The organism is Brachybacterium halotolerans (assembly GCF_016623465.1).
Lineage (GTDB): Bacteria > Actinomycetota > Actinomycetes > Actinomycetales > Dermabacteraceae > Brachybacterium > Brachybacterium halotolerans.
In genome coordinates, this window is sequence record NZ_JAEDAJ010000007.1 from 1 (window position 1) to 191,347 (window position 191,347).

Consider the following 191,347-nt stretch of genomic DNA (forward strand, 5'->3'; position numbering starts at 1 on the left):
ACTCGGGAGGGTGTGGGAGAGTAGGACGCCGCCGGACATTCCTTTGTGAATGAGGGTTGTGGCTCGTCACGAGCAGCTCCCTGGACTCGAGTGATCGGGTTCGGGTGGAGCGCGGTGACGAGCCACAGCCTTTTTTCTGCACCCACACGTTTCCAGTCTCCGGCTGGTTCCCGTCTCTCCGTGTGCCACCGATGCGTCTGATCCGGAGCCGGCGGCTCCATAGCGGACTGGACGCCCCGGTGCAGCCCCATCGTGTTCTCGAGCCGGGATGAGGTCCGCGTTGAGGACAGGCAGGCGAGTCCCGTCGTGCGCGTGTGGTGTGGTGCATGCCGGGAGGCTGAAGGTGGTTGCTCCGATGCCCCCGGGGCTAGAATCGTGAGGGTCCTCGCGAGCGTGGGGACCCGTGGCCGTGACCCCGTGCGAGAGGACGAATCGTGGAATCTGCCCTCTCGTCACTCCCTGACGTCGACGACGAACTCGCAGGAGCGGTGCTCTCCGGCCTCGCGCGCGTCGAGAAGAGGCTGACGGACGCCGTCGCGGTCTCCGATGACATGATGTCCTGGACGTCCCGCCACCTCATGGACGCTGGCGGCAAGCGACTGCGCCCCCTGGTGGTGCTCCTGGCGGCCTCGATGGGTGACATCGAGGACGACGCCGTGATCGACGCCGGCACCCTCGTCGAACTGACGCACCTGGCCTCGCTCTATCACGATGACGTCATGGACTCGGCGCCCACGCGGAGAGGGACCGCGAGCGCCCACGAGGTCTGGGGCAACTCGGTCGCCATCCTCACCGGGGATTTCCTGTTCGCCCGTGCGAGCGCCCTGAGTGCGAAGCTCGGCGCCGATATCGTCGCCCTTCACGCCCACACCTTCGAGCGCCTGTGCCTGGGCCAGCTGCACGAGACCGTCGGTCCCGCGGACGATGCCGACCCCTTCGAGCACTACCTTTCCGTCCTCTCCGACAAGACCGCATCGCTGCTCTCCGTCGCCGGGGAGATCGGTGCGCTCACCTCAGGCGCCGGCGACGAGGTCGCCTCGATCATGCGTGCGTACGGGGAGAAGGCGGGCGTCGCCTTCCAGCTCGCCGACGACGTCCTCGATCTCCGCAGCGACTCCCAGACCTCCGGGAAGAACCCGGGCACGGATCTGCGCGAGGGCGTCCCCACGATGCCGACGCTGCTGATCCGCAGGCGCCTGCAGGAGAATCCGGACGCGCGGACCCGCGACATCGTCGACCGGCTCGACGGGGACCTGAGCGACGACGATGACCTCGCCGCGCTCGTCAGCCTCCTCCGTGAGGATCCTTCGCTCGAGACGACCCTCGACATGGCCCATGCGCTCGTCGGCGAGGCCATCGAGATCCTTGGCGCACTGCCGGACGTCCCCGCCCGCCGTGCTTTGATCGACTTCACACGAGGACTCGTCGACCGCGATACCTGAGCGACCTCTGAGGTCAGCTCGTGCTGCGTCGCGGGCACGTCGGGGTCCGGGCGCATCGTCGCCCGTTCGCCACTCCACATTCATGCCCGGGCATTGGCTTCAGGCCGACCTGCCGGTAGCATCACTCCGGGCACTCCACGCCGAAGGACGCCGGCACCGCCGCGTCCGCACGGCGACCCGACCGATCGATGCCGGGAGCTGAGCGCCCTCGTACCGACGAGTCTTGCAGGGGGCTGTCGCGCTCCGGGACCGCCTCGGGCAGCGCGGCATGAGGGGCAGGGGAGCTGCGCGTGGCATTCGCGATGACGGGCCGACGACGCCGGCGCACCCTCATCTCCAGCGCCGTCCTGGCCGTTCTCGCGCTCGTCGTCACCATCTGCGCCGTGCGCTTCGACGGACTCGCCTCCGCCGAGGTCACCGTCAACAACGGCGCCGTGTGGGTGACCAACTCCCAGAAGCACCTCCTGGGGCGCCTCAACGTCGATGCCCGGGAGTTCGACGGCCGCGAGGCCATCGACGGCGACGACCTCGACGTCCTGCAGGACGGATACCACGTGATGGTCACCGGTCCCAAGGGCATCATCCCCATCGACACCGCCACCGTGGAGCGCACCGGCAACATCAACCTCGGCCTGGACCCCGAGGTGGATCTCGGATCCGACCGCGTCGGCATCATCGGCACCGGGGGACGCGTCTGGGTCGCCGACGCAGCCCAGATCTCCTCCTTCTCCGCGACGGGGCAGAAGCCGATGCTCACCGCGGAGGACGAGAACGCGCAGATCGCCGTCACCGACTCCGGGACCGTCTTCGTGCTCGACGGGAAGCAGCTGTACAAGATCCCGCGCACCCTCGACGTGGGTGCGGAGAAGCCCGAGAAAGTCGGGACCATCGACGACCTCTCGAGCAGCGAGGACGCGGTCTCCCTCACCACCGTCGGCGAGACACCCGTCGTGCTCGACACCGAGACCGGCCACGGCCGACTGCACATCGGCGAGGACGCGAAGACCACGGTCGCGCTCGAGGATCTCGGGGCATCGACCGCGAGCGTCCAGGGCGCCGAGCTCCAGCAGCCGGGCCCCGAGTCCGACGACGTCGTCCTCGCCACCACGGATACGCTCTACCAGATCCCGCTCAGCGGCTCGGACGGGAAGGCGCAGCACCACCCGTCCGGCGGGAACGGGGAGCCCGTGGCGCCCGCGCAGGTCGGCGGCTGCGCCTACGGGGCGTGGAACGGGTCCCTGCGCTATGTGCGCGTCTGCGGCGGGGAGGTGAAGGCCGACACGATCGAGGACGCCCGCGACGAGAGCGACCTCGCCCTGCGCGTCAACGGGGACCTCGTCGTCCTCAACGACCAGGAGAGCGGGCTGTCCTGGATGATCTCCCAGGACATGTCGCTGGTCGACGACTGGGTGGTCACCCAGGACATCAAGAAGGACGACCGCAAGCAGGAGGAGAAGGAGACCAAGACCTCCACGGTCGCGAACCTCGACTACGACCGCAAGGAGGACAACCGCGACCCGGTGGCGAACCCCGACGAGATGGGCGTGCGACCCGGATCCAGCACCGTGCTGGACGTGCTGCGCAACGACACCGACCCTGACGGCGACGTCCTCACCGCGAAGCCCAAGAAGGCCGAGAGCGACCTGGGGCGCGTGACCCCGATCCGGGGCGGCACCCAACTGCAGATCGACGTCCCCGAGGACGCGAAGCCCGGGACGAAGAAGGAGATCGTCTACACGGTCTCCGACGGCCGGGGCGGCACCGCGGAGTCCGTCGCGACCCTCACGGTCCGGGGAGAGCAGGACGACGCCCCGCCCGAGCTCGCCCAGGACGAGACGCCGAAGATGAAGATCCGGTCCGGGCGCAGCTTCAGCTTCAACATCCTGCCCTACTACCGTGATCCCGACGGCGACGACTTCTACCTCGCCGGAGCCAGCGTCGAGCCGCAGGACAGCGTCACCTTCACCCCGGACGGCGTTGTCAGCTACACCGACGCGGGCCTCGAGGACGGGGAGAAGTCCATCTCCCTCACCCTGCGCGACGACAAGGGCCAGGAGTTCGAGAGCGAGCTCAAGGTGGAGGTCGTCCAGGACGAGGACCTCGCACCGATCACCACGGCCGACCACACCCAGGTCGTCGCCGGCAGCACCGTCGACCTCGAACCGCTCGAGAACGACCTGAGCCCCTCGGGCGACAAGCTCGAGCTCGCAGAGGTCTCCCTCGAGGGCGGCGGGGACGGTCTCGACATCGAGAAGGACCTCGACGCCGGCACCGTCTCCGTCACCGGCAGGACGGCCGGCACCTACTACCTCGACTACACGATCGTCGGCGGCACGCAGAGCGCCGACGGGCTCATCCGCGTGGACGTCGCCGACCCGAGCGCCGAGGCCGAGAAGCCCGTCGCCGTGGACGACCTCGGCATGGTCACCGCCGGCGGGTCCACCCTCGTCGACCCGCTCGAGAACGACGTCGACCCGACCGGGGGAGTGCTGGTCGTCGACTCCGTGTCGGTGCACGACGGAAGCGGCGTCGATGCGCGCGTGCTCGACCACCATCTGATCAAGATCTCCGCGGATCCCGATGCCGAGACCGACGGCGAGCCCGTCCCGATCTCCTACACCGTCGCCAACCAGGCCGGCGAGGTCGAGGGCACGGTCCAGACCATGGTCGTGAAGACCGACAGCCAGTTCGCCGAGCCGAAGACCGTCAACGACGAGGTGACCGTGCGGGCGGGAGACCTGGTGACGGCCGACGTCCTCGCCAACGACACCTCCCCGATCGACTCCGACCTCGCGCTCGGCGGCGACTTCCGCGACGCCGACGACGCGGAGGACATGGGGACGCTCGAGACCTATCAGGACAAGGTCCGCTTCACCGCGAAGCCCGATGCCAAGGGCGAGACCTCCCTGTCCTACACCGCCACCGACGAGACCGGGCGCTCGGCCTCCGCGCGCCTGCGGATCACCGTGGTCCCGGACGACGCCAGCAACGAGCGCCCCGCGCCGCAGAACCTCACCGCGCGCACCGTCGCCGGGAGCACGGTGCGCATCCCCGTGAGCCTCAGCGGCGTCGATCCCGACGGCGACTCCGTGATCCTCACCGGAGTCACCGGCGACGCCCCGAGCAAGGGACGCGTGACCTCCGCGTCCGGGGAGTGGATCGACTACGTGGCCGATGACGACGCCTCGGGCACGGACACCTTCCGCTACCAGGTCATGGACCGCCAGGGCGCCGTCGGCACGGCCGAGGTGAAGATCGGCATCGCCGCCCGCACCGAGACCAATCAGTACCCCATCGCCGAGGACGACACGGTCGAGGCCAAGCCGGGCCGCAAGCTGCAGGTCTTCCCGCTGGAGAACGACACCGACCCCGAGGGGGCGCCGCTCAGCATCGACCGGGACCTCGTGAAGTCCGAGGACGGATCCGTCGACCTCGACCAGGACCAGGCGAAGGGCTCGGCCTCCGTCGACATGGTGACGCCGGAGGAGCCCGGCACGTACACCATCAGGTACGGCGCGAGCGACGGATCCCTCTCCGACGAGGCCAGCATCCTGCTGACCGTCAAGGAGGACGTCGAGGAGCGCGCTCCGATCGTCACCGACGACTTCGTCCCCGCCGCGGAGGTGCTCGACGAGAGCAGCGACCACGTGGACGTCGACGCCCTCGCGAACGACGTCGACCCCGACGGCAGCGTGAAGGACCTCGAGGTCGCGATCGACGGCAGCCCCGAGGGCGTGCAGATCGTCGACGAGGACCGCGGGATCGTGCGCGTCACCCCGCGGGAGGAGCCCTTCCGGATCCGCTACACCGCCACCGACCTCGACGACCATTCCGCGGCCGGCTACATCTGGGTGCCGGGCACCTCGAAGCAGGCCCCCACCTGGGTCGGCGAGCCCATCACCGTCCAGGCCGGGACGGAGGCGAAGATCCCGCTCGACGACACGGACAACGTGCGCGTGCGACCGGGCGGCCAGGCACCCGTCATCACCGATACCGCCACCGTGAAGGCGAAGCACGCGAACGGCGACAGCCTCGTCGCCAACGAGCACACTCTCGTGTACCGCGCGGCCGACGACTACTCCGGCGAGGACACGATCACCGCCGAGGTCACCGACGGGCCGCGCGGCGACGACACCGCGGCCGTGGGCATGCTGTCGATCCCGGTCACGGTCGAGTCCAAGGACAACAGGCCGCCGTCGATCCAGGGGACCGACCTCGAGGTCGAGCAGGGCGGCGACGCCCGCCAGGTCGACCTCGCCCGGACCGCAGACGACCCCGAGGGCGACGACCTCACGTTCGAGTCCACCGGCGAGACCGGAGTGGACGGCATCAGCGTCGAGGTCAGCCCCGAGGGAGTGGTGAGCGCCCAGGCCGATGCCGACGTCGCCAAGGGCACGAAGTTCTCGGTGCCCGTCTCCGTCTCCGACGGCACCAACGACCCCGTGAAGGCCGAGATCAGCGGCACGGTCACCGGCTCCCGGGAGCCGCTCCCGTCCGCCCAGGAGGACACCTACGACATCGACGCGGGGGACACGAAGACCGTGCGCCCCACCGCGAACGACACCGAGCCCCTGGGCAAGCCCGTCACCATCGTCGACGCGAAGGCGAAGGCCGGCACGATCGACGTGGACCACACGGACGACGCGGTGACGCTGGCGCCCGGCGCCGACTTCCACGGCGTCGCCACGGCCAGCTACACCATCCAGGACGCCACCAAGGATCCCGACCGGCAGGACACGGGCACCATCCGCGTCAACGTGCGCGGCAAGCCGGATTCCCCCTCGGCGCCTCGCATCGAGGAGACCGGCGACGGGTACGTGGTGCTCGGATTCGAGCCGGGGAACGACAACGGCGCCCCGATCACGGGGTACACGGTGAAGCCCGCCGGCGGTGGGAAGTCCACGCAGTGCGAGAGCACGACCTGCAAGATCAGCGGACTCACCAACGACACCGAGTACACCTTCACCGTCGCCGCGACGAACGACGTGGGGACGTCGGAGCCGTCGGCCGCCTCGGCGAAGGCCCGTCCCGACGTGAAGCCGGAGAAGCCCGACGCTCCGCGCGTGAAGCGCGGCGACGGGAAGCTCCAGGTGTCCTGGACGAAGCCCGTCAACCACGGCTCGCCCATCAGCGAGTACGTGCTGCAGATGATCGGCGCGGACGGTTCCACGAGGTCGATCCCGGTCGAGGGCGGGAGCACCAGCACCACCGTGGACGGGCTGACCAACGGCGTCGACTACACCTTCAGCGTCCGCGCGAAGAACAAGGCCGACGAGCCCTCCGACTGGTCCGAGCGGTCGTCGGCGGAGCACCCTGCGGGCAAGCCCAAGAAACCGTCGGGCAAGATCACCGCGACGCGCCTCGAGGACGAACTGGGCGGCGCCGTCTCGGTGAAGTGGCCGGCGATGACCGAGGACGAGCAGAACGGCGAGAAGGTCACCTCGTACACCGTCACCGCCCATCCCGGGAAGGGCGGCGGCGCCGAGGAGACCATCACCACGAAGGACGGGAAGACCTCCGGTCGCTTCGACGACCTGGACCGCAACACGGAGTACACGTTCACCTACACGGGCACGAACTCCGTGGGCAAGGGGACAGGGGCCTCGACGGCCTCGAACCCGGTCACGGCGTATGCGAAGGCGAAGGCGCCCACGGGCGTGACGGCCTCCCTCCCCGACGCCCACACGGGCAGCGGGCCCAACGGCCGCGTCACGGTCTCCTGGAAGAAGGCGGACGGGCGCGGCACGCCGATCGACCACTACATGGTGCGCTGGCCCGGCGGCGAGCCGCGGACCGTGGACGCCTCGAAGGACTCGGTGACGATCGACGGGCTGGAGAACGGGAAGGACTATACGTTCACCGTGCAGGCCTACAACCGCTTCGCGGGCGGCGAGAGCGAGCTCTCGAAGGCCTCGAGCGCCGTGCGCCCGTACACGAAGCCGGATGCGCCGTCGGTGTCGATGAGCGCAGCGAACTGCAGCGGCACCTCCTGCCCCGTGACCGCGAAGATCAGGGCCAACGGCGGCGGCGGGGTCGGCGTGAGCACAGTCCAGTACCGCGTGAACGGCGGCGGCTGGAAGGACCTCGGCGCCGGCGGCGGCGATCCGCAGGTGGGTGCGAAGGGCGGCACGAAGTACACCGTCGATGCGCGCGTCGTGAACAGCGAGAAGCTCGTCAGCGGCACCACCTCCGACTCCGCGACCGCGAAGACGGCCTCAGGGGCGTTCACAGGAATGCAGGTCACGGGGAAAGAGAGCTACCCCGGTGTCTGCAACGGTGCGTCCTGCCGGACGATCGTGCTGAACTTCAAGGACATGGACCCGTCGAAGACCTACAAGATGAGGCTCGTGACCGACGGCAAGGACTGGACCTACGTCGACGGGAGCAACACGAAGACCGCCCATCCCGCGCGGGACGGGACCTGGTCCTACGGCGACACGTCCAAGGGCGGCAACAAGCTCTACTACGGCAAGCCGGGCACGACCACCGACGTTTACCTCAGCGTCGACGGCTCGGAGAAGAAGGTCGGGCAGTTCGCCTGGCGTGACAGCTGACCCGTCAGCGCCGGCGGACCTGGTCCTCCAGGCCTGCCCGGTGCCGCACGAACCTCGCTCGAACACGACACATTCTGGAGACCGACGTGAGCATGACCCCCGAACAGGCGAGCTGGTTCGCCGAGACCTTCGACAAGCTCGTCCAGAGCGTCGGCCAGGCCGTCCTGGGCAAGAGCGACGTGGTGCGCCTCGTGCTCACCTCGATGCTCGCCCCCGGGCACGTGCTGCTCGAGGACGCGCCGGGCACGGGGAAGACCTCGCTCGCCCGCGCGCTCGCCGCGACCGTGCAGGGCACGTCGACGCGCATCCAGTTCACGCCCGACCTGCTGCCCTCCGACGTCACCGGCGTGACGATCTACGACCAGGCCACCAAGCAGTTCGAGTTCCACAAGGGGCCCGTCTTCGCGAACATCGTCCTGGCCGACGAGATCAACCGCGCTTCCCCGAAGACCCAGTCCTCGATGCTCGAGGTGATGGAGGAGGGGCGGGTCACCGTCGACGGCGTCACCCATGAGGTCGGCTCCCCGTTCCTGGTGATCGCCACCCAGAATCCCATCGAGCAGGCCGGCACCTACCGCCTGCCCGAGGCGCAGTTGGACCGCTTCCTCATGAAGACGTCCCTGGGGTACCCCGACCATGCCTCGAGCGTGCAGATCCTCCAGGGATCCGCGATCCGCGACCGCAGCCGGCAGCTGAGCCCGAAGATCTCCCTGCAGGCCGTCGACGACATGACCGCCCTCGCCTCGACCGTGCACGTGGACCCCGCGGTCCTCGAGTACGTCTCCCGGCTCATGGAGGAGACGCGACTGGCCGATGAGGTCCGTGTGGGCGTCTCCATCCGCGGCGCCCTCGCCCTCATGCGCGCCGTGAAGGTCTGGGCCGCGGCCGACGGCCGCCACTACGTCATCCCCGACGACGTCAAGGAGCTCATCGCGCCCGTCTGGCTGCACCGGTTCGTCCTGGACCCCGAGGCCGAATTCGCCGGCGCCTCCGCCGCGAGCGTCATGGGCAGGATCCTCTCCGAGGTCGCCCCGCCGCAGGCCCGCCGAGAGAGCGCGTGAGCCTCCAAAGCGCATGAGCATCCCTCCCCGCATCTCCTCGACGCCCCCGTCGGCCCCGTCGCCCGTCGCAGCACCGGGCGAGCCCTCGGTGCAGTCGCCCGCGCCCGGGCCGTCGTCGGCGCCCGGGCCGACGTCGACGGCCGCCGAGGTCACGGACACCGACGCTCCAGCGCCGGGGCCCCTCGAACGCGGACGGCGCACGGCGCAGCGTGCGTGGAAGCGTGCGAGCCCCGCGCTCGCCGTGGTCTCGCCCGTGGGCTGGACCTTGCTCGCAGCGGTGCTGGGGAGCGGGTTTCTCGGGCTCTGGCTGCACATCACCGAGCTCAACGTGCTCGCGCTCGCCCTGCTCGTGCCTCTCGTGATCGCGGCCGTGTTCGTGCTGGGGCGCACCTCCTACGCGATCACCCTGGACCTGCAGTCCCATCGCGTGGTCGTGGGCACCCGTGCCGTCGGCCGGGTCGAGGTCCGCAATCCGACCGAGAAGACGATCCTGCCCTCGCGGATCGAGCTCTCCGTGGGCAGCGCGAGCGCCCAGTTCCTGGTGCCGCGGCTGGGTGCCTCGGCCGCCCACGAGGAGCTGTTCGCCGTGCCCACCCGCCGTCGTGCCGTGCTCGTGGTCGGCCCCGTGCGCTCCGTGCGCGACGATCCGCTCTCGCTCATGCGCCGCCAGGTGACCTGGGCGAAGGCGCAGGAGCTCTTCGTGCACCCGCGCACCGTCCGCCTCGACGAGGCCGCGAGCGGCTTCCTGCGGGACCTCGAGGGCACGCCCTCCTCGGATCTCTCGAGCTCCGACATCGCCTTCCACGCCCTGCGCGACTACACGCCGGGGGACGACCGCCGGCACGTCCACTGGCGCACGACCGCCCGCACCGGCAGGCTCATGGTCCGCCAGTTCGAGGAGACCCGACGCTCCCACGTGGTCGTCGCGCTCGCCGACCGCGCCGCCGATTTCGAGGACGAGGACGAGTTCGAGCTCGCCGTCTCGGCCGCGGCCTCCGTCTCCGTGCAGACGATGCGGGAGGAGAAGGAGCTCACGGCCCTCACCACCGCCGGGCGCCAGCGCACCACCACGCTGCGCCGGCTGCTGGACGACTACACGGTGCTCGAGGCGCAACGCGGCCGGCGCCCCCTGCGGGATCTCGGCCAGGCCTGCGCGGACAAGGCCCCGAACGCGTCCGCCGTCGTCCTCGTCGTCGGGTCCCAGGCGACCCCGACCGAGCTCAACCAGGCCGCGACCCGCTTCCCGCCCGGCGTGCTGCCCATCGCGGTGCGCTGCGCACGCGGCGCGGAGGTGCGGCGCTCGCGCCTGGGCGGTCTCGAGCTCGTGACCCTGGGGCGCATCGAGGACCTGCCGATGGCGATGAGGACGGTGGGCCGATGAGCGTCGCGCCCCTGCCCGGTCCCGGAGGCCGGCGGTCCTCGTCGCCGGGGATGGACCCGGAGACGGGCACGGACCTGGCGCCGGAGGCATCGGCCACGACCACGGCCCCGCCCCCACGGCGATCGCCGACCGGAGGGGTCGAGGAGACCCTGGGCGAGCAGCGCCCGCTGCGCGCGAGCGTCGTGGACGTGGTCGTGCTGGGCGCGCTGTTCCTGCTCGCGCTGCTGGGGTTCCACTCGGTCTTCGGAGGCCCCTGGTACCTCGTGACCGGCGTGATGGCGCTCGTCCTCTCGCTGGTGATCGCCCTGCTGGGCGCCCGCTGGTCCCTCGGGCCGCTGCTGCTGACCCTCGCGATCGCGATCGTGCACTTCGCGCTGGGTGCGGCGTTCGTGGTGCCGGACCGTGCGCTCCTCGGCGTGCTGCCCACGCCGTCGGCCCTTCTCGAGCTGCTGCGCATGCCCGTGACGACCTGGAAGAGCGCGCTCACCATCAGCCCGCCGATCGGCATCGGGAACGGCGTGCTGGGCGTCGTCTGGCTGCCCATGCTGCTGCTGGGCGTCGCGGGCTTCTCCGTGCTGCTGCGCACCCGCCGCTGCGTGATCGCGTGGCTGTTCCCCTGCGCGATGCTGCTCTGCTCGGTCGTGTTCGGCACGGCGGAGGCCACCCTCCCGCTGCTGCGCGGACTGCTGTTCGCGATGCTCTCCCTCGCCTGGCTGAGCTGGCGCTTCGAGAGCGCGCGCCTGCGCACCTCGCGCTCCACCATCATCTCCGACACCGTGCGCGCGGGATCCTGGGGCAACCCCGTGCTGCGCCGTCGCGTGATCGGCGGGGGAGTGATCCTGCTGCTCGCCGCCGCGATCACCGGCGCCGCGAGCCCCGCTCTGGACCCGCCCCCGGGCACGGCCCGCTTCGCCCTGCGCGACAGCCTCACCCCGCAGTTCGACCCGGCCGAGTACGTCTCCCCGCTCTCCGACTTCCGCGGCTACGTCAAGAACCGCCGCAAGGAGGAGCTCTTCACCGTCACGAACGTGAAGGACGGGGAGCAGATCCGTCTGGCGACCCTCGACGACTACAACCGCGAGGTGTACGACGTCGCCGGCTCGAACCGCGCGAACTCACCCTCGGGCGCGTTCCTCAAGATCGCCGGCGCCGTGGATCTCGCGCAGCCGGGAGGGGACGCGCGCACCTCGACGGTCACTGTCGGCGGCTACCACGGGGTGTGGATGCCCACCCTGGGCACGACGACCGATCGCGTCGACCCCGCTCAGGAGCCGACGGCGCAGCGGCCCTCGGGGTCCGCGCGATTGGGCGACTCCCTCTTCCTCAACCGTCGCTCCCAGACGCTCGTGGACTCGTCCTCGCTGCGCGAGGGCGACAGCTACGACGTCACCTACGAGCCGTACAGGAGCGCGTCCGAGGACGCACAGCACTCGATGCGCTTCGCCGCCGGCGTGGCGGAGGAGCTCCCGCCCCTCGAAGGGCTCGACCCGAAGTTCAAGCAGGCCGCCGAGGAGTGGGCCGGCGACGCCCCCAACGACTACCAGACCATGAGCAACCTGTTGGTCGGCATCAAGAACGAGGCCGAGTACTCCCACGGCATCGAGGACCAGCAGGCCTCGCTCTCCGGTCACGGGGAGTCCCGCCTGCTCGCGATGCTGAACGATCCGAGTTTCGACCGCTCCGAGCCCGACGCCATGCCGCAGGGCAGGATCGGCGACGAGGAGCAGTTCGCGGCCCTCACCGCCGTCCTCGCCCGGGAGATCGGGATCCCCGCCCGCGTGGTGATGGGCTTCGAGGTCTCCGGCTCCGATGCGGGGACCGCGACCGTCACCGGCGACGACGTCACCGCCTGGGTCGAGGTCGCCTTCCAGGAGCCCGGATCCGACACCGTCCACTGGCAGCGTTTCGATCCGGCTCCCGACAACGACGACACCCTCACCCAGCCCGAGCAGAAGACCACCGACAAGCCGCAGCCGCAGGTGCCCCAGCCCCCGCCGCCGCCCGCGGACCCGCCGACGCCCCCGCCGGGCGCCACGGCCGAGGACCAGCCAGACCCGCCGGATCCGCCCGAGCCCGCCCCGCTGTGGGTCGGGTACGTCTCCGGGACGGGCCTGCTGGCCGTGCTCGTCGCCGCGACGCTCGGTGCGATCGCCGGGGCGAAGGTGCTGCGCCGACGCCACCGCAGGCTGCGCGGAGCCCCCGGGGACCGCATCGACGGAGGCTGGCGGGAGATCGTGGATCTGCGCACCGACCTGGGACGGCGCGGCGCGCCGTCGGACACCAGGAGGGAGACCGCCGAGGCGATCATCGCCGACCTCGACGCCGAGGCGGCCGCGGACCTGCGGCATCTGGCCTCCGGCGCCGACCGGGTGACCTTCGCCCCCGACGCCCCGTCGGAGTCCGACCTCGAGTCGTACTGGGCCTCGGTCGCCGCCGCGCGCCGTCGGATGACCGAGGACCTGCCCTGGCACCGTCGGGCGCGCGCAGCGGTCTCGCTGCGCTCCTTCTGGGCGCGGCGTCACGCGGACCGTCGCGCCGAGCAGCGGCTGCGAGCGGCCTCCGCCCAGCGCTCCGCGGAGGACTCCCGCAGGGGGAGCGTCGCGGATCGTGCATCCCGGACAGGCGGCGCGTTCTCCCTGCGCGGCGCCCCCGAGCGGGCCATGCAGAGGGTCCGATCGTTCGTGGGCGGGGCCGCGGACCGATACCGTGCATGGCGCAGAACATCGAGCGCACGGCGCGGACCGCGCCGCAGGAGGGACCGATGATGAGCATCCAGGCAGGCCACGGGGGTCCGTCCGGCGCGCAGGGCGGGACGCCCCGCTACTGCAGCACCTGCGGGGCACTGCTGAGCGCCGGTGCGGCCCTCTGCGGCGAGTGCGGCGCCCGGTACCGGGAGTCGCCCTACGAGAAGCGCGCGACCGACGCACCCGGCGCCTGGTCGGCGCCGCCGCGGCGACGCGCCGAGGCGGCCGCGGACAGCGCGCCCGCCGAGGACTCCGATCAGATCCAGCTGCTGGGCAGCAGCGCCCCGGAGCCGCCGGATCCCGCCGGGACGGCGCTGCGGGGACGGCCCCAGTACGATCGTGGGATGGACGCACAGCAGCCCGCCGGCGTGTGGGGGCAGCCGCCCTCCCCGGCGCAGGACCGACCCGCCGACCCCGGTGGGCCCGCGCCCCTCGAACCGCCGCTGGACGGTTGCGCCCCAGCGGGCACCGGCAAGCGCGTGCTCGCCTTCATCATCGACGGAGTGATCGCGGGCATCACCGCACTGCCCCTGTGGATCGGCACGATCCTCCTGGTCCTGCAGTCGCATCCGACGCTCGCGACGATCCTGACCGGCCTCGGCGCGGCCCTGCCGATCGCTTACGCACTCGTGATCGTGTGGCTGCAGGGGAGCCGCGGCTTCACCTTGGGAGGACTCATCATGGGCCTGCGGGTCGTGCGCGAGGACACCGGCGCACCCCTCGGCTTCGGCCGCTCGCTGGCCCGGTACGTGGTGCTCGCGCTGCTCACCTGGATCGCGGGGCTGACGACGTTCCTCGACCCCGAGCGCCACGGGCGCGGCCTGCACGACCGCATGATCAGCACGATCCTCGTGGACGCGCGCGCCGGTCGCGACCCCTACGCCCCTCGGCCCGACGACTTCGCCCGGCCCGACGCCGCCCAGTACCTCGGTGACCCCTCGGTGCCGGTGTCCGTGCGCGAGAACCTCACCGCGAAGCCCGGTGCCGCCTGGGAGGAGCCTGCCGCGAACGGGAGCCCGGCTGGCGGCACGTCGCAGGGCGGTGCCGCATCACCGGCCGCCGCATCAGCCGCCCCTGCACCGCCCGCGTGGGGATCTCCGGCGCCCGCGCCGTCCCCGGCGCAGGCACAGCCCTCGCCCGCGTGGGGCTCGCCACCCGATGATGCGCGCGAGCAGTCATGGGACGCCCCCGCGGCATCTCCCGGGGCCTCTCAGGGCCCCGTCGCACCGTCGTCCGACCGGGTGGAGAAGCCGATCATCACCTCCTCGCCCTGGGCCCCGCCGCCCCCGGCACCGCACGAGGAGTCATCCGCGCCTGCGCCGGCCGCCGCCGAGGACTCACCCCCCGCGGACCCCCGTCCGGCCGACTCGCACAGCGCACAGGCCGACGAGATCGTCGACCCCTGGGCCCCGCCTTCGGAGGGATCGGCCGCGGCGGCGAGCGAGCCCGCCGAGCCCGTGCAGCCCATCGAGCCCGTCGCCGGCAACGATCCGAGTGCTGCGTGGACGAGCTCGCCGGCGCCCGAGGTCGAGCCCGTGCAGTCGGCCACGGAGCCTGCTCCCGCTCCGGCCGCGGAATCTTCTCCTGCCCCGGCGCCGACGCCCGCGCTGGCCCAGGCTCCGGCACCGTCCTCGACGCCCGCGCCCGTCGGCGCTCCCGCCGACCTCGACGAGTCGACGCGTCTGACGCACCCGACGGAGGACCTCGGCGATGTCGAGGCGACCCGGGTCGTCCCCGCGCGCCGCGATCGCCGCCCTGGCTACCGCCTGCTGCTCGACGACGGCTCCGTGCACGAGGTGCGCGGCGTCGCGACGCTCGGGCGCAACCCTGCGGCCGAGACCGGGGAGGAACGGCTCGTCCTCGCGGACGAGACCCGCTCGGTCTCGAAGTCGCACCTCCGTCTCGAAGCCACCGTCGAGGGCCTGCAGGTCACGGACCTCGGCTCGACGAACGGCTCGGCGCTGATCCTCGCCGACGGCTCCTCCCAGGATCTCGACCCGCACTCGCCCCTGTCCCTGCCCGATGGCGCCACGCTGTCGATCGGGGACCGAACCCTCACCGTGGAGCGCATCCAGTGATCGACGCATCCCTCACCGATCCCGACCTCCCCGGCACCGTCCGCGTGGTCTCCGCCTATGCGACCGATGTCGGCCGCGTACGAGAGACCAACGAGGACTCCGTGCTCGACGCGCACCCGATCCACATGGTCGCCGACGGCATGGGCGGGCACAACGCCGGTGAGGTCGCGAGCGCGATCGCCGTCGAGGAGTTCGAGAAGCTCACCGTCCAGGAGAACGTGACCATCGAGCAGCTCGGCGACGCCCTGCGCTCGGCGGGAGCCCGCATCAGCGGTCTCAGCGCCGACGACGAGCGCGGCGCGGGCACCACGGTCGCCCTGGTCGCGACGATGGTGCTGGACGGCGTGGGCTACTGGGTGGTCATGAACCTGGGCGACTCCCGCGTCTACCGCCTCTCCGGCGAGCTGTTCGAGCAGGTCAGCGTGGACCATTCCGTCGTCCAGGAGCTCATCGACCACGGCGACCTCACCGATGCCGAGGCCCGCGTGCACCCCTACCGGCACATGATCACCCGCGCCCTGGGCGTGGGCGCGGAGCCGGATCCGGACTTCTGGCTGATCCCCGCGGAGGTGGGCGACCGCATCCTCGTGTGCTCCGACGGTCTCACCAACGAGATCTCCGACGAGGCCATCGAGCGCCTCCTGCGCAGCGACGCCGACGTCGACGACCTGAGCCGCGCGTTCGTGAGCCATGCCGTCGAGGCCGGCGGGCACGACAACGTGAGCGTCGTGGTCGTCGAGGCGACCGCGCTCGTCGGGCTCTCCGCGGGCGACGCCCAGCAGCGGGGGAGCGGTGCACCCCAGCCGGCCATCGAGGTCGAGGAGGACACCCACCCGCGCGGTGCGGACGCCGCGGGGAGCAGCGGCGAGGACGCGCAGCACGAGACGGACGGGACGGACGACGCGCAGGACGGCGACGGGACCGAGGACCGATCGCAGTGAGCGGGGATTCCTCGCTCCTGGGACGCGGCACCTGGTTCAATCCCGGCCCCGCGACGCTCGTCGTGCGGCCCGCCGGCTGGATGCTGCTCGTCCCCGGCGTCAAGAGCTCCCTGGTCGCGTCCGCATGGCGGGTGCTCGGCGAGCCCCCGGCGGCCGACGCCCTGCTCGGTGACCTCGCCTCGGGCAGCGAGTTCGAGACCGAGGACCGCCTGCCCCCGGTGCTGTTCGCGCTCGGCGACGGCACGCGCCGGACGATCGGTCTCACCGGTACGAGTCCCCTCGCGGTGTACACGGCAGAGGGCCGGCAGCTGCTCGCGGGAACCGACGAGGGCCCCGCCGTCCTCACCGAGCTCGACGGCGTGCACCGGATGGCCTTCGGCGATCTGCCCGCGGAGGATCCGGTCGCCGCGCTGAGGACTGTCGAGGGCATGAGCCGCGTCCGCGGGTTCGTGCTCATGACCATCGACCCCGCGGAGCTCGAGGAGGCGGCGCGCACTCAGCTCGCCGAGCAGGTCGAGGCCGACGGCAGCTCCATCCTCGATCCCGCCGCCAAGGAGCGCGCCGCGCAGCGCAAGGCGGCGCGCGACAAGGAGAGGCGCGAGCGCGAGGAGCGCCGCGCGCAGGAGTCCGCCGCGCGGGCGGAGTCCGCGTCCGCACCGTCGAGCTCGCGGTCCTCGTCATCGCCCGCACGGAATGCCGCTGCGGAGGCCCCCGCCGGGCCCAGCATGTTCGACGACCTCTTCGCACCCTCCGACGCTGCCCAGGCCTCGCCGCCGGCCGCCGACGCTGGGACGTCCGAGCAGCAGTCCCCGGCCGCGGCGCCTGCGTCCGCGTCGGCAGACCCCGCGCCCGCATCGTCACGTGCACCTGCACCTGCACCTGCACCCGCACCCGCTCCTGAACCTGCGCCCGCACCTGCGCCCGCGCCGGTCCCCGCCGGGGCCACGCCTGCACCCGTCGCCGCATCCGCCGAGTCCGCCGAGCCCGTTGCGGCGCACCGTCCGCAGGCGCCCGTGTCCGGCCGCCCGACCAGGCTGGTGACCTCGTCGCTGTTCGATCGCCGTGCCGCGCGCAGCGCTCAGCGCACGACGGAGACGACGACGGGCCCGGCGCCCTCACCGTCGCCCGCGCCCGCACCTGCACCCCCAGCCGCCCCCGCACCCGTATCCTCGCCGACGCCGACCGGTGACGGTGCCCAGGCGCCGGCGCACGCGGAAATGGCCACGACCGACTCGGCACCCGTGACGCGGGTCGAACCGATCGACCCCGACGCCGCGGAGCAGGCCGGCGCCCCTGAGCCCGGCGCTTCGCCGGCCCCGGCCGCAGCACCTCCGCACCCGGATCCCGCTCCGCGGCCCGATGCCTCCGCCGCCGCGTCCGCCCGTGAGCCCGACGCCGCCGCCACCGACGCGGAGTCATCTCCGGGGCCCACCCGGGCCGCCGGCGCGAGCGGCCTCGGCGCGGTGATCGGCGAGGGCGGGAGCGCCTACGACGACCTGTTCGGGCGCACCCTCCACCGCAGCATCGAGGCGGCCGCGGTCCGCGCCGCGGGCGAGGATGGGGACGCCGCGGAGGGCGAGCGTGCCTCGGAGGCGACGCTCGACGTCGAGTCCCTCGACCTCGACGCCGCCGGTGCCGCAGGCGAGGAAGCACCGTCCGACGGAGCAACCGCCGAGCCCGTCGGCCCCGAGCCCGCCCTCTCGATGGGAGGGGACGAGCCACGGGAATCCTCCGGGGACTTCATCGACTGGGTGCCCGGCATGCGACGCACCGCCCCCGAGGTGGCGCAGGCGGCGCGCGCTGCGGCCCGCACCGGCGCCGAGAGAGCGCAGACCCCGGACGCGCCCGCCGCACTCCCGGGCACCGGCACCGGGCGTGACGGTGCCCCGTCGGACGCCGCGGCCCCGCCGCGCTCCGCGACCTCGGCCGGCTCCCCTGCGCAGCCCACCGGCCAGGCGCCCACCGCCCCCGCCCAGGCGGTCACCCTTCCCGGTGCCGTCTGCGAGAACCGGCATGCGAACCCGCCCGAGGCCACGACCTGCCGCTGGTGCGGCGCCCGCATCCGCGGGGGAGTGCGCACCGTGGCGCGCCCGCCGCTCGGGATGATCGAGATCAGCACCGGCGGACGATTCCTGCTCGACCGCTCGGCGATCATCGGCCGCCGACCCCGCGCCTCGCGCGTGAGCGGCGACGACGTCCCCCAGCTGATCACCGTCCCCAGCCCCCAGCAGGACATCTCGCGCTCCCACGTCGCGCTGCGCCTCGAAGGGTGGCACGTGGTCGCGGAGGACCTGCGCACCACCAACGGCACCACCCTGCTGCGCTCCGGCGAGGCGCCGCAGCGCATGCGCTCAGGCCAGAGCCCCGTCCTCGCCGACGGCGACCGCCTCGACCTGGGCGACGGAGTGGTCCTCACCCTGTTGGGGAGGCCCTCGTGAGCCCCCGTCCGCCGGCCCCGCCGCCGCAGCTCGCGGGGTACGAGTACGAGCGTCTGCTGGGATCCGGAGGCTTCGCCGACGTCCACCTGTACCGCCAGCTGCGCCCGCAGCGGAGCGTCGCGATCAAGGTGCTGCTCGCGAGCGTCCTCGACGACGCCGTGCGCCGACAGTTCGACGCCGAGGCGAACGTGATGGCGACCATGTCGACCCATCCTTCGATCGTCACGATCCACCAGGCGGAGGTGACCAGGGAGCACCGCGCCTGCATCGTCATGGAGTACTGCCCGCGCCCGAACTACGGGGCGCGCTTCCGCCGCGAGCGCATCTCCGTCGCCGAGGCGCTGCGCGTGGGCGTGCAGATCGCGGGCGCCGTGGAGACCGCGCACCGCGCGGGCATCCTGCACCGCGACATCAAGCCCGCGAACATACTGGTCACCGAGTACAACAGGCCGGCGCTCACGGACTTCGGGATCTCCGTGGCAGCGGGCAACGCCCTCGAGGCCGAGTCCAGCCACGGGCTGTCGATCCCCTGGTCCCCGCCGGAGGCCTTCGAGGACCCGCCCAGCGCCGACGAGCGCAGCGACGTGTTCTCCCTCGCCGCGACCCTGTACTCGCTGCTGGCCGCGCGCACTCCTTTCGAGCGCAGCGCGGGCGGGAACACCGCGAGCGATCTCATCGCCCGGATCTCCTCCGAGCCGCTCGCTCCGCTCAGCCGCCCGGACGTCCCGGAGATGCTGAACCGGACCCTCTCGGTCGCGATGGCGAAGGACCCCGCGGGCCGCTACGAGTCCGCGCTCGCCCTCGGCCGCGCCCTCCAGCAGGTCGAGATGGCACTCTCCCTGCCCATCACGCAGATGGACGTGCTCGACGAGCACGGCCCCGAGCACCCGCCCGAGCACACGGGGGAGGGCGACCTCGAGGCGCACACGAACATCCGCCGCGTCTCCACCGTCGACCCGGACGCCCCGTCGTCGCGCGTCCTGGACCCCTTCGCCGGTGTCGCCCCCGCGCTGGGCGGCGGGCGCCCTGCCCGGTCCCGTTCGCTCGCGCCCGGGCAGGGGGACGACACCACCCTCGTGCGTCCCTCGCCGGCGCCGGAGGCGCTGTCCGGCGCCTCCGCGGAAGCCGGAGGATCGGCCGGGCCGGGCGGAGCCGGGGCACCGTCCGCTGCTGCGGCGCCGGGAGCCGCCGGGCCGTCGGCGCCCGGAGGGCCCGCGCGCCGCCGGCCGATGTGGCCCCTGGTGACGCTCGCCGCCGTGCTCGTGCTGGGCATCGGGGTGGGGACGATGGCGGTCGTGCGCAGCACCTTCATCGCGCCCGAGGAGCCCACGACCGCGGCACCCACGACCAGCGAGGACTGGGAGCCGGGAGCGCAGGAGCCTCCGAAGGACATCTCGATGACGGTCCTCGAGAAGGAGCGCGGCACCACGCCGGGCAGTGTGAAGATCAGCTGGAGCACGCCCGAGGGGATGACGTCGAACGACGACATCAAGATCGCCTGGCAGAACCTCCCCGAGGAGTACGAGGGCGTGGAGACGGAGATGCTCGCCCGTGGGGGCTCCAGCATCACTGTCAGCGTGCCGCTGGCCTGGGACAAGCCGTGCTTCGTGCTCACCGTGGTGACGAAGAACGGCGGGATCGGACCGTCCACGAAGCAGCAGTGCGTCGACACGAAGGAGCTGCGGGGATCATGAGGCACGCAGAGCACGCAGGCAGGACCGCACGAAGAGGGAGGCAGGGGCATGGCAGCGTCGATCTCGGTCGAGTTCTGCGGTGAGTGGTACCGCGCGGAGGAGGGCGGCGAGCTGAGCATCGGCCGCGAGGCCGATCTCGTCGTCGACGAGGACAACCCGTACCTCCACCGCCGGTTCCTCACGATCACGCAGGTGGACTCCCTGTGGTGGCTCTCGAACGTGGGCTCGCGGCTCTCCGCGACCATCACCGACTCCGCGGGCGCGCTGCAGGCGTGGCTCGCGCCCGGTGCCCGCCTGCCGCTGGTCTTCGACGTCACCAAGGTGGTGTTCACGGCCGGGCCGACGACCTACGAGCTGGACGTGCACACCGAGACCCCGGAGTTCGAGCGCTCGCCGTCCCCGGAGGACCCGGTCGGCGAGACCACCGTCGGTTCGGTGCAGCTCACCGAGAGCCAGAAGCAGCTGATCCTCGCCCTCGCCGAGCCCATGCTCGTGCGCGAGGGCAGCGGCATGAGCGCGGTGCCCACGTCCGCCCAGGCCGCGGAGCGCCTGGGGTGGCCGCGCACCAAGTTCAACCGCAAGCTCGACAACGTCTGCGACAAGCTCGATCGGATGGGCGTGCGAGGACTTCGCGGCGGACCGGGGAAGCTCGCGAGCAATCGGCGGGCGCGACTCGTCGAGCACGCCGTCTTCACCCGTCTGGTCACCGCCGAGGACCTGCCGCTGCTGGACAAGGCCACCGCCGACGCCGACGAGGACTGACGAGGACACCACCGCATGCGCATCAAGCTCACGCTGCGTCGACCCGAGGACCGGATGACGGACCTCGAGGTCACCGCCGACGCCACGGCCACCGTCGCCGACGTCGCCGGCGCCCTCTACCTGGGCGATCCGCTGCGCGGCGCCGCCGAGGCTCCCGAGGGGCTGACCCTGCAGGTGCAGGACGCCGGGGCGGGCCCCGGCGCGGCCGGCGTGCGCTCCCTGGACCGCGGCATCGACCTGATCTCCGCCGGCCTGCGCTCCGGCTCCGTGGTCTCCATCGCCCGCTCCTCCACCGAGTACGCCACGCGCGCCGAGTCGCGCGGCGCCGACGTCGCCCTGCTGCGCGTGCTCTCGGGCCCCGAGGAGGGACGCGAGTTCCCCCTGCCCAGCGGCTCGAGCGTGATCGGTCGCGAGGGCGACGTGGACATCCGCATCGCCGACCCGATGCTGTCCAAGCGCCATGCCCGCATCAACGTCGCCGACGCCGTGGAGATCGTGGACCTGCGCTCGGCCAACGGCGTGGAGATCGGCGGGGAGCGCGTGGGGCGCGCCGTCGTGGGCCCCGCCGACACGGTCGAGGTGGGCGGCACCACCTTCTCGGTGATCATGCTGCACCGCGCGGGCGGCAGCGCCCCGAACTCCCCGGTCGTCGAGTTCAACCGCTCCCCGCGCGTGGTGCCGCGCTTCGAGTACCGCGAGATGACCCCGCCGCAGCCGCCGCGCGAGCCCCAGCCGCAGTTCTTCCCGATCTTCATGATGTTCGCGCCGCTGCTGATGGGCGGGCTCATGTTCGCGGTCACGCGCAGCCCCTACTCGCTGATCTTCGTGCTGATGATGCCGATGATGGCCACCGCCGGGTACCTCAACCGCAAGTACCAGTCGCGCAAGCAGCTCGAGCGGCAGATCAAGAACTTCGAGGAGTCCCTGGCGTCCCTCAAGCGCCGCGTCACCGCCGCCCAGGACCTGGAGCGCGCGGTCCGGCTCGTGGAGACCCCCTCCACGGCGGACGCGGTGGACTCCGCCTACCGGCTCGGCCGCCTGCTGTGGACCCATCGGCCCGAGCACGAGGCCTTCACGACGGTGCGCCTGGGCCTCGGCGTCGCGGAGTCCCGCGTCGGCATCCCGATGCCCGGTGAGAACAACGCGATCGCCCAGTACTGGGATCAGCTCGACGACATGCACGAGGAGTACAGGATGATCGCGGGAGTGCCGATCGTCGGCGACCTGCGGGAGTCCGGCGGGATAGGCGTCGCCGGGGGAGGGGAGCAGGCCGACGCCGTTGCCCGCGGCCTGGTCACCCAGCTGTTCGCCCTGCACTCGCCCACGGACCTCGCGATCGCCGCGATCACCTCGCGCTCCTCGCGGGCCCTGTGGGACTGGCTGAAGTGGCTCCCGCATACCTCGAGCCCCCATTCGCCGCTGGGCGGGGACCATCTGGCCGACAGTGCGCTCAGCGGCATCTCCCTGGTCTCGCGCATCGAGGAGCTCATCGAGGAGCGCTCCGAGGGTGCGCCGTCTCAGCTGCGCCGCGCGGTGCGCGCCCCCGTCTCCGCCGATCCCGTGCCCGCTCCCGACCCGGTCACCCCGAACCTCGTGCTCGTCGTCGAGGACGACGCCCCCGTGGACCGCGCCCGCCTGGTGCGCATCGCCGAGCGCGGACCCGACGTGGGCGTCTTCGTGATCTGGAGCGCGGCGACGGTCGCGGCCCTGCCCGCCGCCTGCCGCACCTACCTCTCGAGCGAGGACGGCGTGGACGGGGCGAACGCCGGCATCGTGCGCCGCGGCGAGCGCTACTACCCCGTGAGCGTGGAGACCGTCGGCCTCGACGTCGCCGCGGGCGTGGCCCGGCACCTCTCCCCGGTGGTCGACGCGGGCGTCCCTGTGGACGACGACTCCGACCTCCCGCGCGCCATCTCCTACCTCACCCTGGCCGGGACAGAGCTCGCCGAGGAGCCCGGCGCGGTCATCGAGCACTGGAAGGAGACCGGCTCGCTGACCCCGCGCGACGGGTCGCCGCCGGTCCCGCGCAAGCACGACGCGAACCTGCGGGGCCTCATCGGCCACGACGGCCAGGACGCCTACCACCTCGACCTGCGCACCCACGGCCCGCACGCCCTGGTCGGCGGCACGACGGGCGCCGGCAAGTCCGAGTTCCTCCAGGCCTGGGTGATGGGCATGGCGACCGCCCACTCGCCCGACCGGGTGACCTTCCTGTTCGTCGACTACAAGGGCGGCTCAGCCTTCGCCGACTGCATCGAGCTCCCGCACGCCGTGGGCATGGTCACCGATCTGTCCCCGCACCTGGTGCGCCGCGCGCTGACCTCCCTGCGCGCCGAGCTGCACCATCGCGAGCACCTGCTGAACCGCAAGAAGGCCAAGGACCTCGTGTCCCTCGAGCGCACCGGCGACCCCGAGGCGCCCCCGAGCCTGATCATCATCGTCGACGAGTTCGCCGCCCTCGCGAAGGAGGTCCCGGAGTTCGTCGACGGGGTCGTGGACGTCGCCGCCCGCGGCCGCTCCCTCGGCCTGCATCTGATCCTCGCGACCCAGCGCCCGGCGGGCGTCATCAAGGACAACCTGCGCGCGAACACGAACCTGCGCATCGCACTGCGGATGGCCGACGAGGCGGACTCGAAGGACATCCTGGGCGACGCCATGGCCGCCCATTTCGATCCCGGAATCCCCGGTCGCGCCGCCGCGAAGACCGGCCCGGGCCGCATCGCGACCTTCCAGACCGGCTACGCGGGCGGATGGACGACCGACGAGCCCGAGCGCGCGCGCATCGACATTGTCGAGCGGGAGTTCGGCACCGGCGACATCTGGGACGTCCCGAGGCCGCCGTCCCCCGCGCGCAGCGAGCTGGGCCCCAACGACATCTCCCGCATGGTGCGCACGATCGGACGCGCCGCCGACGATGCCGGGGTCCCCGAGCCCCGCAAGCCGTGGCTGTCCGAGCTCGCCCCCGCCTACGACCTCTCCTTGCTGCCCAGCCGCCGCACCGACGAGGACCTCCTGCTGGGGGTCATGGACACCCCGGAGGACCAGGCCCAGCCCACGGTCTCCTACGTGCCCGACCGCGACGGCAACATGGCGATCTACGGCACGGGCGGCTCGGGCAAGTCGACGACCCTGCGCACGATCGCGATCTCGGCGGCGAGCGCGACGGCCCGGGGCGGCCCCGTGCACGTCTACGGGATCGACTTCGGAGCCTCCGGCCTGCAGATGCTCGAGGAGCTCCCGCACGTGGGCGCGATCATCTCGGGCGACGACGAGGAGCGCGTGATCCGGCTGCTGCGCACCGTGCGCGGCCTGATCGACGAGCGCGCGAAGAAGTTCGCCGCGGTGCGCGCCGGCTCGATCGCCGAGTACCGGGAGCTGTCCGGGGACTCCGAGGCGCCGCGCATCCTGCTCCTGGTCGACGGCATGGCCGCTTTCCGTGAGGCCTACGACTTCTCGAACCTCTCCAAGTGGTTCACGACCTTCGTGCAGATCGCGACCGACGGTCGTCAGGTGGGCATCCACGTGATCGTGACGGGTGATCGTCCGAACGCCGTGCCGACCTCCCTGGGGTCCTCGATCCAGCGCCGGCTGATCCACCGCATGGCCTCGATCGACGACTACATGAACTTCGGCGTGCCCAGGGACGTGCTCGACGGCGCCTCCCCGCCGGGACGCGCGATCCTCGACGGCCACGAGGCCCAGATCGCCGTGCACGGCGGCGACGCGAACGTCGCGATCCAGGCGCGGGAGGTCGGCGAGCTCGCGAAGGCCATGCGGCGCGCGGGCGTCGACCCCGCGCCCGGCGTCGACTCCCTCCCGGAGCGGGTGGAGCTCTCGCGCCTGCGGCCCGTGGTGGACGGTCGGCCGGTGATCGGCGTCGGAGACGAGGACCTCGAGGAGATCACGATCGAGCCGCGCGGCGCCTTCATGGTCACCGGGCCCGGCAGCTCCGGCCGCACCACGGCGGTGCGCACGATCGCCATGAGCCTCAGGGCGCTCCCGCAGGGCATGCGCCTGGTGCGGTTCTCCGCGCGCCGCACTCCGCTGACCGGCCTGGACCTGTGGGACGTCGAGGCCTCGGACGCCGAGACGGTCAAGGAGCTCGCCGGACAGCTGCGCCAGACGCTCGAGTCGGGGAACCTGGGGGAGGGGCGCCTCACGCTGATCCTCGACGGGATCGCCGACTTCACCGGCAGCGGCACGGAGAAGGACCTCGACGCTCTGGTGCGCTCGTGCGTGCGCGAGGGCCAGTTCGTGATCGGAGAGAACGAGAACTCGACCTGGAACCAGGCGTACACCCTCGCCCAGCCCTTCAAGGCCGGGCGGCGCGGACTCCTGCTCCAGCCCTCGGACATGGACGGGGATTCGCTGCTGGGCACCCCGCTGGGCCGCTTCCGCCGCGCCGACTTCCCGCCGGGACGCGGGTTCCTCGTCGGCTCGGGCCGCGCCTCGAAGCTCCAGGTCGCCCAGATCACGGAGTGAGGGAGCGGGTCCTCCCCAGAGGGGCGTCGTCCACATGGGTACTTGTCCCCATGTCGGATCCGCCGGGCACTCCCTACAGTGGCCGCAGGAGCACGGCGGACCACCGTCGGACCCGGTGGGGCGCAGACAGGCCCTGCCGCGGTGACCGGAGGGTCCGGGAGGCCCCAGAACACGAGGAGGAGGAGCCATGACCGAGAAGGGCATGGACGTCGACCAGGTGCTGAAGATGGCCAAGCAGCTGAACAGCGCGGCCGAGGACATCACCACCATGCAGAGCGACCTCACCACCGGTCTCGAGGAGGTCGACTGGACCGGCCCCGACGCCGATGACTTCCGCGGCAGCTGGGAGTCCGAGATGGTGCCGGCGCTCAAGAACATCCAGACCGCGGTCGAGCAGCTCGGGGCCACCGCCGAGTCCAACGCGAGCGAGCAGACGACCGTCTCCTCGCACTGACGCGCGGCGATGGTGCTCGACAGCACTCGGCCCTGCGGTCGGCGCCGACGGGACGCGTGAGCGGGCCCGGACCACCAGGACAGCAGCCGTCCGGGGTCCGGGCCCGCTCATGCGTCCTGCGCCGCTCGCGTGCGGCCGACGGGGCGAGGCGCCCGTTCCCGACAGGGAGTCCGCACCCGGGTCTGCACCGCGAGGGGCCCTGATAGATTCGCCGGGATCTTCCCGGCACGGACGGACGGAGCGGCAATGACGGTGCAGATCTCCTATCCCAGCGAGGAGTTCCCTCCGCCGGTCGGCTTCCGTCTCGAGGTCCCGGACGACTGGGAGACCCTCTCGGTCCCCGGCGTGCAGATGGCCGTCGCCGCACCGCGCCGCGAGGGCAGCTTCCGCGCCAATGTGGTGCTCACCGTGCAGCGCTGCCCGGCCGCGACGCCCATGCAGAGCGTGCGCGAGAGCCTCGAGGCGCGCAAGGCGGCGCTCCCGCAGCTCGAGGAGATCGACACGGGCGAGCTCGAGATCGACGGGGTCCCCTGGCTCGCGAGCGAGTACGGCTACACCCAGCCCGGTCAGCGCACGGTCGTCCAGGCGGCGCGGTACACGATGGTGCCGCGCTCGGCCCACGCCTCCGACATCCTCGAGGTCGTCGCGAGCTGCGGCGCCGAGGATGCCGATGCCCAGATCTCCGTGCTGCGCCGGATCCAGGACTCCGTGCGACCGGTCGTCTGAGCCGGCCGCCGATCCGCCGACGGTCCCGCGCCCGTGGGCCGACGGACCTCCGCCGACGAGTCGGCGGACCTGCGCCGACGGGGCGGCGGAGGCCCCAGGAGGGACGCGCGGGGGACCGTTGTGGACGGCCGCCACATGGGGAGGAAGCGCGAAAGTGCCCTATGACCTGCAACGAGGGCAGGGCAGGCCGTCGGAAGAGGGTGCGGGACGGGCATGGGTACTTCTCCCCATCGCCAATCCGTGAGGGCCTGCATACGGTTGTCACATCACCTGGAGAACAGGGATGAACGGAACGGGATCGGCCGCCTCATCGACTCTCCGCGGTGCGACCGAAGAACACAGCGACACGAGGAGTGGACATGGCTGAGAAGAAGGGTATGGATCCTGAGGCCGTCAAGCAGATGGCGCAGAGCATCCGTGATGCGGGCGAGGACGCACAGGCGGCCTTCGACGACGTCAAGGGCAAGGTCGACGAGCTCGACTGGACCGGTGAGGACCACGACGACTACGTCTCGGAGTTCGAGGATCTCGCGGACAAGGTGAAGCAGCTCAAGCAGAAGGCCGATGACTTCGCGGAGTCGGCCGAGAAGAACGCCAAGGAGCAGACGACGGCGTCGTCGCGCTGATCCCGGCGATCGGCATGAGCGCCCGGCGCGCTCCCAGCACATCACCCATCACAGAATCCAGCACAGAGCACGGGCCGTGAGAGCGGCCGGGAACAGGGGAGAAACATGTCTTTCAAGGGAATGGATCCGGAGCAGGCACGCGATGTCGCCAAGGACGTGACCCAGGCGGGCGAGAAGATCAAGCAGGCCTTCGCCGACCTCGACGGGACCGTCCAGGGCATCGAGTGGAAGGGACCCGACGCGGACACCTTCAAGGACGACTGGCGCAGCTTCCAGTCGAGCGACGTCTCGAGCGTCGCGGACCTGTTCAAGTCCCACGGCGACAGCCTCTCGGACCAGGCCGACGAGCAGGATCAGACCTCGAACTCGAACGCCTGAGCCGCCGGGAGCAGGTGAGCACGGGCATCGCAGCCCCTCACCCTCCACGGAGACCACGAGGACCCCCGGTCGGATGACCGGGGGTCCTCGTGCACGCGCGGACGGGACGTCGGGCGCGGCCGCCGCGCCCGGGCCCGCGAGCCCTTCCCTCGGATGTCAGCGGTAGTTGACGAACTGCAGCGCGACCTCGAGGTCCTCGCTCTTCAGCAGGGCGATGACGGCCTGCAGGTCGTCGCGCTTCTTCGAGGAGACCCGCAGCTCGTCGCCCTGGATCTGCGCCTTCACGCCCTTGGGGCCCTCGTCGCGGATGATCTTGGAGATCTTCTTGGCCTGCTCCGAGCTGATGCCCTCCTTGAGGTCGGCGACCAGACGCACGGTCTTCCCGGACTGGACGGGCTCGCCCACCTCGATGCTCTTCAGGGAGAGGCCGCGCCGCAGCAGCTTGGTCTGCAGGACGTCCAGCACCGCGCGCACGCGCTCGTCGGCGTTGGCGGTCATGACGATCTGCTCCCCGCTGAGCGTCACCGAGGCGTCGGTGCCGCGGAAGTCGTAGCGCTGGGAGACCTCCTTCGCCGCCTGGTTGACGGCGTTGTCCACCTCCTGGCGATCGAGCTTGCTGACGATGTCGAACGACGAATCGGCCATCTGCTGTCCTCCTGCGGGGATGGGTCGATGAAACTGCTGGTCAGAACGCTGTGAGGAGCGTCATGCGCGGTGAGGCCCCTTCTGGTTGGCCCCGCTCCTGCGCGCCCAGTATGCTAGTCGAGGTCCACGAGCGGACGAGGTCGAGAGGCCTGCCGCGCATGGATCGGACTCGGCAGGTTACCCAAGCGGCCAAAGGGATCTGACTGTAAATCAGCTGGCATTGCCTTCGGGGGTTCGAATCCCTCACCTGCCACGCCGAGGATCACCACCGTGTGATTCTAGGCACCGAGTTCCACCAGCGGTTTGCTCGCCGAGCGGGCCGCCGGTAAAGTTCTCGGGGCTTGCCCTGATAGCTCAGTCGGCAGAGCATCTCCATGGTAAGGAGAAGGTCAAGGGTTCGATTCCCTTTCAGGGCTCTGATGGATGGTCGGCCCGGTCTCGGATGAGATCGGGCCGTTCCATCGATCGCGCCGGGGTAGCTCAGACGGTCAGAGCGCACGACTCATAATCGTGAGGTCGCGGGTTCGATCCCCGCCCTCGGTACCACGCCGGCCCCGCCGGAGTGCACGAACGCAGCCCCCATCGCGGGGACCACGTGGCGCGGCAGACGCGCCTTGGAGAAAGAGGCGAACCATGGCGAGCAAGAGCTCGGACGTGCGTCCCAAGATCACCATGGCCTGCACCGAGTGCAAGGCGCGGAACTACATCACCAAGAAGAACCGTCGGAACACCCCCGACCGTCTCGAGCTGTCGAAGTTCTGCCCCACTTGCGGCAAGCAGACCGCGCACCGCGAGACCCGCTGAGCGGTCCGCGTGCGACGCACGCTTCACGACGAGAGCCACCCGGCGCTGCCGGGTGGCTCTCGTCATGTCCGGGGGAGGATGCGGGACAGTGGCAGGATGGTTCCGCAGTTCCCGTCCGCCCCGCCCGTCCTTCCAGGAGTGCATCGATGACATCCACGCCGGATCCGGCCTTCGCCGGCCGCACCTACCCCAGCGGCCCCGTCCACGTCGTCTCCGGCGCGAAGATCGCGGAGTTCGCGCGGGCCACGGGCGCCACCGACCCGGTGCACACCGATGACGCCGCCGCCCGCGCCGCGGGATACGCAGGCGTCGTGGCGACGCCGACCTTCCTGGTCTCCCTGGCGCAGTCCGTCGAGGCCGCCTACATCGAGGACCCCGAGGCGGGCATCGACTTCTCGCGCGTCGTCCACGGCGAGGAGGGCTTCGAGCTGCACCGCCCCGTCGTCGCGGGCGACCGTCTGATCCCCACCCTCACCGTCGAGTCGGTCCGCGCCGCGGGCGGGCACTCCATGATCACCACCCGTGTGGACGTGGCCGACGAGGACGGCAGCGCCGTCGCCGCCGTCCGCTCCGTCATCGTCGTGCGCGGCGAGTGAGCGCAGGAAGGAACGCCATGACCAGCACCACCAGCACCCCCGGCACCTCCAGCAACCCCAGTACCGCGAGCAGTACCAGCGCCCCGAGCGAGGGCGCCGCCGGACCCGCGCTGTGCCTCGATGACCTCGCCAAGGGGCAGGAGCTCGCGCGGCGCGAGTACCCGATCTCCCGCGACACCCTGGCGCGCTACGCGGGCGCCTCGGGCGACTTCAACCCCATCCACTACAACGACGCCTTCGCGACGAAGGTGGGGCTCCCCGGGGTCATCGCCCACGGCATGCTGACGATGGGCACGGCGATGAGCGCCGTGCTGGACGTCGTCGGCGACCCCACGGCCGTGCGCGCGTGCGCGACGCGCTTCACCAAGCCCGTCGAGGTGCCCGCGCTCGAGTCGACCACGCTGAGCGTCGTCGTCACCGTGCGCGGGGTCGACGCGGAGGCCGGCACGGCGGAGCTCGACGTGACCGCCGAGGCCGGCGGCGCGAAGGTGCTCGGCCGCGCCCGGGCGACCGTCGCCCTGGCACCGCGCTCGGCGGACGGCGGGACCGCGGCTGCCCCTTCGGAGCCGACGGCGTGAACCTCTCCGAGCTCACCACGCTGCGCGTGGGCGGGCGCATCCGCACACTCGTCGAGGCCCGCACCGACCAGGAGGTCATCGACGCGGTCCGCACCGCGGACGACGCGGGGGAGACCCTGCTCGTGCTCGGCGGCGGCTCGAACTTCCTGCCCTCGGACGAGCCCTTCGACGGCACCGTGGTGCTCCTGCGCGATCCCGAGCAGCCGCCGGTCCTCGACGCGACCTGCGACATCGTCCCGTCGGGCGAACCGGACACGACGCCCGCCGACCCTGCGGACCTCAGCCCTCTCGAGCCGAGCTGCGGCGGAGCCCTCGCCGAGCACTTCGCGGGAGTGTCCTGGGATCGGGCGGTCGCCTACGCCGTCGCCCGCGGCATGATCGGCATCGAGGCGCTCTCGGGGATCCCCGGCTGCGTGGGCGCCACCCCCATCCAGAACGTCGGCGCCTACGGCCAAGAGGTCGCCGACACGATCACCCGGGTGCGGACCTGGGACCGCGAGGACCGCAGGGTGCGCACCTTCTACGCGGCCGACTGCGGATTCGGCTACCGCACCTCCGTCTTCAAGCGCACCCCGTACGGCGGCCCGGTCGCGTCCCCGACCGGCCGGTACGTGGTGCTCTCGGTGAGCTTCCAGCACCGGGTGGGGGAGATGTCCGAGCCGATCCGCTACGGCCAGCTCGCCCAGCACCTGGGCGTCGAGGCGGGGGACCGGGTGCCGATGGCACGCGTGCGCGAGGCGGTCCTCGCGATCCGCGCCTCGAAGGGCATGGTCCTGGACGCCGCCGACCACGACACCTGGAGCGCCGGCAGCTTCTTCACGAACCCCCTCCTCGCGCCGGAGCAGGCGGCGACCCTCCCCGAGGACGCGCCGCGCTTCCCCGCGGAGGGCGACCGCGTGAAGTCGAGCGCCGCGTGGCTGATCAGCCACGCCGGGTTCGATCGCGGCTTCTCCGTCGGCCCCCGGGCGAGCCTGTCCACCAAGCATTCGCTGGCCCTGACCAACCGGGGCGACGCCCGTGCGACGGACATCGCCGACCTCGCCCGCGCCGTGCGCGACGGCGTCGAGGACGCCTTCGGGGTGCGGCTCGAGCCCGAGCCCGTCCGCTGGGGACTGGACATCTGAGAACGCCCCGGGCCTCCGCGGCCGCAGTGGACATCCGCCGCGTCCCGGGGCCGCGCGCGCCTAGGATGGACGCGCGGTCCCGCGTCGCCCGACGGCCGGCCCCGCACCCCGGCACCCGTCCACGACCCGTCGCCGATCCCCGCGTGCGACACCGCCCAGGAGGCCCAGTGAACGTCCTCGACCAGTCCATCGCCGACCTCGACCCCGACATCGCGCGGGTCCTGGACCGGGAGCTCGACCGCCAGCGCGGCACGCTCGAGATGATCGCCTCGGAGAACTTCGTCCCCCGCGCCGTGCTCCAGGCGCAGGGCTCGGTGCTCACCAACAAGTACGCCGAGGGCTACCCGGGTCGCCGCTACTACGGCGGCTGCGAGGAGGTCGACGTCGCCGAGGAGATCGCGATCGAGCGCGCCAAGAGCCTGTTCGGCGCCGACCACGCGAACGTCCAGCCCCACTCCGGCGCCACCGCGAACGCCGCGGTCATGCACGCCCTCGCGCGTGCGGGCGACACGCTGATGGGACTCTCCCTCGCCCACGGCGGCCACCTCACGCACGGCATGAAGATCAACTTCTCCGGTCGCCTCTACGACATCGCCGCCTACGAGCTGGACCCCGCCACGGGCCGCATCGACATGGACAAGGTGCGCGAACTCGCCCTGGAGACCCACCCCAAGGTGATCTGCGCCGGCTGGTCGGCCTACCCCCGCCACCTGGACTTCGAGGCCTTCCGCTCGATCGCGGACGAGGTCGGGGCGTCGCTGTGGGTGGACATGGCCCACTTCGCGGGCCTGGTCGCCGCCGACCTGCACCCGAGCCCCGTGCCCTTCGCCGACGTCACCTCGACCACGATCCACAAGACGATCGGCGGCCCCCGCTCCGGCATGATCCTCTCGACCCAGGACTGGGCGAAGAAGATCGACTCGGCCGTGTTCCCCGGCCAGCAGGGCGGCCCGCTCATGCACGTGATCGCCGCGAAGGCCGTCGCCCTCAAGATCGCCGCGGGCGAGGACTTCGTGGACCGCCAGCGCCGCACCCTCGAGGGCGCGCAGATCCTCGCGGATCGTCTGCAGGCGGCCGACGCCGCGGCGGCGGGCGTCAAGGTGCTCTCCGGCGGCACCGACGTGCACCTCGTGCTCGTGGACCTCGTCGACTCCCAGCTCGACGGCCAGCAGGCCGAGGACCGCCTCCACGAGGTCGGCATCACGGTGAACCGCAACGCGGTCCCGAACGACCCGCGCCCGCCGCGCGTGACCTCCGGCCTGCGCATCGGCACCCCGGCGCTCGCCACCCGCGGCTTCGGCAAGGACGAGTTCACCGAGATCGCCGACGTCATCGCCCTGGCACTCCAGGACGCGCCCGACGTCGAGGCGCTGCGCGCCCGCACCCGCGCGCTCACCGAGAAGAAGCCCCTGTACGCGGGGCTGCAGCAGTACTGAGACCACGGGGCCGTCCGCGGGCAGATGCCGCGGGCGGCCCCGTGATCCCCGCCCCGCACACCAGCAGCCACCGCACGCACCTCCGCGTGCCGCCCCGCATGCCGCCGTGCATGCAGCGAGGAGTCCGCATGACCGCACAGACGCTCGACGGCCGCGCCACGGCCAAGGAGATCACCCAGGAGCTCGCCGAGCGGGTGGCCGCGCTCAGGGAGCGGGGCGTCACCCCGGGGATCGCGACCGTGCTGGTGGGCGATGACCCGGGGTCGAAGCTCTACGTCGGCATGAAGCACCGCCGCTCCGAGGCGATCGGCATGAACTCGATCCAGATCGAGCTTCCCGCGAGCGCCACGCAGGAGGAGGTCGAGCAGGTCGTGGACCGCCTGAACGCGGACCCCGAGTGCCACGGCTTCATCGTGCAGCTGCCGCTTCCCGACCATCTCGACACCGACGCGATCCTGGAGCGCATCGACCCCGACAAGGATGCCGACGGCCTGCACCCCACGAACCTGGGGCGTCTGGTGCTCAACGTCAACGCGCCCATCACCTCGCCGCTGCCCTGCACGCCGCGCGCCGCGATCGAGCTCCTGCTGCGCCACGACGTGGACCTCAAGGGCAAGGACGTGGTGGTCGTGGGCCGCGGCGTGACCATCGGACGCTCGATCGGGCTGATCCTCACCCGCCGCGCGATCAACGCGACCGTCACCCTCACCCATACGGGGACCACGGACCTCTCCTCCCACCTGCGTCGGGCCGACGTCATCGTCGCCGCCGCGGGCGTCAAGCACCTCGTGCGCGCCGAGGATGTCAAGCCCGGCGCGGCGGTCCTCGACGTGGGCGTCACCCGCGGGGAGAAGATCCCCGAGACCGGGAAGTACAGGGTGTACGGCGACGTCGCCCCCGATGTCGTCGAGGTCGCGGGGCATCTCTCGCCGAACCCCGGCGGGGTCGGGCCGATGACCGTCGCCCTGCTGATGACCAACGTGGTCGAGGCGGCCGAGCGTGCTGCGGGGATCGCGCCGGGCGCTTGAGAGGCCGCATCGCGGCGGCGACGCGAAGCACGTGCGAGCGGGGGGGGGGGGGGGGGGGGGGGGGGGGGCGGCGGGGGGCGCCCCCGCCCCCGCGCCCCGCCGCCCCCCCCCGGGGGGGGGGGGGGGGGGGGTGGGCCCCCCCCCCCCCCCCCCCCCCCCCGCTCGTCGTTCCTAGTGTGGGAGCGAGGCCCGTCGCCGCGACGGGCGGGAGGGAGGCGCCATGGCCGAGGGAGCTGTCCTGGGGACTCCCGCTCGCAGTGTCGGGCCCGAGACCCCTGCATGGCCGCGGACGCTGCGCGGCGATGCGAGCATCGATGCCGGCACCGATGCGAGCACCGAGGTGCAGACGCTGCTGGATGCTTCCGCCGAGGAGCTGCTCGAGCTCGTCCGCACCGCGCGCGTGATGCTGCGGACGACCGCGGTCGACGGGGCCCGCACGCTCCACTCCCGGATCGCTCTGGCCCCGGGCGTGGCGATCAGCTGCCTCCACGAGGAGCACGACGATCGACCGGGACCGACGCTGCACCTGCGCGTGCGCACCGGGGACCACATGCTCGCGGGGATGCTCGCAGGCATGCCCGATGCCCCCGAGCTGCGAGCCGCCCCGCGGATCGCCGACCCGACCCGGCCGTGGCACGAGCTCACACCCGAGCAGCTGGAGATGCTCGCCCGGGCGGCGCCGCTCCACCCGGACGAACCGGACGTGCGCGGAGTCGGCGGAGACGACGATCTCGTCGACGCGCTCTGCCACGAGCGCGTCCGGCTGACGGCCGCCCTCCACGTCCGCGATGCCTCCCGCAGTGAGCTCGTGACCGGCTGGAACGGGCTCTGGGTGCTCGGAGAGCGCGCCCTCCACGCGCTGCGCGTGCGCACTGGGTCCCAGGAGATGGCACTTCGGCGCGTCGTCCCCGGCGACATCGCCTACGAGCTGACCACGCGCACCGCGGCCGCGTTCCACATGCTCGGCGCCCTCGAGCGCGAGCGGGCCGGACTCGGAGCGGGCACGGCGGCGGGGGACGGGAGTCGGCGATGAGCGGATTCCAGGGCATGGACACGGGCGCTGTCGAGGCGCTCGCGGGGCGGGACGCGCAGGCTGCCGAACGACTCGAGCAGCTGCTGAGCGCGCTCGCCGCATCCGTCGACAGCGTCGACTGGGCCGGACCCGACGCGGAGGCCTTCCGAGAGGACTTCCGCACTCTCGTCGCCACTCCCGGCACTCGTGCCGTGCAGCGTCTGCATGCCTGTGGGCGGGACCTGCGCGACCAGGTCGAGGAACAGGAGCGCGCTTCGCAGGCGGGCGGTGACGAGGGGAGCGGCGGAGGATCGGACGATGCCGAGAGCGGCGGCCTGCTGGACGGTCTGGAGGGGCTCGCCGGGAGCGCGATGGACATCGGGTCGGGGATCGGGCACGGGCTCGCGGACGGGGTCGGCGACATGGTCTCGCCGGTCCTCGACCGGATCTCCGCGACGGCGCCCGCGGTGAGTCAGCTGATCGGCGACGGCGCGCACCTGGCCGAGGAGCTGAAGGACGTCGTGGACGGCGGGCGGATGCCACCGCTGTCCGAGCTCGCCTCGTCGCTCGCGCTCCCGGTCGCATCCGCCGTGGGGGTCGGGTGGAACGCCGCCACGGGTGAGGACCACCAGTTCTTCTCCGATCGCGGTGCAGCTCGGGTCAGCGGCGACGACGTGCAGGTCCAGGACGGTGGTGCGGCGCCACACTCCGTGGCCGCACTGCTGGACGATGTCTCCGGCAACTACAGCTCGGAGGGCGAGGAGACCGGGAAGGTCCAGGTCAAGACGGTCGTGGATCCCGATGGCCACGAGCGCTACATCGTCACCGTCCCCGGCACCGAGGCCGATATCGGAGATCCGTCGATGGGATGGGGAGGCCAGGGCAACTCCCGCGACTGGTCGGCCAACGTCCGTGCGATGGCCGGGCAGGACACGGCGGCGATGCAGAACGTCCGCGACGCCATGATCGCCGCCGGCGTGGAACCAGGCGCCGACGTGATGATGGTCGGCCACTCCCAGGGCGGCATCATCAATGCGGCGCTCGCCTCCGATCCGAGCTTCAACGGGCCGGGCGGATACAACGTCACCACTCTGGTCTCGGAGGGGTCGCCGGTCGAGTCCTTCGACCTGCCGCCCGGAACGCAGAGCCTGAACATCGCCCACGGCGGCGGGCTGAGCACCGGTGTGAGCTCGGGGCCGGGCGGGGTGCCGGTGCCGGACGGCATCGGCGTGAGCGGAGACCCCGTGCCGACGCTCGACATGGGCGGACTGCGCGCCGACGGCAGCGGGCCCGGGAGCAACCACCAGGAGGTCGTCCTCCCCGGATCCCGCGACTGGATCGTCCCGCCCTCGAGCGGAGCGGCCGGTGGTGGGCCCAGCGGCTTCGACGCCGTCTTCAGCGACCACGACCAGAACCAGTACACGGCCGACGCGTACGCGGAGACCAAGCAGCATCGCGACGGCGCGCTGGCCCGGTTCGAGAAGAGTCCCGACGTGCAGCGCTACCTCGATCCGCGCAACGACGTGCGTCGCACCACGGTCGTGGACGTGGGACGCTGAGAGCGCCCGACGTGCCGCACCCACTGCGTCGGTGCAGCCGAGAGGCGCTCTGAGACCGTGGCGGCGGACGGATGATGCGGCGCGGCCGTCCCGGTCCGTCGGACCCGGCTGGAATACTGGCGGACATGACATTCACACTCGCCACCGTCAACGTGAACGGACTGCGCGCCGCGGCCCGCAAGGGCATGGGCGACTGGCTCGCCGAGACCCCCGCGGACGTCGTCACCCTGCAGGAGGTGCGCGCTCCCGAGGAGCTGCTCGCCGACCTCGTGGGGGAGGGCTGGAGGATCGTCGGCCTGCCCTCCGAGCTGAAGGGCCGCGCGGGCGTCGCGATCGCCGCGCGCACCGAGCTCGACAGCATCGACCTCGACGGGGTGCGCGCCGGGCTGCCCGGTCTCACCGAGCCCACCCACACGGGCCGTTGGCTCGAGGCCGACCTCGCCGACCCGCTCGGCGACGGCCGCACCCTCACGGTGATCTCCTGCTACATGCACTCGGGCAACACCGAGAAGCCGCAGACGATGACCGACAAGTACGCCTTCCTCGACGTGATGATGCAGAGGCTCGCGGACCTGCGCTCCGACGGCCGGCACGTCGTCCTCACGGGCGACCTGAACATCGCCCACACCGAATGGGACATCAAGAACTGGAAGGGCAACCTGAAGTCCGCGGGCTTCCTGCCCGAGGAGCGCGCGTACCTCGACCGCCTGGTCGGCACGGACGGCCCGACGGTCCGGGCCGAAGGCGGCGGCACCGGTGACGGCGCCGAATGGGTCGACGTGCAGCGGCGCGTCGTCGGCGAGGGCCCCGGCCCCTACACCTGGTGGTCGCAGCGCGGGAAGGCCTTCGACAACGACTCCGGCTGGAGGATCGACTACCAGTTGGCCGATCCGGACCTCGCCGCCCGGGCGACCAGCGCGCAGGTCGATCGGGCCCCGAGCTACGACACCCGCTGGTCCGACCACGCCCCGCTGGTGATCAGCTTCAGCTGACGGGCCGGCCCCGCCGCCGGTCGCCGAGCCGCTGGTCCCCGAGGCCGGCGGACCGCAGCGCAGGCAGGACGCGGAGAAGGGAGCGTTCCGTGCGATGGACGCCGGTCCATGGCACGGAACGCTCCCTTCTCCGTGGTGCGCGGCGGCCCGAGGGCCGACGGTTACGACGCGGCCGCGGGGTCAGACGCGGCCGCGGATGACCGCCTGCTTGACCTCGGCGATCGCCTTGGTGATCTGGATGCCGCGGGGGCACGCCTCGGTGCAGTTGAAGGTGGTGCGGCAGCGCCACACGCCCTCCTTGGAGTTCAGGATCTCCAGGCGCTGCTCGCCCGCATCGTCGCGCGAGTCGAAGATGAAGCGGTGCGCGTTCACGATCGCGGCCGGACCGAAGTACTGGCCGTCGGTCCAGAAGATCGGGCACGACGAGGTGCACGCGGCGCACAGGATGCACTTGGTGGTGTCGTCGAAGACCTCGCGCTGCTCGGCGCTCTGGAGGCGCTCACGGCTGGGCTCCTGGCCCTCGGCCACGAGGAACGGCATGACTTCGCGGTAGGCGTCGAAGAAGGGCTCCATGTCGACGATGAGGTCCTTCTCGACCGGGAGGCCCTTGATCGGCTCGACCGTGATGGGCTTGGAGATGTCCAGGTCCTTCAGCAGGGTCTTGCAGGCCAGGCGGTTGCGGCCGTTGATGCGCATGGCATCGGAGCCGCACACGCCGTGCGCGCACGAGCGGCGGAAGGTCAGCGACCCGTCCAGGTGCCACTTCACCTCGTGGAGGGCATCCAGGACACGGTCGGTGCCGTGCATGGTGACGGTGAACTCCTGCCAGTAGGGCTTGGGCTTGCCCTCGGCGTCGGGGTTGAACCGGTTGATCTTGAGCGTGACCTCGAAGGAGGGGATCTCCTGGGCCTGCGGCTCGGCGTCGGTCCTCTCTGCGACAGCAGTCATCAGAACGTGCGCTCCTTCGGCTCGTAGCGGGTGATGATGACTTCCTTGGTGCCGAGCACGATGTCCGTGCCCTCCAGGCCCTCGCCGTCGAGCGTCTTGTAGGCCATGGTGTGCGTGAGGAAGTTGACGTCGTCGCGCGTCGGGAAGTCCTCGCGGAAGTGGCCCCCGCGGGACTCCTTGCGCTCGAGGGCGCCGAGGGCGACGACCTCCGCGAGCTCGAGCAGGAAGCCCAGCTCGACGGCCTCGAGGAGGTCGAGGTTGTAGCGCAGGCCCTTGTCCTGCACGGCCACGGTCTCGTAGCGCTTCTTGAGCTCGGTGATGTCCGACAGTGCTTTGCGGCAGGTCTCGTCGGTGCGGAACACCTGGACGTTGGCGTCCATGGTCTCCTGCAGGTCCTTGCGGATGTCGGCCACGCGGTCCTCGGTGGCGGGACGGTCGCGCAGGCGCTGCAGCAGCTCGACGACGGGGGACTCAACGCCCTCGGGCAGCTCGGCGAGCTCGACCTGCTGGGCGTGCTCGGCGGCGGCGACGCCCGCGCGCTTGCCGAAGACGTTGATGTCCAGCAGCGAGTTCGTGCCCAGACGGTTGCCGCCGTGCACAGAGACGCAGGCGACCTCGCCGGCCGCGTACATCCCGGGGATCACGTCGTGCTCGTTGCGCAGCACCTCGCCCATGATGTTCGTCGGGATGCCGCCCATGCCGTAGTGGGCCGTCGGGAAGACGGGCACCGGCTCGGTGTAGGGCTCGACGCCCAGGTAGGTGCGCGCGAACTCGGTGATGTCCGGGAGCTTCGCGTCGATGTGCGCGGGCTCGAGGTGCGTGAGGTCCAGCAGCACGTAGTCCTTGTTCGGGCCGCAGCCGCGGCCCTCGCGGACCTCGTTGGCCATCGCGCGGGCGACGACGTCGCGGGGGGCGAGGTCCTTCAGCGTCGGCGCGTAGGTCTCCATGAACCGCTCCATGTTGGAGTTGCGCAGGATGCCGCCCTCGCCGCGGGCCGCCTCGGAGAGCAGGATGCCCAGACCCGCGAGGCCCGTCGGATGGAACTGGAAGAACTCCATGTCCTCGAGCGGGATGCCGCGGTTCAGCGCCATCGCCGGGCCGTCGCCCGTGAGGGTGTGGGCGTTCGAGGTGGTCTTGAACATCTTGCCGAAGCCGCCGGTCGCGAACACGACCGACTTGGCGCGGAAGATGTGGATCTCGCCGGTCGCGAGCTCGTAGGCCACGATGCCGGCGGCGCGGACGTTCTCGTCGTTCCGGGGATCACCCGTGAGCAGCACGTCCAGCGCGTAGTACTCGTTGAAGAACTCCACGTGCTGCTTGACGCAGTTCTGGTAGAGGGTCTGCAGGATCATGTGGCCCGTGCGGTCCGCCGCGTAGCAGGAGCGGCGCACGGGCGCCTCACCGTGCTCGCGGGTGTGACCGCCGAAGCGGCGCTGGTCGATGCGTCCCTCGGGCGTGCGGTTGAAGGGCAGGCCCATCTTCTCGAGGTCGAGCACCGCGTCGATGGCCTCCTTGGCCATGACCTCGGCGGCGTCCTGGTCCACCAGGTAGTCGCCGCCCTTGACGGTGTCGTAGGTGTGCCACTCCCAGTTGTCCTCCTCGACGTTCGCGAGGGCGGCGCACATGCCGCCCTGGGCGGCGCCGGTGTGAGAGCGGGTGGGGTAGAGCTTCGTGATCACGGCGGTGCGTGCGCGGGGGCCCGACTCGAGGGCCGCGCGCATTCCCGCGCCGCCGGCGCCGACGATGACCACGTCGTAGGTGTGGATCTGCATGTCAGGGGGTCTCCAGGATCACTCGGAGCAGATGGAGGGCAGGAGCGAGGGGTCGGCGCCCGCGGGGCACGGCGAGAAGGTGAAGATCACCAGGGTGCCGAGCACGACGGTCACGACCACGGCGACATACAGCAGGACCTTCAGGACCAGGCGCAGCGTCGAGGAGCGCGCGTAGTCGTTGATGATCGTGCGCACGCCGTTGCCGCCGTGGACCATGCCCAGCCACAGCATGAGCAGGTCCCACGTCTGCCAGAACGGGTTGGCCCACTTGCCCGAGACGAAGGCGAAGTCGATGCGCTGCACGCCCTCGCCCAGCCACAGGTTCACGAACAGGTGGCCGAACACGAGGATCACGAGGATCGCGCCGGAGAAGCGCATGAACAGCCACGAGAGCATCTCGGCGTTCACGCCGCGCCGACCGGTGCGCGCGTAGCGCGTGCGGGGCTCGGGGATCTTGGTCGCGGTCATCAGGTCACCACCATCCGAACATGTGGCCCAGCTGGCGGGGCACGAAGCCGATCATGAGCAGCACCCACACCACGACGACGCCCCAGAACAGGGCGCGCTGGCGGCGGGCGCCCTGGGACCAGAAGTCCACGAGGATCACCCGGATGCCGTTGAGGGCGTGGAAGCAGATCGCGGCCACGAGGCCGATCTCTCCGAGCCCGAACACGATCGTCTTGTAGTGCCCGATCACCTCGTTGTAGGCCTCGGGGGACACGCGCACCAGGGCGGTGTCCATGACGTGCACGATCAGGAACAGGAAGATGAGCATTCCCGAGATGCGGTGCGCGACCCAGGACCACATGCCCTCGCCGCCGCGATAGAGCGTCCCGGCCTCTGCTGATGCCACGGATTCCTCCGACTTGTACTGGTGTGTGCCGGGCGGCTCCGACCTGCGCAGTCCAGGTGGGGCCTCGGTGCCCACGGGCCAGCGCCCGTGACCACGACGACGTCCTCATCGTGCCCGGCGTGGGGCTCTGCCACAGTAGCACCGCCGCAGGTCGCGACGGGGACGGCCGACACCCCGGATACCCTGGGCGCCATGCCGAGCGCCGCATCCCACGACGACCCGCTGACAGCGCCCCGGGAGGTTCCTGACCAGGTGTCAGGACACGACCAGGGGCGGACGGCGGTCCCTGTGCGTCCCTTCGTCCCCGTGGTCCCCGCCGGGGGCGCGGGCACGCGCCTGTGGCCACTCTCACGCGTCGACCGCCCGAAGTTCCTCCTCGACCCGCTGCGGCAGGGGCGTTCGCTGCTGCAGGCCGCTCTCGCCCGCGTCGAGCCCTCGGCAGATCGTCCCGCGATCGTGGTCACCGGTGCCCGGCACGCGCAGGCCGTCGCCGCGCAGCTCGGGTCGCGGGCCGCCGGCGCGGAGGGGGCCGTCGGGGACGGTTCCGACACGGGTCCGCGCATCCTGCGCGAGCCCTCGCCGCGCAACTCGATGCCCGCGATCGCCCTCGCCGCCGCTCTCGCCGAGGCCGAGGACCCCGACGCCGTGATCGGCTCCTTCCCGGCCGATCACCTGGTGGGTGACGAGGCCGCGCTCACCCGCGCGATCGCCGCGGCCCGCGCCGCCGCCGCCCGCGGGTACCTCGTGACCATCGGCATCGAGCCCACCCGCGCCGCCACGGGGTTCGGCTACATCGAGAGGGCCGACGAGGCACCGGACGCCGGCGGACCGCTCGCCCAGCCCCTCCCGTCCCTCGCCGGCACGGGCGCGCAGCGGGTCGCGAGCTTCGTCGAGAAGCCCGACGCCGAGCGCGCGGCCCGCTATCTCGCCGGAGGTCGTCACCTCTGGAACGCGGGCATCTTCGTCGCGGGCGCCCGCGAGCTGCTCGACGCCCTCGCCGCGCAGATCCCGCCCCTCGCCGCAGGGGTGCGCCGGATCGCGGAGGCGTGGGTCCGCGACGAGCAGGGTGACCACTCGGACGACCCCTCGGACGACCGGGATGGCGACCAGGTCGCCGACCGGGCTGCGGACAGGGTCCTCGAGGAGGTGTGGCCGACGCTCACGAGCATCGCGATCGACCACGCGCTGGCCGAGCCGCTGGCCGCGCAGGGGAGGGTCGCCGTCGTCCCCGCGGACCTCGACTGGGACGACGTCGGCGACTTCGCGGCGCTCGCCCGGCAGCTGCGCCGGCCAGAGGGCGAAGGCGGACGCGACGTGGTCGTCGTCGGCGGCGCCCGGACGGTCGATCGGGGCGCGCGCGCCACGGTGTACGGTTCGTCGCAGCGTCCGATCGCACTGGTCGGCGTGGACGGTCTGAGCGTCGTCGAGACCGATGACGTGCTCCTGATCGCCGCCGACTCCGGTGCCCGCGACCTCGCCGAGCTCGTCGCCGGGCTCGAGGACGAGGGCCTCGCGGATCTGCGCTGAGGCGGACGGACGGCGCGGTCGACGCGCAGTGGACGAGGGGAAGGGCGGATGAGGTCGTGGACAGCGGTGTCGAGGAGCAGGTGCGCACGATGCTGGGGGAGGACGGACTGATCCGTCGGACCCTCGCCGAGCGCGGTGACGAGCTGCGGGAGGTGCGGCGGCATCTGCACCGCCACCCCGAGCTGAGCCACGAGGAGCACGCGACGACCGACGTCATCGCCGCGCATCTCGGCGACCTCGGACTCTCGCCCCTGCGCATGCCCCGCACCGGGCTCATCTGCGACATCCCGGGCTCCGATCCCGACCTCGCCCCGATCGCGCTGCGCGCGGACATGGACGCCCTGGGCATCCCGGAGCTCACGAGCGTGCACTACCGCTCCGAGGTCGAGGGCGTCTCCCACGCCTGCGGCCACGACGTCCACATGAGCGCCGTGCTCGGCGCCTCCATGGCCCTCGTGAGGGTCGCCGACGCCGGCGCGCTTCGCCGCACCGTGCGCCTCGTCTACCAGCCCTCGGAGGAGCGCCACCCCTGCGGCGCGCTCGAGCTCATCGGCGAGGGCGTCGTCGACGGCATCGACTCGATCTTCGCGCTGCACTGCGACCCGGGCGTCGACGTCGGGCACGTGGGCCTCAAGCCCGGCCCCATCACCTCGGCCACCGATCCCGTGCGCATCGAGGTGCGCGGCGCCGGCGGCCACACCTCCCGGCCCCACCTCACCCAGGACCTCATCTACGCGCTCGGGCAGATCGTCACCCAGGTGCCCGCGGCCTTCAGCCGGCGGATGGACCCGCGCAGCGGCGTGAACCTCACCTGGGGGTCGATCCACGCGGGCTCCGCGTTCAACGCGATCCCCTCCTCGGGCGTCCTCGAGGGGACCCTGCGCTGCCTCGACCACGATGCCTGGGACCGCGCGGAGGAGCTGCTCGAGGAGCTCCTGGGCGAGATCGCCCGCATGTGGGGCGTGACCGTGACCGTCCAGCACGATCGCGGTGTCCCGCCCGTCTCCAACGACCCGCTCAGCGTGCGCTTCCTCGAGGAGGCCGTGGTGCGCGTGCGCGGCCGCGACCAGCTCGACACCGCCCGCCAGTCGCTCGGCGGGGAGGACTTCGCCTGGTACCTCGAGAAGGTGCCGGGCGCCCTCGCGCGCCTGGGGACACGCACCCCGGGCGGGCGCACCTACGACCTGCACATGGGCGACTTCACGGTCGACGAGCGGGCGATCACCATCGGTGCGGACGTGCTCGCCCACGTCTGCCTGCTGCGGGACGCGCCGCTCGCCTGAGACCCCCGCAGTGCTCCTGCTGCGCACCTCGCGGGGCCCCTGCCCGCCTCACCCCGCGGACGCGGGATGCGCGCACGGGCACAGTCTGATAACGGTTCGGGCACAGGCGACGGATCGGGCATCGTGTGATGCAGGCGACGGCTACTGTGAACGCCGTGCGTCCCGGACGTGGACGATCGGGGCACGGGAGCTTCCCCCATCCCTCTCCCGGCGGCCCGCGAGCGATCGCCCGCGCTCGGGCCACCCCGCTCCTCATCCCTCGTCGCAGCGCACCGCAGCAGTGCACCACCGCGTCGCAGCATCGGCGACATCCCTTCCGCCCGAACCTCCGGAGGACCCGTTGAAGAACCTGTCCCGCTCCCTCGCCCTTCTCGGCGTCAGCGCCCTCGCCCTCGCCGCCTGCGGCAGCGCTCCCGAGGAGGCATCCTCGGGCAGCGACGGCGGCGGCAAGGCCGCCTCCTCCGACTTCAAGGCCTGCATGGTCTCCGACTCCGGCGGCTTCGAGGACAAGTCGTTCAACGAGTCCGGGTACAACGGCCTGAAGACAGCCGAGTCCGATCTGAAGATCCAGACGCAGACCGCCGAGTCCACCGATCCCTCGCAGTTCTCGACGAACATCGACAACCTGGTCACGGGCGACTGCAACCTCATCTTCACCGTCGGCTTCCTGCTCGCCCCCGCGACCGGCACCGCCGCGAAGGCGAACTCCGACGTCGAGTTCGCGATCATCGATTCGACCGCGCAGGACGAGGACGGCAAGGCCATCGAGGTCGACAACGTCAAGCCGCTCTCCTTCGACACCGCCCAGGCCGCCTACCTCGCCGGCTACGTCGCCGCGGGCACCTCGGAGACCGGCACCGTCGCCACCTACGGCGGCATGCAGATCCCGACGGTCACCATCTTCATGGACGGCTTCGCCGACGGCGTCGCCAAGTACAACGAGGTCCACAAGAAGGACGTCAAGCTGCTGGGCTGGGACAAGAAGACCCAGAAGGGCTCCTTCACCGGCAACTTCGAGGACCAGTCCAAGGGCAAGGCCCTCTCCGACAGCTTCTACTCCCAGGGCGCCGACATCGTCATGCCCGTCGCCGGGCCCGTCGGCTCCGGGACCCTGGCCTCCGCCAAGGAGGGCAAGGACCGTTACGTCATCTGGGTCGACTCCGACGGCTACGAGTCCGTGACCGACGGTGACGCCAAGAAGCTCATCCTCACCTCGGTCCAGAAGGGCATCGGGAACTCCGTCGAGGACGTCACGAAGGCCGCGGCCGGAGGGAAGTTCGAGAACGAGCCGTACGTCGGCACCCTCGAGAACGGCGGCGTGGACCTCGCGCCGTACCACGACCTGGACTCCAAGGTCCCCGCCGACCTCAAGAAGGAGGTCGACGGGCTCAAGCAGGACATCATCGACGGGAAGATCACCGTCGAGTCCGCCGCCTCGCCCCAGAACCTCGGCTGATCCCTCCGGCGGGCCGCTGCCCGCCGACCCCGACGGCCCCGGATCCCGGGGGCGCGACCGCTCGGTCCGCCCCGGAGCCCCGGGGCCGTCGGCCCGCCGTCGGACCCCTCCGCCGGCATCCCCGCCGACGGACCGCCCGTCGACCCCGCGCCGCCGGAGCCCGTCGGCCCGACCCAGCCCCGTCCTGAGGAGGAGAGCCGGCGTGAAGCTCGAGCTCAGAGGGATCACGAAGGTCTTCGGCACCTTCGTGGCCAACGATTCGATCGACCTCGTGGTCGAGCCCGGCCAGATCCACAGCCTGCTGGGGGAGAACGGCGCCGGGAAGTCCACGCTCATGAACGTGCTGTACGGGCTCTACCGGCCCGACGGCGGCCAGATCCTGCTGGACGAGCAGCCGGTGCGCTTCGGCGGGCCCGGCGATGCGATGCGCGCCGGCATCGGCATGGTCCACCAGCACTTCATGCTCGTGCCGCCCTTCACCGTCGCCGAGAACGTGGTGCTCGGCCACGAGCCGACCTCCGGGGGCCTGCTCGACCTCGCGAGCGCGCGCCGCACGGTCCGCGAGATCTCCTCCCGCTTCGGCTTCGACCTGGACCCCGACGCCGTCGTCGAGGACCTGCCCGTCGGCGCCCAGCAGCGCGTCGAGATCATCAAGGCGCTCTCGCGCCGCGCCGAGATCCTCGTGCTCGACGAGCCCACCGCCGTGCTCACCCCGCACGAGACCGACGAGCTCATGGACATCATGCGCCAGCTGCGCGACGAGGGCACCTCGATCGTGTTCATCACCCACAAGCTGCGCGAGGTCAAGGCCGTCTCCGACACGATCACCGTGATCCGCCGCGGGAAGGTCGTGGGCACCGCCGACCCCGCGACGGACCAGACCGAGCTCGCCTCCCTCATGGTGGGCCGCGCCGTCGAGCTCAGCCTCCAGAAGGAGGCGGCCGAGCCCGGCGAGACCGCCCTGTCCGTCCGCGGCCTCGGCGTCACCGATCCCTCGGGCGTCACCGTGCTGGACGACGTCGATCTCGACGTCGCCTCCGGCGAGGTGCTCGGCATCGCGGGTGTCCAGGGCAACGGCCAGACGGAGCTCACCGAGGCGCTGCTGGGCCTGCAGAAGGAGCTGCGCGGCTCCGTGCGCCTGGACGGGAAGGAGCTCGTGGGGCGGTCGACCCGCGAGATCCTCGACGCGGGCGTGGGCTTCGTCCCCGAGGACCGCACCCACGACGCCCTCGTCGCCGACTTCTCCGTCGCCGAGAACCTCGTGCTCGACCAGCACCATCGCGCCCCCTACGGCACGGGACCCGTGCTGCACCCCCGCGCGGTCCGCGAGAGGGCGGTGCGCGACGTCGCCGAGTACGACGTGCGCACCGGCTCGATCGACGACCCGGTCTCCACGCTCTCGGGCGGCAACCAGCAGAAGGTCGTGATGGCCCGTGCGCTCGGGCGCGACCTCTCGCTGTTCATCGCCTCCCAGCCCACCCGCGGCGTCGACGTCGGCTCCATCGAGTTCCTGCACCGGCGGATCATCGCCGAGCGCGACAAGGGCACCCCCGTCATCATCGTCTCCACCGAGCTCGACGAGGTCATCCAGCTCGCCGACCGCATCGCCGTGATGTACCGCGGCGGGATCCTGGGCGTCGTCCCGGCCGACGAGGACCGCGACGTCCTCGGCCTGATGATGGCCGGCTACACCGTCGAGGCGGCGCGCGAGGCCGTCGCCGCCGGCGCCCGCACCACCGACTCCCAGCTCGTGGACGAAGGAGAGATCGCATGAGCGCGAGCATCGACGGCGAGGTCCGCCCGGTCGCCCCCGGCACCGCGGTCCAGCCCGGCGACCCCGGCACCGCGAGCGAGGCCGGAGGACCGGGGGACTCCTCGCGCCCGACGTCCGTCGCGGGCCTCGCCCAACGCCTGGCGCGCGGCAACGTGCTCGTGGTCGTGGGCGCCTTCGTCTTCGCATTCATCATCGGCTCGGTGCTGATCCTCGTCTCCGACGCGCAGGTCCGCGCCGCGCTCGGCTACTTCTTCGCGCGCCCCGCCGACACCTTCAGCGCCGGCTGGAGCGCGATCTCGGAGGCGTACGCGGCGATGTTCCGCGGGTCGATCTTCGACTACCGGGCCTTCGGCAAGGTCGCCGACGACCTCCGCGCGCGGGGAGGGTCGGGCACCTACGTCCTCCTGCCCGCCCTCGCGCGCGGCTTCAAGCCGCTGCTGGAGACCCTCACGGTCGCGACCCCGCTGATCATCGCCTCGGTCGGCATGGCCGTCTCCTTCCGCTCGGGCCTGTTCAACATCGGCGGCACCGGCCAGCTGATCGTGGGCGCTTCGGCCGCCGGGTACGTCGGCTTCGCCGTGCCGATGCCGCCGGTCATCCACCTGATCGTCTGCCTCGTGGTCGGCATCGTCGCGGGCGGCGTCTACGGCGGGATCGCCGGATACCTCAAGGCCCGTTTCGGCTCGAGCGAGGTCATCTCCACGATCATGCTCAACTGGATCGCGACCTACGGGCTCGCGTTCGCCCTGACCACCTCGGCGTTCACGGGCTCGAACAAGGCGCAGCCCACCTCGCCCTCCGTGCTCTCGAGCGCCCGCCTCCCGCTGCTCGCGGGCGAGGGGTACCGCCTGCACCTGGGGCTGCTCATCGCGCTCGCCTCGATCGTGTTCCTGTGGTGGCTGATGAGCCGCTCGACCATCGGCTTCCGCTTCCGCGCCGTGGGCTCGAACCCGCGCGCGGCCGAGGTCGCCGGCATCGACGTGGGCCGCAGCGCGATCGGCGTCATGTTCGTCGCGGGAGCGCTCGTGGGCCTCGCCGGCGCCGTGCACGTGCTGGGCACCGAGCACCGCCTCACCGGGTCGATCGCCGGATCCATCGGCTTCGACGCGATCACCGTGGCCCTGCTGGGCCGCTCCGGACCGATCGGCATCCTGCTCGCCGGGATCCTGTTCGCCGCACTCTCCACCGGCGGGCGCTTCATGGAGACCTCGCAGGGCGTGCCGATCGACCTCGTCCAGGTGATCCAGGCGCTCGTGGTGCTGTTCATCGCCGCGCCGCCGCTCGTGCGCTTCCTGCTGGGACTGCGCCGCATCGACCAGCCCGGCAGGGCTCGTCGGGTGCGCCGCGCGAAGCCCGCCGGCGAGGCGCGCCCGGGCACCGAGGAGGAGGCGCCGGGCGACGGCGCGCCCGACCGCGCGCCCGACGGCACGGGCTCCCAGGCCCCGTCCTCCTCCTCCGGGGACCACCCGGACCCGGATCCGGACCCGGCCCTCGACCCGGGCGGGCCCCCGGCATCGACCGAACCCCCGGCATCGTCCCGACCGGACCCGGACGCATCAGACGCAGAGAACACGACGGGAGGCCAGGAGCGATGACCGCCCTCGACCAGTCCAGCCCCGCAGCCGCGCCCACGCCAGAGCCCACCCGTGCGGGCGCATCCGGCGGCGCCGGCGAGCGCGCCCGGCGCTGGTGGCTGCTGCCCACCGTGCTCACCGCGCTCGCCCTGATCGCCGTGCTCGTCTTCGGCCTGCTCGCCCCCTCGGACGTCCAGACCGCCTACCGGATCGCCGCGCCCGGCGACCTCAACCCCGGCGGGATCATCCCCGGCGACGTCCCCGTGCCCACGAAGATCGCCGCGATCGTGCTGGCCGTGCTCGCGCTCGCCGTCGCCGTCTACCTGTGGGTGCGCGCCGCCCGGGGCGCCATGCCCCGCGGGCGGGCCCGCGTCGCCGTGATCGTCGGCTTCGGCGTGCTGTGGGTGCTGTCGTTCCTCACCTGGGCGTTCAAGGGCGCCACGGTGGATCTGGGCGCCCTGCTGCAGACCATGATGCTGCTCGCCGTGCCGCTCGCCTTCGGCGCGCTCTCGGGCGTGCTCTCCGAGCGGGCGGGCGTCATCAACATCGCCATCGAGGGCCAGCTGCTGTTCGGTGCCTTCGGGGCGGTGCTCGTCGGCTCCGTGACCGGCAGCGCCTGGGCGGGGCTCGTCGCGGCGCCGATCATGGCGCTCGTGATCGGCGCCCTGCTCGCCCTGTTCGCGATCGGCTACCAGGTCCAGCAGATCATCGTGGGCGTGGTCCTCAACGTTTTCGCGATCGGGCTGACCAGCTTCTTCTTCGGCACCGTGATGAAGCAGAACCCCGGCATGTTCAACCAGCCGCTGCGCCTGCCCACGATCCGCATCCCTCTGCTCGCGGACATCCCGATCATCGGCCGCGTGCTGTTCGAGCAGACCGTGCTGGTCTACCTCATGTGGATCATCGTCGCCGTGCTCACCGTCGCCCTGTTCCGCACCCGCTGGGGCCTGCGCGTGCGGGCCGTGGGCGAGCACCCGCGGGCCGCGGACACCGTGGGCATCGACGTGAGCCGCACCCGTTGGTCCAACGTGCTGCTGGGATCGGCCGTGGCCGGGCTGGGCGGCGCGACCCTCACGATCGGCACCGGCGTCGCCTTCGGCGAGGAGATGAGCGCCGGCAAGGGGTACATCGCGCTCGCCGCCATGATCCTGGGCCGCTACCACCCGGTGGGCGCGCTGCTCGCGGCGCTGCTCTTCGCCTTCGCGGACGCCCTGCAGCTGAACCTGTCCTCCCTGCCCTCGGGAACGGGCGCCGGGATCCCGAGCCAGTTCCTGCTGATGCTCCCGTACATCGTCACCCTGTTCGCGGTCGCGGGAGTGGTGGGGCGCGTGCGCGTCCCCGCCGCCGACGGCGTCCCCTACGTGAAACAGTGAGCGCATGACGAGCGAGCAGCAGGCGAGCGGGCGGACGACGAGCGGGCGGACGACGAGCGCGCGCACGGACGCCGAGCGCACCGGCGACGGGACCGCGGACTTCGACGAGCTGATCGAGGCCGCGCGCGCCGTCGCCCAGCGCGCCTACGCCCCGTACTCCCGCTACCGGGTCGGGGCCGCGGCCACGACGGACGACGGCCGCGTGGTCACGGGCTGCAACGTCGAGAACGCCGGCTACGGCGTCACCCTGTGCGCCGAGTGCGGCATGGTCAGCGACCTCGTCGCCGGCGGAGGCGGGACGCTGCGGCGCTTCGTGTGCGTGGGCGGGGACGAGCAGGTCGCAGCCGGCGACCGCGAGGTCGTCATGCCCTGCGGGCGCTGCCGCCAGCTGCTCTCCGAGCACGCGAGCCCGCAGTTCCGCATGCTCTCCCCGCACGGGGTGCTCGACCTCGAGGGGCTGCTCCCGCAGGCCTTCGGCCCCGCCGACCTCGCGGGATGATCGAGGGACCCGTCGGGCACGCCCCGTCGACCCCGACGACCCCGCCGCTGCACCGTTCGAGACCCGAGGAGACGGCCCCATGACCGAAGCATTCGACGCGATCGACGTCATCCGCGACAAGCGCGACGGCGCCCGCCTGAGCGACGAGAAGATCGACTGGGTGATCGACGCCTACACCCGCGGCGTCGTCGCCGAGGAGCAGATGGCGGCGCTCGCCATGGCCATCTTCCTGCGCGGCATGGACCGCGAGGAGATCGCCCGCTGGACCTCCGCGATGATCGCCTCCGGCGAGCGCATGGACTTCGGCTCGCTGTCCAAGGACACGACGGACAAGCACTCCACCGGCGGCGTGGGCGACAAGATCACGCTCCCGCTCGCCCCGCTCGTGGCGAGCTTCGACGTCGCCGTCCCGCAGCTCTCCGGGCGCGGGCTCGGCCACACCGGGGGCACCCTCGACAAGCTCGAGTCCATCCCGGGCTGGCGGGCCGACCTCGGCAACGAGGAGATGATGGCGCAGCTCGAGGACGTGGGCGCCGTGATCTGCGCGGCCGGCTCCGGACTCGCCCCGGCCGACAAGAAGCTCTACGCGCTGCGGGACGTCACCGGCACCGTCGAGGCGATCCCCCTGATCGCGAGCTCGATCATGAGCAAGAAGATCGCCGAGGGCACCGCCGCGCTGGTCCTCGACGTGAAGACCGGCGCCGGCGCCTTCATGCGCGAGGAGTCCGACGCCCGCGAGCTCGCCCGCACGATGGTCGACCTCGGCACCGACGCGGGCGTGCGCACCGTCGCCCTGCTCACCGACATGTCCGCGCCGCTCGGCCGGATGGTCGGCAACGCCCTCGAGGTCCGCGAGAGCCTCGACGTGCTCGCGGGCGGCGGCCCTGCGGACGTCGTCGAGCTCACGGTGGCGCTGGCCCGCGAGATGCTCGCCGCCGCCGGGAAGGACGACGTCGACGTCGAGGCCGCCCTCGCCGACGGCCGCGCGATGGACACCTGGAAGCGCATGATCTCCGCCCAGGGCGGCGATCCCGAGGCGCCTCTGCCCGTGGCATCGGACACCGAGGAGGTCCGGGCGTCGGCCGACGGCGTGGTCACGGGCCTGGACGCCCTGCAGGTCGGCGTGGCGGGCTGGCGCCTGGGCGCCGGGCGGTCCCGTCCCGGCGAGGCCGTGCAGGCCGGCGCGGGCGTCGAGCTCCACAAGGTGGTGGGGGAGAGGGTCGCCGCGGGCGAGGTGCTCGCGACCCTGCACACCGACACTCCCGACCGCTTCGGCCGCGCGCTCGAGGCGATCGACGGCGCCTGGACGATCGAGGCGACCGCCTCCGAGGACACGCGCCGGATCGTGCTGGACCGCATCGCCTGAGGCCCGCGGGGCGGTCCCGCTCAGCCCAGCAGCGAGCGCAGGCGCGGGACGATGTGATCGGTCATCAGCGGCGCGAGCTGCACCCCGGGGGCATCGTCCGCGCCGAGGGGGAACCAGCGGCCCTCCTCGAGCTCCGCGAAGACCTCGACGTCGCGGGGCAGGGAGTCCGAGGGTGCGAGGAACACGCTCGCCCGCACGATGGTCTCGGCCTCGTTCGCGGCCGGGGCCTCGAACTCGCCGAGCAGCTCCAGTCCCTCCTCCTCGAGCACGACGTCGAGCTCCTCGATCACCTCGCGGACGGCCGCCTCACGGGCGTCCTCCCCGGGCTCGAGCTTGCCGCCGACCTGCATGAACGCGTCGGTGCCGCGCTTGCGGACCGCGAACAGCTCGAGTCCCGACGGGCCCTCGCGCAGGAAGCAGACCGCCGCGATGGTGAGCACGGCCGGCCCGGTCCCGCCCGATGCCGGCCCGGGGGCTGCCTCGGGAACGCCGACGGAGCGCGCCGGGCTCTGCGCCCGGGCCTCGGCGCGGGCCGTGTCCGCGAGGGCCCGCAGGTGGGCGGTGCCCTCGCGCAGGCCGACGCAGCGCATCCCGGCCGCCCTCCAGCGGGCCACGTCGCCGCGCTGGTCGCGGGCGAGTCCCCAGCCGCGTCGCACGAGCGTGAGCGGGGGCTTGCGGGACTGGGAGAGATCGCGGGCCAGGCGCAGGGAGAACACGAGGGGCGCGGGGCGGTCGACGACGAGGGCGTCGGCGAGCAGGCCCGCCGCCCGCAGCGGGGCGATGAGCTCGGCCGCGAAGATGCCCTCGGCGACGATGACCCGCTCCTCGTCGACCTCGAGCCTGCGCGTGCCGGTGCGCCGCGAGCGGGAGATCGAGTACTCGGGGATGTCCGCCCGGCCGTCGTGGGCGAGAGCGGTGAGCGCCTCGAGCGCCGCGCCCACGTTCCAGGAGGCGGGGTCGTCCCAGTCGACGATCCCGAAGCGCTGCGGGAGGGCCTCGTCGTCGCCGTCGCGGTAGAACTCGTCGAGGGGCACGAGCGGCAGCCCGCTGCGCTGCGTCATCACGCCCTTGCCGCTGCCCGAGGGGCCCGCCACCAGGACGATCCGACGGGGTGGGGCGGGGGCTGCGGCGGGGTCTGTCATGGGGTCCGAGTCTAGGGGATCGGGCCTCGACGAGGACGCGGGAACCGCCCGCTCAGCCGATGCGCAGGATCACCTTGCTGCTCGTGGGATCGGTCGCGGCGGTGGTGAAGGCGGCCTCGGCCTCGTCGAGGGGGAACTCGTGGCTGATCACGCGCTCCGCCGTGTCGCTCCCGGCCAGCAGGCGCACCGCGTCCTCGATCTCGGCGACGAAGCGGAAGGTGCCGCGGTAGTCGATCTCCTTGGAGACGATCGGCCCCAGGGAGACCGTCACGGGGGTCACGGGCAGGTTCCCGACCTGCACGATCGTGGAGGCGCGGGGGATGCAGCGGATGATCCCGTCGAGGGAGGCGGGCGCCCCGGAGCACTCGAAGGCGACGCTGATGCGCTCGTCCATGCCCTCGGGGGAGTCGGTCGTGACGTCGGCGCCCACGGAGGCGGCCGCGGCGCGCGCGGGCTCGGCGAGGTCGATCGCGGTGACGTGGGCGGCGCCCGCCGCCTTCACGGCGAGGACGACCAGGAGGCCGACGGGGCCGCAGCCACTGACCAGCACGTGCGCGCCCTCGACGTCGCCCGCGCGGTGGACGGCGTGCATCGCGACGCCCAGCGGCTCCGCGAGCACGGCCCGTCGCGTGTCGAGGCCCTCGGGCAGCGGGACCACCTGCGCGGCGCGCACCTGCAGCACCTGTGCGAAGCCGCCGTCGGTGTGCGGGTCGCGCATGGCGGAGCCGAGGTAGGTGAGATCGGGATGGAGGTTGTCCCGTCCGGCGAGGCGCTCGGGCAGGGGACCGGTGGTGCGCGCGGGGTGGACGGTGACCGCCTGGCCCACCGTCAGCCCCGCGACGTCCGGGCCGAGGGCGCGGATGCGGCCGGAGACCTCGTGGCCCAGCACGAGCGGGTGGCGCATCTGGGCGGTCCCGGTCGCGCCGTGGCGCCAGTAGCCGAGGTCCGAGCCGCAGATGCCGCCCCACTCGACGTCGATCTGGACGTCGTCGGGACCGAGCTCGGGGATTTCGCGGTCGACGACCCGGAGGTCCTGCGCCTTCTGGAGCTGGAGAGCGCGCATGGTGTTCGCCTTTCGAGGGAGCGGTGGAGTGGAAGTGCAGTGCGAGGGGAGCGGGAGCGGCCCCGCGGGGTCAGCCCGGGTGCGGGTGCGTGCGCCGGGGCGCGGTCGGCGCGTCCAGGGAGGCGACGGCCTCCATGTGCTCGGCCATGGCGGCCTCGGCGCCGCGGGCGTCTCCCGCGAGGATCGCCTCGACGATGCGGACGTGCTCGGCGTGCTCGGCGCCCACGAGGCCGCGGGTGTCGCGCGTGGCGCGCAGGTCCTGCATGGCGCGGAACAGGGGAGTGCGCACGGCGTCGAGCACGCCCTGCAGCGCGAGGTTCCCGCTGAGCCGGGCGATCTCGCCGTGCAGGCGCAGGTCCAGCTGCGGGTAGCGCTCGGAGTCCTCGAGCGCCTCGCCCATCTTCCGGAGCAGGTCGGCGAGGCCCTGACGGTCCGCCGACCGCTCCTCGGACGCGAGGGACACGGCGGCGAGGCGGGCCGCCCGCGCCTCGAGCGGGGAGCGCAGGTCCATGAGGGCGGTGAATCCTCCGCCCGGCGACTCGCGCAGGGCGCGCGCGAGGGAGAAGCGGATGAGGGAGTGGTCCTGTGCGCGCACGCTCGCGCTGCGACCGTTGGCGATCTCGATGATGCCCAACGCCGCGAGCGCGCTCAGGGCCTCGCGGACGACCGTGCGCGAGACCCCGAAGCGCTCGGCGAGCGCGCCGGTCGCGGGCAGGGTGTCGCCCTCGCCGAGCCCGTCGTCGTCGATGAGGTCGAGCACCGCCTGGCGGGCGCGGGCGGCGAGGGACTCGCGGCTGAGGGCGGTCCCCTCCTCGCCGGTCCCGTCGTCCGAGAGGTAGGCCCAGGCGGGCGTCGTGCTCACAGGGAGTTCACCAGTCCGATCACACCCACCATGATGATCGCGATCGCGGAGATCCACAGCATCACCGAGGTGGGACGCCCGTCGCGGATCGCCGGCGAGGTCTGCGTGCGCGCGAGGTACAGGGTCGCGATCGCGGCGCCGATGAGGAAGATCGCGTTGAGGATGCCCGCGATGACCACGAGGGCCAGCGGCGAGGAGACGAGCGTGCCGAGCACGCCCCATCCGATCGGCAGCACGATCATGATCACCCGCTGCCAGCGGTCGCGGACCACCTGGTCGGACCAGTCGTAGGCGCCGAAGATCGCGAGGGTGTGCCCGACCTGGCGGCCCAGGCTCGGGACGTTCGCCAGGATCGTCTTGAACAGGGCGAGGCCCGCGCCGGCGAGGAAGACGACCCCGCCCCAGGTGCCGACCGTCGAGTCGAAGATCGACGAGATCGTCACCATCACCTCGTTGCCCTCCGGCACCAGGCCCTGCGGGTGCAGGACGGCCGCGCCGAGCATGAAGAAGGCCGCGGTCGAGCAGGTGTAGATGACCCAGGAGACCCAGACGTCGACCTTCATCACCGAGATCCATCCGCGGGCGCGGTCGATCCAGGCCTGCGAGCCGTCGTCGACGCCGGTCCAGGCCGCGTAGCCCTTCTCGACGACCCAGTAGGTGTAGGCGGTGGTCTCGCCGGCGCCGACGCCGGTCATGCCGAACATCGCCAGGGCGACGCCCGCGGATCCCGCGGCGATCCGCAGCTGCATGCCGTCGGCCACGTCGCCCAGGGTCCAGGCGTACTCGGTGCCGTTGAGCAGGAACAGCATGATCACGGCGAAGGCGGTCACCACCAGCACGAGCACCGTCGAGACGTTCTCGACGACCGCGTAGCGGTTGAAGACATGGACCCCGATCGCAACCACCACGAGGATCGCGACCCACACGCCGATCGACAGCAGCGAATAGGGCTCGGAGCCGATCGGCATCAGGGAGCTGAAGGCGAAGGCGGAGGCGCTGATCACGCCGGCCTGGCCGATGAAGAACTGCAGGAACATGAGCAGCACGAGCCAGGAGATCCAGCCGCGCTTGAGGATGCGGGGAGGGACGTCGTCGTAGCCGTCGATCGCGACCCTGCCGGTGGAGATCGACCAGCGGGCGAGCTCGATCTGCACCCACACCTTGAGGAACGTCGAGACCAGCACGAGCCACAGCAGCATGAAGCCGACCTGCGCGCCCAGCGTGGTCGCGGTGAGCAGCTCGCCGGAGCCGACGACGGCGGCCGAGGTGATCATGCCCGGACCCAGGAAGCGCAGCTTGCCGCGGAAGGTGCGCGGCGGATCGGTGATCTGCGAGCCGTCGACCCTATAGGGATCCACTCGCGCGGACAGGGTGGCGCGCTCTGGGGGTGACGACTGCACGGACGTCGACATCGACGGGACTCCTCGGGAGAGACTGGGTGGGGATCGCTGTGCCCGGCGACGGGGCGCATCGGGTGCGCCGGGGGTGAAGCCCTCGGGGCGGATCCTGCGTGCGGCGCCGAACGACGAATCGAACCTATCACACAGGTAGATAGGTGGCGTCGGCGTGTGATGGGGCAGTCCCGCCCCCGAGCTGCGCGTGGAAGAATCTGCGTCATGACGAACCTCCCGAATGATCAGCTCGCCCCGATGATCGACCACACCCTGCTCAAGCCCGAGGCCACGCGGGCCGACGTCGACGCCCTCGCCCGCGAGGCCGAGGAGCTCGGCACCTACTCGATCTGCGTCTCGCCCTCGATGCTCCCGGTCGAGACCACCGTCAAGGTCGCGACCGTGTGCGGCTTCCCCTCGGGCCAGCACCAGAGCTCGATCAAGGCCGCCGAGGCCGCGGACTCCGTGGCGCGCGGGGCGGACGAGGTCGACATGGTCATCAACGTGGGCCTCGCGGTCTCCGGCGACGTCGACGGCGTCGAGGCCGACATCCGCGCCGTGCGCGAGGCGGTTCCCGCGCCGACCGTGCTCAAGGTGATCATCGAGTCGGCCGTGCTCAGCGACGAGCAGATCGTGGCCGCGTGCGAGGCGGCCGAGCGCGCGGGCGCCGACTTCGTGAAGACCTCCACCGGCTTCCACCCCGCGGGCGGAGCCACCGAGCACGCGGTCGCCCTCATGCGCAGGACGGTCGGCGACCGGCTCGGCGTGAAGGCCTCGGGCGGCGTGCGCACGCGCGAGGCCGCCGAGGCGATGGTCGCCGCCGGCGCCTCCCGGCTCGGCCTCTCCGGCTCCCGCGGCGTCCTCGAGGGCGACGCCGCCGGCTCCGGGTACTGAGCACGGGGTCGGGAGAGCACCGATGACGCGGACGTCGCTCATCACCGGGGCGAGCGCGGGACTGGGCGCGGAGTACGCGCGTGCCCTCGCCCGCCGCGGCGATCATCTGGTGCTCGTCGCCCGCCGGACCTCGACGCTCGAGGAGCTGGCGACCGAGCTCGAGGGCCTCGGCGCCGACGGCATCGAGGTGCTGTCCGCGGACCTCGCGCAGGACGCGGACGTGCAGGCCGTCGTCGCCCGCCTCTCGGAGCCCTCGCGTCCCGTCGACGTCCTCGTGAGCAGCGCCGGCTTCGGACTTCCCCTCGCCTTCGAGCGCAACGACATCGAGGACGAGGTGCGCCATCTGCGCCTTCACGACGAGGTGCCCATGCGACTGATGCGTGCGGTCCTCCCCGGCATGCTCGAGCGCGGGCGAGGGGCGATCCTGAACATCGCCTCGGTCGCCGCCTTCACCCCGCGCTCCACGTACTCGGCCGCGAAGGCCTGGACGGTGAGCTTCTCCCGCTGGGCGAACGCCCGGTATCGCCCGCGCGGCGTGAGCGTCACGGCGGTCTGCCCCGGCTTCACCCACACGGAGTTCCACGCCCGGATGGGTCTGGCGCGCGGCACGGAGGGGATCCCCGGGTGGATGTGGCTCGATGCGCCGCGGGTGGTCGAGGAGTCCCTGCGCGACGCCGCGCGCGGCAGGGCGGTCTCGGTGCCGAGCCGCCGCTACCGGGCCATCGTCGGACTCACCCGCTTCCTCCCCGCGGGGCTGCTCGCGACAGCGGCCGCCCGCGGGCGCTGAGGTCGGGTCGGGCGTGCAGTCCCGCTCAGTGCGGCAGGGCGATGCGCACGATGAACTCGTTGCCGTCCGGATCCGTCATCGTCCTCGACGGGGCCCCGGCAGGCGGACCGCCCGCGGAAGCGGCGCGCGCACCGAGGCTCTCCAGCCGCTCGCACGCGGTGCTCAGCTCCGCGGCGTCCCGTACGCGGACCGCGAGGCGGATCCGGTCCCTCCCGTGGCGTGGCATCAGAGGCGGGCCCGACCAGGTGATCTTGGCTCCGCCGCAGGGCGACTGGATCGCCGTCTCCTCGCCCTCGTCCCACACCAGCGGCCAGCACAGCGCCGCGCTCCAGAACTTGCCCAGCGCGTGGGTGCCGTCGCAGTTGACGGCGCCGATCACCCCGGTGCCGCGGAGGAATCCGTTGCCCGGCTCGATGATGCACATCTCGTTGCCCTCGGGATCCGCGAGCACCTCGTGCGGGTCCTCGTCGCCCTGGCCGATGTCGGCCCGCCGACCCCCTGCGCGGAGCGCACGCGCGATCATCTCCTCCAACGACGAGGCGCTCGCGGTGGTGAGATCGAGGTGGATGCGGTTCTGCGAGGCCTTCGGGACGCTCGTCGGCACGAAGCGCAGGCGGAGGCCCTCGCGGTCCGGCGGCAGGACGCACCAGTCGCGCCCCGTCCCGGGCACGGCCTCGCGGTCGAGGAGCGCGGCCCAGAAGACCGCGAGCGTCTCGGGCGAGCGCGCGTCGACGTCGATGCCGTCCAGTGCCGGTCCGGTCATGGCGCGAGGGTATGCCCGCGCTCATCGGGGGACCAGCCATTTCCGAGCAGCCGTGGGGTCCCGCAGGACGGCGAGGTCAGCCGGGGCCCGCACGAAAGGACACGTGCAGCCGGCACTCCGCGCGCATACTCGACCCATGAGCGCTGATCACACTGACCACCCGTCCTCCCCCGCTGCTGCCTCCCGAACGCGCGTCCAGGGCATGTTCGTCTCCCTCGACGGGTACTCCGCAGGCAGCTACGTGACGTTCGAGGAGCCGTTCGGGGAGGCGATCGCGCTCACCCGGGGGTACGACGGTCGTGCTATCCACGGCGTCGACAAGGTCGAGGACCTCAGCTTCGACGCCGCGATGTCGAGCCTCTGGGGGCAGGGGATCGGGGTCGAGATCATGGGTCGACGGAAGTTCGGCCCGCAGACGGGTCCGTGGACGGATGATGGCTGGCGCGGCTGGTGGGGCGAGGAGCCGCCGTTCCGCACGCCCGTCATCGTCCTCACCCACCACGAGCGGGAGCCGATCGCCTTCGACAACGGCACCGTCTTCCACTTCCTGGACGCCTCGCCGCACGAGGCCCTGCAGCGGGCGCACGAGCTCGCCCCGGGCACCGACGTGCGGATCGGCGGCGGACCGAGCACCGTGCGGGAGTTCCTCGCGGCCGACCTCGTGGACACGATGCACCTCACGATCGTGCCGGTCACCATCGGATCGGGAACGCGCCTGCTCGAAGGCGGTCTGCCCTCCTCCGACGACTTCTATATCGAGTCGGTCACGCTGCCCAGCGGTCGCACCCATCAGATCTGGTACCGGCGCCGCCCGTGACGGACAGGCGACCCGGCGAGCGATCACCGGGCCATGATGCGTTCATGTCCTCCGACTCCACGCCGACCTCCGGCATCGCGCTGGCGCGCACGTACTGGACCCGGATCGTCCGTCCCCTGCTCCTCACGCGCTGGCCACACCTCGACCACGCTGCGGGGAGGGTCGGCCAGGGATCCGACGTGCTGGGTCTGGACGACGAGATCTCCCGTGACCACGACTGAGGACTGCGCCTGAGTCTCTTCGTCGAGGAGGACATGGTCGTCCCGGTGCGGGACCTGCTCACGGACCTGCTGCCCGAGTCGTTCGCGGGTCGTCCCACCCGATTCGCCTTCACCGGCGACGCGAGCACGGAGCATCACGTCGAGGTCCGCAGCGTGAGCGGCTTCGCCCGGGAGCGGCTCGGCTGCGACCCTCTGACGGGCCTGGGCGCCGCGGAGTGGCTCTCGATCTCCGGCCAGTCCGCCCTCGAGATCACCGCAGGAGCGGTCTTCACCGACACGACGGGCGAGCTGAGTGCCCTGCGCCGGAGCCTGCGCTGGTACCCCGAGGAGATCTGGCGGTACGTGGTCGCGTGCGACTGGTCCAGGCTCGAGGAGGAGCTGCCGCTCCTGGGACGAGCGGGGCAGCGAGGGGACGATCTCGGCTCTCGGGTGATCGCCGCGCGGATGGTGGACGTGAGCATGCATCTCGCCTTCCTTCTCGAGAGGCGGTGGGCGCCGTACTCGAAGTGGCGGGGCACCCTGCTGCGGCGACTGCACTGCGGTGACCAGGTCGCCGCACCGCTCGTCGAGGTGATGGGTGCTGCGAGCCGGCGCGAGCGACAGGCGGCGCTCGCCCGGTCGCTCGACGTGCTTGTGCGTCTCCAGCGGAGCGCTGGTCTGCCGGCCGCGGAGCCGGCTGCGGTCGCCTTCTGGGACCGTCCCGTTCGTGCAGCCGAATCCGCGCATCGTCGAGACGCTGCGCGAGGGCATCAGCTCTCCGGAGGTCCTGGCGCTGGTTCCGGGGCACGGCAGTGTCGAGCAGCGCACCGACAACGTCGCGATCCTCACGGATGCGGCGGCGCGCAGGGCCCTGGTGGGACTGCGGGGGTGAGCGGGCGATCAGCATGGGCGATGCCGTCGAGCAGCCTCGCGTTCGCAGCGCTCCACGACTCGACCATGGACGTGCCGCCGTGCCCGTCCTGCTCGTCGATGACGAGCGTCGATCCCGGCCAGCGCCGGTGCAGCTCCCACGCCGTCACGGCGGGGCCCGAGACGTCCCGACGACCATGGATCAGCGCCGCGGGCACCCCCTCCAGCGCCGCCATGTTCTCGAGCAGCGGCGGATCCAGGAATCCGTCGTGCGACCAGTAGTGCGTGGTCAGGCGCACGAAGGCGAGTCGGAACGCGTCGTCCTCCCAGCGCGGATCGCGGCGCACTGCGGGGCGGGGTCCGTTGGGCTGCGCGCCGCCGCGGACACCGGGACTGTCGGCGGCCCCGGCGCCGATCGAGACGTGGGTGTCCTCCCACAGCGCCCACTCCCGCGAGGCTGCGTCGCGCACGGCCGCGTCCGCGGAGTTCACAAGGCGAGCGTAGGCCTCGACGATCCGGTCCTCACCGCGCGCAAATCCGATGCCCGCGCCCTCGGCGAAGGAGGCGAAGCGGTCCCAGGCCTCGGGGAAGATCGCCCCCACGCCCTCGGTGATCCAGTCGATCTCCCGACGGCGGGTCGTCGTCACCGCGAACAGCACCACGCCGAGCACCCGCTCGGGATGGGACTGCGCGTACGCGAGGGCGAGGGTGGAGCCCCAGGACACCCCGTTGAGGATCCAGCGCTCGACTCCGCGCGCCTCGCGCAGGGCCTCTATGTCGTCGATGAGGTGCTGCGTCGTGTGCGCCGCCAGGGGCACCTCGGGATCCGAGGCGTGCGGCAGCGAGCGTCCGCAGCCGCGCTGCTCGAGTCCGATCACCCGGGTGCGCTCGAGGTCGAACCGGTGGCGGTACCCGCTCCTGCCGAGCCCGCCGCCCGGTCCGCCGTGGAGATACAGGGCGGGGACACCGTCCGGGGCGCCCCACTCCTCCCAGTAGATGCTCTGGCCGTCGGCGACGGGGAGCAGACCGCTCTCGCGCGGACCATCGATCATCACTGGTCATCTTCTCCGTGCGCCGTGGGGTGCGCGTCTCGCACCGGGCTCGTCGATCGGCGCGCCGAGAGGTCACGCAGCCAGCGCCGCGCCCGCCGGCGGCTCGTCAGCCGCACGACGTCGACGTCATCGGCGACCTGGGCCATCTCGGCGATCATCCGGGGACGCATGCGCCGCCGGTAGGTCGCGACGTACCGGAGCACGCCGAGGTTCAGACGGTTGTGCACCCCGTTCGCGTGGTGGCCGGCGCCATGGCGCAGCTGCCGCCAGAGGACCCCGAGGAGTGCGCTCGTGGTGGGAACGTCCATCATCACCACGGTGTCGCATGCGGCAAGACGGATCGGAAGCGTCGTGCAGTGATTCCCGTCGATCACCCACCGGTCCCCGCTGACGATCTCGCGCTGGCGGGTCGCGAACGACTCGGCGGGCAGCGGATGCCAGTCCTCGTCGTAGTACTCGGCGTCGAGATGCGTGACCGGGACATCGAGCATCTTCCCGAGCGCGCGGGACACGTAGGTCTTGCCGCTCCCGCCCGATCCGACGACGGCGATCCTCTGCATGGCGCCCCTCATGCCCCGGTCAGGGACGTCCGCATCTCCTGGGTGATCTGCTCGAGGTGCGCGGCGGCGGTCGTGCGCACGTCGCCGAGCGCTGCCGCGTCGGCCTCCGGGTCCACGGCCTCGTGCACCTCGATGTAGCACTTGAGCTTGGGCTCGGTGCCGGAGGGGCGCACGATCACGCGGGAGTCGTCGGCCGTCGCGAGCAGCACGCCGTCGGTCGGGGGCAGGCCCGTGGTCGCCACGGATCCCTCGGCGAGGTCCTGCACCTCGGTGACGGCGCTGCCCGCGAGAGCGCGGGGCGGCTGCTCGCGCAGGCGCGCCATCATCACGTCGCGCTCGGAGAGCTCGGTGACGCGGATCGAGAGCTGCGAGGTCGCGAAGAGCCCTGTGGACCGCGCGAGGTCGTCGAGGTCCTCCACGAGGCTGCGCCCGCGCGAGCGAGCGTCGGCCGCGGCCTCCGCGACCAGCAGCGCCGTCGAGAGCCCGTCCTTGTCGCGCACCACGTCCGGCAGCACGCAGTAGCCGATCGCCTCCTCGTAGCCGAAGACGATGCCCGGAGCGCGCGAGATCCACTTGAAGCCGGTCAGCGTGGTCGCCGACCCTCGGCCCTCGGCCTCAGCGACCCGTGAGAGCCAGCGGGAGGAGACCACCGAGTTCGCGAACACGCCGCGGGTGCCGTGCACGCGCATGAGCCGCGCCCCCAGCAGCACGCCCAGCTCGTCGCCCGTGAGCATCCGCCAGCCGCCCAGGTGAGGATCCACGACCGCGGCGGCGCAGCGGTCGGCATCGGGATCGTTCGCGATCACGACATCGGCCTCGACGGTCCGCGCGAGCTCGAGGGCGAGGTCGATCGCGCCCTTCTCCTCGGGGTTGGGGAAGGCGACGGTCGGGAAGTCCGGGTCCGGATCGGCCTGCTTGGCGACCGAGTGCACATCCGTGAAGCCGTTCCGGTGCAGGGCGGTGATCGCCGTCCCCCCGCCCACGCCGTGCATGGCGGTGTGCACGATCCGCGCCTCGCGCGGCGAGTCCGGCTGAAGGATCGTGGAGATCGCCTCGAGATAGGCCTCGGGGACGGCGGGGTCCATGACCGCCCAGCCAGACTCCGCCCTCGGGATCCCCCGGACGGGGCCGACGGCCGCGATGCGCGCGGCGATCCGCGCATCCGACGGCGGGACGATCTGCACGCCCCGGCCGTCGGCGTCGCTCGCGCGACCGCCCAGGTACACCTTGTAGCCGTTGTCGGCCGGAGGATTGTGGGATGCGGTGACGACGACCCCGGCGTCGGCGTCCAGGTGTCGGGTCGCGAAGGCCACGAGCGGGGTCGGGCAGTGCCCGTCGGAGAGGACCACCCGGCAGCCGGCGGCCGTCATGATCGCCGCGGACTCCCGCGCGAACGCCTCGGAGTGGTGGCGGGCGTCGTGCCCGATCACCACGAGAGGCGCCGCGTCGGTGCCGCCTCCGCCGAGCTCGCCGAGCAGGTGGTCGGCCAGCCCGCGGGCGGCGCGGGAGACCACGGAGAGGTTCATGCGGTGCGGGCCGGGGCCCATGCGACCGCGCAGGCCCGCGGTGCCGAAAGCGAGGGTGCCGTCGAAGGCGTCGGCCAGCTCCTCGGCTGCGGCCGCCGCCTCCTGGCCCGTGCCGTCCGCCTGGTCGAGCAGGCCCTGCAGCGCGGTCCGCGTCCACGGGTCGGGATCGTCGTCCATCCACTCCTGCGCGCGGGAGCGCAGCTGCGCGTCGATCATCACGCGGCCTCGGCGATCCTGCGCACCACGCGCGCGAGCAGATCCGCGATGCGCGGCCCTGCCTCGCGGCCCGCCTCGACGACCTCCTCGTGGCTGAGCGGGGTCGGGCTGATGCCCGCCGCCAGGTTCGTCACCAGGGAGATGCCCAGGATGTCCATGCCCGCCTCGCGGGCGGCGATCGCCTCGAGCGCGGTGGACATGCCCACGAGCGTCGCGCCCATCGTGCGCGCCATGCGGACCTCGGCGGGGGTCTCGTAGCTGGGGCCGCGGAACTGCATGTACACGCCCTCGGCGAGGGAGGGGTCGACCTCGTGGGCCACGTCCCGCAGGCGCGGGGTGTACAGGTCGGTGACGTCCACGAAGGTCGCGCCGCGCAGCGGGCTCGCGCCCGTGAAGTTGATCTGGTCGGAGATCAGCACCGGGGTGCCGGGCGTCCAGGACTCGTCGATCCCGCCGCACCCGTTGGTCAGCACCATGGTGCCGGCGCCGGTCGCTGCGGCGGTGCGCACGCCGTGCACCACCGCCTCGACCCCCGCGCCCTCGTAGTAGTGGGTGCGGGCCCCGATCACGAGCGCGTGGGCGTCGCCGCCCTCGATCGCGATGGAGCGCAGCGTCCCCACGTGGCCCGCGAGGGCGGGCGCGCGGAAGCCGGGGACCTGGGTCGCGGGAGCCTCCCAGACGGTCTCACCCAGCAGGTCGGCCGCGCCGCCCCACCCGGAGCCCAGCACCAGGGCGATGTCATGACGGGGGACGCCGCTGAGTTCGGCGATGCGGGCGGCCGCCTCGCGGGCCGCGGCCTGGGGATCGACGTCGAGTTCGCTCATGCGCCCCAGCCTACGGCGGCTCGTGGGCCACAATGAGCAGATGGCCGATCCGAGCACAGCACTGCCCCCGGACCCCGACCGCACCGGCGCCGACGGCGGCGCGGAGCCGCGGGTCGTGATCATCGGCGGAGGTCCCGGAGGATACGAGGCGGCGCTGACGGCCGCGCGCACCGGCGCCCGGGTGACCCTCGTCGAGGAGCGCGGCATCGGCGGCGCGGCGGTGCTCACCGACGTGGTCCCCTCCAAGAGCCTCGTCGCCACGGCCGACGTCCTCGACCTCGTCGGCGCCTCGGCCGGGCTCGGCATCCGCGACGCCGAGGACGCCGGAGAGCCCGTCGCCGGATCCCTCACGGTGGACCTCGCCCGCGTGAACGAGCGCCTGCGCGCCCTCGCCCGCGCCCAGTCGGAGGACATCGCGGCCTCGCTCGCGGCCTCAGGCGTCGTGGTGCGCGCGGGGCGCGGACGCCTCGAGGACGCCGAGCACGTGGCGGTGCTCTCGGCGGACGGCGAGGTCGTCGAGGTGCTCCCGGCCGACGTGGTCCTGCTGTCCGTCGGCGCGCGACCCCGCGAGTTGCCCGAGGGGCGCCCCGACGGCGAGCGGATCCTGTCCTGGACCCAGCTCTACGAGCTCGACGAGCTGCCCTCGCACCTGATCGTCGTCGGCTCGGGCGTCACCGGTGCCGAGTTCGCGAGCGCCTACCGCGCCCTCGGCAGCGAGGTCACCCTGGTCTCCTCGCGCGACCAGGTGCTCCCGGGAGGCGACGAGGACGCCGCGGCCGTCCTCGAGGAGGCCTTCACCCGCCGCGGCGTCACCCTGTGCTCCCGCTCGCGCGCCGCGTCCGCGCGGCGCGAACGGGTCGCCGACGGCGACGGCGCCGACGGCGGGGACGACGGTGACGGCAGCGGGGAAGGAGTCGTCGTCACCCTCGAGGACGGCCGGGAGATCCGCGGGAGCCACGTGCTGATGGCCCTCGGTGCGGTCCCCGCGACCACCGGGCTGGGGCTCGAGGAGGCGGGCGTGCGCCTGCGGCCGAGCGGCCACATCGACACCGACCGGGTCTCCCGCACGTCCGTGCGCGGGGTCTACGCGGCGGGCGACTGCACGGGCGTCCACCCGCTCGCCTCCGTCGCCGCCATGCAGGGGCGCATCGCCATGCACCACGCCCTCGGCGATGCGGTGAGCCCTCTCATCCACCAGCAGGTGTCCTCGGCCGTGTTCACGAGCCCCGAGATCGCCATGGTCGGGCTCGGCGCCCGCGAGCTGGCCGACGGGGCCGACGGCGAGGTGCACGTGCTCCCGCTCGCGACGAACCCGCGCGCGAAGATGCAGGGGCTCACGGCCGGTTTCGTGAAGCTCGTCGTGCGCCCCGGATCGGGGACCGTGATGGGCGGGGTGGTCGTCGCCCCGCGGGCGAGCGAGCTCATCCACCCCATCACCCTCGCCGTCGCGCAGCGGATGACGGCCGACGAGCTCGCCTCGGCCTTCACCGTCTACCCCTCGCTCACCGGCTCGATCGCCGAGGCGGCGAGACGGCCCGCGGCGGCGGAGTAGGCACCGCAGCACCGCGGGACGCGCCGGAGAGCACGGGCCGGCGGGCGTGAGACGACGAGCGCGCTCAGTCCTCGATGCTGCAGAGCACTGCGCCCGCCGACACGGTGGCGCCGACCTCGGCGTCCAGGCCCGAGATCTTCCCAGAGCGGTGCGCGGTGATGGGCTGCTCCATCTTCATCGCCTCGAGGACGAGCACGAGATCGCCGTCGGCGACGCTCTGCCCGTTCTCGACCATGATCTTCACGATCGTGCCCTGCATCGGCGCGGTGACGGCGGCGCCGCCCGCGGAACCGGCCTCCGCCTGGCGCTTGCCGACGCGGCGACGCTGGCGGGAGGGCTGCTGCGGGGCGCGCAGGGAGGCCGGCAGGCTGACCTCGACCCGGCGGCCGTCGACCTCGACGACCACGGACTCGCGGCCCTCGGGCTCCTCGGGCTGCGCCGGCAGCGCGGCCTGCGGGATGTCGTTGTGGAACTCGGTCTCGATCCAGCGGGTGTGGACGGAGAACGGGGTCTTGGGATCCGCCGGCGCGAACGCCGGGTCGCTCACGACCTTCCGATGGAAGGGGAGCACCGTGGGCATGCCCTCGATGCGGAACTCGTCGAGCGCGCGGCGGGAGCGCTCGAGCGCCTCCTGGCGGGTCGCACCGGTGATGATGAGCTTGCCGAGCATCGAGTCGAAGGCGCCCGAGACCTCGTCGCCCTCGCGCACGCCGGAGTCCACGCGCACACCCGGGCCCGAGGGCGGGGAGAACAGCTTCACCACGCCGGGCGAGGGCAGGAAGCCGCGGCCCGCGTCCTCGCCGTTCAGGCGGAACTCGAAGGAATGGCCGCGCGCGATCGGGTCGGTCGAGGAGATCTTCTCGCCGGCGGCGATGCGGAACTGCTCGCGCACCAGGTCCACGCCGGCGACCTCCTCGGAGACCGGATGCTCGACCTGGAGGCGCGTGTTGACCTCGAGGAAGGAGATGGTGCCGTCCGTGCCCACGAGGAACTCGCAGGTGCCGGCGCCCACGTAGCCCGCCTCGGCGAGGATCGACTTCGAGGCGGCCACGAGCTCGGCGTTCTGCTCGCGGCTGAGGTACGGCGCGGGCGCCTCCTCGACGAGCTTCTGATGGCGGCGCTGCAGGGAGCAGTCGCGGGTCGAGACCACCTGGATGTTGCCGTGGGAATCGGCGAGGCACTGCGTCTCCACGTGCCGCGGGGCATCGAGGTACTTCTCGACGAAGCACTCGCCGCGGCCGAAGGCCGCGGTCGCCTCGCGCACCGCGGAGTCGAACAGCTCGCGGACCTCGGACTCCTCGCGGGCGACCTTGAGGCCGCGACCGCCGCCGCCGAAGGCGGCCTTGATCGCGATCGGCAGGCCGTGCTCGCGGGCGAAGGCGACGACCTCGTCGCTGCCCTCGACAGGGTCCTTGGTGCCCGCGACGAGCGGCGCGCCGGCCTTCTCGGCGATGTGGCGCGCGGAGACCTTGTCGCCGAGCGACTCGATGGCCGACGGGGGCGGACCGATCCACACCAGGCCCGCGTCGATCACGGCCTGCGCGAACTCGGCGTTCTCCGAGAGGAAGCCGTATCCGGGGTGGACGGCCTCGGCGCCCGAGCGCTCGGCGATGTCCAGGAGCTTGTCCACGACCAAGTACGAGTTCGCGGCGGTCTCGCCGCCCAGCGCGTAGGCCTCGTCGGCCACCGTGGTGTGCAGGGCGTTGCGATCGGGGTCCGCGTAGACGGCGATCGAGCGCAGCCCCGCGTCCTTGCAGGCCCTGGCCACACGCACCGCGATCTCCCCGCGATTGGCGATGAGCACCGATCCGAACGGGCGGTGCTGGGAGTTGCGAGATGCCATGGGGCGGGTCCTTCCGGGGGAGATGATCGGGTCGAGTCTAGTTCAGCGGGAGCGCGCGTCGAATCCTTCCGCGCGTCGCGCCGCGCACCTCACTCCGCGCGCCTCCGCGCCCGGACCTCAGCCCTCGCGCCAGAGCTCGTGGATGCCGATGTCGATCTGGGCGAGCAGATCGCGCAGCAGCGGGAGGCTCAGGCCAACGACGGCGTGCGGATCCCCCGTCACGGAGGTGATGAAGGGGCCGCCGATCCCGTCGATCGTGAAGCCGCCCGCGACGCCGAGCGGCTCGCCGGTCGCGACGTAGGCATCGATCTCCTCGTCGGAGAGATCGGCGAAGGAGACCTCGGCGCTCGCCGTCGCCCCGATCGTCGCGCCCGTGCCCTCGTCCTCGACGTCGCGGTCGTCCACGAGCCAGTGCCCGCTGTGCAGCACCGCACTGCGCCCGCGCAGCTCCCGCCAGCGCGCCCTGGCCCGCTCGGGAGTGTGGGGCTTGCCGATGACCTCGCCGTCGACCTCGAGCATGGAGTCGCAGCCGAGGACGACGCAGCCGCCCTCGGACGCCTCGACGACCGCGTGGGCCTTCTCGCGGGCGAGCAGCAGCACCGCCTCGGCGGGCTCGAGATCGCTCGCGGCCTCGAGCAGTCCGTCCTCGTCGAGATCGGCGGCCATCCGGTCGAACTCGATGCCCGCCCGCTCGAGGGTCGCGCGGCGCCCCTCCGAGCCCGAGGCGAGCAGGAGCAGGGGCAGGGACTCGTCGATCGTGCTCATGCCAGGGCCTCCTTGAGGACGGAGAGGGGAAGGCTGCCGAGCTCGAGGGCGCGGCGGTGGAACTCGCGCGGGTCTCCGCCCGCGGGGACGTGCTGCGCGCGCAGCAGCTCCCAGGTGCGACGGCCCACGGCGTAGGACGGGGCCTGGCCGGGCCAGCCCGTGTAGCGGTTCAGCTCGAAGCGGCGCTCGGCCTCGCTCGCGCCCCAGTTCGGGGCCATGAAGTCCCAGGCGGCGTCGAAGGTCCAGGATCCGCCGTCGGCCCCGGGGAGGCCCTCGGGCACGGGCAGCTGGAGGTGCAGGCCGATGTCCAGGACCACGCGCCCGGCGCGCATGCGCTGGGAGTCGAGCATGCCCAGGCGGTCGCCGTCGTCCTCGAGGTAGCCGAGGGAGTCCATGAGCTTCTCGGCGTACAGGGCCCAGCCCTCGCCGTGCCCGGAGACCCAGCACATCAGCGCGCGCCAGCGGTTGAGCGTCGCGGCCTGGAGGGTCTGGGTACCGACCTGCAGGTGGTGGCCGGGGACGCCCTCGTGGTAGACGGTCGTGGTCTCCGTCCAGGTGCGGAACTCGGTGTTCTCCGGCGGCACGTCCCACCACATCCGGCCGGGCCGCGTGAAGTCCTCGCTGGGGCCCGTGTAGTAGATGCCGCCGGAGCCCGTGCGGGCGATCATGCACTCCAGGCGCTGCAGCTGCTCGGGGATGTCGAAGTGGGTGCCGGTGAGCTCGCGCAGCGCGGTGTCGGACTTCTCCTGCATCCAGGCGCGCAGGGCGTCGGTGCCGTGGAGGATCCGCGCGGGGTCAGCGTCGAGCGAGGCGCGGGCGGCCTCGATCGAGGATCCGCCGTCGTTGCCGTAGTGGGCGTTCAGCCGGCCCGCCACCCGCTCCTGCTCGGCGATGATCTCGTGCAGCTGGTCGATGCCCCATGCGTAGGTCTCCTCGAGGTCGACCTCCTCGCCGAGGAACAGGCGCGAGGCCAGCTGGTAGTGGTCGCGCCCCACGGCGTCGGCCTCCGGAGCCCGCTCGCGCAGGGACTCGAGCACGTCCGCGATCCGCTGGTAGCCGCGGGACGCCTCGGCGGCCGCCTCCTGGACGCGCTCGCGCTGGGTCTCGTCGCCCTTCGCCTCGCGCGCGAAGGAGGGGAAGAAGTCCTCGGCGTACCCGCGGGCCTGGGCGGCGCCGAGCTCCAGCTGGCGACGGGCGGAGACGGTCCCCTCGGCGGCGGCCTCGCGCAGGGACTCGGCCCAGCCCTCGAGCGACTGCGGGATCTTCGCGAGGCGCTCGGCGATGACCTCCCAGTCCTGGGCGGTGTCGGTCGCCATCTGGTCGAACACGTCGCGCATCTGCAGGGTCGAGGCGAGGTTGTTGACGCTCGCGACGTCGAGGCGGCGGTCCGCGAACTCGATCTCGAGGCCCAGACGCTCGCGCATGGCTGCGCGGGTGACCGCGTCCACGGCGTCCTCGTCAGGGGTCCGATCGATGCGATCGAGGGTCCGACGGGCCTGGGCGGTGCGGGCGGCGTGCGCGGCGGGGGAGTAGTCGGTCACCTCGCCCTCGTGCCCGGGGACGCCCAGGGAGGTGGCGAGGAACGGGTCGGACTCGATGGAGCGGGCGACGTGCTCGTCGGCGACGGCGTCCAGGGCCGTGCGCGCACGTCGGGCGGAGGTCTGTGAAGGGGCGTCGGAGGTCATGACGCCAGACTAGGCGAGGAGGCCCGTGGGGTCAGCGGTCGGAGAACATCCAGGCCGACTCGGAGGGCAGGCCGCGCAGGGCGTGGGAGCGCGGGAAGCTGTGGGAGGCGTCCGACCAGGCGCCCGCCGCCCCTCGATGCTCGTCGGCCAGCTCGCGCTCGCCGGCCTCGATGCGGCTCGCGACGCTCATCGCGGAGACCGCGACCGCGATCGCGGCGAGCTCGTCGTCGGCCAGGCGCCCGGCGACCAGCCGCACGTCGCCGCCGGCGACGGCGACCGCCTGGCCGCCGCGCAGATCCGGCTCGCCCGCCGCACCGCCCCCGCTCACAGCGGGATGTTCCCGTGCTTCTTGGTGGGCAGCGACTGGCGCTTCGTGCGGAGCATGCGCAGCGCGCGGGCGATCTGCACGCGCGTGGCGGAGGGCTCGATGACGCTGTCGATCCAGCCGCGCTCGGCGGCGGCGTACGGCGTCGCGAACTCCTCCTCGTACTCCGTCTGCAGCTTCGCGCGCTCGGCCTCGACGTCGCCGCCCTCCTCCGCGACCTTCTTGAGGTTCTGGCGGTGCAGGATGTTCACGGCGCCCTGCGCGCCCATCACGGCGATCTGCGCGGTGGGCCAGGCGAGGTTCACGTCGGCCCCGAGGTCCTTGGAGCCCATGACGATGTAGGCGCCGCCGTAGGCCTTGCGGGTGATGACGGTGACCAGCGGGACGGTCGCCTCGGCGTACGCGTACAGGAGCTTTGCACCGCGGCGGATGATGCCGCTGAACTCCTGGTCGGTGCCGGGCAGGAAGCCGGGGGTGTCCACGAAGGTCAGCACCGGGATGTTGTTCGCGTCGCACAGGCGCACGAAGCGCGCCGCCTTCTCGGAGGCGTCGATGTCCAGGGTGCCCGCGAAGTGCGAGGGCTGGTTGGCGATGATGCCGACGCTGCCGCCCTCGATGCGGCCGAAGCCCACCATGATGTTCTGGGCGAAGCTGGGCTGGACCTCGAGGAACTCGCCCTCGTCCAGCACCGTCTGCAGCACCCGCAGCATGTCGTAGGGCTGGTTGGGGGAGTCGGGGATCAGGTCGTCCAGGCCCCTGTCCTCGGCCGTGGCCTGCTCCTCGAACGGGGTGGGGAACGACGGGGCTGGGCTGAGCGTGTTCGAGGGCAGGTAGCTGAGGACGTCCTTGACGTACTCGATCGCGTCGTCCTCGTCGGGCGCCATGTAGTGGGCCACGCCCGAGCGCGTCGAATGGGTGCGCGCGCCGCCGAGCTCCTCGAAGCCGACGTCCTCCCCGGTGACCGTGCGGATCACGTCGGGCCCGGTGATGAACATGTGCGAGGTCTTCTCGACCATCACGATGATGTCCGTGAGCGCGGGGGAGTAGACGGCGCCGCCTGCGGCGGGACCCATCACCAGCGAGATCTGGGGGATCACGCCCGAGGCGCGGGTGTTGCGGCGCATGATGCCCGCGAACATCGCGAGCGAGGCGACGCCCTCCTGGATGCGCGCTCCGCCGCCGTCGAGGATGCCGATGATCGGCACGCCCGTGGACAGCGCGAGGTCCTGCACCTTCTGGATCTTGCGGCCGTGGGCCTCGCCGAGCGAGCCGCCGAAGACCGTGAAGTCCTGGGAGTACACGCACACCTGGCGACCGTCGATCGTGCCGTACCCGGTGACGATGCCGTCGCCGTCGGGACGACGCCTCTCGAGCCCGAAGGCATGGGACTGATGCGTCACGAAGCGGTCGGTCTCGACGAACGAACCGTCGTCCAGGAGGTCGGTGATGCGCTCGCGGGCGGTCTTCTTGCCGCGTGCGTGCTGCTTCTCGACCGCGACCTCATCAGCTGCGTGGACGACTCGGTCCTCGCGTTTCTGCAGGTCGGCGAGTCGTTCGGCCGTGTTCAGAGGCCGGGGGGCGTCGGTCACGGAACCTCCTGTGCGGACCGTCGGGGAAACACGGGGATACTACGCTACCCAGGCGCTGCGCCCCCGCACCCGGGGCGCCGCGGGCAGGTCGCGGCCCCCGGGAGGGCACTCACGATCCGGCACGAGCAGGAGGACGGGAACGGGCATGGCCAGCAGAGAGACGAGAACGCAGGGAGGGCGCGCACCCGCCCTGCATGTCCTCGACCACACCTCGTCCACCCAGGACGCCGCCCGGGATCTGCTCCGCTCCGGCGAACAGCCCCCGCTCGCCGTCCTCACGCGCGACCAGCGCAGCGGGCGCGGCAGGCTCGGACGGCCGTGGAGCACACCTCTGGGCGGAGGGCTGGCGCTCACGCTCGCGCGCAGGAGCGGGACCGATCCCGCGGCGCGCTCCTGGTACCCGCTGGTGGCTGGCCTCGGTGCGCTCGAGGCGCTGCGCGGCGCGACCGGCGCGGGCGACGGCATCGGACTCAAATGGCCCAACGACCTGCTGACCGCCGATGGGCGCAAGCTCGGCGGCATCCTCCTCGAGGGGGACGGCTCCGACCACGTCCTGGTGGGCATCGGGGTCAACCTCGCCGGCCCCATCGAGCTCGCCGACCCCGCGGCGCTGCCCCCGGCCTGGCTCTGGGGCGAGGGCGGCATCGCCCCCGCCGGCCCGGGGCCCGTCGACCTGGGGCCCGTCGACCCCGCGCGCGACGCCGCGGCGCGCGCCCTCGCGGCGGCGATCGCCGAGGGAGTGGAGCGCGAGCTCGCCCTGCTGGACGTCCACGAGGGGGACGCGATGGCGAGCGGCCAGCGTGGACGCTATGGTATGGCGTGCCTCACACTGGGGAGCGAGGTGCGCTTCGACGACCTCTCCGCGACGTCCGTCCCCGCTGCGGGTGCGGACGCCGGGCAGGCGCCGAGCGGCGGCGCGACTGCCCGGGCCCTGCGCCTGGACGCCGACGGTCGGCTCGTGCTGGGCCTGCCCGCGGGAGCGGAGCGGGTCGTCTCGGCCGGCGACGTGCGGCACCTGCGCACCGTCGGCGACGACGCGGCGCCGCCCGGAGCGGCCGCCGCGACCTCCGCCCCTGCTTCCCCCGACGACATCCAGGAGACCCATCCGTGACCGACGAGAACCCGGACCTCGCCTCGGACCTCGAGCCCGACGCCCGCGACGCCGACCTCGACGCGGAGCCCGAGGGCGCCGCTGCCGGCGAGCGCGTCCCGCACGACGCCCTCGCCGCGATCGACGACCTCGAGGGATCCGAGAACCTGCGCGAGGCCGAGATCTCCCCGGAGGAGATGGCCGCCCTCAACCGTCGATTCCAGTCGGTGCGCCGCAGCGTGGGCGCTCTCGAGCGGGTGCTCCTGCAGGGACCGCGCGAGCACTCGCGCCGGGACCTCGCCGAGCAGCAGGGCATCCCCGAGCGCCTGATCTCCACCTACTGGCGCTCCCTCGGCTTCGGCCCCGTCGACGAGGACACCGTGGTCTTCACCGACGAGGACGCCTTCGCGATCGGCGACCTGGTCGCCATGGTCGACGACGGCGCGATCTCCGAGCGGGCCTTCACCTCGATCTCCCGCGGGCTGGGCTACCACATGGGGCGCCTGGCCATGTGGATCACCGAGGCCCTCGTCGAGGAGGCCAAGACCCGCGACGGGAAGGACGACGGCGAGGCGCGCGAGCAGATGCTCGAGACGGTCCCGCAGCTCATCGAGACCCTCGAGACCCAGGTGCTGTTCACCTTCCGCCGCCAGCTCGCCGCGTACTCCGCGCGGGCCGGCTCCGAGGTGCTGCAGGCCAGCGAGAACGGCACCCACGACGAGGTGTTCCCCCTGAACCGTGCGGTCGGATTCGCCGACCTCGTGCAGTTCACACGGCTCTCGCGCTCCCTCGGCGGGGCGGAGCTGGCGGACGTCGTCACCCAGTTCGAGGTCACCTGCCGCGACATCATCTCCGTGGGCGGCGGCCGCGTGGTCAAGACCGTGGGCGACGAGATCATGTTCCTGGCCGACGCGCCCGAGGACGGCGCCCAGATCGCGGTGTCGATCGCCGAGGCGATCCGCGACGACCCCGATCTGCCCTCGGCCCGCGTGGGCATGTGCTGGGGGTCGATGTTCTCCCGCTACGGCGACGTGTTCGGGCCGACGGTGAACCTCTCGGCGCGCCTGGAGAGCGTCGCCGACCCGGGCGGGGTGCTCGTCGACCTCGCCACGGCCGAGGCCGTCGAGCGCGCGCTGCCCGGCGGATTCAGCGCCTCCGAGATCCGCCCCACCGAGCTCCACGGCATCGGCACAATCGAGGCCGTCGCGCTCACCCGCGGCACCTCCGAGCCCCTGGACATGGGCCTGTGATGCGGGTGCCCGGGAGCGGGCCCGCGCTCGCGCCGCGGAGCGGGCGCACAGGTCGGGACGTAGGATGCCTCCTGTGACACGACTGCTGCTCGTCGAAGACGATTCCGCGATCGCCGAACCGCTGTCCCGCGCGCTCGACCGCGAGGGCTACACGGTCTCGCGCGCCTCGCGCGGCATGGATGCCCTCGGCATCGCCGCCGCCGGGGACCCGATCGACCTGGTCATCCTGGATCTGGGGCTCCCGGACCTCGATGGCCTCGAGGTCGCTCGGCGCCTGCGCAAGGGCGGCCTGGAATCCCCGATCCTGATCCTCACCGCCCGCGCCGACGAGGTCGACGCCGTCGTCGGCCTCGACGCCGGCGCGGACGACTACGTCACCAAGCCCTTCCGGCTGGGCGAGCTGCAGGCGCGCATCCGCGCCCTGCTGCGACGCGCCCAGACCGTCGAGGAGTCCACGAGCGCCTTCGACGTCAACGGCGTGTCCCTGGACGTCTCCGCCCGCCGCGCCTACGTCGACGGCGAGGAGCTCAGCCTCTCCGCCAAGGAGTACGACCTGCTCACGGTGCTCGTGCGCGAGGCCGGCAGCGTGGTCACCCGTGACGACCTCATGCGTGAGGTCTGGGGCGCCGAGTGGTGGGGCTCGACCAAGACCCTCGACATGCACATCTCCTGGCTCCGTCGGAAGCTGGGCGATGATGCGACCAATCCCCGAAGGATCACCACCGTCCGCGGCGTCGGCTTCCGTTTCGAGACCGGCGACGGGAGCTGACGCGTGCGCACGCGAGTGCTGCAGGCGACGGTCATCACGGTCATCCTCACGGTCCTGCTGCTGGGCATCCCGCTGGCGTACTCGTGGCTTCAGCTGACCGACCAGAACCTCACCGCGCGCGCCACCTCCATCGCCAACGAGGTCCGCACCAACGCCGAGAAGCGCATCAGCGACGACCGGCCCATCGACAAGGCGATGCTCCAGCAGATCGCCGATTCGCAGCCCGACCTCGCCGTGCACATCACGGTCACCTATGAGGGCCGCACCATCGAGGCGGGCCCGGACCCGGGCAACAGCACGAAGGTGATCTCCACACCCGGCACCTCGGGCGTGAACGTCACCGTCACCATCACCAAGGCCGACGTGCGCGCCCACACCGCGAGCGCCGCCGTGCTCATCATCGTCGCGGGGCTGGCTGCGATCTCCATCGGCGTGTCCGTCGCCCTCTGGCAGGCCCAGCGGATCTCCGCGCCGCTGGCCCGCCTCACCCGGCGCGCCGAGGAGATGGGATCGGGCCGCGCCCGCGGCCCCTGGCGACCCAGCGGCATCACCGAGATCGACACCGTCGCCGAGGAGCTCGCGAACTCCGGCGCCCAGCTCACCGAGCGCCTCGAGGCCGAGAGCCGACTCGCCTCCGACGCCTCCCACCAGCTGCGCACACCGCTCACCGCGCTCTCCATGCGCCTCGACGAGATCCTCGCCACGAGCTCCGAGGAGTGGGTGCGCGACGAGGCCCGGATTTCCCTCGAGCAGATCGATCGCCTCACCGAGGTCGTCCACGACCTCATCAACGCCCCCCGCTCCTCCCAGCGCCGCACCCCCGGAGTGGTCGAGCTGCGCACCGTGCTCACCCAGCAGAGCGAGGAGTGGTCCCCGGCGTACCGCGCCGCGGGCCGCGAGCTGCGCATCCAGGTGCCGCGCGCAGCCGCCGTCTGGGGATCCACGGGACCGCTCACGCAGGTCGTCGCGACGCTCGTGGAGAACTCCCTCACCCACGGCGGAGGACGCACGCTGGTCAAGGTGCGCCGCAACGAGAAGTCCACGGTCGTCGAGATCTCCGACGAGGGCCCCGGCATCGACCCCGCGCTCGGCAAGCGCGTCTTCGAGCGCTCGGTCTCGGGCCGCACGTCCGGCACGGGCGTCGGCCTCGCCCTCGCCCGCACCCTCGTGGAGGACGACGGCGGTCGCCTCGAGCTGCTGAGCGAGCAGCCCGCGACCTTCGGGGTCTTCCTCATCTCCGCCCCCGACGAGACCACCGCGGGCGAGGAGGACACCGTGCTCGGCGCCGAGTCGGCCGACGAGCTGGGCTCCCTCCCGCAGGGCGCGGTGCTGCCGCGCCGTCGCCGGGGGAGCGCCGGGCACGGGCACCGCGCCCGTGCGTCGGCCCGGACGTCGGCGCCCGAGGACCGCAGCCGCTCCTAGGATGGGGGCGTGCTCCCCGACATCCCTGAGAACGACCCCGCCTCCACCAGCGCCCCCGCGGTGCCCGCCACGACCGGTCCTGCGGCGCCGCGCATCGGCGTCATCGGCGGCGGGCAGCTCGCCCGGATGATGCTGGGCCCCGCGATCGAGCTGGGCCTGCCGATCACGGTGCTCGCGACCGACCCCGCGGAGTCCGCCGCGCAGGGCGCGGCCCGCGTGCGGATCGGCCGCCACGACGACGAGGAGGCCGTGCGCGCGCTCGCCGCCGAGGTCGACGTCCTCACCTTCGACCACGAGCACGTGCCGCCCCACATCCTCGAGGGCATCGAGCGCGACGGCCTCGCCGCCGTGCGGCCCGGACCGGACGCCCTCGTCCATGCCCAGGACAAGCTGCTCATGCGCGAGCGCCTCGGCGCGCTCGGGCACCCCTGCCCGCGCTGGTGGCGCGCCGCCTCGCCGGCCGACGTCGACGCCGCCCTCTCCGAGCTCGGCACCGCCGCCTGCGCCGTGGTGAAGACCCCGCGCGGCGGCTACGACGGCCACGGCGTGCGCATCGTCTCCGCCGGCAGCGACGTCGCCGACTGGTTCCAGGACCACGAGGAGCTGCTCGTCGAGGAGCTCGTGCCCTTCACCCGCGAGCTCTCCGCGCAGGTCGCCCGCCGGCCGGGCGGCGAGATGCTCGCCTTCCCGGTGGTCCGCTCGACGCAGAAGGACGGCGTGTGCTTCGAGGTGCTCGCCCCCTCCCCCGACCTCGGCCCCGCGGACCAGGAGCGCATCCAGCACCTCGCCCTGCGGATCGCCGAGGACCTGGACGTCACCGGCATGCTCGCCGTCGAGCTGTTCGAGACCGAGGGCGGCGACGTGCTCGTCAACGAGCTCGCCATGCGCCCCCACAACACTGGCCACTGGTCCATGGACGGCGCCGTCACCGGCCAGTTCGAGCAGCACCTGCGCGCCGTCGCCGACCTCCCGCTCGGCGCGAGCGCGCCCCTCGCCCCGCACGCCGTGATGGTGAACCTGCTGGGCGGGGCACGCGAGGACCTCGCCGAGGGCGCCCGCGAGGCGATGGAGCGGGACCCCGAGCTCAAGGTCCACCTCTACGGCAAGACCGTGCGGCCCGGCCGCAAGGTCGGCCACGTGACCCTCGCGGGGAGCGATCCCGCGGACCTGCTCGCGCGCGCCCACCGCGCCGAGCGACTGATCATCGACGCCGTGCACGAGGAGCAGAACGCATGACCACGCCACAGGACGCCCCGCGCGTCGCGATCGTGATGGGCTCGGACTCCGACTGGCCGACGCTCGGCCCCGCCCGCGACGCCCTCGCCGAGTTCGGCCTGGACGTGCACGTGGACGTGGTCTCCGCGCACCGCATGCCCGAGGACATGGTCGACTTCGGCCGCACCGCGGCGGACCGCGGGCTGCGCGTGATCATCGCGGGCGCCGGCGGCGCCGCTCACCTCCCCGGCATGCTCGCCGCCCTCACCCCGCTGCCCGTGATCGGCGTGCCCGTGCCGCTCGCGCACCTGGACGGTATGGACTCCCTGCTGTCGATCGTGCAGATGCCCGCCGGGGTGCCCGTCGCGACCGTCTCCATCGGCGGCGCCCGCAACGCCGGGCTGCTCGCCGCCCGCATCCTCGGGGCGGCCGACGACGCCGAGGGCGAGCGCCTGCGCGAGCGCATGCGCGAGTTCCAGGGCGAGCTGCGCGACCTTGCGCACGCCAAGGGCGAGTCGCTGCGCTCGTCCCTGTCCTGACGGGCGCCCTCCGATATCTTCGGGGGTATGAACGAGACCTCCGAGTCGTCCACCGGATCGCCGACAGGGTCGCCGGCAGGGTCGCCCGCCGGATCCGCCGACCGCCCGGCCGCCTCGCGCGAGGGCGTGCGCGTCGTGGATTCCGCCGACGTCGCCGAGACCGCCCGCATCGGCGAGGGAAGCGCGATCTGGCATCTCGCGCAGGTGCGCGAGGACGCGGAGCTGGGACGCGACTGCATCGTGGGCCGAGGTGCCTACATCGGCACCGGCGTGCGCATGGGCGATGGCTGCAAGGTGCAGAACTACGCGCTCGTCTACGAGCCCGCGGCGCTCGCCGAGGGCGTCTTCGTGGGCCCCGCCGCCGTGTTCACCAACGATCACCGGCCGCGCGCGGTCAACCCCGACCTCTCTCCGAAGTCCGCCGCGGACTGGGAGCCGGTGGGTGTCACCTGCGAGGCGGGCGCCTCGATCGGCGCGCGCGCCGTCTGCGTCGCCCCCGTCACCATCGGCGCCTGGTCGATGGTGGCCGCAGGATCGACCGTCACCCGCGACGTCGTGCCCCACGCCCTGGTCGCAGGGGCCCCTGCCCGGCGCATCGCCTGGGTGGGCCGCTCGGGGGAGAAGCTCGAGCCGGCGTCCGACGGGACCGACGCCTGGGTGTGCCCGACGACGGGCGAGTGGTACGTGGCCGACGAGACGACGGGCGGGCTCGCCCTCGCCGCCGACGCCGGGGCCGAGAAGCAGGACGAGACGACGGACGGAGAGCACGCATGAGCGAGCAGATGATCCCTGCGGCCCGCCCCCTCATCGGGGACGAGGAGCGCGAGGCCGTGGACCGGGTGCTGAGGAGCGGCATGGTCGCGCAGGGCCCCGAGGTGGCGGCCTTCGAGAAGGAGTTCGCCGCCGAGCTCGCCGGCTCCCGCCCCACGGTCGCCGTGAACTCCGGGACCTCCGGTCAGCACCTGGGCATGGTCGCCCTGGGCCTGGGCCCGGGCGACGAGGTCATCGTGCCCTCCTTCACCTTCGCCGCGACCGCGAACTCCGTCGCCGTGACCGGTGCGACCCCCGTCTTCATCGACATCGACCTGGACACCTTCTGCATCGACCCCTCCGCGATCGAGGGCGCGATCACCGAGCGCACCGTGGGCATCCAGCCCGTGCACCTCTACGGCCACCCCGCCGAGATCGACACGATCGTCGAGATCGCCGGCCGCCACGGCCTCTGGGTCGCCGAGGACGCGGCCCAGGCGCACGGCGCCACCTGGAGGGGCGGGCAGGTCGGCACCTTCGGCCGCTTCGGCATGTTCTCCCTGTACCCCACGAAGAACATGACCAGCGGCGAGGGCGGCATGGTCGCCTGCGAGGACGAGGAGCTCGCCCGTGCGGTGCGGCTGCTGCGCAACCAGGGCATGGAGGTCCAGTACGCCAACGAGGTCGCCGGCTTCAACAACCGCATGACCGACCTGCACGCCGCCATCGGCCGCGTCCAGCTCGCCAAGCTCGCCGGGTGGACCGCGCAGCGCCGGGCGAACGCCGCCGCCCTCGACGCGGGCCTCGCGGGCGTCGCCGGTGTCGTCGCGCCGGTCGTGCGCGAGGGCGCCGAGCACGTCTACCACCAGTACACGATCCGCCTCGAGGGCGCGAGCGCCGCCGAGCGCGATGCCTTCGCGACCGCCCTGCGCGAGGAGCACCAGGTGGGCTGCGGCGTCTACTACCCGACGCCCGTGCATCGCCTGCCCTCCTTCGGCCTCGACCTCGACCTCCCGGTCACCGAGCAGGCCGCCCGCGAGGTGCTGTCCCTGCCCGTCCATCCGAGCCTCACCGAGGACGACCTCGAGCGCATCGTCGCCGCGGTCGCCGCCGTCGCCGCCGGGGGTGCCGCATGAGCACGGAGAATCGTCGGCCCCTGCGCGCCGGGCTCATCGGCCTGGGCATGATGGGCCGCCACCACGCCCGCAACCTGCGCGCCCTCGAGGGCGTCGAGGTCGTCGCCGTCGCCGATCCCCAGGGCGACCCGCACGGCGCGGCCCCCGGCTACGACGTGCTGCCCGATGCGCGCGCCCTGGTCGACGCGGGCATCGACTACGCCGTCATCGCCGTGCCCACCCAGTTCCACCGCGACGTCGCGCTCACCTTCGCCGAGGCGGGCGTGCACTGCCTCGTCGAGAAGCCGCTGGCCTTCGACGTCGCCGAGGCCGAGGAGATCGCCGCCGCCTACGAGCAGGCGGGCCTCGTGGGTGCCGTCGGCTACATCGAGCGCTTCAACCCGGCCCTGCAGGAGATGCGCCGTCGCCTGGCCGACGGCCAGCTCGGGGAGATCTTCCAGATCTCGACCCGCCGTCAGGGCGGCTTCCCCGCCCGCATCTCCGACGTGGGCGTGGTCAAGGACCTCGCGACCCACGACCTCGACCTCACCGCCTGGGTCGCAGGCAGCGACTTCGCGCAGGTCGCGGCGTTCTCCACGCGCCGCTCCGGCCGCGAGGACGAGGACATGGTCTCGGTCTCCGGTCAGCTCACCAGCGGCACCATCACCAGCCACCTGGTCAACTGGCTCTCGCCGTTCAAGGAGCGCGTGACCGTGGTGACCGGCGAGAACGGGGCGCTGGTCGCGGACACCGTCAACGCCGACCTCACCTTCTACGCCAACGGCGAGAGCGCCACGAACCTCTGGGACTCCATGGCCTCCTTCCGCGGGGTCAGCGAGGGCGACATGGTCCGCTACTCCCTGCGTCGCACCGAGCCGCTGCGCACCGAGCACGAGGCGTTCCGCGACGCCGTCGCCGGCGATCCCTCGAACATCGTCACCATGCGCGAGGGCCTGCAGACCGTGCGCGCCGTCGAGGCGGTGCTGCGCTCGGCCCGCGAGGGCAGGATCGTCCGCCCCGCCGACGTCGCCCCGTGAGAGCGGGGGAGGGCATGAGCGCTCATCGCACGACGTCCCCGGCATCGGCGCGGTCCGGCTTCGCGACGCTGCGGCGCCGCGCCCTGGGCGCGGGCATCCGGGCCGCCTCGCTGCTCCCCGGCGGCGTCGGCGCGCGCGCCCGCTACCTCCGACTGACCCGGCGCATGGACCGCGGCGAGGTCCCTGCCGCGTGGCGCGGCGAGATGCTCGCCGAGCTGCGGCGGGCCGACGCGCTGCTCGCGCGCGGGGACGATGACGGCGCCGTCGAGTGGTTCGACAAGGCCCTGCGCGTGGCCTACCACGCCTCCCTCCATTACGGGCTCGAGGACTCCCCTCTGATCACCGATCCGGACGGCTTCCTCGCGCCCGTGCGGGCGAGCGCGGTGGGCCGCCTCCTGCTCGCGCCGCCCGCCCGCGACGAGGGGCCCTCCCGTCCCGCACCGCGGGCGCGCGCGGCATCCGCGGGAGCGTCCGCGGCGGAGGGGTCCGCCCCCGTGCGCCTGCTCGTGATCGCCCAGCGCAACTGGACCTTCGTGAACCCCGTCATCGACGCCCTCGAGGCGTACGGCTTCGAGGTGCGGCGCGTCGAGGTCGACGACCTCCCGCCCGCCGAGCGGCCCACCCGTGAGCGCGTGCTGCGCGCACGCATGGAGCTCGCCCGCACGGGACGGCGGCTGCCCACGCCCGCGGCCCTGGCCGAGCCGTTCGACTGGGCCGACGTGGTGCTCGTGGAATGGGGACACCACGTGCTCACCTGGGTCTCCCTGCTCGCGGACATGCCGCGCCTCACCGCCGCGCGCATCCACCGCTTCGAGGCCTACACGCCCTTCCCCCTGCTGACGGTCTTCGACGTCGTCGACCGCGTGCTGTTCGTCTCCCCGCACGTGCGCGCCCTCATCCAGCACCTCACGCCGAACCTCGAGCGCGCGGGCGAGATCATCGGCGTCGACAACTTCCTCGCCTACGGACTGGGCCCGGAGCCGCGCGCGCACCGGGACCCGCATCTGCTCGCCCAGGTGGGATGGCTGCGCCCCGTCAAGGACGTGCTGTTCACCCTGGACCTGCTGGAGCGCGTGCGCGCGAAGGATCCGCGTCACCGTCTGCAGCTCATCGGCCCCGGACTGCCCGAGGACCCCGCGCAGGACACCGCGTTCCAGGCCCGCGTGCGCCGGCGCATCGCGCAGTTCCCCGCGGGCGCGGTGCAGGTGCTGGGCGCCCGCTCGGACGTGCCCGACCTGCTCGCGATGGCCGGCTGGATCGTCTCCTCCTCGCTGCACGAGGGCGTCCACGAGGCCGTCATGGAGGGCATCGCGGCCGGCTGCGTCCCTCTGATCAGGAACTGGCCCGACGCCCGTCCCTACGGCGGCGCGGGCGTCATCTACCCCGACCGCTGGGTGGTCGAGGACCTCGACGAGGCCGTCGAGCGCGTGCTGCGCATCGAGCGCGAGGGCGCCCTCACCGAGGTCTCCGCAGAGGCGCGGGCGTGGGTCGTCGAGCGCCGCACCGCCTCGACCGTGACCGCCCGGTACGCCGAGGCGCTCTCCCCGCAGCAGCCGACTGCCGGCGAGGAGCCGACCGGATCGACGCGCCGATGACCTGGGGCTGGCTCCTCCCCGTGGTGGGAGCCTGGGCACTGCTGTGCGCCCCCGGCGCGCTGCTGCTCATCGCGGGCGGGGCCTGCATCGGGTGGCGCTGGGGAGCCGCCCCGGCGATCACCGTGCTGCTCGCGGTGGTCCTCGGCGCCCTCGACCACCTGCTCGGGATCCCGTGGACGCCGGTCACCGCCGGCGTGCAGCTGCTCGTGGTGCTCGTCCTCGTGCTCGGCGCGCGCCGGCTGATCATCGCGCGGGAGCGGGGGAGTGACCGAGGGGCCGACGAGGGAGACGCCGTTCCGTCGCGCCGGCGCCGGCGCCCGCGGGCGCTGGTGCTCGCGCTGGCCCCGGGCGCGCTCGCCCTCGCCCTGGGCCTGCTGATGGCCGGCTCCGCCGCCCGCCACATGGGCGGCATCGACACCCTCAACGGCAGCTACGACGCGTCCTTCCACATCGCCGCGATCGCCTTCGTGCGCGCGGACCGCGATGCCTTCCTGTTCACCGCCCTGCAGGGCATCTACCACGAGACCACGTTCTATCCCGCCGGCTGGGACGTCCTGGCCGCCCTGCTCCCCGGTGACGCGATCACCGCCGCCAACGCCATGGCCCTCGCGTTGGTCGCCGCGATCCCGGGCGCCCTCGGCGCCATGGTCGCGCTGCTCCAGGGCGGCAGGGGCACGCTGCGCGAGGTCCGGGTGCTGCCGATGCTGGCCGCGCTGTGCGCGCCGATGTTCCTCTCGCTGCCGGTGATGATCCTGGTGATGGGACTCTGGCCCTCGGCCCTGGGGTCGCTGTGCCTGCCGCCCGCCCTCGGCGCCCTGTGGGCGATCCACCGCGCCGTGCGCAGCGGTGAGCGCCGCGCCGCCGAGCTCTGGCCCTGCGCCCTGCTCCTCGTCGGGGCGGTCGCGGCCCACCCCTCGACGCTGTTCTCGCTCGCCGTCGCCCTCCTCGCGGGCATCCTCGCCCAGGGCGTCCTCGACGTGACGCGGGCCCGCACGCGCCGCCGCGGGGTCCTCGAGCTCGCGGTGATCGCGCTCGTGCTCCTGGTCTACGGGATCACCTCGCACCTGCTGCTCGCCTCGATGGACCTCACCACCACCCGCCCGTGGCCGTGGACGGCCTTCCTCGCCTCCCTGGTCACCGACCGTCCCCGCGTCTCCGCGCTCGGCAGCCTCCAATGGCCGATCCTCGCCGTGTGGGCGCTCGCGCTGCTCGGTGCGACGCAGGCGGTGCGCGAGCGCCGCCGGCAGGGCACAACGGCCATCGTGCTGCTGGTCCTCGCGCTCGGCCTGAGCATCCTCACGAACCTCGACTCCATCTGGGCGCGCACGTGGGTGAACCCCTGGTACGGAGCGCGCGAGCGCATCGCCCCGCTCCTCATGTGCGCCCTCGTCGCCCTCGCGGCCATCGGGCTCGACGCGCTGTGGGCGCGGGACGCGCGGGCCGAGGGGGAGGGGCACCGGCTTTCGCTCGGCACGTCGGCCCTCGTGGTCCTCGCGCTCGTCTCCCTCGTGGCGGCCGTGCTGCCCGGCCGCCTGCCCTTCGCTGGCTCCCTGGCCTACACCGACTACGGCGTCCAGATCGCCTCCTACGCGACCCCCGAGGAGCGCGACTTCATCGAGCGCACGGCCGCCGCGCTGCCCGCGGACGCCGTGGTGATCGGCAACCCGCGCGACGGCGAGGGCCTGTACTGGTCGATCGGCGGCGTCGAGACCGTGTTCCCCACCCTCGCCGAGCCCCAGACGCTCGACTCGCGCCGCGTCGCCCGCTACGCCTTCAAGGCCGACCGCGACGCGAAGGTGTGCACCTCGCTGCACAACGTCGGCCCCACCCACCTCTACGTCGACACCTCCGCGGACTCCGGCGAGGCGATCGCCCCCGAGGCGTCCGTGCTGTGGGAGGGCCTCGCGAAGATCCCGCGCTCCAAGCTGCGCCTGGTGGACCGCGAGGGACCCTACGCCCTCTATGAGATCGAGCCCCTGTGCTGATGGCCGGCGCAGGGTCCTCACGGACCGCGCACGGTAGCGTGAGCGCACCCGGCGCGGCCCAGCCGCCCGTACCCCGCGAAGGAAGGCCCCTGTGAAGCGCACCCTCCAGACCGTGCTGCGCACGATGTCCGTGCTCCCGCGCGACTCCCGACGTTTCCTGTGGGCCTTCGCGACGGTCATGAGCCTGCTCGCGCTGCTCGACGTCATCGGCCTCGGCGCCATGGCGATCGCCCTCCAGGCGCTCATGGGCGGCGAGCAGACCGTGGTGATCCCCGTGGTCGGCTGGACGTTCGAGGGCTTCGGGCAGGTCGTCTGGCTCGTGGGCGTGTTCGTCGTGCTCACGATCGTCAAGAGCGCCCTGAACCTGCTGACGATCCGCGAGGCCACCAAGCGCTTCGCCAAGCACGAGGTCGCGATCGGGCAGATGCTCTTCCGCTCCTATATGTCGTCCCCGTGGGTGGATCGCACCTCCCGCTCGAGCCAGGAGATCATCCGCATGGTCGACTCGGGCGTCGCGGCCGTGGTCGCGAACGTCCTCATGCCCTCGATGACCGTGATCAGCGAGTTCGCGACGATCTCCGTGATCACGGTGGGCCTGTTCGTCCTGGACTGGAAGCTCGCGCTCGCGACGATGATCTACCTGGGGCTCGTCGCCCTGGTCATGTCGCGCGTGATCTCCCCGCTCGCCGTGAGGAACGGCGCCGTGAACCGCGACAACTCGATCCGCGTGGTCCGCCTGCTCGGCGAGGTGCTCTCGGCCCTCAAGGAGATCACCCTCAAGGGCAACGAGAAGGAGGTCGGGGAGATCGTCGCCGACCGCCGGGACCTGGCCTCCGAGACCCGCGCCTTCGCCCAGTACTACAACCAGATGCCGCGCTTCGTGCTCGAGGCCGGACTGGTGGGCGGATTCGTCGTCGTCGGCGGCGTCGGCTACCTCTCCGGCGGGCCGACGGGCGCGCTGTCCTCGGTCGCGCTGTTCGGGGTCGCGGGCTTCCGCCTGGTGCCCTCGCTGACCCGCTTCCAGTCCACGCAGAACCGGATCCTCACCAACGCGGCGTTCTCCGACTACATCATCGACGACATCGAGCAGGCCCGGGAGAACGTCTCCCGCACGGAGCGGCCGGACTCCGCGGAGCTCGCTCCCGGCCGCCGGGACATCGTCCTCGAGGACGTCAGCTTCGTGTACCCCAGCCGTGAGGAGCCCGCCGTGCGCGACGTCTCCCTGCGGATCCCCGCCGGGTCCTCGGCCGCCTTCGTCGGCACCTCGGGGGCCGGCAAGTCCACGATGGTCGATCTGCTGCTGGGCCTGATCACCCCCACCGCGGGACGGATCCTCGTGGGCGGGCAGGACATCACGACCGTCATGCGCCAGTGGCGCTCCCAGGTCGGCTACGTGCCCCAGGAGGTCGCCCTGTTCGATGTGAGCGTCGCCGAGAACGTGGCGCTGACCTGGGACCCCGCCGACGTCGACGAAGAGCGCGTCCACGATGCGCTCTCGCGTGCGCAGCTGCTGGAGACCATCGAGGAGCGCCCCGGCGGCATCCACGGGACCGTCGGGGAGCGCGGCACCACGCTCTCCGGCGGGCAGCGCCAGCGCCTCGGCATCGCGCGCGGCCTGTACTCCGATCCGCAGGTGCTCGTGCTCGACGAGGCCACGAGCGCCCTGGACACGTCCACGGAGGCCGCCGTCACCGCGGGCATCCGCGACCTCGGCGAGGAGGTCACCACGATCACCATCGCCCATCGCCTGGCGACCATCCAGCACTGCGACGTCGTCTTCTACATGCAGGAGGGCGAGGTGCTCGCCCAGGGCACGTTCGACGAGGTCGTGGGCGCGGTCCCCGCCTTCGCCGAGCAGGCCGCCCTCGCCGGCCTCGTGCGCGGCGGGGTGCAGGAGAAGGTCGCCCAGGACGTCGAGCACGGGCTGGAGGCCGGCCTCGACGACGGTGCCGACGACGAGAGCTCGCAGGAGGGGAGCGCCCGATGAGCCCGAGCCTCGTGATCCTGTCCTTCTCGCACCTGGTGAGCGACCCGCGCGTGCAACGGCAGATCGCCCTCTTCGCCCCGCGGTACCACGTGACCACCGTCGGCTTCGGGCCGAGCCCGCACCCGGACGTCGAGCACATGGAGATCCCCGAGGGCACCCGCGCGTGGCCCGACTCCAAGCAGCACCTGCTCACGCGGCGCTTCCGCGGTGCCCACTGGTCGATGAGCGCTGTGCGCGCCGCCCACGACCTGCTCGAGGCTCGACGGGGCACGATGGACGCCGTCCTCGCCAACGACACGAACACCCTGCCGCTGGCCCTGTGGCTCGAGCCCCGCCGCGGCGTCCACGCCGATCTGCACGAGTACGCGCCGCGCGAGAAGGAGCACCAGCGCAGCTGGCGCTGGTTCGTCGCCCCTTACCAGCGCTGGCTGTGCCGCACGTGCCTGCCCCGCGTCGCCTCGGTGACGACGGTCTCGCCCGGTCTCGCCCGCGAGTACGCGCAGCGCTTCGGGATCGAGGTCCAGGTCGTCACCAACGCCTCCGCCCGCCGGGACCTGCCGGTGCGGCCGACGGGAGAGCCGATCCGCCTGCTGCACACGGGCGTGGCGCGGGCGAACCGTCACCTCGAGTCGATGATCGAGGCGATGCGGGGCCTCGAGGGTCGCGCGACCCTCGACCTCATGCTCATGCCCAGCGAGCCCGGGTACATTGAGCGCCTCGCGCAGCTCGCGGAGGACGTCCCGGGCGTCGCGCTGCGGGACCCGGTCCCCTTCGTGCAGCTCGTGGACACCGTCGCCGAGTACGACGTCTCCCTCGTCGTCTTCCCGAACACCACCTTCAACCTCGAGCACTCGCTGCCCAACAAGCTCTTCGAGGCCGTGCAGGGCCGGACCGGCGTGATCGTCGGCCCCTCCCCGGATATGGCGGAGCTGGTGGGCGCGCACGGTCTCGGCGCGGTGCTCCCGGCGGCCGACGCCCCGGCGATGCACGCGGAGATCACGGGCCTGACCCCGGAGACGGTCGACGGCTGGAAGCACGCGAGCGCTGCCGCCGCGGACGAGCTCAGCGCCGAGCAGCAGGTGCGGACGTGGGAGAGGGCCGTCGCCGCGATCGTGGGGGAGTGACGCTTCACCTCAGCCCCGTCGCACCCGCGGCAGCATCTGCACGGCGAGCGACGCGGCCATGAACCGCGGCGGCGCCTCGCGGTCGAGCACCTGGGTGATCTCGCGGGGCAGCAGCGTCGCGGGGCGCCCGTGCCGACGCCGATCGCGCGCGGCGGCCATGAGCTCCTCGGCCCCGATCCCGGGGTCCAGGCACGCATCGAGCAGTCGGCGATCGGCCCGCGAGAGCGGGCGGGCGCATCCGGGGGCGCGGCGCAGGACGTCGGCCGAGATCTCCGCGAGAGCCTCGCGCTCCTCGTGCGTCCAGATCTCGGCGTCCTGGCGGTAGAAGACGGCGCCGAACACGTGGATGCGCAGCAGCTTCGTGCCGATCGCGCGGCGGGCGGGGCGGGGGAGCACGCCGAACCAGTCGGCCTCGAGCAGATCGGGGAAGAAGCCGAGCTGCTCGCGCATCGGACGGATCACGTAGGTCACGCGGTCCCCGGCGTCCTCGCCGATCACGTAGGGAGGGCCGAAGCGGTCGTAGGCGGTGGGCACGGTCGCCATCAGCTGCGTCACCATGCCCACGTCGCCGCCCACGGTCGCGCCCTCCACGAGATGCGCCCCGGTGCGCGTGAGCATCGCCCGGCTCATGAGACCCAGCGGCGCCGAGCGGTAGGCGAGACGATCCCGGGCGAGGTCCGCGAGGCCCCCGCGCAGCATCCGCGCCGCGGGGGTGGGCACCCCACGGCCGGCGGTGCCGAGGGCGAGGCGGGTGATGACGAACTCTGCGCCCGTGCGCTCCTGCACGGCGAGCCAGGAGGCGACGGCGCCCGCGGCCAGGGTGTCGTCCGAGCCCATGATCGCGACGAACGGCGCGGTGCCGTCGCACATCCCGGCGTTGAACGGACCCGAGGCGGAGCGGAACCCGTCGCGGTGCTCGAGGATCCTCACCCGGTCCCGGTGCTCGGGTCGGATCGCGCCGAGGATCTCGTCGGCGGGTCGGTTGTGGGCGACGACCACCACGTTCGCGTGCTCGGCATTGCCCTCGAGGATCGAGGCGACGGCGCGGCCCACGGGACGCTCGGGCGTGTGGCACGCGATGACGACGTCGACGGGCTTCGCGGGGGAGCTGAGGGGCGTCATCGCTGCATCCCCGTCCCGGCGTCGCCGCGACCGGCGGCGTCCTCGGCCTCGTCCAGCAGTCGCGTGTACTGCGCGGCGTAGGCGGCGCCGACGGCCTGCGTCGAGAAGCGGTTGCCGATGGTCGCGGCGATGTCCTCGCTGCTCAGCTCCCGCGTGCGCGCGTCGACGTCGAGGATCGCGTCCGCGTAGCGCACGGGATCCTGCGCGTCGATGAGGGAGCCGACGGTGGGTTCGACGTACTCTCCCTGACCTCCCGTCGCGCCGAGCACCACGGGGCGCCCCGCGACGATCGCCTCGGCGGCGGAGACGAAGAAGTTGTCGGCCCGCGTGGGCCCGAAGAACAGGTCGGCGTCCCCCAGGGCCTCGCGCACTCCCGCGGCGCTCGCCGTGCCCGGCAGCGCGATCCGCTCCTCGATCCCGAGCTCGCGCGCGAGGGCGAGCGTCTCCTCGCGCAGCGGGCCCTCCCCGAGCCAGGTCAGGTGCGCGTCCACGCCGCGGATCGTCAGCTCGGCCACGGTGCCCACGGCGACCAGGGGATCCTTGCGGTCGATGAGGCCGCCCGTGGAGACCAGCCGCAGCGACCCGTCGGCCCGATCCCGGCGAGGGACCAGGGCCCCGGGGTCGACGATGCACGGGACCACGTCGGTGGGCCGGTGCCCCCGCACGACGCGCAGCGGCTCGGCGAGGTACTCGCACACGGCCGTCGCCCGATCCGGCTTCGCGAGCAGGCGGGAGAGCGCCGGCAGCGCGACCCGCGCGGGGGCCCGCAGGGTCTCCGGCGTGGTGAGCGCCGACCAGTGCTCGGTGTGCAGCCAGGGCGCCCGCGGCCGCCGCAGGGCGAGCGGCAGCAGCGTCGAGAAGGCCATCGAATGGACCACGTCGGCGCCGTCGAAGGCCGGTCCGAGCACCCGGGCGGCGCGCAGCACCTGATCCGGACGGCGCGGATCCATGGGGATCCGCAGCACGTCCAGCCCCTCGTGCACGAGCCGCCGGGTGCCGTCGTCGTCGCCGGGCGGGACCAGATGCACGAGCCGCACCTGGGCGTGCTCGGCGATCGCGCGCGCGTCGCGCACCACGAAGGACCCGCGCGACGGAGCCGCCTGCGTGGGGAACCAGGTGGTCAGCAGGGTGGCTCTCATGCGTCCTCCCCGGCGAGCACCAGGCGGTACGCCTCGAGCAGCCCGGCGGCCTCGGCCTCCCAGGTGAGGCCCGGGGCGGCCTCGCGCGCCCGCCGGCGGTAGACCTCCGGGGCGGCGAGGATCCGCTGCAGGGCGGCGGCGAGCTCGACCGGGTCGGAGCCCTCGAAGACCTCCCCGACCCCCAGCTCCTCGACCACGGCGCGCATGTCCGGGAGATCCGCGGCGGCGATCGGCAGGCCCGCGCGGATCGACTCGAAGAGCTTGTTGGGCAGGGCGAAGCGGTAGGACAGGCACACGGGCTGCACGTGCACCACCGCGACGTCCCCGTCGGCCAGAGCCGCGGAGACCTCCGCAGGGGCGACCGCGCCCACGAGGTGCACCCGGTCCGCGACGCCGGCGGCGCGCGCGGCCGCGAGGACCGAGCGCTCGTAATCGGCCTCGCCGTATCCCAGCAGCACGAAGTGCACGCGCGCGGGCAGGTGGGGGAGCGCGGCGATGGTCTCCTCGATGCCGCGGGCGGTGGTGAGACGGCCGCCGTAGGCGATCACGAGATCGTCCTCGGCGAGGCCGGCCCGCTCGCGCAGCACACCGGCCGCGCGCTCGGGCAGCGGCCCGGCGGCGGGCACGTTGCGCACCAGCAGCGGACGGGAGCGCAGGTCGTAGGTGCGCTGCAGCCAGTCGGCGATCGAGGGGGAGACGGTGATCACCGCGTCCGCCCGCGGCACGGCGATGTGCTCGATGAGCGCCTCGAGCAGCGGCGCGAGCAGGCGGCGCTCGCCCACGTTGCGATGGCGCCAGAGCTCGTGGGAGTCGAAGACGATCCGCACACGGCGCCCCTCGCGGCGGGCGAGCAGCTGCACGGCGAAGGCCGGGACCAGGGTGTTCGTGTCGTTCGCGTGGATCACGTCGGGCGCGAAGCCCCGGGCGGCGCGGGCCGAGCGCCACCAGAAGGTGCCCAGCTCGATCGTGCGGTAGGCGCGCCTGCCGAGGTCCCCGGCGACGGCGGTCCCGGCGCGGCGCGCACGGGCGGACACGCGGGCGGCGAGGCACCGGGGTCGAGCGGGAGCCGACGAGGAGGAGGCATCGGCCGACGCGGGCGCCGGCTCCGCCGCGCCCGCGTCCCTGCCGCGCCGCGTCAGCCGCGTGAGCTGCGGGGCGATCCGCTCCAGGGCGAACTCGGGGACGCGCTCGAGGGCGATCCCGCCCGCCAGCTGCGTGATGCCCGCGGCGTGCCCCTTCAACCGGCGCTCGACGGCGATGATGCGCACGTCCATGCCCGCCGCGCGCAGCGACGCCGACTCCTTGAGGACTCGCGAGTCGTTCGCGGCATCGTTGTGCACGAGGACCGCGACGGGCGGCGCGGGGGCAGGCTCGGGCATGGCGCTCCTGGGACGAATATCGTGGGTCGGGCACACTGTACCTGCGCGATCGTCCCCGAGCCCCCAGGAGAACCAGCCCGATGAAGATCCTGTCCGTCGTGGGTGCACGCCCGCAGTTCGTGAAGCTCGCGGCGGTCGCCGATGCCGCCGCGCAGCGGGACGACGTCCAGCACGTCATCGTCCACACCGGGCAGCACTACGACGCCGCCATGAGCGACGTCTTCTTCGCCGATCTGCGCATCCCCGCGCCCGACGTGAACCTGGGCGCGGGCTCGGGCAGCCACGGCCGCCAGACCGGCGCGATGCTCTCCGCGATGGACGAGGTGCTCGAGGAGCAGCAGCCGGACTGGGTGCTCGTCTACGGCGACACCAACTCGACGCTCGCGGGCACCCTCGCCGCGGTGAAGATGCACGTGCGGGTCGCGCACCTCGAGGCCGGCCTGCGCTCCTTCAACCGCCGCATGCCCGAGGAGCACAACCGCGTGCTCACCGACCATGCGGCCGATCTGCTGCTGGCTCCCACCGAGGTCGCCCGCGAGCACCTCGAGGGCGAGGGCCTGGGCTCCCGCACCCTCGTGGTCGGGGACGTGATGACCGACGTCTGCCTGCGGGTGACCGCCTCCGTCGCCGACCAGCCGCTGCACCTTCCCACGGGCATCGACCCCGCGGGCGACTTCGCGGTCGCCACCATCCACCGGGCCGACAACACCGACGACCCCGAACGCCTCGCGGCCGTCCTCGGCGCCCTCCGGGCCTCGCCCCTCCCCATCGCCCTGCTCGCCCACCCCCGCCTGGTCGCGAAGGCCCGCGAGGCCGGCCTCGCGCTCGGGGGCGGCAGCGTGCACGTGGGCGATCCGCTCGCGTACGCCGACCTCGTGGCCGCCGTGTCCCGAGCCCGCGCCGTGGTCACCGACTCCGGTGGCCTCCAGAAGGAGGCGTACCTGCTGGGCACCCCGTGCGCCACCGTGCGCACCGAGACCGAATGGGTCGAGACCCTCGAGGACGGCTGGAACCAGTTGGTCCCCGACCCGGCGGGCCTCGCACGGGCCCTCGAGCGACCCCGGCCCACGGCCGAGCGCCCCGACCACTACGGCGACGGGCACGCCGCCGAGCGCGTCGTCGACGCCCTGCGCGAGCGCACCCGATGAGCCGGCCGCCCCGTATCGTCCTCGCGACCCGCGTCTTCACCCCCGAGGCCGTCGCCGCGGCCTTCCGCGAGGAGGCGCTCGTGCGCGCCCTCGAGGAGTCGGGGGCCGAGGTCACGGTCCTCACCACACGGCCCCCGCGCGGCGTCACCGGGAGGGACCGGGTGCGCCATGTCTCGCGCTTCCCCGTCAAGCGCGACCACCAGCAGCAGGTGCGCGGCTATCTCTGCTACATGAGCTTCGACGTGCCGCTCGCCCTGCGCCTTCTGCTGCGGCGGCGGCCGGACGTGATCATCGCCGAGCCGCCGCCCACGACGGGCCTGGTCGCGACGGTGCTCGGCGTGCTGCGCCGGGTCCCGACGGTCTTCTACGCGGCCGACGTCTGGTCGGATGCGACCGAGAGCGTGGAGGGCGTCCCCGCTCCGATCCGCGCGGCGGTGCGGCTCATGGAGACCACCAGCTGGAAGCGGGCCGCGAAGGTCCTCACGATCTCCCCGGGGGTCGACGACCGGGTCGCCGCGCTCATCGGCCCTCGCCCCTCGCTCACGATGGTCGGCAACGGCATCGACACGGACACCTTCACGCCCGAGGGGCCGCAGCCCGTCGAGGAGACCTCGCAGGGCCCGTACTTCGTCTACGGCGGAACGGTCTCCGAGTGGCAGGGGGCCGACGTCTTCGTCGAGGCCTTCGCGCGCGTGCGCGCCGAGCGGCCCGACGCCCGCCTGCTGTTCTTCAGCGAGGGCAGCGGCAAGGAGGCCCTCGCGCGGAAGGTGGCCGAGGAGGGCATCGAGGGCGTCGAGTTCCGGGGCCGTCTCGCCCCCGCGGACATGTCGCGCGTGCTGCGCGGAGCGGTCGCCGGGCTGAGCTCGATCACCCCGGGCCTGGGCTACGAGTTCGCTCTGCCCACGAAGATCTACGCGGCCACCGCCTCGGGAACGCCCGTGATCCACGCGGGGGAGGGCGCGGCCTTCGAGCGGGTGCGCGATGCGGATTTGGGCTGGGCGAGCGCCTACGACCCCGCCGCCGTCGCCGCCTCGATGCTCGCCGCGCTCGCGGGCGAGGAGCGGCCGACGTCGGAGCACCTGCGCAGCTGGACCCTGGAGAACGCCTCCCTGCAGGGCGCCGCCGAGCGCGCCGCCGAGGCGGTCCTCGAGGCGGCGCGCTAGATCCAGCCGCTCAGGACCCGCCGCTCAGGACCCGCCGCTCAGAAGACCAGGCGCACCCCGGGGATCCTCTGCGCGAGCAGGGAGATCGTGAAGGACACCGGCACCACGACCAGGTACGCGACCGCCATCTGCCCCAGCTCGTTCCCATCGCCCATCCACGGAAGCTGACGCAGCAGCACGAGGACCGCGAAGTGCGCGAGGAACACCCCGAAGGTCGCGTCGCCGAGCGTGCGCAGCACGTGCTGGGCGCGCGGTCCGACCCGCCACCGCAGCGCGAGCGCGGTCCCGCCCGCGAACAGGGCGATCGAATACACCATGACCAGCGGCGAGGTGTAGCCGGAGCCGAGCACCGCGATCCACGCGTCGGCCGCGGAGTCCGATCCGGCACCCGCCCCGCCCCGGCCCGCCTCGTAGACGGCCGTGAGCGCGATGACGCACACGGGGGTGAGTGCGAGCAGCCATGCCCCCGTGCGCCGGCCGGGAGGGGCCACGACGGCCGCCCGTCCGATCACGAAGAAGCCCGCGAAGGCGAGTCCGAAGGTGAGGGCGCCCGCTTCGAGCGGCCGGTGCGGCGAGAGCCCGTCGAGGGCCCTGCCCGCCGTCGGCCCGGCCGTGAGGAAGGGCAGGGCGAAGGCGAGCGCGGTCCAGCCGCAGGCGAGGATGCCCATCCACCAGGCCCGTCGGCCCTCGCGCGCCGCGCGCTCGTGCAGGAACGCCGCGATCACGGGCGCGATCGCGTAGAGGCCGAGGACCGCCCAGAGGAAGTACAGATGGACGGCGGTCCTGCCGGTGATGATCTCGTCGAGCGCGATGCCGGGCGAGATGTCGGCCCCCGCGAGCGGGTCGACGAGCAGCATGTAGACGGCCGACCACACCACGAGCGCGGGCACCACGCGCACCGCGCGCCGCCGCCAGAAGGTTCCCGGACCGCGCCGGTGGGCGGCGGGATGCAGGTTCAGGGCGCCGGTCATCATGAGGAAGACGGGGACGGCGGCGGAGGCGGCCATGTCGAGCGCGGTCACGCCGATCCCGACGGTCCCGGCCTCGACGCCGCCTCCCACCACGTGCACCAGCACGACGCCGAGGATCGCGGTGATCCTCAGGACGTCGAGGAGGGGCAGGTACTCGCGCGCCGGGGCGGCCGGCGCCGGCGAGGGGACGGAGGAGGTCATACCGGTCGAGCGCGGTCCTCTCAGGTGCCGGAGTCGCAGTCGACGCGGATCAACTGGGAGTGGTCGGTCGTGAACACGGTGGTGCCGAGGTCCTGGGAGGCGCGGTTGACCAGGTCGAACGTGGAGGACCACGAGTAGGTCGTGTACTCCTTGTAGATGTAGCCGACGTTCGCGTCGTCGAGCATCCGGCACTGCTCGGCGAGCGGAACGGGGCCGTTCGATCCGGAGATGGCGTAGAGCAGTGCCCTGTCCTGCGAGGTCAGGGCCATGCCGGCGACGGGGTAGTACACCTGCTGGCCGTGGATCGCGTACATGTGCGAGGCGCCGGAGAACGGGCTCGCGAGCACCTTCTTGCTCGTGTCCATCTCCGGGGCGGCCCTCGCCCAGGCCTCGACCTCGTCCTGCTGGAGGAAGCGGCCGCGTCCCTCGGAGGTCCAGGCCAGATTCAGCTGGGCGTTGTCGATCCGGGTGGGCACGGAGCTCGCGGCCGCGACCACTGCCAGGAGAGTCAGCACGGCGGCGCCCCAGCGCGGGATCTTCTCGCCGTGCGGCGCGATCACCCGGGACCAGGCGCGCAGGCCGGGGATCACGAGCACGCTGGTGAGCATCGTGACCGGCATCGAGAGGCGGTCCTGGCCGCGGTAGTAGAGGGTCGAGAGATTCAGCGGGGAGTCGATCGCGGAGTCGAAGTAGAGCACGCCCATCACGATCCAGGCGATCACGAGCCAGCGCTGCGGGCTGCGCCAGGAGACCACGAGCCCCGGCCACCAGAGCAGGGCGAGGATGACTCCCAGCGCCATCGGCCAGACCGTGAGCAGGCCGAGCAGCAGCTCGCCCAGCCCTGTCCACCACGAGACCTTCAGCCCTCCGCCGAAGTCGGTGACGACCGCGGCGAGGGGAGTCCAGGAGAGCAGGCCGACGGGAACGAGCGCCGCGATCGGCACGGCGAGCAGCCAGGGACGGCGCCGGGCGTGGGGGAGGGCGGTCACTGCGCTGAGCGCGGCGATCAGCAGCAGGGCCGTGACGGCGACGTTCGGGTGCATGAGCGCGAGGCCCAGACCCGCACCGCCGAGCGCGAGCACGGAGGCCAGATGCCGCAGCACCGGCCGACCGGGGATCCCGTGCCCGGGAGCGGGACCGTCGCCCGGCCCCTCACCGGTGGCCTCCTTCAGCAGGGCGCCCCAGAGGGCGACGATCGCCGCCGTCATGCCGGGCAGCATCGCGAAGCCCACCATGTTCGGGATCGCCGAGAGATGGATCCACTCGTCCCACGGCGCCGCGGGGGCGAGCAGGCCGACGACGCTCGCCGCGAATGGTCCCCAGCTCACCTCGGGCCACAGGGCCCGGGCGAGCAGGGCCAGCCCGCTCACCCACGGCACCACGGCGAGCACCAGGCACGCGGCGTTCAGCAGCACCGGGATCGGCACCAGCGGGACCAGGGAGGCGAGCGCGTGGAATCCGCCGGGGTAGGGGTTCGGCGCTCCGGTCGTGCTCGCGACCGTGCCGATCACCAGGGACGACGCATCGCCCGTCTCGCGGATCCGCTCGAGGGCGGAGAGGTGGTAGAGGGTGTCCCAGCGCTCGAGGACCCGGTCGGCCCCTCCCGCCGCATAGGCGATCGGGACGATCGCGACGAGCGCCGCACCGAGGATCCACCAGGGGCCTCCCGGGACACGACGACGCAGAGCGGGCCCGTCGGAGGCGTCGGCCCCGTCGGAGCCCTCGACGACAGGGCGCCCGTCGAGCACGGTCGCCGGCAGGCGCAGGCCCAGGCGTCGGGCGAGCAGCCCGATCGCGATCATGAGCGCGGAGAGCACCCCGAAGGTCGCGAGCGACCAGGGCACGCCGGCCTTCCCAGCGATCACCGCCCCCACGCCCGCGATCGCGGAGCCCAGGGCGGGGGCGAGCGCGAGGGCGAGCAGACGCCCGCCGCCGAGGACGCGCACGGCGAGGAACCCGGGGACGACGGCTGCGGCGAGGACCACGATCCCCGCGACCACCAGCAGCAGGTCGGTCATGCGCCGCCCTGCGTGCGCTCGCGGTAGGCGGCGGGCTGCTCGGCCTCGTCCAGGGCGATCCGGCGGGCGAGGTAGGTGATGCGCTTCTCCTCGTTCTTCGCGCGGACCTCCTGCAGGGCGATGACGCCCAGCAGGACGATCACGGTCGCGTACAGCAGCAGGTCGGCGCCGCGGCCCACGCCCACCAGGTGGGCGACGCGCGTGAGCAGGCGGGGGGAGACGACGGCGGCGACAGCGAACAGCGCGAAGCCGAGGATCAGCAGTCGCCGCACGGCCAGCTGCCGGGCCCCGCGCGTGCGGAACAGCCAGAACGTGATCCCCAGGATCCCGAGGATCAGCAGGATCTGGATGACGAGCGTCGACCCCATCGCGCCCACCACGTCAGCCCCTGTCGGAGGGCTCGTCGTGGGTCGAGGCCGACCCGTCGCCGAGGACGAGGCGGGGCACGCCCTGCCAGTTCTCGGCGGTGGTGATGTCGCGGCCGTCGACGACGAGGCGGACGCCCGGGACGTCGCCCGCGCCGAGCTCCCGGTACTCCGGGTGGTTGGTCTGGACGATCACCAGGTCGGCGTCCTCGCCCCGGTGCCAGGCGGCCCAGCCGAAGGAGGAGAGCTCCTCGTCGGAGTAGAACGGGTCCTGCACGCTCACCTGCGCGCCGCGGCGCTGGAGCTCCGCGACGACCGGGAAGACGCCCGAGAACGCCGTCTCCTTGACGCCCGCCCGGTAGGACGCGCCGAGGACCACGGCCCGCAGACCCGCGAGCGATCCGAGCAGCTCCTCCGCGCGCTGCACGAGGCGCGCCGGCACGGAGGCGTTCAGGGCGCGGGCCGTGCGCACGGTCTCGGCGTGCGGATCGGTCGAGAGGTACAGGCGCGGGTAGACGGGGATGCAGTGCCCGCCCACGGCGATGCCGGGCTGGTGGATGTGCGAGTACGGCTGGGAGTTGGAGGCCTCGATCACCTTGTAGACGTCGATGCCGTTGTCCTGCGCGAACAGGGCGAACTCGTTGGCCAGCGCGATGTTCACGTCGCGGTAGGTGGTCTCGGCGAGCTTCGCGAGCTCTGCCGCCTCGGGGGAGCCCAGGTCCCACACGCCGTTGGGGCGGGCGAGGTCGGGGCGCTCGTCGAAGGTGAGCACCGACTCGTAGAACTCGCGCGCGCGCCGGGTGCCCTCGTCGTCGATCGCGCCGATCAGCTTCGGGTACTTGCGCAGGTCCGCGAACACGCGCCCGGTGAGCACGCGCTCGGGGGAGAAGACCATGAAGAAGTCCTCGCCCTGGGTGAGGCCGGAGATCTCCTCGATCATCGGGGCGAAGCGGCCGCGCAGCGTCCCCACCGGCAGGGTGGTCTCGTAGATGACCGTCGTGCCCGCGGTGAGGTGCTGGGCCAGGGAGCAGGTCGCCTCGTCCATCCAGCCGAAGTCCGGTTCGGAGGTCTCCTCGTCCACGAACAGCGGGACCACCAGCACCACGGTGTCGGCCTGGGGGATCGCCTCGGCGTAGTCGGTGGTCGCGCGCAGGCGCCCGGAGGGGACGAGCTCGGCGAGCTTCTCGGCGAGATGGGCCTCGCCGGGGAAGGGCTCGCGGGCCTCGTTGATCGCCTCGACCTGGCGCGGGTTCACGTCGACGCCCACCACCTGGCTCCCGGCCTCGGCGAACTGGACGGCGAGCGGCAGCCCGATCTTCCCGAGAGCGACGACGGCTGTGTTCACCGGTACCTGCTTCCTCCCGCGCGCGGGAGCGCGGATGTGACGTGCTGTCTGGACGGGGCGCGCCCGGCGTGCGAGCGCGGGATCGTCCCCGGTGGACAGGGTATCGTCCTGGGCCTGAGCGCACCCAGCGCGGACGTCGTCCCGGGAGGAAGTGGATGAGTGAGTCCCCCGACGGGACCGTCGAGCAGGCGGATCCGGGCGTCACCTCGACGTGGTTCGTCATCCCCCTGTTCAACGAGGCCCAGGTCATCGCCGACGTCGTCACCGAGCTGCGCCGCCGCTATCCGCTCGTGGTGTGCGTGGATGACGGCAGCCGCGACGGCTCCGCGGAGATCGCGGCCGAGGCCGGGGCGGCCGTGGTGCGTCACCCCTTCAACATGGGTCAGGGCGCCGCCCTGAAGACCGGCATCGACTATGCGCTGCGCGATCCCGCGATGCGCCAGGTCGTGACCTTCGACGCCGACGGCCAGCACCAGGTCGACGACGCCTCCGCGATGATCGGCCTGCGCGAGCGCGAGGACGTGGACCTCGTGCTGGGGTCGCGCTTCCTCGACCAGCGCACGCGCCCGGGCCTGCTCAAGCGCCTCGTGCTGCGCGCGGCCGTGCGCTACACGAACCTCACCACCGGCGTGAGGCTCACCGACGCCCACAACGGTCTGCGCGTGATCGGCCGCGGCGCCTGCCGCCGGATCACCATCGAGCAGAACCGGATGGCGCACGCCTCCGAGATCGTCGAGGAGATCGGGAGGCTGCGCCTGAGCGTGCGCGAGCACCCGGTGCACATCCTCTACACCGACTACTCGAAGCAGAAGGGCCAGTCGATGCTCAACTCGGTGAACATCGTCATCGACATGCTCTTCCGCTGAGCCCCGCTCAGTCCCCGGACTTCGCGGTCGCGGTGCCGTCCTCGATCGAGGAGAAGAACTGCTTCGTCTCGGTCTCGTCGGTGAGGATCGCGACGCCCGAGTTGTTGGTCTGGTAGTTCTCGGTGACGATCGGGATCGACAGGTTCGTGCCGTCCTTCATCGAGCGGCGCATGGCCAGCCCCGCCCGTCCCAGGTCCACGAGGCCCGTGTGGTCGTCGGTCAGCAGGGCGCCCGAGCCGGCGCCGGCGAGCTTCGCCTGCGCGAAGGGGTTCAGCAGCACCGCCGGCGAGGTCACGCGGTCCATGAGCGCGGCGACGAACTGCTGCTGGCGGGCCTGGCGGCCGATGTCGGCCGTGGGGTCGAAGTAGCGGGCGCGCACATAGGCGAGCGCCTGCTCCCCGCCGACGTCGTGGCAGCCCTTGGTCATCTTCAGCCCGGACTTCTTGTCGTCCACGTCCTTGTCGATGCACAGGTTCACGTGGCCCACGGCGTCCACGGTGTCCGTGACGCCGTCGAAGCCCACCTCGACGTAGTGGTCGATGGTCATCCCCGTGAACTCCTCCACGGTCTTGACCATGAGCTTCGGCCCGCCGAAGGAGTAGGCGGCGTTGAGCTTGTACTTCCCGTGCCCGGGGATGTCCACGAGGGTGTCGCGCGGCAGGGAGACCAGGTACGACTTCCCGTTGGCGGCGCGGTGCAGGAGCATCATCGTGTCGGCGCGCCCGCCCTCGGTGCCGTCATCGGCGACGCTCTTGCCGCCGCGGGCGTCCGAGCCCGCGATGAGGTACGTCGTGCCGGGCGTGTCCGCCGCGCCCGAGAGCGCGTCGACGTGCTCGATCCGCGAGTTGGCCCAGAGGGCGAGTCCGGCGCCCCACCCCAGCACGATCACGAGCAACAGGGCGACGAGGGTCATGCCCAGCCGCATCGGCCGCGGGATGCGGGAGCGCCGACGGGGGCCGCCGGGCCGCTGCGGTCCGCCGGGCTGGTCCGGTCCCTGGGGGCCCGAGGGCGGGACGGCCGCGCCGCTGCCCGCGGAGCCGGCGCCCTCGTGGTGATGCACCGGGGCGGCCTGGCGGGAGGACGGACGGGACGGGGAGGCGGGGGAGGAGCCCTGCTGCGCGGAGGGGCCCTGCGGCGCCCTCTCGCTCACGGGGAGGGCTCGCGTGGGCTGCTCGGGCTGTCCGGTGCGTGCGCGCGAGGCGGGGCCGACGGCCTGGACGCTGCTGCCGGCGCGGGCCCGCGAGCGCGGAGTGGGCCGGCGCGGTGCGCCGGGTCGTGGTGCGCGAGGGCGCGCGCCGCCGCGGGCGGGATCAGCGCGAGGGGTGTCCTCGAACGGGTCCTCCTGGTCGGAGGGGCGTGCCGAGCGTTCGTCCCGGTCGTCCACGGGCAGGATCCTTCCGTCGTGTGCGCCGACGAGGGGGAAGCGGGGTCGGCGCGCGTGCCCGACAGACTAGCCCCGGGATCTCCGAGCGCCCAGCGGCTGCGCGGCGCGGACGTGACGTGTTCGTGGCGCGCGCCCGGACGGCTGGGTGAACACGGGGCGCTCTCCGTAGACTTCGACGCACGCGGAGGCGCCGCCGTGACCTGCCCTTCGCCCGCAGACCCGGAGGAGACCCCGTGCAGGACGCCCCCATCACGCGAGACGCCGCGAGCAGCGGTGTGAGAGTCGTCGCGGTCGTCGTCACGTACAACCGCGCCGAGCTGCTCGAGTCCTGCCTCGATGCGCTCGCGGCGCAGGACCGTCGGCCCGACGCGGTCGTGGTCGTGGACAACGCCTCGACCGACGCCTCGGGGAGCGTGGCCGACGCCCACCCGATCGGGGCCGACGTGGTGCACCTGCACGAGAACGTCGGCGGAGCCGGCGGCTTCGCGACCGGCATCGCCCGCGCGCTCGAGCAGCACCGCGCCGACTGGGTGTGGCTCATGGACGACGACACCATCCCGCGGCCGGGCGCCCTGGCCGCCCTCACGGACGCGATCGACGCCTCTCCCGCGCGTCTGTCCGTGCTGAGCTCCCGGGCCGTGTGGACCGACGGCCGTGCCCACCCCATGAACCTGCCGCGCCTGCGCGTGGGCGCGAGCGCTCAGGAGCGGGCCGATGCGCAGGCCGCCGGCGGGTACCCGATCCGCACCGCGAGCTATGTCTCGGTGCTCCTGCGGGCCGAGGACGTGCGCCGCCTGGGCCTCCCGCACGCGGGCTACTTCATCTGGTCCGACGACTTCGAGCACACGGGCCGCCTGCTGCGCCGCGGGCGCGGCATCCACGTCCCCGCCTCCGTCGTCGAGCACCGCACGAAGGTCTTCGCCAACGCGCAGGCCTCCCCGGGCGACCGCTTCTACTTCGACGTCCGCAACCGCCTGTGGGCGCTCACCCGCACGCGGTCGTTCACCCTCTGGGAGCGCGCGATGTACGGCGGGAGCACCGTGCGCGGATGGCTGCGCCAGCTCGTGCGCCATCCCGAGCTCGCCCGCGTCGGCGCTCGCGGTCTGCGCGACGCCCTGCGCGGAGGCCCCCGCCCCGGCGCACAGGTCCTCGACCAGGACCCCGGGGCGGCGTCCTCGATCGCCCGCGTCGAGCGGTCCGCCGGGCGATGAGCGCGACCACCCCGTCGGACGGCCCCGTTCCGTCGGACCGGCCCGTCGCCCGCGACGTCACCGTGCTCATGCCCGTCTGGCGCGGCGACAGGGCCGATCGCTTCGCGGCGGCCGTCGCCTCCGCGACCACCCAGCAGACCCTCGCGCCGGCCGAGCTGCTGCTGAGCATCGACGGGCCGCTGCCCCCCGAGCTCGACGTCGTCGTCGCCGCGATCGAATCCGGCGAGCACGGTCCCGCCCGGGTGCTGCGCGCCGAGGACCACCAAGGCCTCGCCCTCACCCTCCAGCGCGGCCTCGAGGCCGCGGACACGGCGCTCGTGGCCCGCGCCGACGCCGACGACCTCTGCCGCCCCGAGCGCCTCGCCCTGCAGGTCGGCGCGATGCAGGAGGACGGCCTCGACCTGCTCAGCGGCACCCTCCAGGAGTTCTCCGACGCGGTGCCCGTCGGCACCGGCCCTCTGCGCACGCGGCCGCTGACGCACGCCGAGATCCTCGCCTACCTCCCGCGCCACAGCCCCTTCCAGCACCCGGCGGTGATGATGCGCCGCGAGGCCGCGCTCGCCGTCGGCGGCTACCTCGAGCTCGACCACCTCGAGGACTACTGGCTGTGGGAGCGCATGCTGCTGGGCGGGGCGCGCAGCGCGAACCTCCCCGAGGTGCTCGTGGACTACCGGGTCGACGAGGACCTCTTCGCCCGCCGCGGCGGCGCCCGCATGTTCCGCTCGGACCTGCGCCTGCAGCGCACCTTCCTGCGCGACGGCATCACCACGCCGTCCGGGGCGGCGGTGAACCTCGCGCGCCGCGGGGCCTACCGCTTCGCGCCCGGCTGGATGCGCCGGCTGGGGTACCGCCTGCTCGTGGAGCGCATGCACTGACGTGACCTGAGCCTCGCCCGCCCCGACGTCGGGTGAACACCCGGTGACATCGGATCGGCCGGGCGGTGACGCCTCCGTGAGCGTCCGGTGGAGCATGCACGCCATGCCCTGATCAGGGCTCTGAAGTGCGCGGACGCGCCGCAGCGCTGGGCTAGGGTGGTCGCGATCGAGCACCCGTCGAAAGGTATCCCCGTGGCGTCTCCTGACCTGCTGATCGTCGGCTCCGGCCTCTTCGGACTGACGGTCGCCGAGCGCGCAGCCGTCGAGCACGGCGCGAAGGTCGTCATCATCGACCGCCGCGACCACATCGGCGGCAACGCCTACTCGGAGGTCGACGAGACCACCGGGATCGAGATCCACAAGTACGGGGCGCACCTCTTCCACACCTCGAACGAGCGCGTGTGGGATTACGTCAACCGCTTCACGGAGTTCACCGGCTACGTCCACAAGGTCTATACGAACCACAAGGGCGTGGTCTACCCGCTGCCGATCAACCTGGGCACGATCAACCAGTTCTTCGGCGCCTCCTACTCGCCCGACGAGGCGCGGGCGCTGATCGCCGAGCAGGCCGGCGAGCTCGCGGGCACCGACCCCGAGAACCTCGACGAGAAGGGGATCTCGCTCATCGGCCGGCCCCTCTACGAGGCGTTCATCAAGAACTACACCGGCAAGCAGTGGCAGACGGACCCCAAGGACCTGCCCGCGGGGATCATCTCCCGCCTGCCCGTCCGCTACACCTACGACAACCGCTACTTCAACGACACCCACGAGGGTCTGCCGGCCCAGGGGTACACGGCCTGGCTCGAGCGCATGGCCGACCACCCCAACATCGAGGTGCGGCTGGGCACGGACTACTTCGACACCACGCAGGAGTACCACCGCGACGCCGTGCGCGGGCAGCTCCCGGTGATTTACACGGGGCCCGTCGACCGCTACTTCGACTACGAGCTGGGCGACCTCAAGTGGCGCACCATCGACCTGGAGACCGAGCACCTCGAGAGCACGGGCGACTTCCAGGGCACGTCGGTCATGAACTACGCCGACGCGGACATCCCCTTCACCCGCATCATCGAGCCGCGCCACTTCCACCCCGAGCGCGACTACCCCGCGGACCGCACCGTCATCCAGCGCGAGTACTCCCGCTTCGCGGCGCGCGAGGACGAGCCGTACTACCCCGTGAACTCGGGGACGGACCGCGAGACCCTGCTGGCCTACCGGGAGATGGCGGACGCCGAGCCGGGCACCCTGTTCGGCGGTCGCCTGGGCACCTACAAGTACCTCGACATGCACATGGCGATCGGCTCTGCCCTGAGCCTCGTGGACAACAAGCTGGCCGACCTGCTTCGCCAGTGAACGATCAGCCGCGCCCCTGAGTGGCCGGCCGGGAGGACCCCCACAGTGAGCATCACCAGCACCCCTGCGACAGCCATGCCCTCCTCCGCGGAGGAGGCCGACGGCACGAACACCCCGTCGACCCCGCAGCGCGTGATCCAGCGGCTCATCATGCCGCTCGTGCCGACGCCGGACATCGTGCCCCTCTACGTCGAGTCCCACACGGCCCGCTCGGGCATCTCGACGGCCTCCTTCGGCCTCGGCGGCGAGGAGGAGGAGACCCACGAGGCCGCCGCCCCCAGCGCGGAGAACCCGACCACGGACGTCGACGAGCTCAGCGCGCGCCACAGCATCGAGGTCGGCCCGCACTCGGTGCGCTCGTTCGGCACGTACTTCAACGCCTTCCCCGCCGGCTACTGGCGACGCTGGACGCCCGTGCGCTCCGTGCGGCTCACGGTGAGCACCTCCGGCAGCGGCCAGGTCATCGTCTACCGCTCGAACGCGCGCGGAGCGATCCAGCGCCACGAGTTCCGCACGGTGCGCGAGAACACGGAATCGGTCTTCGAGCTGCCGCTGACGGCCTTCGGCGACGGCGGCTGGTACTGGTTCGACGTGATCGCGGGGGCGGACCCCGTCGCCGTCGTGAACGCCCAGTGGACCGCCGACGCCGACCTCGCCCGCACCGAGGGCACCTTCTCCATCGGCATGACCACGATGAACAAGGTGTCCTACTGCCTGGACAACATCGGCCTGATCAGCCGCGACGACGACCTGCGCGAGCGGCTGGACGCCATGTACGTCGTCGACCAGGGATCCGACCGTCTCAGCGACCACGAGGAGCTCGCGCCGCTGCAGGCGGCGATGGGCGAGCAGCTGCAGATCATCGAGCAGGGCAACATCGGCGGCTCCGGCGGCTTCTCGCGCGGCATGTACGAGGCGGCGACCAACGGGCGCTCGACCTATGTCATCAACTGCGACGACGACATCGACATCGAGCCCGAGTCGCTGCTGCGCATGCTGACCTTCGCGGACTTCACGACCACGCCCATGCTCGTGGGCGCGCACATGTTCGACCTGAACAACCGCTCGGTGCTGCACGCCTTCGGCGAGGGCGTCGACCCGTGGGCGATCCAGCCGCGCGTGGTCAGCCCCGGAGGACGCCTCGGCCACGACTTCGGCTTCGAGCCGCTGCGCTCGACGCCGTGGCTGCACCGCCGCGCCGACGTCGACTACAACGGCTGGTGGACCTGCCTGATCCCCACCGAGACCGTGCGCGCGATCGGCCTCAGCCTGCCCGTGTTCATCAAGTGGGACGACGCCGAGTACGGGCTCCGCGCGAAGGCCGCCGGCTACCCGACGGTGTCCCTGCCCGGCGCCGCGGTCTGGCACATCACCTGGACCGACAAGAGCGATGCCCTGGACTGGCAGGTCTACTTCCACGAGCGCAACCGCATCATCACCGCGCTCCTGCACTCGGTCTACGAGCGCGGCGGCCATGTGATCACCGAGTCGCAGAGCATCGACTTCAAGCACATGATCTCCATGCAGTACTACACCGAGTCCGCGCGGCTGATGGCGCAGGAGGACGTGCTGCGCGGGCCCGACGGCCTGCACGACCAGATCGGGACCAAGCTGCCCGAGCTGCGCGCGATGGCCAAGCAGTACGACGATTCCGCGACGCTCACCGACGCCCAGCAGTTCCCGGCCGTGCGCATGGCCAAGCCCCCGCGCAAGGGCCGCGGATTCGCGCCGCCGCGCCGCTCCCGGCTGCCGCTGTGGGCCGCGCGCACGATGGCCCGGCAGATGTTCGCTCCGCCGCGCGAGACCTCGCGGCTGCACCCGCAGGCCGAGATCCCGCACCTGGACGCGAAGTGGTGGACGCTCAGCCACTACGACAGCGCCGTGGTCTCCAACGCCGACGGCACGAAGCTCGCCTGGTACAAGCGCCGGCCCGATCACGTGCGGGAGATGCTCACCCGCAGCCTGCACACCCATGCGGACCTCTACCGCCACTGGAACGACCTGCGTCGTCAGTACCGTCGGGCCGCCGCGGAGCTCACCTCCTTCGAGGCCTGGGAGAGGACCTTCGCCGCGAACCCCGCTCCCGTGAGGGCGCAGGACGCGCAGGAGAAGACGACGGAGACGGAGAAGGACTCGGGGTCGGCGAGCGAGCCCGTCGCCTGAGAGCTGTTCACTCGTCGGGGTCGGGGTCGGGGTCGGGGTCGGACTCGGACAGCGCATCGACGACGTCCCGCAGACGGAATCCGAAGCCGGCGGTCGTCGGCGCGATCCTCGTGTCCCCCTCGCCCCACTGGTAGCGAGGACCGCTCTCGCCGTCCCGCACTAGCGGGTGCTCCGGCTCCAGCGGGACGATGACCGCCTGCTCGAGCACGTGCGGCCAGTACGCCTGGACGGGCGTCCCCGTGGAGTCGAGCACATCGAAGCGCGGACCGTCGGTCGGCGCATGCGGCGCCGATGCTCGCGCCGGCCGGATCATCAGCCCGCCCTCGTGGACGAGCACGTGATGGCGCCGGCACAGCAGCACGAGGTTCTCGATGTCTGTGCCGCCGCCGCTCGACCAGGGCGCAAGGTGGTGGGCGTCGAGGTGCCTCGTCTGATGGCAGCCAGGGAAGCCGCACGTGCGCTGGGCGACGCGCAGGGCGCGCCGCTGTGCGCGGGATGCGAGACGGCGAGTGCGTCCCAGGTGCAGGATCTCGCCGTTCTCACCGGTGACCAGCAGGGCGATCAGCCCTGTGCAGGCAAGCCGCTGCGCCGTGGCGGCCTCGAGGGGCCCCGCACCCACGATCTCGCAGCGGTTCCGGAGGGGAGGGGACGCGGCGGACGCATCAGGGCGGGTGGCTGAATGCGTACCGGCGTCTGTCGCAGGCGTTCCCGCGGGAACGTCACCGACTGCCAGGACTGTCAGATCCCGAGTGGGCTCCGAGCGGTCTGGTCCGACGGACCCCTCGTGCAGTTCCGATCCCCGAGGGTCCCCGGACACCAGCATGTCCGGTGTCGCATGGACGACGACGAGATGCCGGTCCTCGCCGCTGCGGTCGGAGGGCGTCGTGTCGAGGTAGGCGCGGGCCATGTCGACGAGGGCGTCGGCCCGGGTCTGCTCGATGATCGGCGGGACATCCTGTTCGGCGTCCGCGGGAACGTCGCCTGCGTCCTGCTCGCGCTGCGTCGCGAGGTCGAGCGCCGCGACGACCTCCGCGCCCACCTCGGCGGGCAGGACCGCGCGGACCTCGATCATCCCGTCCTCCCGCATCCGCCACGAGGCCTCGCGGCGGGCTTCCTGCGGGATCCGCGTGCCCTCCGCGGCCCGGTATGCGCGCAGCGCAGAGGCGAGCTGCGCGGCCGTCATCTCCCGCGCGAGCAGCACCAGCGTCTCCTCGTCGACGAGGCCCGCCACGCGGGTCATCTCCCGCACCTTGGAGAAGGACAGGCGGCCCCGGGCGAACTCCTCGTGGGTCAGCGGCATCCCGCGCAGCGCCCGGGCGACCCGCACGTGCTCGCGGGCGGTGCCGGGCGTCATCGAGCACGTCCAACCCAGCCAGTGCGCGAGCGACTTCACGCCCACGTACCAGCGGGTCCCCTCGCCCGCGTCGAACTCGCCGATGAGGTCCAGCAGCGCGCACTCGGCCTCCGCGACGTGCGCGGCATGCGCCTGGATCCGGGTCGCGAGCTCCTCGGCCTCCGCGTCGTCGAGCAGGCGGGGGCCGTCCTCGGGCGGCACCGTGCCACCGCTCCCGCCGCTCTCAGCGCTGCTCGCTGCGGGCGGTCCCTCCATCACCGTGCTCATCACGACCCCCTCGTCGCCGTCCGTCGATTGCCGTCCCGACCGTGAACCACGCAGGCCCCGCGGGACGACCAGACCTCAGCACATCACGAGGGTGGGACATTCCGGACAGGCATGCGGAGGATGTGGACGACGGGGGAGTGGGGAGGAACGGCGGGCCCCGACGGCGAGGGAGGGGGCGGAGGCGACTACGCCTCGCGCGCGTCCTCCTGCTGCGCCTGGTGCGGCGTGACCGACTCCGCCGGGCCGACGATCCCGCGGCCGTCGAGCAGTGCCGCGAGCAGGGCGGACGGGTCGGCGAGGCCGTCGGCCGCGGCCAGGAGACGGGATCCCGGGGCCTCGATGAGGGAGGTCGGCAGCGGCGAGGGCTCGGGTCCCGCCCAGGGTCCGAGCGGCACCGAGAGGTGATCCGGGTGCGCGCGGACCTCCTGGGCCCAGTCGTGGACGAGCGGCGGCAGCTCGCCGTCGAAGCGCAGCGAGAGGGAGCGTGCATCCAGGGCGAGGACCTCGTCGGCGTCGTCGGCGCGCGCCGCGGAGCCGGGGCGGTCCGTGGCCAGTACGCGCACCTCGGCGTCGGCGGGGAGCGCCGGGTCGGAGCCCGGGCCGTCGCCGATCGCGACGCGTGCGCCCAGACCCCAGGCGGCGAGGGCGAGCACGAGGCGTTTCCAGTGCGGCGGGAGGTCGAGCAGCACGAGGTCGTCGCGCTCGAGCATGACCTCGGCGTCGAGGTGGCCCACGGTCTTGATCACCCAGTTCGCCAGCACGTGTCCCGAGAGCTCGATCCGACCCTGCTCCCCGTACCAGACCAGGGCGGGCCGCGGGCCGAGCGCCTCGAGGGAGGAGAGCAGCACCTGGAGGGAGGGGAGCGGGAGAGGGGACGAGGCGGAGGTCATGGCTCCATCCTCGCGCGGGGACCCTCGACGCGCACGTCGACGGGAAGGTCGCGGGCGATGGACTCGGCCCCGATCGCGGTGCGCAGGCGCTCCGCGAACTCGCCGGCGGCCGCCCAGGACGCTCCCCGATCGTCGTGCGGGCGCACCACCAGCGCGAGCCGTCCCGTCGGCCCGGGTCCCTCGTCCTCGAGGATCGGCGCGTGGGAGGGCGTGGTGGACGTGGAGGGGAACGGACGGGGAGCCGTCCGTGCAGGAGTGCGCGCGATCTCGATCGCGCGGTGCAGGCGCAGAGCGTCGGACTCCGGGTCCATCGCCGCGACCGGCTCGTGCTCGGCCGCGATGCCGAGGGCCTGCCAGACGGACTCGAGGCTCGGGCGGCGGAACCAGTCGTCCTCCCCCGTGCGGCTGAGGGCGCGCGCGGGGACGGCGTCGGCCGGATCGACGACGACGCCTCCGAGGCCGCGGACGACGACCGCCGGCACACCGCTGGCCTTGCCCTTGACGAGGTCCGCCGCCGCGGAGATCTCGTCGGCCAGCGCGCGCACGGTGACGTGGAGGGGGCGGCCGTCGGCATCGGTGCTCCCGCGCAGGTCCTCGAGCGCGCGCAGCCCCGCCGCGCCGAGCGCGATGTCGCCGACGCCCACCCGCCAGATGCGCGAGGAGGTGTCGGAGAGGACCACCCCGAGGCGCCTGCCCGTGGCGCGCACGAGCGCCGCGCGCAGCTCCTCCGCCTCGGAGTCCGGGTCCCCGGGCAGGAGCAGGAGGCCGCCGGGGGAGTTCGAGCCGTCGATGCCTGCGGCGGCCATCACCGGGCCCGCCGGGACCTCGACGATCGAGGTGGTGGTGCGCACGTGGCGTCGGCGGGCGACGAGGCGCACGGTCTGCTCCGCGATCGCCTCCTGCTTGCCCTCGGCGGGGATGACGAGACCCCTGGTCTTCGAGATGATCTTGGTGGACACGCACAGCACGTCGTCGTCGGAGAGGGCGACCCCGGAGGCCTCGAGCGCGCCGAGCAGGAGCGCGGCGACGTCGTCACCCGCACGGACCTCGCCGAGTCCGACCACCGGCAGCACGCGGAGACCGGACGAAGCGGACGGCTGGGCGGGCCCCACGGGCTCGGCGGGAGGGGTCGTGGTCATCGCATCTCCTGGTCGCGGGCGTGCACCGGCTTGACGGGGCCGAGTTACACGGGTGTATTTTAGGCTGTATCCCGGCGGCTCCCCCCGCCTCGTCCCGAACCCCGTCGGTCGCCATGGAGCGGCCTCACGACGTGAAGCGTCCCCCTGAGGAAGGAACTGTGCCGATGGAACGCACGCGCGACGAGGATGATGCGCAGTCGGAGGAATTCTCCCTCCTGCAGCTGGTGGCCGACGGCGAAGAGGCCGAGGTCTCGTGGCAGGAGCGCGCACTGTGCGCCCAGACGGACCCCGAGGCCTTCTTCCCCGAGAAGGGCGGGTCCACGCGCGAGGCGAAGAAGGTGTGCGTCTCCTGCGAGGTGCGCGCCGAGTGCCTCGAGTACGCCCTCGAGAACGACGAGCGCTTCGGCATCTGGGGCGGTCTCTCCGAGCGCGAGCGCCGCAAGCTCAAGCGCCGCGCCGTCTGACCGGCCCCGCGAACCCGGCCCGCCGCCTGTGACCTCGCGCGACGTCACCGCCGTCCTCCTGCTCGGCGGACGCGACGACCCCGAATCCCTCTCGACCGCCCTCGCCGCTCTCTCCGCCCAGGAGAGGGCGGCCGATCGCGTCGCGGTGATCGCCCGCGGGCAGCTCGGCGAGGAGCGCGAGGCACAGGTCGCCGCGCTCGCCGACGAGGGAGCGATCGACGAGGTGCTGCGGATCCCCGCCGGCGCGGGACTCGCGAGCGCGGTCCGGGAGATCATGACGTCCCTGTCCAGCGGGGTGCTCACGAACGTCCAGCAGCGGGACGTCTCCGAGGCCGCCCCGCGCGCGGGCGGTCACATGCGCCCCATCGACCGCGATGCGCACGAGCGCGGACTCGTGCGCGAGGCCGAGGAGACCGCGCAGATGCCGACCCGCCTGCGCGAGGGCGGCGCGGCGATCGCCGCTCCCTCGGCGGGCAGGCGCCGCGCCTCCGCCGACTCCGAGAGCTGGTTCTGGCTGCTCACGGAGGACGCGCTGCCCGGTCGCGCCTCCCTGCGCGCCCTCGTGGACGCCGCCGAGGCCTCGCCCACGGCCGCCCTCATCGGCTCCAAGCGCCTGCGCCCCGCGGCGTCCGACGAGGACGACGACGCCACGGACGAGACCCCGGGCGAGAGCACCTCCCGCCCGACGGCCGACGACGCCGACGTGCTCGTGGACGTGGGTCTCACCCTCACCCACAGCGGCCGGATCGTCACCGGCGTGGAGCCCGGCGAGATCGATCAGGGGCAGTCCGACTGGCGCCACGACGTGCTCGGCGTCGCCCTTCCCGGTCTGCTCGTGCGCGAGAGCACCCTCGCGCGGCTCGGCGGCACCGACCCCGCGCTCGGCTCGCCCTTCGCCGAGATCGACCTCGGCCAGAGGGTCTGGCGCGGCGGGGAGCGCGTCGAGGTCGCTCCCGACGCGCGCGTGCTGACCCCGCATCGCGAGGCTCCCGCCCCCGCCCTGCTGCGCGAGCACCGGCGCGGGCAGATGCTCCTGCTGCTCAAGCACCGCCCGCTGCTGGGCGTCGTGCTCACCCTCCTGCTGAGCATGCCGCTCGGGACCCTGGCGCGGATGCTCGGGCAGGTCGCCGCCCAGTCGCCCCGTCTCGCGCTCGCCGAGCTGCGTGGGACCCTCGCCGCATACCGGCGCGCTCCCGGCGTCATCGCCCGCGGCGCGCGGGCCTCCCGCAGGGCGCTCGTGCCCCGGCGGCGCCTCGCGCCCCTGTACCTGCCGCGCACCGAGGCGCTGTGCCGCCGCCTCGAGGCGATCTGGACGCGTGTGTTCGCCGACGACGAGCGCGCCCGCCGCATCCGCCGCACCACGTGGGGGATCGCCGGCACCACCCACGGCTCAGACGACGCGGACTTCGGCCGGCACGGCGTGTGGACGATCATCCTCGCGGCGCTCGCGCTGGTCGCCGGGATCGTGGGCGCGCGTCCGCTGCTCGCGCGCGGCCACCTCGAGGGCCCGCAGCTGCAGACCCTCGCGGACGACTGGCGAGAGCGCACGCAGATCGCCTGGTCGAGCTGGGTGCCCGGCGGCGACGGGGGACTGGGCGCGCGCGGACCGGGCGACGCCCTGCTGCGCCTGATCGCCCCGCTCCCTCTGCCCGAGAGCGCGCTCGGCGCGCTGCTCGTCCTCGCGGTGCCGCTGGCCGCGATGGGCGCCTGGTGGGCCGCCGGCGCCCTCACCCGCGCCGTCGGCGCCCGCCTCGCCCTGGCCGTGGCCTGGGCCGTCGGCCCGCCCCTCCTCGCCTCCCTGGGCTCCGGCGCCTGGCCGCTCGTGCTCGTCCACCTGCTGCTGCCCCTGCTCGCCCTCGCGGTGGGCCGGGCCATCGGACTGGTCCACAAAGTCTCCCAGGCCAGCGTCTCCGCGGCCGCCGCCGCGGGGCTCGTGCTGCTCGTGATCGGCGCCGTGCAGCCCGTGCTCGTGATCCTCGTCGGCCTCGCCCTCGCCCTGCTCGCGGCCTTCGTGCCGGGCAGGCGGCGGCGCCTCATCTGGGTGCTGGTGCCCTCGCTCGCCCTGCAGCTGCCCTACCTCGGCGTCTTCATCGCCCACCCGTCCGCGCTGCTGCACGTCGCCGGCGTCCCCGCCTCCGCCGAGGCCCCCTCGGGGCTCGAGCTGCTCGCCCTGTGGCCCGCGCCCGCACCCTCCTGGACGGCGCTCGAGGGGCTTCTCGGCGCGTCCGCGGCAGGCGCGCTGCCTGTGCTGCTGATGGCCCCGGTGCTGCTGGGCGCGCTGCTCGCCCCCTTCCAGCAGGCCGACGCGGGCCGCGCGGGGCGGCTCGCGATCGTACTCGCCGCTCTCGCCATGGCGACGGCCCTGCTGGCCCGCGCCGTGCCCACCGAGGTCGGTGACGAGAAGCTGCTGAGCGCACCGATCGGCGGCGTGCTCAGCCTCGCCCTTCTCGCCCTCCTCGTGGGCTGCGCGGCGACCTGCGACGCCCTGGCGCGCCGCAGCGGCCGCGAATCCGGCGCGCGCCGCGCGGCGACCGTCGCGATCGCCGGTCTCGTCGCCGCCTGCTGCCTCGTCGCCACGATCGGATGGACCCTCAGCCTGCCCGACGCGCTGCAGGTGCACCGCACGCAGAGCGACGAGGTGCCGCAGGCCGCGAGCGACCTCGGGACCTCCGAGGCGCGCGGACGCGTCCTCGTGCTCTCCCAGGGCGACGACGACTCGGTCGACGCCCACCTCGTCGTGGACGGCGGGCCCACCGCCCAGCAGGACTCCGGCTCCGTCGCCGCGAGGACCCTCGCCGCGGCGGGCTCGGGCGCCGCCGTCGACCAGGATCCCGCCTCGACCGCGCTGCGCGAGGCCACCGGCGAGCTGCTCACGGCCGACGCCGCGAGCGATCCCGTGCGTCTGCGCACCCTCGGCGTCGGCTACGTCGTCGTGCCCGGGTCCTCGCAGGACGCGCCGGCCCTCACCGATGCCCTCGACTCCTCCCCGCAGCTCGAGAAGGTCACCGAGGGCAGCAGCGGCGGCATGTGGCGCGTCGTCGATGCGGGAGCCCGCGTCGTGATCCGCCCGGCGGGGGAGAACCCGTCGGCCGACGACGAGACCACCCTCGCGAGCGGCGTGATCGACGCCGAGGGCGAGGTGGCCGCAGCGCAGGGCGAGCGCACCGTCGTGCTCTCGGAGCGCCGTGAGGGCGGCTGGGAGGCCACGCTCGACGGCGAGGCGCTCGCGCCCGTCACCGTCGACGGCTGGGCCCAGGGCTTCACCGTCCCCGCCGGCGCCTCGGGGCACCTCGAGATCCACCGCCAGGACCCCTGGCGCCTGGTGCTCGCGATCGTGCTCGCGCTGACCGTGCTGATCACCGCCGTGGTCGCCGTGCCCTGGCGGGCCGGCCCCGGCCGCCGTCGGGGCGAGGAGCCCTGGCAGGAGAGCCAGGAGAGTGGTGCCCTGTGACCCGATCGATGCGGCCCGCACTGGCCCTCGCGAGCGTGGTGCCGATCCTCGTGCTCGGCGCCGGAGCGCTCGTCGGCCCCCTGGCCGGCGGGTCCCCGGACCGCTCGGTCGAGCGCGCCGAGACCACGGCCTCGCCGAGCGCCGCCGCGCTCGTCTGCCCCGGGCCCGTCCAGGTCCCGAAGGAGCTGCAGGGGAGCACGGGGGACAAGAAGCTCTCCTCGAGCGGGCCGAACGGACGCGTGGGCGTGCGCAGCGTGGGCCTGGATGCGGACTCCTCGCTGCTCTTCGGCCGCGTCGCCGCCTCCAGCACGAGGCAGGACGCGGACGGCAACCCGCTCGCGCCGTCGATCACCGCCGCCGATGCCGCGGGCGAGGACCTCGGCATCGACACCGCGACGGGCGACGTGGGCGCGAGCGCCCAGACCATCTCCTCGATCTCGAACGGCCCGCAGGTCACGGTGCGCGGATCGCAGGATCAGCAGGTCGTCGCGGATGCCGTGCAGACCACGACGACCGACGCGGGCGATTTCCGCTCCCTCAGCGCGACCCGCTGCACCGGCGCCTCCACCCAGGCGAGCTTCCTCGGCGCCTCCACCGCGAGCGGCGCGAGCGCCTCCCTGCTGCTGCGCAGCACCACCGACCGTCCCGCGACCGCCTCCATCCAGGTCTGGACGGCCGACGGCCCCGCCGACATGGGCGGCCGCTCCCAGGTCGTGGTGGCCCCGGGCAAGGAGGAGCGCGTGCTTCTCGAGTCGATCGTCCCCGACCAGGACGTGATCGGTGTGAGCGTGAGCACCGTCGGCGCGCCGCTGGCCATGTCCCTCCAGGACACCGAGCGCGACGGGCTCACCCCGCTGGGAGGCGAGATCCTCTCCGACCTCCCGGAGGCCTCCCGCAGCTCCGTGATCCCCGGCGTGCGCATCGGCAAGGGCACGAAGGCCCAGGTGGTGCTGATGAACGAGTCCGGCGCGGACGCGCACGTGCAGCTCGCCGCCCAGGACGCCAAGGGAGCGGTGGACCTGCCCGGGCTCGGCGACGAGGTCACCGTGCCCGCGGGATCGGTCATCACGGTGCCCGTCGAGGGCGTCGACGGGGACCTCGCGATCACCGCTGACTCCGACCAGAAGGTGAGCGCAGTGGTCCGCTCGCACGTCCAGTCCGAGAAGAAGCTCGGCAAGACGATCGGGAAGCCCTCGGACCTCGCCGTCGCCCAGCCCGCCCCGGCGCTGCGCGACTCCGGGGTGATCGCCCTCCCGACAGACGGCGCCCACGGCGCCCTCTCCCTGGCCGCGACCGACGCCACACACGTCACCGTCATCCCCGTCGGGGCCGACGGCGGCGCGGGGAAGAGCGTCGAGCTCGACCTCGCCGGCGACAGCGCGACCGACGTCCCCGCAGAAGACCTCACGGGCACGAAGGGCGGCATCGCCGGGCTCGTCGTGGTCCCCGACGATCCCGATGCGGTCCACGCCGCCTGGATCCAGACCGAGGCGAACGCGAAGGCCGGGCCCCTGCTGACCTCGGTCCCCGTGATCCCCGCCGCGACCGGCGGCTCGGGGACGACGGTGCGACTGGGCTGAGGGGCTTCAGTCCTCGCCCCAGGCCTCGGGGTCCACGTCCTCGGGGTCCAGGTGCAGCAGGGAGGCGATCTGGTCGGCCAGGACCTGGCGCACCAGCAGGTCGAGATCGCCGGGCAGGGAGCAGCGGGTCTGGATCGGCCGGCGGAACAGCACCACGCGCGGCGGGTGGTCGCGGTCCGCGGGGAACGCCCGGCCGAGCGCGACGGCGCTCTCCTCCCACGGCGCAGGATCCGTCAGCGGGACCTCCTCGACCGCGACCTCGAGATGCTCGAGGCGCCGCGGGTATCGCTCCACGAGCGCGCGAGCCGCGTCGAGCACGGTGTCCTCGAACAGCTCGCGGCGGGAGAGATGACCGGGCAGGTGGGGCGGCAACAGGTCACCGCGCAGTCCGCGTCCGTGCCGGTCACGGCGCCGTCCGCGCGAGCGGCCCACCGGGCCCGAGGCGCCGCCGAGAACTCGCTGACCCGTCATGCATCGCACTCTAACGCGCTCGTGTCGCGGGCCGCGGCCCGGCTCGCCCACTGCGTACACTCGAGGGCGTGCCTCATCGCGACTGCTCGAAGACCGGCTGCACCCGCCCCGCCGTCAGCTCCCTGACCTTCGTGTACGAGGACTCGACGCTCGTGGTGGGACCGCTCGCCCGCACCGCCGACCCCCACGCCTACGACCTCTGCGAGGAGCACGCGTCGCGGATGACGCCGCCGCGCGGCTGGACCATGCTGCGGGTCGCGGGGAGCGCCGATGCCGTCGACGACCTCGTCGCGCTCGCCGCCGCGCTCGACGCGCACGAGACGGAGGACGCCGCCGGCGCCCCGCCCGTCGACCGCGACGCCGCCCGCGCGAACGGCCGCCCCGAGCCGCGTCCCGCCGAGCGCCACCTGCACGTGGTGAGGTCGAGCGATGACTGATCACGATCTGCGCCCGATCGTCCTGGCCAACGACGTGCGCGGCGTCGCCGGGAAGACCCTGGACGAGGACGTCGTGCGCGCCTTCGGCGCCGCGTTCGCCGACAGCCTCGAGGCCAAGGACCTGATCCTCGGCCACGACATGCGCCTGAGCTCCCCGCAGCTCGCCCGCGCCTTCGCCGAGGGCGCGGTGCGCCGCGGAGCCACGGTCGGCCTCGCCGGGCTGAGCGCGACCGACCAGCTGTACTGCGCCTCCGGCCTCTACCGGGCGGCGGGCGCCATGATCACCGCTTCCCACAACCCCGGGCAGGACAACGGCATCAAGCTGTGCCTGCCCGGCGCGCGCCCCATCAGCCGCGACACCGGCCTCGACGACCTCCGCGTGCGCGCCGAGGAGCTGCTCGACGCCGGGGAGATCCCCGAGATCCCCGGCGGCCGGCTGCAGGAGCTCGACACTCTCGAGGACTACGTCGCGACCGTGCTGCGGCTCGCCCCCGTGCAGGGGACGCGGTCGCTCAGGGTGGTCGTCGACGCCGGCAACGGGATGGCGGGGCTGACGATGCCCGCCGTGGCCGCCCACCTGTCCGGCGTCGAGATGATCGGTCTGCACCTCGAGCTCGACGGCTCGTTCCCGCACCATCCCGCCGATCCGACGGACCCCGCGAACCTCGCCGATCTGGCCGCGCGAGTGCGCGAGGAGGACGCAGACCTGGGGCTCGCCTTCGACGGCGACGCGGACCGCTGCACCGTGGTCGACGAGACCGGCGCCCCGGTGCCGCCCTCCGCCGTGACCGCGCTGATCGCCGCACGGGAGATCGCCCGGGCGCGCGCCCGGGGCGAGGAGTCCCCGACGGTCGTCGCGAACGTCGTCTCCTCCCGGCACGTCGCCGAGACCGTCGAGGCCGCGGGCGGGCGCTTCCTGGTGACCCCCGTCGGGCACTCGCTCATCAAGGCGATCATGGAGCGCGAGGACGCCGTGTTCGGTGGCGAGCACTCCGCCCACTACTACTTCCGCGAGTTCTTCCGCGCCGACTCCGGCATGCTCGCGGCCCTGCACGTGCTCGCGGCGCTCGCGGAGAGCGGGTCGAGCATGTCCGCGCTGGTCGCAGGGCACACGCCCTATGCCGCGAGCGGGGAGATCAATCGCCGTCCCGCATCCGCCGCCGCGATGCGCGAGGCGATCCGTGCGGCCTTCGCCCCGCGCGAGGGCGTCGAGATCGACGAGCTCGACGGGCTGACCGTGCGGCACTGGGGCGCGGAGGGGGAGCAGTGGTGGTTCTCCCTGCGCTCCTCCAACACCCAGCAGGCGCTGCGGCTGAACGTCGAGGCGGCCGACGAGGCGACCATGCGCGCCGTGCGCGACGAGGTGCTCGCGATGATCGACGAGGGCACGGGTGACGACACGGTGCGCGACGACATGGTGCGCGACGACTCGGTGCACGAGGACCAGCACGAGCACGAGAGCGGGGGCGGGGTCGCGATGAGCAGCGAGGCCGGATTCGACGGGCCGGCGTGGCTGCGTCGGGTCCTGCGCTGCCCCCAGTGCGGGGCAGAGCTCTCCGACGCCGTCTCGCAGGATGGTGCGGAGGACGGCGCGGCCGACGTGCTGCGCTGCGCCGAGCAGGGGCACGAGTACCGCATCCGCGGCGGCATCCCCGTGCTCATCGCCGGGCGCGACTGACCGCTGCGCGTCCCTCCCCGCAGCGCGGCGAATGCTACTGCGCGAAGGGCACCGCGCGCACATCGGCCGCGAGCTCGCGCTCGCGCTCCGCGGCGGCGCGCAGCTTCTCCTCGTCGCGTCGGGAGCGCTCGGCGAGCACGGCCCGCAGGAACATCTCGGGATCGGTCCCGGGCGGCGGCGCGGGCGTCACCGAGGGCATGGTGCGCTGCAGCAGATCGCGGGCGATCTCGCGGCGCGAATCCGGATTCAGCGCGTGCGCGCGGGGCAGGAACGAGCGCACGTCCTGCAGCAGCGGCAGCGGCAGGCGGCCCACGTCTGCCCCCGCCGCCCAGGCACTGAGCTCTTCGGGCATCCGCTCGCGCACCGGACGCGGGGCGCGCATGCGCTCCTGGATCACCATGGTGCCGGCGAGCATGTCGCCGAGCCGCCGCGAGCGCCGGTCGACGAGCGCCGTGACCAGGGCGATCGCACCCGTCGTCGACCAGATCTCGAGCATCGCCATGAGGGCCCGCAGCAGGCTCTGGCGCGCATGCACCGGGCCTCCGTCCTCGCGCACCACGCGCGTGCCCGTCGCCAGGCGGCCCAGGCTGCGCCCGCCCATCAGCAGCTCGGTGAGCACAGGGTAGCCGAGGAAGGCGAGCACGCTCGCGAGGACCAGGGCGGCCTGCACGAAGCCGGAGTCCAGCCCCGTGCGGGAGGCGAGCGCGACGACGCCCACCGTCGACCCGATGCTCAGGGCGAGCATGACGGCGCCGTCGATCAGATAGGACAGCAGGCGGGTCGCGAAGGAGGCGGGGCGCAGGTCCAGGTGGACGGCCTCGCCGGTGACGATCGCATCGCGCGAGGCGCTCGGGGCGCTCCCGCTCGTCGGACCCGCTGCCGTGGACATGCGCCCAGTCTCCCATCGGCGCGCGCGAGCGGCCTCACCCGGAGGTCGACGAGCGCACCGCGGCGCCTCGACTTTCGTCGCACGTGCGCTCCGCGCGCCTCGCCTACGCTGGCGAGGTGGACACCGACGCCTTCATCGCCGTGCACCGCGAGGACTGGGACCGCCTCGCGGTGCTCACCCGCACCCGCGATCTGGACGCCGCGGGCATCGACGAGCTGATCGCGCTGTACCGGCGCACCGCGACCCACCTGTCCACGGTGCGCTCGACGAACCCCGATCCGGTGCTCACCGCGCGCCTGTCCGTGCTGCTGCAGCGCGCGCGGCTGCGGATCACCGGCGCGCGGGTCCCTCTGTGGCGGCGCGTGCGCGACCTGCTCTGGGAGGACCTGCCCGCGGCCCTGCACGAGGCCCGCTGGTGGGTCGCCGGATGCGCCGCGCTGCTGCTCGTGACCGCGCTGGTGTCCGGTCTGTGGTTCGGCCTGGACCCGTCGGCCCGCTCCGCCGTGCTCACCGAGGCCGAGCAGCGCCGGCTCGCCCAGCACGACTTCGTCGGCTACTACTCCCAGGGCGAGGCCAGCGGCTTCGCGGCGAGCGTGTGGACGAACAACGCCTGGATCGCCCTGCAGTCGGTGGTGCTCGGCGTGACCGGCGTGTGGCCGGCGTGGATGCTGCTGAACAACGGCCTGAACATCGGGCTCTCGGGCGGGGTCCTCGCCGCGCACGGCCACCTGGGCACGCTGCTGGTGTACCTGCTGCCGCACGGGCTGCTCGAGCTCACGGCGATCTGCGTGGGAGCGGGCGCCGGTCTGCGCCTGTTCTGGGCGTGGGTGCACCCCGGGCCGCTGCCGCGCACGTGGGCGCTCGCCCGCGCGGCCCGCGCGATGATCACCGTGGGCGTGGGGCTCGTGGCCGTGCTGCTGGTCTCCGGGCTGATCGAGGCCTTCGTGACGCCCAGCTCCCTCCCCGCCGCCGTGCGCATCGGCATCGGCGTGCTCGCCTGGGCCGCGTTCCTCGCGGTGATGATCGTCCGCGGGCGCCGGGTCGCCCGCGCCGGGATCACCGGCGACCTCCCCGAGGAGGTCGTGGGGGATCAGGTGGCCGTCGCCGCCTGAGCGCCGCCGGCGGCGGGCGACGGGCGACGGGCGAACTGCTCAGAGCCTGCCGGCGGCCTTGAGGGCGAGGTACTGATCGGCGATCGCCTGGGGGAGGTCGTCGGGGACGACGTCCACGACATGCGCCCCGCAGCGCTCGAGCGCACGTGCCGTGCCCTCGCGCTCGATGGTCTCCTGCTCTGCCGACGCGGCCCGGTAGACCGCCCCGATGCTCCCGCGCTCGCGCGCCATGCTCGCGAGCGCCGGGTCGGCCGCGGAGCCGACGATCAGCGGATGATCGGCGGCGATGCGGGAGGCGACGGGGAGCAGTCCCTGGCCGGCCGCTCCCGGCTCGATCGGCGTGAGCAGGACGACGAGGGCTCCGCGGCGGGCCCGTCGGCGGATCTCCGAGGCGACCATCTCCCAGTCGGACTCGACGAGGGCCGGCTCGACCGGGGCGGTCGCCGCGACCACGTCGTGCAGCACCGTGCGGGCGTTGCCGCCGTGCACCTGCACGTGGGGGACGCGGTCGGCGCACAGCACGTCCACCCGATCGCCGGCCTGCGCGGCGAGCGCCGTGAGCAGCAGCGTGGCATCGAGCGCGGAGTCCAGCCGCGGGGCGTCGCCCACGCGGCCCGCGGACGTCCGCGAGGTGTCCACGACGATCAGTACGTGACGGTCGCGCTCGGGCCGCCAGGTGCGCACCACGACGCTGCGGCGGCGGGCGGTCGCCCGCCAGTCGATCGAGCGCACGTCGTCGCCGTCCACGAAGTCCCGCAGGGAGTCGAACTCCGTGCCCTGGCCGCGCTGGTGGACGGCCGCGAGGCCCTCGATCTCCCGCAGGCGGCGCATGCGCGAGGGCAGGTGGCGGCGCGAGCCGAAGGCGTGCAGGGCCAGCAGCTCCCCGGGCACCTGCCGCGTCCCGCGGCGCTCGATCAGACCCAGCCTGCCGCGCACGGCGAGCACGAGCGCGCGGCTCGTGTGCCGGCCGCGCCGGGTGGGGCGGAACACCTGGTCCACGGCCCGGCGCTCCCGCGCGGGGATCGTGAGCTCTGCGCGCTGGTCGGCGAGTCCGGCCGTCGGGTTCCAGGCGTCGCGCAGGCGGACGTCGACGCCGCGGTCGCCGGGGTTCGTCACCAGCAGGCGGCCCGTGCCCTCCTCCCCGAGACGCACCTGCCCGGGGGAGCGGCGCCGCACCAGCAGGGTCTTGGGCGACGGCGTGAGCAGGAGGTCGAGCACCAGCAGCGCGACCCACACGAGGGCGCACACCAGCACAGTCGCCCAGTGCGGGACGAGCACGATCGGCAGCGCGCCGACGACGCCCAGCAGGGCGCCGCGCAGCCTCAGGGCGGGCAGGTCCCTCACGTCCGGCTCCTCAGCGGGGGACCGGCACGCCGGCCAGCGTCGCGGCGAGCACCGCCTGCACCTGCGAGCCCTCGAGCTCGGCCTCGGTGGTCAGGCGCACCCGGTGGGAGAGGGTCGCAGGGGCCATGGTCTTCACGTCGTCGGGCGTCACGAAGTCGCGGCCGGTGAGGTACGCCCAGGCGCTCGCCGTGCGCAGCAGCGCGATCGCCCCGCGCGGGGAGACGCCGAGGGACAGGCTCGGGGAGCGCCGGGTCGCGCGGCACACGTCCACCACGTACTCGAGGACGCTCTGCTCGGCGCGCACCTGGCGCACCTCCTCCTGGGCGGCGCGCAGGGAGGCGGGATCGGCGACGGTGCGCAGCCCCGCCGCGGCGAGGTCCCGGGTGTCGAAGCCCTCCGCGTGGCGGCGCAGCACGTCCACCTCCTGCTCGCGCTCGGGCAGCGGCAGCACGGCCTTGAGGAGGAAGCGGTCCAGCTGCGCCTCGGGCAGGGCGTAGGTGCCGTCGAACTCGATGGGGTTCTGCGTGGCGACCACCATGAACGGATCCGGGAGCGCGCGCGGCCGGCCGTCGATCGTCACCTGCCGCTCCTCCATCGCCTCGAGCAGCGCCGACTGGGTCTTCGGGGGCGTGCGGTTGATCTCGTCGGCCAGCAGCAGGTTCGTGAACACGGGGCCCTCGCGGAAGACGAGGTCCGAGGTCGAGTTGTCGTAGACCAGGGAGCCGGTGACGTCGCCCGGCATCATGTCCGGCGTGAACTGGACGCGGCGCATGTCCACGTCGAGCGCCTCGGCGAGGGAGCGCACCAGCAGGGTCTTGGCGACGCCCGGCACGCCCTCGAGGAGCACGTGGCCGCGGCACAGCAGCGCGACCACCAGGCTTGTGACGGCCGCGTCCTGGCCCACCACCGCCTTGTGGATCTCGTCGCTCAGGGCGCGCAGGCGCTCGCGCGGGCTCTCGGGCGCGGGCGGCGTCGGCTGATCGGGGACTGCGCTCATCGGTGGATCTCCTTCTCGAGGGCGTCGAGGTCTTCGCTCAGGCGCAGCAGCTCCTGGTCGCTGCGCACGGGGGTGGGGCCCAGCAGCGTCCGCAGCTGCTCGGGCGCGAGAGAGGTATGGGGCGCGAGGGCCGCGATCAGCGCGTCCAGGCGGCCCTCGCGGCGCACGCCGAGCCGGGAGGCCAGACGCACGGCGGTCCGCGTTCGCAGCGAGCGGGCCGCGGCGTCGCGCGCATCGGCCCGATGCAGCAGGTGGGCCCGGCCCACGGTCAGCTCGCGGGCGCGCACGCTCACGGGCAGGGGCTCGACGACCACCGGGCCGAGCCGGCGCGAGAGGGCGAGGAGGACGGCGAGGATGATCGCGCACGCCCACAGCGCCAGCGGCAGCGCGAAGTCCGGCAGCCGGTCCAGGAGCGAGGGGTGCTCCTCGGCGAGGGGGTCCGTGGGCGAGGGGACGTACCAGGTGAGGGCGGAGGCGCCGTCGTCCCCGCCGAGGGCGTTCAGGGCGACCGCCGCGTTGTCGAGGTCCCCCACTCCCGCGTTGGTCAGCAGCGTCGCCGAGCCCAGCACCGTGACGCCCTCCCCGGTGACCACGGCCGCGCCGTCGCCATGGCGGAAGCACGCATCGAAGCCGTCCCCCGCGCGGTAGAGGGTCGCGCTCTTCGCGACGTCCTCCGCGGGACCCACGCGGATCTCGCGGGCGTGCAGGGACGCCGCCGCGCAGGAGTCGTCGGCCCCCAGGCTCGTGGTCTCCTTCAGCGACCCGGCGGGACGGATGTCCGGGGCCAGGTGCGCGAGGACGAAGAAGCTCGGGCGCACGAGCACCAGGTGTCCGTGGCCGCTCGCGCGGGCCTCGGCCAGGCGGTCGAGCTGGGCGGCGTCGAGCGCCGAGGGGTCGGTGACCAGCACCGTGCGGCCCTCGGCGAGGGCCTGCGCGGCGTCGGTCGTGTACCGGCGGACCTCGAGGTCCGTGCCCTCGCCCTCGAGGACGCGGGCCACGGCCTTCGAGCCCTGGGGCGTGGGCGCGGCGGGTTCGAGGGGGCCGTCGCGGAAGGTGCCGCGCAGGGCGACGGCGAGCACCGCTGCGAGCACCACGAGGGCGAGCGCGACCGTGAGCACGCGCGTGGAGGTGCGCGGCCCTGGCCGATCGGGGGCGGCGGGTGCGGCGGGTGCGGAAGCGGCGGAGGTGGTCGGGGCCGTCATGCGGGTTCCGCCTCGCGCAGCTGCGGAGCGGCCTCGGCGAGGTACTCGGCAAGGCGCACCACGTCCTCGGCGCTCTTGGCCTCGACCTGATGACGGGAGTAAGCGGCGGTGTCGAAGACCTGGGCGGCGCGCAGCAGGCGCGTGCGCACGTCGGGGAAGGCCCGGGAGCCCTCGTCGGCCGCCTCGTGAGCGGTCATGCCCTCGGCGAGGTCGAGAAGGGTGCGCTCCTGGAGGTCGCGCACGAGCGCGCGCATGCCCAGCACCGCCGCATCGCCGGGGCGGTGCTCGTCGGCCGCGGCGCGGGCCCGTCGGCGCAGCTCCTGCCCGCTCAGCACGGGATCCGCGTCCAGGCGCGACGAGACGCTGAGGGCTGTGTCGCGCCGCATGCGCCCGCTGCGGCGCAGCACCGCGAGGAACGAGAGCGCCACGAGCAGGACGAGGACCGCGAGCACGACGATGAGCACCGTGGAGGCGCCGCCCGCGCCGCCGGTCAGGGAGTCCAGCCAGTCCTCGAGCATCCCCAGGAGCCAGGGGAGGAAGCCCTGGTCGCGGTGGTACTCGCCGCGCGCGAGCTCCTCGAGGACCTTGCGGCGCGCCTCATCGGGATCCACGCTCGCTCACCTGCCGTCCGCGTCCTGCTGCGCACGCCGCAGCGCGATGTCCCAGGACTCGTGGCGCATCCGCAGGTCGGCGTAGAGGGCGGTGAGGCCCGAGGCCCAGAACGGCACGGCGACCACGGAGGCCGCGTACGTGCCGAGCATCGAGATCACCATCAGGATGATCATTCCCGGCACGATCGCGGCCATCTGGGTGGACAGCAGGATGATCCCGTAGATGATCATGCCGACGGTCCCGAAGACTCCGCCGATCACCTGCTGCACGAGGGTGTACGAGCCCGTCAGCAGCACGCCGATGCCGAGCGCGCGCCACAGTCGCCGGCCCCGGGTGAGCGCGAAGGACCGGCGCACGGCGCCCGGCACGCTCGTGTCCTCGAGGACCAGCGCGGGGGTCGAGAACATCGTGCGCGCCCATACCCACAGCGAGGCCAGCAGCCCCAGGACGAGGAACAGCGGCAGCGGCAGGATCGTCCACCAGTGCGCCTCGCGGACGAGGAGCAGCGGCAGGCCGCCGATCAGGGAGATCACCGCGAAGGCGGCGAAGCCCATGAGGGAGACGAGGATCGCCGTGAGCACGGCTCGCGGCCCGTGCGTGCGCAGCGAGCTGCGCAGGGAGGCGTCGTCGGCGCGGGAGCCGACGGCCTCCGCGAGGGTGACCCGGGTGAGTACCACGAGCACCAGCTGCATGGCGATCAGGGTGATCACGCCCGAGACCATGGAGGAGCCGATGGTCGCGAACATGTCTGCGAGCGAGGTGCCGAGCGGCTCGGTCGCGCCCGAGGACCCCGTCGGGTCCTGGGAGACGGACTGGAGCTGCACGGCCGTCGGGGCGACGCCGATGCCCGCCGCCACCGAGTTGAGCACGAAGGCGATGCCCAGCACGATCGCACTGACGCCGAACACGAGCTTCGGGCGGCGGCGGTAGATGCCGACGGCCGCGGAGAAGATCTCGCCGACCCCCAGCGGACGCAGCGGGAACAGACCCGCGGATTGGACGAGCTCGCGCTGCACGGGACCGGGTCGACTCGGCGCGTCCGACGGGCCGGGCGCGGGGGAGGCGGGGGAGGGGTGCGTCGGCGCACCTGCTCCGGGAGCGCTCCAGGGTCCGCTCGGTCCGGTCACGTCGCTCACCTCTCGTCGTCCTCGATGGTCCGTGGTCGCGCTGCCCGGCCGGGGCGTCGGCCGCCGGGCGTCTGCCCCACCGTACGGTGCCGTGTGCCTGCGGCGGGTACGACGATGGTCGAGACCTGCGACGACGTCGGTCCACGTCGGACGACGGGACGAATGGCACAATGAGCCCATGACGACGTCCTCACGCATCCTGGTGGTCGATGACGATCATGCGATCGCGGAGATGGTGGGCATCGTGCTGCGGGGCAAGGGCTTCGACGTGGTCACCACGGCCGACGGCGCCTCCGCGCTGGACGCCTTCGACCGCCTCCACCCCGACCTCGTCCTGTTGGACCTGATGCTCCCGGGCATGGACGGCATCGAGGTGTGCCGTCGCCTGCGCCGCCACTCCGGGGTCCCCATCCTCATGCTCACCGCCCGCTCGGACACGGCCGACGTGGTGGAGGGCCTCGAGGCGGGCGCCGACGACTACCTCACCAAGCCCTTCGAGCCCGACGAGCTCGTCGCCCGCATCAAGGCGCGGGTGCGGCGCAGCGAGGCGCCCAGCACCGAGCAGCTGAGTGTCGGCGACCTGGCCATCGACGTCGACGGGCACGAGGTGCGCCGCGACGGCGAGAAGATCCCGCTGACACCGCTCGAGTTCGAGCTCCTCGTGCAGCTCGCCCGCCGGCCCTGGCAGGTCTTCACGCGGGAGACCCTGCTCAAGGAGGTCTGGGGGTACCGCCACAGCGCCGACACCCGCCTGGTCAACGTGCACGTGCAGCGCCTGCGCTCGAAGATCGAGATCGATCCCGAGCATCCGCGCATCGTCGTCACCGTGCGCGGCGTGGGCTACCGCGCGGGCGGCGCGTCCTGAGCGTCCTGGACGCCCGGGGCGCGCGCATCATCGCCATGGACGGCGTGGATCGGACCGGAGCGGGCGGGCGCGGCGAGGAGCGCGGGCCGACGGGGCCTTCCGGGTGGCAGCGCCTGCGCCTCCTGCTGGGCCGCTACGCCCACCCGCGCCTGTGGCTGGATCCGCGGCGCTGGAGCCTCGCGGTGCGCGTGGTGGCGCTGACGATCCTGCTCGCGGCGATCTCGGTGATGAGCGTCGGCACGTACCTCTCCTCCGTGATCTCCGACGGGCTCTACGAGCAGCGCCGCGTGCAGGTGCTCGACGAGTCCACGACGATCCGCCAGGACCTGCTGGACACCCTGAACGGCACCGCGGGCGCCACCTCGACCCAGTCGCAGGACGCGGCGGCCAGCTTCATCCAGGGTCTGCGCAGCACCGACAGCGGGGCCCGGCGCGATGCTGCCCTGGTGCCCGTGGACACGACGAGCGCGACCTCCACGATCGCCTCGGACCGCGCGATGCTCGACCTCGTCGACGCGGACATGCGCACATCGGTCGCCGAGAGCTCGGACGCGCTGGTGTGGCGCAGCGTCGGGCGCCCCGACGACTCCGGTGCGACCGAGCCGCAGCTGCTCGTGGGCACCCGCGTGGTGGTGCCCGGCAGCGGCACCTACGACCTGTTCCTGCTGTACTCCCTGGGCCAGGAGCAGCAGACCCTGCAGTTCGTGCAGCGGGCCCTGATGGGCGGCGGCGCCGTCATGCTCGCCCTGGTCATGGGCATCGCGATCGTCGTCGCGCGCCTGGTCACCGCGCCCCTGCAGCGCGCCGCGAGCGCCGCGGAGAAGATCGCCGCCGGCGACCTGGGCAGCCGCGTCGAGGCCACGGGGTCCGACGAGATCGCGAAGGTGGGGCGCTCCTTCAACGCGATGGCCAGCAACCTCGAGCAGAAGATCGAGGACCTCACCGAGCTCTCCCGCGTCCAGCAGCGGTTCGTCTCCGACGTCTCCCACGAGCTGCGCACCCCGCTGACGACGATCCGCATGGCGACCTCGGTGCTCGACGAGCACCGCGAGGACTTCACGCCCGAGGTCGCCCGCACCACCGAGCTGCTCTCCGCGCAGGTGCGGCGCTTCGACACACTGCTCGCGGATCTCCTGGAGATCTCCCGCTTCGACGCCGGAGCCGCCGTGCTCGACGCCCGGCGCCACGACCTCGGGGATCTCGTCATGCGCGCCGCCGAGGACGCGCGCCCCCTCGCGGGCTCCCGCGGCTCCCTGCTGGACGTCCAGCTGACCTCGCTGTCGACCGAGGCGGTCGTCGACTCCCGGCGCATCGACCGCGTGCTGCGCAACCTGCTCACCAACGCCATCGAGCACGGGGCCGGTCGGTCCGTCGTCGTGCGCACGGGGGCCGACGACCAGGCGGTCGCCGTCATCGTCCAGGACTTCGGCGTCGGTCTCACCCCCGAGGAGGCCGAGCGGGTCTTCGCGCGCTTCTGGCGCGCCGACCCCTCGCGCGCCCGCACCCTGGGCGGGACCGGACTGGGCCTGTCGATCTCCCTCGAGGATGCCCACCTCCACGGAGGCTGGCTGCAGGCCTGGGGACGCAAGGGCCAGGGCGCCGTGTTCCGCCTGACCCTCCCGCGCCGGCCGGGCACCCAGATCGCGCGCTCGCCGCTCGCCCTCGAGCGCTCGTTCACCGGGCTCGACCGCGGCCAGGCGAGCGTCGGCACGGTCACCGGGGAGATCCCCGTGCGGGCCGACGCGCTGCCGTCCCTCGGTGAGGACACGGAGGCGGACGACGATGCGTGAGATCGATCGACGCGGACTGCTGCGCGGCGCGGGACTGCTGGGGACGGCGCTCGCGCTCGGCGCGTGCGCGCGCATCCCCACCTCGGGCGACGTGCACCGCGAGAGCCTCTCCGGGGCCGCGGCCTCCGACGTCCCCTACGTGCAGCCGCAGCCGCCGGCCGACGGCGCGAGCCCCGAGCAGATCGTCTCGGGCTTCGTGCTCGCGGGCGTCGGCCCCGAGGACGACTTCGGCGTCGCCCGCCAGTACCTCACCTCCGCGGCCCGCGCGAGCTGGGACCCCGCGGCGGGGGTCACCCTGTACTCGGCGGGCACCGAGCTCGCGATCACCGTCGTGGACCGCTCGAGCGTGCGGCTGAGCGTGCAGGCCGTGGGGCACGTCGACCGCGCGGGCGTGCGCACCCTCTACGGCGGCGCGAGCGCGCGCGAGGTCGAGCTCGGCGTGGTGAAGGAGGACGGGCAGTGGCGGATCAGCGATCCGCCCGCCGGCATCTTCCTCTCCGACTCCGCGTTCTCCCTGCTGTTCCGCGCCGTGCGCCTCTGCTTCCTCGACCCCAGGCAGATCCACCTGGTGCCCGATCCGCGCTGGTTCTTCGCGCGCGACGTCACCGCCTCGGCCCTCAGCGCGCTCGAGTCCGGTCCCACCGCGCCCTTCACCAAGGCCGTGCGCACCGCGATCCCCGAGAGCGCGCACCTGGGCTCGGCGCCCGTGAGCGCGGGCGGCGACGGCGTGCTCCAGCTCGAGCTGCCCGGGACCATCACGTCGCTCGGCGCGAACGCGCGCGATCTCGCGATCGCCCAGATCCAGGCGACGCTGCGCTCGGTGCCGGCGCTCTCGGACGTGAAGCTGCTGCGCGAGGGGAAGGACCTCGAGCCTCCCGCCGACGGGCCCTCGCGGGCGCTGCCCGGACACCGGCCGATCGCCGCCGGCGCGCAGGGCGTCGTCTCCCTCGCGGACGTCGGCGCCGGGGCGAAGGCGGAGCAGATGATCCCCGCCCTGGCGAAGGAGACCGTGCACGCCCCGGCGATGTCCCAGGCCTCCCCGCTCGCGGCCGCCCTGCGCAAGGACCGCTCCGCGGTGGTCCTGTGCTCGAGCGACGGCAGCATCCCCCGTCGGGAGGTGGCCGTCGGCGCGGACCTGCTGCCCCCGCGGATCGACGACGCGGGCTTCGTGTGGGCGCCGACGCGCACGGCCTCGGGCGCGCTGCTCGCCCTGTCCAGCCGCAGCACGCAGGAGGATGCGAAGGTCGACGCGAGCTGGCTGGACGGCCGCCGGCTGCTCTCCTTCGACATCGCGGCCGACGCCACCCGCGTGCTCGTGCTCTCGAGCGACGACGGCACCCCGCGCCTGGACCTGAGCGCCGTGGTGCGCGACGAGCACGGCGTCCCCCGCGCCCTCACCGAGCCCGTGCAGCTGCCCACCGCCCTCTCCTCCCTGCGCATGGCCACCTGGTACGACGAGTCCACCGTGCTGCTGCTGGGTGAGGACACGGAGAGCGCGGCGCCGCGGGCCCAGATCATGGGCCTGCAGGAGGACGGAGATCGCCTGCCCGCGCCGCCGGCCACTGTCGACTGGGTGGCGGGTACCGGCGTGACCGTCGCCGTCTGGGCGACCACGAGCGACGGCCGGCTGCTGCGCGTCGAGGGATCCTCCTGGGGCGACGTCGACATGGAGGCGCGCGACCCCTCCTTCTACTGACGCTTCTCCTGACGTCGGGCGGTGGGCGCGCTGCCGGGGGCCGGTCCTCCCCAGAGACCCCTCGTCCACAGTCTGAGCCCGGTTCCGGCAGGGCGACGACACGGGTGCTGTGCTGTGCCGATGACGGATCTCACCCGCGCCGCGGCGCTGCTCGGCGCGATCGTGCGCGAGACCTGCGGCCTGCTCGTGCCGCTCGAGTGCCCCTGCGGCAGCGAGGGGCGCCTGCTGTGCGAGGAGTGCGCCGCGCTGCTCGCCGCCGAGGCCCGCCGGGTGGAGGCGGTCTGCGACGCGGTGCAGATCGTGCAGGACGTCCGGGTCCGCGCGGGGGAGGACGGCGCCCCCGCGGGCGTGGACCATCGCGCGCTGCTGCCGGTGATGGCGCTCGGCGAGTACGCGGGGCCCCTCCAGGACCTGGTGCTGGCGTGGAAGAACGGCGGCAGGTCCCACCTCGTCCCGCTCCTCGCACAGGGCCTCGCCCCGGCGGCCCGGGCGCTCGCCGAGGCGGCAGGGGAGCCCGACCATGGGCCCGATCCCGTTCCCGATCCCCTTCCCGCACCCGTGCTCGTGCCGGTGCCCAGCAGGCTCGGCTCCCGCGTGCGGCGCGGGGAGGACCACACCGCCCAGCTGGCCGCGGCGATCTCGCGCCGCACGGGCCTGCCGTGGGAGGCGCTGCGCGGCAGGCTCGGCGAGGGGCAGGAGGGGCGCACGGCGCGTCAGCGCCGTCGGCGCCACCTCGCCGTGCGCGGCGGGGCGCTGTCGCGCACGCGGCGCGAGGGCGCCCCGGTGATCCTCGTGGACGACGTGGTGACCACGGGCGCGACCCTGCGGGCGAGCGCCGAGGCGCTCGGGCGGCTGGGCATCGGGGTCGTCGGGGCGGTCGTGGTGGCCTCGGCGCGCCTGCCCGCCACTCGGACGTTCCCCTGACGTCCCCCAGGATTCCGTGCCATGCTGTACGTCACACTCGCAGCGGACGAGTGGATCCCTCGCACGAGGAGGTGGCAGTCGGACCAGCCAATGCGGCCGGGCTGATCATCGGCCGCGTTCGTTCGAATGAGGAGGACCTCATGGAGATCAACGTCGTCGGACGCCACATGGACGTCCCGGAGCGCTTCCACCGCCATCTGTCGGAGAAGCTCGAGAAGGTCACCCAGCTCGCACCCGCGGTCATGCGGGTGGACGTGGAGCTCTCCGAGGAGAGCAACCCTCGCCAGGCCGATCAGGCAGCCCGCGTGGAGATCACCGTGCATGACGACGGCGCCGTGATCCGCTCGGAAGCCCGGGCCGATGACCTCTACGGCGCGCTCGACGTCGCCTACGGCAAGCTGTTCGAGCGCCTGCGGCGCGCCCGCGACCGCCGCAAGGACCATCGCCGCGGCCGTTCCCGCGGGCACGGCGCCGAGAGCGTGCGGACCATGGGGCACACCGGGGAGATCCCGCTGCTCCCCGAGGACTCGGTGGCCGCGGCGTCGGCCGACGAGGCCCCTGCGGCCGCGGACGAGGACGAGACCAGCGAGGCGGCCGACGAGAGCCCCGTCGTGATCCGCGAGAAGAAGCACAAGGCCGCCCCCATGAGCATCGACGATGCCCTGAACCGCATGGAGCTCGTGGGCCACGACTTCTACCTCTTCATCGACGAGGCGACCGGCAACCCCAAGGTGGTCTACCGCCGCAAGGGATGGAGCTACGGCGTCATCGAGCTCGAGCGCGTGGAGGAGGTCGCCCTCGACATCGACCCCGAGGACGAGCTCGCCGCCCGCAGCGCCTGAGAGCACAGCGCCCTGCGCACCGCGCAGTGCGCCGCCGACCATCGACCCCCGCATGCTCCGCCCGTCGCGCTCCCCGCGGCGGGCGGAGCCGCGTGCAGCGCCGCTCCGTCCCATCCTGCTCCTAGGATCGGATCCATGCCCGAGCGACTGAGCTGGAGATCCGCCCGCCGCATCGCACTGCGCGCGCAGGGCATCGGCGGCCGCCGCGCCGACGACCTGCCCGCGCGCGCCGCGAGCCGGCGCAGCCTCGAGCGGACCCTCGAACGCACCCACCTGCTGCAGATCGACTCGGTGAGCGTGTTCGCCCGGGCCCACCACATGCCCGTGTTCACCCGGCGCGGCTGCTGGGACGTGGACGTCCTGGACCGTGCGAGCCGGCCCGGCCGCGGGCGCCTCGTCCAGGAGGCCCTCGCGCACGAGGCCGCCTTCACGACCGCCGAGGTCCACTCCCTGCTGGGCTTCCGCCGCGAGCGCGCCGCGCGCAGGGACTGGGGCGCCGTGCGCCGCGCCGCCGGGTCGGACGCCGGGGCGATGCGCCGCGTGCTCGACGTCATCGCCGAGCACGGACCGATCAGCGCCGCCGCCGTCGCCCGCCTCGTCGGCGACGACGAGAAGCCCGCCGAGGGCTGGGGATGGCGCCGTTCGGACACGCAGTGGCTCGTCGAGTACCTCTTCCGCGCCGGTCACGTGGACTGCGTCGGGCGCAGCGCCCAGTTCGAGCGGCTCTATGCGGCCGACGCGGGCGCGCCGCTGCCGGACCACGCCTCGTCCTCCGACCCGGAGGGCCGGGAGGATGTGACGGGCGCGGAGGGCGCGGGCAGCGACCCGGACCCGTCGGCGGCGCAGGGAGAGCTCACCCGCCGCGCCGCGAAGGCGCTCGGGATCGCCTCCCCGGCCGATATCGCCGACTACTTCCGGCTGCGCGCCGCCGAGGTCGCCCCGCACATCCGGGACATGGTCGAGACCGGGACCCTGCGGGAGGTCGCCGTGCGCCGCGGATCCCAGGACCTCCCCCTGCTGCTGCACCACGAGGCGCCGCGGCCCGCTCCCGTCACCGCGGCCGCCCTCGTGAGCCCCTTCGACCCCGTCGCCTTCCACCGTCCCCGCCTGCGCGACCTCTTCGACGTCGAGTACCGGATCGGGATCTACACGCCGCGCGCCCAGCGCACCCACGGGTACTACGCCCTGCCCTTCCTGCTCGACGACCGGATCGTCGCCCGCGTGGACCTGCGCAGCGACCGCCGGCGCGGCGTCCTCGAGGTCTGCGAGGCGCACCTCGAGCCGCTGCCCGCGATGAGCGCCCGCGAGAGCGTGCCGGGCGCCGACGAGGTCGCTCCCGCGCTCGCCGAGGAGCTGGGCCGCGCCGCGCGCTGGCAGGGCCTGACGAGCATCGAGGTGCTCGGCGTCGGCGACCTCGCCCCCGCGCTCGCGGAGATGCTGTCGTAGCCGTCCTCGGTTCCCCGCCCCGCCGTGTGCCCTGTGGCACGGCGCTCGCAGGAGAGGGCACGTAGGATGGGGCGGCGCCGCGCCCTCCGGGGCCGTCGGCGTCCGCGCACTGCCGGCCCGCCCCGCGGGCCGGAACACCATCCGCCCTCCCGGGCGGACGAGACGAACCGGGCCGGTCACGGTCCACCCCGAGGAGCACGAGTGGTCAACCTCTTCGACACGATCCTGCGCGCCGGCGAAGGCCGCGAGCTGCGCAGGCTCACCACCATCTCCCGTCGCGTCGACGACGCGGCCGCGATCTACGAGGACTACAGCGACGAGGAGCTGCGCGAGGAGTCCGTGCGCTTCCGCGAGCGCCTCGAGGACGGCGAGACTCTCGACGACATCCAGGTCGAGGCCTTCGCCGCCGTGCGCGAGGCCGCGAGCCGCACCCTGGGCCAGCGCCCCTACGAGGTGCAGGTGATGGGCGGCGCGGCGCTGCACCGCGGTCGCATCGCCGAGATGAAGACCGGTGAGGGCAAGACCCTGGTCGCGACCCTCCCCGCCTACCTCAACGCCCTCGCGGGCAAGGGCGTGCACGTGGTCACGGTCAACGACTACCTCGCCTCCTACCAGAGCGACATCATGGGACGCGTGTTCCGCGCCCTGGGACTGAGCACGGGCTGCATCGTCTCCGGGCAGAAGCCCGAGGAGCGCCGCGAGCAGTACGCCGCGGACATCACCTACGGCACGAACAACGAGTTCGGCTTCGACTACCTGCGCGACAACATGGCGCTGAGCGCCGACGAGCGCGTCCAGCGCGGCCACTTCTTCGCGATCGTGGACGAGGTCGACTCGATCCTCATCGACGAGGCCCGCACGCCGCTCATCATCTCGGGCCCCGCCTCCGGCGACGCCAACAAGTGGTACGCGGAGTTCGCGAAGGTCGTCCAGCTGTTGCGCCGCGACCGCGACTACGAGGTCGACGAGAAGAAGCGCACCGTGGGCGTGCTCGAGACCGGCATCGACAAGGTCGAGGACCACCTGGGGATCGACAACCTCTACGAGTCCCTGAACACCCCCCTGATCGGCTTCCTGAACAACGCCATCAAGGCCAAGGAGCTGTTCAAGAAGGACAAGGACTACGTGGTCCTCAACGGCGAGGTGCTCATCGTCGACGAGCACACCGGCCGCATCCTCGCCGGTCGCCGCTACAACGAGGGCATGCACCAGGCCATCGAGGCCAAGGAGGGCGTGGCGATCAAGGCCGAGAACCAGACGCTCGCCACGATCACCCTGCAGAACTACTTCAAGCTCTACGAGAAGCTGTCGGGCATGACCGGCACGGCCGAGACCGAGGCCGCCGAGTTCATGAACACCTACAAGCTGGGCGTGGTGCCGATCCCGACCCACAAGGACATGATCCGCAAGGACCAGGTCGACAAGGTGTTCCGCACCGAGAAGGCCAAGTTCGACGCGGTCGTCGAGGACATCGTCTCCCGCCACCACCAGGGTCAGCCCGTGCTCGTGGGCACCACGAGCGTCGAGAAGTCCGAGTACCTCGCGAAGCTGCTCAAGGCCCAGGGCGTTGACCACGAGGTCCTCAACGCGAAGAACCACGCGCAGGAGGCCGCGATCGTCGCCATGGCCGGCGCGAAGGGCGCCGTCACGGTCGCCACCAACATGGCCGGCCGCGGCACCGACATCATGCTCGGCGGCAACGTGGAGTTCATGGCCCACCGCGCGCTCAAGGAGCGCGGCCTGGACCCGGAGGAGGACTCCGAGGCCTACGAGGAGGCGTGGGACGATGCGATCGCGGAGGCCGAGTCCCAGGTCTCCGCGCAGCACGACGAGGTCGTCGAGGCCGGCGGCCTCTACGTGCTGGGCACCGAGCGCCACGAGTCCCGGCGCATCGACAACCAGCTGCGCGGCCGCTCCGGCCGCCAGGGCGATCCGGGCGAGTCCCGCTTCTACCTCTCGCTGCAGGACGACCTCATGCGCCTGTTCAACGCGGGCGCGGCCGAGACCCTGCTGGCCCGCGGCGGCGTCGACGAGTCGGTCCCGCTGACCGGCCGCATGGTCTCCTCCGCGATCCAGCGCGCCCAGCAGTCCATCGAGTCGCGCAACGCGGAGATCCGCAAGAACGTCCTGAAGTACGACGACGTCCTCACCAAGCAGCGCAAGAAGATCTACGAGGAGCGCACCCGCATCCTCGAGGGCGAGGACCTCGAGGAGCACGTCGGGCGCTACATCGACGAGGTCATCGGCGGTGCGGTCGACGCGGCCACGCGCGGCGTCACCCCCGAGGACGTCGACCTCGAGGAGCTCTGGGGCACCCTGCGTCCCACCTACCCCGTCTCGATCTCGGCGGAGGAGCTCGTCGAGGAGCACGGCGGCAAGGAGAACCTCGATGCCGCGACCCTGCGCGAGGAGATCCTCTCCGACGCGCACCTGGCCTACGAGAACCGTCGGGCCGAGCTCGGCGAGGACGCGATGGACCAGCTGCAGCGCCGCGTGCTGATGTCGGTCATGGACCGTCGCTGGCGCGAGCACCTCTACGAGATGGACTATCTCAAGGAGGGCATCGGCCTGCGCGCCATGGCCCAGCGCGACCCGCTCATCGAGTACGAGCGCGAGGGCCACCTGATGTTCAGCGACATGATCGCGGGCATCAAGGAGGACGCGGTCGGGTACATCTTCAACCTCGAGGTGCAGGTGCAGCCCGCTCCCGTCGTGCCGCAGTCCGTCTCCGACCTGGTGACCAAGGCCGCCGGCGCGGTCGGCGCCCTCGCCGGGACCCCCGCGTCGGAGGCGTCCGAGGACGCCTCGGACGAGGACGGGACGGCCGAGGACGGGACGGCAGACGGCGAGCCGGCGGACGACGCGGCGGATGCGGCCCCTTCCGTGACGCTGCGGGCGAAGGGTCTGGACGAAGGGCCGAGCGCGCGCGAACTGCGCTACTCCTCGGCCGAGGGCTCCGGCGCCCAGGACGTCTCCTCGCTCTCGCGGGCCGAGCGCCGACGTCGCGAGCGCCAGCAGCGCAAGCAGGACTCGAAGAGCGCACAGGGCTCCTCGAGCGCACGCGGCTCCGATTCGCCCACGGCGTCCGGCGGGAACACCAGCGGTCCCTCGCGCGGGCGGCGCGCCAAGCGCTCCTGACGCCCCGGGGGAGGGTCAGCCGACCTCCAGGACGGTGACCCTCCACCCGGTGTGCCGCAGTTCCCAGCGCATGGCGAGGAATCGTGCGCGGTCGGCGTCGCGCACCACGGTGCTCGCCTCGACGACCCCGGACGTGACCACGCAGGTGCGGGTCCCGGAGATCGCCAGGCGCACGCGCGGAGTGCGGCCGGTGAGGCCGCGGATCCTGCGGGTGAGCGCCGCGCGCCGCGCCAGATAGGCCGAGACCTCCGGGGTGACCAGGCGGGAGAGCGTGCTCACCGGCCGGGAGTCGCGCACGATCTCGACCGCGCAGCGGGCCACGCTCTCCACGAGCCGGAGGCCGTCCTCGGGGTCGCGCGGATCCACGCCCGCGGCGAGCTGCTGATCGGTGGGCACGAGGCCGTCCGTCGTGGTCATGAGTTCTCCTGGGAGGTGGGGAGGGCATCGGGGACGGTGAGCACCTGTCCGGGCTCGATGTGGTCGGGGTCGGGGCCGATGACGTCGGCGTTCGCGGCGAAGAGCTCGGGCCAGGCCGCTGAGATCTCCCCGGGGGAGTCCGGGCCGACGCCCATGAGGTCATCGCTGATCGACCAGAGCGAATCGCCGTCCTTCACGACCACCGTGAGGGTGTCCGGCCGCCCGCTGTCATCGGAGCTGCTGTCATCGGAGTTGCTGTCATCGGCACCGGTGGCGCCGGACCCGGCGGGGGTGTTCTGGCCGTCCGCGGGGGCCTCCTGATCGCCCCAGCCGAGGCCCGGGAGCTCCTCGTCGCCGGCGTCCGGCTGATCCGTGGGCTCCTCGGGCGACGGTGCGTCGGGCTCGGCGGGCAGCTGGGCGGAGGGGGTGTGATCCGTGTGCGCGGGCGGTGGATCCTGCGAGCCGGGCAGGCGCATCAGCGGAGCTGCGGCGGGAGCCGAGGCAAGAGAGCCCGTCGACCCCGCCGCGCTCGTGACGCCGACCGGCGTGCCCTGGGCCTGCGCGGGCCCCGCCAGGAGGCCCGCGGCCGCCGTGGTCACGGCGAGCGTCGCCAGCGCGCGGGAGGCGATGCGCGGCGCGAGCACGCGCAGCGCCCGCAGCAGCGCTCTCGAGCCCGCGGCATCGGCCCCGCGCAGCATCACCACGGCGGCGAGGGCGTGCACGAGGGCGAGGTACGCGCACAGCAGGACGCCCAGGGCCGCGACCGCGAGCAGCACGAGCGCCGTGAGCGCGTCGGTGCCGTAGCTCGAGCGCGCCTCGACCTGCAGGGCGGCGGCCGCCCTCAGCAGGACAGTGCCGGCGGCGAGCGAGGCGATGGCGATCAGCGGCATGGCCAGCGCGGCGCGCCGACCGGTCGCCCTGGTCGTCACGTGCGTGCTCGGTCGGTCCGTCGTGCTCATCTTGTCCCCTCGCCATGCGCACCGGCAGACCGCCGATGTCGTGAGTACGCGTTCATCCGTGTCGTTTGATGCAGTTTGCTGTCGTATAAAGCGATGTGCGGGAATCTATCGCGATGTGATGTGAAGCGCAAACGTGCTCGTGGCAGCGCTTAGAGTGGGCGGATGAGCCTGGAGCGGATGTTCGAGGACCTCGAATCGCGCATGGACCACCTCGAGAGTGAGGAGCGGCGCGCGGTCACCGAGGAGCTCACGCGCGCCGAGCGCGCGCAGGTGCTCGTCCTCGATCGCCTGCGCGGCGCGGTGGGGCATGACATCCGGGCGCACCTGCGCGACGGTGCGGTCGTCGGGGGAGAGATCGTCGAGGTCGGCGCCGACTGGGTGCGGCTGCGGTCCCGGGCCGACGCGCGCTCCACGTGGGCGGTGCTCGGCGCGATCGTGCTGCTCGAGGACCTGCCTGATCGTGTGCGCGAACCAGGCAGCACGCGACTTCGCCCCCCGGGGCTCGGCACGGCGCTGCGGGCACTCGCACGGGACCGTGCGCTCGTGCACGTGCGCACGGCGGCGGGGGAGATGCAGGGCCGGATCTCGGGCGTGGGTCAGGACGCCCTGGATCTCCGTCTGCTGCCCTCGGGCGAGCAGCGCCCGGCCTCCAGGGCGCGCGGGGTGACGATCCTGCTCTCGGGGATCCTCTCGCTCACCGCGCAGCGGCCGGACTGATCAGGTCAGCGCTCGCTGCGGTGCGGGGCCGACGAGGACTGCGGCGCCTCCGTGCGCTCCTGCTCGAGGAAGGTCTCCGTGGCGGCATAGGAGCGCTCGATGTACGCCTCGAGCTCCGAGAGCTCGACGCGCCACTGCCCGCGACCGCCCACCTTGATCGCGCGCAGCTCGCCGGAGCGCACCAGGGCATAGGCCTGGGACGCGGAGATCGAGAGCTGCTCGGCGACGTCGGAGAGCGGGATGAAACGCGTGGTCATGGGTCTCCTCGGAAGGGGAAGGGCCTCATTGTCGCACCCGTGCGCCCTCGGATCCTGAGCATTGTGGATGAGCGGTCGCGGACGCCGGACAGTGCTCCGCTCGCCGCCTCGTCGTCCACAGGATCGATCGGCGGGCGGCGCGCGGACGAGCAGTGCCGTAGCCTCTCGCTCGAGGATCGGATCCCCCGAGTCCGCCGGCCCCGCCCGCTCCCCGGAGGTAGCTCTCGTGCCCCCTGCCCCTTCTCTCATGCGCCTGCGTCGACCTCGCTGGAAGGATCCGCGCCTCCTCGTCGGCATCCTGCTGGTCGTCCTCAGCGTGCTGCTGGGCGCCCTGCTCGCCTCGCGCGCCTCGGCGACCACGACGGTGCTCGTCGCGCGCGACGAGGTGGTGGTCGGCGATGAGATCGGCCCCGACGCCTTCACCACGGCCGAGGTCCGCCTCGGCGACCAGTCCGCGCGCTACGCCTCCTCGCCCGGGGACATCCCCGAGGGGTCCACGGCCCTGCAGTCCGTGCACTCCGGGGAGCTTCTGCCCGTCTCCGCGATCGGCCAGGGAGGCGGGGGCGACCTGCGCCCCGTCGTCATCCCCGTCGACAGCGCGGTTGCGGACTCCGTGAGCCCGGGCCGTCCCGTCGAGCTCTGGCGCACAGCGGCCGACGAGCAGGACAGCGATGCCCTCGCGGAGAAGCTCGTGGACGGCGCCACCGTGCGCCGCGTCTTCGAGGGCAGCACCCTGGGCATGCGGTCCATGAGCGTCGAGGTGCTCGTCCCGGCCGACGATCTCCCCGAGGTGCTCGAGGCCCTGGGATCCGGCGACAGGATGGACGTCATCGGCGTGCCCGGCGACCAGCAGGCCGGCTCATGATCGACATCGTGCTCTGCGCCTCCGGGCGCGATGAGGTGAGGATCGTCCACGACGTGGCCCGGGGGTCCTCCGGGAAGGCGCGGATCGTGCGGCGCTGCGCCGATCTCGCCGAGACGGCGGCCGTCGTGGCCGCCGGCATCGGCGACGTCGTCGTCATCGATCTCGCCGTGCGCGGTCTGGACCGCGAGGCCGCCGCCGAGATGCTGCGGGGCGGGGCGGGCGTCGTCGGCCTGCGCAGCGAGGAGGGCGCGGCGGCCCGCACCTCGCTCGGCCTGCGGATCGTCGTGGACGCCTCGGCCGACGTCGAGGAGCTGCTCGAGGCATGCGAGCGCGCCCTGCGGCCCGAGTCGGAGGAGGAGTCCGCCGGCGACGCGTGGGTGCAGGACACCGCCGATGGTCTCGAGGATCTGCCGCCGCGGCGGGCCCCGCTGATCGTGACCTGGGGGCCGGGAGGTGCTCCGGGCCGCTCGACCGTCGCCGTGAACCTCGCGGCCGAGCTCGCCGACGCCGGCGAGCCGACCGTGCTCGTGGACGCCGACACCCACGGACCTTCCCTCAGCCAGATGCTCGGCGTCCTCGACGAGTCCCCGGGTCTCGTGGCGGCCTGCCGCGCCGCCGCCCGGGGCACGCTCGACGACGAGACCCTCGATGCGCTCGTCCCCGCGGTGCGCGGGCGCCTCCACCTGCTCAGCGGCATCGGCGTGCCCGCCCGCTGGGCGGAGGTCCACCGCAGCTCCCTCGAGGACGTCTGGGAGGCCCTCGCGGACCGCGGTGGCGCCGTGGTCGTGGACGTCGGGGCCCCTCTCGAGGAGGACGAGGACCTCAGCTACGACACCGCGGCCCCGCAGCGCTGCGCGGCGTCGCTCAGCGCCGTGCGCCGCGCGGACGTGCTGCTCGCCGTGGTCTCCTCCGACCCGATCTCGATCACGCGGCTGGTGAGGGAGCGCGAGCGACTCGACGAGATCGGCGTCGGGCCGCTGCACGTGGTGATCAATCGCGCGGGGCCGCCCGCACGCGAGGAGAGGGTCGAGGAGCTGCTGCGCTCGCGCATGGACGTGGCCTCGGTGACGATCCTGCCGGAGGAGGCGACCACCTGCCGCCGCGCCGCCTGGGACGGCGCGGTGCTCGCGGAGGCGGCGCCCCGCAGTCCCCTGCGCAGGGGACTGCGGGACCTCGCCGCCCGGGTGCGCGCGGAGCATGCCGCCGACGAGCGAGAGGGGAGCGGAGCCGTCGCGGAGGCCGCCGGCGCGGGCGGCGCGGACCCGGAGCGCGCGGGCGCCGGCGTGGCAGGATGAGAGCCATGAGGATCTTCGCGCCCGTCGGACCCGCCGATCATGACGCCCTGCGCTCCGGCGCCGCGCGGATCGCGCTCGAGACGGGGCGCCTCATCTGGGGCGTCTCCGATGCCGCCCGCGCCGAGCGCGCGGAGGAGGACGTCGAGGAGCTCGAGTACGACGCGCTCCAGGACGCCGTGTTCAGCGCGCTGGGACAGGTCGACCCGCGGATGCGGGCGCTGGTCCTCGCCGGCGACGTGCCGGACGCCTCCCTGGCCGACGCGAGCGAGGACGGCGGAGCGTTCGGGCTGCGCCTCGCCCGCGAGGGCGCCCTCGTCATCGCGAGCGCCCACGCCACCGAGCTCGACGCCGCGGCGGCCGAGGTCGACGACACCGATCCCGCGCTGCTCTGGTTCGATGCGAGCGAGCTGCCCGCTGCGCTCGACTACGCGGAGGCGCCGCTGCGGTAGTCCTCGGCCGAGCGCTCCTCGGCCCGCAGCACCTTCGTCACGTACGGCAGCGCGGCCTTCTCGAGCCGGCCGCCCAGCAGCGGGACCTTCGCCGTGAAGTCCCCGTCGATGCTCACGGCGGAGTTCTCCCCGGCGGGCCGCAGCTCGAGATGCCCGCGCATCGAGGCGGGGGCGCCCTGCACGGTCAGCTCGATGGTGCCCTGGCGCGCGCCGCCCCCGGCGGGGGCCTGCCAGGACTGCACCTCGAGGATCTTCACGCTCCTGCCCACGAGCGAGCGGGCGATGTCCGGGATGCCCTCGGTGGCCAGCTCGAGATGCGTGGTGACGGTGAAGGCGCCGGCAGGATCCCCCTCCACCTCCGAGGTCGCGGACTCCGCGTGCAGGGTGCGGCCGCGGATCCGGGTGTAGGCGGGATCGGCGTACATCGCCGCGGCCGCCTCGGGCGGCATCGGCAGGTTCAGGTTCTCGCTCAGGCGCATGCTCCCACTATGCCAGCTGGGCCGGCCCGCTGACCGCCTCGTCCCCGCCTCGTCCCCGCCGGGGCGGCCCGTGCGGGAGTCCGGAGCTGGGCACCCGCGCGGAGCACCCCTGCACAGGACCTATCCTGGCCGTATGCCGAGTCTCGCCAAGTACCTCTCCGACGTGCCGGACATGGATGAGAAGACCTCCGAGTGGCTGCAGCTCCTGGTGGGGGACTGGGCCCTGCTGTCGGACCTGCTGCGCGCGGACCTCGTGCTGTGGGTCCGCACGCCGGCCGGCGCGCTCGCTGTCGCGCACTGCCGTCCGTCGACCGGCGCCACCGTCTACTACGAGGACCCCGTGGGGATCGAGGCCGACCCCGAGGAGAAGCCGCTGGTGCGCGCGGTCCTGGACGGAGAGGAGCCGTACTTCGAGCCCGCTGTCGTGATGCGGGAGGGCCAGGAGGCGCTGCGCCAGCTCGCCCCCGTCCGCCACGAGGGGCAGACCATCGGCGTGCTCACCATCGAGGCCCCTGTGCCCGCCGGCGAGCCCAGCCGCAACGAGACCCGCCAGCACGAGCTGGGCGAGCGGCTGCTGCGGATGATGGGGGAGGGCGCCTACCCGATCGCCGGAGCCCCGATCCCCCCGCGCCGCGGTGCGCCGCGCGTGGGCGACGGCATCGTCGAGCTCGACGCGCAGGGCGTGATGATCTGGGGGTCGCCGAACGCGCTGTCGGCCTTCCATCGCTTCGGCGTCGCCGGCGACATGACCGGCAGCACGCTCGCCGAGCTCACCACGGAGCTGCTGCAGACGCGCGCGCCCGTCGACGAGTCGCTGCCGCTCGTGCTCATGGGGCGCGCGGCCTGGCGTTCCGACATGCAGGCCCGCGGAGGCACGCTCTCGCTGCGAGCGATCCCGCTGACCGCAGGCGGCAAGCGCGACGGCGCGATCATCCTGGTGCGCGACGTCAGCGAGCTGCGCCGCCGCGAGCGCGAGCTGATCACCAAGGAGGCGACCATCCGGGAGGTGCACCACCGGGTGAAGAACAACCTCCAGACCGTGGCCGCCCTGCTGCGCCTGCAGTCGCGGCGGATGAAGAGCGACGAGGCCCGCGACGCGCTCGCCGAGGCGCAGCGCCGGGTCGCCACCATCGCGCTGGTCCACGAGTCGATGCTGCAGGGCAGCGAGGAGGCCGTCTTCTTCGACGAGGTCATCGAGCGCTGCCTGCGCCTCGCCGTCGACGCCGCGAGCGCGACCGTGCACCGCGAGGGGGCCGACGTCACGGACCCGCACCAGGTCGAGGTGCGCACCCAGCGCGTCGGCAAGGTCGGCTCCGTGCGACCGGAGGAGGCGACCCCGCTCGCGCTCGTGGTCACCGAGCTCGCGACCAACGCCGTGGAGCACGGGCTCTCGGAGACCGGCGGCACGCTCACCATCCGCGCGGAGCGCACCGGCAGCCACCTCGTGATCCACATCGAGGACGACGGCACGGGCATGAAGTCCGCCCAGCCCACCGGGCTCGGCACGAACATCGCCCAGACCCTCGTGCAGGGCGAGCTCGGGGGGACGCTGGACTGGGAGAACCGTCCCGAGGGCGGCACCCGGGCGACGATCGACGTCTACCTCGACCCCGTCAGCGTGGACGCCGCGAACGCCTGAGGCCGTGTCCGTCGGCCGCCCGCGTCCGACGGCCCCCGCGGAGTCCTGACATGCGACGACGGGCGACCCCCGGAGGGATCGCCCGTCGTGGAAGCTGCGGTGGCCGGGTCAGCCGGCGCGGCGAGCGCGCGCATTGCGGCGCTTGAGGGATCGGCGCTCGTCCTCGGAGAGGCCTCCCCACACGCCCGAGTCCTGGCCGGACTCGAGGGCGAACTTCAGGCAGGAGGTCATCACGTCGCAGCGCTGGCACACCGCCTTGGCCTCCTGGATCTGGGTGATCGCGGGACCCGTGTTCCCGATCGGGAAGAACAGCTCGGGGTCCTGGGTCAGGCATTCCGCGCGGTGGCGCCAATCCATCTGCTACTCACTTTCCGGTCACCCCGCAGCGGCTCGGGAGCCACGGCGCGGCTGGTGGTCGCCTTCGGCAAGGCGATACGGATCTACGGGCGGACCGATGCCGAGGCGGCCGATCCTGGGTTCCCTCCATTGTCGGAGGCCTCGCGGTGGGGGACAAGAGCGCACGGGCACGACCTGGGTGGCACTTCCCACAGCGCCGTGAGCGCCCGAGGACTGCTACGGGGCGCTCCCGCTGCGGAGCGCGTCGATAGAGTGCAGCACATGGCTTCCTCCGGATCTCCGTCCCCCTCGCCCCGCGGGGGCGCTCCGCGCCCCGCCACGACGGAGGACCGACCCGGCATGCGGCGCCTGGGAACCGTGCTGCTGGGCGCCGAGGCGCTCTGCCTGCTCCTCCTCGGCGGCTTCATGATCACACGGGTCGGCTCGCAGGACGTCGGCGCCTCCCTCGCGATCGGCCTGGCCGTGTTCATCCTGCTGTTCGCGATCGTGGTCGGCCTCGCCGCGCTCTCCCTCTCGCGCCGCGGCCGCTTCGGGCTCGGCTTCGGGGTCACCTGGCAGCTGTTCCAGGCGCTCGTCGCCGCGAGCATGCTGCGCGCCGCCATCGTGGTCGTGGGCGGGATCGGCATGCTGCTGGCCATCGCGACCTTCGTGGTGCTGCTGACCCTCGTGCGCGCGACCCCGCTCCCGTTCGACGACGAGGATGCGAAGAACGGACGCGGTCCCCGCGGCTGACGCCGCGAGGGCCGGAGTCCACCGGGACGGTCCCGACTACTCGTCGGCCGAGGCGAGAGCCTGCGCCGGGGCCGTGCGCGCCGCCCGGCGGCCCGGCAGCACCGAGGCCAGCAGCCCCGCCGCGAGCGCGAGGCCGAGGACCAGTGCGATCTGCCCCCACGGGATCGTGACCTGTAGCGGGAACTGCCCGCCCAGGATCGTCGCGATCCCCAGGACCCCGTAGACCGAGCCGAGCACGATCCCGACCGCCGCTCCCACGAGGGCCAGCAGCAGTCCCTCCCAGGCGAGCATCGCGCGCATCTGGCCGCGCGTGGTGCCCAGGGCCCGCAGGAGGGCGTTCTCCCCGGTGCGCTCGATCACCCCGAGGCTCAGCGTGTTCGCGACGCCGACGAGGGCGACGAGCACGGCGACCGCGAGCAGCGCGACGGTGATGCCCAGCAGCACCGTGAGGATCTGCCCGTAGCTCTCGCGTTCGACGCCGGCGGCGTCGACCTGCGCGTCCGGGGCGCCGTGCTGCGCGAGGGTGTCCTGGATGCCGGTGACGATGCCCATGGCGTCCTGGCCCTCGCGCGCGGCGGATCCCTTCTCGGCGAAGGCCGCGAACAGGGCGGGCTGGGCGTCCTTCCCGACGAGCGCCGTGAGGGTGCTCGGGGTGACGATCGACATCTGCAGGTTGGAGTCCACCTTCACGCGCAGCTCGTGCGAGGCGCCGTCGGCCCCGTCGACCTGCAGCACCTGGCCGTCGTGGACGCCGAAGCGCTCCGCGCGCTCCTCGCCCAGCAGCACGGTGCCGTCCTCGAGGGAGTCGGCGATGTCGGGGCGGTGGGAGTCCTCGCGCATCTGCGCGGGCGTCGCCGCGTACAGGGTCATCGGCTCGTCGGCCCCGACCTCGACGTCCCCGTGCTCGGTCGAGGAGACGTGGGCCACGCCGGGCACCTCGGACACCTCGGTGAGGGCGTCCTTCGGGAGCTTCTCGGCGGTGACGACGGAGTCGATGGGCTTGCGGCTGTCGAGCTCCGTGGTGAGCGTGGACTCGGTGGTGCGGGCGCCCACGGCCATCATCGTCATCAGCGTGGTGCCGATGAGCAGGGCCGCGACCGTGGCCGCGCTGCGCCGTGGGTTGCGCGAGGTGTTCGCGCCCGCGATCCGCGCCGGAAGCCCGCCGATCCTCGCCGCGAGCGCGCCGGCGAACCGGGTCAGCGGCCGCGTGAGCACCACGAGTCCCACGAGCAGTCCGGCAAAGCTCACGACCCCGCCGAGGAGCCCGACCGCGACGCCGAGGCCCACGCTGCCCGTGAAGGACACCGCGACCGCGCCGACCAGTGCCAGCAGTCCCAGGGCGACCGCCGCGAGGCTCAGAACACCGCGCGCCCCGAGGCGCCGGTGCAGGGCCGGGGGAGCGGGACGCAGCGCCTGCAGCGGCGCGACGCGCACGGCCGCGCGCACCGGCCCGAAGCCCGCGAGCACCGTGAGGGCGACCCCGACGACGACGGGCACGATCAGCGACAGCGCCGAGATCGGGACGAGCAGCAGGCCGTCGAGCAGGCCCAGCCCGGCGGCGGCCGCCAGCAGCGCCTGGGCCAGCACGTGCGCGCCGAGCGCGCCGATCACCGCACCCACCAGGCCCACCAGGGCGCTCTCGCGCAGCACGGTGCGGGCGACCTGGCGACGGGTCGCGCCGAGGGTGCGCAGGAGCGCGAGGGCGCGGGTGCGCTGGGCGAGGGTCACGGCGAAGGTGTTCGCGACCACGACCGCGCTCGTGACCAGGGCGATCACGACGAACACGACGAAGACCATCGCCAGGGCGTCGAAGCCCTGCATGACGTCCGAGACGCCGTCGTCGATCGCCTGCTGGGCGGTGAGCGCGGAGAGGGAGTCGTCCTGCAAGGCGGAGACGACCTGATCGGGATCGGTGCCCGGCTCCAGCGCCGCGAGCCACGTGCTGGTGGTGCCCGGAGCGATGAGCGTGTCCTGGTTGTGGGAATTCACGTGGACGACGGGGGTGGCGCCGAGCGCCGTGGCGGTGCCGCTCGCGCTGATGCCGGAGACGGTCAGCTCGAGGTCGCCCGGCTTGCCGTCCGCGCGCGACTCCGCGGGGATCTCGACCTTCTGGCCGACGCCGACGCCGAGCTGCTCGGCGGCCGCCTGGTCGAGGACGACCTCGTGCGCGGAACGCGCGTCGTGGCCGGCGGTCAGCTCGAGCGGCTCGACCTCGTGCGGGGGATCGCTCTGCTGCTGCAGGAAGGCCGAGCGCCCCGAGCCGGCATCCAGCTGCATGTACCCCTCGGACAGGGGCCAGACGGCGCGGGCGTGCGGGACCTCGGGAGCCGTCGTCGCGGAGTCGGCATCCGACGAGGAGCCGTCGGCGGGAGCCGCGTCCTGGTCCTCGTCGCCGATGACGACGTCGGCCCCCTCGTAGCGCTGCTCGACCCCTGCGGAGAGGGAGGTGGTCATGAGGTTCGCCGCGATGAGCATGATCGCGACGAAGCCGCTGGCGAGGGCGACGGTGATGAGCGCCGCGAGGTGCCTGCGGGGCGGGGTGAGGCGGATGCGGCGGCTCATCGCAGCACCTCGTCGGCGCTGATCCGGCCGTCGGCCAGGGTGATGATGCGGTCGGCGCGCTCGGCGGCGTCGCGCTCGTGGGTGACCATGACGACGCTCTGCCCGAACTCGTCGACGCTCACGCGCAGGAAGTCCAGCACCTCCTCGGTGGTCGTCGAGTCGAGGTTGCCCGTGGGCTCGTCGGCGAAGACGACGGCGGGGGAGGTGACCAGCGCACGCGCGATCGCCACGCGCTGGATCTGCCCGCCCGAGAGCTGCGAGGGCAGGTGGTCCAGGCGGTCGCCGATGCCGAAGGCGCCCGTGATGGTGTCGAGCCAGGCGCGGTCCGCGCGGCGGCCCGCGAGGTCCAGGGGCAGCAGGATGTTCTGCTCCGCCGTGAGCATGGGCAGCAGGTTGAAGGACTGGAAGACGAAGCCGATGCGGTCGCGGCGCAGACGGGTCAGGGCGTCGTCGCCGAGGCCGGTGATCTCGGTGCCGTCGATCTCGATCGAGCCCGCGTCGACGGCGTCGAGGCCCGCGAGCACGTGGAGGAGCGTCGACTTCCCGGAGCCGGAGGGGCCCATGATCGCGGTGAACCCTCCGCGGGCGATGTCCACGTCGACGCCGTCGAGCGCCCGCACGACGCTCTCGCCCTTCCCGTAGGACTTGCGCAGACCGCGCGCCCGCAGGACGGCGTCGGTAGTCGACGGCTCGGGCTCGGTCGCGGTCGCCGCGTGCGCGGCAGGAGCGGGCGAGGGGACGGCCGAGGTGGGGACCGCGTCGGCGGCCCGGTGGTGGGGAGCGGGGGAGTGCATGGAGTTCCTCCGTGGATCGGGGCGAGGGCGGTTCCCTCGCGGCGGCGTCCCGGCTGCGACGGGACACCACGATGCTCTCCGTGCAGGGGGCGGTGTGTCGTCAGCGTCCGGTCGTCCCTGCCCCGCGCGCCGCCCCACCGGGGTCGGGCGGGGCCCTCCGCCCTGGGTATGACGCGGGGCCGGAGGGCGTCCCTGGATCAGGAGCCGGGCGTGACCAGCCCGCTCTCGAAGGCGATGATGACGGCCTGCACGCGGTCGCGGGCGCGGAGCTTGGCGAGCACGCGGCCCACGTGGGTCTTCACGGTGGCCTCGGCGACGAAGAGCTCGGCGCCGATCTCCTGGTTGGAGAAGCCGCGCGCCATCAGGGCGAGCACCTCCCGCTCGCGCTCGGTGAGGGCCTCGAGGACCGAGTCGTCGCGCTCCTCGGGCGGAGGGGTGCTCACCATCTGCGCCATCAGTCGGCGCGTGGCGGACGGCGCGATCACGGCGTCCCCGCGGTGCACGGTGCGGATCGCGGCCAGCAGCTCCTCGGGCTGGGCGTCCTTGAGCAGGAAGCCGCTCGCGCCCGCCCGGATCGCGGCCATCACGTAGTCGTCGATGTCGAAGGTCGTGAGCACCACGATCTTCGGCGCCCTGCCCTCCGGGGCCTCCTCGAGGATCTGCCGGGTCGCCTCGATGCCGTCCAGTCGGGGCATGCGCACGTCCATGAGCACGACGTCCACCCGGTGCGACCGCAGCTGCTCGACCGCCTCGGCGCCGTCGGCGCTCTGCAGGGCGATCTCGAGGTCGGGCTGGGAGTCGATGACCATCGCGAAGCCGGCGCGCACGAGCGGCTGGTCGTCCACCAGGGCGATGCGCAGGGGACGATCGGCCGACGGCTCGACGGCCGGGTCCGGCGACTGCTCGGGGGTGTGCTCCGGTGTCATCATCGGGTCCTTCCGTTCAGGGGGATGCGCACGCTGACCCGGTACCCGCCCGCGGGCAGGGGACCGGTGTGCAGGGTGCCGCGGAACATGTTGACACGCTCGCGCATGCCGGTGTGGCCGTGCCCGAGGCCGTCGGACTGCGGGTCCACACCCCGCCCGTTGTCCTCGACGTCCAGGGCGAGCAGGGAGTCGTCGCGACGCAGGGAGACCCGGGCGGAGGCCCCGGGGCCCGCGTGCTTCATGACGTTGGTGAGGGCCTCCTGCACCACCCGGTACAGGGTGAGTCCCATCGGGCCCGGCAGGTCGGTGACCTCGCCCTCCTGGGCGAGCTCGACCGGCAGGCCCGCCGCGCGCACCTGCGCCACGAGCTCGTCGAGCGAGGCGAGGCCGGGCTGGGGGCCGAGGTCCTGGGCCTCGTCGCTGCGGAGCACGCCCAGCAGGCTGCGCATGTCGGCCAGGGCGCGCCGACCGGTGCTGCCGATCGTCTCGAGCACGTCGGTCGCCTTGGTGGGGTCCTGGGAGGCGACGAAGCGTCCGCCGTCGGCCTGGGCGATGATGACCGAGAGCGAGTGAGCGACCACGTCGTGCATCTCGCGGGCGATGCGGGCGCGCTCGTCGGCCACGGCGAGGCGCGTGCGCTGCTCGCGCTCGCGCACGGCCTGCGCGGCGGCCTCGCGGGCCATGCGCAGCTGGTCCACGCGCACCCTCTGGTAGCGACCGGTGGCCCAGGTGGCGAGCACGAGCGCGCATCCGAACATGAACACGACGATGCTCGCCACGATCTGCAGATACCAGACTTCCCCCTGGCCGAGCAGGAAGGACAGACCCACGGACTGCATCGCAGCGCCGACGAAGCCGCCGATCAGGGCGAGCGTCGGTACGCGTCCGCGACCGTGCACGGTCGCGCAGTAGAGGGCGTAGAAGATCATCACGTCGCCCAGGACCAGAACCATCCCGAGCAGGAAGTGGGCGATCGCCAGGATGGCGATGGCCAGGGTCGCCCAGCCCGTTTTGGTGCGCAGGAACGCCCCCGCGACGAACATGGGGATCGACCAGATCAGCCAGCCGTCCACGGACATCGACGGCACCAGGGGCAGCGAGCCCAGCACGAGCAGCAGGGCGATGCCGCCGAAGAGCACGCCGTCCACGATCTGGGGGTGCGTGGCGAGCCAGCGGAAGGGCGCGTCGAGACGGCTCGGCGGCGGGTCCACCGGCTCGGGGGCGGTCCGCCCCTCGGGCGGCGGGGAGGTGGTCATGGCCAGAGCCTAGATTCCCGGGGCCGACAGGGCGTCCGCCCGCGGGCGGAACCCCGCCGCACCGTCTCCGCCCCCGGGCGGAGCCTGAGCGGGGTCAGCGGTCCGCGCCGTCGTCCGCGGCGGAGGAGCCGCTCGGGTCCTCGTGGTTCTCGCCGCCGTCTCCTGCGGCGGTGGGGTAATCGGTGTCCTCGTCGCCCTGGGCAGGGATCGCGCCCGTGGGGTTCCGCGGGACGATGCGGGCGTTCTCGCCGGTGTAGGAGTCCTGGTCGCGATGGAGGTTCTGCAGACGCAGGTCGCGGCCGGCGTCGACGACCTTCTCGTACTTCGCCTCCTTCTTCTCCGCGCCCTTCTCCCCGCGCATCGGCACCTCGAAGCCGTTCTCCGCGGGCAGGCCCGCCTGCAGCTCCTTCGCGCGCTCGTACTCGGCGTCGACCTCGGCGCCCAGGATGATCACGATGTTCATCACCCAGAGGGCGAACAGGATCGCCATCACGCCGCCGATCGCGCCGTAGCTCGAGTAGCTCGCGAAGGTGCTCATGTAGATCGAGAGGACCACCGCGGCCACCGCGATGCCGATGATCGCGAAGACGCCGCCGGGGGAGATCAGACGGAAGGGCTTGGCGATGTTCGGGGCCGCCCAGTAGAGCACCGAGACCAGCACGAACATCAGGACCACGATGACGGGCCACTTGAGCCATGCCCAGATCGGCAGGAAGGAGGTCACGAGGAACTCGACGAAGCCGGTCATGTGCAGCGGCTCGGCGATCGGTCGCAGCAGGCTCTCGGCGATCGTCGCGTTGAGCATGAAGGAGATGCCGATGACCAGCAGGCCGATGACCAGGCCCGCGGTGACCGCGAGCATGCCGAGGGTGAAGCGCACGGGGTTGCGGCCCTCGGGGATCTCGTAGATGCGGTTGGCGACCCGGGAGAACGCCTTCACGTAGGCCGAGGCGGACCAGAGGGCCACGGCGATGCCGATGACCAGGGCGATGATGCCGCCGGATGCCTTGCCCGTGAGGCTGTCGAGAGTGGTGCTCACCAGTGTTTTGAGCGTCTTCGAGTCCCCGAGGTGCGAGCCGAGGCCTGAGCTCATCACGGCGTCGGTGACGAGCTTGGCGATCTGGTCCTTGATGCTCGAGAGGACGAGCGCGGCCAGGGAGAACACGGCCAGGAGCATCGGCGCGATCGAGAGCACCATGAAGTAGGTGAGCTTCGCGGCCTGGTCGGTGCCGCCGTCGCGACCGAACTCGCTGAGTACGCGCTTGATCATGTACATGATCGCGGGGCGCTTGAGACGCACCTTCTCGTCGTCGGCGGTGCCGCTGGGGTTCTCGGCCATCGTTGCCTCCGCGGGAATCAGGGGGAAGGGACGCGCCCATCGTGCCACGGGAAGGCGTCGCGACCGGCGCGAACACGATGATCATCCGGCGCGGACGAGAGAAGCGGAGGGTCCGCCGAGACCGGGGAAGGACGACTCCCCGCACATCCGCCTGTGCGTCGTGGGGGCTGTCCACAGCGGCCGTCCGTGCGCGCCGTCGCCCGGGAGTTGTCCACATCGGCGCGCCGGGAATTCCCAGACCCCGTACAGTATCGAGCGTTGAGAGGCGCATCACGGAGCCGTGCCGCGCCGGCGGGGCACGTGCACACGGAGCAATGAAGGGGACCGGATGGAAGCGGCGGCCATCATCGAGGCCGAGGCCAGGGAGCTGATCAGGCGGCGGGGTCTCGACGCCCGTGCCGATCAGCTCGAACCCCTCATCCGTGAGGTCGTCACCGACTACGACCAGCGCTCGGCCGGCGGCGCCGTCCCCGTCGTCCGCGATGCGGAGACCGTGGTCGCAGAGGTCGCCGCGAGGATCGGCGGCTTCGGCCCGCTCCAGGAGTTCCTCGACGACCCCGAGGTCGAGGAGATCTGGGTGAACTCGCCCAGCGAGATCTTCTGCGCGCGCTCCGGACGCAGCGAGCTCACGCCCGTGGTCCTCACGGACGACGAGGTCCGCGGGATCGTCGAGCGCATGCTCGTGAGCTCCGGCCGGCGCCTGGACCTCAGCTCCCCGTTCGTGGACGCCCTCATGTCCGACGGCAGCCGGCTGCACGTGCTCATCCCCCCGATCTCCCGCAAGCACTGGTCGGTGAACATCCGCAAGTTCGTCGCCCGCGCGCACGACATGCGCGACCTGGTGGCGCTCGGCTCCCTCACCCCGCAGGCCGCGGACTTCCTCGACGGCGCCGTCGCCGCCGGGCTCAACGTGATCGTCTCGGGGGCGACAGGGGCAGGCAAGACCACCATGCTCAACTGTCTGGCCGCCGCGATCGGTCCTCGCGAGCGCGTGGTCACCATCGAGGAGGTCTTCGAACTCGACCTGCGCCTGCGGGACGTCGTCGGCATGCAGACCCGACAGCCGAACCTCGAGGGCACCGGAGAGGTCACGCTGCGCCGCCTCGTGAAGGAGGCTCTGCGCATGCGGCCCAGCCGCATCGTCGTCGGGGAGGTCCGCGAGGCGGAGAGCCTCGACATGCTCATCGCGCTGAACAGCGGGCTGCCGGGGCTGGCGAGCATCCACGCGAACTCCGCGCGCGACGCCGTCACCAAGCTGTGCACGCTGCCGCTGCTCGCCGGCGAGAACGTCTCCAGCCGCTTCGTCGTGCCCACCGTCGCCAGCTGCATCGACCTCGTCGTCCATCTCGACATCCTCCCCGGTGGCCAGCGGCAGGTGCGCGAGATCGCCGCCCTGCCCGGTCGCACGGAGGAGGGCGTCGTCGAGATCGCCGACATCTTCCATCGCAGCGGCGACGGCCGGCTCGAGCGCGGCGAGGGCTACCCGCCGCACGCCGAGCGCTTCGAGCGCGCGGGCCTGGACCTCGGGCGCCTGCTCGGCACGAGGGAGCGCGCATGATCGACGGCGCGTTCATCGGCCTCGTCGCGGGGATCGGGCTGCTGCTCGTGTGGCTCGCCTTCGGGGAGTCCCCCGCGCACGAGCCCCGGCACGGACCGGTCTCGCGATGGCTGGATCGCGTGCGCGACGACCTCATCGCCGTGGGGCTCGGCTCCGTGCCCGCGGGCGCCGTCCCCGTCATGTGCCTGGGCCTCGGTCTCGCTGTCATGATCCTCGTCTGGTCGATCTCCGGTGCGACGGTCCCGGCCGCGGCGATCGGTGCCGTGGTCAGCGTGCTCCCTCCGATCCTGCTGCGCGCTCTCGCACGCCGGCGCCGCACCCAGCTGCGCGAGCTCTGGCCCGAGGTCGTGGACCACATGAACTCCGCGATCCGCGCCGGCATGTCCCTGCCCGAGGCGCTCGCCCAGGTGGGGAGGCGGGGGCCGGAGGAGCTGCGCCCTCCCTTTGAGGAGTTCGGGAGGGACTACCAGGTCAGCGGTGACTTCGCGAGCAGCCTCGATCGCCTCAAGGATCGCCTCGCGGATCCGGTCGCCGATCGCATCGTCGAGGCCCTGCGCGTCACCCGCGACGTGGGCGGCACTGACCTCTCCGTGCTGCTGCGCACCCTCTCCGCCTTCCTGCGGGAGGACGCCCGCACCCGCGCCGAGCTCGAGGCCCGCCAGTCCTGGACCGTGAACGCCTCCCGGCTCGCGCTGGCCGCCCCCTGGATCGTGCTCGCGCTCATGTCCACCCGGCCGCAGGCCGCGCAGGCCTACGACTCGACCGCCGGGCTCGTCGTCATCGTCTGCGCGGGCGTCGTCTCCGTGATCGCCTACCGCGTCATGCTGCTCATCGCCCGCCTCCCGCAGGACGAGAGGGTGCTGCGATGAGCGGGGCGGCACCCGTGCTGATCGGGGCGGGGATCGGACTGGTCGCGGGCCTCGGCCTCGCCCTCGTGGTGGTCGGCAACCCGTGGCTGCGCCGGCGCGACCTCGCCGCCCGCATCGATCCCTACCTGCGTCGCGACCGCGGCAGCGCGCTGCTCGAGCACGGTGCCTCCGCCTCCGGGGCCCGCACCTTCGTGCGCACCCTCCTCGGCCCCGTCGCACAGCGCATGCTGGGCCTGCTCGAGCGCCTCACGGGCGGATCCGAGCAGCTCGAGAAGAGGCTGCGCATGGCCGGCCGCACCAGCGGCATCGAGGCGTTCCGCGTCGAACAGGTCCTCTGGGGCATCGCCGGGCTCGTCGTCGGGCTCGTCCTCGCCTTCGTCGCCGTCGGCGCGCGCGGCGCGAGTCCGCTGCTGGGACTTCTCATCGTCCTGCTCGGGGGCGTGATCGGGATCGTGGGCCGCGATCACCTCCTGCAGCGCACCGTGGCCCGTCGCGCAGCCCGCATGGCCCGCGAGTTCCCGACCCTCGCGGACCTGCTCGCGCTCGCCGTCGCCGCCGGGGAGAGCCCCGTGGCGGCGATGGAGAGGGTCGCGCGCTCCAGCCGAGGCGCCCTGCCCGAGGAGTTCGGGCGCACCGTGGCGGAGATCCGCGCCGGCTCGAGCGTCTCCCAGGCCCTCGTCCAGCTCGGCAATCGCACACCCCTCGAGGCGCTCGCGCGCTTCGGGGAGGGCGTCTCGATCGCCATCGAGCGCGGCACTCCGCTCGCAGAGGTGCTGCGGGCGCAGGCACAGGACGCCCGGGAGGCCTCCAAGCGCGACCTCATGGAGCTCGCCGGCCGCCGCGAGATCCTGATGATGGTCCCCGTGGTGTTCTTCGTACTGCCGCTGGTGATCGTCTTCGCCATCTTCCCCGGCCTCGCCGTCCTGGACATCGCTCTGTGAGCGCCCATGACCAGCTCCCGTTCCTCCCCACCCACCCTCCCCATCCCTGACCCCATGCGCCGCGCCACCGCGGCAGAAGGAGAGCACCATGACGATCCACCGACTGACGATGCACCGCACGCCCCCCGCATCCCTGCGCGTCGGGCCTCGCCACCGGCGCCCGATACCCGCGAGCTCCCGGGCCTCCCTGGCGGACGAGCGCGGGGACGTGCCCGGCTGGGTGATGATCACCCTGATGACGGCGGCGATCGTCGTCGCCCTGTGGGCCGTGGCCTCCGATCAGATCGTGCAGATCTTCAACAACGCCATGGAGCCCTTCCTGAACCGGAAGCTCTGAGCACCCGCGCCGGTGCGTTGCGCCGTCGACTGCGCGATGACGAAGGGTCCGCCGTCGTCGAGTTCCCGCTCGTCGCCGTGCTGATCATCGTGATCGCGCTGACGATCATCCAGTGCGCGCTGGTGGTGCATACCCGCAACACGCTGACAGATGCCGCCGTGCAGGCGGCGCACACGGCCTCGCTCGAGGGCAATTCGCCCGCGGACGGCGAGGTGCGCGGCGCGCAGCTCGTCCACGACCGCTTCGGCGAGGACTACGAGGTCGACGTCGAGGCCGACGAGGACGGCGACGGAGTGATCCGCGTCCGCGTCAGCGCCTCGTTCCCGCTCGTCGGGCTGCTCGGCCCCGCCGGCACGATGCACGTGGACGGCCATGCGATCGATGAGGACACCTGGTGAGCGGACGCGACAGGGATCGCCGTGCCCGGTGCCGGGGGCGGTCGGACCTCCGCCTGCCCCAGGGAGTGCGAGCGCTGCGCTCACGACTCGCCCGCGAGGACGGCAACGCGCTCGTGGAGTTCGTCGCGCTCTCGGTGATCCTGCTGATCCCCTCCCTCTACCTCGTGCTCTCGCTCGGATCGGTGCAGGGCGCGGTGTTCGCCGCCGATGTGATCGCGCGCGACGCCGCCCGGATCCACGCCACCGAGCCGGACGCGTCCCGGGCCGAGGCCCGCACCGAGGCCATGGTGAGGATGACCCTCGAGGACCATGGGCTGTCCTCGCAGGACGCCGTCACCATCCGCTGCTCGAAGGACCCGTGCTCCGCGGCCGGCAGCGAGGTCACCGCGGAGGTGACGATCGGCGTGCCCATCCCCGGCCTCGGACCGATGCTCGGAGCGGACGGCCCCGTGCACGTCGGTGCCGAGCACGTCGTCGAGGCCGACCAGTTCCGGGCGCCGGGAGAACGCGCCGGGAAGGATGGAGAGGGCGACGTCCCTGCGGCCGACGACGCTCCGAGGGCCTCGCGACCCGGAGACCAGGAGCGAGGCGACGACTCATGAGCGTGCGACGGAGACAGCTCGGCTCCTCGAGCACGGGACCCCTCGCGCGACTGCGCACCGCACTCGGCCGGGACACGGGCACGATGACCGTGCTGACCACCGGCGTGCTCGTCGTGATCCTGATGGTGATCGGCGTGGGCACCGCCATCACGGGCGTCCAGCTGGAGAGGAACCGCCTGCAGAACGCGGCCGACGGCGCGGCCCTCGCGGCCTCGCAGGCGTATGGCGAGGACTCCGTCTACGAGGACGGTCCCACCTCCCTGCGGAGCACGGACGTGCGCCGCGAGGCCGAGGAGTACCTCGAGTCCTATCCGCCGGGATCGACCCACACCCGCGACATCCACGTCGAGGATGCCCGGGTCCTCGAGGACGGCAGCGTCGAGGTGCGCCTCGGGGCCGTCACGGATCCTCCGCTGATCGGCTGGATCACCCGCACGGGGGTCATCACCATCCCGCTGGACGTGAGCGGGAGCGCCCGGTCCGACTGAACGCACGATCCCGCGGGAAGCACCCGAACAGACACCACGGCGGATCCCGCGCCGCCGACCACAAGGAGCCAGATCGCATGCCGACCGTCCTCATCGCCCCCGACAAGTTCAAGGGCTCCCTGAGCGCCGCAGAGGTCGCGGCCGCCCTCTCCCGCGGCATCGCCGCGACCAGCCCCGATGCGCGCACCGATCTGCTCCCGATCGCCGACGGCGGCGACGGCACCGTGGAGGCCGCGCTCGCCGCCGGGTTCACCGCCTACGAGGCCCGGATCGCCGGGCCGACGGGAGAGCCGATCACCGCGCGCTGGGCCCAGAGCGGCACCGAGGCGGTCCTCGAGCTCGCCGAGACCTCCGGCCTGCGCCGTCTGCCCGGCGACGCCGCCGGCCGCACGCTCCTCGACCATGCCCGTGCGAGCACCCGCGGACTGGGCGAGCTGATCCTCGCCGCCCGCGACGCGGGTGCCGCGCACCTGGTCATCGGACTCGGCGGCAGTGCGAGCACCGATGGCGGCGCAGGTCTCCTCGCAGCCCTCGGCGCCCGGCTCCTCGACGGCGACGGTACTCCGATCCCCGACGGCCATGACGGCCTCGCGGGCGTCGCGAGCGCGGATCTCGGCCCGGCCCTCGCAGCCCTCGAGGGCGTGCACCTCGAGGCGGCGTGCGACGTCACCAACCCCCTGCTCGGGCCCGACGGCGCCGCCGCGGTCTTCGGCCCGCAGAAGGGACTCGCCGACGCCGACATCCGGACGGCCGACGAGATCCTCGGCCGCTGGGCCGACGCCGTCGAGCAGGCGAGCACGGGCCCGTCGGCCCCGACGCCCCTGCGCGAGCGCCCCGGCGCCGGTGCCGCCGGCGGCACCGGGTTCGCGCTCTACGCGCTCGGCGCGGACTTCGTCTCCGGGGCCGACGCGGTCCTCGACCTGCTCGGCTTCGACGCAGCCCTCGCGCGCGCCGACGTCGTCATCACGGGGGAGGGGCGGCTCGACCGCCAGACCCTCTCGGGCAAGGGGCCCGCCGAGGTCGCGCGCCGCGCGGCGGACGCGGGTGCCCGGGTGATCGCCATCGCGGGCTCCCTCGAGCTCGCGCCGGACGAGCTCGAGGGAGCCGGCATCGACCTCGCCCTGGACCTCCTCTCCCGCGCTCGCGACGTCGAGGACGCGATGGATCGCACCGCGCAGCTGCTGGAGGACGTCGGCCGGGAGATCGGCGAGGACGTGGGCGGGGAGGGTTGACGGCCGAGCGCGCGGTGACGCATCCGATCCCGCGCCCCGCCCGGCGTGCAGGCGCTCTCCCGTAGACTCGCCTCTCGTGGCGACCATCGACTTCACCGAAGAGATCCAGCACCTGCGCACGACCCTGGGGTCGATCGAGAAGGTGACGGACCTCGACGCCCTCAAGGCGAGGATCGCCGATCTCGAGCAGCAGGCCTCGGCTCCCGACCTCTGGGACGACGTCGAGAACGCGCAGAAGGTCTCCGCGGCCCTGTCGCACGCGCAGAGCGAGCTGCGCCGCATCGACGACCTCTCCTCCCGCATCGACGACCTCGAGGTCATGGTCGAGCTCGCCGCGGAGGAGGACGACGCCGAGACCGCCGACGAGGCGGAGAAGGAGCTGACCTCGATCCGCCGCACCCTCGACGAGCTCGAGGTGCGCACCTTGCTCTCCGGCGAGTACGACGAGCGCAACGCCGTGGTCACGATCCGCGCGGGCGCCGGCGGCGTCGACGCCGCGGACTTCGCCGAGATGCTCCTGCGCATGTACCTGCGCTGGGCCGAGCGCCACGGCTACCCGACCAAGGTCATGGACACCTCCTACGCCGAGGAGGCCGGGCTGAAGTCGGTGACCTTCGAGGTCTCCGCCCCCTACGCCTACGGCAACCTCTCGGTCGAGGGCGGCACCCACCGGCTCGTGCGCATCAGCCCCTTCGACAACCAGGGGCGGCGCCAGACCTCCTTCGCCGCGGTCGAGGTGATCCCGCTGATCGAGTCGACCGACTCCATCGAGATCCCTGACAACGACCTCAAGGTCGATGTGTTCCGCTCCTCGGGACCCGGCGGGCAGAGCGTGAACACGACCGACTCGGCCGTGCGCATGACCCACCTCCCCACGGGCACCGTGGTCTCGATGCAGGACGAGAAGTCGCAGATCCAGAACCGCGCGGCCGCCCTGCGCGTCATGCAGTCCCGCCTGCTGCTGCTGAAGAAGGCCGAGGAGGCCGCCGAGCGCAAGGAGCTCGCGGGCGACGTCAAGGCCAGCTGGGGCGACCAGATGCGCTCCTACGTGCTGAACCCGTACCAGATGGTCAAGGACCTGCGCACCGAGCACCAGGAGGGCAACCCCTCCGCCGTGTTCGACGGCGAGATTGACGAGCTCATCGAGGCCGGCATCCGCTGGCGCGTCGGCCAGCAGAAGGCCGAGGCGGCGGAGGGCTGAGAGGCCGCCCGCCTCCACGGCCCGACGCCTTGACCAAGGTTTGACCCGGCGCCTGCGCGCGCCCGCGCGGCGTCGGCGCTGATCGACCCTAGCCTGGTCGGGTACGCACCCCCGAAACCCCCAAGGCCGCCGTGATCCGCTTCGACGACGTCTCCAAGACGTACCTGCGAGGACAGTCGCCCGCGCTGCAGGACATCGACCTCGAGTTCGCGCGCGGGGAGTTCGCCTTCCTCGTCGGGGCCTCGGGCTCCGGCAAGTCCTCCCTTATGCGCCTCGTGCTCAAGGAGGCCACCCCCACGCGCGGCAGCGTGCACGTCGCGGGCAAGGACCTCGCCCGGATCCCCTCGTGGCGCGTCCCCGCGCTGCGCCGCGAGATCGGCATGGTCTTCCAGGACTTCCGGCTGCTGCCCTCCAAGAACGCCTACCAGAACATCGAGTTCGCGCTCGCGGTGATCGGCACGCCCCGCCGCGTGGTGCGCCGCCTGGTCCCCGAGATGCTGGAGATGGTGGGCCTCGAGGACAAGGGCCGGCGCATGCCCCACGAGCTCTCCGGCGGCGAGCAGCAGCGCGTGGCGATCGCCCGCGCCTACGTCAACCGCCCCTCGATCCTGCTGGCCGACGAGCCCACCGGCAACCTCGACCCGGCGACCGCCGAGGGCATCCTCGACCTGCTCGCGCAGATCAACGAGCGCGGGACCACCGTGCTCATGGCCACCCATGACCGCGCGGCCGTGGACCGCATGCGCCGCCGCGTCGTCGAGCTCGTCGACGGGCGCGTCGTCCGCGACGAGGCCGAGGGCACGTACGAGTCCCCGACCCCCGTGAGCGTCATCTCCGGGAACGTCGAGGACGGGGACGATCCGACCGAGGGCGACGCCGGGGGCGAGAAGCCGGCCGGCGTGGGCTCGGTCGCCGCGGGCTCCGCCGCCGCAGTGTCCGGCGCCGCAGCGTCCGGCTCCGCAGGATCCGATGTCGTCGAGGAGGAGCTGGTGCCCGACGCCCGTCCCCGCGACCTGCTGGACGAGGCCGAGGAGGCCTTCTCCGAGGAGGCGCTGGCCGAGGACCTCCCGCACGCCTCCGACCGCGAGGAGGGCGCACGATGAGGGGCCGGTACATCGCCTCCGAGATCCTCAGCGGCCTGTGGCGGAACATCGCCATGGTGATCTCGGTCGTCATCGTCACCGCGGTCTCCCTGAGCTTCGTCGGCGCGGGTCTGCTCATGCAGAAGCAGATCTTCGACATGAAGGCGACGCTGGTGCAGGAGTCGCAGGTCACGATCTTCATGTGCTCGCCGCACTCCACGGCGTCCACGTGCGCCGGGGGAGCCGCGACCGACGCGCAGATCCAGTCGGTGCGCGAGGCGCTGGACGGGGACGTGCTGGCCCCGTACATCGACTCCTACTCCGAGCGCGACCAGGACGAGGCGCTGAAGATCTACCAGGAGCAGTTCTCCGGGCAGGGCTTCGCCTCCGACTTCACCGCGAAGGACATGCCCGTCTCCTTCCACATCACGCTCGACGACTCCTCGAAGTCCGACGCGGTGGTGGAGTTCTTCCAGGGACGTGACGGCGTCGACGAGGTCTCCGACCTGCTCAGCGCCTACGCCCCCTTCATCGACGTGCTGAACCAGACCACGGTGTTCGCGGTCGGCCTCGCTGTGCTGATGCTGGTCGCCGCGGTGCTGCTGGTGGCCACCACGATCCGGATGTCCATCGCGAACCGTCGGCGCGAGATCGCGATCATGCGCCTGGTGGGCGCCTCGAACGTCTTCATCCGCACTCCCTTCATGCTCGAGGGGGCGGTCGCCGGCATCCTCGGCGCGCTCATCGCGGGAGGCCTGCTGTGGACCGGCACCCACTTCCTGGTCGAGGGCTGGCTCGCGCCGACGCTCGGATCGGAGCTGATCACCGTGGGCAGCGCCGACCTGCTGTGGATAGCGCCGATCCTCGTGCTGATCGGGGCGATACTGGCGATCGGCTCCTCGATCGTCTCGCTCAACCGCTACCTGAAGGTGTGACCATGACGTCCCGCGCTCGGAACCTGCGGATCCTCACCCTGCTGGTGCTGGCACTCGCGCTCGTCGCGACCCAGATGATGCTCTCCCCGCTGGCTCCCGCGCGCGCCGACGGGGACCGCAAGCAGAAGGAGCAGGAGAAGGCGAGCGTCGAGGACCAGCTCGACGATCTGCGCATCGAGCTCAGCGACGTGAACTCGGACCTGGCGGACACCTACCTCGCCCTCGCCAAGACCGAGCTGAAGATCCCCGACGCCCAGAAGGCCCTCGAGAAGGCGAAGTCGGAGCTGTCCGACGCCGAGGACGAGGACGAGGAGATCGGCGACCGCCTCGCTGACGCGAAGGCCGAAGAGGCCGACCTCAGCGGCCAGGTCGACAGCGGCAAGAAGGAGGTCGACGCCTCCGGCGAGCAGCTCGACGAGGTCTCGCTGTCCGCCTACAAGGGCGGCGGACTGCCCGATCCCACGAGCGTGTACGTGGGCAACGCGAACCCGCAGGACGCCGTCGACCGCTCGATGAACTTCAAGCTCACCCTGGAGGCGCAGGGCACCCGCTTCGACGACCTCCGCACCGACCAGTCGGTCACCGAGAACGCCGCCGACCGCCTGGACGCCGTCCGCGCCGAGATCGACGACCTCAAGAAGGAGTCCGAGGCAGCGGTCGCGCGCAAGGAGAAGGCGAAGACGTCGGCGCAGGACGCCAAGGACACCCTCGACGACCTCTACGCGACGCAGAAGAAGCAGGCCGACGCGCTCGAGAAGAAGAAGGAGAAGTACAAGGACGACCAGTCCGACCTCGAGGACCGCAGCTCGGCGCTGGACTCCGAGATCTCCGACCTCATCAAGGAGGAGAAGGAGAAGGAGGCGGCCGCCCGGCGCGCCGCATCCGCGAAGAAGTCCTCGGGCTCCGGCGGATCCTCGGGCGCCCTGTCCACCCCTGTCTCGAAGTCCGGCTGGCTCGCCCCCTCGAACGCCCGGCGCTCCTCGCCCTTCGGATGGCGCGTGCACCCGATCTACCACACCCGCAAGCTGCACGCCGGCATGGACTTCGCCGCCGCCTGCGGATCGGCCGTGAAGGCCACCAAGGACGGCACCGTGCTCGCCACCACGTCGAACGCGAGCGCGGGCAACAAGCTGATCGTCGGCCACGGCACATCCGGCGGGCACGTGATGACGAGCTCGTACCACCACCTGGAGCGCTTCGCCGTCTCCACCGGACAGCACGTGAAGCAGGGGCAGACGATCGCCTACGTCGGCACCACCGGCTCCTCGACGGGCTGTCACCTGCACTTCGAGATCCACGAGGACGGCACCGCCGTGAACCCCGTGAACTACATCGGCTGACCTGCTCCCTCTCCGCGTCGCGGCACTGCGCCCTGAGACTGCGCCCCGAGCGAAAACCCATGGCCCGCTCGCAGGCGGGGCCGATAGGCTGTCGTACCGCACAGGCGGGGCGCAGCCCCGGGAGCCGCGAGACGTGAGGAGGGGCGTGATGGCCGCCACCAAGCCGGCGAAGAAGCAGCAGCAGCAGGCCGACGGTCCGACGAAGACCCTCATCGCGTCGAACAAGAAGGCCCGCCACGACTACCACATCGACGACACCCTCGAGGCGGGCATCGTGCTCACCGGCACCGAGGTGAAGTCGCTGCGCGACCGCGGCGCCTCCCTCGTCGACGGCTTCTGCTTCATCGAGGGCGGCCAGATGTGGATGGAGGGCGTGCACATCGCTCCCTACGTCAAGGGCACCTGGACGAACCACACCGCCCGTCGCAAGCGCAAGCTCCTGCTCCACCGCGCCGAGATCGACAAGCTCGCCGGCAAGACCCGCGAGAAGGGCTTCACGCTCGTGCCGCTCGAGATGTACTTCCTGGGCTCTCACGCCAAGGTCGTCATCGCCCTGGCACGCGGCAAGAAGGACTGGGACAAGCGCCAGACCCTGCGCGAGAAGCAGGACCTGCGCGAGGCCCAGCGCGCCATGCGCCGCCGCGAACTGGTCTGAGCCGCCTGGTCTGAGCCGTCTGGTCTGAGCCGCGCGCCCGCTCAGCCCGCGCCGTCGCGCTCCAGGCGCGCGACCGTCTCGCGGCTGCTGAGGACCTGGTCCTCGCTCGCGCGCAGACCCTCGCGGATCGCGAGCGCCCGTCGCGCGTCCTCCCGGGCGGCGTCCATGAGGCGCGCCGACAGCCGCGGGCGCTCCCCGGCCTCCGCGACCAGGGCGTGCTCGAAGCGGTTCTTCGCGCGGTGCTGGAGCACCGCGGCGAGCGCGAGGATCGAGCTCGGAGCGGTCGGGTCGTCCGAGAGCCCCGTCTCCTCCGCGGCGCGGGAGAACTCCTCGTCGGCTGTCTCGAAGCGGCCCTGCCACTGCAACACCTGGGCCAGCCGGGTGCGCAGGGCGGCACGGGCGACGGGATGCGCCAGGCTGTCCGCGAGCAGGACGCGACCCAGGGCCTCGGCCTCCTCGAGCCGGCCGAGGATCCGCAGGTGGCCGACGGCGCGGGGGTCCCGCGGGTTCTCCGAGCACCAGCGCGCGAGCGCTCCCGGGTCGTCCACGCTCTCGCGCAGAGTCATCGGGTCGATCGTGAAGGTCATGCCCTCGAACTCGAAGCTGCTCACCGCTTCACCGTACGGCCCGGGGGAGGGCGCCGCGGCGTTCACCGTGGGCTGAGCGATAAGCGCTGGCCACCTCGCGGACACCTGGCTACACTGGAGGGACAGCGCGGCACGCCGCGCCTGTGGATTGATACGTGAACAGCGGCAAAGTGCTCGGCGACCCAGGTCGCCGTCTTCACGCGACCCACACTCGGGGACGATCGGTTTCGACGGTAGTTGTCCAGTGAGGGGAAGCGGGCCGAGGATCCCAGGTCATCTCGTCAACGCTCCTGGGAAACCAATAAGTGCCGAACCCAAGCGCACTGACTTCGCTCTCGCTGCCTGATCAGCGTTAGCAGTCTGGAACCCCGGGGGTGCTCCTGACCCGGACCGTTCCATCATCAAAGGAGCCACTGCTTCCGGCCTTCGTCATCGAGGTCGGGTGAACACCTCAGAGTGACTGAGTCCGTCGACGACGTGTCCGTGGGATCGTCGGGACTGAGAAAACGCCCACACGGACTGCGCCCGGAGAAGCCCTCGCTCAGCACTATCGGACGCGGGTTCGATTCCCGCCGTCTCCACCTGCCGCAAGCCCCCTGAACACCGCGGAAGCGGTGTCCAGGGGGCTTTTTCGCGTCAGGACCCCGGGCAGGCACGTCGAACGCGCCTGCCGAGGAACCGATGCCCGACACCGGGACGGGCGAGCCCCACCGGGGCGTCGCGGTCGAGCCGTCGCCGCGCTCGGATTCTCCCGGCGCTCGACGGCTCCGAGCCCGGGCTCATGCAGACGTTCTTCTCCTCGATACGGACCACCTTCGGCCTCGACGCCGGATTCGCGCCGGAGTCCACGGCCCTCCGATGCCGTCGGGCCGACGGGCGCCTTCTTCCGATGCCTGGCCGTCCCCTCTCCTGCCAGCACCCTCCTGCGGTGCGCGTCCACACGACGTCCTCGCGCGTCCCGGCGGGCAGGATGCTCGCACGGCCGCGGTGGACGACGGGGCGATCAGATGCGCCGGCTCGCCGGGCGCTGTGGATCGCGTGAACCGGTCGGGGGCGTGCGGGGCCTCGAAGGGAGACAATGGCGCACGTGCCCGAAGCAAGTCACGACATCCCCCCGATCCCCGGCGTCCTCGACGCTCTCAAAGACCCGCGCGTTCTCACGGTCGAGATCCTGGGCGGCCTGGTCACCGCGTTCGCCCTGATCCCCGAGTCCCTGAGCTTCGCGATCGTCGCGGGCCTGGACCCGCGCATGGGGCTCTACGCCGCCTTCACGATGGCCTGCGTGACCGCGGTGCTCGGAGGCAGGCCGGCGATGGTCTCCGGCGCCGCGGGCTCGATCGCCCTGGTGATCTTCCCCGTCGCCCGCGACCACGGCGTCGACTTCCTGCTGGCCACCGTGATCCTCGGCGGGCTGCTGCAGGTGCTGCTCGGCGCGCTCGGCGTCGCGCGGCTGATGCGGTTCATCCCACGCTCCGTGATGGTCGGATTCGTCGACGCGCTCGCGATCCTCATCTTCTCCGCGCAGCTGCCCCAGCTGATCGGCGTGCCGTGGCTGGTCTACCCGCTGGTCGCCGTGGGGGTCGCGCTCGTGGTGCTCTTCCCGCGCCTGACCCGCCGGATCCCCGCGCCGCTGGTGTCGATCCTGCTGATCACCCTCGCCGTCGTCAGCCTCGGCGTCGACGTGCCGACGGTGGGGGACGAGGGCGCCCTGCCCCACAGCTTCCCCGTGCCGGGGATCCCGCATGTGCCGCTCGAGCTGCACACCCTGCAGGTCATCGCCCCGTACGCGATCGCCATGGCCCTCGTCGGGCTCATGGAGTCGCTGCTGACGGCCAACCTCGTGGACGACATCACCCAGACCCGCACCTCCCGCACCCGTGAGGCCCTCGGGCAGGGCGTGGCGAACGTCGTCACCGGTGTCTTCGGCGGCATGGGCGGCTGCGCGATGATCGGCCAGACCATCGTCAACGTGAAGCAGGCGGGCGCTCGCACGCGGCTGTCCTCGTTCCTCGCGGGCGCCTTCCTCATCGTGCTGTCCGTGGCCCTCGGCGACGCCGTCGGACGGATCCCGATGGCAGCACTCGTCGCCGTGATGCTCGTGGTCGCCGCGACCACCTTCGACTGGCACTCGCTGCGCACTCTGCCGGTGATGCCACGCAGCGAGACGCTCGTGCTGCTGGTCACCGTGCTGGGGACCGTGCTCACCCAGAACCTCGCCGTGGGCGTGATCGCGGGCGTCGTCACGGCCGCGATCGCCTTCACCCGCCGGGTCGCCCACATGACCGAGATCCTGCGCGACGCCCATGACCCCGGGCGCTACCGGGTGCGCGGCCAGCTGTTCTTCGCCTCGAGCAACGACCTCGTGGATCAGTTCGACTACGAGGACGGCCCGGACCATGTGCGCGTCGACCTCAGCGGCGCGACCGTCTGGGACGCCTCGACCGTCGCCGCGCTCGACGGAGTCCGCGAGCAATACCGACGCCGCGGCCGCACCGTCGAGTTCGAAGGACTGGACCGGGTCTCGGCGTACTACGTGGAGAGGCTCGCAGGGCGCTTGGGCTGAAGCCTCCGGCCGCAGGCCGGGCAGCGGCCCGACGGCCTACCCTGGCCCGGTGGACGAAGCGACGAGCGGGCCGACGATGGCCGACGAGCACCTGAGCGCTCTCCTCGACCGGGTCCGGTACGAGGAGGGCGCTTCGGCCGATCGGATCTCCCGCGTCGCCCGTCCGACGCGCCTGGGCCGGGGATGGGACAACAGCCAGTGGCACGTCGGGGCCCTCGAGGACGGCACGCGCGTGGTGCTGCGAGTGCCGGAGCGCGAGATCGCCCGCGAGATCCTCCAGCACGAGATCGCCCTGCTCGGCGACGCGGACGCTTTGCCGGGAACTCTGCCGTTCGTCCGCCCCTGCCTGCTGGGGCAGGTCCCGGCCGATGCGCCCGGCGGGCCGGCGGCGCTGCTCACGTGGATCGAGGGGGATGTCGTCGCGGAGCTCGTGAGGAGCGCGCCGGGCACCGCGCCGCGGCTCGCCGAACTGCTGGCGATCTCCCTCGCCGCGCTGCATCGCGGAGCGCCCACGGGGCATCCCCGCGGGCGCGTGCGGGGCGTGCCCCTCGAGCGGCGCAGCGCGGCCGTCGCCGAGGAGAGGGCGCTCCTGGACTGGCCGACGGGGGAGAGGGTGCGCGCCGCGTGGGAGCAGGGCCTGGAGGCGGACGTCTGGGACGGCCCCGAACTGCTGCTGCACGGCGATCCGCATCCGGGGAACCTGGTGCTGCCCACGGAGGGATCCTCGCTCGATGGCGCGACCCCGCTCGGTCTCATCGACTGGGGCGACACCTGCGCGGGAGATCCCGCGAGCGATCTCGGGGCGATCTTCCACCTCGATCCCTCGGGCGGTGCCGTCGGCACCTATCTGCGGCGTGCGGCCTGGGCGCGGGAGGCGGATGCGCGTGCCCGGGACGCGCTCGTGCTCCGCGCCCGGGCATGGGCCGCACGATTCGCCTCGGCGATGCTCTCCCACCCGGCGCATGCGGAGGAGACGACTCACGCAGCCCTCGAGCACAGTGCCCGGCGGATGCTCGACGCGCTCAGCAGACCTCGGTCGCGCCGCGCGCGGTGACGAAGGCCTGGACGCAGGTCTCGATGTCCTCGGGGGAGTGCGCCGCGGAGAGCTGCACGCGGATGCGCGCACGGTCCTTGGGCACGACGGGGTAGGAGAAGGCGGTGACGTAGACGCCCTGCGAGAGCATCGCGTCGGCGATCTTCGCCGCGCGCCGCGCATCGCCGAACATCACGGGGATGATCGCGTGCTCGCCGTCCAGCAGCTCGAAGCCCTCCTCGACCATGCGGCGCCGGAACAGGGAGGCGCCCTCGAACAGCTTCTCGCGCAGGTCCGCACTGCCCTCGACGAGGTCCAGGGCGGTGAGGGTGGCGGCGACGATCGCGGGCGCGAGCGAGTTGGAGAACAGGTAGGGGCGGGCCCGCTGGCGCAGCAGGTCCACGATCTCGGCGCGGCCGGAGACGTAGCCGCCGCTCGCGCCGCCGAGCGCCTTGCCGAAGGTGCCGGTATAGATGTCGACGCGATCGGAGACCCCGAAGTGCTCGGGGGTGCCGGCCCCCGTCTCGCCCATGAAGCCGACGGCATGGGAGTCGTCGACCAGGACGAGAGCGCCGTACTCGTCGGCCAGGTCGCAGATGCGATCGAGCGGCGCGAGGTACCCGTCCATCGAGAACACGCCGTCGGTGACGATGATGGTGCGGCGGGCGGGAGCTCCGTCGTTCTGCGTCCGCGTGGCCTCGAGCTGGGTGCGCAGGTCGTCCATGTCGGCGTTGCGATAGCGGTAGCGGGAGGCCTTGGACAGCCGGATGCCGTCGATGAGGGAGGCGTGGTTCAGCGCGTCGGAGATGATCGCGTCGCCCGCGCCGAACAACGACTCGAAGACGCCGCCGTTGGCATCGAAGCACGAGGAGAACAGGATCGTCGCCTCGGTGCCCAGGAACCCGCTGACCTTCTGCTCGAGCTCGAGATGCAGGTCCCCGGTGCCGCAGATGAAGCGCACCGAGGCCATGCCGAACCCGCGCTCGTCCAGCGCCGTCTTCGCGGCCTCGATGAGCCGCGGGTCGTCGGCCAGGCCCAGGTAGTTGTTCGCGCAGAAGTTCAGCACCTCCGCCGGGGCGTCGCCGAAGGCCGCGGCCTCGACGTGCGCGGACTGCGGGGTCGAGATCGTGCGCTCGTTCTTGAAGGTGCCCGCCTCGCGGATCTCCTCGAGCTCGGCGGCCAGCTGGCCCTTCACGTCGGCGTACATCAGGGGTGCCTCCTCAGGCGGGCGATGATCGGTGCGGTGCGGTGCGGTGCGGTGCGGCGCAATGGGGTGCGATGGAGCAGGCCGGGTCAGGAGCCGTCGAACACGGTCCAGTCCAGCACGACCTTGCCGCCGCTGCCCGAGCGGGCGATCTCGAAGGCGCGCTCCCACGCGGTCGCGGGCAGCACGTCGGTGACGGTCGCGCGGATCCGCTCGCGCAGCAGGGGGCTCGTGGAGATCATCGCGCTCATCGCGTTCCAGGTCTCGAACATCTCGCGCCCATAGATCCCCTGCAGGGTGAGCATGTGGGTGATGACCGTGGTCCAGTCCAGCTCGAAGTGCCGTGCGGGCAGGCCCAGCAGGGCGATCTTCCCACCGTGGTTCATGTTCGTGATCATCTCCTGCAGGGCGCTGGGCTGCCCGGAGATCTCCAGACCCACGTCGAAGCCCTCCTTCATGCCGAGCTCGCGCTGCACGTCCGTGATCCGGCGCTCGCCGACGTTGACGGCGAGGTCGACCCCCGCGGCGCGTGCCATCTGCAGCCGGTGCTCGTGCACGTCCGTGATGGCGACGAAGCGCGCTCCCGCGTGGCGGGCCACGGCGGCGGCCATGAGGCCGATCGGACCGGCGCCGGTGATCAGCACGTCCTCGCCCACCAGCGGGAACTTCAGGGCCGTGTGCACGGCGTTCCCGAAGGGATCGAACACGGCGCCGAGCTCGGGGCTGATCAACTCCTCGCGGCCCTCGTGCTCGTGCACCCAGACGTTCTGGTGGGGGATGACGACCTGCTCGGCGAAGGCGCCGTCGCGCTGCACGCCGACGCTGCGTGTGCGGATGCACATCTGGCGCCGGCCCGCGCGGCAGTTGCGGCAGACCCCGCACACCACGTGGCCCTCGCCGGAGACGCGGTCGCCCACGCGCACATCGGGGACCTCGGAGCCGATCTCGACGACCTCCCCGTAGAACTCGTGCCCCGGGGTGAAGGGGACCGTGTCGCACATGGCCTCGGCGGAGGAGTCCCAGGCGAGAAGATGCAGGTCGGTGCCGCAGAGTCCTGCCCGCAGCACCCTGATGCGCACGTCCCAGGGGCCGATCGCGGGGACGGGCACCTCGGTGAGCTCGAGCCCCGGTCCCGGCGCCGTCTTGCGCAGGGCGCGCATCGTCTCTGTCATCCCCGTGTCTCCTCCTCGAGAGCCGTCGCCCGTCACCTTATCCGCCCCTGCGCAGGTGTGCGCGTTCAGCGCGAGAACGCGCACGGATGCCGAGGGGCGGCGGCAGTGCCCGGCCCCGCGGGCGGGCACCGGGAATCGGGGCGACCCCGACGCCTCCGAACGCCTAGCATGTCCCATCATGAGCGCGCGCCCGAGCACCACCGAGACCCACCCCGAGGCACCGCAGCTCGCGATCACCTACCCGGGCGAGCTGCCCGTCTCCCAGCAGCGCGAGGAGATCCTGTCCGCGCTGCGCGAGAACCAGGTCGTCGTCATCGCCGGCGAGACCGGATCCGGCAAGACCACGCAGATCCCCAAGATGCTCCTCGAGCTCGGCTTCGGCGGGAACGGCAAGGTCATCGGCCACACGCAGCCGCGACGGCTCGCCGCGCGCAGCGTCGCGAGCCGCATCGCCTCCGAGCTGGGGGAGAAGCTCGGCGAAGGGACCGTCGGCTACCAGGTGCGCTTCACCAAGGAGGTCGCCCGCGGCGCCCGGCTGAAGCTGATGACCGACGGCATCCTGCTGGCAGAGCTCGGTTCGGACCGCCTGCTGCGGCGCTACGACGCGATCATCATCGACGAGGCCCACGAGCGCTCGCTGAACATCGACGTCATCCTCGGCTACCTCCGGCAGATCCTGCCGCAGCGCCCCGACCTCAAGGTCGTCATCACCTCGGCGACCATCGACCCCGAGCGCTTCGCCCAGCACTTCGCCACCAGCGGGGCCGACGGTGCGATGCACCCGGCGCCCGTCCTCGAGGTCTCCGGGCGCACCTATCCCGTCGAGGTCCGCTACCGGCCGCTCGTGATCGACGCGGAGGTCGCCGCCGAGGAGGCCTCGGAGGCCGACGAGCTCGAGGACATCCACTCCATCGAGCGCGACCTCGACGAGGCGATCATCGACGCGGTCGACGAGCTCGCCGCCGAGGGCCCCGGCGACATGCTCGTCTTCCTGCCCGGCGAGCGCGAGATCCGCGAGATCCGCGACAGCCTCGAGCAGCACCTGGGCTCGGGAGGCCGGGGCCGTCTGCCCACCGAGGTGCTGCCGCTGTTCGGCCGGCTCTCCGCGAGCGACCAGCAGCGGATCTTCTCGCCGCGCCCCGCGGGCACGCACCGCCGGATCATCCTGTCGACCAACGTCGCCGAGACCTCTCTCACCGTCCCCGGCATCACCTACGTGATCGACTCGGGCCTCGCCCGCATCTCCCGCTACTCCCAGCGCACCAAGGTGCAGCGCCTTCCGATCGAGCCGATCTCCCAGGCCAGCGCGAACCAGCGCTCGGGCCGGTCGGGCCGCACCCATCCCGGCATCGCGATCCGTCTCTTCTCCCGCGAGGACTTCGAGACCCGCCCGGAGTTCACCGAGCCCGAGATCCTGCGCACCAACCTCGCCTCCGTCGTCCTGCTGATGACCTCCCTCGGGCTCGGGGACGTGGAGTCCTTCCCGTTCGTGGAGCCCCCGGCCACGCGCGCCGTGACCGACGGCGTGCGCCTGCTCGAGGAGCTGCGCGCCATCGAAACCGACCCGAAGGCGCCGGGCGGACGGCGCCTGACGGACATCGGCCGACTGCTCGCGCGCTTCCCGCTGGACCCCCGGATGGCGCGCATGCTCATCGAGGCCGACCGCCTCGGCGCCCTGCGCGAGGTCCTCGTGATCGTCGCGGGACTCTCGATCCAGGACCCGCGCGAGCGTCCGCTCGGCTTCGAGCAGCAGGCCAAGGAGAAGCACAGGCGCTTCGAGGACGAGACCAGCGACTTCCTGGGCCTCCTGAACCTCTGGAACCACCTCCAGGAGCGGCGCAAGGAGCTCTCGGGCAGCGCGTTCCGCCGTGAGGTCCGCGGCGAATACCTCCACTACCTGCGCATCCGCGAATGGTGGGACCTGCACTCCCAGCTGAAGGACATGGCGAAGGACGCCGATCTCCACCTCAACAAGAGCGAGGCCGATCCCGCGCGCATCCACCAGGCGCTGCTCGCGGGGCTGCTCTCCCACGTCGGCCTCTACGACGACCGCAGCCGCGAGTACTCCGGCGCCCGGGGCGCGCGGTTCGCGCTCTGGCCCGGATCCGCCCTCGCTAGGAAGCGCCCCGAGCTCGTCATGGTCGCCGAGCTCGTCGAGACGTCCCGGCTCTGGGGACGCACCGCCGCGAGGATCGACGCCGCCTGGGCCGAGGAGATCGGCGCGCACGTGGTGCGCCGCTCCCACTCCGAGCCCTACTGGTCCTCCAAGCAGGCCTCCGCGATGGCGCACGAGAAGGTCACTCTCTACGGGGTGCCCATCGTCGCCGACCACGTGGTGCCCTTCGGCCGGGTGGACCCCGAGCTCGCCCGGGACATCTTCCTGCAGAATGCCCTCGTCGAGGGGGACTGGCGGACCCGCCACCACTTCTTCCGCGACAATCGGGCGCTCATCGAGAGGCTCGAGGAGCTTGAGGCGAAGACCCGTCGGCGCGACCTCCTCATCGGCGACGAGCAGGTCTTCGCCTTCTACGACGCGCGCATCCCCGCCGACGTCGTCTCCGGCCGCCACTTCGACGCCTGGTGGAAGAAGCAGCGGCACATCACCCCCGACCTGCTCACGCTCACCGAGGACGACCTCCTCGCGGCCGACGAGTCCGTCACCGCCGCGATCCAGGCCGATTTCCCCGACACCTGGGTGCAGGGGGACCTCACGCTGCCGCTCAGCTACTCCTTCGGGGACGTGGGCGCGCGCGGCAGCGACGGCGTCACCGCGACGATCCCTCTCGCGGTGCTCAACCGCGTCACCCCGCGCGGCTTCGACTGGCTGGTGCCGGGGATGCGCGAGGAGCTCGTCACCGAGCTCATCCGCTCCCTGCCCAAGCCCCTGCGCCGCCACCTGGTCCCCGCCCCCGAGCGTGCGAAGGCAGTGGCGGCGACCCTCCACGACGACGATCCGGATGCCGGCGAGGCGTTCGTCGAGGCGGCGGCCGACGAGCTCGTCGCCCTCCCCGGCGTCCCGCAGGACCTCGAGCTGTACGGCCCCGAGTTCGCCCTCGACCGCATCCCCGCCCACCTGCGCATGCACTTCCGGGTGGTCGACGCGAAGGGCCGGGAGATCGGCGCGGGCGACGACCTCGGAGCGCTCCAGAAGCGCCTGAAGACGCGCATGGACGCCTCGGTCACCACGCAGGGCGAGGACCTCGCCCGACGCGACCTCCCAGCCTTCCCCGAGGCGGGCGTCCCCGCGGTGCACCGCAGCCGCGTCGGCGGACTCGAGGTGACCGGGTACCCGGCGCTGGTCGCCGTGCGCGGGGCCGACGGGCAGGTCGAGCGTGTGGACCTGAAGGTGCTCGCGACCGCCGAGGAGCAGGCGAGCGCGCACCCCGAGGGCGTGATCGCGCTCGTGGACCGCGAGCTCCACCCGGATCTCCCCTCCGTGCTGAACGCGCTGCCGAACCCCACGAAGCTCGCCGTCGCCCAGTCCCCGTACCCCTCGAGCGCCGCCCTCCTGGCCGATGCCTCCGCGGCAGCGACCGCTCATCTGGTGGGCGACGCGGGCTCCGTGCGCACGCGCGAGCAGTTCGACGCGGCGCTCGCGCGGGTGCGCTCGGACCACGACCGGGTCGCGGCGCAGGCCGTGCGCGACGCGGCCGCGGCCCTCGCCGCACACGCGAAGCTCGCGAAGTCGCTCGGCCGCGTCTCCTCGCTGACGATCCTCCAGCAGCTCACCGAGATCCGCGAGCACGCCGCGGGCCTGGTGGGGGAGCGCTTCGTCTCCCGCACGGGGGTCGAGCACCTGGGCGACCTGGTGCGCTACCTACGGGCCGACGGGATCCGGCTGGAGAAGCTCGAGGAGAACCCTCCGCGCGACGCGAAGCTCGCCTGGCAGGTCCACGACGTCGAGCAGCTGTGGGAGCGCGCCCGCGCGACGCTCTCCCGCTCGCGCGCTGCCCAGGAGGACGCGACGCGCATCCCGTGGCTGCTGGAGGAGTACCGGGTGAGCCTGTTCGCCCAGACCCTGGGCACCCGCGAGACCGTCTCCGACAAGCGCCTCCGCACAGCGATCGCGGCGCTCTCGGCCTGAGCCGGCGCCGCGGGACGTGACACACGCCCCCTGATCCGTGTGCTCGCAGCCACCTCCGTCGATCGCATACGCAACTTTTGCGTTCGCCGTGGTGAGCGCACTGCGGAGGATCCCGGAGGGCGCTGGGCGGCGTCTGAACGCCCGCTCGACCGGTCACGATGAGGTCACGGAGGCTCCCCGCGCGCTGGGTCAAGGAGTTCATGCCCGCGCAAAGAACCGCGGTCGGACTCGGGCGAACCGGACAGATGTCCTGTTCACAGCGCTTCGTGCGCTCGCTAGCGTCATCGGCGTCCTTCCGGATCCCGGAACCACAGACCTCGAAGGTGCCTCGCATGACCCTCTCCCGCCGCCGCCTGCTCCTCGCCGGGACCATCGGACTGACCGCCCTCGCCACGGCCGCCCCGGCCATGGCCGCCGACGCCGACTCCGACGACTGGACCGAGTCGTTCATGACGCGCGCCGAGACCCGCGAGGGCTTCGCGCTGGACGCGATGGACGACTGGCAGGTCGAGAACGCGCGCTTCATCATCGCCGTCTGCAAGGGCCATGACATCAGCGCCCACGGCACCCAGATCGTGCTCGCGACCGCGATCGTCGAGGCGTGGCTGTACAACTACCAGCCGGCCGTCGACCTCGACTCCGGCGGTCTCTTCCAGCAGCGTCCCTCCGCGGGGTGGGGCACCGAGTCCGAGGTGCGCCACAAGAAGAAGGCGATCGACGCGTTCCTCGGCCTCGGCGACCACTCGAGCGCCCCGGGCCTCCTCGACGTCGCCCCCGACTACGACGACTGGGATCTCGGCGAGGCCGCCCAGGCCGTCCAGCAGTCCGCCTACCCCGACCGCTACGCCGAGCAGGCGAGCGCCGCGGAGACCCTGTGGGAGCGCTACTCCGACGAGGTGAAGTCCTTCACGGACTGAGCCGTCGACCGCCCGTCGGCCGGTGGATGAGCCGCCTCCGTACGGGGGGACGGACACGGCGGGGATCCCTCCCGGGCGCGCCGCGCCGAGGCGTCCCGCAGCGGCGGCCCGCGACGCTACGATGAGCCGCATGTCACCGGCGCCATCAGTCAGCTACTCCATCACGATCCGTCTCGAGTTCGCCGCCCACTCCGCGGCGGTCGGCGACATCACCGGGACCATCGAGGCGCACCGCGCCCTGGTCACCGCGCTCGATGTCTCCGCCTCCGGGCCCGAGCGGATGCGCGCGGACCTCACCGTCCTCACCGCGGACAACGACCACGCCATGGAGGTGGTCGAGGCCCTCAAGGACCTCGAGGGGGTCGAGCTCGGCAAGGTCTCGGACCGCACGTTCCTCGCGCACCTGGGCGGCAAGCTCACCGTCGAGTCGAAGGTCCCGATCCGCCACCGCGACGACCTCTCGATGGTCTACACCCCGGGCGTCGCGCGCGTCGTGAAGGCGATCGCCGAGCACCCCGAGGACGCCCGCAGCCTCACCATCAAGCGCAACACCGTCGCCGTCGTCTCCGACGGCTCCGCGATCCTGGGCCTGGGCGATCTGGGCCCGCTCGCCGCGATGCCCGTCATGGAGGGCAAGGCCGCCCTCTTCAAGCGCTTCGCGGACATCGACGCGTTCCCGATCTGCCTGGACGCGCACTCCGTCGAGGACATCGTGTCCCACGTGAAGGCGATCGCCCCGGTCTTCGCCGGCATCAACCTCGAGGACATCTCGGCCCCGCGCTGCTTCGAGATCGAGGACCGCCTGCGCCAGGAGCTCGACATCCCCGTCTTCCACGACGACCAGCACGGCACGGCGATCGTCGTGGTCGCCGCGCTGCGCAACGCCCTGCGCGTGGTCGGCAAGAGCATCGCCGACGTGCGCATCGTGCTCTCGGGAGCGGGCGCCGCGGGCACTGCGATCCTGCGCCTGCTGCGCGCCGCGGGCGCCCGCGACGTGGTCGTCACCGACATCGACGGCATCGTCCACGAGGGCCGGGAGAACCTCGAGGGCCGCCTGCCCTGGATCGCCGAGGTCACCAACCCGCGCCAGCTCACCGGCACGCTCAGCGACGCCATCACCGGGGCCGACGTGTTCATCGGCGTGAGCGCCGGGAACATCCTCACCGCCGACGACGTCTCCCGCATGGCGGAGCGCTCGATCGTCTTCGCGATGGCGAACCCCACCCCGGAGATCGACCCGGCCGAGGCCGCGAAGCACGCGGAGGTCGTCGCGACCGGCCGCAGCGACTTCGCCAACCAGATCAACAACGTCCTGGCCTTCCCCGGGGTGTTCCGCGGACTGCTCGATGCACGCGCCACGAACGTCTCGGACCGGATGCTGCTCGCGGCCTCGAAGGCCCTGGCCGACGTGGTCTCCTCCGAGGAGCTGAACCCCACCTACATCGTGCCGAGCGTCTTCAACGAGGGCGTCACCAAGGCTGTCGCCGCCGCCGTGGAGCACGTCGCCCGTGAGGAGGCCGGCACCGTGGACACGATCACCGGGGCGATCCCCGCGGTCTACGCCGAGGAGATCCACCTCTGAGTCGAGGCCCCGCGGCCTCGTGCCCTCCTGGGGGCGCGGGTCGCACGGTCCCTCCGCCCCGTGAAAGCACCAAGTTCACCGAAAACGGGTGACACGCGGAGGTAACTTCACTACCCTCGAGGGGTGTTCCCTGCGTCACACCAGAGGGTGTCGGGGCTCGACGTCCTGATCGCGGACCCCGGGAGGCTCGAGGCCGAGCTCCCGGGGTGCGCGCGTCCCGGCCTGCTGACGAACTTCGCCGCCACGACGTCCGAGCTGCGGCGCGGCGTCGATGCGCTCGTGGAGGCGGGCATCCGTCCGCACTGCCTGATCGCCCCCGAGCACGGGTACTGGGGCAGCGAGCAGGCGGGGGAGGGCGGCGCGGATCAGCGGGATCCCGCGACCGGCATCCCGGTGCTCTCCTCCTACGGGGTGCACGGCGAGGATCTGGTCGCCCTGCTCGAGCGCAGCGGGATCGACGGGCTGCTCGTGGACCTGCAGGACATCGGCTGCCGCTTCTTTACCTATCCCTGGTCGATGGTCGACGCCATGCAGGCATGCGCCCGCCTCGGTCTGCCGGTGCACGTCCTGGACCGCCCGGCCCCGCTGCCCGCGGCGCCCCTGGGCCCCGGTCTCGACCCCGCCTGCGCGAGCTTCGTGGGGCGCATGAACATCCCCCTGCGCCACGGCGGCCGCCTGGGCGACGTGGCACGTCACGCTGCGGCCCACCACCTCGAGGACCCACTCGACCTCTCCATCACCCCTGCACCGGGGGCCGACGGGTCCGCCCGCTGGGTGCCGCCCTCCCCGAACATGCCGACCCCCACCGCGCTCGCCCTCTACCCGGGCACGTGCCTCGTCGAGGGCACCACCTGGAGCGAGGGCCGCGGGACCACGACCCCCTTCGAGGTGCTCGGCGCACCATGGGCCGACCGCCGCTTCGCGGACGCCCTGCGCGAGCTCGAGCTTCCCGGCGTCCTCGTGCGCGAGGTCCAGGTGCGCGCCACGCACGGGGACTTCGCCGGACAGATCCTGCACGGTGTCCAGCTCCACCTCGCCGACGATCCCGCCGCGCTCGTCGGCGGCGCTCCCGTCGACAGCGGGACCGCGACGAGCGGCGGCTTCGACCCGATCCGCACCGGGCACGGCGTGCTCGCGGTCATGCGCGCCCAACACGCCGGCGGCGAGTTCTGGCGCCGCAACGCCCCGGAGCGCCCTCCCTTCATCGATCTGCTCTGGGGCTCGAGCGCCCTGCGCGAGGGCGTCGACGACGGCGCCGATCTCGCCGAGATCCTCGCCGCCTCGCCCGTTCCCGAGCTCCTCGACAGGGACGGTGCGACCGCATGACGAGGACGACCAGGCCGACGGGGCCGACAGGGGCGACGGCGCCGACGCACGGGGCCATCCGCGTGCGCGAGGAGCTGCGCCCCGGGGACCTCCCGGCGCTCGCCGCGCTCACCACGGGCACCGCGCGACCCCTCACCGCGCAGGAGCTCACGCAGCTCGTGCTCGCCGACCCCGATCCGCGGAGCTCGATCGTGCTGGTCGTCGAGGACGCTGAGAACACCGGGGACACCGAGGAAGCGGCGGGACGCGCAGGGGATCCGTCACCGGTGGGCTTCGCGCACGTCGCGACGCAGGACGGCGCGGCGTACCTGGTCAGCGGCGCGGTGCACCCCGCGCACCGACGCCGGGGCGTGGGCACTCGTCTGCTCGACGCGGCGCTCGTGCACGCACGCCGGTGGGGAGCCGAGAGCCTCGTGATCAGCGGACGACCGAGGGGCTACGCGGCTCCCGGCATCGACGAGGCCGCCGACCCCGGCACCGCCGCCTTCCTCCGCGCCCGCGGAGCGCACGAGGCGGGGAGCGCGCTCGCCATGGAGCGCGAGCTCACGGGCCCTGCGGAGCGGAGCCCGGCCGGCGGCGCCCACCCTCCTGATGTCCGGATCGCTCCGTGCACCCCCGAGGAGGTGCCCGGGATGCTCGCCGCCGTGCGCCTCCACCTGTCCGAGGACTGGGCGCAGCTGCTCGGCGCCCACGTCGCGCACCGCGCGGAGGAGGAGTCCCGCGGGCACCATCCGACGGACGGCCCGGCCGGCACGATCCTGCTCGCCCGTGACGCGACGGAGTCCGCGGCGGAACCCGTGGGGGAGCTCCTCGGCATCGCCGCCTGGGACGTCGTCGGCGCGGATCCCGGGCGCTTCGGCCCCATCGGCGTGCTGCCCTCCGCCCGCGGACGCGGGGTCGGCGGCGCCCTGCTCGACGCCGCCCTGGTGCGCATGGCGCGCGCGGGCGCCCGCCGCGCCTGGTTCCAGTGGACCTGGGCGCGCGGTCCCGCCCACCGCATGTACCTCTCGCGGGGCTTCCGTCCGCTCGCGACCACCACGCCCTTCGAGCTCCCCGTCCGCCCCGATGCAGCTCCGATCCCGGCAGTCCCGATCCCGGCAGTCCCGATCCCGAAGGAGAGGTCGCGCCCATGACCGCCTCGTCCCCGCCCCCGTCGTCCCCGCGTCCCGCGCGCCGCACCGTGCTCGGCGCGGCGGTGGGCGCCGCCGGCCTCACCGCCGTCGGACTCTCCTCGTGCGGCCCCGCCGCGCAGGACTCCGAGAACCCGCCGCTGCGCATCCACGCGAACGATGTGACCGTCTACCAGCCGAACTTCAACCCCTACTCGCCCACGGCCCTGCAGGGCGCGAGCGGGCTCATCTTCGAGCCGCTCATGGTGTACACGGCCATGGACCCCGAGAAGCCCGTGCCGTGGGTCGCCGAGAAGATCACCTTCGGCGAGGACGGCACGAGCGCGGAGATCCTCGTGCGCGAAGGCATCGTGTTCACCGACGACCATCCGCTGACCGCGGAGGACGTCGAGTACTCCCTGCTCATGCTCCGTGACAAGCCCGCGACCAACGGCTCCGCGCTGCCGATCAAGGATGCGAAGCGCACGGGGGAGCGCTCCGTGGAGGTCTCCTTCGACGGGCCCTCGTTCGCGCACGCGCCGACGCTGGGCGGCTCCTACGTCGTCCCCAAGCACATCTTCGAGACCCTCGACGTCGAGAAGGACGCGATCGCAGAGCCCGTCGGCTCCGGTCCGTACATGCTCGATCGCTTCTCCGACCAGCTCTACACCTTCCGCCGCAACGAGAAGCACTGGGCGGTCGAGGACTTCGCGGTCCCCGAGCTCTATTACCCCTCGTACTCCACGGAGACCTTCAACACCGCGCTGCAGGCCGGCGAGATCGACTGGTCCGGCGGGTTCGTCGCCAACGTCGACAAGATCTTCGTCGCGAAGGATCCCGAGCACCGCGGCTACTACTACCCGGGCCTGGGCGTCGTGAACCTGACCTTCAACCTCGAGAAGGACCTCTGGCAGGACCTCGAGCTGCGCCGCGGCATCTCGCTCGCGATCGACCGGAAGCAGATCGCGGACATCGCGATGCTGGGCTACGTGGGCCCGCCCCATCCCACCGGTCTGCCGCGCCCCACCTTCGAGCAGTACATCGCGAAGAGGTACCAGGGGAAGGAGTTCGAGTTCGACCCCGACAAGGCGGAGAAGGTCCTGGACGACGCCGGCTACCGGCGCGGCCCGGACGGCGTGCGCGCCGCCGAGGACGGCACCAAGCTCGAGTTCCCGCTACAGATCCCCTCGGGCTTCGTCGACTGGGGCCGTGCGGCTGCACCAGAGCAGGTCCGGATCCGACGAGGTGCGCGAGCGCAGCGCGGCGCTGCTCTCGCGGGTGGGCCTCGAGCCCGCCGAGCACTACCTGGACCGCTTCCCACATGAGCTCTCGGGCGGGGAGCGCCAGCGCGTCTCCTTCGCCCGCGCGCTCGCCGCCGGGCCGTCCGTGCTGCTGGCCGACGAGCCCGTCTCGATGCTCGACGTGACGATCCGCAAGGCCATGCTCGACCTCATCGACGACCTGCGGCGCGAGGAGGACCTCGCGGTCCTCTACATCACCCACGACCTGGGCAGCGCGCGCCGCTACTCGAGCGAGGTCCTGGTCATGCACGAGGGGCGCGTGGTCGAGCGCGGTGAGTCCGCGCAGGTCATCAGTGATCCGCAGGACGAATACACGCGGCGTCTGCTCGCGGCCGCCCCGGATCCGCGGCGCTCTCTCGGGACGCCCGGCGCCTGATCCACCGCTCCGCGGTCCACGCGAGCACCCCGATCGCGATCCCGACGAGGTCGGCGAGGACGTCGTCCGGATCGGCCGAGCGGTGGGGGAGCAGCGCGCCCTGGAGGACCTCGATGAGCACGGCGTGGGCCGCGGCGGCGAGCACCACCCAGCCGATCGGGAAGCGCCGCGCGGGCGCGAGCAGACGGCCGCACGCCCAGACGGTGAGGGCGAAGACGCCCACGTGGTAGACCGTGTCGATCCGCACGGGGCCCGCTGGTCCGGTGTCGGGGACGCTGGGCAGGTAGAAGCCGATGTTCGCGAGGAGCGCGACGCCCGCGACGAGCACGCGGACGCGGGAGGTCACGGGCGCGGCCCTGCCGACGCCGATGCCGACGGCGATGCCGGTGCGAAGGCGAGGCGCGCCGTCTCTCGGCGCGCCTCGAGCACCTCGAAGCACTCGCGACGGGGGTGCACTCGGTTGGTGAGCAGCGCGGCGACCGTGCCCGTGGCGGGGTCGGCCCACAGGGCGGTGCCCGTGAACCCCGGATGCCCCAGCACGCCGGGCACGAGAGATCCGTCCGGGAGCTCCTGGCCGATCCTCACGCCGAGCCCCTGGCGCCACGGCGCACCCGTGGTGGCGGGGAGGGCGAGCTGGTCGCGTCCGATCTCGCGTCGCAGATCCTCCGGGAGCCGGGGCCCGGGCGCCGTGCCCGCGAGCACGCGCGCGATCGCGAGGGCGTCGTCGAGGGTCGCGAACAGCCCCGCGTTGCCGACGCCGCCGAGGGCCCAGGCAGTCTCGTCGTGCACCTCGCCGCGCACGAGCCCGCGGGGCGGATCCTCCTGGAACTCCGTCGCCGCCGCGCGGGCGCGCGCATGCTCGTCGGGCCACCAGGTGGCGCGGGTCGCGCCGGCGGGGTCCAGCACGCGCTCGCGAGCGAGGGCCGGGAGGTCCTTTCCGCCGAGGCGCGCGAGGATCTCGCCGAGAAGGATGAAGCCGATGCACGAGTAGGCGTGGGCGGTGCCGGGAGCGGAGGCGAGGTCCGCGCGTCCGATCGCTGCGAGGCGCTGCTCGCGCCTGCCGACGATGCGCCACAGCGGCATCGTGGGCGGCAGTCCCGCGGTGTGCGTGAGCAGGTGGCGCACCGTGATCCGCGCGTCGGGCACGAGGGCCGGATCCAACAGGTCGACGGCCCGGTCCTCGAGGTCCAGGGACCCGTCCGCGAGCAGGGTCGCGGCGGTGAGCGCGGTGACGACCTTGGTCACCGAGGCCAAGTCGAAGAGCGTCCCGGGGCCGACGGGGTCGACGGGGTCCGCACCCTCTGAGGTGTCCTCGGGCAGCGGCGTCCCGTCGGCCGCGAAGCTCACGGGGGCCCCGCCGAAGATCCGCAGGGAGCCCCTGTCGAGCCCGTCGGGCCCGCTGATCCCCGCGGCGACCGCGCCCGCGCCCTCGACGGAGTGCTCGACCGCGCCGTCGGCCGATGATCCGTCGGCACCACTCCGCTCGCCGCGCGCCGTCGCAAGCAACGCGTCGACGAGGGCCTGCAGGCCCTCCTGCTGGGCGTCGGGCCTCGCGCTCACGTGATCCCCCTCCACACCGGAAGCTCCATGGGCGTCCGATCCTGCCACGCCGACTACCCTCGGGAGCGACGACGATCAGCCCGAAGGAGCCTGACATGCCCTCGATCTCCGATCCCGACCGCCTCGACCCGTATCGCGAGGACCCCGGCCAGTCGCCCGGCGCGACCGCCGTGCTGGACCGCGAGACCAAGGAGCGCGAGGAGAAGACCGACGACGGCGACCACGACCGGTTCGCCCACTACGTGCGCCGCGACCGGATCACCCAGGCCGCCCTCGACGGCACGCCCGTGATCGCCCTGTGCGGCAAGGTCTGGGTGCCCGGGCGCGACCCCAAGAAGTACCCCGTGTGCCCGCAGTGCAAGGAGATCCACGACGGCCTGCGCGAGCCCAACGACGGCGGCGACGGAGCGGGTGGCGGCAAGGGCGGCTCGGGCGGCGGCCGCGGCGGGTTCCGGGGCTTCTTCGGCGGTCGGCGCTGAAGGATCTCCGCGTCGGCGATTCCTCACATCCCGCCCGCCACGCCCCGGCGTCGGGATGTCCGGGCGCGGCGGTAACGTGGTCCGCGCTGTGACACCACCGACGACACCCCAGACAAGCGACCCGCACCGGCCCTCGACCGCGGCGGCGCAGTCCCTCCCACCGGCATACCCGGAGCGCGCCGCCTGGGGCACGGCCCCGAAGCTGCGCGCCTGGCAGTCCGAGGCCCTCGCGATGTACCGCGAGCGCGCCCCCAAGGACTTCATGACGGTCGCGACGCCGGGCGCCGGCAAGACCACCTTCGCGCTGCAGATCGCCGCGATGCTCCTCGCCGAGGGCACCGTGCGCCGCGTGACCGTGGTCGCCCCGACCGAGCACCTGAAGACCCAGTGGGCGGACTCCGCCGCGCGCGTGGGCATCTCGCTCGACCCGAACTTCACCAACGCCCAGGGGCGCCACGGCGCCCACTTCCAGGGCGTCGCGATCACCTACGCGCAGGTCGGCATGAACCCGATGCTGCACCGGGCGCGCACGGAGGCCGAGCGCACCCTGGTGATCCTCGACGAGATCCACCATGCCGGCGACGCCCTCACCTGGGGCGACGGCGTGCGCGAGGCCTTCGACCCCGCCACGCGTCGCCTCGCCCTGACGGGAACCCCCTTCCGGTCGGACTCCTCGCAGATCCCCTTCGTCGTCTACGAGGAGGACTCCGAGGGCTTCCTGCGCTCGAAGGCCGACTACTCCTACGGCTACGCCGACGCGCTGCGGGACAACGTGGTGCGCCCCGTCATGTTCATGACCTACTCGGGCCGCATGCACTGGCGCACGAAGACCGGCGACGAGGTCTCCGCGCAGCTCGGCGCGATCGAGACCAAGGACATCACCCAGCAGGCCTGGCGCACCGCCCTGGATCCCAAGGGCGAGTGGATCCAGGCGGTCCTCGCCGCGGCCGACAAGCGCCTCACGGAGATGCGCCGCCACGTGCCGGACGCGGGCGGCCTGGTCATCGCGACCGACCAGAAGACGGCGCGCGCCTATGCCGCGACCCTCCACGACATCACCGGCGAGGAGGTCACGACCGTCCTCTCGGACGATGCGGGCGCCGGCAAGCGCATCGAGGCGTTCTCGGACTCCGAGGACCGCTGGATGGTCGCCGTGCGCATGGTGTCCGAGGGCGTGGACGTGCCGCGCCTGGCCGTCGGCGTCTACGCGACCTCGACCGCGACCCCCATGTTCTTCGCGCAGGCCGTCGGCCGCTTCGTGCGCTCGCGGACCCGCGGCGAGACCGCGAGCATCTTCCTGCCCTCGGTGCCGATCCTCACCGCCCACGCGGCCGCCATGGAGGAGGAGCGCGATCACGTCCTGGACCTGCGCCCGCAGGAGGGCGATGCGGAGACCGGGCTCGACGAGCACCTGATCGAGGAGGCCAACCGCACCGAGCAGGCCTCCGACCAGCTCGAGCTCTCCTTCGAGGCCCTCGAGTCGAACGCGTCCTTCGACCGCGTCCTCTTCGACGGCGGCGAGTACGGCGCCGGGGGAGATGCCGGCAGCGAGGACGAGCAGGAGTTCCTGGGCATCCCGGGCCTGCTCGACGCCGACCAGATGCGCACCCTGCTGCAGGAGCGCCAGGCCAGCCAGATGGCCCGCCGCTCGAAGAAGGGTGAGGGGGTCGCGAGCGAGGCGGACCGGGCGATCCCCGTCGTCGACCACCGCCGACTCATGGACCTGCGCAAGGAGCTCTCCTCCCTGGTCTCCGCGTGGGCCCGCAAGTCCGGCACCCCGCACGGCCAGGTCCACAACACCCTGCGCTCGCGCTGCGGCGGCCCCGCCGTGCCGCAGGCCAGCGCCGAGCAGATCGAGGAGAGGATCGCGGTCGTGCGCGGTTGGTTCGTCGGCCGCCGCTGAGGACCGGGCCCGCACCCCGCTGGGACCGAGCTGACCGCTTCGTCCCACCCGCTTCGTAGAATCGATGGACCACGCGGTCCACGCGACCCCGGAAGGAGGAAGCCGTGCACGGACACGATCCCGACGCCGACACGGACGGCGGCTCGCGCACCGTCGGCGTCCTCGACCCCGAGCGCGCCGCGCAGGCCGAGGACCTCGAGGACGGTTCCTGGCAGACGGTCGTCTGGAACGACCCCGTGAACCTCATGAGCTACGTCGAGCACGTCTTCCGCACCTATTTCGGCTTCAGCCGCGCCCGCGCCCACCAGCTCATGCAGCAGGTGCACGAGCAGGGGCGGGCCGTCGTCTCCCGCGGCTCCCGCGAGCGCGCGGAGTCCGACGTGCAGGCCATGCACTCCTACGGCCTGCGCGCGACCCTCGAGCGCACGGAGGAGGGCTGATGGCCCACGCGTTCCGCCCCCGCCCGGGAGGCGACATCGCCTGCCGCCTGGACGGCGAGGAGAAGGCGATCATCAGCCAGGTCGCCCAGGAGGTCGCCGAGCTCATCCGGCACGACCTCGACCTGCGCGAGGAGCCCGGGGCGGTGCGCGCCGCCGCCGGCTCGGACGATCCTCTCGAGCGCCTCGAGGCCGAGTTCGCCCAGTCCTCGGTGCGCGCGCCCCGCGACTCCGCGGTGCGCCGGCTCTTCCCCGACGCGAGCACCGACGCGGCCGTGGCCGAGGAGCTGCGCCGCCTGGGGCAGCAGGACCTCGCGACCGAGAAGATCGAGGACCTCACCCATCTCGTGCGCGCCCTCGACGGCAGCGGCCCCGGCGACGGCGAGGTCACCGTCCCGGCCGACGACATCGCCTCCTGGCTGCGCGCCATGAACGACGTGCGGATCGTGCTGGCGGACCGCCTGCACATCACGCAGGACGGCGACTTCGAGACCCTGCGCATGCTCCAGCAGATCGGGGAGCGCGTCGAGGACGCGCCCCCGCTCGACGACGAGGACGGCGTGGCCGGGGCCGATGTCGTCGCGGCCGTCTACGAGCTGCTCACGTGGCTGCAGGAGAGCCTGCTGCGCGCGATCGACGAGTACTGATCGACGGGCCGGTCGCGGCCCCGCGGACGGTGTGATGTCCCGCGCACTGAGTGCGTCCTCACTGAGGGCTGAAAGGATCCTGCCTACTGTGGGGCAGATGAGCAACGCGCCGATCGGGATCTTCGACTCCGGGGTCGGGGGCCTCACGGTCGCCCGAGCGATCCTGGACCAGCTGCCGCGCGAGGAGCTCCTCTACATCGGGGACACCGCGCACACGCCGTACGGTCCCCGTCCCATCGCGGAGGTCCGCGCCCTCGCGCTGGGGATCATGGACGATCTCGTCGAGCGCGGCGTGAAGATGCTCGTGATCGCCTGCAACACCGCGAGCGCGGCCGTGCTGCGCGATGCCCGCGAGCGCTACGACGTCCCCGTCATCGAGGTCATCCAGCCCGCCGTGCGCCGCGCCGTCGCCGCGACCCGCAACGGCCGCGTCGGCATCATCGGCACCCAGGCGACCGTGGGCTCGCGCGCCTACGACGACGCCTTCGCCGCCGCGCCGGCCCTGCAGATCACCTCCGCCGCCTGCCCGCGCTTCGTCGAGTTCGTCGAGCGCGGCGAGACCCAGGGCGACGAGGTCATCGGGATCGCCGAGCAGTACCTGGCACCCGTCAAGGAGGCAGGCGTGGACACGCTCGTGCTGGGCTGCACCCACTACCCGATGCTGACCGGCCCCATCAGCTACGTGATGGGATCCGAGGTCACCCTGGTCTCCTCGGCCGAGGAGACCGCCCTGGACGTCTACCGCCAGCTCGTGGCCGGCGGCATCCAGCGCACGGACCCGAACCCGCCGGCGCACGTCTTCGCCGAGACGGCGCCGCACGACGGCACCCCCTCGATGTTCTCGCGCCTCTCCCGGCGCTTCCTGGGCCCGTCCGTGACCATGACCGCGACCCTCCCGGTGGTGACCCCATGAGACTGACCGTCATCGGCTGCTGCGGCAGCTTCGCAGGACCCACCGGCGCCGCCTCGAGCTACCTCCTCGAGCAGGAGGACGAGGACGGCCGCACCTGGCGCATCCTCCTGGACCTGGGCAGCGGCGCCTTCGGACCGCTGCAGGCGCACATCGACCCGGCGATGCTCGACGCCGTGGTCATCTCGCACCTGCACCCCGATCACTTCCTGGACCTCACCGGCCTCGAGGTGTTCTGGGCGTACAACTCCCGCGACCTGCCGCGCCTGCCGATCTTCGCCCCCGAGGGGCTCGCCCACCGCCTGCGCGCGGTGCTGGGCCGCGAGGGCGACGTCCCCGACGGCGTCACCTGCCTGCCCTTCGACCACCGTCCGATCCGCGACGGCCAGGAGATCGAGATCGGGCCGTTCCGCATCGAGATCGGCGCCGTGCGCCACACCGTCGAGTCCTTCGGGATGCGCGTGACCGCTGGCGGCGGCGTGCTCGCCTACTCGGGCGACACCGACACCTGCGACCGCCTGCTCGACCTCGCACGCGGGGCCGACGTCTTCCTGTGCGAGGCTGGATACATCGAGGGCCGCGACGACCGCTTCTCGGGCGTCCACCTCACCGGGCGGCGCGCGGGGGAGGCGGCGGCCGCCGTCGGAGCCCGCAGCCTCGTGCTCACCCACATCGCCCCCTGGACCGACCCGGAGGTCACCCTGGCCGAGACCCGTGCGGTCTTCGACGGGCAGATCACCATGGCGCGCCCGGCGCTCGTGGTCGAGACGGAGTCCGTGCGCGCGCTGCCCTGAGCGGAGCCCGCTCCTGTGCGGAGCGCACGGCCGACGGGCCGATATCCTCGACTGCGTCCCGCGGGCCCCGCCCGCCACCCGAGCAGCGAGAGAGGTGCGCGGCCCATGAGCGCGACCACCCCCGAGACCCCCCGCACCGGCCCGAGCACCGACGGCCCCCGCGTCGACGGCCGCACGGCCGATGAGATGCGCGAGGTGAGGATCACCCGCAACTGGCTCGATCACGCCGAGGGCAGCGTCCTCGTCGAGTTCGGCCGCACCCGGGTGCTGTGCGCGGCCTCCTTCACCGAGGGCGTGCCGCGCTGGAAGAAGGGCTCGGGCAGCGGCTGGGTCACCGCCGAGTACGCGATGCTGCCGCGCGCGACCTCCACCCGCTCCTCCCGAGAGAGCGTGAAGGGCAAGATCGGCGGACGCACCCACGAGATCTCCCGCCTCGTCGGCCGCTCCCTGCGCGCGGTCGTGGACATGGAGGCCCTGGGCGAGAACACGATCCAGCTGGACTGCGACGTCCTCCAGGCCGACGGCGGCACCCGGACCGCCGCGATCACCGGCGCCTACGTGGCCCTCGCCGACGCGATCTCCTGGGGCAAGCTGCACGCCGCCGTCCCCGCCGTCCGCGAGGTCCTCACCGACTCCGTGTCCGCCGTGAGCGTGGGCATCGTCGACGGCGAGGCGCTCCTGGACCTCGAGTACCGCGAGGACGTGAAGGCCGAGACCGACATGAACGTCGTCGTCACCGGCTCCGGCTCCTTCGTCGAGGTCCAGGGCACCGCCGAGGGCGCACCCTTCGACCGCGCCGAGCTGAACACCCTGCTGGATCTCGCCGTCGGCGGCTGCGCCGACCTCTCGGCGCTCCAGCGCGGTGCCCTCGGGGCCGGCCGATGAGCCCGGCGGACGAGCACCGGGGGACCGGCGCGGCCCCGATCCCCGAGGGGGCCCGCATCATCATCGCGAGCCACAACCAGGGCAAGCTCCGCGAGCTCCAGCAGATCCTCGAGCAGATCGTCCCCGGCTTCGAGGACGGCATGCTCGTCTCGTCGGCCGGCCTCGAGCTCCCCGACGTCGTCGAGGACCGCGTGACCTTCGAGGGCAACGCCCTGCTGAAGGCCCGCACGGTGAGCGCGGCGACGGGCCTGATCGCGGTGGCCGACGACTCCGGCCTCGCCGTCGACGTGCTCGGCGGCAGCCCCGGATTCCTCTCCGCCCGCTGGTCGGGGCGCCACGGCGACGACGAGGCCAACAACGACCTGCTGCTCGCCCAGATGGGCGACGTGCCCGCCGAGCACCGCGCCGCGCGCTTCGTGTGCGCGGCGGCGCTGGTCGCGCCCGACGGCACCGAGCGCGTCGAGCGCGGCGAGATGCCGGGCCGTCTCCTCACGGAGCGCCGGGGCGAGGGCGGCTTCGGCTACGACCCGCTCTTCGTGCCGGCGGATCAGCCCGAGGGGCAGGAGCGCACCGCGGCAGAGCTGAGCCCCGAGGAGAAGAACGCGATCTCCCACCGCGGCAAGGCGTTCCGCGCGATCGCGGGAGACATCGCCCAGCTGCTGGGCTGAGCGGGCTCCCGGCCGGTCCCGATCCCGCAGGGCGGGGCCGCCCGGGGCCTCAGACCAGGCCGGCGTGGGCGAGGGCGCGGCGCACGATCACGTCGTGGCCGTTGTCGAGCTCGGAGAGCACCTCGCCCTCGCGCAGCTCCTCGACATCGAACCAGGTGAGCTCGAGCGCGTCCTCCTGCGGGGCCGCCTCGCCGTCCACGGGCACGATGTACGCGAGCGAGATCGCGTGCTGCCGCGGGTCGGTGAACAGCGACTGGCCGGGCGTCGGGAAGTACTCGGCGACCGTGAACGGCACGGGCGAGACGGGGATCCGCGGCATCGCCATCGTGCCCAGGTCCTTCTCCACGTGCCGGGCGATGGCCTCGCGCAGGGTCTCGTGCACGAGCACGCGGCCGGAGACGATCGCGCGGATGATGCGCCCGCTCCCGGACGCGCGCAGCAGCAGTCCGACCTGCGTGATCGCGCCGTCGACGTCGGTGCGCACGGGCACCACGTCCACATAGGCGATGGGCAGGGCGCGGCGCAGCTCGGCCATTCTCTCGGGCTCGAACCAGGCGCCCTCGGCGTCCACGGCGGTGCGGCTCATGTGTCCTCCTGGAAGGTCGGGGAGTGGCGGGCTGCTCAGAGCCCGTAGGGGCGCAGGTGGTGCTCGGAGAGCGGGAAGCGCGGCGAGGCTCCCACGGGCGCGGTGCGCGCGGGCTCCTCGGCGGCCTCACCGGCGATCATCTCGACCTTCCACGACTCGCCCTCGTGACGCAGCAGGGACAGCGCGCCGTTGGGGATCGAGGGCAGGTGCGTCCCGGTGACGCCGGAGAGCAGCAGGCGGATGAAGGTGCCGTGGGCGACCACGAGCAGGTTCTGGCCGGGGAAGCGCTCGGCGAGATCGTCGAGCGCGAGGTAGCCCCGGTCGGCGACGGCCTGCAGGCCCTCGCGACCGGGGAAGGCGCGCCCGGGATAGCGGGCCTCCATCTCGGCGACGTCATGCCCCTCGGCAGCGCCCCAGTCGATCTCCGTGAGCCTCGGATCCGTCCCGACGAAGGGGGCGCCGTGGTCCTCGGCGATGATCCGACCGGTCTCCTCCGCACGCCCCAGCGGGGAGGAGACGGCCGCGTCCCAGGCGATGTCCGGCGCGCCGTCCAGCGCGTGGTGCGCCTGCTCGCGGCCGGTCGCGTTCAGCGGGATGTCGCTCGAGCCCTGGAACAGGCCCCGCAGGTTGTAGTCGGTCTGCCCGTGTCGCACGAGGCCGAAGAGGGTCATCGTCGGGAACGCTCCTGAGGACGAGGTGGGTTGGGGGCGACGGGCCGGCAGGCGCCGCGCATCGTCGTCCCGGCCAGGGTAGCCGTCCACGGCGATGGCCCGGCGTCCAGGGTCAGGGGTCGTGCGGGTGGGTGGACGGTGGGGAGGGCGGAGGGTCGTGTGTCGCGTCGTGGTGGGGGTATCGGGGGCGTTCGGAAGTTCCTCCACAAGGGGGTGTTTTCCACGGGGCTATCCACTGAAAGGTTGTTGAGCTTGGAAGAGGGGGCGTTCTTATCCGGCTTATCCACATTCTCCGTGGAGGCCTGGCTTCCAGCGACACCGCGGGATAGAATCGGACATACCGAAAGGGAGCGGGGGCAGCTTCATTGGTGAGCTTGACTGATTCTGTGGTCGCGTTTATCGATTCAGAGTCTTTGTGTCGCGCAGTCCCGCGCGGGGTCGTGGAATGCCAGGGAAGGGGGTGGGTGTCATGAGTGCGGTGGAGCAGCCGGAGTCGCAGGGTCGTCTGGACCTGCCCGGAGAGCCGGTGATCGAGTCGACCTTCTCGGTCCTGGATGACGTGGAGAAGATGACCGAGCGTCAGCGTGAGGACATGCATGCCCACACGCCCCGCTTCGTGGCCGCACCCCCGGAGGGCGTCAAGCCCTTGTTCATCGTGAAGGAACCCAAGAAGGCGGTGTGCCGTGAGGTCGTGGCGCGCAGGGTGAAGGCCCGCCCGGATGCGGAGCTCACTGCGCAGGTCCGTGCCCTGTGGGACGAAGGGGTCGACGAGTCCTATGAGCTCTCCCGCCGCTTCGTGGCGCTGGCTCCGTTCTGGGCGGGGCGTGAGGACATGGACGCCGACCCGTTCGAGGTCGAGCAGCAGGACCTGATGGTCGCTGTGGCGATGC

At 72.8% G+C, this 191,347-nt stretch carries 162 protein-coding genes, 3 tRNA genes, 1 other RNA gene and 1 pseudogene; 113 read left to right on the forward strand and 54 right to left on the reverse strand.

Annotation, left to right across the window (positions count from 1 at the left end; all coding sequences use genetic code 11):
• Positions 1–434 precede the first annotated feature (434 nt).
• The 15 genes from I8D64_RS11845 to I8D64_RS11915 all read left to right on the forward strand — a co-directional run bounded on the left by I8D64_RS11845 (position 435) and on the right by I8D64_RS11915 (position 27,761).
• Positions 435–1,442, forward strand: coding sequence for a polyprenyl synthetase family protein (locus tag I8D64_RS11845; protein ID WP_200503006.1), 1,008 nt, complete (start codon positions 435–437; stop codon positions 1,440–1,442).
• A 290-nt stretch (positions 1,443–1,732) separates the two neighbouring features.
• The gene (locus I8D64_RS11850; RefSeq protein ID WP_200503007.1) at positions 1,733–7,996 is read left to right on the forward strand and encodes an Ig-like domain-containing protein; all 6,264 of its coding nucleotides are present in this window, start codon (positions 1,733–1,735) and stop codon (positions 7,994–7,996) included.
• Positions 7,997–8,082: 86 nt separating this feature from the next.
• Positions 8,083–9,057 (forward strand): AAA family ATPase, encoded by a 975-nt coding sequence (locus tag I8D64_RS11855; protein WP_200503008.1) that lies wholly within the window; start codon positions 8,083–8,085, stop codon positions 9,055–9,057.
• 13 nt (positions 9,058–9,070) lie between these two features.
• Entirely contained in the window at positions 9,071–10,438 is a 1,368-nt protein-coding gene (locus I8D64_RS11860; protein WP_200503009.1) for a DUF58 domain-containing protein, read from the forward strand.
• Positions 10,435–13,203, forward strand: a complete 2,769-nt coding sequence (locus I8D64_RS11865; protein WP_200503010.1) for a transglutaminase TgpA family protein — start codon at positions 10,435–10,437, stop codon at positions 13,201–13,203. Before I8D64_RS11860 ends, I8D64_RS11865 begins: the two co-directional genes overlap by 4 nt.
• Positions 13,203–15,260: an RDD family protein gene (locus I8D64_RS11870; protein ID WP_200503011.1), complete on the forward strand. Its 2,058-nt coding sequence runs from the start codon at positions 13,203–13,205 to the stop codon at positions 15,258–15,260. The genes I8D64_RS11865 and I8D64_RS11870 overlap by 1 nt, the downstream gene beginning before the upstream one ends.
• Complete coding sequence (locus I8D64_RS11875) at positions 15,257–16,201, forward strand: protein phosphatase 2C domain-containing protein (RefSeq protein WP_200503012.1); 945 nt, start codon at positions 15,257–15,259, stop codon at positions 16,199–16,201. Before I8D64_RS11870 ends, I8D64_RS11875 begins: the two co-directional genes overlap by 4 nt.
• Positions 16,198–18,639, forward strand: a complete 2,442-nt coding sequence (locus I8D64_RS17830) for an FHA domain-containing protein (protein ID WP_343068559.1) — start codon at positions 16,198–16,200, stop codon at positions 18,637–18,639. The genes I8D64_RS11875 and I8D64_RS17830 overlap by 4 nt, the downstream gene beginning before the upstream one ends.
• Positions 18,636–20,333, forward strand: a complete 1,698-nt coding sequence (locus I8D64_RS11885; RefSeq protein ID WP_200503013.1) for a protein kinase domain-containing protein — start codon at positions 18,636–18,638, stop codon at positions 20,331–20,333. The genes I8D64_RS17830 and I8D64_RS11885 overlap by 4 nt, the downstream gene beginning before the upstream one ends.
• Before the next feature lie 48 nt (positions 20,334–20,381).
• Positions 20,382–21,095 (forward strand): FHA domain-containing protein, encoded by a 714-nt coding sequence (locus I8D64_RS11890; protein WP_200503014.1) that lies wholly within the window; start codon positions 20,382–20,384, stop codon positions 21,093–21,095.
• Positions 21,096–21,110: 15 nt separating this feature from the next.
• The gene (locus tag I8D64_RS11895) at positions 21,111–25,577 is read left to right on the forward strand and encodes a type VII secretion EssC family protein (protein WP_200503015.1); all 4,467 of its coding nucleotides are present in this window, start codon (positions 21,111–21,113) and stop codon (positions 25,575–25,577) included.
• Positions 25,578–25,764: 187 nt separating this feature from the next.
• Positions 25,765–26,031: a WXG100 family type VII secretion target gene (locus tag I8D64_RS11900; protein ID WP_239202091.1), complete on the forward strand. Its 267-nt coding sequence runs from the start codon at positions 25,765–25,767 to the stop codon at positions 26,029–26,031.
• A gap of 246 nt (positions 26,032–26,277) precedes the next feature.
• Positions 26,278–26,757 (forward strand): hypothetical protein, encoded by a 480-nt coding sequence (locus I8D64_RS11905; RefSeq protein ID WP_200503016.1) that lies wholly within the window; start codon positions 26,278–26,280, stop codon positions 26,755–26,757.
• Positions 26,758–27,116: 359 nt separating this feature from the next.
• Positions 27,117–27,383 (forward strand): WXG100 family type VII secretion target, encoded by a 267-nt coding sequence (locus I8D64_RS11910; protein ID WP_200503017.1) that lies wholly within the window; start codon positions 27,117–27,119, stop codon positions 27,381–27,383.
• 105 nt (positions 27,384–27,488) lie between these two features.
• Positions 27,489–27,761 carry a WXG100 family type VII secretion target gene (locus tag I8D64_RS11915; RefSeq protein ID WP_200503018.1) on the forward strand — a complete coding sequence of 91 codons (273 nt, stop codon included), beginning with the start codon at positions 27,489–27,491 and terminating at the stop codon, positions 27,759–27,761.
• Positions 27,762–27,917: 156 nt separating this feature from the next.
• On the opposite strand, the gene I8D64_RS11920 is transcribed toward I8D64_RS11915, so the two are convergent.
• Entirely contained in the window at positions 27,918–28,406 is a 489-nt protein-coding gene (locus I8D64_RS11920; RefSeq protein ID WP_200503019.1) for a YajQ family cyclic di-GMP-binding protein, read from the reverse strand.
• A 171-nt stretch (positions 28,407–28,577) separates the two neighbouring features.
• Here I8D64_RS11920 and I8D64_RS11925 point away from each other — a divergent pair.
• From I8D64_RS11925 to I8D64_RS11980, 12 genes are all read left to right on the forward strand, one after another.
• A tRNA-Tyr gene (locus I8D64_RS11925) sits at positions 28,578–28,659 on the forward strand.
• A 90-nt stretch (positions 28,660–28,749) separates the two neighbouring features.
• A tRNA-Thr gene (locus I8D64_RS11930) sits at positions 28,750–28,822 on the forward strand.
• Positions 28,823–28,875: 53 nt separating this feature from the next.
• Positions 28,876–28,952: transfer RNA gene (locus tag I8D64_RS11935), tRNA-Met, on the forward strand.
• A gap of 87 nt (positions 28,953–29,039) precedes the next feature.
• Positions 29,040–29,210, forward strand: coding sequence for a 50S ribosomal protein L33 (gene rpmG / locus I8D64_RS11940; RefSeq protein WP_017823818.1), 171 nt, complete (start codon positions 29,040–29,042; stop codon positions 29,208–29,210).
• A gap of 146 nt (positions 29,211–29,356) precedes the next feature.
• Positions 29,357–29,806 carry an FAS1-like dehydratase domain-containing protein gene (locus I8D64_RS11945; RefSeq protein WP_200503020.1) on the forward strand — a complete coding sequence of 150 codons (450 nt, stop codon included), beginning with the start codon at positions 29,357–29,359 and terminating at the stop codon, positions 29,804–29,806.
• A 17-nt stretch (positions 29,807–29,823) separates the two neighbouring features.
• Positions 29,824–30,384: a MaoC/PaaZ C-terminal domain-containing protein gene (locus tag I8D64_RS11950; RefSeq protein ID WP_200503021.1), complete on the forward strand. Its 561-nt coding sequence runs from the start codon at positions 29,824–29,826 to the stop codon at positions 30,382–30,384.
• The gene (locus I8D64_RS11955) at positions 30,381–31,508 is read left to right on the forward strand and encodes a UDP-N-acetylmuramate dehydrogenase (protein ID WP_200503022.1); all 1,128 of its coding nucleotides are present in this window, start codon (positions 30,381–30,383) and stop codon (positions 31,506–31,508) included. Before I8D64_RS11950 ends, I8D64_RS11955 begins: the two co-directional genes overlap by 4 nt.
• Positions 31,509–31,675: 167 nt before the next feature.
• Positions 31,676–32,944, forward strand: a complete 1,269-nt coding sequence (gene glyA, locus I8D64_RS11960) for a serine hydroxymethyltransferase (RefSeq protein WP_249479180.1) — start codon at positions 31,676–31,678, stop codon at positions 32,942–32,944.
• A gap of 128 nt (positions 32,945–33,072) precedes the next feature.
• Positions 33,073–33,972 carry a bifunctional methylenetetrahydrofolate dehydrogenase/methenyltetrahydrofolate cyclohydrolase gene (locus I8D64_RS11965; RefSeq protein ID WP_200503024.1) on the forward strand — a complete coding sequence of 300 codons (900 nt, stop codon included), beginning with the start codon at positions 33,073–33,075 and terminating at the stop codon, positions 33,970–33,972.
• 220 nt (positions 33,973–34,192) lie between these two features.
• Positions 34,193–35,005 carry a hypothetical protein gene (locus I8D64_RS11970; protein WP_200503025.1) on the forward strand — a complete coding sequence of 271 codons (813 nt, stop codon included), beginning with the start codon at positions 34,193–34,195 and terminating at the stop codon, positions 35,003–35,005.
• Entirely contained in the window at positions 35,002–36,543 is a 1,542-nt protein-coding gene (locus tag I8D64_RS11975; protein WP_200503026.1) for a WXG100 family type VII secretion target, read from the forward strand. The genes I8D64_RS11970 and I8D64_RS11975 overlap by 4 nt, the downstream gene beginning before the upstream one ends.
• 125 nt (positions 36,544–36,668) lie before the next feature.
• Positions 36,669–37,535, forward strand: a complete 867-nt coding sequence (locus I8D64_RS11980) for an exodeoxyribonuclease III (protein WP_200503027.1) — start codon at positions 36,669–36,671, stop codon at positions 37,533–37,535.
• Between the two features lie 180 nt (positions 37,536–37,715).
• Here I8D64_RS11980 and I8D64_RS11985 read toward each other — a convergent pair whose 3' ends face one another.
• Genes I8D64_RS11985 through sdhC form a run of 4 tightly spaced genes read right to left on the reverse strand, consistent with a single transcriptional unit; the run spans position 37,716 to position 41,108 of the window.
• Positions 37,716–38,483, reverse strand: a complete 768-nt coding sequence (locus tag I8D64_RS11985) for a succinate dehydrogenase iron-sulfur subunit (protein ID WP_152354437.1) — start codon at positions 38,481–38,483, stop codon at positions 37,716–37,718.
• On the reverse strand, positions 38,483–40,255 hold the full coding sequence (sdhA, locus tag I8D64_RS11990; RefSeq protein ID WP_200503028.1) for a succinate dehydrogenase flavoprotein subunit: 1,773 nt from the start codon (positions 40,253–40,255) through the stop codon (positions 38,483–38,485). Before sdhA ends, I8D64_RS11985 begins: the two co-directional genes overlap by 1 nt.
• An 18-nt stretch (positions 40,256–40,273) precedes the next feature.
• The gene (locus I8D64_RS11995) at positions 40,274–40,723 is read right to left on the reverse strand and encodes a succinate dehydrogenase hydrophobic membrane anchor subunit (RefSeq protein ID WP_200503029.1); all 450 of its coding nucleotides are present in this window, start codon (positions 40,721–40,723) and stop codon (positions 40,274–40,276) included.
• A gap of 4 nt (positions 40,724–40,727) precedes the next feature.
• Positions 40,728–41,108, reverse strand: a complete 381-nt coding sequence (sdhC, locus tag I8D64_RS12000; protein WP_152354434.1) for a succinate dehydrogenase, cytochrome b556 subunit — start codon at positions 41,106–41,108, stop codon at positions 40,728–40,730.
• A 192-nt stretch (positions 41,109–41,300) separates the two neighbouring features.
• Here sdhC and I8D64_RS12005 point away from each other — a divergent pair, with 192 nt between their 5' ends.
• The 8 genes from I8D64_RS12005 (at position 41,301) to I8D64_RS12040 (ending at position 51,960) form a co-directional block, all read left to right on the forward strand.
• On the forward strand, positions 41,301–42,635 hold the full coding sequence (locus I8D64_RS12005; RefSeq protein WP_200503030.1) for a mannose-1-phosphate guanylyltransferase: 1,335 nt from the start codon (positions 41,301–41,303) through the stop codon (positions 42,633–42,635).
• 56 nt (positions 42,636–42,691) lie between these two features.
• The gene (locus tag I8D64_RS12010; protein WP_343068561.1) at positions 42,692–43,918 is read left to right on the forward strand and encodes an amidohydrolase; all 1,227 of its coding nucleotides are present in this window, start codon (positions 42,692–42,694) and stop codon (positions 43,916–43,918) included.
• A gap of 340 nt (positions 43,919–44,258) precedes the next feature.
• Positions 44,259–45,374, forward strand: coding sequence for a BMP family lipoprotein (locus tag I8D64_RS12015; protein ID WP_200503031.1), 1,116 nt, complete (start codon positions 44,259–44,261; stop codon positions 45,372–45,374).
• A gap of 202 nt (positions 45,375–45,576) precedes the next feature.
• Entirely contained in the window at positions 45,577–47,148 is a 1,572-nt protein-coding gene (locus tag I8D64_RS12020) for an ATP-binding cassette domain-containing protein (protein ID WP_200503032.1), read from the forward strand.
• Positions 47,145–48,743, forward strand: coding sequence for an ABC transporter permease (locus tag I8D64_RS12025; protein WP_200503033.1), 1,599 nt, complete (start codon positions 47,145–47,147; stop codon positions 48,741–48,743). The genes I8D64_RS12020 and I8D64_RS12025 overlap by 4 nt, the downstream gene beginning before the upstream one ends.
• The gene (locus tag I8D64_RS12030) at positions 48,740–50,095 is read left to right on the forward strand and encodes an ABC transporter permease (protein WP_200503034.1); all 1,356 of its coding nucleotides are present in this window, start codon (positions 48,740–48,742) and stop codon (positions 50,093–50,095) included. Before I8D64_RS12025 ends, I8D64_RS12030 begins: the two co-directional genes overlap by 4 nt.
• A 4-nt stretch (positions 50,096–50,099) precedes the next feature.
• On the forward strand, positions 50,100–50,594 hold the full coding sequence (locus tag I8D64_RS12035) for a cytidine deaminase (RefSeq protein ID WP_200503035.1): 495 nt from the start codon (positions 50,100–50,102) through the stop codon (positions 50,592–50,594).
• 79 nt (positions 50,595–50,673) lie between these two features.
• The gene (locus tag I8D64_RS12040; RefSeq protein WP_200503036.1) at positions 50,674–51,960 is read left to right on the forward strand and encodes a thymidine phosphorylase; all 1,287 of its coding nucleotides are present in this window, start codon (positions 50,674–50,676) and stop codon (positions 51,958–51,960) included.
• A gap of 20 nt (positions 51,961–51,980) precedes the next feature.
• On the opposite strand, the gene I8D64_RS12045 is transcribed toward I8D64_RS12040, so the two are convergent.
• From I8D64_RS12045 to I8D64_RS12060, 4 genes are all read right to left on the reverse strand, one after another.
• Positions 51,981–53,102, reverse strand: coding sequence for an NUDIX domain-containing protein (locus tag I8D64_RS12045; RefSeq protein ID WP_200503037.1), 1,122 nt, complete (start codon positions 53,100–53,102; stop codon positions 51,981–51,983).
• Positions 53,103–53,154: 52 nt separating this feature from the next.
• Positions 53,155–54,165, reverse strand: coding sequence for an L-idonate 5-dehydrogenase (locus I8D64_RS12050; protein WP_200503038.1), 1,011 nt, complete (start codon positions 54,163–54,165; stop codon positions 53,155–53,157).
• A 70-nt stretch (positions 54,166–54,235) separates the two neighbouring features.
• The gene (locus I8D64_RS17835; protein ID WP_200503039.1) at positions 54,236–55,027 is read right to left on the reverse strand and encodes a FadR/GntR family transcriptional regulator; all 792 of its coding nucleotides are present in this window, start codon (positions 55,025–55,027) and stop codon (positions 54,236–54,238) included.
• Positions 55,024–56,385: an Nramp family divalent metal transporter gene (locus tag I8D64_RS12060; protein ID WP_343068562.1), complete on the reverse strand. Its 1,362-nt coding sequence runs from the start codon at positions 56,383–56,385 to the stop codon at positions 55,024–55,026. Before I8D64_RS12060 ends, I8D64_RS17835 begins: the two co-directional genes overlap by 4 nt.
• 258 nt (positions 56,386–56,643) lie before the next feature.
• Between I8D64_RS12060 and deoC the strand changes: the two genes are divergently transcribed.
• Together deoC and I8D64_RS12070 are read left to right on the forward strand one after the other, a co-directional pair.
• Entirely contained in the window at positions 56,644–57,312 is a 669-nt protein-coding gene (gene deoC, locus I8D64_RS12065; RefSeq protein ID WP_200503041.1) for a deoxyribose-phosphate aldolase, read from the forward strand.
• 22 nt (positions 57,313–57,334) lie between these two features.
• The gene (locus I8D64_RS12070; RefSeq protein ID WP_200503042.1) at positions 57,335–58,099 is read left to right on the forward strand and encodes an SDR family NAD(P)-dependent oxidoreductase; all 765 of its coding nucleotides are present in this window, start codon (positions 57,335–57,337) and stop codon (positions 58,097–58,099) included.
• A 25-nt stretch (positions 58,100–58,124) separates the two neighbouring features.
• Here the strand turns inward: I8D64_RS12070 and I8D64_RS12075 are convergent, their stop codons facing one another.
• Positions 58,125–58,862 (reverse strand): VOC family protein, encoded by a 738-nt coding sequence (locus I8D64_RS12075; protein WP_200503043.1) that lies wholly within the window; start codon positions 58,860–58,862, stop codon positions 58,125–58,127.
• 136 nt (positions 58,863–58,998) lie between these two features.
• Here I8D64_RS12075 and I8D64_RS12080 point away from each other — a divergent pair, with 136 nt between their 5' ends.
• The 4 genes and pseudogenes from I8D64_RS12080 to I8D64_RS17435 all read left to right on the forward strand — a co-directional run bounded on the left by I8D64_RS12080 (position 58,999) and on the right by I8D64_RS17435 (position 60,771).
• A complete protein-coding gene (locus tag I8D64_RS12080) occupies positions 58,999–59,679 on the forward strand; it encodes a dihydrofolate reductase family protein (protein WP_200503044.1) in 681 nt (226 codons plus the stop codon).
• 44 nt (positions 59,680–59,723) lie between these two features.
• Positions 59,724–59,900, forward strand: a complete 177-nt coding sequence (locus tag I8D64_RS17425) for a hypothetical protein (protein ID WP_246483005.1) — start codon at positions 59,724–59,726, stop codon at positions 59,898–59,900.
• A 33-nt stretch (positions 59,901–59,933) separates the two neighbouring features.
• Positions 59,934–60,350: pseudogene (locus I8D64_RS17430) on the forward strand (DUF4037 domain-containing protein); the annotation flags it as partial.
• A gap of 256 nt (positions 60,351–60,606) precedes the next feature.
• Positions 60,607–60,771: a hypothetical protein gene (locus tag I8D64_RS17435; protein ID WP_246483034.1), complete on the forward strand. Its 165-nt coding sequence runs from the start codon at positions 60,607–60,609 to the stop codon at positions 60,769–60,771.
• Here I8D64_RS17435 and I8D64_RS12090 read toward each other — a convergent pair.
• Genes I8D64_RS12090 through I8D64_RS12105 form a run of 4 tightly spaced genes read right to left on the reverse strand, consistent with a single transcriptional unit; the run spans position 60,725 to position 64,927 of the window.
• Entirely contained in the window at positions 60,725–61,801 is a 1,077-nt protein-coding gene (locus tag I8D64_RS12090) for an alpha/beta fold hydrolase (protein ID WP_200503045.1), read from the reverse strand. The two genes, I8D64_RS17435 and I8D64_RS12090, sit on opposite strands and share 47 nt — an antisense overlap.
• On the reverse strand, positions 61,801–62,361 hold the full coding sequence (locus I8D64_RS12095; protein ID WP_200503046.1) for a P-loop NTPase family protein: 561 nt from the start codon (positions 62,359–62,361) through the stop codon (positions 61,801–61,803). Before I8D64_RS12095 ends, I8D64_RS12090 begins: the two co-directional genes overlap by 1 nt.
• A gap of 8 nt (positions 62,362–62,369) precedes the next feature.
• Positions 62,370–64,103, reverse strand: coding sequence for a phospho-sugar mutase (locus I8D64_RS12100; RefSeq protein ID WP_200503142.1), 1,734 nt, complete (start codon positions 64,101–64,103; stop codon positions 62,370–62,372).
• Positions 64,103–64,927 carry a purine-nucleoside phosphorylase gene (locus tag I8D64_RS12105; RefSeq protein ID WP_200503047.1) on the reverse strand — a complete coding sequence of 275 codons (825 nt, stop codon included), beginning with the start codon at positions 64,925–64,927 and terminating at the stop codon, positions 64,103–64,105. The genes I8D64_RS12100 and I8D64_RS12105 overlap by 1 nt, the downstream gene beginning before the upstream one ends.
• Before the next feature lie 40 nt (positions 64,928–64,967).
• On the opposite strand from I8D64_RS12105, the gene I8D64_RS12110 reads away from it, so the two are divergent.
• Entirely contained in the window at positions 64,968–66,479 is a 1,512-nt protein-coding gene (locus I8D64_RS12110) for an NAD(P)H-quinone dehydrogenase (RefSeq protein ID WP_200503048.1), read from the forward strand.
• A gap of 64 nt (positions 66,480–66,543) precedes the next feature.
• Here I8D64_RS12110 and I8D64_RS12115 read toward each other — a convergent pair whose 3' ends face one another.
• The 5 genes from I8D64_RS12115 to I8D64_RS12135 form a co-directional block, all read right to left on the reverse strand.
• Positions 66,544–68,322: an acetyl/propionyl/methylcrotonyl-CoA carboxylase subunit alpha gene (locus tag I8D64_RS12115; protein WP_200503049.1), complete on the reverse strand. Its 1,779-nt coding sequence runs from the start codon at positions 68,320–68,322 to the stop codon at positions 66,544–66,546.
• Positions 68,323–68,439: 117 nt separating this feature from the next.
• Positions 68,440–69,087, reverse strand: a complete 648-nt coding sequence (locus I8D64_RS12120; RefSeq protein ID WP_200503050.1) for a Maf family protein — start codon at positions 69,085–69,087, stop codon at positions 68,440–68,442.
• Positions 69,084–70,772, reverse strand: coding sequence for a DUF885 domain-containing protein (locus tag I8D64_RS12125; protein ID WP_200503051.1), 1,689 nt, complete (start codon positions 70,770–70,772; stop codon positions 69,084–69,086). Before I8D64_RS12125 ends, I8D64_RS12120 begins: the two co-directional genes overlap by 4 nt.
• 31 nt (positions 70,773–70,803) lie before the next feature.
• Positions 70,804–71,100, reverse strand: a complete 297-nt coding sequence (locus I8D64_RS12130; protein WP_343068563.1) for a hypothetical protein — start codon at positions 71,098–71,100, stop codon at positions 70,804–70,806.
• Complete coding sequence (locus tag I8D64_RS12135) at positions 71,097–72,686, reverse strand: carboxyl transferase domain-containing protein (protein ID WP_200503052.1); 1,590 nt, start codon at positions 72,684–72,686, stop codon at positions 71,097–71,099. The genes I8D64_RS12130 and I8D64_RS12135 overlap by 4 nt, the downstream gene beginning before the upstream one ends.
• A 145-nt stretch (positions 72,687–72,831) precedes the next feature.
• Between I8D64_RS12135 and I8D64_RS12140 the strand changes: the two genes are divergently transcribed.
• From I8D64_RS12140 to I8D64_RS12200, 13 genes are all read left to right on the forward strand, one after another.
• Entirely contained in the window at positions 72,832–73,797 is a 966-nt protein-coding gene (locus tag I8D64_RS12140) for a biotin--[acetyl-CoA-carboxylase] ligase (RefSeq protein WP_200503053.1), read from the forward strand.
• Positions 73,794–75,026, forward strand: a complete 1,233-nt coding sequence (locus tag I8D64_RS12145) for an adenylate/guanylate cyclase domain-containing protein (RefSeq protein ID WP_343068564.1) — start codon at positions 73,794–73,796, stop codon at positions 75,024–75,026. Before I8D64_RS12140 ends, I8D64_RS12145 begins: the two co-directional genes overlap by 4 nt.
• A 64-nt stretch (positions 75,027–75,090) precedes the next feature.
• On the forward strand, positions 75,091–75,795 hold the full coding sequence (locus tag I8D64_RS12150) for a response regulator transcription factor (RefSeq protein WP_214651225.1): 705 nt from the start codon (positions 75,091–75,093) through the stop codon (positions 75,793–75,795).
• Positions 75,796–75,798: 3 nt separating this feature from the next.
• Entirely contained in the window at positions 75,799–77,217 is a 1,419-nt protein-coding gene (locus I8D64_RS12155; protein ID WP_200503054.1) for an ATP-binding protein, read from the forward strand.
• 9 nt (positions 77,218–77,226) lie between these two features.
• Positions 77,227–78,453, forward strand: a complete 1,227-nt coding sequence (locus I8D64_RS12160; protein ID WP_425490309.1) for a 5-(carboxyamino)imidazole ribonucleotide synthase — start codon at positions 77,227–77,229, stop codon at positions 78,451–78,453.
• Positions 78,450–78,971 (forward strand): 5-(carboxyamino)imidazole ribonucleotide mutase, encoded by a 522-nt coding sequence (purE, locus tag I8D64_RS12165; RefSeq protein WP_200503055.1) that lies wholly within the window; start codon positions 78,450–78,452, stop codon positions 78,969–78,971. The genes I8D64_RS12160 and purE overlap by 4 nt, the downstream gene beginning before the upstream one ends.
• 27 nt (positions 78,972–78,998) lie before the next feature.
• Positions 78,999–79,745 (forward strand): acyltransferase, encoded by a 747-nt coding sequence (locus tag I8D64_RS12170; RefSeq protein WP_200503056.1) that lies wholly within the window; start codon positions 78,999–79,001, stop codon positions 79,743–79,745.
• On the forward strand, positions 79,742–80,857 hold the full coding sequence (locus tag I8D64_RS12175) for a DegT/DnrJ/EryC1/StrS family aminotransferase (RefSeq protein ID WP_200503057.1): 1,116 nt from the start codon (positions 79,742–79,744) through the stop codon (positions 80,855–80,857). Before I8D64_RS12170 ends, I8D64_RS12175 begins: the two co-directional genes overlap by 4 nt.
• On the forward strand, positions 80,854–81,873 hold the full coding sequence (locus I8D64_RS12180) for a Gfo/Idh/MocA family protein (protein ID WP_200503058.1): 1,020 nt from the start codon (positions 80,854–80,856) through the stop codon (positions 81,871–81,873). The genes I8D64_RS12175 and I8D64_RS12180 overlap by 4 nt, the downstream gene beginning before the upstream one ends.
• Positions 81,874–81,887: 14 nt before the next feature.
• A complete protein-coding gene (locus I8D64_RS12185; protein ID WP_200503059.1) occupies positions 81,888–83,468 on the forward strand; it encodes a glycosyltransferase in 1,581 nt (526 codons plus the stop codon).
• The gene (locus I8D64_RS12190; RefSeq protein WP_200503060.1) at positions 83,465–85,453 is read left to right on the forward strand and encodes a DUF6541 family protein; all 1,989 of its coding nucleotides are present in this window, start codon (positions 83,465–83,467) and stop codon (positions 85,451–85,453) included. The genes I8D64_RS12185 and I8D64_RS12190 overlap by 4 nt, the downstream gene beginning before the upstream one ends.
• A 91-nt stretch (positions 85,454–85,544) precedes the next feature.
• Complete coding sequence (locus I8D64_RS12195) at positions 85,545–87,440, forward strand: ATP-binding cassette domain-containing protein (protein WP_200503061.1); 1,896 nt, start codon at positions 85,545–85,547, stop codon at positions 87,438–87,440.
• Positions 87,437–88,564 carry a glycosyltransferase family protein gene (locus I8D64_RS12200; protein WP_200503062.1) on the forward strand — a complete coding sequence of 376 codons (1,128 nt, stop codon included), beginning with the start codon at positions 87,437–87,439 and terminating at the stop codon, positions 88,562–88,564. Before I8D64_RS12195 ends, I8D64_RS12200 begins: the two co-directional genes overlap by 4 nt.
• Positions 88,565–88,573: 9 nt before the next feature.
• On the opposite strand, the gene I8D64_RS12205 is transcribed toward I8D64_RS12200, so the two are convergent.
• From I8D64_RS12205 to I8D64_RS12215, 3 genes are read right to left on the reverse strand one after another with little or no spacing between them, the layout of a single operon-like run.
• Complete coding sequence (locus I8D64_RS12205; protein ID WP_200503063.1) at positions 88,574–89,686, reverse strand: glycosyltransferase family 2 protein; 1,113 nt, start codon at positions 89,684–89,686, stop codon at positions 88,574–88,576.
• The gene (locus I8D64_RS12210) at positions 89,683–90,825 is read right to left on the reverse strand and encodes a glycosyltransferase (RefSeq protein WP_200503064.1); all 1,143 of its coding nucleotides are present in this window, start codon (positions 90,823–90,825) and stop codon (positions 89,683–89,685) included. The genes I8D64_RS12205 and I8D64_RS12210 overlap by 4 nt, the downstream gene beginning before the upstream one ends.
• A complete protein-coding gene (locus I8D64_RS12215) occupies positions 90,822–92,204 on the reverse strand; it encodes a glycosyltransferase (protein WP_200503065.1) in 1,383 nt (460 codons plus the stop codon). The genes I8D64_RS12210 and I8D64_RS12215 overlap by 4 nt, the downstream gene beginning before the upstream one ends.
• A gap of 80 nt (positions 92,205–92,284) precedes the next feature.
• Between I8D64_RS12215 and wecB the strand changes: the two genes are divergently transcribed.
• Both wecB and I8D64_RS12225 read left to right on the forward strand, forming a co-directional pair.
• Entirely contained in the window at positions 92,285–93,352 is a 1,068-nt protein-coding gene (gene wecB, locus I8D64_RS12220; protein ID WP_200503066.1) for a non-hydrolyzing UDP-N-acetylglucosamine 2-epimerase, read from the forward strand.
• Positions 93,349–94,515 carry a glycosyltransferase family 4 protein gene (locus tag I8D64_RS12225; protein WP_200503067.1) on the forward strand — a complete coding sequence of 389 codons (1,167 nt, stop codon included), beginning with the start codon at positions 93,349–93,351 and terminating at the stop codon, positions 94,513–94,515. Before wecB ends, I8D64_RS12225 begins: the two co-directional genes overlap by 4 nt.
• Before the next feature lie 38 nt (positions 94,516–94,553).
• Here I8D64_RS12225 and I8D64_RS12230 read toward each other — a convergent pair whose 3' ends face one another.
• From I8D64_RS12230 to I8D64_RS12245, 4 genes are read right to left on the reverse strand one after another with little or no spacing between them, the layout of a single operon-like run.
• Positions 94,554–95,687, reverse strand: a complete 1,134-nt coding sequence (locus I8D64_RS12230; RefSeq protein ID WP_200503068.1) for an acyltransferase — start codon at positions 95,685–95,687, stop codon at positions 94,554–94,556.
• A 20-nt stretch (positions 95,688–95,707) separates the two neighbouring features.
• The gene (locus I8D64_RS12235; RefSeq protein ID WP_200503069.1) at positions 95,708–97,705 is read right to left on the reverse strand and encodes a DUF6541 family protein; all 1,998 of its coding nucleotides are present in this window, start codon (positions 97,703–97,705) and stop codon (positions 95,708–95,710) included.
• Positions 97,702–98,073, reverse strand: coding sequence for a DUF2304 domain-containing protein (locus I8D64_RS12240; protein WP_200503070.1), 372 nt, complete (start codon positions 98,071–98,073; stop codon positions 97,702–97,704). Before I8D64_RS12240 ends, I8D64_RS12235 begins: the two co-directional genes overlap by 4 nt.
• 13 nt (positions 98,074–98,086) lie before the next feature.
• Positions 98,087–99,415 (reverse strand): nucleotide sugar dehydrogenase, encoded by a 1,329-nt coding sequence (locus tag I8D64_RS12245; protein WP_200503071.1) that lies wholly within the window; start codon positions 99,413–99,415, stop codon positions 98,087–98,089.
• 155 nt (positions 99,416–99,570) lie between these two features.
• Here I8D64_RS12245 and I8D64_RS12250 point away from each other — a divergent pair, with 155 nt between their 5' ends.
• The gene (locus tag I8D64_RS12250) at positions 99,571–100,281 is read left to right on the forward strand and encodes a glycosyltransferase family 2 protein (RefSeq protein WP_200503072.1); all 711 of its coding nucleotides are present in this window, start codon (positions 99,571–99,573) and stop codon (positions 100,279–100,281) included.
• Positions 100,282–100,288: 7 nt separating this feature from the next.
• Here I8D64_RS12250 and I8D64_RS12255 read toward each other — a convergent pair whose 3' ends face one another.
• Positions 100,289–101,665, reverse strand: coding sequence for an LCP family protein (locus tag I8D64_RS12255; RefSeq protein WP_343068566.1), 1,377 nt, complete (start codon positions 101,663–101,665; stop codon positions 100,289–100,291).
• 233 nt (positions 101,666–101,898) lie between these two features.
• On the opposite strand from I8D64_RS12255, the gene I8D64_RS12260 reads away from it, so the two are divergent.
• From I8D64_RS12260 to I8D64_RS12275, 4 genes are all read left to right on the forward strand, one after another.
• A complete protein-coding gene (locus I8D64_RS12260; RefSeq protein WP_200503073.1) occupies positions 101,899–102,876 on the forward strand; it encodes a glycosyltransferase in 978 nt (325 codons plus the stop codon).
• A complete protein-coding gene (locus tag I8D64_RS12265) occupies positions 102,873–103,751 on the forward strand; it encodes a glycosyltransferase (protein WP_200503074.1) in 879 nt (292 codons plus the stop codon). The genes I8D64_RS12260 and I8D64_RS12265 overlap by 4 nt, the downstream gene beginning before the upstream one ends.
• 192 nt (positions 103,752–103,943) lie before the next feature.
• The gene (gene glf / locus I8D64_RS12270) at positions 103,944–105,104 is read left to right on the forward strand and encodes a UDP-galactopyranose mutase (protein WP_200503075.1); all 1,161 of its coding nucleotides are present in this window, start codon (positions 103,944–103,946) and stop codon (positions 105,102–105,104) included.
• A gap of 45 nt (positions 105,105–105,149) precedes the next feature.
• Positions 105,150–107,267, forward strand: a complete 2,118-nt coding sequence (locus I8D64_RS12275; RefSeq protein ID WP_343068567.1) for a glycosyltransferase — start codon at positions 105,150–105,152, stop codon at positions 107,265–107,267.
• Between the two features lie 7 nt (positions 107,268–107,274).
• On the opposite strand, the gene I8D64_RS12280 is transcribed toward I8D64_RS12275, so the two are convergent.
• The 3 genes from I8D64_RS12280 to cofE all read right to left on the reverse strand — a co-directional run bounded on the left by I8D64_RS12280 (position 107,275) and on the right by cofE (position 110,917).
• Entirely contained in the window at positions 107,275–108,888 is a 1,614-nt protein-coding gene (locus I8D64_RS12280; protein ID WP_200503076.1) for an HNH endonuclease signature motif containing protein, read from the reverse strand.
• Between the two features lie 185 nt (positions 108,889–109,073).
• Positions 109,074–109,778 carry a TIGR03089 family protein gene (locus tag I8D64_RS12285; RefSeq protein WP_200503077.1) on the reverse strand — a complete coding sequence of 235 codons (705 nt, stop codon included), beginning with the start codon at positions 109,776–109,778 and terminating at the stop codon, positions 109,074–109,076.
• Positions 109,775–110,917 (reverse strand): coenzyme F420-0:L-glutamate ligase, encoded by a 1,143-nt coding sequence (gene cofE / locus I8D64_RS12290; RefSeq protein WP_200503078.1) that lies wholly within the window; start codon positions 110,915–110,917, stop codon positions 109,775–109,777. The genes I8D64_RS12285 and cofE overlap by 4 nt, the downstream gene beginning before the upstream one ends.
• A 164-nt stretch (positions 110,918–111,081) precedes the next feature.
• Between cofE and I8D64_RS12295 the strand changes: the two genes are divergently transcribed.
• The 3 genes from I8D64_RS12295 to I8D64_RS12305 are packed head-to-tail and all read left to right on the forward strand — an operon-like array spanning position 111,082 to position 116,412.
• A complete protein-coding gene (locus I8D64_RS12295; protein WP_152354387.1) occupies positions 111,082–111,381 on the forward strand; it encodes a WhiB family transcriptional regulator in 300 nt (99 codons plus the stop codon).
• A gap of 28 nt (positions 111,382–111,409) precedes the next feature.
• A complete protein-coding gene (locus I8D64_RS12300; RefSeq protein WP_200503079.1) occupies positions 111,410–114,832 on the forward strand; it encodes a hypothetical protein in 3,423 nt (1,140 codons plus the stop codon).
• On the forward strand, positions 114,829–116,412 hold the full coding sequence (locus tag I8D64_RS12305; protein ID WP_200503080.1) for a DUF5719 family protein: 1,584 nt from the start codon (positions 114,829–114,831) through the stop codon (positions 116,410–116,412). The genes I8D64_RS12300 and I8D64_RS12305 overlap by 4 nt, the downstream gene beginning before the upstream one ends.
• 6 nt (positions 116,413–116,418) lie before the next feature.
• Here I8D64_RS12305 and I8D64_RS12310 read toward each other — a convergent pair whose 3' ends face one another.
• Positions 116,419–116,883: a metallopeptidase family protein gene (locus tag I8D64_RS12310; RefSeq protein WP_200503081.1), complete on the reverse strand. Its 465-nt coding sequence runs from the start codon at positions 116,881–116,883 to the stop codon at positions 116,419–116,421.
• Between the two features lie 68 nt (positions 116,884–116,951).
• Between I8D64_RS12310 and I8D64_RS12315 the strand changes: the two genes are divergently transcribed.
• Together I8D64_RS12315 and I8D64_RS12320 are read left to right on the forward strand one after the other, a co-directional pair.
• A complete protein-coding gene (locus I8D64_RS12315; RefSeq protein WP_228357932.1) occupies positions 116,952–117,320 on the forward strand; it encodes a DUF3499 family protein in 369 nt (122 codons plus the stop codon).
• The gene (locus I8D64_RS12320) at positions 117,313–118,998 is read left to right on the forward strand and encodes a phosphohexomutase domain-containing protein (RefSeq protein WP_200503082.1); all 1,686 of its coding nucleotides are present in this window, start codon (positions 117,313–117,315) and stop codon (positions 118,996–118,998) included. The genes I8D64_RS12315 and I8D64_RS12320 overlap by 8 nt, the downstream gene beginning before the upstream one ends.
• A gap of 34 nt (positions 118,999–119,032) precedes the next feature.
• Here I8D64_RS12320 and I8D64_RS12325 read toward each other — a convergent pair whose 3' ends face one another.
• A complete protein-coding gene (locus tag I8D64_RS12325) occupies positions 119,033–119,887 on the reverse strand; it encodes an RDD family protein (protein WP_200503083.1) in 855 nt (284 codons plus the stop codon).
• A 116-nt stretch (positions 119,888–120,003) separates the two neighbouring features.
• Here I8D64_RS12325 and I8D64_RS12330 point away from each other — a divergent pair, with 116 nt between their 5' ends.
• Positions 120,004–120,999 (forward strand): stage II sporulation protein M, encoded by a 996-nt coding sequence (locus tag I8D64_RS12330; RefSeq protein ID WP_200503084.1) that lies wholly within the window; start codon positions 120,004–120,006, stop codon positions 120,997–120,999.
• 39 nt (positions 121,000–121,038) lie between these two features.
• On the opposite strand, the gene I8D64_RS12335 is transcribed toward I8D64_RS12330, so the two are convergent.
• Genes I8D64_RS12335 through I8D64_RS12355 form a run of 5 tightly spaced genes read right to left on the reverse strand, consistent with a single transcriptional unit; the run spans position 121,039 to position 126,290 of the window.
• The gene (locus I8D64_RS12335) at positions 121,039–122,343 is read right to left on the reverse strand and encodes a DUF58 domain-containing protein (protein WP_343068568.1); all 1,305 of its coding nucleotides are present in this window, start codon (positions 122,341–122,343) and stop codon (positions 121,039–121,041) included.
• 10 nt (positions 122,344–122,353) lie between these two features.
• Positions 122,354–123,340: an AAA family ATPase gene (locus tag I8D64_RS12340; protein ID WP_200503085.1), complete on the reverse strand. Its 987-nt coding sequence runs from the start codon at positions 123,338–123,340 to the stop codon at positions 122,354–122,356.
• Positions 123,337–124,542 carry a DUF4350 domain-containing protein gene (locus I8D64_RS12345; RefSeq protein WP_200503086.1) on the reverse strand — a complete coding sequence of 402 codons (1,206 nt, stop codon included), beginning with the start codon at positions 124,540–124,542 and terminating at the stop codon, positions 123,337–123,339. The genes I8D64_RS12340 and I8D64_RS12345 overlap by 4 nt, the downstream gene beginning before the upstream one ends.
• Complete coding sequence (locus tag I8D64_RS17840; protein ID WP_200503087.1) at positions 124,539–125,153, reverse strand: DUF4129 domain-containing protein; 615 nt, start codon at positions 125,151–125,153, stop codon at positions 124,539–124,541. The genes I8D64_RS12345 and I8D64_RS17840 overlap by 4 nt, the downstream gene beginning before the upstream one ends.
• 6 nt (positions 125,154–125,159) lie before the next feature.
• Entirely contained in the window at positions 125,160–126,290 is a 1,131-nt protein-coding gene (locus I8D64_RS12355) for a glycerophosphodiester phosphodiesterase (RefSeq protein ID WP_214651226.1), read from the reverse strand.
• Positions 126,291–126,459: 169 nt separating this feature from the next.
• On the opposite strand from I8D64_RS12355, the gene mtrA reads away from it, so the two are divergent.
• The 7 genes from mtrA (at position 126,460) to secA (ending at position 136,982) form a co-directional block, all read left to right on the forward strand.
• Positions 126,460–127,146 carry an MtrAB system response regulator MtrA gene (gene mtrA / locus I8D64_RS12360; protein ID WP_200503088.1) on the forward strand — a complete coding sequence of 229 codons (687 nt, stop codon included), beginning with the start codon at positions 126,460–126,462 and terminating at the stop codon, positions 127,144–127,146.
• Positions 127,147–127,190: 44 nt separating this feature from the next.
• Complete coding sequence (gene mtrB / locus I8D64_RS12365; RefSeq protein WP_343068569.1) at positions 127,191–128,936, forward strand: MtrAB system histidine kinase MtrB; 1,746 nt, start codon at positions 127,191–127,193, stop codon at positions 128,934–128,936.
• Positions 128,929–130,632, forward strand: a complete 1,704-nt coding sequence (locus tag I8D64_RS12370; protein WP_200503090.1) for an LpqB family beta-propeller domain-containing protein — start codon at positions 128,929–128,931, stop codon at positions 130,630–130,632. Before mtrB ends, I8D64_RS12370 begins: the two co-directional genes overlap by 8 nt.
• A gap of 120 nt (positions 130,633–130,752) precedes the next feature.
• Positions 130,753–131,556 (forward strand): ComF family protein, encoded by an 804-nt coding sequence (locus tag I8D64_RS12375; RefSeq protein WP_246483006.1) that lies wholly within the window; start codon positions 130,753–130,755, stop codon positions 131,554–131,556.
• 140 nt (positions 131,557–131,696) lie between these two features.
• The gene (hpf, locus tag I8D64_RS12380; protein WP_200503091.1) at positions 131,697–132,398 is read left to right on the forward strand and encodes a ribosome hibernation-promoting factor, HPF/YfiA family; all 702 of its coding nucleotides are present in this window, start codon (positions 131,697–131,699) and stop codon (positions 132,396–132,398) included.
• Positions 132,399–132,533: 135 nt separating this feature from the next.
• On the forward strand, positions 132,534–133,844 hold the full coding sequence (locus I8D64_RS12385; protein WP_200503092.1) for a winged helix-turn-helix domain-containing protein: 1,311 nt from the start codon (positions 132,534–132,536) through the stop codon (positions 133,842–133,844).
• Positions 133,845–134,045: 201 nt separating this feature from the next.
• Positions 134,046–136,982: a preprotein translocase subunit SecA gene (gene secA, locus I8D64_RS12390; RefSeq protein ID WP_200503093.1), complete on the forward strand. Its 2,937-nt coding sequence runs from the start codon at positions 134,046–134,048 to the stop codon at positions 136,980–136,982.
• A gap of 15 nt (positions 136,983–136,997) precedes the next feature.
• Here secA and I8D64_RS12395 read toward each other — a convergent pair whose 3' ends face one another.
• Both I8D64_RS12395 and I8D64_RS12400 read right to left on the reverse strand, forming a co-directional pair.
• Positions 136,998–137,399, reverse strand: a complete 402-nt coding sequence (locus tag I8D64_RS12395; RefSeq protein ID WP_200503094.1) for an Rv3235 family protein — start codon at positions 137,397–137,399, stop codon at positions 136,998–137,000.
• Positions 137,396–138,358, reverse strand: coding sequence for a LysM peptidoglycan-binding domain-containing protein (locus tag I8D64_RS12400; RefSeq protein ID WP_200503095.1), 963 nt, complete (start codon positions 138,356–138,358; stop codon positions 137,396–137,398). The genes I8D64_RS12395 and I8D64_RS12400 overlap by 4 nt, the downstream gene beginning before the upstream one ends.
• A gap of 162 nt (positions 138,359–138,520) precedes the next feature.
• Here I8D64_RS12400 and I8D64_RS12405 point away from each other — a divergent pair, with 162 nt between their 5' ends.
• On the forward strand, positions 138,521–139,075 hold the full coding sequence (locus tag I8D64_RS12405) for a hypothetical protein (protein WP_200503096.1): 555 nt from the start codon (positions 138,521–138,523) through the stop codon (positions 139,073–139,075).
• Positions 139,076–139,080: 5 nt separating this feature from the next.
• Here the strand turns inward: I8D64_RS12405 and I8D64_RS12410 are convergent, their stop codons facing one another.
• Positions 139,081–139,332 carry a helix-turn-helix transcriptional regulator gene (locus I8D64_RS12410; protein ID WP_200503097.1) on the reverse strand — a complete coding sequence of 84 codons (252 nt, stop codon included), beginning with the start codon at positions 139,330–139,332 and terminating at the stop codon, positions 139,081–139,083.
• A 247-nt stretch (positions 139,333–139,579) separates the two neighbouring features.
• On the opposite strand from I8D64_RS12410, the gene I8D64_RS12415 reads away from it, so the two are divergent.
• Genes I8D64_RS12415 through I8D64_RS12425 form a run of 3 tightly spaced genes read left to right on the forward strand, consistent with a single transcriptional unit; the run spans position 139,580 to position 141,941 of the window.
• A complete protein-coding gene (locus tag I8D64_RS12415; RefSeq protein ID WP_200503098.1) occupies positions 139,580–140,197 on the forward strand; it encodes an SAF domain-containing protein in 618 nt (205 codons plus the stop codon).
• Positions 140,194–141,492: a CpaE/TadZ family protein gene (locus tag I8D64_RS12420; protein WP_200503099.1), complete on the forward strand. Its 1,299-nt coding sequence runs from the start codon at positions 140,194–140,196 to the stop codon at positions 141,490–141,492. The genes I8D64_RS12415 and I8D64_RS12420 overlap by 4 nt, the downstream gene beginning before the upstream one ends.
• Positions 141,493–141,497: 5 nt before the next feature.
• Positions 141,498–141,941, forward strand: coding sequence for a DUF6912 family protein (locus tag I8D64_RS12425; protein ID WP_200503100.1), 444 nt, complete (start codon positions 141,498–141,500; stop codon positions 141,939–141,941).
• Here the strand turns inward: I8D64_RS12425 and I8D64_RS12430 are convergent.
• Entirely contained in the window at positions 141,917–142,420 is a 504-nt protein-coding gene (locus I8D64_RS12430; protein ID WP_200503101.1) for a DUF2505 domain-containing protein, read from the reverse strand. The two genes, I8D64_RS12425 and I8D64_RS12430, sit on opposite strands and share 25 nt — an antisense overlap.
• 133 nt (positions 142,421–142,553) lie before the next feature.
• Between I8D64_RS12430 and I8D64_RS12435 the strand changes: the two genes are divergently transcribed.
• A complete protein-coding gene (locus I8D64_RS12435) occupies positions 142,554–144,059 on the forward strand; it encodes a sensor histidine kinase (protein ID WP_200503102.1) in 1,506 nt (501 codons plus the stop codon).
• 108 nt (positions 144,060–144,167) lie between these two features.
• On the opposite strand, the gene I8D64_RS12440 is transcribed toward I8D64_RS12435, so the two are convergent.
• Positions 144,168–144,416 carry a WhiB family transcriptional regulator gene (locus I8D64_RS12440; protein WP_152354364.1) on the reverse strand — a complete coding sequence of 83 codons (249 nt, stop codon included), beginning with the start codon at positions 144,414–144,416 and terminating at the stop codon, positions 144,168–144,170.
• Between the two features lie 339 nt (positions 144,417–144,755).
• On the opposite strand from I8D64_RS12440, the gene I8D64_RS12445 reads away from it, so the two are divergent.
• Positions 144,756–145,148: a hypothetical protein gene (locus I8D64_RS12445; protein ID WP_200503103.1), complete on the forward strand. Its 393-nt coding sequence runs from the start codon at positions 144,756–144,758 to the stop codon at positions 145,146–145,148.
• Positions 145,149–145,184: 36 nt separating this feature from the next.
• On the opposite strand, the gene I8D64_RS12450 is transcribed toward I8D64_RS12445, so the two are convergent.
• The 5 genes from I8D64_RS12450 to I8D64_RS12470 all read right to left on the reverse strand — a co-directional run bounded on the left by I8D64_RS12450 (position 145,185) and on the right by I8D64_RS12470 (position 152,025).
• Positions 145,185–147,710, reverse strand: a complete 2,526-nt coding sequence (locus tag I8D64_RS12450) for an FtsX-like permease family protein (RefSeq protein ID WP_200503104.1) — start codon at positions 147,708–147,710, stop codon at positions 145,185–145,187.
• The gene (locus I8D64_RS12455; protein ID WP_200503105.1) at positions 147,707–148,504 is read right to left on the reverse strand and encodes an ABC transporter ATP-binding protein; all 798 of its coding nucleotides are present in this window, start codon (positions 148,502–148,504) and stop codon (positions 147,707–147,709) included. The genes I8D64_RS12450 and I8D64_RS12455 overlap by 4 nt, the downstream gene beginning before the upstream one ends.
• A gap of 197 nt (positions 148,505–148,701) precedes the next feature.
• Entirely contained in the window at positions 148,702–149,430 is a 729-nt protein-coding gene (locus I8D64_RS12460; protein WP_200503106.1) for a response regulator, read from the reverse strand.
• A complete protein-coding gene (locus I8D64_RS12465) occupies positions 149,430–150,686 on the reverse strand; it encodes a sensor histidine kinase (RefSeq protein ID WP_200503107.1) in 1,257 nt (418 codons plus the stop codon). Before I8D64_RS12465 ends, I8D64_RS12460 begins: the two co-directional genes overlap by 1 nt.
• 94 nt (positions 150,687–150,780) lie before the next feature.
• On the reverse strand, positions 150,781–152,025 hold the full coding sequence (locus I8D64_RS12470) for a YihY/virulence factor BrkB family protein (RefSeq protein WP_200503108.1): 1,245 nt from the start codon (positions 152,023–152,025) through the stop codon (positions 150,781–150,783).
• Between the two features lie 328 nt (positions 152,026–152,353).
• Between I8D64_RS12470 and I8D64_RS12475 the strand changes: the two genes are divergently transcribed.
• From I8D64_RS12475 to smpB, 13 genes are all read left to right on the forward strand, one after another.
• A complete protein-coding gene (locus I8D64_RS12475) occupies positions 152,354–153,583 on the forward strand; it encodes a TadA family conjugal transfer-associated ATPase (RefSeq protein WP_200503109.1) in 1,230 nt (409 codons plus the stop codon).
• Positions 153,580–154,452: a type II secretion system F family protein gene (locus tag I8D64_RS12480; RefSeq protein WP_200503110.1), complete on the forward strand. Its 873-nt coding sequence runs from the start codon at positions 153,580–153,582 to the stop codon at positions 154,450–154,452. The genes I8D64_RS12475 and I8D64_RS12480 overlap by 4 nt, the downstream gene beginning before the upstream one ends.
• The gene (locus I8D64_RS12485; RefSeq protein WP_200503111.1) at positions 154,449–155,393 is read left to right on the forward strand and encodes a type II secretion system F family protein; all 945 of its coding nucleotides are present in this window, start codon (positions 154,449–154,451) and stop codon (positions 155,391–155,393) included. The genes I8D64_RS12480 and I8D64_RS12485 overlap by 4 nt, the downstream gene beginning before the upstream one ends.
• Positions 155,394–155,481: 88 nt before the next feature.
• Positions 155,482–155,730: a hypothetical protein gene (locus tag I8D64_RS12490; RefSeq protein WP_200503157.1), complete on the forward strand. Its 249-nt coding sequence runs from the start codon at positions 155,482–155,484 to the stop codon at positions 155,728–155,730.
• A gap of 17 nt (positions 155,731–155,747) precedes the next feature.
• On the forward strand, positions 155,748–156,128 hold the full coding sequence (locus I8D64_RS12495; RefSeq protein WP_246483007.1) for a TadE/TadG family type IV pilus assembly protein: 381 nt from the start codon (positions 155,748–155,750) through the stop codon (positions 156,126–156,128).
• The gene (locus tag I8D64_RS12500) at positions 156,125–156,730 is read left to right on the forward strand and encodes a hypothetical protein (RefSeq protein ID WP_246483008.1); all 606 of its coding nucleotides are present in this window, start codon (positions 156,125–156,127) and stop codon (positions 156,728–156,730) included. The genes I8D64_RS12495 and I8D64_RS12500 overlap by 4 nt, the downstream gene beginning before the upstream one ends.
• Entirely contained in the window at positions 156,727–157,218 is a 492-nt protein-coding gene (locus tag I8D64_RS12505; RefSeq protein ID WP_200503112.1) for a pilus assembly protein TadG-related protein, read from the forward strand. Before I8D64_RS12500 ends, I8D64_RS12505 begins: the two co-directional genes overlap by 4 nt.
• A 77-nt stretch (positions 157,219–157,295) precedes the next feature.
• Complete coding sequence (locus I8D64_RS12510) at positions 157,296–158,450, forward strand: glycerate kinase (RefSeq protein ID WP_200503113.1); 1,155 nt, start codon at positions 157,296–157,298, stop codon at positions 158,448–158,450.
• Positions 158,451–158,526: 76 nt separating this feature from the next.
• On the forward strand, positions 158,527–159,651 hold the full coding sequence (prfB, locus tag I8D64_RS12515; protein WP_200503114.1) for a peptide chain release factor 2: 1,125 nt from the start codon (positions 158,527–158,529) through the stop codon (positions 159,649–159,651).
• A 131-nt stretch (positions 159,652–159,782) separates the two neighbouring features.
• Positions 159,783–160,754 (forward strand): cell division ATP-binding protein FtsE, encoded by a 972-nt coding sequence (ftsE, locus tag I8D64_RS12520; protein ID WP_200503115.1) that lies wholly within the window; start codon positions 159,783–159,785, stop codon positions 160,752–160,754.
• Positions 160,751–161,668 (forward strand): permease-like cell division protein FtsX, encoded by a 918-nt coding sequence (gene ftsX, locus I8D64_RS12525; protein ID WP_200503116.1) that lies wholly within the window; start codon positions 160,751–160,753, stop codon positions 161,666–161,668. Before ftsE ends, ftsX begins: the two co-directional genes overlap by 4 nt.
• A 2-nt stretch (positions 161,669–161,670) precedes the next feature.
• Positions 161,671–163,008 (forward strand): M23 family metallopeptidase, encoded by a 1,338-nt coding sequence (locus I8D64_RS12530; protein WP_200503117.1) that lies wholly within the window; start codon positions 161,671–161,673, stop codon positions 163,006–163,008.
• Between the two features lie 148 nt (positions 163,009–163,156).
• A complete protein-coding gene (smpB, locus tag I8D64_RS12535) occupies positions 163,157–163,663 on the forward strand; it encodes an SsrA-binding protein SmpB (protein WP_200503118.1) in 507 nt (168 codons plus the stop codon).
• Between the two features lie 41 nt (positions 163,664–163,704).
• Here smpB and I8D64_RS12540 read toward each other — a convergent pair whose 3' ends face one another.
• Positions 163,705–164,274: a hypothetical protein gene (locus I8D64_RS12540; protein WP_343068571.1), complete on the reverse strand. Its 570-nt coding sequence runs from the start codon at positions 164,272–164,274 to the stop codon at positions 163,705–163,707.
• Positions 164,275–164,463: 189 nt separating this feature from the next.
• Between I8D64_RS12540 and ssrA the strand changes: the two genes are divergently transcribed.
• The 3 genes from ssrA (at position 164,464) to I8D64_RS12555 (ending at position 167,867) form a co-directional block, all read left to right on the forward strand.
• Positions 164,464–164,834, forward strand: a transfer-messenger RNA (tmRNA) gene (gene ssrA / locus I8D64_RS12545).
• A gap of 494 nt (positions 164,835–165,328) precedes the next feature.
• Entirely contained in the window at positions 165,329–166,813 is a 1,485-nt protein-coding gene (locus tag I8D64_RS12550; RefSeq protein ID WP_200503119.1) for a SulP family inorganic anion transporter, read from the forward strand.
• 49 nt (positions 166,814–166,862) lie between these two features.
• On the forward strand, positions 166,863–167,867 hold the full coding sequence (locus I8D64_RS12555; RefSeq protein ID WP_200503120.1) for a phosphotransferase: 1,005 nt from the start codon (positions 166,863–166,865) through the stop codon (positions 167,865–167,867).
• Here the strand turns inward: I8D64_RS12555 and I8D64_RS12560 are convergent.
• Both I8D64_RS12560 and tdh read right to left on the reverse strand, forming a co-directional pair.
• Positions 167,836–169,053, reverse strand: coding sequence for a glycine C-acetyltransferase (locus I8D64_RS12560; protein WP_200503121.1), 1,218 nt, complete (start codon positions 169,051–169,053; stop codon positions 167,836–167,838). The two genes, I8D64_RS12555 and I8D64_RS12560, sit on opposite strands and share 32 nt — an antisense overlap.
• Before the next feature lie 86 nt (positions 169,054–169,139).
• Positions 169,140–170,210, reverse strand: coding sequence for an L-threonine 3-dehydrogenase (gene tdh / locus I8D64_RS12565; RefSeq protein WP_200503154.1), 1,071 nt, complete (start codon positions 170,208–170,210; stop codon positions 169,140–169,142).
• Between the two features lie 190 nt (positions 170,211–170,400).
• Here tdh and hrpA point away from each other — a divergent pair, with 190 nt between their 5' ends.
• The 7 genes from hrpA to I8D64_RS12595 all read left to right on the forward strand — a co-directional run bounded on the left by hrpA (position 170,401) and on the right by I8D64_RS12595 (position 180,917).
• Positions 170,401–174,306 carry an ATP-dependent RNA helicase HrpA gene (gene hrpA / locus I8D64_RS12570; protein ID WP_200503122.1) on the forward strand — a complete coding sequence of 1,302 codons (3,906 nt, stop codon included), beginning with the start codon at positions 170,401–170,403 and terminating at the stop codon, positions 174,304–174,306.
• A gap of 332 nt (positions 174,307–174,638) precedes the next feature.
• Positions 174,639–175,223, forward strand: coding sequence for a hypothetical protein (locus I8D64_RS12575; protein WP_200503123.1), 585 nt, complete (start codon positions 174,639–174,641; stop codon positions 175,221–175,223).
• A 130-nt stretch (positions 175,224–175,353) separates the two neighbouring features.
• Positions 175,354–176,805, forward strand: coding sequence for an NAD-dependent malic enzyme (locus I8D64_RS12580; RefSeq protein WP_200503124.1), 1,452 nt, complete (start codon positions 175,354–175,356; stop codon positions 176,803–176,805).
• Between the two features lie 123 nt (positions 176,806–176,928).
• Positions 176,929–178,131, forward strand: a complete 1,203-nt coding sequence (locus I8D64_RS12585) for an exo-beta-N-acetylmuramidase NamZ domain-containing protein (protein WP_200503125.1) — start codon at positions 176,929–176,931, stop codon at positions 178,129–178,131.
• Entirely contained in the window at positions 178,128–179,264 is a 1,137-nt protein-coding gene (locus I8D64_RS12590) for a GNAT family N-acetyltransferase (protein WP_200503126.1), read from the forward strand. The genes I8D64_RS12585 and I8D64_RS12590 overlap by 4 nt, the downstream gene beginning before the upstream one ends.
• Complete coding sequence (locus I8D64_RS17040; protein WP_214651228.1) at positions 179,261–180,565, forward strand: ABC transporter substrate-binding protein; 1,305 nt, start codon at positions 179,261–179,263, stop codon at positions 180,563–180,565. The genes I8D64_RS12590 and I8D64_RS17040 overlap by 4 nt, the downstream gene beginning before the upstream one ends.
• A complete protein-coding gene (locus tag I8D64_RS12595; RefSeq protein ID WP_343068573.1) occupies positions 180,486–180,917 on the forward strand; it encodes an ATP-binding cassette domain-containing protein in 432 nt (143 codons plus the stop codon). Before I8D64_RS17040 ends, I8D64_RS12595 begins: the two co-directional genes overlap by 80 nt.
• Here the strand turns inward: I8D64_RS12595 and I8D64_RS12600 are convergent.
• Complete coding sequence (locus tag I8D64_RS12600; RefSeq protein ID WP_200503127.1) at positions 180,832–181,263, reverse strand: VanZ family protein; 432 nt, start codon at positions 181,261–181,263, stop codon at positions 180,832–180,834. The two genes, I8D64_RS12595 and I8D64_RS12600, sit on opposite strands and share 86 nt — an antisense overlap.
• Complete coding sequence (locus I8D64_RS12605; protein ID WP_200503128.1) at positions 181,260–182,477, reverse strand: serine hydrolase; 1,218 nt, start codon at positions 182,475–182,477, stop codon at positions 181,260–181,262. Before I8D64_RS12605 ends, I8D64_RS12600 begins: the two co-directional genes overlap by 4 nt.
• Before the next feature lie 95 nt (positions 182,478–182,572).
• On the opposite strand from I8D64_RS12605, the gene I8D64_RS12610 reads away from it, so the two are divergent.
• The 8 genes from I8D64_RS12610 (at position 182,573) to rdgB (ending at position 189,200) form a co-directional block, all read left to right on the forward strand.
• Positions 182,573–182,956: a DUF3039 domain-containing protein gene (locus I8D64_RS12610; protein WP_200503129.1), complete on the forward strand. Its 384-nt coding sequence runs from the start codon at positions 182,573–182,575 to the stop codon at positions 182,954–182,956.
• Positions 182,957–183,011: 55 nt separating this feature from the next.
• Positions 183,012–184,859, forward strand: a complete 1,848-nt coding sequence (locus I8D64_RS12615; RefSeq protein ID WP_200503130.1) for a DEAD/DEAH box helicase — start codon at positions 183,012–183,014, stop codon at positions 184,857–184,859.
• Positions 184,860–184,963: 104 nt separating this feature from the next.
• A complete protein-coding gene (gene clpS / locus I8D64_RS12620) occupies positions 184,964–185,299 on the forward strand; it encodes an ATP-dependent Clp protease adapter ClpS (protein ID WP_343068574.1) in 336 nt (111 codons plus the stop codon).
• Positions 185,299–185,943 (forward strand): DUF2017 family protein, encoded by a 645-nt coding sequence (locus I8D64_RS12625; protein WP_200503131.1) that lies wholly within the window; start codon positions 185,299–185,301, stop codon positions 185,941–185,943. The genes clpS and I8D64_RS12625 overlap by 1 nt, the downstream gene beginning before the upstream one ends.
• 97 nt (positions 185,944–186,040) lie before the next feature.
• On the forward strand, positions 186,041–186,856 hold the full coding sequence (murI, locus tag I8D64_RS12630) for a glutamate racemase (RefSeq protein WP_200503132.1): 816 nt from the start codon (positions 186,041–186,043) through the stop codon (positions 186,854–186,856).
• Positions 186,853–187,647, forward strand: a complete 795-nt coding sequence (locus I8D64_RS12635) for an MBL fold metallo-hydrolase (protein ID WP_200503133.1) — start codon at positions 186,853–186,855, stop codon at positions 187,645–187,647. The genes murI and I8D64_RS12635 overlap by 4 nt, the downstream gene beginning before the upstream one ends.
• A gap of 105 nt (positions 187,648–187,752) precedes the next feature.
• Positions 187,753–188,532 (forward strand): ribonuclease PH, encoded by a 780-nt coding sequence (gene rph / locus I8D64_RS12640; protein ID WP_200503134.1) that lies wholly within the window; start codon positions 187,753–187,755, stop codon positions 188,530–188,532.
• Positions 188,529–189,200: an RdgB/HAM1 family non-canonical purine NTP pyrophosphatase gene (gene rdgB / locus I8D64_RS12645; RefSeq protein ID WP_200503135.1), complete on the forward strand. Its 672-nt coding sequence runs from the start codon at positions 188,529–188,531 to the stop codon at positions 189,198–189,200. The genes rph and rdgB overlap by 4 nt, the downstream gene beginning before the upstream one ends.
• A 49-nt stretch (positions 189,201–189,249) precedes the next feature.
• Here the strand turns inward: rdgB and I8D64_RS12650 are convergent, their stop codons facing one another.
• Together I8D64_RS12650 and I8D64_RS12655 are read right to left on the reverse strand one after the other, a co-directional pair.
• Positions 189,250–189,786 carry a DUF4916 domain-containing protein gene (locus I8D64_RS12650; protein ID WP_200503136.1) on the reverse strand — a complete coding sequence of 179 codons (537 nt, stop codon included), beginning with the start codon at positions 189,784–189,786 and terminating at the stop codon, positions 189,250–189,252.
• A gap of 35 nt (positions 189,787–189,821) precedes the next feature.
• The gene (locus I8D64_RS12655; protein WP_200503137.1) at positions 189,822–190,457 is read right to left on the reverse strand and encodes a histidine phosphatase family protein; all 636 of its coding nucleotides are present in this window, start codon (positions 190,455–190,457) and stop codon (positions 189,822–189,824) included.
• 469 nt (positions 190,458–190,926) lie between these two features.
• Here I8D64_RS12655 and I8D64_RS12660 point away from each other — a divergent pair.
• Positions 190,927–191,347, forward strand: a 421-nt coding sequence (locus I8D64_RS12660) for a hypothetical protein (RefSeq protein WP_200503138.1), incomplete at its 3' end; no start/stop codon positions are given.

Coding starts and splice junctions, on each gene's coding strand:
- I8D64_RS11860 (WP_200503009.1), top strand. CDS start 9,071: ATGAGCATCCCTCCCCGCATCTCCTCGACGCCCCCGTCGGCCCCGTCG.
- I8D64_RS11865 (WP_200503010.1), top strand. CDS start 10,435: ATGAGCGTCGCGCCCCTGCCCGGTCCCGGAGGCCGGCGGTCCTCGTCG.
- I8D64_RS11870 (WP_200503011.1), top strand. CDS start 13,203: ATGAGCATCCAGGCAGGCCACGGGGGTCCGTCCGGCGCGCAGGGCGGG.
- I8D64_RS11890 (WP_200503014.1), top strand. CDS start 20,382: ATGGCAGCGTCGATCTCGGTCGAGTTCTGCGGTGAGTGGTACCGCGCG.
- I8D64_RS11895 (WP_200503015.1), top strand. CDS start 21,111: ATGCGCATCAAGCTCACGCTGCGTCGACCCGAGGACCGGATGACGGAC.
- I8D64_RS11900 (WP_239202091.1), top strand. CDS start 25,765: ATGACCGAGAAGGGCATGGACGTCGACCAGGTGCTGAAGATGGCCAAG.
- I8D64_RS11905 (WP_200503016.1), top strand. CDS start 26,278: ATGACGGTGCAGATCTCCTATCCCAGCGAGGAGTTCCCTCCGCCGGTC.
- I8D64_RS11910 (WP_200503017.1), top strand. CDS start 27,117: ATGGCTGAGAAGAAGGGTATGGATCCTGAGGCCGTCAAGCAGATGGCG.
- I8D64_RS11915 (WP_200503018.1), top strand. CDS start 27,489: ATGTCTTTCAAGGGAATGGATCCGGAGCAGGCACGCGATGTCGCCAAG.
- I8D64_RS11920 (WP_200503019.1), bottom strand. CDS start 28,406: ATGGCCGATTCGTCGTTCGACATCGTCAGCAAGCTCGATCGCCAGGAG.
- rpmG (WP_017823818.1), top strand. CDS start 29,040: ATGGCGAGCAAGAGCTCGGACGTGCGTCCCAAGATCACCATGGCCTGC.
- I8D64_RS11945 (WP_200503020.1), top strand. CDS start 29,357: ATGACATCCACGCCGGATCCGGCCTTCGCCGGCCGCACCTACCCCAGC.
- I8D64_RS11950 (WP_200503021.1), top strand. CDS start 29,824: ATGACCAGCACCACCAGCACCCCCGGCACCTCCAGCAACCCCAGTACC.
- I8D64_RS11965 (WP_200503024.1), top strand. CDS start 33,073: ATGACCGCACAGACGCTCGACGGCCGCGCCACGGCCAAGGAGATCACC.
- I8D64_RS11970 (WP_200503025.1), top strand. CDS start 34,193: ATGGCCGAGGGAGCTGTCCTGGGGACTCCCGCTCGCAGTGTCGGGCCC.
- I8D64_RS11975 (WP_200503026.1), top strand. CDS start 35,002: ATGAGCGGATTCCAGGGCATGGACACGGGCGCTGTCGAGGCGCTCGCG.
- I8D64_RS11980 (WP_200503027.1), top strand. CDS start 36,669: ATGACATTCACACTCGCCACCGTCAACGTGAACGGACTGCGCGCCGCG.
- I8D64_RS11985 (WP_152354437.1), bottom strand. CDS start 38,483: ATGACTGCTGTCGCAGAGAGGACCGACGCCGAGCCGCAGGCCCAGGAG.
- sdhA (WP_200503028.1), bottom strand. CDS start 40,255: ATGCAGATCCACACCTACGACGTGGTCATCGTCGGCGCCGGCGGCGCG.
- I8D64_RS11995 (WP_200503029.1), bottom strand. CDS start 40,723: ATGACCGCGACCAAGATCCCCGAGCCCCGCACGCGCTACGCGCGCACC.
- I8D64_RS12005 (WP_200503030.1), top strand. CDS start 41,301: ATGCCGAGCGCCGCATCCCACGACGACCCGCTGACAGCGCCCCGGGAG.
- I8D64_RS12025 (WP_200503033.1), top strand. CDS start 47,145: ATGAGCGCGAGCATCGACGGCGAGGTCCGCCCGGTCGCCCCCGGCACC.
- I8D64_RS12030 (WP_200503034.1), top strand. CDS start 48,740: ATGACCGCCCTCGACCAGTCCAGCCCCGCAGCCGCGCCCACGCCAGAG.
- I8D64_RS12035 (WP_200503035.1), top strand. CDS start 50,100: ATGACGAGCGAGCAGCAGGCGAGCGGGCGGACGACGAGCGGGCGGACG.
- I8D64_RS12040 (WP_200503036.1), top strand. CDS start 50,674: ATGACCGAAGCATTCGACGCGATCGACGTCATCCGCGACAAGCGCGAC.
- I8D64_RS12045 (WP_200503037.1), bottom strand. CDS start 53,102: ATGACAGACCCCGCCGCAGCCCCCGCCCCACCCCGTCGGATCGTCCTG.
- I8D64_RS12050 (WP_200503038.1), bottom strand. CDS start 54,165: ATGCGCGCTCTCCAGCTCCAGAAGGCGCAGGACCTCCGGGTCGTCGAC.
- deoC (WP_200503041.1), top strand. CDS start 56,644: ATGACGAACCTCCCGAATGATCAGCTCGCCCCGATGATCGACCACACC.
- I8D64_RS12070 (WP_200503042.1), top strand. CDS start 57,335: ATGACGCGGACGTCGCTCATCACCGGGGCGAGCGCGGGACTGGGCGCG.
- I8D64_RS12075 (WP_200503043.1), bottom strand. CDS start 58,862: ATGACCGGACCGGCACTGGACGGCATCGACGTCGACGCGCGCTCGCCC.
- I8D64_RS12080 (WP_200503044.1), top strand. CDS start 58,999: ATGAGCGCTGATCACACTGACCACCCGTCCTCCCCCGCTGCTGCCTCC.
- I8D64_RS17425 (WP_246483005.1), top strand. CDS start 59,724: ATGTCCTCCGACTCCACGCCGACCTCCGGCATCGCGCTGGCGCGCACG.
- I8D64_RS12090 (WP_200503045.1), bottom strand. CDS start 61,801: ATGATCGATGGTCCGCGCGAGAGCGGTCTGCTCCCCGTCGCCGACGGC.
- I8D64_RS12095 (WP_200503046.1), bottom strand. CDS start 62,361: ATGCAGAGGATCGCCGTCGTCGGATCGGGCGGGAGCGGCAAGACCTAC.
- I8D64_RS12100 (WP_200503142.1), bottom strand. CDS start 64,103: ATGATCGACGCGCAGCTGCGCTCCCGCGCGCAGGAGTGGATGGACGAC.
- I8D64_RS12105 (WP_200503047.1), bottom strand. CDS start 64,927: ATGAGCGAACTCGACGTCGATCCCCAGGCCGCGGCCCGCGAGGCGGCC.
- I8D64_RS12110 (WP_200503048.1), top strand. CDS start 64,968: ATGGCCGATCCGAGCACAGCACTGCCCCCGGACCCCGACCGCACCGGC.
- I8D64_RS12115 (WP_200503049.1), bottom strand. CDS start 68,322: ATGGCATCTCGCAACTCCCAGCACCGCCCGTTCGGATCGGTGCTCATC.
- I8D64_RS12120 (WP_200503050.1), bottom strand. CDS start 69,087: ATGAGCACGATCGACGAGTCCCTGCCCCTGCTCCTGCTCGCCTCGGGC.
- I8D64_RS12125 (WP_200503051.1), bottom strand. CDS start 70,772: ATGACCTCCGACGCCCCTTCACAGACCTCCGCCCGACGTGCGCGCACG.
- I8D64_RS12140 (WP_200503053.1), top strand. CDS start 72,832: ATGGCCAGCAGAGAGACGAGAACGCAGGGAGGGCGCGCACCCGCCCTG.
- I8D64_RS12150 (WP_214651225.1), top strand. CDS start 75,091: ATGCCTCCTGTGACACGACTGCTGCTCGTCGAAGACGATTCCGCGATC.
- purE (WP_200503055.1), top strand. CDS start 78,450: ATGACCACGCCACAGGACGCCCCGCGCGTCGCGATCGTGATGGGCTCG.
- I8D64_RS12170 (WP_200503056.1), top strand. CDS start 78,999: ATGAACGAGACCTCCGAGTCGTCCACCGGATCGCCGACAGGGTCGCCG.
- I8D64_RS12175 (WP_200503057.1), top strand. CDS start 79,742: ATGAGCGAGCAGATGATCCCTGCGGCCCGCCCCCTCATCGGGGACGAG.
- I8D64_RS12180 (WP_200503058.1), top strand. CDS start 80,854: ATGAGCACGGAGAATCGTCGGCCCCTGCGCGCCGGGCTCATCGGCCTG.
- I8D64_RS12185 (WP_200503059.1), top strand. CDS start 81,888: ATGAGCGCTCATCGCACGACGTCCCCGGCATCGGCGCGGTCCGGCTTC.
- I8D64_RS12190 (WP_200503060.1), top strand. CDS start 83,465: ATGACCTGGGGCTGGCTCCTCCCCGTGGTGGGAGCCTGGGCACTGCTG.
- I8D64_RS12200 (WP_200503062.1), top strand. CDS start 87,437: ATGAGCCCGAGCCTCGTGATCCTGTCCTTCTCGCACCTGGTGAGCGAC.
- I8D64_RS12205 (WP_200503063.1), bottom strand. CDS start 89,686: ATGACGCCCCTCAGCTCCCCCGCGAAGCCCGTCGACGTCGTCATCGCG.
- I8D64_RS12210 (WP_200503064.1), bottom strand. CDS start 90,825: ATGAGAGCCACCCTGCTGACCACCTGGTTCCCCACGCAGGCGGCTCCG.
- I8D64_RS12215 (WP_200503065.1), bottom strand. CDS start 92,204: ATGCCCGAGCCTGCCCCCGCGCCGCCCGTCGCGGTCCTCGTGCACAAC.
- wecB (WP_200503066.1), top strand. CDS start 92,285: ATGAAGATCCTGTCCGTCGTGGGTGCACGCCCGCAGTTCGTGAAGCTC.
- I8D64_RS12225 (WP_200503067.1), top strand. CDS start 93,349: ATGAGCCGGCCGCCCCGTATCGTCCTCGCGACCCGCGTCTTCACCCCC.
- I8D64_RS12230 (WP_200503068.1), bottom strand. CDS start 95,687: ATGACCTCCTCCGTCCCCTCGCCGGCGCCGGCCGCCCCGGCGCGCGAG.
- I8D64_RS12235 (WP_200503069.1), bottom strand. CDS start 97,705: ATGACCGACCTGCTGCTGGTGGTCGCGGGGATCGTGGTCCTCGCCGCA.
- I8D64_RS12240 (WP_200503070.1), bottom strand. CDS start 98,073: ATGGGGTCGACGCTCGTCATCCAGATCCTGCTGATCCTCGGGATCCTG.
- I8D64_RS12250 (WP_200503072.1), top strand. CDS start 99,571: ATGAGTGAGTCCCCCGACGGGACCGTCGAGCAGGCGGATCCGGGCGTC.
- I8D64_RS12265 (WP_200503074.1), top strand. CDS start 102,873: ATGAGCGCGACCACCCCGTCGGACGGCCCCGTTCCGTCGGACCGGCCC.
- I8D64_RS12280 (WP_200503076.1), bottom strand. CDS start 108,888: ATGAGCACGGTGATGGAGGGACCGCCCGCAGCGAGCAGCGCTGAGAGC.
- I8D64_RS12285 (WP_200503077.1), bottom strand. CDS start 109,778: ATGACCTCCGCCTCGTCCCCTCTCCCGCTCCCCTCCCTCCAGGTGCTG.
- cofE (WP_200503078.1), bottom strand. CDS start 110,917: ATGACCACGACCCCTCCCGCCGAGCCCGTGGGGCCCGCCCAGCCGTCC.
- I8D64_RS12295 (WP_152354387.1), top strand. CDS start 111,082: ATGGAACGCACGCGCGACGAGGATGATGCGCAGTCGGAGGAATTCTCC.
- I8D64_RS12310 (WP_200503081.1), bottom strand. CDS start 116,883: ATGACGGGTCAGCGAGTTCTCGGCGGCGCCTCGGGCCCGGTGGGCCGC.
- I8D64_RS12320 (WP_200503082.1), top strand. CDS start 117,313: ATGACTGATCACGATCTGCGCCCGATCGTCCTGGCCAACGACGTGCGC.
- I8D64_RS12325 (WP_200503083.1), bottom strand. CDS start 119,887: ATGTCCACGGCAGCGGGTCCGACGAGCGGGAGCGCCCCGAGCGCCTCG.
- I8D64_RS12340 (WP_200503085.1), bottom strand. CDS start 123,340: ATGAGCGCAGTCCCCGATCAGCCGACGCCGCCCGCGCCCGAGAGCCCG.
- I8D64_RS12345 (WP_200503086.1), bottom strand. CDS start 124,542: ATGACGGCCCCGACCACCTCCGCCGCTTCCGCACCCGCCGCACCCGCC.
- mtrA (WP_200503088.1), top strand. CDS start 126,460: ATGACGACGTCCTCACGCATCCTGGTGGTCGATGACGATCATGCGATC.
- I8D64_RS12370 (WP_200503090.1), top strand. CDS start 128,929: ATGCGTGAGATCGATCGACGCGGACTGCTGCGCGGCGCGGGACTGCTG.
- I8D64_RS12375 (WP_246483006.1), top strand. CDS start 130,753: ATGACGGATCTCACCCGCGCCGCGGCGCTGCTCGGCGCGATCGTGCGC.
- hpf (WP_200503091.1), top strand. CDS start 131,697: ATGGAGATCAACGTCGTCGGACGCCACATGGACGTCCCGGAGCGCTTC.
- I8D64_RS12385 (WP_200503092.1), top strand. CDS start 132,534: ATGCCCGAGCGACTGAGCTGGAGATCCGCCCGCCGCATCGCACTGCGC.
- I8D64_RS12395 (WP_200503094.1), bottom strand. CDS start 137,399: ATGACCACGACGGACGGCCTCGTGCCCACCGATCAGCAGCTCGCCGCG.
- I8D64_RS12400 (WP_200503095.1), bottom strand. CDS start 138,358: ATGAGCACGACGGACCGACCGAGCACGCACGTGACGACCAGGGCGACC.
- I8D64_RS12405 (WP_200503096.1), top strand. CDS start 138,521: ATGAGCCTGGAGCGGATGTTCGAGGACCTCGAATCGCGCATGGACCAC.
- I8D64_RS12410 (WP_200503097.1), bottom strand. CDS start 139,332: ATGACCACGCGTTTCATCCCGCTCTCCGACGTCGCCGAGCAGCTCTCG.
- I8D64_RS12415 (WP_200503098.1), top strand. CDS start 139,580: ATGCGCCTGCGTCGACCTCGCTGGAAGGATCCGCGCCTCCTCGTCGGC.
- I8D64_RS12420 (WP_200503099.1), top strand. CDS start 140,194: ATGATCGACATCGTGCTCTGCGCCTCCGGGCGCGATGAGGTGAGGATC.
- I8D64_RS12425 (WP_200503100.1), top strand. CDS start 141,498: ATGAGGATCTTCGCGCCCGTCGGACCCGCCGATCATGACGCCCTGCGC.
- I8D64_RS12430 (WP_200503101.1), bottom strand. CDS start 142,420: ATGCGCCTGAGCGAGAACCTGAACCTGCCGATGCCGCCCGAGGCGGCC.
- I8D64_RS12435 (WP_200503102.1), top strand. CDS start 142,554: ATGCCGAGTCTCGCCAAGTACCTCTCCGACGTGCCGGACATGGATGAG.
- I8D64_RS12440 (WP_152354364.1), bottom strand. CDS start 144,416: ATGGATTGGCGCCACCGCGCGGAATGCCTGACCCAGGACCCCGAGCTG.
- I8D64_RS12445 (WP_200503103.1), top strand. CDS start 144,756: ATGCGGCGCCTGGGAACCGTGCTGCTGGGCGCCGAGGCGCTCTGCCTG.
- I8D64_RS12450 (WP_200503104.1), bottom strand. CDS start 147,710: ATGAGCCGCCGCATCCGCCTCACCCCGCCCCGCAGGCACCTCGCGGCG.
- I8D64_RS12455 (WP_200503105.1), bottom strand. CDS start 148,504: ATGCACTCCCCCGCTCCCCACCACCGGGCCGCCGACGCGGTCCCCACC.
- I8D64_RS12460 (WP_200503106.1), bottom strand. CDS start 149,430: ATGACACCGGAGCACACCCCCGAGCAGTCGCCGGACCCGGCCGTCGAG.
- I8D64_RS12465 (WP_200503107.1), bottom strand. CDS start 150,686: ATGACCACCTCCCCGCCGCCCGAGGGGCGGACCGCCCCCGAGCCGGTG.
- I8D64_RS12470 (WP_200503108.1), bottom strand. CDS start 152,025: ATGGCCGAGAACCCCAGCGGCACCGCCGACGACGAGAAGGTGCGTCTC.
- I8D64_RS12475 (WP_200503109.1), top strand. CDS start 152,354: ATGGAAGCGGCGGCCATCATCGAGGCCGAGGCCAGGGAGCTGATCAGG.
- I8D64_RS12480 (WP_200503110.1), top strand. CDS start 153,580: ATGATCGACGGCGCGTTCATCGGCCTCGTCGCGGGGATCGGGCTGCTG.
- I8D64_RS12485 (WP_200503111.1), top strand. CDS start 154,449: ATGAGCGGGGCGGCACCCGTGCTGATCGGGGCGGGGATCGGACTGGTC.
- I8D64_RS12490 (WP_200503157.1), top strand. CDS start 155,482: ATGACGATCCACCGACTGACGATGCACCGCACGCCCCCCGCATCCCTG.
- I8D64_RS12505 (WP_200503112.1), top strand. CDS start 156,727: ATGAGCGTGCGACGGAGACAGCTCGGCTCCTCGAGCACGGGACCCCTC.
- I8D64_RS12510 (WP_200503113.1), top strand. CDS start 157,296: ATGCCGACCGTCCTCATCGCCCCCGACAAGTTCAAGGGCTCCCTGAGC.
- ftsX (WP_200503116.1), top strand. CDS start 160,751: ATGAGGGGCCGGTACATCGCCTCCGAGATCCTCAGCGGCCTGTGGCGG.
- I8D64_RS12530 (WP_200503117.1), top strand. CDS start 161,671: ATGACGTCCCGCGCTCGGAACCTGCGGATCCTCACCCTGCTGGTGCTG.
- smpB (WP_200503118.1), top strand. CDS start 163,157: ATGGCCGCCACCAAGCCGGCGAAGAAGCAGCAGCAGCAGGCCGACGGT.
- I8D64_RS12550 (WP_200503119.1), top strand. CDS start 165,329: ATGGCGCACGTGCCCGAAGCAAGTCACGACATCCCCCCGATCCCCGGC.
- I8D64_RS12560 (WP_200503121.1), bottom strand. CDS start 169,053: ATGTACGCCGACGTGAAGGGCCAGCTGGCCGCCGAGCTCGAGGAGATC.
- tdh (WP_200503154.1), bottom strand. CDS start 170,210: ATGCGCGCCCTGCGCAAGACGGCGCCGGGACCGGGGCTCGAGCTCACC.
- hrpA (WP_200503122.1), top strand. CDS start 170,401: ATGAGCGCGCGCCCGAGCACCACCGAGACCCACCCCGAGGCACCGCAG.
- I8D64_RS12575 (WP_200503123.1), top strand. CDS start 174,639: ATGACCCTCTCCCGCCGCCGCCTGCTCCTCGCCGGGACCATCGGACTG.
- I8D64_RS12580 (WP_200503124.1), top strand. CDS start 175,354: ATGTCACCGGCGCCATCAGTCAGCTACTCCATCACGATCCGTCTCGAG.
- I8D64_RS12590 (WP_200503126.1), top strand. CDS start 178,128: ATGACGAGGACGACCAGGCCGACGGGGCCGACAGGGGCGACGGCGCCG.
- I8D64_RS17040 (WP_214651228.1), top strand. CDS start 179,261: ATGACCGCCTCGTCCCCGCCCCCGTCGTCCCCGCGTCCCGCGCGCCGC.
- I8D64_RS12610 (WP_200503129.1), top strand. CDS start 182,573: ATGCCCTCGATCTCCGATCCCGACCGCCTCGACCCGTATCGCGAGGAC.
- I8D64_RS12615 (WP_200503130.1), top strand. CDS start 183,012: ATGTCCGGGCGCGGCGGTAACGTGGTCCGCGCTGTGACACCACCGACG.
- I8D64_RS12625 (WP_200503131.1), top strand. CDS start 185,299: ATGGCCCACGCGTTCCGCCCCCGCCCGGGAGGCGACATCGCCTGCCGC.
- murI (WP_200503132.1), top strand. CDS start 186,041: ATGAGCAACGCGCCGATCGGGATCTTCGACTCCGGGGTCGGGGGCCTC.
- I8D64_RS12635 (WP_200503133.1), top strand. CDS start 186,853: ATGAGACTGACCGTCATCGGCTGCTGCGGCAGCTTCGCAGGACCCACC.
- rph (WP_200503134.1), top strand. CDS start 187,753: ATGAGCGCGACCACCCCCGAGACCCCCCGCACCGGCCCGAGCACCGAC.
- rdgB (WP_200503135.1), top strand. CDS start 188,529: ATGAGCCCGGCGGACGAGCACCGGGGGACCGGCGCGGCCCCGATCCCC.
- I8D64_RS12650 (WP_200503136.1), bottom strand. CDS start 189,786: ATGAGCCGCACCGCCGTGGACGCCGAGGGCGCCTGGTTCGAGCCCGAG.
- I8D64_RS12655 (WP_200503137.1), bottom strand. CDS start 190,457: ATGACCCTCTTCGGCCTCGTGCGACACGGGCAGACCGACTACAACCTG.